The sequence below is a fragment of the Streptomyces sp. NBC_01176 genome, from assembly GCF_045039825.1.
Taxonomy (GTDB): Bacteria; Actinomycetota; Actinomycetes; order Streptomycetales; family Streptomycetaceae; genus Streptomyces.
Genome location: NZ_CP108600.1, coordinates 6,261,266 through 6,491,951, shown reverse-complemented (window position 1 = coordinate 6,491,951; position 230,686 = coordinate 6,261,266). Strand labels below are relative to the sequence as shown.

Below are 230,686 nucleotides of genomic sequence, written 5' to 3'. Positions count from 1 at the left end.
GGGCGTGTTGCGAAAGTCCCGCCTGCCTCGCGACGCGTGGCACGCGCCCTAGGCCACCTCGGTCTCCGCCGCCCGCGCGATCGCGTACAGCTTCTCCAGCCCCTCACGGCTCGCCTCGTCGGTAGGGGCGTACGTCACCATCCGGGCGCCCATGTCGGGGGCGAGCCACAGGTCGGTGTGATCGAGGGTGAGGAGTCCGACGTACGGGTTCAGGAACTGCTTCGTCTTGCTGCGGGCGCCGCCGAACACCTCGTACCGCTCCCAGATCTCGCGGAATTCCGCCGACTCCGTCCGCAGTCGTTTGACCAGCATCTTCCAGGCGGGCTCGCCGAGGTGTCCGGCCATCGAGGCGCGCAGCTTGGCGGCCATCATGCGCATGGTCTCGTCGAGGAGCACGATCGACCTGCGCCACTCCTCGTGGGTGTACACGAGGACCATGCAGTTGCGGTCCTCGGGCGCCACCGCGTCCAGGTCGCTCATCATCAGCCGGGCGTATGTGCGGTTGTACGCCAGGATGTCGTACCGGCTGTTCTGGATGCAGGCCGGGACGGGCTCCAGCTGGGTCAGCATCTGACGCAGGGCCGGGGTGATGGTCGGGCACCGTGCGGCGGGCGTGGGGTCGACGGCGCCGGCCAGCTGGAAGAGGTGGGCGCGCTCGCTGGAGTCGAGCAGCAGGGTGCGGGCCAGCGCGTCGAGAACCTGTTCGGAGACCTGGATGTCGCGGGCCTGTTCGAGCCAGGTGTACCAGGTGACACCGACGGACGAGAGCTGGGCGACCTCCTCGCGGCGCAGTCCCGGGGTGCGCCGGCGCCGGCCGCGGGGCAGTCCGACCTGCTCGGGCGTGATGCGTTCGCGCCGGTTGCGCAGGAAGGCGGCGAGTTCGTGCCGGCGGATCGCGCTTCCGCGCGGGGCGGCGCCGGCGGCCGGGGCCGGGGTGGTGGTCGTCTCCCGCACCATCGTCGTCATGTCTCCAGACTGCCGTCCGCCGGAACCTGTTGCCAGGTACTGCCTCTACCAGGATAAGGACACTCTGGTACCAGCCTGAGGTGGGGACGAAGCTCTTTACGTGACCGAAACCGGAACCCTGACCACACCAGTCCGATCACCGTCCGCGCCGCCCCTTCTCAGTGGCCTCGGACTTTTCACCGTGTTGCTCGGTGCGGCACTGCCGCTCATCGACTTCTTCATCGTCAACGTAGCCCTCCCGACCATCGGCCGAGACCTGAACGCGAGCGAAGCCGTCCTCGAACTCGTCGTCGCCGGGTACGGGGTCTCGTACGCCGTCCTGCTCGTCCTGGGCGGCCGGCTCGGCGACCTCTTCGGACGGCGGCAGCTCTTCCTCGGGGGCATGGCGGCCTTCGGCCTGACCTCGCTGGCGTGCGGCCTCGCGCCCAGCGCCTGGACGCTGGTCGCGGCCCGCGTCGCGCAGGGCGCGGCGTCCGCCGCGATGCTGCCGCAGGTGCTCGCCACCATCCAGGCGGCGACCGCGGGGGGCCGCCGCGCCAAGGCCATGGGCCTGTACGGCGCGACGGCCGGACTGTCCATGGTGGCCGGGCAGATACTCGGCGGCCTCCTGGTCGCCGCGGACATCGCGGGCACCGGCTGGCGCGCGGTGTTCCTCGTGAACGTCCCCGTCGTCCTCCTCGGCCTGGTCCTGGCCGCACGGGCCGTGCCCGAGACACGCTCGCAGCACCCGGAGCCGATCGACACCCCCGGCACCGTCCTGCTCGCGCTGTCGCTGCTGACGCTCCTGGCCCCGCTGACGGAGGGCCGCGCGGCGGGCTGGCCGCTGTGGACCTGGCTGTCACTGGCCCTCTTCCCCCTGGTGGCGGCGGCGTTCTACTTCGTCGAGCGCCGGGAGGACCGGGCCGGCCGCACTCCCCTGGTGCCGCCGAGCCTGTTCGCGCTGACCTCACTGCGGCGGGGTCTGATCATGATCGTGCCGTTCTCGATCGGCTTCAGCGGCTTCATGTTCGTGATCGCGGTGGCCCTGCAACAGGGCGCGGACCTCGGTCCGGTGGCGGCCGGGCTGGCCCTCGCCCCGATGGCCGTGGTCTTCTTCGTCGCCTCCCTCTGCGGGCCGCGGCTGATCGCCCGCCACGGCACCCGGGTCGTCACCGCGGGGGGCCTGATCCAGGCGGTGGGCGTGGCCCTCATCGCGCTGACCGTGTGGCGGTCCTGGCCGGACCTCGGGGTGTGGGAGCTGCTCCCGGGCACGGCGGTCGCCGGTGCGGGGCAGGCGCTCCAGTTGCCGGTGCTCATCCGGATCGTCCTCTCCGAGGTGCCGGCCGCGCGGGCCGGTGTCGGCAGTGGTGTGATGGCGACCACCCAGCAGTCGGCGCTCGCCGTCGGCGTCGCCACCCTGGGCACCCTGTTCCTGTCCCTGGTCCCGGGTCACGGCATGCGGGACGCCCTGGTGACGACGCTGCTGGTACAGCTGGCGGGCGTGGCCCTGACGGCGGCATTGAGCCTGCGGCTGCCGCGCACGGTCGGCTGAGCGGGCAGCGCGGCGCGGGCCGGCCCGGCGAGCGCCGCGGCGGGGGCCGGGCGGCGGCTCCATCCGGTCACGGACCACCGGGGCCGTCCGGCGGGGCCGGGGCCGTGGGCTCACCGGACGACGGCGGGCCCGTTCAGACGGCGGACCCGTTCAGTGGCGGACCAGGCAGAACGGGTGCCCGGCCGGATCCGCGTAGATGTGCCAGCCGCGCCCGTCGGAGTCGTCCAGTACGGTCGCGCCACGTGCCAGGACCTGTTCGCGCGCGAGGTCGAGGTCGGGGACGCCGAAGTCCAGATGGAACTGCTGGGGCCGGCTGGGCTCCGGCCAGCGCGGCGGCTCGTACTCCGCCACCCGCTGGAAGGCCAGGACTGGACCGGACGGCGTGTGGAGCGTCGCCCAGCCCTCGCCGAGCGCCCAGCGCCGGTCGGGCCGGTCGACCTCGCCGCCGAGCAGTTCCGCGTAGAACCGGGCGAGCCGGTGCGGGTCCGGGCAGTCCAGCACGACGCACTGCAGTTCGGCGGTGAAGGGGGCGGGTCCCGGGCCGGCCGGCGGAGCGACCAGGTCCGGCGACTGGCCCGAGCGCCGCAGGGCGTCCGCGACGAAGCCGCCGGACTTCAGCTCCTCGACGACATCACGGAGGAAGCGGACGGTCTCGGGGCGGCGGGTCCTGGTCGTGCCGACCGCCTGCCGGATCTGCATGAACCGGTCCTCGATCAGCCGGAGTTCGGGATGTTCCTCGACGTACGCGGTCATCGGCTGCCGGATCCCGGCCGCGGCCTCCAGCCCTTCGGCGCGGAACGTGTCGACGCCCTCCTCCCCGCGTACGACGCTCGCGTGCCGCAGCGTGCGGGTGAGGAACAGGTCGTAGGCGGACCCGCGCTTCACACCGATCCGTATACCGGGACGGTCGACGTCGGCGGCGTTCACATGGTCCGAGTCGCGGGGCACGGCGTACACGCCCTCGATCACCACGTACGGCTCCGTGAAGGCGACTTCGGCCTCGCGTGCGGGTTCGACGGCCAGGAAGCAGAGGTCGGCCCGGCCCTCCGCCATCGCCTCGTAGGACTTGCGGGCCGCGTCGAAGCAGAGGAGTTCCACGGGCAGGCCCAGCCGCACGCCGATCTCGCGCGCGAGGTCCACGGTGACGCCGGCCGGGGACTGCGAAGTCCCCCGGGCCAGTACCGGATTGCCCAGGTTGATCGAGGCCCGCAGGGTGCCGGTCGGTGCGAGATCCCGCGCGATGGCGGCGGCTTCGGTCGTCATGCAGCGGAGTCTAGGCCGACGGCCCCTGGGCGAATTGCGAGAGTCGCGCCGGCCAACTGGTGACCGAAGAGCCCCCGTTGATCTTCTCCATGCTGCACACTCCTTGCTGCACAGGCCTTGCCGAACAAGCGGAGCGGAAACACCAGGAGGTGTCATGTTGCAGATCAACACGAGCAAGGTGAGCCGCTGGGACCAGCACGGCCGCGAGCACGTCGTCCACGTCCAGCGGACGGGGATGCAGCGCACGATCAGGTGCGGCACCTGCGGCTGGCGCAAGAGCGCGCAGTTCCTGCCGTGGCTGAAGGCGGAGGAACACCTCGCCGACGCCCACCAGGCGACGGTGGACCCGACGGAGGGCTGAGCGCTCTCCGCCGGGTCCACCGGTCAGGGACGCAGGCCGCGCAGGACGAGGTCGACGACCGCCGTGAACTCGGCCTCGATGCCCGGCTGTTCCCATTCGCGGGCGTAGGCCGGGTCGTGGAAGCGGTTCGTGGCGTCGAAGAGCGCGCGGGCCGTCGCGGCGGCGTCGCCGTCCACCGCCGCGAAGTCTCCCTCGCGCACGCCTCGGCCGACGATGTCCGTGAGCTGGCCGACGAGCTCCAGGACGTGTTCCTCGACCACGCTGCTGGTGTCGGCGAGGAGCACCGTGTACGTGGCGAACAGCTCGGGGTCGTCGCCCGCCTTGTGCCGCTTGGCGGCGAACAGCGCTCCGAACCACTGCCTGAGCGCCTCGGGAGGCGTCTCGTCCGTCGCCCCGACGATCCGGGCCAGCGTCTGCGACGTGCGGTCCAGCCAGCGCTTGGTGACCGCCTCCCGCAGCGCCGCCTTCGTACGGAAGTGGCGGTAGACGCTGCCGTGGCTGACGCCGAGCGCGCGGGCCACGTCCACCACGGTGGCCTTGGCCGGGCCGTGGCGGCGCAGCACCTCCTCGGTCACTTCGAGGATGCGCTCGGCGGTCAGGGTCTCGCTGGTCGGTGGTGCCATGACGACGACCGTACCCGGGGGTACTGTCAGCGCTCCGTGCCGAGGTGCGTCATCTGCGCCTGCGGGTAGCGGTCCCCCGCGGCGGCGCCGTCCGGCACGGCCTCCTCGATGGCGGCGAGGTCCCCGGCGTCGAGGGTGACGTCCAGGGCGCCCAGCGCCTCCGCCAGCCGCTGCGGGGTGCGGGCGCCGACCAGGGGCACGATGTCCTCGCCGCGCGAGAGCACCCAGGCGATGGCGATCTGGGCGACGGAGACGCTCTTCTGCTCGGCTACCTTGCGCAGCGCCTCGACGAGGGTGAGGTTGTGCCGCAGGTTCTCGCCCTGGAAACGGGGGCTCATCGCGCGGAAGTCGTTCGCGCCCAGTTCCCGGTCGGCGGTGAAGTGGCCGGAGATCAGTCCGCGGGAGAGCACGCCGTACGCGGTGATCCCGATGCCCAGCTCGCGGGTGGTCGGCAGTACCTCGTCCTCGATGCCCCGGGAGATGAGCGAGTACTCGATCTGCAGGTCGCTGATGGGGGCGGTGGCGGCGGCCCGGCGGATGGTGTCGGCGCCGACCTCACTGAGGCCGATGTGCCGGACATGACCCTTCTCGACCAGTTCGGCGATCGCGCCGACCGTCTCCTCGATCGGCACGCCGGGGTCGGCCCGCGCGATCCGGTAGACGTCGATGTGGTCCACGCCGAGGCGCTGGAGGGAGTACGCGGCGAAGTTCTTCACCGCGGCGGGGCGGCCGTCGTAGCCGCTCCAGCCGCCGTCCGGGTCGCGCAGCGCGCCGAACTTGACGCTGGTCAGGGCCTGTTCGCGCAGGGCCGCGGGCGCGGTGCGCAGGGCTTCGCCGATGAGCATCTCGTTGTGGCCCATGGCGTAGAAGTCGCCGGTGTCCAGCAGGGTCACGCCGGCTTCGAGTGCGGCGTGGACGGTCGCGATGGACTCGGCACGGTCCGCGTCGCCGTACAGCGCGGACATGCCCATGCAGCCGAGGCCGAGGGCGGAGACCTGGGGACCGGTCGTTCCGAGAGGGCGGGTGCGCATGCGGGTTCCTTGGGTCGGGGGGTGGGTGCCGTCGGGCGACCCGTACCCACCATGACATGACAGCTGACAGATTTCAATATCTGTCAGCTGTCATGTGTCAGCGGTGTCGCCCGCCTCGCCACCCATCCCTGCCGCCCCGCCACCGCCCCTATTTGGTCCAGACCTATTGACGACAGGTCTGGACCGCGCGCACTGTCATGCATGCGACACGCCCCCTCCGCGTCCCCCCACTCCAGGAGGCCCCGCATGATCCGCCGGAAGTTGCGCCTGCTCGCCGTCGCGCTGGCGGCCGCCGTCCTCGCCCCCCTGTCGGTCGCCGCCGCCCCCACCGCGTCCGCGGCCGACACCTGCGCCGTGAAGTCCCGCCCCGCCGGCAAGGTCCTCCAGGGCTACTGGGAGAACTGGGACGGCTCGTCCAACGGCGTCCACCCGCCCTTCGGCTGGACCCCGATCACCGACTCCCGTATCGCCGCGCACGGCTACAACGTGCTCAACGCGGCCTTCCCCGTCATCCGGTCCGACGGCACAGCGCTGTGGGAGGACGGGATGGACGCGGGCGTGAAGGTCGCGACGCCCGCGGAGATGTGCGCGGCAAAGGCGGCCGGGCAGACGGTCCTGCTGTCCATCGGCGGGGCCGCCGCCGGCATCGACCTCAGTTCCTCCGCCGTCGCGGACAGGTTCGTGTCGACGATCGTGCCCATCCTGCAGAAGTACAACTTCGACGGGATCGACATCGACATCGAGACGGGCCTGGTCGGCAGCGGGAACATCGGCCAGCTCTCCGCCTCCCAGGCCAACCTGATCCGCATCATCGACGGTGTGCTGGCCCGTATGCCGGCGAACTTCGGGCTGACCATGGCGCCGGAGACGGCCTACGTCACCGGCGGCAGCATCACGTACGGCTCGATCTGGGGCGCGTATCTGCCGATCGTCAAGAAGTACGCGGACAACGGCCGGCTGTGGTGGCTGAACATGCAGTACTACAACGGCAGCATGTACGGCTGCTCCGGCGACTCGTACTCCGCGGGCACCGTTCAGGGCTTCGTCGCGCAGACGGACTGCCTGAACAAGGGGCTGGTCGTCCAGGGCACCACCGTCAAGGTGCCCTACGACAAGCAGGTCCCCGGCCTGCCGGCCCAGTCCGGCGCGGGTGGCGGCTACATGTCACCGAGCCTCGTCTCCCAGGCCTGGCGCCACTACGGGACCTCGCTCAAGGGCCTGATGACGTGGTCGGTCAACTGGGACGGTTCGAAGAACTGGACGTTCGGGGACAACGTGAAGGCGCTGCAAGGCCGTTGAGACCTCGTTGAGACGCCACGAAGCCCCCGCCTCCCGTGATCACGGGAGGCGGGGGCTTCGTCGTCCGCCGGGCGGCGGCCGGTCAGCGGTCGGCCGACCACCGGTCCGGCGCCGGCCGGCGGCCGATCAGCAGCCGATCAGACGGGACGCGAGGTAGCCCTCGATCTGGTCCAGCGACACGCGCTCCTGCTTCATCGAGTCGCGCTCGCGCACCGTCACCGCGTTGTCCTCGAGGGTGTCGAAGTCGACGGTGACGCAGAACGGCGTGCCGATCTCGTCCTGGCGGCGGTAGCGGCGGCCGATGGCACCGGCGTCGTCGAAGTCGATGTTCCAGTGCTGGCGCAGCGCGGTGGCCAGGCCCTTGGCCTTGGGCGACAGCTCCGGGTTGCGGGACAGCGGGAGGACGGCGATCTTGACCGGCGCGAGGCGCGGGTCGAGGCGCAGCACCGTGCGCTTCTCCATCTTGCCCTTGGCGTTGGGGGCCTCGTCCTCGACGTAGGCGTCGAGGAGGAAGGCCAGCATCGCGCGGCCGACACCGGCGGCGGGCTCGATGACGTAGGGGGTCCAGCGCTCGCCGGCCTCCTGGTCGAAGTAGGACAGGTCCTGGCCCGACGCCTTGGAGTGCGCGTTCAGGTCGTAGTCCGTGCGGTTGGCGACGCCCTCCAGCTCACCCCACTCGTTGCCGCCGAACTGGAAGCGGTACTCGATGTCCGCGGTGCGCTTGGAGTAGTGCGAGAGCTTCTCGGCCGGGTGCTCGTACCAGCGCATGTTCTCCTCGCGCATGCCGAGGCCGGTGTACCAGTTCCAGCGCTCCTGCATCCAGTACTCCTGCCACTTCTCGTCCTCGCCCGGCTTGACGAAGAACTCCATCTCCATCTGCTCGAACTCGCGGGTGCGGAAGATGAAGTTGCCGGGCGTGATCTCGTTGCGGAAGGACTTGCCCATCTGCCCGATGCCGAACGGCGGCTTGCGGCGGGAAGTCTGCTGCACGGAGGCGAAGTTGGTGAAGATGCCCTGCGCGGTCTCCGGGCGCAGGTAGGCGACGGAGCCGCTGTCCTGCGTGGGGCCGAGGTGGGTGGAGAGCAGACCCGAGAACTGCTTGGGCTCGGTGAAGGTGCCCTTGTTGCCGCAGTTCGGGCAGTTCAGGTCGGCGAGGCCGTGCTCGGGGAGGCGGCCGTGCTTGGCCTCGTACGCCTCCTCCAGGTGGTCGGCGCGGTAGCGCTTGTGGCAGAAGGTGCACTCGGTGAGCGGGTCGCTGAAGGTGGCGACGTGACCCGACGCGACCCAGACCTCGGTGGCCAGGATCACCGACGAGTCGAGGCCCACGACGTCCTCACGGGAGGTGACCATGTAGCGCCACCACTGGCGCTTGATGTTCTCCTTGAGCTCGACGCCGAGCGGGCCGTAGTCCCAGGCGGCCTTCTGTCCCCCGTAGATCTCACTGCACGGGAAAACGAAGCCACGGCGCTTGCTCAGGCTGACGATGGTGTCGATCTTGTCGGCGGCCACGATGCTCTCTTCAGTACGACGGACGGCGCGAATGATTCAGGTTACCGGCGCCGCCCACCCTCGTATCAAATCGGTTCGGTGACCACCCCGCTCGCCCCGCCGTTCACCGAGGACTTACCGGGGGCTTGTTGACAATCGTTTCCAGGTTTGTTGAAAATGACTGTCATGAACGTACGACGACGCCTCATATCCGGGTCCGCTGCGCTGGCCGCCACCACCCTCGGTCTCGGCACCCTCTCCGCCTGCTCCGGCTCCGCGGCGGCCGACGGCAGGAGCGACGGGAAACTCGATGTCGTCGCGTCGTTCTACCCCATGCAGTACCTCGCCGAGCAGATCGGCGGGACGCACGTGCGCGTGACGAGCCTGACCGAGCCCGGCCAGGAGCCGCACGACCTGGAGATCAGCGTCCGGCAGACCATGCGGCTCGAGAAGGCCGGCGCCATCGTCTACCTCAAGGGCCTCCAGCCGGCCGTCGACACCGCCGTCGCCCAGTCCGAGGTCGGCACGAAGATCGACGCCGCGTCGCTGACCAGACTGGAGAAGCACGGCAACGAGGTCGGCGGACACGCCGCCGCCCACGACGACAGCGACGGCGAGGAGACCGGGGCCACCGACCCGCACATCTGGCTCGACCCGGTGAAGTACGCCGAGGTCGCCCGGGGCGTGGGCAAGGGCCTGGAGAAGGCCGACCCGAAGCACGCCGCCGACTACCGGAAGAACACCGCCGCGCTGGTCGAGAAGCTGGGAGCCCTGAACAAACGGTTCGCCGACGGACTGCGGACCACCAGGACCAGGACCTTCATCACCACCCACGCCGCCTTCGGCTACCTCGCCGAGCGCTACGGCCTCACCGAGGAGGCCATCAACGGCCTCGACCCGGAGTCGGAGCCCAGCGCGAACCGCGTGCAGGGCCTTGAGAGGATGGCGAAGGCCGACGGCGTCTCGACGGTCTTCTACGAGACGCTCGTCAGCGACAAGACCGCGAAGACGATCGCCGGCGACGCCAGGCTGAAGACCGACGTCCTCGACCCGATCGAGGGCATCACCCCGAAGTCCCGGGGCGACGACTACTTCCAGGTCATGGAGTCCAACCTGAAGGCGCTGCAGACGGCTTTGGGCGCCCAGTGATCCCTACGGAGGACGGCATGACGACCCAGCCCGTCGTATCCCTGCGCCGTGTCACCGCCGAACTGGGCTCACGCCCCGTCCTGCGCGGCATCGACCTGACCGTGCACCGCGGCGAGGTCGTCGCGCTGCTCGGCGCGAACGGCTCCGGCAAGTCGACCGCCGTGCGCAGCGTCATCGGCCAGGTCGCGGTCAGCGGGGGCGAGATCGAGCTCTTCGGTACACCTCGGCACCGCTTTCGCGAGTGGCGGCGCGTGGGGTACGTCCCGCAGCGCACGACCGCGGCCGGCGGCGTGCCCGCCACGGTCACCGAGATCGTCGCCTCCGGCCGGCTGTCCCGCGCCCGCTTCGGCGTGCTGCGCCGGGCCGACCACAAGGCGGTGCGGCACGCCCTGGAGCTCGTCGGCATGGCGGACCGCGCCAAGGACTCCGTGAACGCGCTCTCCGGCGGCCAGCACCAGCGGGTGCTGATCGCCCGCGCGCTGGCCTCCGAGCCCGAACTGCTGATCATGGACGAGCCGATGGCCGGCGTCGACCTGGCGAGCCAGGAGGTCCTGGCGCGGACGCTCAGGCAGCAGGTGGCGGCCGGCACGACCGTGCTGCTCGTCCTGCACGAACTCGGCCCGCTGGAGCCGCTGATCGACCGCGCGGTCGTCCTGCGCGACGGCTGCGTCCTGCACGACGGCCCGCCGCCGGCCGCGGTGGGCCAGCACGCGCTGCCCGGCCACGACCACGTACACCCGCACACGGCTCACGACGCCGAACCGATCCGGACGGGACTGCTGAGCTGATGGAGATCCTCGACTACGCGTTCATGCAGCGGGCGCTGCTCGCCGCCGTCCTGGTGGGCATCACCGCGCCCGCCGTCGGCATCTACCTCGTCCAGCGCCGCCAGGCCCTGATGGGCGACGGGATCGGCCACGTGGCGATGACGGGCGTCGGCCTCGGCTTCCTGCTGTCGGCCAACCCCGTGTGGATGGCGACGGCCGTCTCGGTGCTGGGCGCCGTGATCATGGAACTGATCCGCTGGTACGGCAGGACACGCGGCGACATCGCGCTGGCCATGCTCTTCTACGGCGGCATGGCGGGCGGCGTCATGTTCATCAACCTCGCCCCGGCCGGCTCGAACGCCAACCTGACCTCGTACCTCTTCGGCTCGCTCTCGACGGTCAGCGAGTCCGACGTGACGGCGATCTGCCTGCTGGCGGCCTTCGTGGTGCTCGTCACCGTGGGGCTGCGCCGCCAGCTGTTCGCGGTCAGCCAGGACGAGGAGTTCGCGCGGGTGACGGGACTGCCGGTGCGCGCGCTGAACCTGCTCACCGCCGTCACGGCGGCGGTCACGGTGACGGTCGCCATGCGCGTCGTCGGCCTGCTGCTGGTGAGCGCGCTGATGGTGGTCCCGGTCGCGGCGGCCCAGCAGCTCAGCCGCAGCTTCGCCGCCACCTTCGCCATCGCCGTCGCCATCGGGGTGAGCGTGACGATCGGCGGGACGGTGACCTCGTTCTACCAGGACGTGCCGCCCGGTGCGACGATCGTGCTGCTGACCATCGGAGCGTTCATCGCGCTGACCGCGCTCGCGACGCCGCTCGCCCGGCGCCGGGCCCGGGCCGCGGCGGCCGGGCAGACGCCCGGGGACCCGGCGGAGTGTGTGATTCCGGCCGGCCGCGCCCCGGAACGCAAGGTCGGCGTCTGACCACGGACAGTCCGGACTGGCACAATGGCCGGGCAAGGGCAGACGTGAGGAGGCAACGGTGACTACTGCTGGATCGCCCGTTCGGGGCCGCTCCACCCGGCAGCGTGCCGCCGTGGCGGCGGCGCTCGACGAGGTGGACGAGTTCCGCAGTGCGCAGGAGCTCCACGACATGCTCAAGCACAAAGGTGACTCCGTCGGACTGACCACCGTGTACCGCACGCTGCAGAACCTCGCCGACGCGGGCGAGGTGGACGTGCTGCGCACCTCCGACGGCGAATCCGTCTACCGGCGTTGCTCCAGCGGCGAGCACCACCACCACCTCGTCTGCCGGGTCTGTGGCAAGGCGGTCGAGGTGGAGGGCCCGGCGGTCGAGAAGTGGGCCGAGGCGATCGCCGCGGAGCACGGCTATGTGAACGTCGCGCACACGGTGGAGATCTTCGGCACCTGCGCGGAGTGCGCCGCGGCGACCACCTGAACCCCGGAGGGGATCAGACGCGCGTCAGGTTGCGGTCGAGGATCGCCCGCAACCGGTCGACGTCCTCGGGAACGCGCACGGCGCGCTTGGGCAGCACCGTGAAACCGACGGCGTTCCTGTCGGGGCTGATCATGACGAAGACGTCCGCCGTCTCCCGGTAGCGGGGCTGCGCGACCCAGTTGAGCGCCGTGGCGGCGTTGTCGGTGCGCACCGTCACCCCGGCGTCCGTGACGGTCACGCGGAACGTCCCCTGGCGCTCCGCGAGCCGGTGGAACTGGCGGGCCGTGAGCCAGGGCGACAACAGGACCAGCGGCGCGCACGCGACGAGCCAGATCGCGGGATATACGGACGCGTCCTGTCCGGCCAGCGCGAGCGCGGCCTCCAGCGCGACCACGACGGCCACGCCGCCCAGCACCCAGAACTGCCGCCTGCCCGCCCTGCTGACGCCTCGGCGCGCCCTCAGCGCCGCCGACAGGTCCCCCACGGTCGGCCGGTACTCCAGCTCGACGGTATCGGCCCCCTGCTCCCGCGGCTCCTCCGGCGACTCCCGCGGCTGTTCCGGCGACTCCTGCCGCCGCGCAACGCCCTGGTCCTCGACCACGGCCCCTCCCCAGTTCGGTGGTGACGAGCCGTGATCGTAACGCCCGATGCGGACGACGCCGCCAGGGGCGGGTACCACGCCGCGGGGGGTCGCCGGTGTTACGACCCGTCGCCCCGCATGTCCCGCTCCATCGCGAGCAGTTGCTCGTTCGGGACGGCGCCGCCGAAGCGGCGGTCGCGCTGGGCGAACTCCACGCAGGCGCGCCACAGGTCACGGCGGTCGAAGTCCGGCCACAGCACGTCCTGGAAGACCATCTCGGCGTAGGCGCTCTGCCAGAGCAGGTAGTTGGAGGTGCGCTGCTCGCCGCTGGGCCGCAGGAACAGGTCCACGTCCGGCATGTCCGGGTAGTAGAGGTACTTCGCGAAGGTCTTCTCCGTGACCTTGTCCGGGTCGAGCCGGCCCGCCCGCACGTCCTCCGCCAGGGCCTGCGCCGCGTCCGCGATCTCCGCACGGCCGCCGTAGTTCATGCAGAAGTACAGAGTGAGCCGGTCGTTGTCCTTGGTCTGCTCCTGGGCGACCTGGAGCTCCTTGGCGACCGACTTCCACAGCTTGGGCATCCGGCCCACCCAGCGCACCCGGATGCCGAGCGCGTCGAGCTGGTCACGCGTCTTGCGGATGAAGTCACGGTTGAAGTTCATCAGGAAGCGCACCTCGTCGGGCGACCGCTTCCAGTTCTCGGTGGAGAACGCGTACAGGGAGATGGCCCCGACCCCGGCCTCGATCGCACCCTGCAGCACGTCCAGCACCCGCTCGGCGCCGATCTTGTGCCCCTCGGTGCGGGGCAGCCCGCGCTCCTTGGCCCAGCGGCCGTTCCCGTCCATGACGATCGCCACGTGGTTGGGGACCAGCTCGCCGGGGAGCTTGGGCGCGCGGGCACCCGACGGGTGCGGCTCCGGCGTCTCGTACTCGCGGCGCTGGCGCCCCAGGAACCCGCGTACCACCATGTGCTTCTCGTCTCCCTAGGTCTTGCGTCCGTTGCCCTGCACTACTTCATCACTTCTCGACGTACCGCAGTGAGCGCAGCCCGCGCTCCAGGTGCCAGTGCAGATAGGCCGAAACCAGCCCGCTGCCCTCCCGGACGAACCGCGGCTCGCACGCGTCCGCGGTCTCCCAGTCTCCCGTGAGCAGTGCGCCCAGGAGTTCGAGGGCCCCCGCCGAGGGTACGACGCTGCCGGGCACCCGGCAGTCGACGCAGACGGAACCTCCCGCGGCGACCGAGAAGAACCGATTCGGTCCTGGCATTCCGCACTTGGCACAGGAGCTGAAACTGGGCGCGTAACCGTTCACGGCGAGGGAGCGCAGCAGGAAGGCGTCGAGGACGAGGTGCGGTTCGTGCTCACCGCGGGCCAGGGTGCGGAGCCCCCCGACGAGCAGCAGATACTGCTGCACCGCGGGCTCCCCCTCGTGGTCCGTGAACCGCTCGGCGGTCTCCAGCATGGCCGTCCCGGCCGTGTACCGCGCGTAGTCCGTCACGATCCCGCCGCCGTACGGGGCGATCGTCTCGCTCTGCGTGCACAGCGGCAGGCCGCGCCCGATCAGCTCGCTGCCCCGCGCGAAGAACTGCACGTCCACGTGGGAGAAGGGTTCGAGCCGCGCCCCGAACTTCGACTTGGTGCGCCGCACGCCGCGCGCCACGGCCCGTACCCGGCCGTGACCGCGTGTGAGCAACGTGATGATCCGGTCCGCCTCACCCAGCTTCTGGGTGCGCAGCACGATGCCGTCGTCGCGGAACAGACTCATGGGATCCATTCTCGCCTACGGCGCCCGCGCCCCGGCCCGGACCGCCCCCTTTCGTTCCGCGCGCTCCCGTCGCCCCCTTCAAGGGACCTCGCCGCGGCTGCGTGCGTTGGCGTACGCGGTGGCCGCGCTGAGCCGCTCCGCCGGGGTGGCCCGGCGCACCGCGCCCGGATCGCAGTCCCACTCCCGGCCGCCGCCCAACGGCCTCAGCTGTACGTACGGCCCCACGTGTCCCATGACCATCCCCACCCTCCCGGTGCCCACGTCCACGGCGTACGAGCCGACCGGTGGCCTCGCCGGCGGCTTCACCGCAGCGCCGCCCGGTCGGTCCGGTGCGGCGGCAACGTAATTCCGGCCTTCTTCCGTGGTGCCCGCAATTCCTTCACCGTTACCTCCGCCTCTTCGGCGCGGGGCGCCGAGTGTTGTGCCCTCACCCTGTTCCCCGGACTTTCGGAGTTTCACGCTTCACGTCTCCGTGGTGCCACTGTGCACCTACACTCGGCAGGAGTCTCTCCTCCACAAGTGCTGCACGTCATAGGACGTTTGACCTGTGGCCAAGGGTGCATGACAGACGGTGTGCGATTTCCTTCCGGAACCACGCCGGACAGCTCGAACGGCCCATTCGCAAAACACGTTCGGATGCGTCGTCGCGGATCCGAAAAAACCTGGAACCCGATGGTCCTTTCGAGTACGCCGGGCCGAATCCGAAGAAGGCCGGCGCGCACGCACCGGACGGGGAATTCCACGGCGTACACCGCCTCCGGGCCGTACCGGTCGGTGGCCGGCCGTCGGCGGGGACGACACGGATCGCCATCGGACGGCTGCCGTCGGCGGGAGGGTCGCGAGCGGAGCCGGTGTGTACGGGCGGGCGCGTGCGGCGCTGTCGGCGGGCGCCCGTACTGTGCACCCAACGCCGTCTCGCATCAGCCGCACTGGAGGAACCATGTCCGCGAGCGCCCGTCTCGTCACCACGCTCGCCGGCCCGCTGGACACGGCCGCGGCCGGCGCTCCGGACGTGCTGTGCCTGCCGGACCGGACACTGGTCCTGCAGAGCGACGACGCTCAACTGGCCGCGTACGACCTGGCCGAGGCCCTCGCGGGCGAGGCCTCGGTGGCGCGCTTCCCGGCGCCGTGGCGGCGCCGGTTCGGGACGCGCACGGTCGCGCCGGGGCTGGACGTCGCCGTCTTCGCCGGGGTGCACGCGATACGGGCGGTGGACAGACGTGGCGCGACGCTGTGGGAGGTGCGGCACGGCTGCTGGGAGGGCGGCTGCCGGGAGTTGCACACCTCGGTCGACGAATACACCGACAGCCGCGACCACTTGTACGCCGACAGCGGCTCGGCGGTCTTCTCGGCGGACGGCAAGATCGTGTGGGCCCATGTCCGCGGACCGCTGGCCGAGGACGGCGAGGACCCGGAGGTGCTCGACGAGTGGCTGGTGCTCGACGCGGCCGACGGGACGGTGCTCGGGGAGGCGGACGCGCAGACGGTGGCCGCCGGTTCGGACCACGTGTCGCACCCGGACCCGGGGCAGATGGGGCTGAGCGTCGGCGAGGGCCAGGACGGGGTGCCGCTGCTGTGGGGCCGCTGGGACGGCGAGCGGCTCTCCGTCGACCGGATCGGCGACGACGACCGGATCCTGCTCGCGGTGAGCCCGTCCGGCGAGCACTTCCTGACGGTCACGCACTATCAGGAACTCCTCGCCCTGCACCGGGTCGCGGACGGCTCGGTCGTCTCCGAGCTGGACGCCGAGGAGGCCGTCGCGCCCCATCCCGCGCTCCCGCCCCAGAACGACGAACCCGAGGCGCACTGGGACTACTACGCCGGTTTCCTCGACGAGCACACCGTCATCACGGGCACGGTCGAGGCCGACGAGGAGTTCGGGGCGGGACGGCACTGGCTGGTCGACGTGCGCGACATGCGCCTGCTCGGCGAGGTCGGCTATCCGTTCCCGATATCCGGTGTTCCCCTGGCCCTGGGCGACGGCAGCTGGTGCACGGTCGACGAGGACACGAACGAACTCCAGGTGTGGCGGCTGGACGCCTGAGCCGGGATTCGCGGTGGCTCCGGGCGGGGTTCCGGGCGCGGCCCCCCGACCCGGCGCCCGGCCCCCGGGAGCGGGTTCGGGGCGTGCTCGGTCGGTGAAGCGCCGTACGTACCGCGGTCGCCGGCGCGTCTCCACGGCGTGCCGCTCGCGGACGAAACGCCTGCCGCCCGGTCGGGCGGCAGCCCGTCGAGGACGGCCGGACAGGCCAGGGCGGTGCAGGGCCGGCCGGAGCCGTCACCCGGCAGGGCGCTCCCCCGGAAGCCGCGTTCAGCTCACGCCGCGCGACTCCTGGGCCGCCCTCGCCTCGATTCCGCGGAAGTGGTCGGCCATCGCGCGCTGCGCGGCCTCGACGTCGCGGGCGCGCAGCGCCGTGACGATGTCCCGGTGGCGGCGGACCGTCACCTCGGGTGCCGGGTCGTCCGTCCAGCCGCGGACGCCGGCGACCCGGCTGAAAACCGTCCAGAAGGCGCCGAGCAGCTGCGGCACCAGCGCGTTGCCCAGCGGGGCGTACAGCAGTTCGTGGAATTCCCGGTCGAGTTCGGGGAAGGGGCGGCCCGCGCGGCCCGCCTCCTCCATCGCGGCCACGACGGCTTCGAGCCGGTCGAGTTCCGTCCCGGTGACCACCGCCGCGACCCGGTGTATCAGCCCCTCCTCCAGGACCTCGCGGACCTGGAGGATCTCCGCCAGCGCCCCGGTCTCGTTCGTGTCGTCCTGCTGGGCGAGCGTGCGGAAGGTGAGGCCGTCGACGAAGGGGGTCAGGGAGGCCTGGCCGACATAGGTGCCGTATCCGTGCCGGATGTCCACTATGTCGAGCGCCTGCAGGGCCTTCAGGGCCTCGCGGACGGAGTTGCGGCTGACCCCGAGGTCGTTCATCAGCTCCGTCTCGGTGGGCAGCGGGGCGCCCGCCTGGAGCCTGCGGTCGAGGATCAGCTGCATGACCTCGCGCTGGATCTGGCTGCTCACCCGGCGCTCTGGCCTGCGCCGGCTCCCGGTCTCCTCGGCCATGCGCCGCATCGTACGCTCACTGGACATCCGACGTCCCACCTCCGGGCGGATTCAGCACCAACTACCCGTATGTCAAGGCTTCATTGGTCGCACCTCTGGAAGATACGCCATTCGTGTGCGAGCCCTTGACCACCCTCACGGCCCCTCCTAGTGTCGCGCTGCCCCTATGACGTAGGACGTCGTATCTCTGCCTCTCGGACCACCTCTCCCCACTGGAGGAACCGTGCGCGACGTGACCGACCTCCCGGCGCCGCACCGCCGGTCGTTCCTGAAGTACACGGGCGCGCTCGGCGCGGCCGCCGCACTCTCCTCGTCGCTGGCCGCCTGTTCGTCCGGCCCGCAGTCCACCAACGACACCGGCGGCGGGAAGGGCGGCAAGGACGCCACGCTCACCGCGGTCATCGGCTACGGGAACGACGGAAGCTGGGACCCGACCCAGACCGCGTCCGCCTTCTCCATGGCCGCCAACCAGCACATCTACGAGGGTCTGCTCGACACCGACCCGATCTCGCGGGAGCCCTACGCGGCCCTGGCCACCGAGGTCCCCTCCGACCTCACCGGCACCTCGTGGAAGTTCACGCTGCGGGCCGGGGCCACCTTCCACGACGGCAAACCCGTCACCGCCGACGACGTGGTCTTCGTCTTCGACCGGATTCTCGACCCCAACACCCAGACCCTCGCCAAGGGGTTCTTCGAGAGCTGGCTGAAGGAGGCTCGCAGGATCGACGCCACGACGGTCGAGCTGATCCTCAAGTTCCCCTTTCCCGACGGCCTTTCACGGCTCACCCTGGCGAAGATCATGCCGCGGCACATCTTCTCCCGGCCGGGTGCCTGGAACGACGCGATCAAGGGGAAGGCGGTCGGTTCCGGGCCCTACCGGCAGACCGCCCACCATCCCAAGTCGAACACCACCTTCGAGGCCTTCGCCGGCTACAACGGCCCGCGTCCGCCCGCCTTCAAGCGGATGAACTGGCTGACGATCGTGGACGCGGCCCCGCGCGTCGCGAAGATCTCGGGCGCCAGCGCCGGCGCGCAGATCGCCGACAACATCCCGTACGCCAACATCGAGCAGCTCAAGAAGGGCGGCATGAGCGTCCAGGGGGGCGCGGGGATGAACAACCTCTTCCTGATGTTCAACACCCGGCACAAGCCCTTCGACGACATACGGGTGCGCCAGGCGCTGCACTACGCCATCGACACCGCCAAGATGGTCGAGGTCGCCCTCAGGGGGCACGGCAGGCCGTCGAGTTCGTTCCTCAACGAGGGCAACCCGACCTACCGGTCCGCGAAGACCGTCTACGGGTACGACCCCGAGAAGGCGAAGAAACTCCTGAAGGCCGCCGGGGTGACGGGGCTCAAGGTCGACATCCTGGCGGTGAACGTCAGCTGGATCGTGGACTGTCTGCCGACCATCAAGGCCTCCTGGGACGCGATCGGCGTCGAGACCACGCTCTCGCCGCAGGAGACGACGGCCGTGTTCACCAAGATGGACCAGAAGCAGGACTACCAGGTCGTCGCCGCCGCCTCGAACCCCAACCAGTTCGGTCTCGACGCCGACCTGATCATGCACTACAACTACGGCCCGCAGAACCTGTGGATGCAGTACGCCCGTTGGGCCGACGACCCGGTCGCCCGGCAGCTCTTCAAGGACATGGACCGGGCGACACGGGAGCCGGACGCCGACCGGAAGAAGGCGATGATCCAGGACTACGTCGACGTCGTCGCCGAACAGGCCGTGCTCTACCCGGTGGTGCACAACGAGCTGATGACGGCCTGGGATCCCGGGAGGCTCTCGGGGATCAGGGCCCAGCCCTACCCGGGGATCAACCTCCTCCAGGCGAAGTGGGCATGACGGACCGGGGAGTTCGCCGATGACGGCCATCGTCCGCATCCTGGCCCGCCGGATCGTCCTGCTCGTCCCGCTGCTGCTCGGCATCGTGCTGTTCGTCTTCCTGGTGATGCGCTTCTCGGACGTCGACCCGGCGTCCGCGTTCTTCCAGGGCGCCAACCCCACCCCGCGGCAGCTGCACGACTTCCGGGAACGCAACGGCCTGCTCGACCCCTTCCCCGTCCGCTACGTCCACTTCGTCGGTGACCTGCTCCACGGCGACCTGGGCACCAGCGCCCTGACCCGGGCGCCGGTCGTCGACCAGGTCACCACCGCACTGCCGCTCACCCTCCAGCTGACCTTCCTGGGCCTGGGCATCGCGGTGGTGCTGGCACTGCTCGGCGGGGTCACCGCCGCGCTCCACCGCGACCGGCTGCCCGACCAGGTCATCCGGGTCGTGTCGCTGACCGGGGTCGCGGCACCGGCCTTCTGGCTGGCGCTGCTGATGATCCAGTACCTGGCCGTGGACCTGGGCTGGTTCCCGACCGGCGGCTACGTCAACCCCGGCGACTCGCTGAGCGGCTGGCTGAGAACGATGACGCTGCCGGCCTTCGCGCTCTCGCTGCCGGTCGCCGCGCAGCTCACCCGGATCGTCCGTACGGCCGTGGTCGAGGAACTGGACAAGGACTACGTACGGACGGCGGTCGGGAGCGGGCTGCCGCCCCTGGTCGTGGTCGGGCGGAACGTGCTCCGCAACGCCCTGATCAACCCGCTGACCGTGCTGGGGCTGCGGGTCGGCTATCTGCTGGGCGGCGCGGTCGTCATCGAGACGATCTTCTCGCTGCCCGGGATGGGCAAGCTGATGATCGACGCCGTGCAGAACGGCGACCCGGCGGTCGTCCAGGGGGTCGTCCTGACGACGGCCACCGGCTTCGTGGTCGTGAACCTCGTCATCGACATCCTGTATCTGCTGGTCAATCCACGCCTGAGGGACGCCGCTCGATGATCATCACGCGCAAGAGTCTCGCGGTGGCCCTCTCCCGGCCGGGGATCCGGCTGCGCCGGCTCCCCGTCCTGTCCCGGATCGCCGTCTGCTTCCTGGCCGTCGTCGTCCTGCTGGCCCTGTTCGCCCCCCTCCTCGCCCCGCACGACCCGCTCGACCAGCAGCCGCGGGCCGACGGCAGCGGGCATCCCTCCGCAGGCCACTGGATGGGGCAGGACAGCCTCGGCCGGGACATCCTCAGCCGGCTGATGTACGGCGCCCGCTGGTCCCTCGCGATCGGGCTCGGCGCCACCGCGCTGGCCCTGGTCGTGGGCGCGCTCCTCGGCGCGGTCGCGGCGACCTCCCGCAAGGCGGTCGACGAGACGCTGATGCGCTGCCTGGACGTGGTGATGGCGTTCCCCGGTATCGCGCTGGCCGCCGTCCTGGTCGCGGTCTTCGGCGGCGGCATCACGGTCCTGATCTGCGCGATCGCGTTCCTGTTCACCCCGCCGGTGGCCAGGGTCGTCCGGGCGAACGTGCTCGACCAGTACGGCGAGGACTACGTGACGGCCGAACGGGTCATCGGTGCCCGCACGCCGCACATCGTGCTGCGGCACGTGGCCGTCAACTGCGCCGCCCCCGTCCTCGTGTTCTGCACGGTCCAGGTCGCGGAGGCGATCGTCTTCGAGGCGTCGCTGTCCTTCATCGGCGCGGGCGTCCGGCCGCCGGACCCCTCCTGGGGCAGTGTCATCGCGGACGGCAAGAACATGGTGCTGACCGGCGGCTGGTGGGCGACGGTCTTCCCCGGCCTGCTGATGCTGATCACCGTACTGTCGCTGAACGTCCTCTCCGAGGGGGTGTCCGACGCCTGGGCGGCGCCGCCCGCGCGGGAGGTGGAGACCGGCGGGGACCGGCTGGAGACGCCGGAGCCGGGCAGCGGAGCGGTCCTCGAACTGCCGGATCTCGCGAAGGCGGCGGCCCGGCTGCGCTCCCGGGCCCGCCCGCTGCCCACCGGCCCGCCGGTGCTCCGCGTCGAGAACCTCGCCATCGGCTTCGACGCCCGGCACAGCGGCGTGGACATCGTCGACGGCATCAGCTTCGAGGTGCGCCCGGGTGAAGTCCTGGGTCTGGTGGGCGAGTCGGGCTGCGGGAAGTCGCTGACGGCGCTCGCGGTGATGGGCCTGGAGCCGCCGGGGTCCCGGGTGCGCGGCCGGGTCCTCTTCGACGGTACGCAGTTGGTGGGCGAGCCGATGCGGGTGCGGCGGCGGCTGCTGGGCCACGAGATGGCGATGGTCTACCAGGACGCGCTGTCGTCGCTGAACCCGGCCATGACGATCCGGGCGCAGCTGAAACAGGTGGTACGCAGGGGCGGCAGGCGCTCCCCCGCCGAACTGCTGGCGCTGGTCGGCCTCGATCCCGGCCGCACGCTGCGCAGTTACCCGCACGAGCTCTCCGGCGGCCAGCGCCAGCGCGTCCTGATCGCGATGGCCCTCTCCCGCAGTCCCCGGCTGATCGTCGCCGACGAACCGACGACGGCGCTCGACGTGACCGTGCAGGCGCAGATCATCACGCTGCTGCTGCGGCTGCGCGAGGAGCTGGGCTTCGCCCTGGTCCTGGTCTCGCACGATCTGGCGCTCGTCGCGGACGTCACGGACCGGGTGGTGGTGATGTACGGCGGCCGGATCGTGGAGACGGGGGTGACGGCGGACCTGGTCCAGTCGCCCGCCCACCCCTATACGCGGGGCCTGCTCGGCAGTGTCCTGTCCCTGGAGTCGGCGGCCACCCGTATGACACAGATCAAGGGGGTCGTGCCCTCCCCGGCCGACTTCCCGGCGGGCTGCCGGTTCGCCGACCGCTGTCCGTCGGCGACCGAGGTGTGCCGGACGACGAGACCCGCCCTGCTGGGCACGCCGACGCACACGGCGGCGTGCCATCACCCGGCGGTGGAGCTGACGACCACGGAGAGCGAGACCGTCTCATGACCGCACTCGTCCGGCTCGCGGACACCCATGTCGTCCACCGCGCCCGCAGCGGCAGCCTGTTCGCCCGCGACCGGGTGTACGCCCTGACCGGCGTCGATCTCACCGTCGCGCCCGGCGAGACGGTCGGGGTCGTCGGCGAGTCCGGCTGCGGGAAGTCGACACTCGCGAAGGTGCTGGTGGGCGTCCAGCGGCCGACGTCCGGCACGGTGACGTTCGGCGGCCGCGACCTCTGGACGATGAAGCCCGCCGAGCGGCGCGCGGCCGTCGGCGGCAACACGGGCATGATCTTCCAGGACCCGTCGACGGCGCTGAACCGCCGGCTGCCCGTACGACGGATCCTGCGCGACCCGCTGGACGTGCACCGGCGTGGCACCCCGGCCGAACGTGAGCTGCGGGTACGGGAGTTGATGTCCCTGGTGGGCCTGCCCCGGGCCCTGACGGAGGCCCTGCCGGGGCAGCTCTCCGGCGGTCAGCGCCAGCGTGTGGCCATCGCACGCGCCCTGGCGCTCGACCCGGACCTGGTGGTGGCCGACGAGCCGACGAGCGCGCTGGACGTGTCGGTCCGCGCCCAGATCCTCAACCTCCTGCTGGACCTCAAGGAACGGCTCGGGCTCGCGCTGGTGTTCGTCTCGCACGACATCCAGACGGTACGCAGGATGAGCGACCGGGTGGTCACGATGTATCTCGGCCGGATCGTGGAGGAGTCCCCGGCCGCGGAGGTCACCGACCGGGCCCGGCACCCGTACACCCGAGCCCTCTTCTCGGCGACGCCGGGTCTGCTGGCACCGATCGATCCCATCCCCCTGGCGGGCCCGGTGCCCTCGGCCACCCGTCCGCCCAGCGGCTGCCCCTTCCGCACCCGCTGCTGGAAGGCGGACGGAACCTGTGCGTCCGCCATGCCGGGCTTCACGGCCGCGTCGACCCCCGGACACCGCTTCCGGTGCCACCATCCTGTGGAGGAGGGCGAGTCGACGCGCGACCTGGTGGCACAGGCCGTGGCGGTCTCTCCCCCCGTGGCCGACATCCCCGCCCAGCATCACCAGCATCAGCCCTAGGGAGCCTCCATGCCGATCCCCGCCCCGCTGACCGGTGTCGTACCGCCCGTCTGCACCCCCCTGACACCGGACCGCGAGGTGGACGTGCCCTCCCTCGTCAGGCTCGTGGACCATCTGGTGGACGCCGGGGTCGACGGCCTCTTCGTGCTCGGCTCGTCCTCGGAGGCGGCGTATCTGACGGATGCGCAGCGCCGGCTGGTGGTGGAGACGGTGAGGGCGCACCTCGGCGGCCGGCTGCCCCTGCTGGCGGGCGTGATCGACATGACGACCCCCAGGGTGCTCGACCACGTCGCGTCGGTCACCGCGGCGGGGGCGGACGCGGTGGTGGCCACGGCGCCCTTCTACGCCCGTACCCACCCCGCGGAGATCGCCCGGCACTACCGTCTGATCGCCGCGCGCTCCTCCGTGCCCGTCTTCGCCTACGACCTGCCGGTGTCCGTCCACACCAAGCTGGGCGCGGAGCTGGTGCTCGAACTGGCCGCGGACGGGGTGCTGGCCGGTCTCAAGGACTCCAGCGGTGACCTGGGCGGGTTCCGTGCGGTGGTGACGGGGGCGAGGGCGCGTCCCGGTGTCACCGGTTTCAGTGTTCTCACCGGTTCCGAACTCGTCGTCGACTCGGCGCTCGCGCTGGGGGCGGACGGGGCGGTGCCCGGTCTCGCCAACGTCGATCCGCACGGGTACGTACGGATCGACCGGTTCTGCCGGGAGGGGGACTGGGAGCGGGCCCGGGCCGAGCAGGAGCGGTTGTGCGCGTTGTTCGGGATGGTGGGGGTCGGTGACCCCGGGCGGATGGGGAGCGGGTCGTCGGCGCTCGGGGCGTTCAAGGCTGCGCTGTTTCTGCGGGGGGTGATCTCGTGTCCGGCGACGGCGGAGCCGCAGGTGCCGTTGTCTGAGGGGGAGGTGGAGCGGGTGGGCAAGTACCTGGCGACGGCGGGGCTTCTGTAGCCGTTCTTTCGCCCCCGCCGCCCCTACCCGACCCGTCCCCGGGGGCTCCGCCCCGGACCCCGCCAAGGGGCTGCCGCCCCCTGGACCCCCGCTCGCCCGAAGGGCTCGTCCTCAAACGCCGGACGGGCTGAAGATCCGCAGCCCAGGCCCGCACCATCAGCCCGTCCGGCGTTTGAGGACAAGGCCCTCAAGGCCGGAGCGGGGGTCTGGGGGCGGAGCCCCCGGGGATGGGACGGGTAGGGGCGGCGGGGGCGAGAGCAGCGGCCGCGAGGCGACGGAACTCGATGCGGGCGTACGGACCCGACTCCCCCGTCTCGTAGAGGATCCCGACCCGCCCGGAACCGAGCGGCACGAGGTCCGAGTACGCGGCCGGCCGCGCGGAGAGGGTCGTGGCCCTGGTGAACGTGCCCCCCGCGTCCGTGCTGCTCCACACCGCCATGCCCCGCCGCGCGTGAGGGACGGACGGCCCGGAGAAGAGAAGGGGAGCGCGCCGGCCGGGCAGTTGCAGGACGCTGCCCTGGACCACCGGCACATCGTTCAGCCCCGGCTGGACGGCGTACGGCCGGGACAGCGTCCGTCCGCCGTCACGGGAGTACGCGTCCAGCCGATGCCCGCCCGAGCCCCCCGTACCGTTCTGGTCCCGCGCACTGAAGTACAGCCGCCCGTCGGGAAGTTCGGCCACACCGCTCTCGTTGACGTTGAGCCGTCCGTCGTACGAGTCGTCGACGAACCCGAGGCGCCAGTCCCGTCCGCCGTCGTCGCTGTAGAGGGCGTGCCCGCCGTAGTACCGGGGCTCCCGGCCGGTGTCGGCCGAGCCGGGCGGCGGCGCGGAGGAGTGGTCGGCGGGAACGACCAGCCGCCCGGCGTGCGGACCGTGCCGCAGGGCGATCGCGTGCCCCGGCCCCGTGGCGTACCACCGCCACCCCGGCCGTTTCACCGCGCCGGTGATCTCCCGGGGGGCGGAGAAGTGACGGCCGTCGTCCCCGCTCGTCTGGACGAAGACACGGCGGCCGAGTCCCCGCGCGGCCTCGCCCCGTATGATCTGCGCCTCGGTCACCCGGCCGCCGTTGAAGCAGGTGAGCAGGACGACGCGGCCGCTGCGAGGGTCCACGACGGGCGCCGGGTTGCCCCGGGTGTCCCCGTCGCCGGCCGTGACGACCCGCAGCGGACCCCATGTGCAGCCTCCGTCGGCGGACCGTCTCAGGACGACGTCGATGTCCCCCGTGTCGCCCTTGCCGTCGTGCCGTCCCTCGGCGAAGGCGAGCACCGTGCCCGCGCCGGTGCGGACGACGGCCGGGATGCGGTAGGTGTCGTAGCCGTCCTGGCCGGCGGTGTACGGCACGGAGGCCGCGCAGCGGGGCTCGGACCGGGCGGCCGCGGACGCGGTGCCGACGACGGCGGGAGCGGCGACGAGGCCCAGGGCCAGCGCGGCGACGAGGCTGCGTCTCAGGGTGGCCTCGCTCTCGCCTCGCACACCACGAGGCGCGCTACGTCACGTAGCGAACACATTACCCCGGGTGACGGCGAGTGACACCGGGTGATGGCCCGTACTTCCGCGGCCCGGCCTAGGACGGCGTGCGCGCCGCGACCAGGAGCCGTGTCACCTCGTCCGCGCAGATCGTCAGCGCCGCGCCGACGGTGGAGAGGACGTCCCGCTCGGCGGGCGTGTACGGCCCGTCGGCCAGGGCGATCCGCGCTCCCTGGAGCAGGATCGATTCACGGCCGGCCGACGCGAGGTGCGGCGCGAGCGGGTCCAGGGCCTCGTGGAGCTCTATCGCGAGTCCCGCCCCGCAGGGCTCTCCGAAGAGCCGGCCGGTGTCGGCGGCGAGGGCCTCGACGAGTGCGGCGAGCTGGTCCTCGGTGCAGTCGTCGAAGCCGGCCGAGCGCACCGCGACGGCCGCGGTCTCCAGGGACGTACGGGAGCAGGTGCCGCCGGCCGCGAGCACGGCGAGCGCGACGGTGTGGACGGCGTCGCGGAGCATCGCCGAGAAGCGGGTGGTGGTGGGGTGGTCGAGGACGTCCGCGCCGTAGTGGCGGCGACAGGCGGCGCACTCGACGACGGGGCCCGTCTCACCGCGCGGCAGGACCGGTACGCCCAGAAGGGTGAAGCGGCGGCGCCCGGTGAGGCGCTGGTAGTTGCGGTCGCCTCCGCAGCCCGGGCAGAAGAACTCGCCGTCCCCCATGGTGGTCCACGCGGTACGGGTGCCCAGGATGCGGGGAACCTGAACTGCACGACCGTTTCGTCCCCACCCTGGCAGCACCGTCGCACACCTCCGTAACGCCGCGGCAACATCGCCGCGCTGGCGTGATGTTAGCCACATTGTCGAGGCGGAGTCAGTACCCCGGACGAGACCTCTCCGTGATCTTCACGGGGATTGGCCGGTAAACGACGTGGCCCCGCCCGCCTCGAAAGGCGGACGGGGCCAGGAAAACGCCGGTCAGAGTGGTCAGCGGGCCGCGCGGTTGACGGCGGAGACCACGGCCTTCAGCGAGGCACGTGTCGTATTCGCGTCGATCCCGATTCCCCACAGGACCTTGTCACCGATCGCGCACTCGATGTAGGACGCGGCCTGCGCGGACGCGCCCTCGCTCATCGTGTGCTCCTGGTAGTCCAGCAGGCGTACGTCGACGCCGATGGACTGCAGGGCGTCGAAGAACGCGGAGATCGGACCGTTGCCGGTACCGGTCAGGACGGTGTCGACGCCGTCCACCGACGCCTCGACGGTCAGTGAGTCGATACCGTCGCGGTCGGTCGTGGTCTGGCCGGTCTTGACCTGGATGCGGCCCCACGCGTTCTGGGGGTTCGGCAGGTACTCGTCCTGGAAGATCCCCCAGATGTCCTTCGGGGTGACCTCGCCGCCCTCGGCGTCCGTCTTGGCCTGGATGATCTTCGAGAACTCGATCTGCATCCGGCGCGGCAGGTCCAGCTTGTGGTCGTTCTTCAGGACGTACGCGATGCCGCCCTTGCCGGACTGCGAGTTGACGCGGATGACGGCCTCGTAGCTGCGGCCGACGTCCTTCGGGTCGATCGGCAGGTACGGGACGGCCCACTCGATGTCGTCGACGGTGACGCCCTTCGCGGCCGCGTCGGCCTCCATGGCGTCGAAGCCCTTCTTGATGGCGTCCTGGTGGGAGCCGGAGAAGGAGGTGTAGACGAGGTCGCCGACGTACGGGTGCCGGGCGTGGACCTCCATCTGGTTGCAGTACTCGGCGGTGCGGCGGACCTCGTCGATGTTCGAGAAGTCGATCTGCGGGTCGACCCCCTGGGAGAACAGGTTCATGCCCAGGGTGACCAGGTCGACGTTGCCGGTGCGCTCGCCCTGGCCGAACAGGCAGCCCTCGATGCGGTCGGCGCCGGCCATCAGGGCCAGCTCGGCGGCGGCGACGGCCGTACCGCGGTCGTTGTGCGGGTGGACGGACAGGCAGACGTGCTCGCGGCGGGAGAGGTTGCGGCTCATCCACTCGAAGCGGTCCGCGTGCGTGGAGGGGGTCGAGCGCTCCACCGTGGCGGGCAGGTTCAGGATGATCTCCCGGCCGGGGCCGGGCTGCCAGACGTCCATGACGGCCTCGCAGACCTCCAGGGCGAAGTCCAGCTCGGTGTCGGTGAAGATCTCGGGGCTGTACTGGTAGCCGAAGGTGGTGCGCTCGTCGAGCAGCTTCTCGGCGTACTCCATGACCAGCCGGGTGCCGTCGACGGCGATCTGCTTGATCTCTTCCTTGGAGCCGCGGAAGACGACCCGGCGGAAGACGGGGGCCGTCGCGTTGTACAGGTGGACCGTGGCCCGCCTGGCGCCCACCAGGGACTCCACCGTGCGCTCGATCAGGTCCTCGCGGGCCTGGGTCAGTACGGAGATCGTGACGTCGTCCGGGATGGCCGACTCGTCCTCGACGATCGAGCGGACGAAGTCGAAGTCCGTCTGGCCGGAGGCCGGGAAACCGACCTCGATCTCCTTGTAGCCCATCCTCACCAGCAGATCGAACATCTCGCGCTTGCGGGCCGGGGACATCGGGTCGATCAGCGCCTGGTTGCCGTCCCGCAGGTCCGTCGACAGCCAGCGGGGGGCGACGGTGACACGCTGGTTCGGCCAGGTGCGGTCCGGGATGTCCACCTGCTCGTACGTGCCGTACTTGTGGATCGGCATGGCGGTGGGCTGCTGGAAGTTCGGCATGATGCGTGGGCTCCTCAGAGGGTGTCCGGAAGGACGGCCGACGGCGCAACGCCGAACTCCGCGGGGAGGGAGTCGGCCTCGACTACAGGCCCTCGCCGCGGCAGCTAAGGAGAAGCAGCCCGAAACGCATGATGCTCCGCAGCCTAGCCGAGCCACGCTCCGTGCGGGGGGCTGTATCAGTATGCGGGATCGCCGACCCATTAGGAAGAAAACCGACAAAACGTACGTCACATCACTCAGGGTGAGTCTTCATACCACTCAGGAGCGGACGCGGGCACTCCCTATCACCGCATTTCACACGATCTTGGTCGCCGGTAGTGACATGGAGGTGACTCAGTGCAATGGTGCCGGGCATGACCGCCAACGCGGCAGGCTTCGAGCCTGTCTTCTGCACCATCGTGCCGCCCCACGTCCTCGACACGCTGGCCCAGCACGAGGACCCCGCACTCTCCGGGCCCGCGCGCCGCACCCTGGAGCGCGACGCCTTCGAGCGCACCCACCGCCGGCTGACCACGGTCATCGGCGCGCCCACGGTGGCCGCGCCGCAGGGCGCTGCCACGGACAAGCCGCAGCGCACCGTCTACGACGCCCGCCACCACCAGGACCTGCCCGGCACCAAGGTGCGCGGCGAGGGCGACAACCCCGGCACGGACGCCACCGTCAACCGCGCGTACGCCGGCCTGGGGGCCACCTTCGACCTGTACCTCAACGCCTACGCCCGTAACTCGATCAACGGCGAGGGGCTTCCCCTCGACGCGAGCGTGCACTTCGACCGGGACTACAACAACGCCTTCTGGAACGGCGAGCAGATGGTGTTCGGGGACGGTGACGGCGAGATCTTCCTCGACTTCACCATCCCGGTCGACGTCATCGGCCACGAGCTGACCCACGGCGTCACCCAGTACACGGCGAACCTCACCTACTTCGGCCAGCCGGGCGCGCTCAACGAGTCCATGTCCGACGTCTTCGGCTCGCTGATCAAGCAGTACACGCTCGGCCAGACCGCGGCCGAGGCCGACTGGCTGATCGGCGCCGGCCTGCTCGCCCCGCGGGTCACCGGCAAGGCGCTGCGTTCCATGAAGGAACCGGGCAGCGCCTACGACGACGACGTGCTCGGCAAGGACCCGCAGCCCGCGACCATGGACGGCTATGTGCGCACCGGCCGCGACAACGGCGGCGTCCACATCAACTCCGGCATCCCCAACCACGCCTTCTACCTCGTCGCCCAGGCGCTCGGCGGCCACGCCTGGGAACGTGCCGGACAGATCTGGTACGACGTCCTCACCGGCGGCGAGCTCCCGTCGCAGGCGAGCTTCGCCGACTTCGCCGGGCTGACCGTCGCCCAGGCACGCAGCCGGTACGGGGAGGGCGAGGAACTGCAAGGGGTGACGAAGGCCTGGGAGCAGGTCGGGGTCGCGACGTCGTAGCCCCGGCGCCCGATCCGTACTAGACAGGACCCATGCGTATTCAGGTGAGGCGCACGGGCGGATTCGCGGGCATCGAGCGCCGGGCCGAGATGGACACCTCGGGGCGGGCCGACGGCCGTGAGTGGCAGGCCCTGGCCGAGCGGGCGGTCGCCGCCGGCCGGGGCACCCGCCCCGCCGGGGTTCCGGACGGTTTCAGCTACGAGATCACGGTGGACGGCAGGACGGTGTACGCGGCCGACCCGAGTCTGACGGAGGAGCAGAGGGAGCTGATCTCACGCGTGCTCAAGGAAGGGGCGTGAGAGGGGGCGCCAGGACGGGGCGGCGCCGGAGAAGCGGCAACTCGTAGTTCACGCCCGCCCGTTGACTTCCTTAACTGTCGGTAAGGATGATCGCGCGCATGGCGACGAACCCCCTCCCGCAGTTCCCGCCCGGCTTCCTCTGGGGCGTGTCCACCTCGGCCCACCAGATCGAGGGCGCCGTCCAGGAGCGCGACCCCTCGGTGTGGGACGCCTTCACCGCCGAGCCCGGCCGCGTCAAGGACGGCTCGACCGCGGCGGTGGCCTGCGACCACTACCACCGCTACCCCGAGGACGTGGCGCTCCTCGCCGACCTGGGCGTGGACGCGTACCGCTTCTCGGTCTCCTGGCCCCGGGTGAACTCCCCCGGCGGCCTCGACTTCTACGACCGGCTCGTCGACGCGCTGTGCGCCGCCGGGGTGCGCCCCGTCCCGACCCTCTTCCACTGGGACCTGCCGCTGGAGCTGGACTGGCTGAACCGGGACACCGCGGAACGCTTCGCCGAGTACGCCGCTGTCGTGGCCGCCCGGCTCGGTGACCGCGTACAGAAGTGGATCACCCTGAACGAGCCCGCCGAACACACCCTGCTGGGCCACGCGCTCGGGGCGCACGCCCCCGGCAGGCGGCTGCTCTTCGACGCGCTGCCGGTGGCCCACCACCAACTCCTCGCGCACGGCCTGGCGGTACGCGCGCTGCGCGCAGCCGGGGCCGCCGACATCGGGATCGCCAACTCGCACGGGCCGACCTGGGCGGCGTCCCGGAGTCCCGAGGACGTGGCGGCCGCGGACTTCTACGACCTCCTCCTCAACCGGCTGTTCGCGGACCCGCTGCTGCTGGGCGGCTATCCCGAGGGCATCGGCGAACTGATGCCGGGGTATCCCGAAGGCGTCGAGGCCGACCTGAAGGTGATCGCGGAGCCGTTGGACTGGTACGGGATCAACTACTACCAGCCGACCAGCGTGGGAGCCCCGCAGGGTACGGAGATCGAGTTCGGCGGCCTGACGCTGCCCGCCGAACTCCCCTTCTCGGTAAGGGAACTGAAGGGGTACCCGGTCACGGACTTCGGCTGGCCGGTGGTCCCCGAGGCGCTGACCGAACTGCTGGTGGGCTTCCACGAGCGCTACGGCGACCGGCTCCCGCCGGTGGTCATCACCGAGAACGGCTGCTCGTACGAGGGCATCGACGACCAGGAACGGATCGCGTTCCTCGACGGTCATGTCCGGGCCCTGCACCGGGCGTCCGAGCAGGGCGTGGACGTCCGCGGCTACTTCGTGTGGTCACTGCTGGACAACTTCGAGTGGGCGGAGGGGTACGCGCGCCGCTTCGGGCTGGTGCACGTCGACTACGACACGCAGAAGCGCACCCCGAAGGCGTCGTACGCCTGGCTGCGGGACGCCCTGCGGGCGCGGGGATGACGGCGGCGGACCCGGCCGCGACGCCCCTGAGCGCCCTCGCCGAGCCCGTCGAACGGGTCGGCCGGGGCTGGACATCGGCGCTCTCGCTCGCCAACGGGGCGATCTGGGTGGGCTGGTACGGCCCGCTGCAGATCCTCCTCGCCTCCCAGGCGGAGGACTTCGCGCCCGGCACCGGCCTGTCCAAGGAGACGATGCTGGCATGGGTGACCGGCGCGGGCGCGGTCGTGTCGCTGGTCGCCAACCCCGTCTTCGGCGCGCTCTCCGACCGGACCACGGCCCGCCGGGGCCGCCGTACACCGTGGATCGTGGCCGGGTCCGCGGGCGGCGCCCTCTCGCTGCTGCTCCTGGCCGGGGCGGGCGGAATCTGGACGATGGCGCTGGGCTGGTGTCTGGTCCAGCTGACCCTGAACGCGGCCTTCGCCGCGGTCACCGCGGCCGTCCCCGACCGGGTGCCCCGGCTCCAGCGGGGCTCGGTGGGCGGCTGGCTGGGCGCGGCGCAGATCCTGGGCGTCGTCGGCGGGACGGGCCTGGCGACCGTGGCCGGGGGCGTGGGCGGCGGCTACGCGGCCTGTGCGGTGTTCACGCTGGTGGGCGTACTGCCGTACGTGCTGCGCTTCCCGGACCTACGGCTGCCCCCCGCGCACCGGCCGCCCTGGTCGTGGCGCACCTTCGCCGCCTCCTTCCGGCTGAGCCCCCGCGACCACCCGGACCTGGCCTGGGCCTGGCTGACCCGCTTCCTGATCAACCTCAGCAACGCGCTCGTCCTGCTCTACCTGCTGTACTACCTGCGTGACCGGCTGCACTACGGCGATCCCGAGAACGGTGTGCTGGTCCTGACGGCGGTCAACGGTGTCACGCTGCTCGCCACGGTCGTGGTCGGCGGGGTGTGGTCGGACCGGGTGGGCCGCCGGAAACCGTTCGTGATCTGGTCGGGTGTGCTGATGGCCCTCGCCACCGGGGTCCTGTCCGGCTGGCAGACCTGGCCGGGCGCGATCGTCGCGGCCGCGGTGCTGGGCGTCGGCTTCGGCGTCTTCACCTCGGTCGACTTCGCCCTGATGACGGACGTGCTGCCCACCGCCCTGGATCGCGGCAAGGACCTCGGCGTCATCAACGTCGCCAACGCCCTGCCCCAGGTGGCCGCCCCGGCGCTGGCGGCCCCGATCGTGACCTACCTGGGCGGCTACCGGGTGCTGTACCTGGTCGCGGCGGTGATCGGACTCGCGGGGGCGGTGCTGGTGCGGCGGATCCGGGGCGTCGACTGAATTCGGGTGCCCGGGCGGGACCGTTCGTCTTGGATGACGTCATGCCCCCTGTGCACACACCCCTGGACCGGCTGGAGCGCTACTACGACGCGGTACCGCGCGCCGCCGCGCGGACCGAGGACTTCGGGCCCCTGACCCTCTTCGTGCGCGAGACGGCCGGCTGGCCCTACTACGCGCGCCCCACGCTGGACCGGACGGGTCCGGCCGCCACCGTCGCGGACGTGGACCGGGTGCGGGCGCGGCAGCGGGAGCTGGGGGTGCCCGAGGCCGTCGAGTGGGTGGCGGAGGTGACGCCGGGCCTGCGGGAGGCCGTCGAGGAGAGTGGGCTACGGGTGCACGCGCACCCTCTGATGGTCCGCGACCAGGCCGCTCCGCTGCCCGGCCCGCATCCCCTGGTCCGGGTCCTGGGACCCGAAGACCCCTTCCTCGCGGGTGCGTTGGCGGTGCCGCACCTCGCCTTCGCGGCGCCCGGCAGCGCGTCGGGCGAGGCCGGGGCCGAGGCACTGGCCGCCGTGATCACCGCCCGCGGCGGGGAGGTTCCCGCCACCGCCGACCGTATCCGGGCGGGCCGCGGCGTCCTCGCCGCGGCGGTCGGGGGCGGCGTCGTGCTCTGCTCCGGGATGCACCTGCCCGTCGGCCGCGTGAGCGAGATCGTGGGCGTCGGCACCCTGCCCGCCGCACGCCGCCGCGGACTGGCCTCGGCTGTCACCGCCGCGCTGGTGGCCGACGCGCGCGAGCGGGGCGTCGACACCGTGTTCCTCTCGGCCGGGGACGACGACGTGGCCCGTATGTACGCCCGCCTGGGCTTCCGGCGCGTGGCCACGGCCCTGATCGCGGAACCCGTGGAGTGATCGCGGAGGACCGCCCCGCCCGCGCTCCGCGGACGGATGGACTTCGGCCACTTTCGCCGCGTCTCCGAGGAATCCCCCGGGTGTCCCTTGCCATCCCACGCCGCCGGCGCATCAATGGAACCGCACGTTCCGACGGACCGTCAGATACGCCGTGCGGCGTCCCGCACCCCGCTCGCCGACGGTCCCCGCGTACACGTCTCTCCGCACCCGCACCGGAGCCCCGGTGACGCGTCCGTGTGCCCGGTACCGGAGACACACCGGTGCCGTCCCTCCATCCCCACATGGCAATTCCCGTACAAGGGAAGGGAACCCGATGAGACGCAAGCAACTGGGAACCGCCGCGGCGTTGGCCGCCGGCACCCTCGCCGCGGCCGGCCTGGCCTTCGCGCCGACCGCCGCGGCCGTCAGTCCGCCGACCGCCACCATCAGCGCCACCTGCACACTCGGCGGCGGCGGTGCGGCCACCCTCACGGCCACCCAGAACGGCACCGCCGCGACGATGACCCTCAGCTCCACCTCGATCACCTCCCCGCTCCCCCTGGCGCAGGACTCGATCGCCTCCACGCTGACGCTGACGAAGGCCGGGGGCGGCACCACCGCGTTCACCGGCACGAAGAACCCCGCCATCGCGGCCGGCGACGGGGTCTCCGTGGGCCCGCTCGACGGCACCGTCGCCGCCGGGGACAGCCTGGACGCGTACGGCGGCTCCCTGCGGATGGTGGTCTTCGGCATCACCATCTCGTGCACCGCGGACGCGCCGCAGTCACCGGGCCCGTTCGTCTTCGACTGATCCCCGCCCGCGCGCGTGCGGACCGGTGTCGCCTCCGCGCGGCGGCACCGGTCCGCGCTCCCGGCCGCACTACCGGCCGGCCCACGAACCCACCGGGCCGGTGATGTTGACACGATCTGATGGGCCATCAGTCGATGGCCCGGCGTTCCATTGACTTCTCTCACGACCCGCACGTCAATGGCCCCCTGTCGGCGCGGACGAGCCGCTGCGCCCGCATCCCTCAGGAGGGGGCAACAACCATGGGAACCACGGGTTCGACAACCCGAAGACGCCGCTGGGCGGCGCTGCTCGGGGCGACCGCGCTGGCGGTCACCGCGGGCGGAGCGCTGGCCGCCCCGGCCTCCGCCGTGTCCACGGAATCCCAGAACGTGGACTTCGCCACGCACTGCATCCCACCGGCCGTCGCGGGCATCCCCCCGATCGACGGCACCACCACCGCGGTCGTCTCGGTGGACAACGCCACTCCCAAGGTCGGTGACACCGTCACCGTGACGTACAAGGTGGTCACGCCCGCCGCGAGCAACCCCACCGCCATCAACCTGCCGGCCGACATCATGACGCCCACCGGCAAGGTCACCCTCGGCGGGGCCCAGACGGGCTCCATCACCGTCGCGGGCCCCAAGAAGAACGACCCGGTCGCGGGCAACGCCCCCTTCCCGTCGTTCAGCATGACCGGCACCTTCACGGTCACCGCGCCGGGCGCCATCACGCTCTCGCCCGGCGACTACAACATCCACACCAGTTACATCCTGGAACTCGACACCCCCTGCACGGTCACCAACCCGCCCGCCCCGGTCTCCGACACGGTCACCGCGACGGACGGGAGCCAGACCAACACCCGGGCCCTCACGCTCGGCACGGCCTCCGGGAAGCCCGGTGACAGCGTGACCGTCACCGGCAGCCACTTCACCCCGGGCGCCACCGTGACCCTCGCCGGACGGTCCGGCACCACCCAGACCGCCGACACCGCCACCGCCACCGCCGACGCTCAGGGCGCGTTCAGCGGCACGCTGGCCGTCAACGACAAGACGACGACCGGTGTGGTGGCGTACGAGGGCGCGAGCTGGAGCGACGACAAGGGCGCGGGACCGGCGGCGTACGTCGTCGTCGACGACACGCCTGTCCCCGGCAACGCCCAGAAACTCACCACCACGGTGAAGGCGGGGACACTGTCGATGTCACAGGCCGGGGACGCCGTCCAGCTGTCGGCGGTCGACTTCGGCCAGGGCGGGGCCTCGGACGGAGCGCTGCGCACGGTGACCGTCAAGGACTTCCGCGGCGGACCCGCGGGCTGGTCCCTGACCGGCAAGGTCACCGACTTCACCGGTCCCGGCGCCAAGATCGACGCCGGCCGGCTGAGCTGGAGCCCCGCCTGCGCCACCAAGGCGGGCAGCCCGAGCACCTGTCAGGCCGGTTCGTCCGGCACGGTGGGGCTTTCGGGAGCGACGCTGGCGTCCACTCCCAACGGGGGCCTCGCCGGCGGTGAGTTCACCGTCGACGCGGGGCTGTCGCTGAACGTGCCCGCGTTCACCCCGCCGGGTTCGTACTCCGGCGTGCTCACGCTGACGCTCACCTGACCGTTCCGTTCGCACCCCGGTGGCCGGGCGCGCACCCGCCCGTCCACCTCGTCCGTGGGGGTCCGCACCCATGCGCAAGCCGTACGCCCTCCCGCTGTCCGTCCTCCTGTCCCTGCTGCTCGCCCCGCTCGTCCTGCTCGCGCCGGCCGCGTCCCGCGCGTACGCCGCCGACAACGGCAGCTGGTCCGTCTACCCGTTCGCGACCCAGCTCTCCGCACGGCCGTACTTCACCCTCTCCGCCGACCCCGGGACCACGGTCGGGGACAAGGTCACCGTCACCAATAAGACCGCCGCCCCGCTGGCCTTCCGGCTCTACGCCGCCGACGCGTACAACACCGTGCGCGACGGGGGCTTCGCGGTGCGCACGGCGAAGGAGAGGCAGCGGGAGGTGGGCGCGTGGGCGCGACCGGCCCGCTCCCGGGTGACGGTTCCCGCGCACGGCTCGGTCACCGTGCCGTTCACGCTCCGGGTCCCCGAGCGGGCCGAACCCGGCGACCACGCCGGCGCACTGGTCGCGCTCGACGAGCGGATCGATCCGGGCGCCGGATCGGTCGCGATGGGGGTCCAGCGGGCGGTCGGCGCCCGGATCTACCTCCGGGTCGGCGGACCGACGGTCCCCGCCCTCGCCGTCGAGAAGGTCCACGTCAGCCACCACCAGCCGCTGGTCCCCGGCACGGGCACCAGCACCGCCACCATCTCCTACACCCTCCACAACACGGGCAACGTGACGCTGGACCCGAGGGTGCGGCTGAGGGCGGAGGGGCTCTTCGGCCGGACGCTGTTGTCCCGGGGCCTGACCAGGATCCCCGCCGAACTGCTGCCAGGACAGCGGGTACGGCTGAGCGAGCCGTGGCGCGGGGCGCCTCAGCTCGACTGGGGCGACGTGACCCTGACCGCGAGCGCGCAGGGCACCCGGCAGTCGGCGAGCACGTCCTTCCTCGCCCTGCCATGGCTGGTCCTGGCCCTGGCAGCGGCGGCGGCACTCGGCGGCGTGGTCGTGGTGGTCAGGGCACGTGGCGGCCGGGGGTGGCCGTGGACGCCCGGGGCGGCCTGGAGCCGTGCCCGGCCGTGGCCGCTCAGAGGGCGTCGGGACCGCGCTCGTCCGTCCGTACCCGCACCACCGTCTCGACCGGAACCGTCCACACCTTCCCGTCGCCGATCTTCCCCGTCCGCGCGGCCTTGACGATCGCGTCGACGGCCGGCCCGGCGTCGGCGTCCTCGACGACGACCTCGACACGGACCTTGGGCACGAGGTCGACCTGGTACTCGGCACCCCGGTACACCTCGGTGTGCCCGTGCTGGCGCCCGTAGCCGCTGGCCTCCGTCACGGTCAGACCGTGGACACCGAGTTCCTGCAGGGCGGTCTTGACCTCGTCGAGGCGATAGGGCTTGACGATCGCGGTGATGAGCTTCATGCCTGGGTCCTGGCCTTCTGCGCGGTGGAGGGACGACGGGACCGGGGCCCGGTGGCCCGGGACCCCGTGATCGTAAGCGGTTCCGGCGTGCGCCGCGGGGCGGCGGCCGGTGTGTTCGCGCACCTCGTCCGCCCGGCGGCCGACGCCCCCGCCGAGGCGTGCGGGACGGGCGGTTCGCGGTGGGCGGGGGCTTGCGGAACCTCGCCGCGGGCGCCGGGGGCGCACAGCGTGCGGCAGGTGCCCGTGGATCAGGGAGAATGGGCGCCATGAGCGTTCGTAGTCAGTCATCCGAGCCGTCCGAGGCCACCCATCGCGCCGGTTTCGCCTGTTTCGTGGGCCGTCCCAACGCGGGCAAGTCCACTCTCACGAATGCTCTGGTCGGCCAGAAGGTGGCGATCACCGCGAACCAGCCGCAGACCACGCGGCACACGGTACGGGGCATCGTGCACCGCCCCGACGCCCAGCTGATCCTGGTCGACACCCCCGGACTGCACAAGCCCCGCACCCTGTTGGGCGAGCGCCTCAACGACGTCGTGCGCACGACGTGGGCCGAAGTGGACGTCATCGGCTTCTGCCTGCCGGCGAACGAGAAGCTCGGCCCGGGGGATCGTTTCATCGCGAAGGAGCTGGCGTCGATCAAGAAGACGCCGAAGATCGCGATCGTCACGAAGACCGACCTCGTGGACAGCAAGACGCTCGCCGAGCAGCTCATCGCGATCGACCAGCTCGGTCAGGAGCTGGGATTCGAGTGGGCGGAGATCGTGCCGGTGTCGGCGGTCGCCGACCAGCAGGTGAACCTGCTCGCCGACCTGATCGTCCCGCTCCTGCCCGAGGGGCCCGCGCTGTACCCCGAGGGCGACCTGACCGACGAGCCCGAGCAGGTCATGGTCGCGGAGCTGATCCGTGAGGCGGCGCTGGAAGGCGTGCGCGACGAGCTGCCGCACTCCATCGCCGTCGTCGTCGAGGAGATGCTCCCGCGCGAGGACCGGCCCGCCGACAGACCCCTCCTCGACATCCACGCCTTCGTCTACATCGAGCGTCCCAGCCAGAAGGGCATCATCATCGGCCCCAAGGGCAAGCGCCTGAAGGAGGTCGGGATCAAGTCCCGCAAGCAGATCGAGGCGCTGCTGGGCACACCGGTCTTCCTCGACCTCCATGTGAAGGTCGCCAAGGACTGGCAGCGGGACCCCCGCCAGCTCCGCAAACTGGGCTTCTGACCCTCCCGGAACCGCGCCCCCGCTTCTTCCGGGGGCGCGGAACCATCCGCGCCGCGCGGCCTCGACAGGCCCCGCCCGCAACGCTGGACGGCCTCAACAGGCCCCGCCTGCGACGCCGGACGGCCGGAGACACCTGAAGGGGCGCGGCGAACCGCGCCACCGGCCCCCACCGCCCCGCACCCGAGGAACCCACCGGGGTCGGGGCGCGGCCGCGGAAGAAGGAGACGCCGGGCAACCGAGGAGTCAGCCCGCCGTCACCGTCACACGTACCTCCCCGTCCGGCCCCGCCAGCAACACCGGCGTGTCCGCCCCACCGAGGTCACGGACGGCCGCCCGGTCCTCCTCCGGAACGGCCTCCGCCCCGGAGACCACCGCCGCCGCCTCCAGGGACGTCGCTCCGGACGCCACCGCCATCGCCACCGCGGTCCGCAGGGCGCTCAGCCGCAGCGAGGGCAGGTCCACGGTGCCGGCGACATAGGTACGGCCCGTCTCGTCCCGGACGGCCGCCCCCTCGGGCACTCCGCTCCGGGCCCGCGCGGAGCGGGCCAGGGTGACGATCTTGCGGTCCTCGGGGTCGAGCGCGCTGCTGTCGGTCATGCCCCGAGCATACGAAGCGCCGCCCGGGCCCCGCGCGCCGGTCCATGCCTACCCGGCCACCGGGTACATCGACCCCCGCCGCCCTTCCGGCGAGGCCAGCCACTCCAGCTTCGCCGCGGTGTTCGCCTCCGGCAGCGGCGTGTGCAGCACGATCGTGAGGTCGGGCCGGGCCGGCACCTTCATCGCGGTGGACTCGACGGCGAGCAGTCCGACGAGCGGATGGTCGAGTTCCTTGCGGATCTGCCCCGCGTCCTCGATGTCCCGCCGCTCCCACAGTTCCGTGAACTCCGGGCTGGCCGCCTTCAGCCGGGCCAGCAGCTCCTGGAACCCCTCGTCGTCCGGCGCGGCGGCACAGGACGCCCGGAACTGGGCGACGACCGTACGGGCGTTGCGCTCCCAGGTCCGCGACCGGCCCCGGTACAGGGTGTCCGTGAAGAAGTCGACGACGCAGTTCTGCACGTTCTCCGGGCGCATCCCGAGGACCATCCCGGCGGCGTCGTTGTACAGGACGCAGTTGTAGTAGAGGTCCATGATGTGCGCCGGGTACGGCATCCACGTGTCGATCAGCCGCCGCAGCCCCTCGCACATGTCCCGGTCGTCGGGCGCGACTTCGGGGGCGGGCGGGTTGAGCCCGGCGAGCACGTAGAGGTGCCGTCGCTCGGCGTTGCTGAGCCGCAGTACCCGGGCGACCGCGTCGAGGACCTGGGGTGAGACGGAGATGTCCCGCCCCTGCTCCAGCCACTGGTACCAGGACGCGCCGACGCCCGCGAGGACCGCGACCTCCTCGCGGCGCAGCCCCGGAGTACGTCGGCGGGCCCCGCCGTCCGGCAGTCCGGCCTGCGTCGGTGACACCCGTGCCCGACGGCTCATCAGGAATTCCCGCAGGTCCCGCCGTCGGTGGGTCCTGAGCGCGTCCTCCGTCACGTGCGAATCCCCCTCGTGGTGACTGGTGGTGCGACCACCAGCATAAGTTCCCGCTCCCCACGGATATTCCGACGGCCGCAAGCTCCTGTCATGGCCACCAAGACGACGACCGGCACCGCGACCGACCCGACGACCCGGTCCACGACCGGCACCGCGACCGACCCGACGACCCGATCCACGACCGATCCCACGACCGGCACCACGCCCAGTCCCACCCGTCCCGCGCGCGGCCCCCGGCGCCCCGCCCGCGCCCGGCTGTCGGCCCGCGACAGACTCGTCCTCTTCGTGCTGTGCGCGGCTCAGTTCATGGTCGCGCTCGACTTCTCCGTACTGAACGTGGCGCTGCCCGTCCTCGGCACGGACCTGGGCATGAGCCGGTCCGCGCTGCAGTGGGCGGTCACCGCCTTCGCGCTGCCCTCCGGCGGCTTCCTTCTCCTGTTCGGCCGCATCGGCGACCTGTACGGGCGCCGCCGGCTCTTCCTGAACGGGCTCGCCCTCTTCGGCACCGCCTCGCTCCTGGCCACCTTCGCGTGGGACCCGGCGTCGTTCCTGGCGGGGCGGGCCCTGCAGGGCCTCGGCGCGGCGGCGATCGTACCGACGGGCATGTCCCTGCTGACGACGACGTTCCCGGAGGGCCCGGCGCGCGATCGGGCCCTCGGCATCTCCGGCACGCTCCTCTCGCTGGGCTTCACGGTCGGCATGGTGGCCGGCGGCGTCCTGACCGACGTACTGAGCTGGCGCTCCACCATGGGCCTGCTGTCGGTGTTCGCCCTGGTCGTGCTGCCGCTGGCGCCCCGCGTGCTGCCCGCCTCCCGGCGCCGGGACGCGCGGACCGGGGCAGCCTCCCCCGCCCCGGGCCGCGCGCGTCTGGACGCTCCCGGCGCGATCACCGTCACCGGCGGTCTGCTGGCCCTGATCTACGCCCTGTCGACTGCGGCGGACCGCGGCTTCGGCGGCACGGACGTGATCGCGACCCTGGTCGCGGGCGTCCTGCTGCTCGCCGCCTTCGGGTACGTGGAGTCCCGCGCCGCCGCGCCCCTGGTCAGCCTGCCCATGCTGCGCCGCTCCACGGTCGCGTGGGGCAACCTGGGCGGTCTGGTCACCTTCTCGATGATGTCGACGGTGGTCTTCGTGCTGACGCTGTACCTGCAGGAGACCCTCGGCCTCTCCGCCTTCGAGACCGGCCTGGTCTTCGGGGTGCAGGGCGTCCTGTCGGCCGTCGCCGGGGTGTACGCCCCGAAGGTCGTCGGCCGCTTCGGCGCCCGCCGCACCCTGGTCGGTTCGCTGGCCGGCCAGGGCCTGTTCGTGGGCTCGCTGGTACCGCTGAACGCGCACCCCTGGTCCGTCTGGCCGGCCACCGCCGCGGTCGCGCTGGCGAGCATGTGCCACCTCGGCGCGATCATCTCGTACGGTCTGACCGTCACCTCGGGCGTGCCCGACGAGGAACAGGGGCTCGCCACCGGGCTGGTGACCTCCACCCAGCAGGTCGGGATCACCATCGGCATCCCGCTCCTCGGCGTCCTCGCCACCACCTCGTCGGACCTGCTGGCCGGCGTGCACACGGTTCTCGCGCTGGACGCGGTCATCGTCCTCGCGGCGGCGGTCCTGGTCGCGGCGGGACTGCGCCGCGGCGGCTCAGGGGCGGTCGAGCCGGAGGCGCTCGGCCTTCGGTAGACCGGCGACGACCAGGTCGTACGAGTCCTCGACCAGCTCCCGGACCAGGCGGTCCGGGAGCTCGCCGTCGGCCGTCACCGTGTTCCAGTGGCGCTTGTTCATGTGGTAGCCGGGGATGATCAGCCCGGGGTGCTCGCCGCGCAGCCGGATCGCGTCCTCCGGGGCGCACTTGAGGTTCACCGTCAGCGGGCGCGCGTCCAGACTCGACAGCGCGAAGAGCTTGCCCAGCACCTTGAAGACCGAGGTCTCCGGGTTGAAGGGGAAGTCCTCGACGGCCGCGTTGAAGGAGAGGCAGAACGCGCGCAGCTGCTGGGGGGTCATTCCGGCTTCTCCTCCTCGCGGGGCTCCGCGCCCGCGGCCGGTTCGACGAGCACGGTGACGATCTTGTTCCGGCGTCCGGCCGAGGCCTCCGCCGTCAGCCGCAGCTCCCGCCCGTCGGGCAGCTCGACGACCGAGGACGCCCCGGCGATCGGGACCCGGCCGAGCGCCTTGGCGAGCAGTCCGCCGACCGTCTCCACGTCCTCGTCGTCGTACGCCTCGAAGCCGTACAGCTCGCCGAGGTCGCCGATGTCGAGGCGCGCGGTCACCCGGTAGCGGTCGTCACCGAGCTCCTGGACCGGCGGCAGTTCACGGTCGTACTCGTCGGTGATCTCGCCGACGATCTCCTCCAGGATGTCCTCGATGGTGACGATGCCCGCCGTGCCGCCGTACTCGTCGATGACGACGGCGACGTGATTGCGCTCCTGCTGCATCTCCCGCAGCAGGTCGCCCGCGTTCTTCGTGTCGGGCACGAAGGTGGCGGGCCGCATGGCCGTCGACACGAGCTCGGACTCGGCGTCGCGGCTGATGTGCGTCTTGCGGGCGAGGTCCTTCAGGTACACGATGCCGACGATGTCGTCCTCGCTCTCCCCGGTGACGGGAATGCGCGAGAAGCCGGAGCGCAGGGCCAGGGTGAGCGCCTGCCGGATGGTCTTGTAGCGCTCGATGACGACGAGGTCGGTGCGCGGCACCATGACCTCGCGTACGAGGGTGTCGCCGAGTTCGAAGACGGAGTGCACCATGCGGCGCTCCTCGTCCTCGATCAGCGACTCCTTCTCGGCGAGGTCGACGAGCGCGCGCAGCTCGGCCTCGGAGGCGAAGGGGCCGCGCCGGAAGCCCTTGCCGGGTGTCAGCGCGTTGCCGATGAGGATGAGCAGGGACGGGATCGGGCCCATGATCCGCGCGAGCGGCAGCAGGACGTACGAGGCGACGGTCGCCGTGTTCAGCGGGTGCTGGCGGCCGATGGTGCGCGGTGAGACGCCGACGGCGACGTAGGAGACGAGGACCATGACCCCGATGGCGACCCCGAGGGCCTGCCAGGTCTTGTCGAACTCCCGCAGGCAGGCGTACGTGACGAGCGCGGCGGCGGCCATCTCGCAGGCCACGCGGACGAGCAGCGCCACGTTGAGGTAGCGGGTCGGGTCGGCGGCGACCTGCGCGAGGTTGGCGCTGCCTCGCCGGCCGCCGCGTACGGCCTCCTCGGCGCGGAAGCTGGAGACGCGGGCGAGGCCCGCCTCCGCACAGGCGGCGAGCCACGCGACGACGACCAGCAGGACGGCACCGAGGACGAGTTGAGGACTCATGACACGGTCGGGGCCGGTGAGGGACCCGTCATGCCCTTCTCCGCGCGCCAGCCGTCCACGATGGCCGCCTGGAGACCGAACATCTCGGCCTTCTCGTCGGGCTCCTCGTGGTCGTAGCCGAGCAGGTGCAGCACTCCGTGGACGGTGAGGAGCTGCAGCTCCTCGTCCATGGAGTGCTGCGTCGGCGCGTCCTTGCCCTGCCGCTCGGCGACCTCCGGGCACAGCACGATGTCACCGAGCAGGCCCTGCGGCGGCTCGTCGTCGTCCTTGGACGGCGGGCGCAGCTCGTCCATGGGGAAGGACATGACGTCCGTGGGACCCGGCAGGTCCATCCACTGGATGTGGAGCTGCTCCATGGCGTCGGCGTCCACGACGATCACCGAGAGCTCGGAGAGCGGGTGGATGCGCATCCGTGCGAGCGCGTAGCGGGCGATGTCGAGGATCGCCTGCTCGTCGACCTCGGTTCCGGATTCGTTGTTGACGTCGATCGACATGCTGGTGCTGGTCTACTTCCCCTTGTGTCCGGCGTTGCCGCGGCCCCTGTGGGAGCCGTTCTCGGTGCCGTTCTCGCTGTCGTACTTCTCGTACGCGTCGACGATACGGCCGACCAGCTTGTGCCGTACGACATCGTGGGACGTGAGCCGCGAGAAGTGCACGTCGTCGAGGCCGTCCAGGATGTCCTGGACCTGGCGCAGACCCGACTTCGTCCCGTTCGGCAGGTCGACCTGCGTCACGTCACCCGTGATCACGATCTTCGATTCGAAGCCGAGGCGGGTGAGGAACATCTTCATCTGCTCGGCGCTGGTGTTCTGGGCCTCGTCCAGGATGATGAAGGCGTCGTTGAGGGTACGGCCGCGCATGTAGGCCAGGGGCGCGACCTCGATCGTGCCGGCCGCCATCAGCCGTGGGATCGAGTCCGGATCGAGCATGTCGTGCAGCGCGTCGTACAGCGGGCGCAGGTAGGGGTCGATCTTCTCGTAGAGCGTGCCGGGCAGGAAGCCGAGGCGCTCGCCCGCCTCCACCGCCGGGCGGGTCAGGATGATGCGGTTGACCTGCTTGGACTGGAGCGCCTGCACGGCCTTCGCCATCGCGAGGTAGGTCTTGCCGGTGCCGGCGGGGCCGATGCCGAAGACGATGGTGTGCTTGTCGATGGCGTCGACGTACCGCTTCTGGTTGAGCGTCTTGGGTCGGATGGTGCGGCCGCGCGAGGACAGGATGTTCTGCGTGAGCACTTCGGCGGGGGTCTCCTCGCCGTCGCCCTCCCCGTTCTCGCTCGCCCTGAGCATGGCGATCGAGCGTTCCACTGCGTCCTCCGTCATGGGCTGCCCCGTGCGGAGCACCAGCATCATCTCGTCGAACAGGCGCTGGACGAGAGCGACTTCACCGGCGTCGCCGACCGCACTGATCTCGTTGCCCCGGACGTGGATGTCGGCCGCCGGGAAGGCCTTCTCGATCACGCGCAGCAGTGCGTCTCCGGAACCCAGAACAGTCACCATGGGGTGCTTGGCCGGGACGGTGAAGTGCGCGCGCGCCTGCCCCTGAGCGGGGCTGTGAGCTGTGGGTGTCTGAGTCATGGGCCGGCTCTGTAGGCCTGCTTTTCCTCCTTGATCGGCACGCTTGCCACGGGGGCAGCCTTGCGCCTCCAAGGGTACGTCTCCGCACTGACGGAGCCGTAGGGCTTTTCGTCACCTCTCCCTGCGGCCTCGCCCTTTTCTTCCTGGCACGGTTCACACCGACCGGCCGAACCCGATCGTCGGCACCGCCCGCCGCAGCGGCCACGGCCGTGTCACCTCCGGCAGCAGGCCCTCCAGGAAGGCGTACCGGCGCAGGGCGGCCGGATCCTGGTCGTCGACGGACTGGACGCGGCGCCACCAGGCCGCGATCTCGGACCAGCCGGGGGCCGAGAGGGAGCCGCCGAACTCCTGGACGGACAGGGCGGCGGTGAGGCCGGCGAAGGCGAGGCGGTCGGCGAGCGGCCAGTCGGCGAGGGTGCCCGTCACGAAGCCGGCGACGAAGACGTCCCCGGCACCGGTGGGGTCGAGGGCCTCGACGTCGATGGCCGGAACCGCTGCGGTCTCACCGGTGCGGCCGTCCACGGCGTAGGCGCCCTCGGAACCGAGAGTGACGACGGCCAGCGGTACGTGCTCGGCGAGCGCGTGCGCCGCGGCCCGCGGACAGCGCGCGCCGGTGTAGCGCATCGCCTCCTCGGCGTTCGGCAGGAACGCCTCGCAGTGTTCCAGGTCGGCGAGGCCCGCCAGGTCCCAGCGGCCGGTGTCGTCCCAGCCGACGTCCGCGAAGATCCGGGTGCCGGCGCGCGCGGACTCGGCGATCCACTGCGCGCGCGTGCCGGGCGCCAGGGAGGCGACGGCGGCACGCGCGCGGGGGGCGTGCTCCGGGGCGGTCTCCACCGGCGGCGGCTCGTGCCCGTGGCTGACCATCGTCCGCTCCCCCTCGTAGGCCATCGACACGGTGACCGGCGAGTGCCAGCCGGAGACGGTGCGCGACGGGGAGAGGTCGATGCCCTCGCCCTGCTCCAGGGCGTCCCAGCAGTACTCGCCGTAGTGGTCGTCCCCGAAGGCCGCCGCGAGGGAGGTCTTCAGGCCGAGGCGGGCCAGCGCCGTCGCCATGTTCGCCACCCCGCCGGGGCTCGACCCCATGCCGCGCGCCCAGGACTCGGTCCCGCGCACCGGAGCCGAGTCGAGCCCGGTGAAGACGATGTCGAGGAAGACGGTGCCGGTGAGGTAGACGTCCCAGGGCGGATCCTGGGGGGTGCGCAGACCGGCGAGCGGGTCGACGTGGGCGTGGCAGAACGGTCGCTCTCCGTTGGACGCGATCACGGTGCGCTCCCTGACGTGGTGCGGATTCAGGCCAGTGTGCACCAATTGGCTCGCGGGACGGAGGGGACCCCGCGGAGGCGTCCGTCGCGCATCATGCCCTTCGACCGAACGGCACCGGCGGGCGGAAAGCCTCGTGTTTACCCCGCCTTCACCACACCAAACGGAACGTGATCCAGATCACGTCGCCCCACCTGTTTCCCACCCGGGGCCGCTTGATACAAATTGCCCGCGCGTTCCTGTCCGTCGACAGCCGCCCAACCCCCTCATCGAGCCGCTTCTTTCGCATGCCCTGGGAACGCCCGTGTCCGCCCGCACCACCCTGCCCTGGCCCCTCGTCGCCCTTTTCACGGCCGGGTACCTCGCCCCGTACCTGCTGCCGACCACCGTCGGCAGACTCAACGCGGGTCTCCCCCTCTCCGCCACCGAGGCCGGTTGCGTCGGCAGCGTCCTGCTGCTGAGCTCGGCGACGGCGGGCTTCCTGCTCGCCTCCCGCGTCGACCGCTTCGGCCCGCGCCGGCTGGCCCGCGCCGGGCTGCTGCTCGCCGCCGTCGGCTACGGCACCGCCGCCCTCACCACCACCGTTGCGCTGGTCGTCGCCGGCGCGATCGTCGGCGGTCTCGGCTCCGGCACGGTCACCACCGTCGCCGCCACCGGGATCGCCGCCCAGCGCGACCCGCACCGCACCACCACGCTCGGTCTGCTCGGTGTCTCCGCCCTCGCGGGCACGCTGTATCTGACGATCCCGCACCTGGGCCCGGGCCACGGCCAGCCGCTGGCCGCGATCGCCGTCACCGCGCTGCTCGTCCTGCCGACGACCCGGCGACTGCCCGCCCGCACACCCGCCGCGCGGACCCTGCGCGGCGGCACCCCGCTTCCGCACCCCCGTGCCGGGGTCGTCCTGGCCGCCGCCATGCTCTGCTGGTCCCTCGCGCAGAACTCCCTGTGGGGTGTGAGCGGCCGCATCGGCCTGACCCAGGCGGGGTTGAGCGAGGTCACCGTCGGAGCGGTCTTCGCGGCGGCGCTCGGCGCGGGGCTGCTGGGGGTGATCGGGGCGGGTGCGCTCGGCCCGCGCCTCGGCCGCGCGCTGCCCATCGGGGCGGGCACCGCGCTGATCGCGGGCTGCATCGCGCTCAGTTCGGCCGCCGACGACCTGCCGTCCTTCGCGACCGGCGAGATCGCCTGGAACACGCTGTACCCGGTCGTCCTGTCCTACGTCATCGGGCTCGCCGCGTCCCTGGACCAGCGGGGGCGATGGGCGGTCCTGGTGGGCTCCGCCTCCTCGCTCGGCACGGCCTGCGGCCCGCTCTCGGGCAGTCTGCTCTCCGCGCGGACGGGCTACCCGGGGATGGGCGTGATCCTGGCGCTCGGCCTGCTCCTGCTCACCGTTCCGATGACGGCGGTGGCCCTGCGCACCCGGCGCGGCACCCCGCTGGAACACCCGGTGGTGGAGATCCCGCTGGAGACCGCCGAGGCCCGGCGGGCGGCGTACGGCACGGCGGGCCCCCGGCAGACCGCCGTCGCGTCCGCGGCACCGGGCCCCGGACCGGGCTAGTCCCCGGCCCGGACCGGCCGCGCGGCCCGCGCCCAGTGGCTCCGTTCGAAGCGTTCATCGCTCCGGGCGGGCCCGCTCCAAGCGGCTCTACCCGAACTCGTACGCCTCGACCTCGGCGAGGTAACGCGCCCGCCGCTCCTCGTCGTGGTCGAGGAAGGACGCCACGAACGAGTTGCGGGCCAGTTCCCGCATCCGTTCGCGGTCCAGCCCGAGCGCCTCGTGCACCGCGTGGAAGGTGTCGCCGACGTACCCCCCGAAGTAGGCGGGGTCGTCGGAGTTGACGGTGCACAGGAGCCCGGCGTCCAGCATGGCGGGCAGGGGGTGGTCCTCCAGCACGTCGACGGCGCGCAGCCGTACGTTCGACAGCGGACAGAGCGTCAGCGGCACCCTGTCCCGGACCAGCCGCTCGACCAGCTCGGGGTCCTCCATGCAGCGCAGCCCGTGGTCGATGCGCTCGACGCCAAGGACGTCCAGCGCCTCGGTGATGTACGCGGGCGGCCCCTCCTCGCCCGCGTGGGCGACGCGTCGCAGCCCGAGCGCGGCGGCGGCCTCGTACACCTCGCGGAACTTGGCCGGCGGGTGTCCGACCTCCGCCGAGTCGAGGCCGATGCCGACGATCCGGTCGAGGTGGGGCCGCGCGGCATCCAGCGTCGCCATCGCCGACTCGGCGGACTCGTCGCGCAGGAAGCACATGATCAGCTGGGTGGAGACGCCGTGCGTGTCCTCGCTGCGGGAGAGCGCGCGGGACAGCCCCTCGACGACCGTCCCCATCCCGACCCCGCGCGCGAGGTGGGCCTGCGGGTCGAAGAAGATCTCCGCGTGCCGGACGCCCTGTGCGGCGGCCCGCGCGAGATACGCGTCGGCCAGGTCGGCGAAGTCCTGCTCGGTCCGCAGGACGGCCATCAGCTCGTAGTACAGGTTCAGGAACGACTGGAGATCGTCGAAGAGATACGCCTTGCGCAGTTCCTCGGTGTCCGCGTACGGCAGCGTCACGCCGTTGCGCGCGGCGAGCTCGAAGGCGAGTTCGGGCTCCAGGGTGCCTTCGACATGGAGGTGCAGTTCTGCTTTGGGGAGGGGCATCAAAGCATGGTACGGGCGTTTTATGAGCGCTTCGGGACCGGCACCCGCAGCAGATCGTGCGCCACGGTCAGTTCCCCGTCGAACCCGGCCGCCCGCGCCTGCCGCTCGAACTCGTCGGGATCGGAGTACCGCTGGCTGAAGTGCGTGAGCACCAGATGCCGTACGCCCGCGTCGCGTGCCACCCGGGCCGCCTGACCGGCGGTCAGATGCCCGTGGTCGGAGGCGAGCCGGTGGTCCTCGTCGAGGAACGTCGACTCGATGACGAGCAGGTCGCAGCCTTCGGCGAGGGCGTCCACCCCCTCGCACAGCCGGGTGTCCATGACGAACGCGAACCGCTGTCCGCGCCGCACCTCGCTGACGTCGTCCAGACGGACCGCGCCCAGGGCTCCCTCGCGCTGGATCCGCCCGACGTCCGGCCCCTTGATGCCGTGCGCGGCCAGCCGCTCGGGCAGTATCCGCCGCCCGTCCGGCTCGACCAGCCGGTATCCGAAGGACTCCACGGGATGGGAGAGCCTGCGGGCCTCCAGGGTGTAGGAGGCCGTGGCCGCGAGCACGCCGTCCGTGTCGACCGGCGCCTCGGTGAGCGCGACGGTCTCGCGGTACGCGGTGGCGTACCGCAGCCGGTCGAAGAAGCGCTGACCGGAGCGGGGGTAGTGCGCGGTGACCTCGTGCGGCACACGGTCGAGGTTGACGCGCTGGATCACCCCGGCGAGCCCGAGCGAGTGGTCGCCGTGGAAGTGCGTGACGCAGATCCGGTGCAGGTCGTGCGCGGCGACCCCGGCCCGCAGCATCTGCCGCTGAGTGCCCTCGCCGGGGTCGAAGAGCAGCCCCTCCCCGTCCCAGCGCAGCAGATAGCCGTTGTGGTTGCGGTGCCGGGTCGGGACCTGGCTGGCGGTGCCGAGGACCACCAGTTCACGTACGGACAACGCCGGTCACCCCGGTGGCCACTGCATGCCGCGGCCACCGAGGAGGTGCGCGTGCGCGTGGAAGACGGTCTGTCCCGCACCGCTGCCGGTGTTGAACACGATCCGGTAGCTGTCCAGCTTCTCCTCGCCCGCGATCTCACCGGCCTCGCGCAGCACGTCCGCCGCGATCCGGGGCTCCGCGGCCGCCAGCGACGCCGCGTCCGGGTGGTGCACCTTGGGGATGACCAGGATGTGGGTGGGCGCCTGCGGGTTTATGTCACGGAAGGCGAGGGTCGTCTCGCTCTCCCGGACGACGGTCGCCGGAATCTGTCCCGCGATGATCTTGCAGAACAGACAGTCGTCCTGCGGTTCTCCCGCCATGCGTGTCCCTCCTCGTGCCGGGCCGGCCCCGGTGTCCCGGACGGCGTCGGTCCCTGCGTCCGCACGGCGCCGACCTTCCCGCCGCGCACGGCGCCGATCATTACGCCGTGCATGCTATCGGCCGCACCCCGTCAACCCAGCTCCGGCAGCGGCGGCGGGGTCTTCGCCGGGTTCTCCTCCAGGGCCGCCAGCGCGATCCGGATCGCCTCGTCCAGCTGGACGTCGCGGCCGGCGGCGTGGTCCTGCGGGGCCTGGACGACCTCGATGTCCGGGTCGACACCGTGGTTCTCCACCCCCCACCCCTGCCCCTCCAGCCAGAACGCGTACTTGGGCTGCGTGACCAGGGTGCCGTCGACGAGCCGGTAGCGGCTGTCGATGCCGATCACTCCGCCCCAGGTGCGCGTGCCCACCACCGGACCGATCCCGAGCGCCTTGACCGCCGCGTTGACGATGTCCCCGTCCGAGCCGGAGAACTCGTTGGCCACGGCGACGACGGGACCGCGCGGCGCGTCCTCCGGATAGCTGTACGGCCGCATCCCGCGCGGCAGGTCCCAGCCCACGATCCGCCGGGCGAGCTTCTCGACGACCAGTTGGGAGGTGTGGCCGCCGCGGTTCTCCCGCACGTCCACGACCAGCCCCTCCCGGGCCACCTCGATCCGCAGGTCCCGGTGGAGCTGCGCCCACCCGGAGCCGACCATGTCCGGCACGTGCAGATAGCCCAGTCTGCCCCCGGAGCGCTCGTGGACGTACGCCCGCCGGTCGGCGACCCACGCGTGGTAGCGCAGCGCCTCCTCGTCGGCGAGCGGGACGACCACCGCGTGCCGGGGATCTCCGCCGCCGGACGGGGAGACCGTCAGCTCGACCGGCTTGCCCGCCGTGCCCACCAGCAGCGGCCCTGGACCGGCCACCGGGTCCACCGGCTGCCCGCCGACCTGGACGATCGCGTCCCCGGCCCGCACCGCGACCCCGGGCGCGGCGAGCGGTGCCCGCGCGTCGGGGTCGGAGGTCTCCGAGGGGAGGATCCGGTCGATGCGCCAACTTCCGTCCTCGTGACGGGAGATGTCCGCCCCGAGCAGTCCCTGCGCCCGGTCGCCGCCGGCCCAGCTGCCGCGCGGGTTCACATACGCGTGCGAGGTGCCCAGTTCGCCCTGCACCTCCCAGAGCAGGTCCACCAGGTCGTCGTGGGTGGCGATCCGGTCGAGGACCGGCCGGTAGCGGTCGAGTACGCCCTCCCAGTCGGCCCCGCCCAGATCGGGCCGCCAGAAGTTGTCCCGCATCAGGCGGCCGGTCTCTTCGTACATCTGGCGCCACTCGGCGGCCGGGTCGACGGTCTGGCGGATCCGCGAGAGGTCGACGGTGATGTTGGTGTCGCTCTCGTCGTCGTTCGAGGCGCGGCGGTCGCTCGGGACGAGCTTGAGCTTGCCGTCGGTCCACAGCAGGACCCTCTTGCCGTCGCCGGTGACGGCGAAGTGGTCGGCGTCCGCGGCGAGATGCTCGATACGGTGCTGGACCAGGTCGTACCGCTCCAGCTCGGTCTTCGGGTCCGGGTCGTCCGGAGTGGCGCGGGAGGCACCGAGCACACCGCGGACCGGGTGGCGCAGCCACAGCAGCCCGTCCTTGGCGGCCCGCAGCGTCGAGTAGCGGGCGGCCTCGACGGGGAACGGGACGATCCGGTCGCCGAGTCCCTCGAGGTCGATCCGGGTCGCGGGGGTGCCCTCGCTGTCGGGCGTCTCGGCCCCGCGGTCCTCGGGGGCGTCGAAGGCGCGGCCGTGCCGCTGCGGTCCGAAGGGGGACGGGGTGGTCGCGGCCAGCGTGATCAGGTGCGGGCGGGATCCGCCCACGAACGCCAGGTCGAAGACGTGTTCGTCGTAGACCGGGTCGAAGGCCCGCGCGGAGAGGAAGGCGAGGTGCTTGCCGTCGAGGGTGAACGCGGGCGCGTAGTCGCGGAAGCGCAGCGGCGTCGCCTCGGTGACCGACAGGTCCGCGGTGTTCGCCAGTTTCAGCTGGCGCAGCGGACGGGGGCCGGGGTGCGACCAGGCGAGCCAGGCCGAGTCCGGCGAGAAGACCAGCCCGCTGACGTCCCCGTCGGCGCTGCGGTCGACCTCGCGCACCTCCCCGGTCTCCCGCTCGACGAGCAGCACCCGTCCGTCGTGCGAGGCGACGGCGGCACGGCTGCCGTCGGGTGCCATCGCGAGCCCGAGGACGCGGCCGAGCTGACCGGCGGCGAGCCGGCGCGGGGTCGCTCCGGGGGCGGTCCCGGTGGCCGGGGCGAACTCCAGCGCGTCGTCACCCGCCGCGTCGGTCACCCACACCACGTACTCCTCGCCCTCCACCCGGAAGGTGCGCGGCAGCCGGGCGCGCACGCCGGGCCGGGCGGCGAGCGCGCGGGCCGGACCGGAGCGGTGGGTGATCCAGTGGACGGAACCGCGCACGGAGACCGCGCTGCCGCGTCCGGTGTGGTCGGGCGCGGCGGCCGAGAACCAGCGGGACGCGCTGACGGGGTGCGGCTGCTGTTCGACGCGCTGTCCGCCGAGCCGGATGTCGAGCCTCCGCGGCTCGGCGCCGTCCAGGTCGTCGAGCAGCCACAGTTCACCGGCGGACGCGTAGACGACCCGGGTGCCGTCGGTCGCCGCGTGCCGGGCGTAGAAGCCTTCCCCGGCGGGGGTGTGGCGGCGCAGGTCGGAGCCGTCGGCGAGGGACGAGTAGAGGGCCCCCACCCCTTCGTGGTCGGACAGGAACGCGAGCCGCTCCCCCGCCCACAGGGGGTATTCGAGGTTCCCGTCCAGCTCTTCGTGCAGGCGTACGAACTCGCCGTCGCCCTCGCGGTCGATCCACAGCTTGCCCGCCGTGCCGCCGCGGTACCGCTTCCACCAGGCGGCCTCGCGTCCCATCGGGGCGGACAGGAGCAGCACACCGGGGCCGCCGTACGCGACATCGCCGACCGGCCCGTACGGAAGGGTGGTGGCGGGACCGCCGTCGAGCGGGACGGCCCGCGCCCAGCTGCGCCGCAGGCTCGCCTGGCCCTGGGTGCTGAGGGCGAGCACCTGTCCGTCCGGGGTCCAGCCGCGCACCTGGGTCCGCGGATTCCCCCAGTACGTCAGCCGTCTGGCCGCTCCGCCCGCCAGCGGGGCCACGTGCACCTCGGGCGCCCCGTCCCGGGCGGAGGTCCAGGCGACGCTCTCACCGTCGGGCGAGATGCGCGGGTGGTTCACCGGGACGTTGTCGGCGCTGACCCGCCAGGCCCGGCCACCGCCGTCGAGGGGAGCGACCCAGACGTCGTCCTCGGCGGTGAACGCGACCAGATCGCCCCGCAGATGCGGGAAGCGGAGGTATCCGGGTGATACGGACGATGCAGACTGTGTCACCCGATCACCCTATGCAGCGACAGCTCACCCGGAAAGGGGTTTGGATCACTTGCCCCCGGCCGGGGGCGCCGACGGTGGGCGGCGTGCGCGAGGGCGTGTCTCAGTTGCGCAGGAGCAGCCACTCCTGGAGTTCCACGAGGTTGCCCTCCGGGTCCTTGAGGTGGGCCACGCGCATGCGGTCGGTCATCGGAGCGGGGCCGTGGGCGATGACGCCGCCGCGCGAGACGACACCGGCGCAGTAGGCGTCGAGGTCGTCGACGCGCAGGACGAGCAGGGAGCGGTGGCCCGTCGCCGAATCGCCCAGCTCACCGAGGATCCGGGCCATCATGGCGCGGTCCTGGAGCGCGATGCCCGCGGAGCCGGTGGCGGCACTGAACTTCTCGTACGGCCCCTCGGCAGCCCCCGACTGGGGCTTGAGGCCGAGGACTTCGGCGTAGAAGCGGTAACAGGCCGGGAAGTCGGCAACGAGCAGCCGTACCTGGGCGAGTTCCAACGCATCCCCCGTGAGTGTTCGTTCAGGACCAGCGGCCGGTGCGCCCCAGCAGCAGCGCGGTCGCCGCGGTCCCTGCGGTCGACGTACGCAGCACGCTACGCCCCAGCCGGTACGCCTTCGCACCCGCCTGTGCGAAGAGGTCCAACTCCTCGGGGGAGACTCCTCCTTCGGGTCCCACGACCAGCACGATCCTTCCGGACGAGGGCAGTTCGGCCGTGGCGAGCGGCTCGCTGCCGTACTCCCGGTCCTCGTGCAGCACCGCCGCGAAGTCCGCTTCGGCCAGAAGTGCGGCGACCTGCTTGGTCGTCGCCGCGTCCGCGACCTCCGGGAAGCGCACCCGGCGGGACTGCTTGCCGGCCTCGCGCGCCGTCGCCCGCCACTTGGCGAGCGCCTTCGGACCCCGGTCGCCCTTCCACTGGGTGATGCAGCGCGAGGCGGCCCAGGGGACGATCGCGTCCACCCCGGTCTCGGTCATCGTCTCCACGGCCAGCTCGCCCCGGTCACCCTTGGGCAGTGCCTGGACGACGGTGATACGAGGGGACTGGGGAGGTTCCTCGGCGAGGGAGTCGATGCGGACGGTCAGCCGGTCCTTGCCCTCGGCCGCGACGACGACGCACTCCGCCCAGCGTCCGGCGCCGTCGGTGAGGACGACGTCCTCACCGGCCCGCAGCCGCTTCACGGAGACGGCGTGCCGGCCCTCGGGACCGTCGAGGACATGGTGCCCCGCGCCGTCCACGTCGAAGTGGTCGACCACGAACACCGGTGCCGTCATCGGTCCGTACCGCCCGCTCCGTCGGCCGCGGACAGCGCTGTCCGCGCCGCGTCCAGCTCGGCGCACAGCACCTCCACCAGCTGCCCCGCGGACAGTTCACGGGCCATCCGGTGCCCCTGTCCCGCCCACAGGGCCATGCCCTGCGCGTCGCCCGCCCTGGCCGCCGCCTTGCGCAGCGGGGAGGTGAGGTGGTGGACCTCGGGGTACGCGGCGGGCGCGTACGGACCGTGCTCCCGCATGAAGCGGTTGACCAGGCCGCGCGCGGGGCGGCCGGAGAACGCGCGTGTCAGCTCCGTGCGGACGAAGAGGGGGTTGGTCAGGGACTGCTTGTGCACGGCGTGCGCGCCGGACTCCGGGGTGGCGAGGAACGCGGTGCCGAGCTGCGCCGCGTCGGCGCCCGCAGCGAGCACGGCGGCGATCTGGCTGCCGCGCATGATGCCGCCGGCGGCGACGATCGGGATCTGCACGCTCTCCCGGACCTGGGCGATCAGGGAGAGCAGTCCGATCCCCGTGCCGTCCGTCTCCGGGTTGACGCGGTGGGTGCCCTGGTGACCGCCGGCCTCCACGCCCTGCACGACGACCGCGGCGGCCCCCGCCCGCTGCACCGCGAGCGCCTCCTCGGCGGTGGTCGCGGTGATCATGGTGAGCGTACCGACCCGGGCGAAGGAGTCCAGGACGTCACGGGTGGGGCAGCCGAAGTGGAAGGAGACCACCGGCACCGGGTTGTCGAGGAGGACCGCGAGCTTGGCGTCGTAGCCGTCGTCGCGGCCGCTGTCCGGATCGCCGAGGTCCGTCTCGTACCAGGTGGCCTCACCGGCCAGCTGGTGGGCGTACACCTCGACGGTGGCCGGGTCCGCGTACTCGGCCTGCGGCATGAAGAGGTTGACCCCGAAGGGCCGGCTCGTCAGCCCGCGCAACTGCTTGATCTCCTGGTACATGCCGTCGGCGGTCTTGTACCCGGCGGCGAGGAACCCGAGCCCGCCGGCCTCGGACACGGCGGCCGCGAGGTGCGGGACGGAGACGCCGCCCGCCATGGGGGCCTGCACGATCGGGTGAGGGAAGAGATCGGTCAGTGCGGAGGACATGACGGCATGTTGTCACGTCCTCCGAACAAGTCCGAAATCCGGCCTTCCGCCCGCGGCGGGCCGCCGCGGGCCGCCGGGACGGACGGTCCACGGCCCTGTTCCGCCCTCGCCGCCGCCCCTGCTCGTCCCGGTCCGAAGGCCGCCGCCCCCGGACCCGCTTCGGCCCGTACGGCCTCGTCCTGGAACTCCGGACGGGCCGAAACGGACCGACGCCGGGGTCAGCGGCCGTTGAACGCGTCCTTCAGGCGGGAGAACAGGCCCTGCTGGCCCGGCTGGAACTGTCCCGTCGGACGCTCCTCGCCGCGCAGCAGCGCCAGCTCCCGCAGCAGCCGCTCCTGCTCGGGATCGAGCTTGGTGGGCGTGGTGACCTCGACATGCACGATGAGGTCGCCGCGGCCGCCGCCGCGCAGATGCGTGACGCCGCGCCCGTGCAACGGGATCGACTGCCCGGACTGCGTGCCGGGCCGGATGTCGACCTCCTCCAGACCGTCGAGGGTCTCGAGCGGCACCTTGGTGCCGAGCGACGCCGCGGTCATCGGAATGGTGACCGTGCAGTGCAGGTCGTCACCACGACGCTGGAAGGTCGAGTGCGGCAGTTCGTGGATCTCGACGTAGAGGTCGCCGGCGGGGCCGCCACCGGGCCCGACCTCGCCCTCGCCCGCGAGCTGGATCCGGGTGCCGTTGTCGACGCCCGCCGGGATCTTCACCGTGAGCGTGCGCCGGGACCGGACCCGCCCGTCGCCCGCGCACTCCGGGCACGGGGTCGGCACGACGGTGCCGAAGCCCTGGCACTGCGGGCACGGACGGGACGTCATGACCTGGCCCAGGAACGACCGCGTGACCTGGGACACCTCACCGCGTCCGCGACACATGTCGCAGGTCTGGGCGGAGGTCCCCGGCGCGGCGCCCTCACCGTTGCAGGTGGCGCACACGACGGCCGTGTCGACCTGGATGTCCTTCGTCGTGCCGAAGGCGGCCTCGTCCAGCTCGATCTCGAGCCGGATCATGGCGTCCTGGCCGCGCCGCGTGCGCGACCGGGGGCCCCGCTGCGACGCCGTACCGAAGAAGGCGTCCATGATGTCCGAGAAGTTGCCGAAGCCACCGGCGCCGAAGCCGCCCGCGCCCGCGCCGCCCGCCTGGGACAACGGATCGCCGCCGAGGTCGTAGACCTGCTTCTTCTGCGGGTCCGACAACACCTCGTACGCGGCGTTGATCTCCTTGAACCGCTCCTGCGTCTTCGGATCGGGATTGACGTCCGGATGCAGCTCGCGCGCGAGCCGCCGGAAAGCCTTCTTGATCTCGTCCTGGGACGCGTCGCGGCGCACGCCGAGCACGGCGTAGTAGTCCGTGGCCACCTTAGGACTCCGCCAGGATCTGTCCGACGTACCGTGCCACCGCTCGTACCGCTCCCATCGTTCCCGGGTAATCCATGCGGGTCGGTCCGACCACGCCGAGTTTGGCTACTGCCTCGTCGCCCGAACCGTAGCCGACGGAGACCACGGACGTGGAGTTGAGTCCCTCATACGCGTTCTCGTGACCGATCCGTACGGTCATGCCCGAATCCCCTGCCTCCCCAAGCAACTTGAGGAGCACGACCTGTTCCTCCAGCGCTTCGAGCACCGGTCTGATCGTGAGGGGAAAATCATGTCCGAAGCGGGTCAGGTTCGCGGTGCCGCCGATCATCAGACGCTCCTCGGTCTCCTCGACGAGCGTCTCCAGGAGGGTGGAGAGCACGGTCGCGACCGTACCCCGGTCGTCCGCCTCGAAGGCGTCCGGCAGGTCCTGGACCAGCGGCGGGACGTCCGCGAAGCGGCGGCCCGCCACCCGGCTGTTGAGCCGGGCCCGCAGATCCGCCACGGAGGTCTCCCCGAACGGCGCCGGACAGTCGATCATGCGCTGCTCGACCCGCCCGGTGTCCGTGATCAGGACGAGCATCAGCCGGGCGGGAGCCAGCGACAACAGCTCCACGTGCCGCACGGTCGATCTGGTCAGCGACGGGTACTGCACGACGGCGACCTGCCGCGTCAGCTGCGCGAGCAGCCGCACGGTCCGCCCGACGACGTCGTCGAGGTCGACGGCGCCTCCCAGGAAGTTCTGGATGGCCCGCCGCTCGGGTCCGGTCATCGGCTTGACGCCGGCGAGCTTGTCGACGAAGAGCCGGTAGCCCTTGTCGGTGGGGATGCGCCCCGCACTGGTGTGCGGCTGGGCGATGTACCCCTCGTCCTCCAGGGCGGCCATGTCGTTGCGGACCGTGGCCGGGGAGACACCCAGCTGGTGCCGCTCCGTCAGCGCCTTGGAACCGACCGGCTCCTCGGTGCCGACGTAGTCCTGGACGATGGCGCGCAGCACTTCGAGTCTGCGTTCACTCAGCATTCGCGCACACCTCCAGCTGTCGGTCCCTCGTCGCCTCGCTTGGCACTCAGCGCATGCGAGTGCCAGCATTCCCCGGCCCAGTGTACGGCCGCCGGGTACGGCCCCGGCAAGGGCGGGCCCGCGATCTTGCGCACGTATGCGGACGTGTCCCGCGATGTCTCACCGGCGTCAGCCCCGCGGCACTAGCGTCACCGTATGAAGGTGACTTGGGAAGAGCCGGGGTGGGAGGAGCTGGCTCCGCACGTGGGGCGGCGGCGGCTCGCGGGCTGGGACTGCACGGCGGGGCTGGTGGTGGGCGGCGGCGCGGCGCTCATGGTCGACGCGGGGGCGAGCCTCAAGGAGGGCGCACGGTTGCGCGCCGAGGCGCGCCGGCTCCTCGGCCCGGACCGGGACGTGACGCACCTCGCACTCACCCACCCGCACTTCGACCACGTCTTCGGCGCGGCGTCGTTCACGGACGCGCAGGTGTTCGGGGCGGCGGGTCTCGGCGCGGTGTTCGCGCACGGGGGCGGGGAGCTGCGCGCGGACGCCGTACGCCACGGCCTGGACCGGCGTGACGCCGCCGCGGCCGCGGACGCCCTGGTCCCCCCGCGGCACTCCGTGTCCGGCGAGCGGGCGCTCGACCTGGGCGGCGGTGTCCGGGCCCTGCTGGCGAACGTGGGTCCGGGCCACACCGCGCACGATCTGGTGGTCCTGGTGACCGGGGCGCCCGGCTCACCGGAGGTCGTCTTCTGCGGGGATCTGGTGGAGGAGTCGGGCGAGCCCCAGGCGGGTCCCGACGCCGTCCCCTCCCGCTGGCCGGCCGCCCTGGACCGGCTGCTCGGCCTGGGCGGCGAGGAGGCGGTGTACGTCCCCGGTCACGGGGCCGCGGTGAATGCGGCGTTCGTCCGGGCTCAGCGGGACGCGCTGGCGACACGCTTCGGCGTGTCGTAGGGATCTCGCCGTCACCTCCCCGCCGGTTCTCCTATCGTCATCCGAATGCGCCAGTACTCTCCGGATCTCACCCCGCCGTGGAAGAAGCCCAAGCCGGTACCCGAGGTCCCCGCGGACCCGGGTCTGGTGGTCGAGGAACCCGGTACGGGGTTCTGCGGGGCGGTGATCGGCTGCGAGGCGGGCACGGTGACGCTGGAGGACCGCTTCGGCAAGCACCGGGTGTTCCCGCTGGAGCCGCGCGGCTTCCTGCTGGAGGGCAGGGTGGTCACCCTGGTCCGTCCGGCCGCGGGGCCGGTACGGTCCGGCCGTACGGCATCCGGTTCGGTCGCCGTGCCGGGCGCACGGGCCCGGGTGGCGCGGGCCGGCCGCATCTACGTGGAGGGCCGGCACGACGCCGAACTGGTCGAGCGCGTCTGGGGCGACGACCTCCGCATCGAGGGTGTCGTGGTCGAGTACCTGGAGGGCATCGACGATCTCCCCGCCGTCGTCGACGAGTTCGGGCCGGGACCGGACGCCCGCCTGGGCGTGCTGGTCGACCATCTGGTGCCCGGCACGAAGGAGTCGCGCATCGCGGAGGCGGTCACGAGTGAGCACGCCCTCGTCCTCGGCCACCCGTACATCGACGTCTGGGAGGCCGTGAAGCCGTCCTCCGTGGGCATTCCCGCGTGGCCCCGCGTCCCACGCGGGCAGGACTGGAAGACGGGCGTGTGCCGGGCCCTGGGCTGGCCGGAGAACACGGGTGCCGCCTGGCAGCACATCCTGTCCCGGGTGCGCTCCTACAAGGACCTGGAGCCGGAACTCCTGGGCCGGGTGGAGGAGCTGATCGACTTCGTCACGGCGCCGGAGTGACGCCGGGGCCGTCGAGACCGTGAGGGGGGCGGGGGCCGTGGGAGCCTACGGGACCGCCGGCGCCGCCGACCCGGCTGCGGTGACCCTTCCTGTCACTTTCTCCCTGGTAGCCGAGCGGCATCCGCTCACCGCCGAACCAGAGCCGCGGTGCCCACTGCCGACAGCCCGCCGCCACCGCGTGCCGGGCCGCGGCGGGCCAGATGGGAACACGGTGGCGCAACCGGGGCAGCCCCGGCCGCAGCGGCTCGTTGTCGCGCACCCACGCCCACAGCAGCGGGTCGTCGCGGTCGATCCCGTCCTTCGGGCAGAGTTCGAGCGTGCGCAACGGCGGCGCCTCGTAGACGCCGACGCCGGCGAGCGAGTCCCACGGGAGCGTCGCGGACCGCCCGCTCCGGACGAAGTGGACCCCGTCGGCGTCCATGGTGACGCGGCAGCCGTAGTCCGCCCGGGCTCCCCGGGCGATGGCCACCACGGCCCAGCCGGCCGACAGCACCAGCACGGCGGCGATCACCTCGCGGACCACGGCGCCCGTACCGCGCCCGTGCTCGGGCACGAGTGCCCACACGGCCCACACGCAGAGCGCCACCAGCGCCAGCGCCACGCCGAGCCGGCGGCGCACCAGGATGACGCCCCTCTGGACGACCACCGTGTCCCCGATGTCGACGGCGTCGAACACCAGCGGTGCGCGCGTCCCGCGCGCCGGCGTGTCGGTCCGCCCGGCCGTCCGCTCCCGGTGGCCCGTCTCGTCCGGCCACCCCCGATACGACATCGGCTGCTCCTCGCGCCCGAACCACAGCTCGGGCGCCCACCGCACGAACGCCTTCTCGTACGCCTTGTGGGAGTCACCGACGTCGATGCGGTAGCGGATCCGGGGCAGGCCCGGCCGGAGCGGTTCCGTGTCGCGGACGAACTTCCACAGCAGCGGATCGTCGCGGTCCACCTCGTCACGCGGGCACAGCTCGACCGTGAAGACGGCATGGTTGCGCGTCCGAGCCCAGTGGATACCGACCCCGGCCAGCGAGTCCCAGCGGATCAGGGCGGTCTCCTTGCCGCGCATCCACCAGAAGCCGGTCGAGTCGAAGGCGGTGACCCACTGGCGGCCCCGCCAGCGGGAGACCAGATGGATCAGGCCGCCCAGGCCCATCGCCATGAGGAGGGTGAGAGGTATCCAGCCGGCACCGATCCCGTCGTCCCGGAAGGCGAGCCAGAGGCCCGTCCCGCCGCCCGCGAGGAACACCACCACGACCGGCAGGCTGAGCAGCAGCCGCCGCAACCCGTACCGGAGGACGGTCGCGTCCTCGGCCGGCCACTCACCAGAGATCATGCACGCGGACTGTAGGCGAACAGGTGTTCAGTCCACCAGGTCCCTGACCACCGCGTCCGCGAGCAGCCGTCCGCGCAGCGTGAGGACGGCGCGGCCCTCGTCGTAGGGGCCGTTCTCGAGGAGTCCGTCGGAGAGCGCGCGGCGGGAGGCAGAGAGCCCCTCCGGCCGCAGCAGGGAGAGCGGGCAGCCCTCGCGGAGCCGCAGTTCGAGGAGGATCCGCTCCACACGGCGGTCCTCGCCGGAGAGCAGCTCGCGCCCCGCCCCGGGGGACCTCCCGGACGCCAGCGCCGCCGCGTACGCCCCGGGGTGCTTCACGTTCCACCAGCGCACGCCGCCGACGTGGCTGTGGGCCCCCGGCCCGGCCCCCCACCAGTCCGCGCCGCGCCAGTACAGCTCGTTGTGCAGGCACCGGCCGGCCTCGGAGGTGGCCCAGTTGGACACCTCGTACCAGTCGAAGCCCGCCGCCGCCATCACCTCGTCCGCGATGAGGTAGCGGTCCGCGTGGACGTCGTCGTCCGTCATCGGGACCTCGCCGCGGCGGATGCGCCGGGCCAGCTGGGTGCCCTCCTCGACGATCAGGGCGTACGCGGAGACATGGTCGGGCCCGGCACCGAGCGCGGCGTCCAGCGAGGCCCGCCAGTCGTCGTCGGACTCGCCGGGCGTGCCGTAGATCAGGTCGAGGTTCACATGGTCGAAGCCCGCCGCACGGGCCTCGGCGACACAGGCCTCGGGGCGCCCGGGCGTGTGCGTGCGGTCGAGCACCTTCAGGACGTGCTGCCGGGCGCTCTGCATGCCGAAGGAGATCCGGTTGAAGCCCCCGGCCCGCAGGGTCGCGAGGTACGCCGGGTCCACCGACTCCGGATTCGCCTCCGTGGTGACCTCGGCGTCGTCCGCGAGCCCGAACTCCTCGCGGACCGCGCCCAGCATCCGTACGAGATCGTCGGCGGCCAGCAGCGTCGGCGTGCCGCCCCCGACGAAGACCGTACGGACGGGGCGCGGGTCGTCGCCGAGCACCTTGCGGGCGAGCCGGACCTCGTCGATCAGGGTGGACGCGTAGTTGTCGCGGGAGGCGAGCACGCCTCCGGTGCCCCGCAGCTCGGTCGCCGTGTAGGTGTTGAAGTCGCAGTACCCGCAGCGGGTCGCGCAGTACGGCACGTGGAGGTAGAACCCGAGGGGACGGTCGGCGGCCCCGGCCAGGGCGTGCGCGGGCAGCGCCCCGTCGTCGGGGACGGGCTCGCCGTCGGGGAGTGCGGAAGGCATGCCTTCCATTGTCCCGTACTCGGCCGCATGCCCCTTTCCACGCCGTCCCGCCCGTCCGACCGTGCGCTCCCACGCCGGGACCCGGTCTCACGGAGGCGTCCGCTCACCGGCCGGGCCCCGGCGTGCGGAGGGGCCCGTCCGCACGGCCGTCCTCGTTGTCCGCCCCGGCTGCGGGGTTCCCGGTCCCCGGGGCCGCCCCTACTCCGCCTGCAGCACCAGCAGGGCCAGGTCGTCCTCCGGGGGCTTGCCGCCGAACTCGTGGACCAGTCGCCGGATCCGCTCCGCGACCAGCTCGGCGCCGAGCCCCGTACAACTCGCGAGGGCCCGCGCGAGCCCCTCGTCGTCGTCGAACTGACGCGGCCCGCTGCGCCGCTCCGTCACCCCGTCGGTCACGCACAGCACGGTGTCGCCGGGGTACAGGTCCAGGGTCTCGGAGACGTAGGTCGCGTCCTCGAAGACGCCGAGCAGCGTCTGCGGCTCGGCCACCTCCCGTACGTCGCCGTCGGGGCCCAGGATCAGCGGCAGCGGGTGTCCGGCCGACGCGAGGGTGCAGCGCACGCCTCCGTCGAAGGGCACCAGTTCGCCGTACAGCATGGAGAGGAAGCGGGTCTGCGGGCCCTCGTCGGGGCCGAGGCCGGGGCCGCCCGCGGCCACCAGCGCGCGGGCCGCCGCGTCGGCCGCCTCCGTCGCGTCGTCGAGCAGGAGCTGGTTGAGGCGGTCGAGGACGTCGGCGACCTGGTAGCCCTCCCGGGCCAGCAGCCGCACCCACGGCCGGGCCAGGCCGATCACGACGGCGGCCTCGGGCCCCTTGCCCTGCACGTCACCGAGGACGAAACACCAGCGCCCGTCACCGGCCGGGAACAGGTCGTAGAAGTCCCCGCTGGGCCCGCCCTTGTCGAGCGGTTCGTACACGAGGGCGCTGCGCACCCCGGGGATCTCGGCGACCGCGCCGGGCAGCAGGCCTCGCTGGAGGACCCGGCTGATGGTGGCCTGCCGCGCGTACTGGCGGGCCGCGCCGATGGCGAGCGCGATCCGGCGGCTGAGGTCCTCGACGAGTCCGGTGATCTCGTCGGGGAAGCAGGTGAGCCCGGCCCGCCCGATGACGAGGGTCCCGAGCGGCCGCCCGCCGGCGATCAACCGGTAGGCCAACGCCGCCCCGCCCACCCCGTCGGCCCCACTCCCCCCTCCCGCGCCGGCCAGCATGTCGTCCGCCCCCAGCGTCTCCCCCGGCCAGGGCACGGGCACGGCCCGGGAACGCACCGAGTCGGGCAGCCGGGGCGGGTCCTTCTCCAGCGCCCCGCGCAGTTCCTCGAGGCGGTTCTCACTGCCGTGCCAGACCCGGGCGAGCCGCGGCCCGAGCGCCAGTCCGAGGCCGCCCGCCCGGTCGGTGGCCTCGTCCTCCAGCCAGACCGCGCACCAGTCGGCGAGCCGGGGCACCAGGAGCTGTCCGGCGAGCGCGGCGACCAGGTCCTCGTCCAGCTGGCCGGCGAGCAGGTCGGAGGCCTCGGCGAGGAAGGACAGAGCGCCGCGGTTGAGCCAGTCGTGTGCTCGGGACGGATCACGCCTCGGTTCCGCGGTGGTCGTCCCGCCGCCGAGCGCCCCGATCCCGCGCTCCCCGGCGTACGCCCCGGTCTCCGCGCCATCGCCCGGCCCCGCGCCGCCCGTCCACGCGACGACACCCGGGCCCCGGTCGCCCGAGCCCCGGTCGACGCCCGGTTCCCCCGCCGGGCCCGGCCCGGCGTCGCCCCCCGCCTCCCCCTCCAGCCCGAACCCCGCGCCGAACTCCGCCGCGCCGTCCACGGGCAACCGCGCCCACACGGTCTTGACGCCGGTGCGATAGGTGATGCCCCAGGCCTCGGAGAGCGTGGAGACGAGCCGCAGCCCGCGCCCGTACTCGGGTGTGCCGTACGGGCGTTCGGCCGCGTCCTCGCGCACCGCGCGCGAGGGATGGTGGTCGGAGACCTCGACGATCACCGCGTCCAGCGCACCCGGCCCGGCGTCGTCGCCGATCTCGAGCCGGCACACCAGCTCCACGTCCGTGCCCGCGTGCACCACCGCGTTGGTGACGAGTTCACTGACGATCACGACGGCGTCGTCGCGCAGGCGCTCGCCGACCGTCTCCGCGCCGGGCAGCGCGAGCGCGGCCCAGTCGGCGAGCGCCTCGCGCACCAGCCGACGGGCGGCGCCGGGCGCGAGCGGGGTGCCCGGCAGCGCCGCGCGCACCACTGTCTCGAGGTCGGCACGGTGGTGCGCGGGCGCGTCAGGGGCAAGCGTCATGGAGTCCCGCTGCGACTCCCGTTGCGTCGGAATGGCCCCCACTGTGCGGCTCCCTGAGCAGTTCGGACGATTACGCCTCAGGCGACACGGACAGAGTGACAGACTGGCCCCGCCCATAAGCACCGAGTTACCGAAGTGGGCCGCCATGAGTGAGAACAGTGCTACGCGCGTGCTCGAAGAAGGACAGAATCGGGCATTCGCAGACGGCCGGATCCGAGCGTCCGCTCCACGTCCGCTGCTCGCCGCGCACGACGGCGGCTTCACCGAGGTGCCGGGCACGGGGTACGGCCCGGCCGCGGAGCTCGGCACGGCGTTCCACCGGATCATGGACCGCGGCGTCCCGCGCCACACGCAAGTGCGGCCGGTGCGGGAGGAGTCGGCGCGGCACGAGCGGCCGTCCGCGCGTCCGGGACAGGGCGGCCGGACGACCCGTGCCGAGGACGTGAGCCAGTCGCTCCACGCCCTGGCGGCACCCGCCGCGAACACGAAGCGTGTCCTCGAGGCGGTGGCAGGCGCCGGCCTCACCCGGCGGGCCGACCCGCACGACCGGATCCGCCGACTCCGCGGCGCACGACTCCGCAGGGCACGACTCCGCGGCGCACCACTCAGCGGCGCCCGACTCCACGGCGCACCACTCAGCGGCGCCCGACTCAGCGGCGTCGCGCGCGACTACCAGGCGGACGACCTGCCCTCGCCCGTCCGCCACACCGCACGGGTCGCGACGGCGGTGGCCCAGCTCGCAGCGCGGGACGGCAGCCTTCCCGGACCCGTCGCTCCGGGACCGAGCACGACCGGGGAGGCCGCGGTCCCGCCGGCGACCGAGTGAGGCACCGTCACCATGAGCGCTGAGGAAACGACCGACGAGCGCGCCAGCATCCTCCTGGTCGACGACATGGAGGACAACCTGATCGCCCTGGAGGCCGTCCTGGGGTCCCTCAACGAGCCGTTGGTGCGCGCGCGTTCGGGCGAGGAGGCGATGAAGGCGCTGCTGCGGCAACGCTTCGCCGTCGTCCTCCTGGACATCCGCATGCCCGGCATGGACGGCTTCGAGACCGCCGCGAACATCAAGCGGCTCGACCAGACCAAGGACGTCCCCATCATCTTCCTGACCGGCACCGACGCCGACGCGGGCTACGCCTTCCGCGGTTACGCGACCGGCGCCGCGGACTATCTGACGAAGCCGTTCGACCCCTGGGTGCTGCGCGCCAAGGTCACCGTGTTCCTGGACCTGCACCGCAAGAACCGCCAGCTGGAACGGCTGCTGGCGCGGGAACACACCCACGCCGCCCGGATCAGCGCGCGACTGGCGGCCCTGGAGAGGCAGTTGGCGACCGAGGACCCCCCGAACGTGCCGGACCTGCGCAGACAGGTGCGAGAACTGCAGCATCTGGTGGCGCGGGTGACCGGCACCCGCGCCCCGTGACGGACGCGGGCGACCGCCCGCCGCGAGGGACGGGACGCGGCGCCGGGAACCGCGCGGCCGGCCACGGCGGACCCGAGGCCGGCGAGCGGTCCGGCCGCCCCGGGCTCACGCCTCGCGCGTACCGGCGTACATCTCCTCGATCAGCCCCTTGTACTCCCGCTCCACGACCGGCCGCTTCAGCTTCAGGCTCGGGGTGATCTCCCCGTGCTCGACGTCGAGGTCACGCGGCAGTAGACGGAACTTCTTGATCGTCTGCCAGCGCTGGAGGCCGCTGTTGAGCTCCTTCACATAGCCCTCGATCAGCTCGACGGTGACGGGCGCGGCCACGACGTCCGCGTACGACCTGCCCTCCAGCCCGTTCTCCTTCGCCCACTCCAGGATCGACGGCTCGTCGAGCGCGATGAGGGCGGTGCAGAAGTTCCGGTCGGCGCCGTGCACGAGGATGTTGGAGACGTACGGGCAGACCGCCTTGAACTGGCCCTCGACCTCGGCGGGCGCGATGTACTTGCCGCCGGACGTCTTGATGAGGTCCTTCTTGCGGTCGGTGATGCGGAGGTAGCCGTCGGGGGACAGCTCGCCGATGTCACCGGTGTGGAACCAGCCGTCCGCCTCCAGGACCTCGGCGGTCTTCTCCGGCAGCCCGTGATAGCCCTCCATGATGCCGGGGCCGCGCAGCAGGATCTCGCCGTCGTCCGCGATGCGCACCTCGGTGCCGGGCAGCGGCTTGCCGACCGTGCCGGTGCGGTAGGCCTCGCCGGGGTTCACGAACGAGGCGGCGGAGGACTCCGTGAGGCCGTACCCCTCCAGGATGTGGATGCCGGCGCCCGCGAAGAAGTAGCCGATCTCGGGGGCCAGGGCCGCGCTGCCGGAGACGCAGGCGCGCAGCCTGCCGCCGAAGGCCTCGCGGATCTTGGAGAACACGAGCGCGTCCGCGACCTTGTGCTTGGCGGCGAGCGCGAAGGGCACGGAGGCGGTGCCGGTGCGGCGGAAGTTGTCCTGACCGGCCTTCGCGTACTCGCGGGAGACCTCGGCGGCCCACTGGAAGATCTTGTACTTGGCGCCGCCGGCGGCCCGTGCCTTGGCCGCGACCCCGTTGTAGACCTTCTCGAAGATGCGCGGGACGGCCGCCATGTACGTCGGCTGCACCACCGGCAGATTCTCGATGATCTTGTCCACCCGGCCGTCGACGGCGGTGACGTGCCCGACCTCGATCTGGCCGGAGGTGAGCACCTTGCCGAAGACATGGGCGAGCGGCAGCCAGAGGTACTGCACGTCGTCGGGGCCGAGGAGTCCGGTCGAGGCGATGGCCTTCGCCATGTACGCCCAGTTGTCGTGCGGGAGGCGGACCCCCTTGGGGCGGCCCGTGGTGCCGGAGGTGTAGATGAGGGTGGCGAGCTGGTCGGCGGTGATCGCGCCGACCCGCTCCTCGATCAGCTCGGGGTTCTTCTCCAGGTACGCGGCGCCGCGCGACTCCAGCTCGGCCAGGGACAGGACGTCGTCGCCGGTCTCGACGCCGGCCGGGTCGATGACGACCACATGCGTCAGCTCGGGCAGTTCGGCGCGCTTCTCGCGCACCTTGGCGAGCTGGGCCGCGTCCTCGGCGACCAGGACCCGGCTGCCCGAGTCGGAGAGGATGAACGCGGACTCCCCGGCGTTCGTCTGGGGGTAGATCGTCGTCGTGGCCGCGCCCGCGCACATGATGCCGAGGTCGGCGAGGATCCACTCGACCCGCGTGGAGGAGGCGAGCGCGACGCGCTGCTCCGGCTGCACACCCAGTTCGATCAGTCCGGCCGAGATGGCGAAGACCCGCTCGGCGGCCTGCGCCCAGCTCAGCGACTTCCACTCGTCCGCGCCCTGACCGGCGGGGGCACCCGCCCGCTCGGGCGAGGCCGGGGCCGCGGGGGCGGCCGGCACGGGGTAGCGGTAGGCCTCGGCGTCCGGCGTGGCCGCCACGCGCTCCAGGAAGAGGGCCGCCACGGACGGCGGACGGTTCTCGATCAGGGTCTGTGTGTCGCTCACGACATCCTCCGGGGCCCGCGACAACGCGGCTGGCTGGCTCATTGCGGCTGTTGTTTAACTCGCGAGTAACTATCGAGCAGTGATCAGAGTAGAGCGCGTCCGGCCGGTGCGTAAGAGGCGGCGTCCTGTCACTTCCTACAGAGAGCGACGGTACGCATGCGCGAGGGCCCGCCACGCGAAAGCGCAACGGGCCCTTGAAATCGGCGAATCGGCCTACCCTGGGCGACTACTTCTTGCCCTTGGCCGCGCCACCGCTGTCGTCGCTGGACAGCACGGCGATGAAGGCTTCTTGCGGAACTTCCACAGAGCCCACCATCTTCATCCGCTTCTTGCCCTCCTTCTGCTTCTCCAGCAGCTTCCGCTTACGGGAGATGTCACCGCCGTAGCACTTGGCGAGGACGTCCTTGCGGATGGCGCGAATGGTCTCGCGGGCGATCACACGGGAGCCGATGGCCGCCTGGATCGGCACCTCGAAGGCCTGCCGCGGGATCAGCTCGCGCAGCTTGGCGACGAGCCGGACACCGTACGCGTACGCCTGGTCCTTGTGCGTGATCGCCGAGAAGGCGTCCACCTTGTCGCCGTGCAGCAGGATGTCGACCTTGACCAGGCTCGAGGTCTGCTCGCCGGTGGGCTCGTAGTCGAGCGAGGCGTAGCCGCGGGTCTTGGACTTCAGCTGGTCGAAGAAGTCGAAGACGATCTCCGCGAGCGGCAGTGTGTAGCGGATCTCGACGCGGTCCTCGGAGAGGTAGTCCATGCCGAGCAGGGTGCCGCGCCGGGTCTGGCACAGCTCCATGATCGAGCCGATGAACTCGGAGGGCGCGAGGATCGTGGCGCGTACGACGGGCTCGTACACGTCGTTGATCTTGCCCTCGGGGAACTCGCTCGGGTTGGTGACCGTGTGCTCGCTCCCGTCCTCCATGAGCACCCGGTAGACCACGTTGGGCGCGGTGGCGATCAGGTCGAGCCCGAACTCGCGCTCCAGCCGCTCGCGGATCACGTCCAGGTGCAGCAGGCCCAGGAAGCCGACGCGGAAGCCGAAGCCGAGCGCCGCCGAGGTCTCCGGCTCGTACACCAGAGCGGCGTCGTTGAGCTGCAGCTTGTCGAGGGCGTCACGCAGTTCGGGGTAGTCGGACCCGTCGAGCGGATACAGCCCGGAGAAGACCATGGGCTTGGGGTCCTTGTATCCGCCGAGCGCCTCGGTCGCACCCCCGTGCAGGGTGGTGATGGTGTCACCGACCTTGGACTGGCGGACGTCCTTCACGCCGGTGATCAGGTAGCCCACCTCGCCGACACCGAGCCCGTCGGCCGGAAGCATCTCCGGCGAGTTGGTCCCGATCTCCAGGAGCTCGTGCGTGGCGCCCGTGGACATCATCCGGATGCGCTCACGCTTGTTGAGCTGCCCGTCGATGACACGTACGTACGTCACGACGCCCCGGTAGGAGTCGTAGACCGAGTCGAAGATCATCGCGCGGGCCGGGGCGTCCTGGACACCCACCGGCGCCGGGATCTCGGCGACGACCTTGTCCAGCAGGGCCTCGACGCCCAGACCGGTCTTGGCGGAGACCTTCAGTACGTCGTCGGGGTCGCACCCGATGAGGTTGGCGAGCTCCTCGGAGAACTTCTCCGGCTGGGCGGCCGGCAGGTCGATCTTGTTCAGTACGGGGATGATCTTGAGGTCGTTCTCCATCGCCAGGTAGAGGTTGGCGAGAGTCTGCGCCTCGATGCCCTGGGCCGCGTCGACAAGCAGGACCGTGCCCTCGCAGGCCGCGAGGGACCGGGACACCTCGTAGGTGAAGTCGACGTGCCCGGGGGTGTCGATCATGTTGAGGATGTGCGTACTGCCCGGATCCTCGGAGGGCGCCCAGGGCAGCCGGACCGCCTGGGACTTGATCGTGATCCCACGCTCGCGCTCGATGTCCATGCGGTCGAGGTACTGAGCGCGCATCTGCCGCTGATCAACCACCCCGGTCAGCTGGAGCATGCGGTCGGCGAGCGTGGACTTGCCGTGGTCGATGTGCGCGATGATGCAGAAATTGCGGATCAGAGCCGGGGCGGTACGGCTCGGCTCGGGCACATTGTTAGGGGTCGCGGGCACGCAGGGTCCTGTCTCTTGAGGCGCCTGTCGCCTCGGGTCGGATCGATACGTAGGCTCCATGGTCCCACGGGTGGGGAACTGCGACCGGTTTGGGCCGGTCGTGCGGCGGCTGGTAGCCTGGGTGGCTGTGTCTCATGCCCTCTCTGCAGGAGGCACACCCCAAGGAAATCAAACGGCGGGCGAGACGTGCTGTCTCGCGCGCCTGAACCTGTAAAGGCTCATTCGTGGCGAACATCAAGTCCCAGATCAAGCGGATCAAGACCAACGAGAAGGCCCGGCTGCGCAACAAGGCCGTCAAGTCCTCTCTGAAGACCGCGATCCGCAAGGCCCGCGAGGCTGCTGCCGCGGGTGACGTCGAGAAGGCCACCGAGTACACGCGCGCCGCGTCGCGCCAGCTCGACAAGGCCGTCTCGAAGGGCGTCATCCACAAGAACCAGGCCGCCAACAAGAAGTCGGCGCTTGCTTCGAAGGTCGTTGCCCTCAAGGGCTGAGTCCTACTCGACTTGACCGCCGGAAGGGACCAAGCGGGCCCTCTCATCCGCTCCTGACCGGCACCCCCGGATCCGTGCGCGGCCTGCGTTCGCCACGCGGGCACGGATCCACAGGCTTGAACCGAGGGCCCCGCTCGACCTCCTTCCCCAGGAGGGGGAGCGGGGCCTTTGCCTTGTCGGGTGCCTCTGTCCTGTCGGGTGCCTTGTCGAGGAGTCCCGCCGAAAGTCCCGTCGAAAGGCCTACCGAAGAGTTCTGTCGAAGAGTTCTGTCGAAAGTCCTAGCCCCGTCGGGACCGAGCCGCCCGGGCGATGGCCACGACCGCCTTCTCCAGCGCGTACTCGGGGTCATCCCCGCCGCCCTTGACCCCGGCATCCGCCTCGGCGACCGCCCGCAGCGCGACAGCCACCCCGTCCGGCGTCCAGCCCCGCATCTGCTGCCGCACCCGGTCGATCTTCCACGGCGGCATCCCCAGCTCGCGGGCGAGATCGGCCGGGCGGCCCCCGCGCGCGGAGGACAGCTTCCCGATCGCCCGCACACCCTGCGCCAGCGCACTGGTGATCAGGACCGGCGCGACCCCGGTCGACAGGGACCAGCGCAGCGCCTCCAACGCCTCCGCCGCCCGCCCCTCCACGGCCCGATCGGCCACGGTGAAGCTCGACGCCTCGGCCCGCCCCGTGTAGTACCGGCCGACGACGGCCTCGTCGATCGTCCCTTCGACATCCGCGGTCAGCTGGGACACCGCGGACGCCAGCTCCCTCAGATCACTTCCGATGGAGTCGACGAGCGCCTGGCAGGCCTCCGGTGTCGCGGACCTCCCCAGCGCTCTGAACTCGCTCCGCACGAACGCCAGCCGGTCCGCCGGCTTCGTCATCTTGGGGCACGCCACCTCCCGGGCCCCCACCTTGCGCGCGGCGTCGAGCAGCCCCTTGCCCTTGGCTCCGCCCGCGTGCAGCAGCACGAGGGTGATCTCCTCGGCCGGCGCGCCCAGATACGCCTTCACGTCCTTGACGGTGTCGGCCGACAGATCCTGCGCATTGCGTACGACCACGACCTTGCGCTCGGAGAAGAGTGACGGACTCGTCAGCTCCGCGAGCGTGCCGGGCTGCAACTGGTCCGGGGTGAGGTCCCGGACGTCCGTGTCGGCGTCGGCGGCCCTGGCGGCGGCCACCACCTCCTGCACGGCACGGTCGAGCAGGAGATCCTCCTGGCCCACGGCGAGCGTGAGGGGGGCGAGAGGGTCGTCTTGTGCGGTCTTCTTGGCCATCCCTGACAGCATCCCACGCGCCACTGACACCAAACGCCGCACAGTCGGGCCCGGCCGGCACCGGTGCCCCCGGCGACGCGCGAGGGGTCGGACGACGCGTGCCCCGCCGACGGCATCCGCGCAGCCGACGCACCACCCGCACGCCCCGCACGGCGTCCCCCGTCCAAGGCCATCGCGCGGCCGACGCACCAGCCACACGTCCACATGTCCGCACATCCACGCGTCCGCACTCCCGCGTCGTGCGCCCCCGCCCGGCACGCGGCACCCCCGCACCCCCGTGACCCCCGCCCCGTCGGCACCCCGGCAGCTCCTGCTCCCCGGCACCCCAGCACCCCAGCACCCCAGCACCCCAGCACCCCAGCGGAGCCTGACGCGGCGGAGCCTGAACCGGCGGACCTTTACGGTTCCTCGCGCCAGCCGTCCCACTCCGCGGCGAACTCGTCCAGCTCCTTCGGATCGAGCCGCTCCTCGGAATCCGTCAGGACCACCAGCCACTGCGCGTCCTCGGCGTCGTCCTCACCGGCCAGCGCGTCCCTGACGAGCTGCGGTTCCTCCGCGAGCCCGAACCGGTCGCCGACCGCCTCCGCCGCCTCTTCCGCCGCGTCGCGGTCGGGCAGCACCAACACATGTCTCACGTCACTCACGAGGACATTTTCCGCTACGTCCGGCCGGGCCGACGCCCGGGTCCGTCATGGCGCCGGATCCGGTCAGGACTTCCGCACCTCCGGCACCTGGTCCAGTTCGATCCCGAAGCGCTCCCGGTAGATCGCCAGCACCTCCTCGTCCGTGGCCGGCTCCGTCACCTCCTTCGTCCCGTCCGCCGCCGTCACCGTCAGGCTCCGGCCGCTGAGCGTGATCCGCCCTCCGTCCTCCGTGACCCGCGAACACACCGTCGAGCGGCCGAAATGCGACATCGGCGAGGTGCTGTGCCACCAGGCACCCGCCACGAAGTCCCCGAGCACCCGCGGCCGCACCTCCAGGCGGTACTGCGGCCCGGCGTCCCGGATGACGTCCAGGTCCTCGGCCTCCCGTCGCCCTCCGACTCCCCGCACCCCCGCCGCGTCGGGTCCCGCCTCGACGACCCTGAACGTGCCGCCCGGGTCCGCCTGTTCGCTCCGCTCCCCGAAAGCCAGCGGATAGTGGCTGTGCGCCCCGAAGCCGACGTCGGCAAGCCAGTCGCCCCCGTCCACCGTCCGCACCCGCAACGCGAGGTGGTCGTAGGGAATCCCCAGCCGCCCTTCTTCCCCGTACCCCCGCGCCGAGAGAAGCGTCACATCGAAGCCCAACGCCCCCAGCAACGCCCCGAACAGGCCGTTCAGTTCGTAGCAGAAACCTCCCCTGCGGGCGCCGACCACCTTGTCCAGCAGGCGTTTCTCCTCCAGCACGATCTCCTCGCCGAGATGGATGGACAGGTTCTCGAACGGCACCGTCTTGAGGTGGCGGAGGTGCAGCTCACGCAGCACCCCGGAGGTGGGCCACGCCGGGTGCTGGGCCCCGATCCGGCGGAGGTAGGCATCAGCCTGTGCGGAATTCATGACCTCAGTCTCTCGCCACGCCCAGCTCCGCGCCCGCACCGACGACAGCCAGTGCCCCGTCCTCGTCCGTCCGCAGCACCACGGCGCCCCCCGCACGCAGCGCCGCGACCGTGCCGGGAGCGGGATGCCCGTACGGGTTGTCCCTCCCGCAGGAGATCAGAGCGATGCGCGGAGCTGCCCTCCGTATGAGCTCCGGATCCTGGTAGGCCGAGCCGTGATGGGCGACCTTGAGCACATCCACGGCCGCCAGCCCGGCGGCGACGGGCGACCTCAACAGCGCCCGCTGGGCCGGTGGTTCGAGGTCCCCCAGGAGCAGCATCCGCAGTCCGGCCGCGCGCACGAGCAGGGCGACGCTGGCGTCGTTCGGACCGTCCGGCACAGGGCCCGGCGGGCTCGGCCCCGGCCACAGCACCTGCCATTCGAGGCTTCCCGTCCGCCGTCGCTCCCCGGCCACGGCCCGTGTCACCAAGATGTGCCGCGCGGCCGCCTCCCGTCGGACGAACTCGGCCTGGTCCGGCGGCTCCTGGAACCCGGTCGTCTCGATCGCCCCCACGGAACGACCGCGCAACACCCCCGGCAGCCCCGCCACATGGTCGGCGTGGAAGTGCGTGAGTACGACGAGTGGAATCCGGGTGACCCCGAGCGCGCTGAGGCAGTGGTCGACCAGTCCCGGGTCCGGTCCGGCGTCCACCACCACCGCGGTGCCGTCGCCCGCCGCCAGCACCGTCGCGTCGCCCTGCCCGACGTCGCACATCGCGAACCGCCAGCCGGGCGGCGGCCATCCCGTGATCACCCTGGTGAGGGGTGCCGGCCGCACCACGATGAGCAGGAACACGACGAGGCACACACCGATCGCCCACGGACGCTTCAGGAGCCGTCGGCCGACGAGCACGACGACCGCCGTGACCAGGGCGAGCAGCACCGCCCCCACCCAGCTTCCCGGCCAGTCCACGGCCCCACCGGGCAGGGCCGCACCGGCTCGGGCGATGTCCGCGATCCACCGGGTGGGCCAACTCGCGCACCACGCCGACGCCTTGGCGACCGCAGGGACGAGCGGGGCGGTCGCCAGCGTCGCGAATCCCAGCACGGTGGCCGGCGCGACGGCGAACTCCGCGAGCAGATTGCACGGCACCGCCACCAGGCTCACCCGTGCCGACAGCACGGCGACGACCGGTGCGCACAGTGCCTGCGCGGCTCCGGCAGCCGCGAGCGCCTCGGCCAGCCGCGGTGGCACCCGGCGCCTGCGTAGCGCCGCACTCCAGCGCGGGGCGAGCGTGAGCAGGGCACCGGTCGCCAGGACGGAGAGCAGGAAGCCGTAGCTACGGGCCAGCCAGGGGTCGTACAGCACCAGTAGCAGTACGGCCGTGGCCAGCGCGGGGATCAGTGATCTACGGCGTCCGGTCGCGACGGCGAGCAGAGTGACCGCGCCACAGGCCGCGGCCCGCAGCACGCTCGGATCGGGCCGGCAGACGATCACGAAGCCGAGCGTGACCGCGCCGCCCAGCAGCGCGGTCGTCCGCAGCGGAACGCCGAGCCGTGGTGCGAGGCCGCGTCGCTCGGCACGCTGGGCGAGGCCGGGCGGTCCGATGAACAGGGCCAGCAGGATCGTGAGGTTGCCGCCGCTGACCGCGAGCAGATGCGTGAGATCGGTCGCCTTGAACGCGTCGTCCAGCTCCGGCGTGACCCGTGCGGTGTCCCCCACCACCAGCCCCGGCAGGAGGGCCCGCGCGTCCGCTTCCAGTCCGCCGGTCGCCTGCCGCAGTCCCTCGCGCAGCCGACCGGCGAACCGCTGCGGCCCGGACGGCTCCCCCACCACCTCCGGTGGCCCGCTCCCCCGTACCCGCAGCACCGCCGCGACCCGGTCCCCGTCCGACTCCGCGGGCGCCAGCCGCCCCGCCACCCGCACCCGGGTGGACGGTAGGAGCGACAACCAGGGCGACCGCCGGCCGGCCGGCCCGGGCGAGCCTCTGGGCGACCTCGCGTCGACGATCACCAGCACCGGCGTACGCGTCTCCACGTCTCGCCCGCTCCCGTCCGCCCGCGTCACCCGCCGGATCTCGGCGTCGAACAGCACGGCGGTGGGAGCCGCGTGGTCCCCCTTGATCCGGGGCCGGGTGAGCCGTGCGTCGGAGGTGATCTCCGCCTCGACGGTCACCCGGGCGAACTGCCGCGCCAGGGACGGGACCGGCCCACGGCGCACATCCGCCCCGTGCAGCCCCGCGGAGGTGGCGGCTGCCGCGGCGCAGAGCAGCACGGCGGCGGCGGACGTCCTCGGCCATACCCGCGGCGTCGCCCGTGGCCGCGGTCCGCCCCGTCGGCCCGTGCCGCGCGTGCGCCTCCGTCCCGTCGCCAGCAGGGCGCAGGCCACGGCCACGCAGCCCACCACCACGCCCGTGGTCCAGCCGACCGGCGCGTCCAGCGTCAGCGCCGCCGTCACCCAGGCCGCCAGCGCGGGCGGCACGAGTCGCAGGTCCGCCGGCCCTTCCTCCTGAGGATGCGCCATGCCCAGCCGCCTGCCGGAGGCCGCGTGCACGGCCCGGCGCGTCGTCGCACCGCGGGTGTTGGCCCCGTGACTCTCACCTCCCTGGCGGATGATCTCTGTCTCGCGCGTGCTCCCGTCGTCACGGAGGACCCCTTCGGCGCGGCGGTCCCGGTCGTCATGGAGGTCCCCGGTCTCGGGGGTGTTCCGAGGCTCGGGGACGGTCCGGGTCGCGGGGACGGTCCGGGTCGCGGGGACGGTCCGGGTCGTGGACACGGTCCGGTCCGAGGCCGTCCGCTCAGAGCGACGCGTGGGCCCGCTCACGGCCGCACGAGATTCTGCAGATCGGCGAACCGGCGGTCCCCGATTCCCTTGACCTCGCGGAGCTCGTCGACCGAGCGGAAACCCCCGTGCTCGGTGCGGTACTCGATGATGTGCTGGGCGAGCACCGGGCCGACACCGGGGAGGGTGTCGAGCTGCTCCACGGTGGCCGTGTTGAGGGAGACCGGAGCCGATGGCGCCGCCCCGGAGCCGGCTCCGCCCGCACCACCGGTGAGGGAGCCGCCGGTGGCCGGCCCGGCCGCGGGTGCGGGAGCCCCGACGACGACCTGTTCGCCGTCCACCAGGAGGCGTGCGCGGTTGAGACCCTCCGTGTTCGTCCCTGGCCGCACCCCGCCCGCGGCCCGCAGCGCGTCCTCGACCCGCGACCCGGCCGGCAGGCGCTGGAGCCCAGGGCTGCGCACCTTGCCGCTGACGTCCACCACGATCACGCCCCCGGCCGGGCCCGCGGTGTTCGCCGCCCCGGCCGGGCCGCCCGGCTCCGCCGACGACGGTTCCGCGACTCCACTTCCGCCTTCCGCCCCCTCCCGTCCGCCGAGAGGAGCGACCGCCCGCACCGCTTCGGGAACCCGCACCGGCTGGGTCCGGCCGGCCCAGAAGTGCTGCACAGCGAAAACGGCGGCGACGACGAGCAGCACACCGAGCGCCGCCACGCTCCGGCGCTCCAGGCCGCACCTCGACTGCAGCCACAACGGCATCCGCTCCCGTACGGCGAGCCCGGCCCGGTGCCGCCACTCGGCCGCCGCGCCGCGCGCGGGAACGCCGGTACCCGCGGGACCGCCCGTGTCCGATGCCGGGGCCTCTTGCCCCGAGGGTCCGCCGGGCGAGGGGACGCCACCCCACAAGGGCCGGTTCTCGCCCCAGCCCTTGGCGACCCCGAGCCCCGCCGAGGTTCTCGCCCTCGGAGCTCCCACGTCCCGGTCCACCCCCGGCGGTCCGTGCCCCAACTCCCCTTCCTCTCGCTCCGATTGAGAGAAGAGCGCCCGTGCGCGCAGGCGGAGCGCCTCGGCCGGGGCGTCGTGGCGCCGAACGTCGGCGCGGGAGCGGCCGCGCAGGTGGGACCGGCGATGGTGGGTGCGGCCGTCGGAGACGGGACCGCGCCCCGGTCCACTGGTCGGTGTGGCTGTGCGTGAGCGTGATCGAAGTGCCATGCGTCGAGGATCCGGCACACCGCCGGCTCGCGATGATCTTGCTCAATTCCGGTGGACCACGGACGAATTGTGGACAACTCCGTCACCCGCAGGGGTCACGGCCGACGTACCCGACGTACTCGATGTACCGACGTGGCCGGCGCCGCCGACTCAATCGACACGATCGCCGACGGCCGACGGACGCCACGGCCGACACAACCGTCACGGCCGGAGAATCAGCACGATCGCGAACGGCCGACACCATCGCCACGGCGGAGCGATCAGCACGGACGCCACGGCCGGCACGGCCGGCTCAGCAACTCCTCGCCCTCACCGAGGCGAGACGACCGCCCCCAACAACCCGGGCCCGGTGTGCGCCCCGATCACCGCCCCGACCTCGCTCACATGCAGATCGGCCAGACCCGGCACCCGTACCCGCAACCGGTCCGCGAGGGTGGACGCCCGCTCGGGGGCGGCCAGGTGATGGACGGCGATGTCGACCTGGGCGCTGCCCGCGCGTTCGACCACGATCTCCTCCAGCCGGGCGATCGCCTTCGAGGCTGTCCGTACCTTCTCCAGGAGTTCGATGCGGCCGCCGTCCAGTTGCAGCAGCGGCTTCACCGCGAGCGCGGAGCCGAGCAGCGCCTGCGCCGCACCGATCCGGCCGCCGCGGCGCAGATAGTCGAGGGTGTCGACGTAGAAGTACGTGGAGGTGCCCGCGGCCCGCTTCTCCGCGGCCGTGACCGCCTCGTCGACGGTGCCTCCCGCCTCCGCGGACTGGGCCGCGGCCAGCGCGCAGAACCCGAGCGCCATCGCGACCATCCCCGTGTCCACCACGCGCACGGGCACGGGCGCCTCACGCGCCGCGAGGACCGCGGCGTCGTAGGTGCCCGAGATGTCGGCGGACAGATGGAGCGAGACGATGCCGGTCGCGCCCGACTCGGCGATCGCGCGGTAGGTGGCGGCGAAGACCTCGGGGCTGGGCCGGGACGTGGTGACGGGGCGCCGCTTCTGGAGTGCCTGGGCCAGGGAGCGGGCCGAGATCTCCGTGCCTTCTTCGAGCGCCTGGTCGCCAAGGACCACGGTCAGGGGCACCGCGGTGATGCCGTGGCGCTCCATCGTCCGGGGCGGCAGGTAGGCCGTTGAATCGGTGACGATCGCGACATGGCGGGACATGAGCTGGAGGTTACCCGCCGGGGCGCCCGGACGGCAGCCCGGCCCTCTCACCTGGGGTCCAGGTCGGGTCAAGTCGTGCTCTCGGGGCGGGGCTTCTTCTGCCAAGGGTAGGTGGGACGCCGCCCCGGCGGGGTGATGGCGGAACGCGTCTGCTCGTCGGCCGGGCGCGGTCGAGGGGGCCCCGGCCAGGTCTGGCTGTCGGAAGCTGTCGCGTCCGGAGCCGGTGCCTCCGGCCAGGAGGAGGTGGGTTGCGGCTCGGTCGTCCAGTGCCGCAGCGCGCCCGCTTCGACGTCGATCTGCGCGCTCAGCGAGTCCAGGTCGTCCTCGGCGAACCGGCGGGCCCGGTCCCGCGCGGCCCAGCGCAGCGAATCCGCGGACCCGGTGATCCGCTCGGTGCGCTCGCGCAGTCCGGGCAGGCGCGTGGCCAGGGTGCCCTTGTCCGGCTCCGTCTCGAGGCGCTTGAGCTCGTCGTCCAGCTCCCGCCCGTGCGCGCTGAGTCGCTCGAAGAGCCCCAGGGACTCCTTCAAGGACTCGTCCTCGCCCACGCCCGCGTGCAGCGCGTCCTGCGTGGCCCGCATCGAGGTGCGCAGCTTCAGCCGCAGCTGGGCGATCTCGCCGGCCGGGCCGAACTGGGTGAAGGTCTTGGCGCGAAGGGTGCTGTCCTCGACCGTGCGGCGGGCCTGCGAGATCGTGCGGTCCACGCCGCGCTTGGCGGCGCCGATCACCTTCACCGTGGCGTACGCGCCCAGGACCACGAACAGCAGGAAGAGCAGAGCGATCACTGCGATCACGGCTTCCACCACGCTCCTCCTCCCGACGGTCGCGGCGGCTGCCACGACACTCTTCAACGGTAAACGCAACGGGCAGGTCCGGAGTTCCGGAAGAACCCCGAACCTGCCCGTAGGGGACTACCCCGACGTCCCGGCCCTGAAGGGGCCGCCGGACGGGGAGACCGCACGTGGACTCGCGCGCGGACCTGCCCGCGGGTCCACGCGAACCCGCCATGGACACCTGTGAGCAGCCCGCGCGCGGACCCTCCGGCCGCCTTAGCCCGTAACGATGTTCACCAGCTTCGGCGCCCGCACGATCACCTTGCGGATGCCGGCGCCGTCCAGCGCCGCGACGACCTTCTCGTCGGCCAGCGCGATCTTCTCCAGCTCCGCGTCGGAGATCGACGGGGAGACCTCCAGGCGCGCCTTGACCTTGCCCTTGATCTGCACGACGCAGGTCACGGCCTCGTCGACGACGTACGCCGGATCGGCCACGGGGAAGTCCTGGTGGACCACCGTGTCCGAGTGGCCCAGCTTGCGCCACAGCTCCTCGGCGATGTGCGGGGCCAGCGGCGCGATCAGCAGCACCAGTGCCTCGGCGACCGTGCGCGACACCGGGCCGCCCGCCTTGGTCAGGTGGTTGTTCAGCTCGGTGACCTTGGCGATGGCCGTGTTGAAGCGCAGGCCTTCCAGGTCCTGGCGCACGCCGTCGATCGCCTTGTGCAGGACCCGCAGCGTGTCCTCGTCCGCGTCGTCCTCGACGACGGTGACCGAACCGGTCGTCTCGTCCACGACGTTGCGCCACAGGCGCTGCAGCAGCCGGTACTGGCCGACCACCGCGCGCGTGTCCCACGGGCGCGACACGTCCAGGGGGCCCATCGCCATCTCGTACAGACGCAGCGTGTCCGCGCCGTACTCGTCGCAGATCTCGTCCGGAGTGACCGCGTTCTTCAGGGACTTGCCCATCTTGCCCAGCAGCCGGGAGACCTTCTCGCCCTGGTGGTAGTACGCGCCGTCGCGCTCCTCCACCTCGGCGGCCGGTACGGCGATGCCGCGGCTGTCGCGGTACACGAAGGCCTGGATCATGCCCTGGTTGAACAGCTTGTGGAACGGCTCCGCGGAGGAGACATGGCCCAGGTCGAACAGGACCTTCGACCAGAAGCGCGCGTACAGCAGGTGCAGCACGGCGTGCTCGGCGCCGCCGACGTACAGGTCGACGCCCCCGGTGGGCTGACCCTCGCGCGGGCCCATCCAGTACTGCTCGATGGCCGGGTCGACCAGCTTCCGGTCGTTGTGCGGGTCCAGGTAGCGCAGTTCGTACCAGCAGGAACCGGCCCAGTTGGGCATGGTGTTGGTCTCGCGGCGGTACTTCTGCGGGCCGCGGCCGTCGCCCAGGTCCAGGGTGACGTAGACCCAGTCCTCGTTGCGGGACAGCGGCGTCTCCGGGGAGGTGTTCGCGTCGTCCGGGTCGAAGGTGCGCGGTGAGTAGTCCTCGACCTCCGGCAGCTCCAGGGGCAGCATCGACTCGGGCAGCGCGTGGGCGACACCGTCCTCGTCGTAGACGATCGGGAAGGGCTCGCCCCAGTAGCGCTGCCGGCTGAACAGCCAGTCGCGCAGCCGGAAGTTGACGGTGCCCTCGCCGATGCCCCTGCGGGCCAGCCACTCGGTGATGCGCGCCTTGGCCTCGACGACGCCCAGGCCGTCCAGGGAGATCTCGGCACCCGAGGAGTTGACGATCTTCGCGTCGTACGAGGCGAAGGCGTCGTCCCAGGTCGAGGGGTCGGTGCCCCGGTCGTCGCTCGGCTCGACGACGCAGCGCATCGGCAGCTCGAAGGCGCGCGCGAACGCGAAGTCGCGGGTGTCGTGCGCCGGGACGGCCATGATGGCGCCGGTGCCGTAGCCCATCAGTACGTAGTCGGCGATGAAGACGGGGATCCGCTCGCCGCTGACCGGGTTGGTGGCGTACACGCCGGTGAAGACGCCGGTCTTGTCCTTGGCCTCGGCCTGGCGCTCGACGTCCGACTTCGAGGCGGCCTGCGCGCGGTAGGCGGCGACGGCTTCGGCCGGGGTGGCGTGAGCGCCGGTCCACACCTCGTGGGTGCCCTCGGGCCAGGCCGCCGGGACGAACTTGTCGACCAGCGGGTGCTCGGGGGCCAGCACCATGTAGGTGGCACCGAACAGGGTGTCCTGACGCGTGGTGAAGACCGTGATGGCGTCGCCGTCGACCGGGAAGTCGACGCGGGCGCCTTCGGAGCGCCCGATCCAGTTGCGCTGCTGCAGCTTGATGGCCTCGGGCCAGTCCAGCGCTTCCAGGTCGTCCAGCAGGCGGTCGGCGTACGCCGTGATCCGCATGTTCCACTGCCGCAGCTTGGCCTTGAAGACGGGGAAGTTGCCGCGCTCGGACCGGCCGTCCGCGGTGACCTCCTCGTTGGCCAGTACGGTGCCCAGCCCGGGGCACCAGTTGACGGGCGCGTCGGAGGCGTACGCCAGCCGGTACTCGCTCAGGGCGTCGGCGCGCTCGGCGGCGGTCAGCTCGTTCCACGCGCGCGCGTGGCCGTCAGCGCCCGCGACGGCGCGGTCGCCGCTCTCGAACTGGGCGATCAGCGCGGAGATCGGACGGGCCTTGCCGGCCTCGTCGTCGTACCAGGAGTTGAAGATCTGCAGGAAGATCCACTGGGTCCACTTGTAGTAGTCCGGGTCGATCGTCGCGAAGGACCGGCGCTTGTCGTGGCCCAGGCCCAGCGCGCGCAGCTGGACCTTCATGTTCTCCATGTTGGCCTCGGTGGACACGCGCGGGTGCGTGCCGGTCTGCACGGCGTACTGCTCCGCGGGCAGCCCGAAGGCGTCGAAGCCCAGGGTGTGCAGGACGTTGTGACCGGTCATCCGCTGGAAGCGGGCGAACACGTCGGTGGCGATGTAGCCCAGCGGGTGGCCCACGTGCAGGCCCGCACCGGAGGGGTACGGGAACATGTCCATGATGAACTTCTTGGGCTTCGCGACCAGCGCGGGATCACCGGCCAGGTCACCGCTGGGGTTCGGCGCCTCGTACGTGCCCTCGGCGTCCCAGAAGTCCTGCCAGCGTGCCTCGATCTCCGCGGCCATCGCGGCCGTGTAGCGGTGCGGCGCTGCCACCTCGGAGGCGGCAGCGGGGTTCGTCTCGCTCATGATCCTCAAAGCTCCATCGATCGTCTCTGCCAGCGGCTCAGAAATGAAAAATCCCCTCGCACAGGAGGGGAGGCCGCGCCGATTCCGACCACGGGTCGTCAGTGGTCGGGACTGATCAGCGCGGCTCACTAAGCAGAAGGCGTACGGCACGCATGGCGTCAGGGTACCGCAGCACCCGCGCGCGTCGCGACGGGCTTCCGGGGCACGCGACACGCCGCGCGACGGTCACGATCACGCCAAAAAACTGAACAATATTCAAATATTACTTCGCGTAACGGACCCTAAGGGACAACACAAGGGCCCGGTGGCCCTTTGATAACAACGTAATAACTCAATCTCGTATCCCTCAGGAGGGACTCGACCTAGAGTGCGGCTTCGGGACCGCTTCCCCGAACCGTTGGGAGTAACCCCCTATGAACCCTCGTCGCAATGGCAGCACCCTTCCCCGCCCAGGTCGCTCCGCCTATGGAGTGGCCACCGCTGTCATTCTGCTTCTCATACCCGTGGTCGTACTGGCAGGAGGCAACGGAGTCCGGGACTTCCTGAACTTCGGCGCCGGCGTGCTGTCGCTGGTCGCGCTCTCCTGCTCCGTCATCTGGGGGCTGGTGGCGACCGACCGGCTGTTCCTGAACACCCGCCAGCGCCTGGTGGCGCAGGCGGTGCACCGCACGACCGCCGTCTCGTCGGTCGCCTTCCTGCTGCTGCACATCACGGTCAAGCTGGCGCTCGACCACACCGTGCTGATCGCCGCGCTGATCCCCTTCAGCCTCGGCGTCTCCGGGACGGCCGGACTCATCGGCTTCGGCTCCCTGGCCGGACTGCTCATGATCTTCACGGCCATCACCGGCGCGCTGCGCGGCGCCTTCGCGTCCCCCGCCCCGGTCGCGGCCCGCTGGCGCGCGATGCACATGCTGGCCTACCCGGCCTGGTGCTCCGCGCTGATCCACGGCCTCTACGCGGGTCGACAGGCGAAGCCGATCTTCACGATCCTGTACAGCCTGTGCCTGGTCGCGGTCATGGCCGCACTCGCCCTGCGCTCGGCGCCCGCCCCCTACAAGCGCAAGGTCGCCGACCGGGTCCTCGCGCTCCTCGGCGAAGGCAACGGCTTCAGCGCCCGCATGGCACGCGAGGAGCAGCTGACGGCGTCCCGCGCCCGAGCCGAGAACAACGCGCCGGGCTACGCGCCGCGCCCCGGCCAGCAGTCCACGGGAGGCTCCTTCGTGCCGCCGCAGCGCACCCCGGGCCCCGGGCAGTCGCTCTACCAGACCCCGGCGGACCCCGCCGCCGCGGGCGACACGCCCGGATTCGCGGCCGCCTATCGGGCCGTGTCGGGAACGCCCGGCGGGAATCCCGCGGGGGCCGCCCCGACCGAGCGCTTCCAGATGCCGATGAACACGCAGCCCACGGAGACGTTTCCGCGCGCCGACGGCAGCAGCCCGTCGGGCAGTTGGCCCATCCCCTCGCCGCCGCCGGTCGGCGAGGCACCCCGCTCCGCGTACGACCCGCTCGCGGACACGGGATACAACATCCCCGTCTACGACAATTCGGCCACGGCCGCGTACCGCACGAGTGATGTGTACGACACCGGTGAGACGAACCCCGCCTTCGGCACGTACAACACCAACGACACGTACGACAGCGGTCCCACGACTGACGTACTGCCGGGTGCCTTCGACGCTCCTGGCTCCGGTGAACCATGGAACGCCCCTTCCGGAGGCTTTAAGTGAACGAGGCCCTGCCCGACGTCCCGGAGGTCCGCGTCGTCGGACTTCCGCAGCTCACGTCGGGTTTCGACCTGGTTGAACGGCTCGATCTGCCCATGCACCTCAAGGTGCACGGGCCGCTCGAGCCGATGGGCGGTGAACAGCTCGCGGGCCTCGCCGAGGCGATCGGTCTGAAGGGCCGCGGCGGTGCGGGCTTCCCCTTCGCCAAGAAACTGCGCTCGGTCGCCGAGTCGGCCATCAGCAAGGGCATCCGGCCCGTGGTGGTCGTCAACGGAAGCGAGGACGAACCCGCCTGCCGCAAGGACACGGTGCTCATCAACCGTGCCCCGCACCTCATCCTGGACGGAGCCCTGCTGGCCGCGGAGGCCATGGGTGCGCGCACCCTGGTCATCGGCGTGACGCGGGAGTCCACCCAGAGGTCCATGGAGGCCGCGCTGGCCGAGCGCGGCCTGAGCGACCGGCGCGGATCGCCGCTTCGCGCGCGCGTGCAGCGCAATCCGGTACGCATGGTGACCGGGGCCGCGGCCTCGCTCATCCGCTCCATCGACGGCGGCCCGGCCATCCCGCCCGGCCGCAAGATCAGTGCGTCGCAGATCGGCGTCGGCGGCGCGCCCACGCTGCTGTCGAACGCCGAGACGTTCGCCCAGCTGGCCATCGCCGCCCGCATCGGCCCCGACCGCTACCGCAACACCGGCCTGTACGACGAGCCCGGCACCGTCATGCTCACCGTCTCCGGCGCGGTGGCGCGCCCCATGGTGATCGAGGTCCCGACCGGCGTACCCCTGCGGTACGTGCTCCAGCTCGCCGGCGCCCCGCCCACGCCGCAGGGCGTGCTGACCGGCGGCTACCACGGCAAGTGGCTGGACGCGGCGACGGTGAACGAGGCGATCATCTCGCGCAACTCCCTGGACGCCGTGGGCGGCGCGCTCGGCGCCGGTGCCATCCTCCCGATCACCCAGGAGACGTGCCCGCTGGGCGAGTCGCTCCGAGTGGCGCAGTGGCTGGCCGAGGAGAGCGCGGGACAGTGCGGTCCCTGCTACCTCGGCCTGCCCGCCGCGGCGCGCGGTCTCGAGGACATCCTCAACGGCGGCGGTCCGGCCGCCCTGGAGGCCGTGAAGCAGGTCGCCAAGGCCGTGAAGCGACGCGGTGCGTGCTCCCACCCGGACGGCTCGGCGATGTTCATCGAGTCGACGATCAAGGCGTTCACCGACGACCTCGCCGCGCATGTCCTCGGAAACGGCTGCGGAAGGCCCGTGGAGGGCGTTCTGCCGCTCTTCGAGGGCGGCCAGACCCCGACGGGCATCCCGGGCGGCCAGGCACAGGAGGAGGCGGGCCCCAGCCGCCAGAAGATCTACGTCGACTGGACGCTGTGCCGGGGGCACGGCCTGTGCGCGGACATCCTGCCCGAGGTCTTCGAGCTCGGCGCGGACGGGTTCCCCACCGTCGCGCAGGCACAGGTCCCCCGGTACGCGGAGGCGAAGGCGCTGCGGGCCGTACGCCGCTGCCCGGCGCTCGCCCTGCGCATCGAGGAGGACACCAGATCCTCCGCACCGGCACGCAACAACCTGCCGGTGCTGTCCCAGCGCCGTGGCCGCCGGGCGCTCGGCAGCGGCCGCTGAACACGACGAAGGCGGGCCACCCGATCGGGTGGCCCGCCTTCAATTCCTGTGGAGCTAAGGAGAATTGAACTCCTGACCTCCTGCATGCCATGCAGGCGCTCTACCAACTGAGCTATAGCCCCTTGTTCCGCTCCGCCCGGTCTCCCCGGCGGCGACGCCAACATTACACGGTCCTCCCCGTGCACCACCAAATCGATTCCGCGCCGCTCGGACAATACGGACAAGCGGGATAGTGTCGGCCTCCGTGACCGTGATCGCCCTCCCTCGTGTCCGCCGCCACGCGTCCGTCGCCCTGGGGACATGCCTGTTGTCGTTCGCCGCCTTCTGGTGCGCGCAGCGGGCCGCGCACGTGTCGATGATCGACCTGACGGTGTACCGGGCGGAGGGCGCGACCGTACGCACGGGCGGCGATCTCTACGCGCTGCGCACGACCGAGGCCCATCTGCCCACCACGTACCCGCCGTTCGCGGCGCTGCTGTTCACTCCGCTGACCCTGCTGGACACGGCGGACCTGCGGGCGCCGGCAACGGCCGGGAACCTGGCCCTTCTCGTGGCTTTCGTGGCGCTCTCGCTGCGGCTCGTCGGCCACGCGCGCGGGGAGAGCGTGTGGTGGGTGTCGGCGGCGGCCGTGTGGTGCGAGCCGGTGTGGACGACGCTGCGCTACGGGCAGATCAACCTGCTGCTCGGCGTGTTGGTGCTGTGGGACCTGACCGGGCGGCCCGGACGGCGCTGGGCCGGGGCGGGCATCGGGATCGCCGCGGCGGTCAAACTGACCCCGGCGCTCTTCGCGGTGTTCCTGCTGACCGCCGGCCTCGTGGAACACGCGCGCGGGGGCAGCGGAGGCCCCCTGCTGCGCCACGCGCGCGGGGCCGCCGTCGCGTTCACCGGGGCGACGCTGCTCGCGGCCGCCGCCCTGCCGTACGACTCGTGGCGCTTCTGGAGCCGGATGGTCTTCGAGACGGGCCGGGTCGGGCTGGTGGAGGACACCGCGAACCAGTCGCTGCGCGGGGTCCTGGCCCGGCTGCTGCACAGCGCGCACCCCGGCCTCTGGTGGACCGCCGCGGCAGCCGTGGTGGGGGCCCTGGGCCTCACGGCCGCCGTCACCGCGGAACTGCGCGGGCTGCGGGCCTGGGCGGTGACCGCCTGCGCGGTGACGGCACTGCTGGTCAGTCCGGTGTCCTGGTCGCACCACTGGGTGTGGTGCGTGCCGCTGACGCTGCTCCTCGCGACGCGCGGGAGGGTGTGCGCCGTCGCCACCGCCATGGCGTTCTGCTCGTACGCGCTGTGGTGGGTACCGCACGGCCCGGGCAGGCTCGAACTGCACCAGAACGGCGTCCAGTCGACGCTGTCGGCCCTCTACGCGGGAGCCGGCTGCGCCTTCCTGGCCCTGCTCGGGGTCAGGCTGTCGCGAACGAGTAGAAGCGCTTGAGCGTGCAGTGCTCGTCGAGGAGCCGCCCGTAGATCGGCTCGCCCTCCAGCTCGCGGTACGTCTCGATGGGGTCGCCTTTTATGATCAGCGCCCGCGCGCACTCCTCGCACCAGTACTGGTAGTCGTGGTTGACCGGTTCCATGTCGCGGACGATGGGCGTACCACTGCCGCACCAATCGCACTTTCGCCTGTGTGCACCCATCGATCAGCTCCAGCTGTGGCCGCAGGCCGTGCACACGTAGGAGATCCCGCCGTTGTCGCCGAGGACCTGGGCGATGTGGACGGATCCGCAGGAAGGACAGTCGAGGCGAGTGGCTCTTCTACGTTTCGGTGCCACTTCGAGAAGATCGTGGACCTCCTCGAGGATGCTCGCAGGCATCGCTTCTCCCTCCCGTCGGGCCGCGCCCCCTTCCGGCCGTTTGATTCTGCCACGGCCGGAGCAATACGGTCAGCGACGCCTTAGTACCAGTCCGGACACGGCACCCGACTTGGCCGTCGCGGCCAGCGCAGACGTGCACATGAGGAGCGCGTCCGCAGAGGTATACGCCCCCGGGGCCCCAAGTGACTCAAGCGGGTCCGAGAAGAGTGTGACGAAGGCCGCCCGGCGACCGACCCGGGTACACAAAAAACCCCGCCCCCCGGAGGGGACGGGATCTTCGTCATCGATCTTTGACGACTCAAGGGAGTCGATCTGTGGAGCTAAGGAGAATTGAACTCCTGACCTCCTGCATGCCATGCAGGCGCTCTACCAACTGAGCTATAGCCCCTTGCGTTCTTCCCGCCCTGCGGGGCGAACAAGAAGAACTTTAGCCTGCGACCTGCCGGAAAGTGAAATCCGGTCCCGACAGGTCTCCGGGACCGGACAGAGGGCCGCTCGATCCGCTCAGTCGTCGTCTCCGAGCACCGGCTCCGGCAGTGTGCCGGCGTTGTGCTCCAGCAGGCGCCAGCCCCGCGCGCCCCGTCCGAGGACGGACCAGCAGCAGTTGGAGAGGCCGCCGAGACTCTCCCAGTGCTGTGACTCCAGGCCGAGCAGACGCCCGATGGTCGTACGGATCGTGCCGCCGTGACTGACGACCACGAGGGTGCCGTCCTCGGGGAGTTTGTCGGCGTGCCGCAGCACCACGGGGGCCGCGCGGTCGGCGACCTCGGACTCCAGTTCGCCTCCGCCGCGGCGCACGGGCTCGCCGCGCTTCCAGGCGGCGTACTCGTCGCCGTACCGGCCGAGGATCTCCTCGTGCGTCAGCCCCTGCCAGACGCCCGCGTAGGTCTCCCGCAGGGCCTCGTCGTGGGTGACGTCGAGGCCGGTGAGCTCGGCCAGCTCGGCGGCCGTGGCGGCGGCGCGCCGGAGGTCCGAGGCGACGATCGCGTCGGGCTCCAGCGAGGCGAGCAGCCGGGCGGCGCGCCGGGCCTGGCCGATGCCGGTCTCGGTGAGCTCGACGTCCGTGGAGCCCTGGAAGCGGCTCTCCACGTTCCAGGAGGTCTGGCCGTGCCGCCAGAGGATGACGCGGCGGCCCCGGCCCGGCTTCCTGCCGGCCCCGGCGGTCACCGCAGCTCCTCCAGTTCGGCGGAGTCCTCCTCGGCCTGCAGCTTGGCGTGCTCGGCGGTCTTGCCGCGGGTGGCCTTGGCGTCGGCCGGCAGGTCCAGCTCCGGGCAGTCCTTCCAGAGCCGCTCCAGGGCGTAGAAGACGCGCTCCTCGCTGTGCTGGACGTGCACGACGATGTCGACGTAGTCGAGCAGCACCCAGCGGGCTTCGCGGTCGCCCTCGCGGCGCACCGGCTTGACGCCGAGCTCCTTGTTCAGGCGCTCCTCGATCTCGTCGACGATCGACTTGACCTGGCGGTCGTTGGGTGCGGACGCCAGCAGGAAGGCGTCGGTGATGGAGAGCACATCGCTGACGTCGTAGGCGATGATGTCGTGCGCGAGCTTGTCGGCGGCCGCCTGCGCGGCGGTGTTGATGAGCTCGATGGAGCGGTCCGTGGCGGTCACTACGCGGCTTTCCGTCGGCGGTCAGTAATGACTCAAGGGTCTCACGGACAGCCGAGGGCACCCCACGCGTTTACGCGGCCGCCCCCCGAAAGCCCCGGGCACGGCCGCGTACACCTCCTGATCGCCGGTCGTCACCGCCGGTCGCGCGGGGTCACCCGGCCGGGGTGGTCACCTTGTAGTCCTGGCCCAGGACCACGGACACGTCCGCGTTGGACGTCGCCTTGCCCTTCTTCACGGCGCCGGCCGGCAGGCCCAGGGTCTTCGCGACCTCGACGGCGTCGTCCTTCCTGGCGGCGTCGGTGTAGGTGATCTGGGACACGATCTGCGCCGCGGCGGCGGTGCCGGAGTCCAGGAAGGTGTAGCCGCCGTTGACCAGGACGACGCGGGCCTTCTCCGTGGCGGACTTCACGCCGGTGGCGTTCCTGATGCCGACACGGACGGCGGCGCCGGCGTCGGGGCTCTTGGCGGTACCGCCGAGCACGTCCTTGACCACGCTGTCGGTGGCGCTCTCGCTCAGGGTGCCGTCCTGCTGCACGGGCAGCAGCGCCGTCTTGTAGTCGCCGCCCTTGGCGAGGTCGGCGAGCTTGGCGAGGAAGACGCCGAGATCCTGGTCGGTCAGCGGCGGGTCGAGGATCTGCGCGAGGGTCTGCACGGTGGTCGTCGCGGCCTGCTTGTCGGACGACAGCTTGCGCAGCACACCCTGCATGACCTGCCCGAACCGCTCCAGCTGGGCGTTCTGGGCCTCACCAGGGGCCCGGTAGGTCGCGTAGGCGACGGCCGCCCTGCCGCTGAGGGTCTGGTCCTCGCCCTTCTTCACGAGGGCCGGCTCACCCTTCTTCTTGGCGTCGGGGTCCGGCACGGCGGTGTCGGTGGTGATGTCGATGTTGCCGACGAGTTCGACGAGGTTGCTGAGGTAGGGGGTGTCGAGACGCCAGGTGCCCTGGATGTCGGTCCCCAGCACCGTGTCGATCGCGTCCTGCGTCCCGGAGGAGCCGTCGTCGTCGACGGACTTGGCGAGTGTGGTCGTCGAGCCGTCGTCGCCCGTCAGGGCGAGGGAGTTGGGCAGCAGGACGGTGGTGCCCTGCTTGGTCGTGGTGTTGTCGACGAGCAGCGCGGTGGAGGTGCCACCGCCCTTCGTGTCGTGCAGGTGGACGACGAGCACATCGCGGTTCTGGGCGCTCGACGCCGTCGTCGCGGCGGGCTTGTCGTGCGAGGAGGTGCCGGGCAGCTTGCCCGCGTACCAGAGGTAGCCGACGCCGCCGACCAGGACGAGGGCGAACACCACGATCAGGGCGACGATCCGGCCGCGGGCGCGGCGGCGGGCCTCCTCGCGGCGTTCGGTGCGGTTCTCGGTGAACTTCAGCCAGTCGATGACGTCTTCGGACTCGGCTTCCTGCTCCTCGACGAACGCGAACTGCTCGGTGCGGTAGTCCCGGTCGGCCCGCGGCCCACCGTCCTCCGCGGGGCCCGCCTGCTGCGGGATGTACGCGGTCTGCTCGGCGACCCGCGGCTGCTGCCCGGTGCTCGCGGCACCGGCCGTGCCCGGGGTCTGCCCGCCGTACCCGGCGTGCCCGTCCTGAGCCGCCCGGCCGGTCCGACCCGGTTGACCCGTCCGTCCGGTCTGTCCGCCGCGCTCGGTCTGCGTCGTGTGAGCGGAGTGCGCCGTGTGAGGGGGCTGGGGCGTCCGGGCCGACTGCCCGTAGGGGTCGTACGCCGTGTCCGCCCCACCGGGAGCGGGCGCGCCGGCTCCGTACGGGTCGTAGGGGTCGTACGCCGGGACGGACGTCTGCTGACCGGTGTCGTAGGAGGACGCCGGCTGCCGGCCCGTGTCGTAGGCCGTCCCGCCGGTCGCGTACGGGTCGTAGCCGTAGCCCTGCGACTGCTGGGAGTGCTGGGGCTGTTGGGGCTGCGCGTACGGGTCGTAGTTCTGCTGGGACTGCTGGGACGGCACCTGCACCTGCCGGTACACAGGCTGCCCGAACTCGTCGTAGCCGACGAGCTCGTACTGGTCGCCGCCCGCGTATCCGTCGTATCGGTCGTTCACCGGTGCCCCTCTCGGCTCACTCGCCGCGGTACAGCTCACGCTTGTCGATGTAGCGCACTACACCGTCCGGCACCAGATACCAGACGGGATCTCCCCTGCCGACCCTCGCACGACAGTCTGTCGACGAGATGGCGAGCGCGGGAACCTCGACGAGCGAGACCCCGCCCTCGGGCAGCCCGGGGTCGGTCAGGGTGTGACCGGGCCGGGTGACTCCGATGAAGTGCGCGAGGGAGAACAGTTCTTCCGCGTACCGCCAGGTGAGGATCTGGCCGAGCGCGTCGGCGCCGGTGATGAAGAACAGGTCGGCGTCGGGGTTGAGCGCGCGCAGGTCGCGCAGGGTGTCCGTGGTGTAGGTCGGTCCGCCGCGGTCGATGTCGATGCGACTCACCGAGAACTGCGGGTTCTCGGCGGTCGCGATGACCGTCATCAGATAGCGGTCCTCGGCCAGGGAGACCTTCCGGTCGGTCTTCTGCCACGGCTGCCCGGTCGGTACGAAGATCACCTCGTCGAGGTGGAACTGCGCGGCGACCTCGCTGGCCGCCACCAGGTGCCCGTGGTGGATCGGATCGAACGTCCCGCCCATCACGCCGAGACGGCGCTTGCCCGGATTCGAGGGGCCGTTGCGGCGGCCGGTCGTCAGACGGCTCACGCCGCCACGCGCCCCGCCACCCGCGGCGTCGCCTACAGCGCCGCTCTCCGAGTCACTCGCCGGACCGGTAGGCATGTCCTGCTCTCCCATGCGTGCAGACCCTACCGGCCCGGTCGACGGGCTCCGCCCGACAGGGGTCCCGGGGATGGCCGCGGGTGGCTGAAAGGGCTCAGCGGTCGCGGTTGAAACGTGTCGTGATCCACAGCAGCAGGAGCAGGACGAAGAGGGCGCCACCGCCGGTCAGGAACGGGCTGAGGCTCTCGTGGTTGCCACCGTGCTCCTCGCCCTCGGCGGCAAGCGTGACCAACTGTGCGGCAGTGCTGTGGAAGCTCATCTCGGCAGGACCTATCCGATCGAGGTCCCCCCGCTCGAGCGGAGTCGAGAGTGGGGGAGGGCGGGATAAAGACGTCGGCCCATCGTAAGCGGGTGCCCCGGCCGCGATCACCCCGACTCCGCCGTTGGGGAAGCCGGTTGCCGCGCGCGACGGCCACGGGCGCGTGGAGGACGGCCACGGCGCCGGTTCACGCCCCGCCGGGTGCCCGGCGCGGAGCTCAGTCGTCCTCGCGCTTGTACCCCCGCAGCAGGAACCAGGCGGTCAGGGCCAGTCCGACGATCATCACGATCAGCACGACGCGGAGCAGATCGCCCGGGCCCTGCTTGTCTGCCGCGCTCGCGGCCTCGGTGAGCCAGGTGGCTGCGGGGATGTGCTCCATGGCGTACGACTCCTTCTCTGTACTGCCCGTCCACGGTATCTCCGCCTAGGCTGGGCCGTGCCTTGGGGGCACAAAGGGCACTCTGACGCACATGGGGGAACACATGTCCGACGACAGCCAGCAGGGGAACGGGCACGAGAGCGTGCCGAGCAGGCAGCGCAGGCGCTTCGAGGGGATCTCCTCGCGGGCGTACGAGCACCCGGCGGACCGCTCGGCCCTGGTGGCCCTGCGCAAGCTCACCGGCTTCGACACCGTCTTCAAGGCCCTGAGCGGCCTGCTGCCCGAGCGCAGCCTGCGACTGCTCTTCCTGTCCGACTCGGTGCGCGTCTCGGACGCCCAGTTCGCGCACCTCAACGCCATGCTGCGAGACGCCTGTTACATCCTGGACCTGGAGAAGGTCCCGCCGATGTACGTCACCCAGGACCCGCAGCCGAACGCGATGTGCATCGGCCTGGACGAGCCGATCATCGTCGTCACGACCGGTCTCGTGGAGCTGCTGGACGAGGAGGAGATGCGGGCCGTCGTCGGGCACGAGGTCGGCCACGCGCTGTCCGGTCACTCCGTCTACCGCACGATCCTGCTCTTCCTGACCAGCCTGGCCCTCCGGGTGGCCTGGATCCCGCTGGGCAACCTCGCGATCATGACCATCGTGACCGCGCTGCGGGAGTGGTTCCGCAAGTCGGAGCTGTCGGCCGACCGGGCGGGGCTGCTCGTCGGACAGGACCCGCGGGCCTCGATGCGCGGGCTGATGAAGATCGCGGGCGGCAACCACCTGCACGAGATGAACGTGGACGCGTTCCTCGCGCAGGCCGACGAGTACGAGGCCGGGGGCGACCTGCGCGACTCCGTGCTCAAGATCCTCAACGTCCTCAACCGTACGCACCCCTTCACCACGGTACGGGCCGCCGAGCTGAAGAAGTGGGCCGAGTCCCGCGACTACCAGCGGATCATGGACGGTCACTATCCGCGGCGCGGCGAGGACAAGGACACCTCGGTCTCGGACTCCTTCCGGCAGTCGGCGTCGAGCTACGCGACCGATGTCAAGAACTCCAAGGACCCGCTGATGAAGCTGGTCAGCGACATCGCGGGCGGGGCGGGCGACCTCGGCGGCCGGGTGCGGCGCGGCTTCGGCGGCTTCGCGGGCGGCTCCCCCAAGGACGCTCCGCCGCGGGACGGGCGGGACGGGCGGGACGGCGACGAGCGCCCCGGTGGCGCCGGCCCGGAGGACGGCCACCCGGGCGGCGGCGCGGGCTCCGAGGGCGACGCGGGATCGAAGGGCGACGGCTGACCGGACTCCGCGCCCGGTCGCCGGTCCCTGAGTCACCGGGCGCCGCCTGTCACGCCGCCTGACGATCGCCGGGTGCCGTCCGGGACGCCGTCTCACGAGCGCCGGGCGCCGACGCGCAGGTCAGAGCTTCGGCTGCGCGCTCGTCGCCAGCGACCCGCACAGTGCCGTCGCGCCGCCGGTCGCGTACGGGTCGGTGCCGGCCGGGCCGCCCGCCTTCGCCGTCTGTCCGGCGAGCAGCGGACGCAGCCGGTCCGCCGAGGCGTCGGCGCAGGCGAGCGGACCGGCCTGGAGGTTGGAGACGACCAGCTCGGCCTGGTGCATGCGCAGGTCGTCGCGGTCGAAGCGGAAGTGCAGCTCGCGCCGGACGGTGAACAGCGAGGCCTTCGCGCGGGTGTCCGCGCCCGTCGGTTTCAGGGCGTAGACGAAGGTGTGGTCCGCGACGACCTCGAGGGTGTTCGAGTCGGATTCGGCGGCCTGCAGAGTGCCCTGCACCCGGATCCTGAGGTCGGCCAGCTCGGTGCGGGCGGTGTCGAAGCGGACCAGCCAGCCGGTGGGCGCGTGCCGCCCGTCGGCGGCCGGGTGGGTGAAGCTCTGGTCGAACTGGTCGAGCTGCCGGGGGTCGAGCAGAATCCGTACCGGCCGGTCGGTGCCGCCCTTGAGCACGTCGGGGTCGAGCGAGGACTTCACGAGGTAGTCCTTGGCGGTCGTCAGGGCGGCGACGACCTGGCTGTCCGAGAAGTGCGCGGTGCGGCGGGAGGCGGGCAGCGCTATCCCCTCGGCACCGACGCCGAACTGCGCCGCGGGACTGTGCGCGTACAGGTCGTCGACGTTCGTGGCCCCCGGCACGGGGGTCTGGGGCGCGAGGGGGATGACCGTCATGCGCAGCGGCTCCGGCGGCTGGGCGACCGGGTTCTGGTAGGGGTGCCGTACGCCCATGTAGATCGCGGTGCCGAAGGCGACGGCTATCAGCATGACGAGGATCAGCGCCTGCCGGGACAGGCCGCGCTGGAGGGCGGGTCTGCGGCGCACGGCCGGGGCGTGGTCGGCCATCCGCTCCCGCGCGGAGAACTCCTGGAGGCGGGCAGCACGGACGAACGACTCGTCGAAGACGACGGATCGGTACTCGTCCTCTCCACCTGTGGGAGCGCCCTCGGGTGTCCCCTCAGGAGGGTCTCCAGGCCCGCCCATACCTTCAGAGTAGGTCTCCGGAGCCTCGGGTAAACGCGGCGGTGCACGACAAGTTCTGACAGGATCCCACCAAGACCACCCGGGATCACCGGGGTGTTCGAAGGGTCGACAACGCCGCTGGTGTCACGGGGTTCGGGGCGTCGCCGACACGGCCGGGTGGGAGTAGTCGGCCGAAGCCGAGGGACCGGTGCCGGTGATCTTTTCCTGGCCCTGTTCGAGGCCCGTGGAGGCCGGTGGCGGGACCTGGTCCTGGCGGCCCGAGGAGGCCCCCCGGTAGACCGCCGTGAAGGCCAGGGCGACCATGCCGATGCCCATCACCAGGGCCAGCACCCAGGCCACCGGACGGTGCCAGCGGGCCTGCTTCCCGTAGGCCCTGCCGTACAGCGCGCCGTAGCGGCCTTCCAGGACGTCGGTGTCGTCCAGGTCGTCCAGATCCGGGTCGCGGCCGTGTTCGCCGTGGCCGTCGGGGTCGAAACCGTCCTCGTAACGGTCGTCGTCGCCGCGGGCGCCCCGGGCGTGCGACCGGCGCGCTTCCGCCTCGGAGGCCTCCGCGCGGGCCTGAGCGGCTGCCAGCAGGCGTTCCACGGCGGTCGGCTCGTGGATCACCGCCGCCCGTACGAAGTCCTCGTCGAAGACCACGGAGGCGGATTCTTCGTCCGCACCCCCGCGGTCGCGGTCGTCGTCGGGCTCCCAGCCGTCAGGGAACGGCGTGCCCCCCACGTCCTCCGGCACGGATCCAGAGTAGACCTGGGGGGTCATTTTGGGCAGACGGTATGGAAATTCATCCGCCTGGCGAGACGCTTCTCGCGCGGACCTCACCGACGCGCGCCGTCTGACCCGCGCCGCGCGCCCCGCGCCCCGCAGCCCCGGTGTCTCAGCGCCGGATGTGCCCGTCCCCCGTGACGATGTACTTGGTGCTCGTCAGCTCCGGGAGCCCCATGGGTCCCCTGGCGTGGAGCTTCTGCGTGGAGATGCCGATCTCCGCGCCGAAGCCGAACTGGCCGCCGTCGGTGAACCGCGTCGAGGCGTTCACGGCGACCGTGGTGGAGTCCACCAACTGGGTGAAACGGCGGGCGGCCTGCTGCGAGGTGGTGACGATGGCCTCGGTGTGGCCGGAGGTCCACAGCCGGATGTGTTCGACGGCCCGGTCGAGGGAGTCGACGACCGCGGCGGCGATGTCGTAGGAGAGGTACTCCGTCTCCCAGTCCTCGGGCGTGGCCTCGACGACGGTGGCCCTGGAGTCCTTGGCGTAGGCGAGGACGCGCTCGTCGGCGTGCACGGTGACCCCGGCGTCCGCGAGGGCGTCCAGGGCGCGCGGCAGGAACTCGGGCGCGATGTCCTGGTGCACGAGGAGGGTCTCGGCGGAGTTGCAGACACTGGGCCGCTGGGCCTTGGAGTTGATCAGGATGTCGATCGCCATGTCGAGGTCGGCGTTCGCGTCGACGTACACGTGGCAGTTGCCGGTGCCGGTCTCGATGACGGGGACGGTGGACTCCTGGACGACCGTACGGATCAGCGAGGCGCCGCCGCGCGGGATGAGGACGTCGACCAGACCGCGGGCGCGCATCAGCTCGCGCACCGACTCGCGGTTCTCGCCGGGCACCAGCTGGATGGCGTCGGCGGGCAGTCCGGCGCCGCCCACGGCGTCGCGCAGCACGCGGACGAGGGCGGTGTTCGACTCGAAGGCCGAGGAGGAGCCGCGCAGCAGGACCGCGTTGCCGGACTTCAGACAGAGGGCGGCGGCGTCGACCGTCACGTTCGGGCGGGCCTCGTAGATGATGCCGACGACGCCGAGGGGGACGCGGACCTGGCGCAGGTCGATGCCGTTGGGAAGGGTGGAGCCGCGCACGACCTCGCCGACCGGGTCGGGCAGCGCGACGACGTCCCGAACGTCCGAGGCGATGGCACGTACCCGCTCGGGCGTCAGCGTGAGCCGGTCGATGACGGTCTCGCTGGTCCCGGCCTCCCGGGCCCGCGCGATGTCCTTCGCGTTGGCCGCGACGATCTCGCTCGTACGGACCTCCAGCGCGTCCGCGATGGCGAGCAGCGCGTCGTCCTTGTCGGCCCGCGGCAGCGGTGCGAGGTCGGCGGCGGCGGCCTTGGCCCGGTAGGCGGCCCGAGTGACCGGAGACATCGAGTCGTACGGCGAGAGCGTGGTCATATCGGAAGGGTAGTGCGCCGGACGGGTCCGGCCGGTCGCTGTCCCACACCCCGAGACACCCTCAAAAAGGGTGAACTCCCACCGGAGTGGCCGGAAGTGGCCCGTACCCCTCCGCGATGCGCTGGTGGTAGGTCTCCCGGTCGATGACCTCCAGGCCGACGATCTCCCAGGGCGGGAGCTTGGCGGTCTGCCGGTGCTCGCCCCACAGTCGCAGTGCGACGGCCGCCGCGTCGTGCAGGTCGCGGGCCTCCTCCCAGTAGCGGATCTCCGCGTGGTCGTTGGCGTACCGGCTGGTCAGCAGGAAGGGATGGTCGTGGGCCAGCTGTTCCAGCCCGCGCCGCACCTCCTTCAGCGGGGCCTCGCCGCCCGAGACGCTCAGCGTGACGTGCCACAGCCGCGGCTGGTCGGCCGGTTTCTCGCCCTCGAAGCTGTCTCCGGCCGCGACGCTCGTCAGGGCCCGTTCCTCGCCCGCCGCACGGGATGGGGCTCCCCCCGCTCGAGCGGAGCCGAGTGTGGGGGAGGCACCACCGCGGGACGCCGCCGCTCCAGGGCGCACTCGTCTCACGACGGCCTCCTTCACGCAATGGTCGTAACAGAACCTCGGGGTCTCCCTGCCACAAAGTTGAGCAGGTGGGGAGCGTCCGCGTGGCGCTTTTACGGAGTTTCACCGCGCTGCGACGGGCGTCCGCGAAACGTTCACACCAGTTTTCGGCCGGGGTGCGGAGAATGGGCCCCGGGTCGTACGCCGGCGCTACGGCGCACAGGTGCCGCGGACAGACGTCCTACGGGAACAGGAGCACCAGGTCGTCGCGGTGGACGACCTCGCGTTCGTAGGCGGGGCCCAGTTCGCGCGCCAGCTCGCGGGTGGAGCGGCCGATGAGCTGCGGGATCTCCTTGGCGTCGAAGTTCACCAGACCCCGCGCGACCGCGCGGCCGGCGCTGTCGCGCAGTTCGACGGGGTCCCCCGCCGCGAAGTCGCCCTCGACGGCCGCGATGCCCGCCGGCAGCAGCGAGGTGCGCCGGTCGACGACGGCGCGCACGGCCCCGTCGTCCAGGGTGAGCGCGCCCTGCGGGGTCGAGGCGTGCTGGAGCCACAGCAGCCGGTCGGCGGAGCGCTTGCCGGTGGGGTGGAAGTAGGTGCCGGTGTCCCCGCCCGCCAGGGCCTCGGCGGCGTGCACGGCGGAGGTGAGCACGACGGGGATGCCCGCGGCCGCCGCGATCCGGGCGGCCTCGACCTTGGTGACCATGCCGCCGGTGCCGACGCCCGCCCTGCCGGCGCTGCCGATGTCGATGTGCGCGAGGTCCTGGGGTGCGCGCACTTCCGCTATCCGTGAGGTTCCGGGCCTGCCGGGGTCGCCGTCGTAGACACCGTCCACGTCGGAGAGGAGGACCAGCAGATCGGCGCGGACGAGGTGGGCGACGAGGGCGGCGAGCCGGTCGTTGTCGCCGAAGCGGATCTCGTCCGTGGCGACCGTGTCGTTCTCGTTGACGACCGGCAGGGCACCCATCGCGAGGAGCTTGTCGAGGGTGCGGGCGGCGTTGCGGTGGTGGGCGCGGCGGCTCGTGTCGTCGGAGGTGAGGAGCACCTGTCCGACCCGGATGCCGTGCCGGGCGCAGGACGCGGTGTAGCGGGCGACCAGGAGACCCTGCCCGACGCTGGCGGCGGCCTGCTGCCGGGCGAGGTCCTTGGGGCGGCGGCGCAGGCCGAGTGGGGCCAGACCGGCGGCGATGGCGCCGGAGGAGACGAGGACGATCTCCTTCTCACCGCCGCTGCGGTGCTTGGCGAGCACGTCGACGAGGGCGTCGACACGGTCCGCGTCGAGGCCGCCCGCGGCCGTCGTCAGCGAGGAGGAACCCACTTTGACGACCATCCTGTGGGCCCGCGCGACGGCCTGCCGTACCGCTGTCGCCCGCCCTGCACCGTTCCCTGCCGCGTTCCCTTCCGCCTGCCCTGCCACCTGCGGTGTGTCCCCTCGTCCGTCCGGTCGTCCCGCCCGGCAATCTACGCGAAGGGGCCGGGCCGACGCCTCCCGGTCCAGCTGGCGGACGCCTCCGCGTAGTCGGCCGCTCACGGCTCGCGCATGCAGAAAAGGTTGTACGCGTTCCTCATGGAACTTAAAGAAGGTGCAAAGATAAGTTGAACGTTGTGGCACCTAATGTTCATCCAGTGAAGCGCATACTCCTGAGATCAGGGAAAAGCCCGTATGACGCCGTTCCCGTGGAACAGGCCCTCCACCAGGACGTCTTCGCCACCAACTCGGGCAACCTGATCTTCAGCGACGCCGCGCACAAGATCCTCGAGACCCCGGACACGGAGGTCGTGTCGAACGGCATCCGTACCGACGTCGCGGCCGCGGGCAGGATCAACGAGGAGTACGACGCGTTCGTCGTCCCCCTGGCCAACGCCTTCCGGCCCTCGTTCGAACCCCAGCTCAGGCGCCTGACGCAGCTCATCGGCAAGTTGCGGATCCCCGTGGTCGTGCCGGGGATCGGCGCGCAGACCGGCCTGGACTACAACCCGGCCCGGCTGAAGCCCATGGAGCCGGCCGTACGGGAGTTCGTCGCCGCGGTTCTGGACCGCAGCGCGTCCATCGGGGTGCGCGGCGAGTTCACCGAGCGCTATCTGAAGGACATGGGCTTCCGCGATGTCGAGGTCATCGGCTGCCCGTCCATGTTCATGTACGGCAAGGACCTCGACGTCCGCAGGAGGGCTCCCGCGCTCGGTCCCGAGTCCCGGATCGCGGTCAACGGTTCGCACAGCGCGGTGAAGTCCCAGGGCCTGGACCGGGTGATCCGCCGGGCGCACACGCGCTACCCGTATCTGCGCTTCATCGGACAGAACCTGAGTGACGCCCGCCAGCTGCACTGGCGCGACCTGTCGGACCCGAACGGCTCCGTCACCGCGATGCCCACGCACCCGGACCACCCGATGTACCGCGAGGACAAGGTCCGCGTCTACATCGACCCCGTCACCTGGATCGACGACCTGCGGGACTTCGACTTCTCGTTCGGCTCCCGCATCCACGGCAACATCGCGGCGCTCCTCGCGGGCACGCCCGCGACCGTGCTGTGCGGCGACTCGCGCACCCTGGAACTGTGCCGCTACTTCGACATCCCGCACCGCAGGATCAACACGCTGCCGCGGGACCTCGACCCGGCCGAGCTGTACGCGGAGGCGGACTTCGGCGCGCTGACGGGCGGCCACCAGGAGCGCTTCGAGCGGTTCACGGGCTTCCTCGACCGCAACGGCCTGCGGAACACCTTCACGCACGGCGACGGCGGCGCCGCCTACGACCGGCGCATGGCCTCGCTCACCTTCCCGGCCGGCGTCCGGCCCTGGAACGACGCCGACGTGGCCTCGCTCACCACCCGGTTCGGCTGGCTGCAGACCCGTATCAGCGAGTTGTCCACGGACAACGCCAAGCTGAAGCGTGACCTCGACCGGGCCCGCAAGGGGGGCCCGAAGGCCCTGACGCGGGCCGTCGTCCCGCAGCGCTCCGTCTACCGCATGGCGCGCCGCGCGGTGGGGCGCCCGCTGCGCAAGGCCCTGCAGTCGGGCCGGCAGTAGCGGCCATCCGCTCCCGCCGGGCCCCCGCTCCCCCGGTACGCGCCCCGCCGACGCCCGTTCCGTACGCCCCCAGGGCGCCGGAACGGGCGTTTCGCGTCATCCCTCCGCGCGGCGGGGTCCCAGCACCCGGCGGGCCACCCGGCGGGCGGTGCGCATACCGGGGAAGTGGGCGGCGGGCGCGAACTTGAAGCTCTCGATGGTGACCGTCTCGCGGCTGGTCGGGACGAACCAGCTGTCCGGAACGGGCGCCTCCTTGTCACGGAAGTGCGGGTAGCCGAGATAGGCCTTGCGGCTGCGCGGGTCCACGTGGAGCGTGGGCGCCGTCTTCTTCTTGAGGAACACCAGCAGGTCGACCAGGAGGTCGGCCCGGCCCAGCCCGGCCAGGTTCACCCGCAGCCGCTCGGCCACCTTGAGGCGGTCGGCGACGCCCTCGGTCCAGTACGCGTCGATCAGCGGCTTGGCCAGTGCGAGCTTGTCGCGTCTGACCTCCTCGTCGTCCCTGAGGAAGACGGGACCGAACTGCGGGAGCAGGGTGATGAGGAAGGGCCGGACCATCAGGCCGTCGCGGCGCTTGCCCGCGGGCACGTGCTCGGCGATCAGTCCCATCAGGGCCCGGGCGGAGTCGAAGCGCAGCCGGTAACTGCCGCTCTTGGTCACGTGCTTGCCGTCCTCGCGGCCGACCAGGTAGTAGCAGTCGTAGTCGGCGATCACCGAGACACCGTCGGCGCGGAGGTAGGCCTCCATGGTGAACAGCGCGTCCTCGCCGGTCTTCAGCGACTCGTCGAAGTGCATGTCGTACCGGGTGAGCAGCTCGCGTCGGAAGAGCTTCTGCGCGCTGAGCGTGAACTTGATCTGCGAGGAGAACACGTCCGTGCGGGGCAGGGTCTTGCCCCACATCGACTTCGGGGCGGTGCGGTTGACTCCGATGACCTTGCCGAGCACGACGTCCGTGCCCTGCGCGTCGGCCATGGCGACCATGCGCTCCAGGGCCTCCGGGCCCAGGTGGTCGTCGGCGTCGAGGAAGAAGACGTAGCGTCCGCGGGCCTTGTCGAGGCCGACGTTGCGCGGACCGCTGGGGCCGCCCGAGTTGGCCTGCCGGATCACGGTGACCGCCATGGCCGCCCGCTCGGCGAACTCCTCCAGGTGCTCCCCCGTGCCGTCCATCGAACCGTCGTCGACCGCGATGATCTCGATCCGGTCGGGACCGAGCGTCTGGTCCTCCACCGACTGCAGGCACTTGACCAGGTACGGCATGGCCTCGTACGCCCCGATGATCACGCTCACATCAGGCTGCGTCACTGTCACGTTTCCCCATCGTCATCAGAAATTTCCCCCCGTATCACCGCAAGGACTACTTAGTAGACGGGCGAGAGCGGGATTCGGTTGCCTGACGAGCCCTCATGTGTGACGCGCTTCACAGAAACAGGCCCGGCTCCGAGGTGTACCTCGGAGCCGGGCTCTGTCACACGCGCGTGGGCGACCGGCGGCGGGCCGGCGGCGGGGGGATCACCCCTTGACCGCCGCACCGCCCGTCTCGCCCGCGGTGGCGGTCCGCTGACCGGGCACCGCGCCCGCCGGCTCCGCCGCGGCGGACGCCCCGGCTTCCTGGCCCTGGTTGCGCACCCGGGACTTCTTCGCCAGCTCGCGCACCGCGCCGTTGAACTGCTCGATCGACGACGGCTCGTCGGGACCCAGCAGATACCGCTTCAGCTCCCCGCGGTCGGCGGCCAGCGTGTCCGCCGACGGGTCGACGACCCCGGCGAGCAGTTCGTCCAGTTCGGCGGCCGAGTTGGAGAGGATCACGGCGGCGCGCACCGCGGTGTTCTGCCGCTTGAACTCCTCGACGCCCAGCTCGGCGGAGTCCGTGACCGCGTACGGCTTGCCGCTCGCGATGAAGTCGGAGACCACGCTGGATATGTCCGAGACCATCGCGTCGGAGACGTTGAAGCAGTCGTACAGGCGGGGTTCGGCGCCGGTGATCACCCGGTGCTCGGCGCTGCCGAAGGAGCGCCAGTAGGCGTCGTTCCACTCGGCGCGCAGCCGGGCGACCTCGGCGTGCGCCGCGGTGTCGACCATGCCGTCACGGGTGGCCTCGGCCTCGTCGCCGCTCTCGGTGACACCGGTCAGCTGCTCGATACGGGCCGCGATCCGGGCCAGCTCGGCGACGGCCGCGTTCCGGGCCGCCGGGTCGCCGGTGAAGCGGGGGTCGGCGGCGCGTTCCGTGGCCGCCTTCTCGACCAGCGCGACGATCCTCTCGTGCGCGGCCTTGGCCCGCGCGCTGCGGGTGCCGGTGAACGGGTGCGGCTTGTAGAGGACGCGGACGGGCGGATCGGCCTGCACCAGACGACGGACGATGTTCTCGCCCGCCAGCAGGATCGAGGTGTTGCCCGGGTTGTCGTCCCAGCCCTCCCAGGTGGGGGCGTACAGGATCGTCGGGCAGCGTCCGTCGGCTGCCGCGCCGGAAAGTCCCTCCGCCGTGCCCTGCGAGGTCCGGATCGGTGCGAGCTGCGGGCGGCCGACCTCGGCGATGTCGTCGTCACGGACGCCGACATCGGCGATGGCGTAGCGGTCGCGGCCCGCGCGGCCGGCGGTCCACACCTCGTCGTAGGCCTTGCTGAACGGGTTGACGCTGGCGAGCTTGTCGCTGTCGCCGTGCCCGATGAAGACGTGCTTCATGGTGGGGACGCGCAGCAGGTGGATGTTCTTGCCGACGTTCGCCGCGTACAGCGCGACCCGCACCGTGGACAGGTCCATGTTCATCAGGTGCACCCCTCCGGGCACGCAGATGACCGGCACCGTGGTGGGCGCCATGCGGTCCAGGACGGCCCGCTCGCGCAGGATGATCAGCGGCCGGGTGTCCAGCTGCTCCATCGTCTCCAGCCACATGTTGACCTGGTACGCGGAGTCCTTGGAGCCCGAGAAGTACAGCACCGTCTCCGGGCGGTACTCGCGCAGCCAGCCGTCGACCGCGGCGAGGACCTTCTCCGCGTTCGGCGGGGTCTTCCTGGCGCGGATGTACGGGACGAGCGCGACGACGTAGAGGAACGCGAGCCCCAGCGAGACCGCGATGCCCGCGAAGCCGTACACGTCGTCGCCGGTGGCCGCGGTGACGAGCACACCGACGACCGCCACCAGGTCGAGGTGGAGCATCTTCTCCGCGGCCCGGTTCAGCAGGCGGCGCGGCGGCGCGTCGGGGATGCGGACGCGGGAGGCCAGGTCGACGTTGCGGGTGGCGACGGGCATCTTGCGGCGCAGCCGGATCAGCGTGACCAGCGCGCTGTGCGGGGCCTGGAAGCCGTAGAAGGCGAGGAAGCACGCGATCGCCGCGTAGAAGACCATGCTGCCGGACAGGTCGATACGCGCCAGGAGGAGCACCAGCAGCAGCTGCCGTACCAGGAATCTGATGGACAGACCGGCGCGCACCTTGCTGAGACGGTTGACCAGATAGCTGCCACGCCGGTGCAGATAGTGGTCCGCCAGGTACGTCACGGCGGCCGCGGCGGCGAAGGCACCGACGTTCGGGAGGAGCGCCGCGAGCATCAGGCAGGGAAAGCCCAGCATCATGAGGGCCGCCGCAGCCAGCTCGGCGGCACTGCCCACCCGGGCAACGCGTATAGCGGTGGAAATCACGGATAAACCTGCTCTTGGAGGGGAGTGCCGGTTTGGTACGGAAAATGCGCTTGGTACTGAAAAGTACTGAAGCGGTTTTGTGAACGTTCTGGGAAATTTACGGATTCAGGCCTCTGTGAATGCGCCGCGAACACGCGGCCACAGAGGCCTGAATTACCGGAAGATATTGAGATTGATTATGCCACGCCGTCCTGCCGGTCCAGCACGCTGGCCAGCGCCGCCTCGAAGCCGGAGGCCTGGCCGGCGCCCGCCGTCGGATCCTGCTGGCGCACGTCGATGACGTGACCGGTCAGTTCGGAGACGAGGACGTCGAGCGAGGTGCGCGCCACGGCCTCGGAGGAGAGCAGCGAGCCCGTGGGCTCCTGGCCGAAGGCCTTGGTCCGCATCGGGGTCGCGGTGCGCTCGGGGTTGATGCAGTTGACGCGGATGCCGTCGCCGGCCCACTCGTCGGACAGCGCCTGGGTGAGGTTCACCATGGCGGCCTTGGTGGAGGAGTAGAGGCTGTACTCGGCGCGGCCGCGGGTGTAGCTGCTGGAGGTGTAGAGCAGCAGCTGGCCCTTGGTCTCGGCCAGGTACTTGTACGAGGAGCGGGCGATCTGCACCGGCGCAAGGTAGTTGACCTTCAGCGCTTCCTCGATGGTCGCGTTGTCCGTCTCGGCGAGCTTGCCGATGCGCAGCACGCCGGCGGTGTTGATCACGTAGTCGATGCGCCCGGTCTGCGCGTAGGCCGTGGACAGCGCGTCGTCGACCTCCTCCGGGTTCTCGACGTGCGTGCCGGTGGTCGAGCGGCCGAGCGCGTACGTGTTCGCGCCGTAGCCCTCGGCCAGCTCGGCTATGTCCTTGCCGATGCCGTAGGAACCGCCGAAGACCACCACGGTCTTGCCGGTGAGCAGCTCGCGGTAGGCGGCCTCGTCGGCCTGTTCGGGCGCGGCGGTGGAGGCGAGCTGGAAGAGCTTGTCGGCGATGAAGACGTCGACGGGCTGGGTGACCTTCATGTTGTACTCGTCACCCGCGACGACGTGGATCGGCACGTCCGGCAGGTACTTGAGCACGACCGAGCAGTCGTCGGTGGCCTGGAAGTTGGGGTCACCGGCCGCGACCTCGTAGGCGCGGCGGATCGTGGACAGCTTGAACGCCTGGGGCGTCTGGCCGCGGCGCAGCCGGGAGCGGTCCGGGATCTCGGTGATGAACTCGCCGTCCTCGCCGTGGGTGCGGGTCACGATGATCGTGTCCGCGGACGGGATGGCGACGTCCACGGCCTGGAAGCGCTCCAGCGCGGTCACGCAGTCGTCGATCACGCGCTCCGACAGCAGCGGGCGTACGGCGTCGTGGAACAGGACGTTCGCGTCCTCGCCTTCGGCCAGGCCCTCACCGAGGGCGGCGATGGCGCGCTCGGTCGTCTCGTTCCGCGTCGAGCCGCCCTCGATCACCTTGGTGACCTTCTTCAGCCCCGCCTTCGCGACGATCTTCTCGACGTCCGGGACATAGCCCGGAGCCATCAGCACGATGATGTCGTCGATCGAGTCGGCCTGCTCGAAGGTGGTCAGCGTGTGCTCGATGACCGCCTTGCCGGCGATCTTCAGCAGTTGCTTCGGAATCGACAGACCCACGCGCTGACCGGTGCCGCCGGCCAGGATCACTGCGGTGGTACGGGGCTTGGCAATGTGCTCAGACACAGGTGACCTACCTTGGGGCGACAGGGAACATTCGGATGGTCCCACTTACGGTTACTGCGGTGCAAGGTGAGCGACCTCTGCCGCATATGTGCGCGCAACCGGTTATTCACCTTGCATGCAGGCGACTTCTCCGACACCTGTCCGGGTTGTACTGATTTGCTGTGAGTAAGTGCACACGTTTTCCCTGATCCCTTCACGTCCGCTCCGGACCGGGAGAACCGTGGCCCCGCCCGGCACCGGACGCGGTGTCCGCTTCCTGTGCCGACGGTCACGCCCGCTTCGGGCACGCGGAGCGTCCGAATCGCTCCGCGCCGCGCCGGCCCAGGACCTGACGGGTGCCCCGGACGGCCCGGCAGGAACGGGGTGACGGGTGCTGTGCGGGCCGATGTGCGGCAGCAGCCGGGGGCACGGTCGGGCGCGCGGGTGGGTGGCGCGGGGACGGGGGGGGCGGCACGGTGGCGCGGGGCGCCCTTTCCGGGCGACGGCTTCAGGGGACGTCGAATCTCTTACCTGAGTCATACGCAAGAACGCTCCGGGCCCACATGGTCCCCCGGCCCTGGGTCGGGGCGGGCCGGGGAGATCCGTGAGCGCCGGAGCGTTCCGTTCGGGCCGTCGGGCCGTCGGGCCGTCGGGCCGTCGGGCCGGGCGTGGCTGTCAGACCAGGCGTACGCCCGGCTCCCCCGCCTCGACCCGCAGCCTGGCCAGCGTGCTGGAGGCGGCGTCCGGCAGCAGCACCGTCCCGGGGGCGCGCACCGTCGCGTCGATGCCGTCGCGACGGATGTCGAAGAGGTGGTAGCCACGGTGGGCGTCGATGAACTTCCAGTGCGGGTTGTCCGGCATCCGCGCGTCCCACTCCGTGTGGAACGCCGCCTGGTCCTGGTCGCCGCCGCTGGAGATGGAGGTCCCCACGAACTCCGCGCCGACGACGCCGGAGTCCGGGTCGGCGAAGTCCTCCTTGAGGTCGCTGACCATGGTGAGGTGGCGGTCGCCGGTCAGCACCACGGGGTTGCGCACGCTCGCGAACTCGCCCATCAGCGCGTTGCGTTCGGCCTGGTAGCCGTCCCAGGCGTCGTAGTACCAGAGCTTGCCCGGGCCCACCTGCAGATCGGTCTCGGCCATCATGATCTGCGAGGCGATCAGGTTCCAGCGGGTCGGTGAGCGGTGCAGGCCGTCGAGCAGCCACTCCTTCTGCGTGGCACCGAGCATGGTCGTCGAGGGGTCCTCGGCGCCCGCCTGGCCGGTCGCCTGGTCGCTGCGGAACTGCCGGGTGTCCAGGACGTTCAGCCGCACCAGCCGGCCGAAGTCGAGCCGCCGGTACATCTGGATGTGCGGCCCGTCGGGGACCGCGGTCGCCCGGACCGGCATGTGCTCGTAGTACGCCTGGTAGGCGGCGGTCAGCCGGGCCACGAAGGCCTCGTGCGACTGCTTGGCCGGGTCCTGCGGGACCTCGCCGGCGAAGTCGTTGTCGACCTCGTGGTCGTCGAAGGTGACCACCCAGGGCGCGGCCGCGTGCATCGCCGCGAGGTGCGGGTCGGTGCGGTACTGCGCGTAGCGGTTGCGGTACTCGACGAGGGTGTACGGCTCCCCGACGCCCTCGTGCCGGCGCACAGCCGTCGCCGACGGCGCGGACTCGTAGATGTAGTCGCCGACGAAGAGGACAAAGTCGGGGTCCTGGCCGAGCATGTCGGCGTAGGGCGTGAAGTAGCCGTTCTGCCAGTTCTGGCAGGAGGCCAGGGCGACACGGAGCGAGCCGCCGCGGCTGTGCGGGTGCGGCGCGGTGCGGGTGCGTCCGACCGGCGAGAGCCGGCCCGAGGCGCGGAAGCGGTACCAGTAGGCGCGGTCCGGGCGCAGTCCGCGTACGTCGACATGGACGCTGTGCCCGTACGCGGGCAGCGCCTGCGCGACGCCCCGCCGTACCGGCCTCCTGAAGCGGGCGTCCTCGGCGACCTCCCATTCCACCGGCACCGCGCGGTCGGGCATGCCGCCCCCGTTCAGCGGGTCGGGAGCGAGTCTGGTCCAGATCACGACTGCGTCGGGCAGCGGGTCCCCGGAGGCCACACCGAGCGTGAACACCTCCTCGGGCAGGGGCGTTTCGGCCGCGCGGGCGGCGGTGGGCACCCACAACTGGGCGGTGGCTGCCGCACCCAGCACCGCGCCGCCGGCGGTGAGAAACCGGCGTCGATCGCGTGAGAATGCTCCGGGCATCGGCGAACTCCCTTGCTTCGGTGGCCCCTTGGACACCAGAAGGCTCACACGGCGCAACGGCACGGTCGCTGAACGGAGTCCATCAAGGGCATGACAAATAGGCGAGGAAAGAGCGACCCGCCGCGGGCGGGAAGGCTTCCCCCCTCCGCGGCGGGTCCGACGGTGTCTCCGTTTCCGTCACGCTCCAGATGATCGCCGGTCTCCGGACGTCCGCCGGCCTCCCGGTGCCCCGCGGCCTCCCGGTGTCCGACCGTCACCGGGTCCGGCCGGCCGTCACCGGGTGTCCGACCGTCTCCCAGGTTCTGATGAGCTCCCCGTTATTGAACCCCAGGGCCAGGCGGCCGCACGGGCACCTGAACTCCGGGCGGCCGGAAGGAAGTCGGGCGCGGAGCGGGAACACCCGCGTCCGCGCCCGCTACGACTTCCGGTCCACCCGCTCGGTCGCCCTCCGCACGCCATGGCCGTCCCCGACGTTCACCGGGGACGGCCATGGACCGTGGGGCCCGACCCGGCTCAGAACGGCTCGAAGTCGTCGTACTCCTTGTCCGCGTCGTCCCGCTCCGCCTGCTTGTCGCGGCGGCGCTGCGCGGCGGGCCGGGGGGTGTCGAGGCGGTGGTCCTCGCCGCGGCGGCCGAGCATCTCGGCGCCGGCCATGACCGTCGGCTCCCAGTCGAAGACGACCGCGTTCTCCTCGGGGCCGATGGCGACGCCGTCGCCCGAGCGGGCGCCCGCCTTCACCAGCTCCGCCTCGACGCCGAGGCGGTTGAGGCGGTCCGCGAGGTAGCCCACGGCCTCGTCGTTGTTGAAGTCCGTCTGACGGACCCAGCGTTCGGGCTTCTCGCCGCGCACGCGGAAGAGGCCGTCCTCCTCCTGGACCACGGTGAAGCCGGCGTCGTCGACCGCCTTCGGGCGGATGACGATCCGGGTCGCCTCCTCCTTGGGCTTGGCGGCGCGCGCCGAGCCGACCAGCTCGGCGAGCGCGAAGGACAGTTCCTTCAGGCCCATGTGCGCGACCGCCGACACCTCGAAGACGCGGTAGCCGCGGGCCTCCAGTTCGGGGCGGACCATCTCGGCGAGGTCCTTGCCGTCCGGTACGTCGATCTTGTTGAGGACCACCATGCGGGGCCGGTTGCCGAGACCGCCGTACTGCTTCAGCTCCTCCTCGATGATGTCGAGGTCGGTGACCGGGTCGCGCTCGGACTCCAGGGTCGCCGTGTCCAGGACGTGCACCAGCACGCTGCAGCGCTCCACGTGGCGCAGGAACTCGAGGCCGAGGCCCTTGCCCTGGCTGGCGCCGGGGATGAGACCGGGCACGTCGGCGATCGTGTAGACCGTCTCGCCCGCCGTCACCACACCGAGGTTGGGCACGAGGGTCGTGAAGGGGTAGTCCGCGATCTTCGGCTTGGCCGCGGAGAGGACGGAGATGAGGGACGACTTGCCCGCGCTCGGGTAGCCGACCAGCGCCACGTCCGCGACGGTCTTCAGCTCCAGGACGATGTCCTGGAAGTCTCCGGGCACACCGAGCAGCGCGAAGCCGGGGGCCTTGCGGCGGGCCGAGGCCAGCGCCGCGTTGCCGAGGCCGCCGCGGCCACCCTGGGCGGCGACGTACGACGTGCCGTGGCCGACGAGGTCCGCGAGGACGTTGCCCGCCTTGTCCAGGACGACGGTGCCGTCCGGCACCGGCAGGATCAGGTCCTGGCCGTCCTTGCCGGAACGGTTGCCGCCCTCGCCGGGCTTGCCGTTGGTGGCACTGCGGTGCGGCTTGTGGTGGTAGTCGAGCAGCGTGGTGACGGACTGGTCGACGACCAGCATCACGTCACCGCCGCGGCCGCCGTTTCCGCCGTCGGGGCCGCCGAGCGGCTTGAACTTCTCCCGGTGTACGGAGGCACAGCCGTGGCCTCCGCTACCCGCGGCGACGTGCAGCTCGACGCGGTCCACGAAGGTGGTCATGGGGGGTGCCTCCAGCACTTCGATTACGTCAGTACGTACGGAATGTCTTCTTGCGTACTGTATTTCATTGACAACATGCGAAAGGCGGACCCGCTTCCCGTACGGGAAGTGAGGTCCGCCTCGCGAAAGAACCGGTCAGGCGACCGGAACGATGTTCACGACCTTGCGGCCGCGGTGGGTACCGAACTCCACCGCACCGGCGTCAAGGGCGAACAGCGTGTCGTCCTTGCCACGGCCGACGCCGTTGCCCGGGTGGAAGTGGGTGCCGCGCTGGCGGACCAGGATCTCACCGGCGTTGACGACCTGACCGCCGAAGCGCTTCACGCCGAGCCGCTGAGCATTGGAGTCGCGACCGTTCCGAGTGGACGATGCGCCCTTCTTGTGTGCCATCTCTCCTCAGTCCCTTACTTCGCAGCCGCGGGGATCTCAGTGACCTTGATCGCCGTGTACTGCTGGCGGTGGCCCTGACGACGGCGGTAACCGGTCTTGTTCTTGTAGCGAAGGATGTCGATCTTGACGCCCTTGTGGTGGTCCACGATCTCGGCCTGGACCTTGATGCCGGCAAGGACCCACGGGTCGCTGGTCACGGCGTCGCCGTCGACAACGAGCAGGGTCGAGAGCTCGACCGTGTCGCCAACCTTGGCAGTGGAAATCTTGTCAACCTCAACGATGTCGCCGACAGCAACCTTGTGCTGGCGACCACCGCTGCGCACGATGGCGTACACGCGGATCTCTCTCTCGCTCGGAACGGAACCCCGCAGTCCAGCCACGCGCAGAAGCGAACGGCCTCTCCCGGGACGCAGAGCGCCGGGAGGAAAAAGGTTTACGGGATGCGGCGCGTCTAAGAACACGCCGACGGTCAAGGTTACGGGGCCACGACCGAAAGGGTCAAACCAGGTCGGGCCCCGTGGATGTGCCACCGGTCACGCCGGTGCCCCGGGCTCCGCCGATCGACGGAGACCCGGGGCACCGGGGCGGACTCAGCCCTCGTCGGTGGAGGCCGTGACGGAGGGGAGCGTCTGCTCGGCCGCCGCGGTCTTCTTCGACGTCGACTTGGTGGCCGTCTTCTTGGCCGTCGCCTTCTTGGCCGTGGTGGCCTTCTTGGCGACGGTCTTCTTGGCCGCGGTCGCGGTCTTCTTGGCGACGGTCTTCTTCGCCGTCGTCTTCTTGGCGGCCGTCTTGCGGGTGGCCGTCTTCTTGGCCGGGGCCGGAGCCTCGGCGTCCGCACCGGCGTCGCCCGCCGTGTCGGCCGCCTGGTCCTGCCCGGTCTGGGTGGCCGGCTCGGCGGGCGTCTCCGCCGCCACCGACGGGACGACCGTGACGGCCGCCTCCTCGGACGCGGTGGGCGCGGTGGCCTTGCGGACGGCGCGCCGACGCGGGCGGGCCGGAGCCGCGCTCTCGGCGGGCACCTCGACCGGCGCTTCGGCGGTCTGCTCGGCCGGGGTCTCCGGCGCGGGCGCCGCGACCGGCTCCGTGACCGTCACCACGGTGTCCTGCGCCGCCTTCGGTGAACCGGCCGGGGCCGACACCTTCCGCGTCGCACGGCGCCGTGTACGGCCCTTGGGAGCGGCCTCGTCCTCGACGGCGGGGGCAGGCGCGGCCTCCGTCACCTCGACGGCCTGGGCCTGCGTCACCGGCGCCTCGGCCACGGGGGCCTCGACGACCGGGTCCTCGACCGCGACCGGCTCGGCCTCGGCTGCCTCGCGGGAAGCCCGCTCGGCCCGCTCCTCGCGTCGGCTCCGGGGCGCGCGCTCATCTGCCTTCGGCGCACCCGCGGGGGCCGAGGCACGCCGGGTGGCGCGGCGCCGCGAACGGCCACGGGACGCCGCGGCCTCCGCCTCGGCGGCGCTGCTGTAGAACTCCTCGTCGGCCTGGAACTCCGGCACGGGCTGCGCGGCGGTCTCGACGGCCACCTCTGTCTCGGACTCGGCCGTCTCCGGCTCCTCCGCCGCCTCGTACGTCTGCTCGTGGTCGTGGTCGTGCTCGTGCACCTGCTCGGCGCCGCCACGGCCGCGCTTCTTGCGCTTGCCGCCGCCCCCGACGGACGTCGGCTGCTCCATGTGCACGATGACACCGCGGCCGTTGCAGTGGACGCAGGTCTCGGAGAACGACTCCAGCAGTCCCTGTCCGACCCGCTTACGGGTCATCTGCACCAGACCCAGCGAGGTCACCTCGGCCACCTGGTGCTTCGTACGGTCGCGTCCCAGGCACTCCAGGAGGCGGCGCAGGACCAGGTCGCGGTTGGACTCCAGGACCATGTCGATGAAGTCGATGACGACGATGCCGCCCAGGTCGCGCAGCCGCAGCTGGCGCACGATCTCCTCGGCCGCCTCCAGGTTGTTCCTGGTCACGGTCTCTTCGAGGTTGCCGCCCTGGCCGGTGAACTTGCCGGTGTTGACGTCGACCACGACCATCGCCTCGGTCTTGTCGATCACCAGCGAACCGCCGCTGGGCAGCCAGACCTTGCGGTCCAGCGCCTTCATCAGCTGCTCGTCGATGCGGTACGTCGCGAAGACGTCGACCTCGGAGGTCCACTTCGAGAGCCGGTCGGTCAGGTCGGGCGCCACGTGCGCGACGTAGCCGTGGATGGTCTCCCACGCCTCGTCGCCGCTGACGATGACCTTGGAGAAGTCCTCGTTGAAGATGTCGCGGACGACGCGGACGGTCATGTCCGGCTCGCCGTAGAGCAGCGTCGGGGCGTTGCCGCTCTTCGCCTTCTTCTGGATGTCCTCCCACTGCGCCTGCAGACGCTCCACGTCACGGCGCAGCTCGTCCTCGCTCGCGCCCTCGGCGGCGGTGCGCACGATGACGCCCGCGTCCTCGGGGACGATCTTCTTGAGGATGGTCTTCAGACGCGCGCGCTCGGTGTCGGGCAGCTTGCGGCTGATACCGGTCATCGAGCCCTCGGGCACGTAGACCAGGTAGCGGCCGGGCAGGGAGACCTGGCTGGTGAGGCGGGCACCCTTGTGGCCGATCGGGTCCTTGGTGACCTGCACGAGGACCGACTGGCCCGACTTCAGGGCGGATTCGATGCGGCGCGGCCCGTTGGCCATGCCGAGCGCCTCGAAGTTGACCTCACCGGCGTAGAGGACCGCGTTGCGGCCCTTGCCGATGTCGATGAAGGCGGCCTCCATCGACGGCAGCACGTTCTGGACCTTGCCCAGGTAGACGTTGCCGACGTACGAGGTCGACTGCTCCTTGTTGACGTAGTGCTCGACGAGCACGTTGTCCTCGAGGACGCCGATCTGGGTGCGCTCGCCGCTCTGGCGGACGACCATCACGCGCTCGACGGCCTCACGGCGGGCCAGGAACTCGGCCTCGGTGATGATCGGAACACGGCGGCGGCCCTGCTCGCGCCCTTCACGACGGCGCTGCTTCTTCGCCTCCAGGCGGGTGGAGCCCTTGATGGACTGCACCTCGTCGCTGGGGTGGTCGTCCTTCTTGCCGCGGGGCTCGCGGACCTTGACGACGGTGCGCTCGGGGTCGTTCTCGGTGGAGTCGGCGTCCGTGCCGGAGTCACCGGCGCGACGACGACGGCGGCGACGGCGCCGGCTGCTGCTGGAGCCGCCCGACTCCTCGCGCTCGTCCGCCTCCTCGGCGTCCTCGGCGTCCTCCGCGGTCTGCTCCGCGGTGTCCTCGGCGTCCTGCGCGGCCTGCTCGGCGGCGTACTCGTCGTCACCGGACTCGCCGTCCGCGTCGGCGGACTCGCCACGGCGACGGCGACGGCCACCGCGGCGGCGGCGACGGCGCGAACCGGCCGACTCCTCCTCGTCGGACTCGTCGCCCTCGGTGGCGTCCTCGACGGACTCGTCGGGCTCCTCCGCCTCGTCGGTGTCCTCGACGGGGGCGGCCTGTACGGGGGCGGCCACGGGCTCGTCCTCGACGGTCCGGCGGCGACGGCGCCGGCGTCCGCCGGTCGTCTCCTCAGCGGCCGCGGCGGGCTCGGGAGCCTCGACGACGGCCTCGGTCACCTCGTCGGCCTCGGGAGCCTCCACGGCGTCCTCCGCCGCTTCGGCGGCAGCCGCGGCCGCGGCCCGCTCCGGCGTCTGGAACATCGGCTCGGTGAACACGGGCGCCTGGAAGACGGCGACGGCCGGACGCGCGGGGCGACGGCCGGACTCGGTCTCCTTCGGCGCGGGGGCGGAGAAACCGACGGCGGCCTTGCGGGTCGCGCGGCGGCGGCCACGGCGCGGGGCACCGTCCTCGGCGGACTCCGTGGTCTCTACGGGCTCGACGGCCTCGGCCGGGGCGGCGGTGCTCTCGCCGGACCGGCGCGTCTCGCTGGGCTGGGTCTCGCTGGACACGGGCGCCTCCACACGCTCGTCGGCGGTGTCGCCCTCGGGCGCACCGGCGGGTGCGGAGACGCGCCGGGTGGCGCGACGTCGGGTGGTACGACGGGGTGCGGCGTCCTCGGCGGCGGGCGCCTCGGCCTCGGCGGGCACCGGCTCTGCCGCGGCGTCGGCGGACGCGACGGTCTCGACGGCTTCGACGCTCGTGGCGGCCTGGGGCGCGCCGGTCGGCGCGGAGGCGCGCCGGGTGGCACGGCGGCGCGGGCGGGCGGCGGGCGCGGCCTCGTCGGAGGCGGCCTGCTCGCTCCCGGCCTCTACGGCAGGGATCTCCGTTTCGGGGGCGGGAACCACGGTCTCCGCGGCCTCGGCGGTCTCCGCCGTCACGGGGGCGCCGGCGGGCGCGGACGCCCGGCGGGTGGCACGGCGGCGGCTACGCCGCGGAGCGGTGTCCTCGGCGGCGGGGTCCTCGACGCCGGTGCTGTCGGCCGGGGTCGGGTCGGCGACGGCGGCCTCGGCCACCGCTTCCTCGACCGTCTCCTCGGCCTCTTCGGCCTCGGCGGCCGCTACGGCCTCGGCGGATGCCACCGGCGGTATGGCCGGGGCGGTGGTCTCGGCCACGGCCGCGGACTCGGCCGCGCCGGTGGGCGGACCGGCAGGACGCGACGCCGCACGGCGGCGGCGCCGCGGCGGCAGGGTGTCGCTGGGGGTGTTGTTGGTGTCGGAGCCCGTGGAGGGCTCAGTGGGTTCGGTCGGTTCGAGCATGCGGGTGGATCTCCCGTCAGGCTCCCGGGCGCCGCGCCTGGCCCGGCAGTGCCGGTGACGTCCGCGGCTCGCGCGATGCGCGGTGCCGCCGTCCGGGGCGCGGGCGCCGCACGGGAGCTCTCTGTGTCCTGTCTCGCCGGTTCCGTACGCCATGTGTGCGTACGGCCTGGCGAAAGTCTTCTGGTGGGTGCGCTGCCCGACCCAGGTGGCTCCCGGATACGAGGGCGGCGCTACGACATCCGTCCCTACGCGGGACCTTCCTTACGCCGACGCCTTCGCGGCGGCAGCTGTGGCGGCCCCTGTGCGATCGGCTGGAGCGGCCGTGACTGCCTCGCGGTCGGGCGCGAGCGGGTCGGTCACCGTGCCGGTCTCTTCATCGAACAGCCCCTGCGCCAGCCTGGTCACCGCTGCGGCGACCGGCGGCGCCAGGTCGGCCACGGCGCGAAGACCGGACAGGACGTCGTCGGGTCGAACGGCAGGCGTCACGTGCCGAACAACCAGCCGCAGTATCGCACAGGGCTGGTCCGTCGGCCTATCAGCCTGCGCGGTGTGCGCCTCGAGGCTCGCCACTGCGCTGCGGGCGTCGAAGGTGCGCATCCCGTTCTTGGTCCTGCGCTGGACCTCCACAGTGTCGGCCGCGGTGAAGGCGACGACCGCGCGCTCCGCGTCCTCGGGCGCCACGCCGTCGAGGCGCAGCTCCCACACGGACGCGGTGAGCCGGTCGGCGAGACCCGAGGTGCGGGCCTCGACCGCCTCGATGATGTCGAGCCCCACGGGCATCGACTCGTCGAGGAGCTCACGCAGCTTCTCCGGGTCACGCGCCGCCGTGAGCGCGATCTCCAGGTACTCCGCCTCACTGCCCGTGCCGGTGGGTGCGGCATTGGCGTACGACACCTTCGGATGCGGTGTGAACCCCGCCGAGTAGGCCATCGGCACCTCGGCACGGCGCAACGCACGCTCGAAGGCGCGCTGGAAGTCACGGTGGCTGGTGAACCGGAGGCGGCCGCGCTTGGTGTAGCGCAGTCGGATGCGCTGCACCGCGGGTGCGGGCGGCGGGCCTTCGGGCTGTCGCTTGCCCAGTGTCGTTCAGTCCTTCGTGAGAGCGGTCGTACTGCTACCTAGAGTACGTGCAGCGGCGGCCTGCGGTTCCCCGCGGGGCTTCGCCGGCCGTAGCGGCTCGGGCTCGCGGGGCGTGCCGAACAGGATCCGGCGGACGTCGGCACGGGTCTGCCGCGCGGACTCGCGGGCGGCGTCCAGGATCTGCCGGGTGACCCGGCCCGCACTGCGGGCGGCCTCGGCCGCGGGCCGCAGGACCGTGTCCCGGACGACATGCCCGAGCGGTGTCAGGACGGTCCGGTAAGCCCAGCGCACGGGCTCCACGAAGGCCAACCGGAGCAGCCGCGCGAGGAAGCGTCCGACGGCGAGCGACAGATGCCCGGCCACCCGCCAGGCGTGCCCGAGCGCGTCCACGATCTCCCGGCCGACGACGGCGAGGACGCGTCCCACGGGCACCAGGATCCAGCGCCACACGGCGACCGCGGGCAGGACGAGCAGGACACGCAGCGTCCAGTAGAGACCGGTGCCGATCCCGCCGAAGATCATCCCTACGAGTCGTCCGAGTCCGCGCGCTGTCCACGCGACGGCCCGTCCGGCGGGCGCGAGGACCCACTCGTAGCACCACAGCGCCGGTACGACGATCAGATATCGCGTCAGCCAGGCCACGGCCCCGTACACGCCGAGTCCGACAGCCGCGAGCCCGGTCCCGACGCCCTTGAGCAGTCGGGCGAGCGCGCGGCCCACGGGCACCAGCAGCCACGCGTACACCCGGCCGAGCCCGGTGCCGATGCCGTGCAGCACCCGGCCGAGCCCGCCGCGAACGCCCCGGAACACCCAGGCCAGTGCTGCGCCGGTCCCCCGCGCCGTCCAGGCGATCGCGTGCCCGAGGGGGGTGAGCACCCGGTCGTACAGCCAGGCGGCGGGCACCACGAGCAGCACGTACCCGAGCCGGCCCAGCGTCCTGCCGACCGGGACCACGACGTACCGCCACAGCGTCACCCAGGGCCACACGAACACCGCCCACGCCACCCACAGCAGCGCCCGGCCCACCGGCCGCAGCACGGTGTCGCGCAGCAACCGCCCGCAGACGACCAGCGCGTCCCACGCCATGCGCACCGGCACCACGAGCACGAACACGACGATCCGTACCGGCAGCCGGACGGCGACGGTGAGGCACCCCTCGCCCCGGGGCACGGGTCGCTCAGTGGGCGGCTTTTCCAGATCCATACCGAAGTAGACGCGTCACCGCGGCGTCTGGATGCGCGCGACCTCCCCTCTCCTCCGCGCCATCCGCCCCTCACAGCACCGCGCGAATGCGGCAGGAGGATATCCGGAACGACAGGAACGGCAAGAATGACAAGAACGGCGAGAACGGGAACAACGGGGAGAACAGGGAACAGGGACAACGGGGAGAACAGAGAGAACGAGGACCAGCGGGAAACGCCCACTCCAGCAGAGATCAATTCCGCACTCGACCCTCACGCGCATCGGCGGCAGGCACCTCACCGCTGTCCGCGGACCGGCCCCCGCGACACCAGGCCACAATCCGACGCCTCTTCCATTCCCGTCCCCCAATACAAACGAATAGAGTCGAAGCTAATCCAGTCGCCCCCCCGGCCTTTGATGATTCCACCTGATCCTTTCGGCTCAAATGTCGGATGATCGGAAATGTAAAATGAATTCTTCAACTGCTCATTGCGCCATCCGAAGGGTAAACACTTCCCTTACCCTCTCCATAGCTTCCGGGCTGATTTTCCTGCGTAATATGCCACACCAGCAACATGGCTTCCCGGGCGATCGGTAGGGCCCGGTACGCCACGGCCCCCACAGAAAATGGCCCCTAGATGAAGCTGAAGTTCCCCCACGCGGCTCGCGGCCGCAATTTGTCCGGCTTGCTGGCCTCGGCTCTCGCCGCGACGGTTGCCGCCACGATGGTCGCCCTGACCCCGACACAGGCGATGGCCATCGCCACCCCCGTGCCGCTGGCCACCGCGGCGAGTTTCTCCGTCCTGGCCGGTCAGGGCGTCATGAACACCGGCCCGTCGGTGCTCAGCCACGACCTCGGCACGAGCCCGAACCCGGCCATCACCGGATTCCCGCCCGGCCAGGTGCTCGGCGCGGTGCACGCCGCCGACGCCGTCGCACTGCAGGCCAAGTCCGACCTGGTGACGGCCTACAACCAGGCGGCCGGCCAGGCCACGGACTTCGCGCTGCCGGCGGCCATCACCACGGGCACCACCCTGATTCCCGGTGTCTACACCGCCACGTCCGGCGTCGGACTCACCGGCGACCTGATCCTGGACGCCGGAGGAAACCCGAACGCCGTCTGGGTCTTCCAGATCCCCGAAGCCCTCACGACGGCATCGTCCAGCCGCGTGCTGCTGACCAACGGCGCTTCGGCCTGCAACGTGTACTGGCAGATCGGGAGTTCGGCCACCCTCGGCACCAACTCCACGTTCGTGGGCACCTTGATGGCCCTCACCTCGATCAGCGTGACCACGGGGACGAACATCGAGGGCCGGGCCCTGGCCCGCAACGGCGCCGTGACCCTCGACAACAACAGGATCTTCCTCAACAACTGCGCGACCGCCACCACCGGCGGCACGACGACCGGCACCACCGGCGGGGGTCTCCTCACGGGTGGTCTGGTCACGGGCGGCCTGGTCAGTGGCGGCCTCCTGGGCGGACCCGTCGTCAGTGTCACGAGTGGCGACACCTCGGGCAACATCGCCGGGAACACGTCCGGGAACACCGCGGGCAACACCGCGGGGAACACCACCTCCGGGAACACGCAGGGCAACACGGCCGGGAACGGCACCGCCGGAAACACCACCGGCGGGTCCGGACACGGCGGCAAGCCCGAAAAGCCGCACCACGGCGAGAAGCCCCACCACGGCCACAAGCCCCACCACGGCGAGAAGCCCCACCACGGCGAGAAGCCCCAGCACGGACACGAGATGGATCACGGCAAGCCCTCCTACGGCGAGCAGCCCGAGGAGAACTACGGCTACGCCGACGTCCCCCACGGCCGCGAGGCCGCCCTCGACTACGCCAAGGGCTACGAGGGCTAGACACCACCCCGCAGTGACTCCGCTCAGCGGATGACGGCGCGCGGCGGAATCCTCACCGATCCCGCCGCGCGCCGCCGGTGACAGTCCGAAAAATTGGCCAGACATGAGTAGCTGATATGAGAAAGACAGGGTGGGCGGTGTCGAGCGGAATTGAACCAGCGGACGTGAAGGAACTCCCGCACTCCGATTCCGGCCCGGCCGCACAGGAATGTCCTGACGACGTGCCCACGCCGGCCAGGACGTCCAAGAGTGCTCGGGCACTGAAAGCAGGGCTGTCCGCCGCAGTGGTCCTGTGTGTGGCGACGACTCTCGTCCATGTCGTCATGGTGTTCCTGCACGTCGCACCTGCCAACACCATCTCCAAGCGATACAGCCCGTTGATCAACGCATGGGTGTATCCGTTCTTCGAGCAGAACTGGCGGCTTTTCGCCCCGGACCCCGAATCGGTCAACCGGCAGATCCTCGCGAGAACGGCACGCAACGGCACCGGGAAATCGGTTCACGTGAGTTCCTGGTTCGACCTGACGGCCGTGGACAACTCCGCCGTCGAACACGACCCTTTCCCGAGTCACACAGCGCAGAACCTGTTGCGCCGCTCCTGGACTTCCTACGTCGACTCGCACGGTGGTGACGACAGGGCGCACACGGAGCGCGCGTCGATGATGCAGAAGTATCTGAGCAACATCGCCGCGGACCGCATGGCGGCCCACAACGGCGGCACCTTCGACTTCATTCAGCTCCGGGTCGTCACACGGCCCATCGCCGCGCCCGGGTCCCCGGCCGGCAGCCGCCCGCCGGCGCCGACCGAGAACCGGCTCCTGCCCTGGTGGAAGGTGACCCCCCATGGGAACTGAGCAGATCCCCCGGATCACCCCCACGGCGCCCGCACCCGACGGGTCGGGGGGCCGGCGCACCGCGCACTCCGGCCCCGTCCAGTGGCTCGTCGACCGGGCCGCAGCCGCGGGCGAACTTCTGACCGGCCGGCCGGTGTCCCTGTACGCCGCGTCGGTGCTGCGCATCGGCTACGGACTGCTCTACCTGGTCTTTCTGCTGCGCGAGTTCCCGCACCGTGACGAGATCTGGGGCCCCGACTCCCCGTGGACGCCCGCGTTGGCGCGAGAGCTCTTCGACCAGACAGGGTGGAACAGCATCCTGACCCTGTCCGACAGCCGCGCCTACTTCGAGCTCTGCTACGCGCTCGCCCTCGTCACGTCCGCGCTGTTCGTACTGGGCTGGCGGACACGCGCCCTGTCCGTCCTCTTCGCCCTCGTGGTGGTCTCGTTCCATGCCCGGGCGATCTTCATGACGGACGGGGGCGACAACCTGGTCCTGCTGATGGCCATCTATCTCGCCCTCACCGCGTGCGGCCGGCGCTGGTCCCTGGACGCACGGAGGGTCCGGCTGAGTACGGCTCGTACCGACGCCCCGGCGCCGCGGGTGAAGCACCACTTCCTCCGACAACTCCGCGCGTCCCTGACCACCTTGACCACGGTGGTCCACAACTGCGGGATGTTCGTCATCGCGGCCCAGGTCTGTTTCCTCTACGGATCAGCCGGCCTGTTCAAGGTCCAGGGCGCTTCCTGGGGCTCCGGAACCGCTCTCCACTTCGTCCTGAACCTCCGGCTCTTCCAGCCCTGGCCCGCGCTCTCCCACTTCGTGGACCAGCACACGATCCTGATCGCGATCGCCGGCTACCTGACGGTGCTCCTGCAGGTGGCCTTCCCGTTCGTGCTGTTCGGCAGGCTCAAGTACCCGGTTCTCGCCATGCTGCTGGGCATGCACCTCGGCATCGCGGTGCTCATGGGACTGCCTCTCTTCTCCGGCGCGATGATCGTCGCGGACGCCGTGTTCCTGCCCGACCGCTTCTACGTCTTCCTGCCTCGGCTGTGCCGGCGCGTGGGGCTGCGGACAGGCCTGTGGCGGCCGGCCTCCTCGCGGGCGACGGGAGCCGGATCGGTCCCCGCACAGGGCGGGCCCGGCGTACCCGGCCCGAAGTGTCCGGCCGCTTCGCCGGAGCAGCTGGACACCCCGGTCACCACCGAGCTCGCGTCCGGCAAGGACTGAGAGTGGACCGAGTCGTCACACACAGCGTCCACGACGTGCTCCGTCAGCGGTACGGGCGCAGATCACCGCGGGGCAGCGGAATCACCCGGGCCTGAAAGGTCCCGACGGGGGAACTCGACTTTCTGCGACACCGATGGGTGCCGCTTCCCCGAAGGAAAGAGAAGATCGTGTACATAGGTCTGGGTACTGTCGTCCTCATCATCGTCATCGTCGCCGTCGTCATGATGCTGCGCCGCGGCTGACCCACGCCCCGCGTTCCACACGGTCAGCCATGAACCAGAGCCCGCCCCGAATCTCCATCTCCGGGCGGGCATGGTCATGATCGGCAACGCCGGTTGCGACACCGTGAGAGCGGCGCGGTCCGCTCACAGCACCGACTCAGGCCGGCACTCTTGGCGCACCACGGGCCCGCGCCGGGTCCGTGGAAATGCGTGTCCGTCCCCGGCGGCACCACCGCGCAGGCGACCGCCTCGGGCCGTGACCGCCAGAACTGGCCGGAAATCCACGGACGATGATCTGCGTACATCCGCCGCGACGACAAATAGCATAATGGCCAGTCAATTCAACAGGTCGCCGTTTCCCTCGAATTCGCGTGTCAGGCAACAACGTCCCGGTCTCCCTTGTTAATCTGCGACTCCCAGAAATTGTAAACAAGGGATCGAACACGCCAATTGGCGGGGAATATTCACCTCGGCCGAATAATGGCGTAGTCCGGTCGAGAGGACACGGACCATGCAGGACTTTTCTCGTCGCGGGCTGCTGAAGGCCACGGCGGTCACCGGTGCGAGCGCGGTCGTTCTCCCGGGCATCGCGGCCGCGGAGGCTCCGGGAGCGAGCGCCCTCGCCCCCGAGGCCGAAAGCGCGACGTGCGGGCCGGCGAAGCTGACCGGCCGCATCGTCCGTCCCAACGATCCCGACTACGCGGACGCGAGCCTCGGGTGGGACGAACTCTTCGTCCACTATCCGCTGGTCATCGTCTACGCCCAGCGGACCCAGGACGTGGTCAACGCCCTCACCTGGGCCCGGCAGCACGATGTCGCGCTGCGGGTGCGGAGCGGCGGCCACAGCCTCGAGGGCTGGTCGAACGTGGACAACGGCATCGTGATCGACGTCAGCGAGCTGAAGTCGGCCCACATCGACACGGCCGCCCGTACGGCGACGGTCGGAGCCGGGCTCAACCAGCTGGAAGCGGTGACCACGCTCGCGAAGAAGAACCTCGCGGTGACGACCGGCACGGAAGGCACCGTGGGCCTGTCCGGTGCGACGCTCGGCGGCGGCTTCGGCTTCCTCACCCGCTACCTCGGAATGGCCTGCGACAGCCTGATCGGGGCCGAGATCGTCGTCGCGTCGGGCGGCGACTGCGCCAAGGTCATCAAGGCGGACCTGAAGAACAACTCGGACCTGCTGTGGGCACTCCGCGGCGCGGGCAACGGCAACTTCGGAATCGTCACGTCGCTCACCTACAAGGTGGCCCCGCTCAAGAGCGTCACCTATGTGCAGACGACGTGGGACGGGATCGGAGACCTGCACAGGGTCTTCGACACGTGGCAGCGCACGGCGCCGGTCGCCGACAACCGTCTCGGCACCCAGCTCGAAATTCACCGAAACCAGATCCTGCTGTTCGCGGTCCTCGCGGAGGGAACGCCCGCCGAGGCGAAGAGACTGCTCGCCCCGATCCTTTCGGTCGGTCGCCCCGAAGTCACGGTGCAGGTCGGCAACTGGGGTGACGTGTACGCGGGATTCCAGATTCCGACCGCGGACGAGCCGGCGAACTGGAAGTTCTTCTCGCAGTTCACCAACAAGCCGTTCCCGAAGAAGGCGATCAGCGCGATCGCCTCGTTCATGCGGGACGCGCCGACGGACGACAGCAACTTCTTCACCCAGGCCTTCGGCGGAGCGGTCAGGAAGAGCCCCCGCGGCGGCACGGCGTTCCCGCATCGCGACGCGCTCTTCTACTCCGAGCCGGGCGCCGGCTGGGGCACCCGTGGCGAGCCGGGCAGTGGCGACGCGCTGACCTCACAGGCCCAGGCCTGGATCGCCGAGTTCAGCCAGGCGCTGCGGCCCTACGTACACGGCGCCTACGTCAACGTCCCGAACATCGGCATGCAGGACTGGGAAACCGCCTACTGGGACGGCAACTTCGACCGGCTGCGCAAGATCAAGGCGAAGTACGACCCCCGCAACGTCTTCCAGTACGAGCAGAGCGTCCCGCCCGCGTTCTGCTGATCGACAGACCCGAGCCCCCTCCCCCGTCGGGAAGGGGGCTCGGCTCGTCCCACGATCCCCCATCCCCCATCCCCCATCCCGCATCCCGCACAGACCGGAAACGGCCTCAGCCCCACTCCAGCCCACTCCACCGCTCCGCCTCGGAGGCGATCCGCGAGGCGCGTCCCCCGCGAACGCGCCGCTCAGTGCCGCGAGGCACATGACAAGGTCACGTCCCGTTTCGGACGTCCCTCGAATTCGACGGCATGGCACATGATCAACAAGCCTCACTCCATGGCAACCTGCGGGCCAGAACAGTGACTTGGAGCCGGAGGTACACCGCCCGTGGCGGCACACATCAATCCCATTGTCAGGAAACGCCGCCTGGGAGCCGAACTGCGCCGACTTCGCGAGGCCAGCGGCCTGAAAAGCGCGGAGGTGGCCAAGCGGCTCATGGTCTCCCAGCCCAAGATCAGCCACCTGGAGAACGGCAACCGCGCCATCAGCCCCCGCGACGTACGAGACCTCTGCGCGCTCTACGGGGTATCGGACCCCCAGGTCATCGACTCGCTGATGCAGATGGCCAAGGAATCCGGAGAGCACGGCTGGTGGCACTCCTACGGCGACGTCCCCCAGAGCGTCTACATCGGCCTGGAGACGGACGCCGCCTCCCTCCACGCCTACGAACCCATGGTGATCCCCGGCCTGCTGCAGACCCCCGCCTACGCCCAGGCGGTCATCGTGGAGACGATCCCCCGGATCACTGCCGAACAGGCCGCCGCACGCCTCAAGGTACGGCTGCGCCGCCAGCACCGGATCTACGACCTGGCCCGCCCGTTGCGCCTGTGGGTCGTCCTGGACGAATCAGCACTGCGCCGCGTCGTCGGCAGCCCCGACATCATGCGCGAGCAACTGGAACACCTGAACGCACTGTGCGCGGAGCCGCACATCACCGTGCAGGTCCTCCCCTACGACGCAGGGGCCCACCCGGGCCTTTCCGGGCAGTTCTCCATCCTGACGTTCGCCGCCAGCTCCGATGCGGGGGTGGTGTACATGGATGGTTCCGCCGGCGATCACTACCTGGAGAAACAATCCGACGTGCAGCACTACAGCGTGATGCACGACCATCTCCGGGCCCGGGCCCTCAGCCCCGACAGCACCCGCGACTTCATCACCGACGCCACCAAGTCGCACATCGGCACGGCCGGCGGCGCCTGAGCCACCGCTAGACGCCTCGACAAGGCCGAGGCGCTGGGCCGTCCAGGCACCTCGCCCTGAGCCGACGGCCCGGTGCGCCCCACGGCGTACGCCCCGAGAGGCGGAGCTCATCGACAGCCCCGACCCGACGAGATCCGGCGGCACCGGAACCGCTTCGCCTACCTCATCCCGAGGCAGCCGGATCCCCCGGGTTCTTCGGATGATCCAGGGACGTCAGAATGGCGCGATGGACCATCGCCTCGTGGGCATCCCAGAGTTGAGCGGCGTTCCCCGTGTCGCCGTCGTCATCGACGTCATGCGCGCCTTCACCGTGGCTGCCTGGGCCTTCTCACGCGGCGTCGAGAGGATCGTCCTCGCCTCATCGGAGGGCGAGGCACTTGCCCTGAAGGAAAGCCACACGGGTTGGCTGGCTCTGAAGGACGGAGCGCCGGCAGCGGGCTTCGACGCGGTGAACTCGCCCGGCCTGCTCAGGTCACGCGATTTCGCCGGCCGCACGCTGGTGCAGAAGACGACGGCAGGGACCGTGGGCGCGCTGGCCGTCGCGAACGCGCCGCTGGTCCTGTGCGCGAGCTTCGTGGTGGCCGGCCCGACCGCGCGGTTCCTGCGGGCCAGGGATTCCGGTCCGGTGACGTTCGTGGTCACCGGCGAAGGGGGCCGGGCCGACGAGGACCGGGCGTGCGCCGAATACATTGGCCGATGCATGGACGGGGGCGATGTCGAACCGGCCCCGTATCTCCACCGCGCGAGGACCTCTCGTGCCGCGGCGGACCTCGCCGGTGGGCTGCGGAGTGGTTACCACCCGGACGACGTCGATCTCTGCCTGGAAATCGACAGGTTCTCCTTTGCCATGGTGGCTCGCCAGGAAGAGTCCCTGACGGTGCTCCGTCCCGTTGCGGTGCCTGACATCCCGTCCGGTATTCGCTGACCTGCCACCCGCTCCCCGCCGGCTGCTTCACCGTAGGCGGCAGCTGCTTCCCGCCCGTCGGGCCGATCTCGATGTGGGTGTCCATCTGGGTGCAGGCTGCGTACTTGATCAACGCTGCGACTGCGACCAACCCGCGATCCGCCGATGAGTTCCGCCGGCTGCGCCGGTCTACCGGGACGCACGCCATCGAGCCACCGACTGGAGACCCGCCATGACCAATCCCGCACATCCCGGCCGCACGCTGTTCCTGAACATCCCTGTCGCGGACCTCGAGCGCAGCAAGGCGTTCTTCGGCAAGCTCGGGTTCGGCTTCGATGCGAAGTTCACCGACGAGAGCGCCGCCTGCATGCTGGTCGGCGAGCACGCCTTCGTCATGCTGCTCAGCCGCGAGAAGTTCGCGGAGTTCGCGAAACTGCCGATGGCCGATCCCACCACCCACACCCTGGCGTTGTACTGCTTCAGCGTGTCGTCCCGCGACGAGGTCGATACGGTCAGCGCCGCTGCGCTCGCGGCGGGCGGCTCCAAGGCGGATGACGCCGAGGACTACGGCTTCATGTACTCACGCAGCTTCTTCGACCTCGACGGCCACGGCTGGCAGGTCATGTGGATGGACTCGACGGCGGCGGAGCAGGGCCCCGAGGCGTACGCGGCGTCCACGCAGGACGCTGACACCCCGGCCTGACCCACTGCGTTCCGCACATGCCTGCCCGCCGGGCCGACAGGACGTGGGGGTCCGTCCGCGGGCAGATCACTCGTCACACCGCACAGCGATCCGTGGTCGCCTCGACGAAACCCTGTCGGCGGGTCAGCCGGTGCAACCGGCCACGGGAGACGGGCTGCCGACGCAGTTGGTGGGACGGTTTCCCGTGATGGGAGAGTGCTTGTTCACCACGGTGTCTCCGACGTCGTTGAACACGCCTCCTGGGGCATCGGCCGCCTTGTTCTTGGTGACGGAGCTGCGGTTGAGGACGAGGTAGGAGCCGGAGTCGACGTTGTAGATGCCGCCTGCCAGTAGACCGGCGGTGTTCTTCGCGATGGTGCTCCGGTTGAAGGTGGCTCTTCCGAGCTGTGCGTTGGTGACGCCGCCTCCGTGGTCGCTGGCGGTGTTGTCGACGATCGTGCTGTCGTCGACGGTCATCCGGTGGTTGTTCCAGAGGCCGCCGCCGTCGCCCGCCGTAACCCTGTTGCCGGTGATGGAACTGCGGGTGATGGTGATGACGCTGTCGTTGAACACGCCTCCACCAAAAAATCTGCCGGCCGTGTTGCCCTCGACCGAGGTGGAAATGACGGAGGCGGAGCTTTCGCTGGAAATCCCCCCACCGGAGCCTGCGGCACTGTTGTCGGCAACCCTGGATCGAACGAACCTCAGGGTTCCCAGGTTCTCGATGCCACCGCCGTTGTTACCGGCGGTGTTCCCTTTGACGAGGACAGATGTCGCGTGGATTGTCCCCCCACTCTGGACGAGGAGGCCCCCACCGTCGCCGGTCACTTTTCCGTTCTCGATTGTGAGATCGCTGAGCGTCGCTTTTCCGCCGGTTGCGACCTCGAGAAGACGGAAGAGGTTCGCGGTAGTACTGCGTCGGAGAGTGGCGCCGTTTCCGTCGATGTGGACAGGCACCGTGATGGGAGGTGTCGCGTCATCACCCGAGAAGGGTGCTGTGAAGTCGTAGACGCAGCCCCTGGCGAGACTGAATTCACCAAAACCTTGGGCGTTGGCCTTGGTGATGGCGGCGATAAGAGCACTCGTCCTGCACCGCACATGCTCAGAGGTGTGGGCAGCCGCGGGGACAGCGGTGACGACGGTAGCGGCCGTGGCAATCGCGGCGGCACCGGCAAGGGCTCGGAGTGCGGACAAGGCGGCATCCCTGCTTTCGGATCGACGGGCTCCAGGCTTACGACCTGCATGGGCGCGCAACACAAATACGCGACAGTGTGAAGAATGTGTCTTACCGATTTCCGGCACATGGAGCCACGCAGGCTCCTCCCTCGTTCGGTCGGGAGGACAACCCGAAGAGACCTGCTGCTGTCCGTCGCCCGGTTGCAGTGGCCGACAGGCGCATTCTCACGGCAGTGCTCGACCAACTGCACAACGGCGCGGGCCGGCTATGGCGTCCGGGAAGACGCGGTCGTCGCAGAGGGTCGAGGGCCCGAAGTGCCCACCGCAGCCATCACCGCGGCAACCTCGTCCTCGCTCACCCCCCCGCCAGAGGGTCGAGCGCCCCGCTCACCTCAGTGCGTGTGACCACTCGAAGCGGGCGTCGGCGCCGCGTTCCTGACCGTCGGCGGCAGCAGCTTCTTGCCCGTCGGGCCGATCTGCATGTGGGTGTCCATCCGGGGACGCAAAGCCATACACAGTCGCGTCAAAGCGCGACTACCTCTGGAGAGGAGGCTCGCGGTCACACAGTCACGCACAGGCCGATACCGACCTCAGACCCACTCCACCCTGGAGACGACGTGCAGCGAAGCCTCAGGGCCCGGCAGGGGTGTCCGAAGGGGCACTGGCGGTGTCGACGGGTGCGCGGGGGAGGCGCCGGCCGCGGACAGTGCGGCCGTCACCTCGTCCTCGCTAGCCCCCACCAGCACCTCAACCACCCGATCGAGCGCCCCGCTCACCTCAGTGCGTGTGACCGCTCGAAGCAGGTGCCGGTGCCGCGTTCTTGACCGTCAGTGGCAGCAGCTTCTTGCCCGTCGGGCCGATCTGGATGTGGGTGTCCATCTGCGGGCAGACGCCACAGTCGAAGCACGGCGTCCAGCGGCAGTCCTCGACCTCGGTCTCGTCGAGGGAGTCCTGCCAGTCCTCCCAGAGCCAGTCCTTGTCCAGGCCGGAGTCGAGGTGGTCCCAGGGGAGGACCTCCTCGTAGGTGCGCTCGCGGGTCGTGTACCAGTCGACGTCCACGCCGAACGCGGGGAGGGTCTTCTCGGCGCACGCCATCCAGCGGTCGTACGAGAAGTGCTCGCGCCAGCCGTCGAAGCGGCCGCCGTCCTCGTAGACCGCGCGGATGACCGAGCCGATGCGGCGGTCGCCGCGGGAGAGCAGGCCCTCGACGATGCCGGGCTTGCCGTCGTGGTAGCGGAAGCCGATCGAGCGACCGTACTTCTTGTCGCCGCGGATCTTGTCGCGGAGCTTCCCGAGGCGGTCGTCCGTCTGCTCGGCGGAGAGCTGCGGGGCCCACTGGAAGGGGGTGTGGGGCTTGGGCACGAAGCCGCCGATCGAGACCGTGCAGCGGATGTCGTTCTGGCCGGAGACCTTGCGGCCCTCGGCGATCACGTTCATCGCCATGTCGGCGATCTGCAGGACGTCCTCGTCCGTCTCCGTCGGCAGGCCGCACATGAAGTACAGCTTCACCTGGCGCCAGCCGTTGCCGTAGGCGGTGGAGACGGTCCGGATCAGGTCCTCCTCCGAGACCATCTTGTTGATGACCTTGCGCATGCGCTCCGAGCCGCCCTCGGGCGCGAAGGTCAGGCCCGAGCGGCGGCCGTTGCGCGTGAGCTCGTTCGCCAGGTCCACGTTGAAGGCGTCGACGCGGGTGGAGGGGAGGGAGAGGCCGATCTTGTCCTCCTCGTACCGGTCCGCCAGGCCCTTCGCGAGGTCACCGATCTCGCTGTGGTCCGCGGAGGACAGGGACAGCAGGCCCACCTCCTCGAAGCCCGTCGCCTTCAGGCCCTTCTCGACCATGTCGCCGATGCCCGTGATGGAACGCTCACGGACCGGACGGGTGATCATGCCGGCCTGGCAGAAGCGGCAGCCGCGCGTGCAGCCGCGGAAGATCTCCACGGACATGCGCTCGTGGACCGTCTCCGCTAGCGGGACGAGGGGCTGCTTCGGGTAGGGCCACTCGTCGAGGTCCATGACCGTGTGCTTCGACACGCGCCACGGAACGCCCGACTTGTTGGGCACCACACGGGCGATCCGGCCGTCGGCGAGGTACTCGACGTCGTAGAACGCCGGGATGTAGACGTTGCCCGTCTTCGCCAGGCGGAAGAGGACCTCCTCGCGGCCGCCCGGACGGCCCTCCGCCTTCCAGGCCCGGATGATCTCGGTCATGTCGAGCACGGCCTGCTCGCCGTCGCCGATGATCGCCGCGTCGATGAAGTCGGCGATGGGCTCGGGGTTGAAGGCCGCGTGACCGCCGGCCAGCACGATCGGGTCGTCCAGCGTGCGGTCCTTGGACTCCAGGGGGATCCCGGCCAGGTCCAGGGCCGTCAGCATGTTCGTGTAGCCCAGCTCCGTGGAGAAGGACAGTCCGAAGACGTCGAAGGCCTTCACGGGGCGGTGGCTGTCCACCGTGAACTGGGGGACCCGGTGCTCGCGCATCAGCTCCTCCAGGTCCGGCCAGACGCTGTAGGTGCGCTCGGCGAGGACGCCCTCGCGCTCGTTGAGCACCTCGTAGAGGATCATGACGCCCTGGTTGGGCAGTCCGACCTCGTAGGCGTCGGGGTACATCAGCGCCCAGCGGACGTCGCAGGTCTCCCAGGGCTTGACCGTGGAGTTGAGCTCTCCGCCGACGTACTGGATCGGCTTCTGCACATGCGGGAGCAGAGCTTCGAGCTGTGGAAACACCGACACAGCGGCTTCGGCAGGCATCTCGCGAACCTTCGTGAGCGGGGATGTACTGACAGGGGTGACCATCCAGCGTAACGCGGCCGGGAGCACCCCCCGTACGCTCAGATCCCGCTGCCGCCCCCGACCGCCTCCCACTCCCCCGGGAACGCGGCCTCGACCGCCGCCGCGCGACGCTCCTCACGTCCGTACAGCACCCCGTACGTGAACGCGCTCTCGCCCGCCGCGTGGGCCTGGGCTGCCAGGTCGCGCAGGGCCTCGCGGGCCATCACGCTGTCCTGGTGGTCGCCGAGCAGGCTCTGCAGCGACTTCATCGACTTGACCAGGCCGGCCGCGGGTCCGCCGAGGGCGGGGACGGCGGCCTCGGCCGCGTACCGGGTGCGCTTGGCCTTCTTGCGGGCCTCGTGCATGGCGAGGTCGCGGTCGGCGCCGGGGGCCGGGCCGAGGGCCTGGTCGACCAGTGCGGAGACCTTCGCGAAGTCCTTCCGTACGGCCTTGGTGATCACCTTCGAGGGGTCGCCCGCCGCGGCCTTCAGCAGGGGCGGGTCGGTCACCACACCGTCCAGCGCCGCCAGCAGGTCCAGGTAGCGGCCGCCGTCCAGCACGGCGATCAGGTGGCGGCGGGAGCCGTCGCCACGGGCCTGCGACCAGGTGCGCAGACGGTCGCGGACGGGGCCGGTGAGCAGGGCACCCGGGAGCCCGTCGAGTGCCGTCGTCAGGCGCTCGGTGAGGACTTCCTGGTCACGGCCGACGCCCAGCTCTCCGGCGAGCCACTTCAGTTCCTCGCCGATCGGGTCGGTGACCGCGCGGTCGAGGATCTTGCCGTACGAGCGGAAGGCGCTGCGCATCCGGCGGGTGGCGACGCGCATGCTGTGGACGGAGTCGTGCAGGTCGCGGCGGACGGCGGGGTCCAGTTCGATGATCGCGTCGAGCTGGGTGCGGAGGTAGGCGAGGACGTGGTCGCCGGCCGTCCGCGGGGCCCGGTCCGTGGGCTCGTCCCGCTTCTTCGTGGTCTTCGTCGTCTTCGTGGTCTTCGTGGTGTCCGTGCTGTGCGTGGTGTCCGTGTCGCTGAGGGCCCTGGCCAGTTTGGACTTGGAGGAGGAGCGTGCGAGGCCCGCCTTGCGGAGCTTCTTCTCCACCTTGTCGAGGAAGGCCGGATCGCCGTCGTCGGCGAGTTCCACCTCGATCTCCGTCCACTCGGCGGCGCCGGTACCGCCGCTGAGGCGTTCCGCTCGGACGCGGTCGACACTGACCTCGGCGAGCAGGGCTCCGGAGGCGTCGACGAGGTGACGGACGTCCCGGGCCGACAGCAGGCGTACGACGGGGACGAGTTCGGCCTCGCGCACCCGGGAGCGTACGAGGGCGGACAGGGAAGCGGGGACGGTGTCGGAGAGCGGGGCGCGGATCTCGTCGCGGACGCCTTCGGAGACGGGGAGCTTGAGATGCCAGCCGGCGTCGTCGCCGCCGGTGCGGCGGCGCAGGGTGAGGGAGGCGGCGGCGAGTCGTTGGTCGGCCGTGTCGTAGTAGGTGGCGTCGAGGTCCGCCACGCCTTTGTCGATGACGCCCGAGACCCCGGGGACGCGGGTCAGGTCCGGCAGGGCCGGGTCACCTCCGGTGGGGGGACCCTCGTACTTCCGCTCGATTTCTCGCTTGGTGTCCGCCATGACCTGAATCTAGTGGCAGCGGGGCCGGGACGGCAGTGCCCGGACCTGCCGGGACTGTCGCCGGAGTCCGGATTTCGCCCCCGCCGCGCCTCCTCGTTCCGCTCCCCCGGGGGCCGCCGTCCCCGGTTCCCCGCGCGCCCTGAACGATCTCGTCCGAAAACCCCGGCCCGCCCTGGGCACGAACCGGCCCGACCCGAACGAACCGGCCCGACCGGCATCCGGGGGACGGCAACCACCGTTCGACGCACGGCACCCCGGCACGAGCGGGACCGGCCTCATCGTCGGGCCGCCCCGGAGACCGACGCGACGCGCCCTGCGGATGCTTCCCGCCGGGCGCCCCGCGGGAAGCGTCCCCGCCCAACCGCCAGAGGCCTACGCCGACATGGGCCGTTGGACTCTGATCGACTGCAGCAGACCCACCGCCACCCACACCGCGAACATCGATGAGCCGCCGTAGGAGACGAAGGGGAGGGGGAGGCCGGCGACCGGCATGATGCCGAGCGTCATGCCGATGTTCTCGAACGCCTGGAAGGCGAACCAGGCGATGATGCCGGCGGCGACGATCGTGCCGTACAGCTCGGTGGTCTCGCGGGCGATGCGGCAGGCCCGCCACAGGACGACGCCCAGCAGGAACAGGATGAGGCCGGCGCCCACGAAGCCCAGTTCCTCGCCCGCGACCGTGAAGACGAAGTCGGTCTGCTGTTCGGGGACGAACTGGCCCGTCGTCTGGGAGCCGTGCCCCAGACCGGTGCCGAAGAGGCCGCCGGAGCCGATGGCGATCCGCGCCTGGTTGGTGTTGTAGCCGACGCCGGCCGGGTCGAGGTCGGGATTGGCGAAGGCGGCGAAGCGGTTGATCTGGTACTCGTCGAGGATCTTGAGCTGCCAGATCGCCACCGCGCCCAGCGCGCCGGCCCCGAGCAGGCCGAACACCCAGCGGTTGGAGGCGCCGGAGGCGAGCAGCACGCCGAGCACGATGATGACCGCGACCATGATCGTGCCGAGGTCGGGCATGAGCAGCACGATCATCATCGGGACGGCCGCGAGGCCCAGTGCCTGGAGCACGGTGCGGTGGTCGGGGTACTGCTTGTCGCCCGCGTCCACCCGGGTGGCCAGCAGCATCGCCATGCCCAGGATGATCGTGATCTTGATGAACTCGGCGGGCTGGAGCGACAGACCGCCCGCGACGAGCCAGTTGCGCTGGCCGTTGATCGTCGCGCCGAGGGGGGTGAGCACCAGCAGGATCATGAAGACCGAGATGCCGTAGAGGATCGGGACCGCGGTGCGCAGGGTGCGGTGGCCGAGCCAGACCGTGCCGATCATCAGGGCGATGCCGATGCCGGTGTTCATGAGGTGGCGGATGAGGAAGTAGTACGGGTCGCCCTGGTTGATCTCGGTGCGGTTGCGGGTCGCCGAGTAGACGAGGGCCGAGCCGATCAGCGACAGCGCGACGGCCGAGAGCAGTATCGGCCAGTCGAGTCGGCGGGCCAGCGAGTCCCGGGCGAGGAGCCTCGACATGCCACCGCGCTCGGGACCGTACCCGGAAACGGAGAAGTTGTTCGCTCCGGTCATGTCAGGATCCTCGTCCTCCGCCGCTTCCGCGGGCGCTGCGCGCGCCTGCGGGTGTCGCGGTTGCTCGTGTTCGGCGACGGCGTGGTGGCCCCGTCCTGGTTCTGGTCGGTGGTGTCGGAGGTGTCCTTCTTGCTGGCCTGCTGGTCCTTGGCCGGGTCCTTGGAGATCTCCGGGGAGTCGATCGAACCGTCGGGCTGGATCTTGGGCAGGCTCTTCTGCGGGGTGGGGAGCAGGGCCTTCTTCTTGTCGATGGCACCGTCGGGCGAGACGCCGTACAGGGCGTTGTAGATGTTGCGCACGGCCTCACCGGAGGCACCGGAACCCGTACCGGCCTGGGCGATCGTCATGACGATCGTGTAGTCCTTGGAGTACGTGGCGAGCCAGGACGTGGTCTGCTTGCCGTAGACCTCGGCGGTACCGGTCTTGGCGTGCAGCGGGATCTTGTCCTGCGGCCAGCCCCCGAACTTCCAGGCGGCCGTACCGCGGGTGACGACGCCCTCCAGGGCCGCGTTCATGCCCTTGAGCGTGGCCTTGCTGATCGGCAGTTTCCCGCGGACCTTGGGCTTGATCTCCTTGACGCTCCTGCCGTCGGCGCTGACGATCGCCTTGCCGATGGTGGGCGTGTGCACGGTGCCACCGTTGGCGATCGCCCCGTAGATCATGGCCTCCTGGATCGGGGTGACGAGGGTGTCGCCCTGGCCGATGGAGTAGTTGATCGAGTCGCCCTCGCGCATCTTGTTGCCTTCGAGGCAGTTCTCGTACGCGATCCTCTGGACGTAGTCGCCGTTCTTCTTGCCGGTCTTGCACCAGACGGCCTTGTTGGCCTTCCAGTAGTTCTGCTTCCACTGGCGGTCGGGGACGCGGCCGGTGACCTCGTTGGGCAGGTCGACGCCGGTCTCCTTGCCGAGGCCGAACTGGTGGGCGGCCTTGTAGAAGTAGTCCTTGGGGGTCTTCTTCGGGTTGATGCCGCCGTCCTTCTTCCACTCGTTGTCGGCGAGGCCGTAGAAGACGGTGTCGCAGGAGACCTCGAGGGCCCGGCCGAGCGAGATGGGGCCGAAGTTCTCGCCCTCGAAGTTCTTGAAGACCTGGCTGCCCACGGAGTAGGAGCTCGTGCAGGGGTAGTTGCCGTCGAAGTCGTAGCCGGCCTCGACCGCGGCGGCCGTGGAGACGACCTTGAACGTCGAACCGGGCGCGGACTGTCCCTGTATGGCCCTGTTGAGCAGCGGGTAGTCGGAGTCCTTGCCGGTGAGCTGCTGGTAGTCCTTGGCGGAGATGCCGCCGACCCAGGCGTTCGGGTCGTACGTCGGGTTGGACGCCATGGCGACGATCCGGCCGGTCTTGGCCTCCATCACGACGACCGCGCCGGAGTCGGCCTTGTAGTTCTCGCTGGTGATCTTGTCGTACTGGGTACGGGCGATCTTCATCGCATCGTTCAGCTCGTACTCGGCGACGCGCTGGACGCGGGCGTCGATGCTGGTGACGAGGTTCGCGCCGGACTCGGCCTTGTCGCTCTTGGCCTTGCCGATGACGCGGCCCAGGTTGTCGACCTCGTAGCGGGTGACGCCGGCCTTGCCGCGCAGTTCCTTGTCGTACTGGCGCTCCAGGCCGGAGCGGCCGACCTGGTCGGAGCGCAGATAGGGCGACTCGCTGTCCTTGGCCTTGGTGATCTCGGCGTCCGTGACCGGCGAGAGGTAGCCGAGGACCTGTGCGGCGTTGGACTTGCCGGGAGCGGCGTAGCGCCGTACGGCCTCGGGCTCGGCGGTGATGCCGGGGAAGTCCTCGGAGCGCTCACGGATCTGCAGGGCCTGCTTGGCGGTGGCCTCGTCCGTGATGGGGATCGGCTGGTAGGGCGAGCCGTTCCAGCAGGGCTGCGGGGTCTTCGCGTCGCACAGCCGGACCTTCTGGATGACGTCCTCGGGCTTCTCGCCGAGCACGCCGGCGAGCTTGGTCAGGACCGCCTTGCCGTCGTCCTTCATCTTCAGGAGGTCGGTGCGCGAGGCGGAGACCACGAGCCGGGTCTCGTTGTCGGCGATCGGCACACCGCGCGCGTCGAGGATCGAGCCGCGCACGGCGGGCTGGACGACCTGCTGGACGTGGTTGCCGGAGGCTTCCTTGGCGTACTCGTCGCCGTTGCGGATCTGGAGGTACCAGAGGCGGCCGCCGAGGGTGCCGAGGAGGGAGAGCACGAGAATCTGGATGACGACGAGTCGGATCTGGACCCGTGGGGTCCTGCCGGTCTCGGGGATGTTGGTCACTGCTGCTGCCTCCCCCTCTCAGTGTGTGTACGAGACATACGAATACCCGGCCAACCTGTGTACGCGAGCCACGGCGCCCGGAGTGAACTCACCTGTGGTCACAGTCGCTTGACCCCCTTGATGCGCCCCGCGCGGGCGACGCGCGCCCTGGCCGCCTTGACCCGCATACCGCGCTGGCTGCCGATGCGCAGGCCGGTGCCGGAGGCGAGCCATCCCGAGGAGACGTCGGCGGCCTTGGTGGACGCGCCGGACTCGGCGAGCGGATTGTTCTCGGCGCGCCGGGCCAGCGCCATCAGCCCCGGGACCACGAAGGGGGCGAGCAGCAGGTCGTACAGCGCGGCCGTGAACAGCAGGCTGCCGAGGCCGACATGGCGGGCGGCGGTGTCGCCGACGAGGGCGCCGACACCGGCGTAGAGCAGCGTGGAACCGACCGCGGCGGCGACGACCACGGCCATCGGTCCGGTCGCGGACTTGAGCTGGCCGTTCTCCGGCTTCACCAGGCCGGCGAGATAGCCGATGACGCACAGCACGAGGGCGTAGCGCCCGGCGGCGTGGTCGGCGGGCGGGGCGAGGTCGGCGAGCAGGCCGGCGCCGAAGCCGATGAGGGCGCCCCCGACGTGGCCGTAGACCATCGCGAGGGCCAGCACGGTCAGGAGGACCAGGTCCGGGACGGCACCGGGGAGATGGAGACGGGCGAGGACGCTCACCTGGATCACCAGGGCGACGACCACCAGGGTGGTGGAGAGCAGCATCCGGTTGAGACGCATGGGATTCGGCTCCTACTGCTCTTGCTGCTGGCCGTCGAGGGGGGCGCTCGCCGAGGGGGTGACCGTGACGGTCACGGTCGGCGTGGGCGTCGGTCTGGGCTTGGGGGGCAGGACCTCGTCGCGGGGGTCCTTGCGGGGTGCCTGGACGACGACGCCGACGATGTCGAGCTTCGTGAACGAGGCGTACGGCGTCACGTAGACCGTGCGGGTCAGCCCGCCGCCGGAGGGGTCGACGCGGGAGACCACGCCGACCGGGACGCCGGGCACGAAGGGCTTGTCGGCCTGCGAGCCGAACGTGACCAGACGGTCGCCCTTCTTGATCTTGGCCTTGCCGTTGAGCAGCTCGACCCGCAGCGGACGGTCGCCCTGACCGGAGGCGAAGCCGAGTTCGTCGCTCGACTCCATGCGTGTGCCGACCGTGAAGTCGGGGTCGTTGGCGAGCAGCACGGTGGAGGTGTCGGGGCCGACGGTGGTGATGCGCCCGACCAGTCCGTCCCCGTTCAGGACGGTCATGTCGCGCGTGATGCCGTCGTTCGCGCCGACGTCGATCGTCACGGTCCAGGAGAAGCCCTGGGCCGCTCCTATGGCGATGACCTCGGCGCCCTTGATGCCGTACTGTCCGTCGCCGGCCATGCGCAGCATCTTGTTGAGCTGGCCCAGCCGGCTGCGGTTGCGGTCGTCGCTGCCGAGCTTCGCCTTCAGCGCCGCGTTGTCGTGCTCGAGCCGGGCGACGCGGTCGTGCCGGTCGTCCGAGTCACGGACCGCGGTGATCGCGTTGCCGACGGGGTCGACCGCGGAGGACACCCCGTTCTCGATCGGGCCGAAGACCGTGGCGGCGGCCTGACGGGCACCCTGGACCGGTGAGTCCTCTCCGCCCCGGATGTCCACCGTGATCAGAGCGAACGCGATGGCGATCAGCAGCACCAGGAGCAGCCGGCTCTCTCGTGTGTCCCTCACGTGCGGCGGCCGTGCCTTCCTCGTCGGAATTCGTCGTACCCAAAGAGGGCAGCCCGCAAGGCTGACCGAAGGGCTGCCCGAAGAGGCTGCCCCAAGAGGCTCTTTGGGTGAGCTTATGCCTCTATATCAACGATCCGCCGTACGAGAGGAGATCATCTCGTACGGCGGAACCGAAGAGTTACCTCATCTGCGCGGCTGGGCGTCCAGCACCTGCTGGAGCGCCTCGAACTCCTCGACGCACTTGCCGGAGCCGAGCGCGACGCTGTCCAGCGGGTCCTCGGCGATGTGGATCGGCATGCCGGTCTCACGGCGCAGCCGCTCGTCCAGACCCCGCAGCAGGGCTCCGCCGCCGGTCAGAACGATTCCGCGGTCCATCACGTCGCCCGACAGTTCCGGCGGGCACTTGTCGAGTGTCGTCTTCACGGCGTCGACGATCGCGTTGACCGGCTCTTCGATCGCCTTGCGGACTTCGGCCGCGGAGATGACGACGGTCTTGGGCAGCCCGGACACGAGATCCCGGCCGCGGATTTCGGTGTGCTCGTCAGTGTCGAGGTCGTACGCCGAACCGATCGTGATCTTGATCTGTTCCGCGGTCCGCTCACCGAGGAGGAGGCTGTACTCCTTCTTGATGTGCTGGATGATCGCGTTGTCCAGCTCGTCGCCCGCGACGCGGATGGACTGGGCGGTGACGATGCCGCCGAGCGAGATCACCGCGACCTCCGTGGTGCCGCCGCCGATGTCCACCACCATGTTGCCCGTGGCCTCGTGGACCGGCAGGCCGGAACCGATGGCCGCGGCCATGGGCTCCTCGATGATGTGCACCTGGCGGGCGCCGGCCTGGGACGACGCCTCGATGACGGCACGGCGCTCGACGCCCGTGATGCCGGAGGGCACACAGACGACGACACGTGGACGGGCGAGGTAGCGCCGCTTGTGGATCTTCAGAATGAAGTAGCGGAGCATGCGCTCGGTGATCTCGAAGTCGGCGATGACACCGTCCTTCAGCGGACGTACGGCAACGATGTTGCCGGGGGTCCGCCCGATCATCTTCTTGGCCTCCGCGCCGACCGCGAGAATGCCACCGGTGTTGGTGTTGATCGCGACGACGGACGGCTCGTTGAGTACGATCCCGCGACCCCTGACGTACACCAGCGTGTTGGCGGTCCCGAGGTCGACAGCCATGTCACGGCCGATGAACGACATTGAGTTCCCCATCAGGATTCGTCTGGCCTTCCCAAGTGGAGCTTTGATGGCTTGTTAGGTAGGCGAGGTGGGTGCTGTGACGTGAAGGCTTACATCGTAGACGCGCCTGCACGAACACTGCGCGAGGGTCTTCGCCATTGTCAGCATGTGCGGCGCCGACCCGCTTGTGGAGACGGGCCAACGGGGGCACGCGTTCCCCCGATCGCCACGCATATGCCACAGGACGGCCGTAAATTTCGCGGCCGCCCCGTGTCGGACATCCGAATGACGAGACGACCCCGCGAAAAATTCGCGGAAAATTAGCGCTCGCGCGGTCCGTGGAACTCAGCCGCGACCGGGGAAGAAGATCTTCAGCTCACGCTCGGCGGACTCCTCGGAGTCGGAGGCGTGGATCAGGTTCTCGCGGACGATCACGCCGTAGTCCCCGCGGATGGAGCCGGGGGCGGCGGCGATGGGGTCGGTGGGGCCGGCCAGCGCCCGCACCCCTTCGATGACCCGCTCACCCTCGACGACCAGCGCCACGACCGGGCCGGACGCCATGAACTCGACGAGCGGCTCGTAGAACGGCTTGCCCTTGTGCTCGCCGTAGTGCTGCTCCAGCGTGTCCTGGTCCAGCGTGCGCAGCTCCAGCGCGGTGATCTGCCAGCCGGCCTTGCGCTCGATGCGGCTGATGATCTCGCCGGTCAGGCCACGACGGACGGTGTCGGGCTTGAGCAGGACGAGGGTGCGCTGGCTCACGGTGGTGCTCCTTCAGGTCACAAGTGTGCGGGTGACCGAGGCTACAGGGCGTGTCGGGGTGGGTGTCACGCAGAGTCAGGTGCTACGAGGCCCGCGAGCTCGCGCGCAAGCCGTGGGGCGCGTCCGCTACGCGGCGTGCCCCTCCGCCTCCGCCTGCGCGGCGAACCGCGCCTTCGCCTCGTCGATCTTCCGGCCGTAGTGCACCGAAGCCCACCACAGCGCCGCGAAGACCGCGCCCAGGAAGAACATCGAGGTCACGAAGAACCCGCTGGCGATCAGCACGATCTGCAGGGCCCAGCCGAGCTGCACGCCTCCGGGGCGGGTGATCATGCCACAGAGCAGGACACTCAGCACCATGACGATCCCGCTGACCGTCCAGACGGTGGCGGTGGACAGACCCGGGTCCTTCATCGCGACGAGCCCGGCGAAACCGACGACGAAGAACTCGCCGATCAGGGTCGAAGCACAGAGCGTACGCACGGCGGTCAGCGCCTTCCCAGAAGCAGTCGGGCCTCGCCGACGGTGATGACGGAACCGGTGACGAGGACGCCGCCGCCGGTGTACTCGCCCTCCTCCTCGGCCAGCGTGATCGCGGCCTCGATCGCGTCGTCGAGCCGCGGCTCGACCTGCACCCGGTCCTCGCCGAAGATCTCGACGGCGATCCCGGCCAGCTCGTCCGCGTCCATCGCGCGATGGCTGGAGTTCTGTGTGACCACGACCTCGGAGAAGATCGGCTCGAAGGCTTCCAGCAGCCCCCGTACGTTCTTGTCGGCACTCGCGCCGACCACGCCGATCAGCCGGCTGAAGTCGAAGACCTCGCTGACGGCCTCCGCTGTGGCACGGGCGCCCGCCGGGTTGTGCGCGGCGTCCAGGACGACGGTCGGCGAGCGGCGCACGATCTCCAGGCGGCCCGGCGAGGTCACCGAGGCGAAGGCCTTGCGGACGGTGTCGATGTCGAGGCTCTGCGCGTGCGCGGCACCGACGCCGAAGAACGCCTCGACCGCGGCGAGCGCCACGGCTGCGTTGTGCGCCTGGTACGCGCCGTGCAGCGGCAGGAAGATCTCCTCGTACTCCCCGCCGAGCCCGCGCAGCGTGACCAGCTGACCGCCCACGGCGACCTGCCGGGCCACGACCCCGAACTCCAGGCCCTCGCGGGCCACGGTGGCATCGACCTCGACGGCCTTCTTCAGCAGCACCTGGGACGCGTCCACCGGCTGCTGCGCCAGGATCACCGTCGCGTCCTGCTTGACGATGCCGGCCTTCTCGGTGGCGATCTCGCCGGGAGTCGTGCCGAGGCGGTCGGTGTGGTCGAGGTCGATGGGGGTGACGACGGCCACGGCGCCGTCGATCACGTTGGTGGCGTCCCAGCTGCCGCCCATCCCGACCTCGACGACGGCCACGTCCACGGGGGCGTCCGCGAAGGCCGCGTACGCCATGGCGGTGAGCACCTCGAAGAAGGAGAGCCGGTACTCCTGCTGGGAGTCGACCATCTCGACGTACGGCTTGATGTCCTCGTACGTCTCGATGAACCGCTCGGCGGAGACCGGGACGCCGTCGAGGCTGATCCGCTCGGTGACCGACTGGACGTGGGGGCTGGTGTACCGGCCGGTGCGCAGGTCGAAGGCGCCGAGCAGGGCCTCGATCATGCGTGCGGTGGACGTCTTGCCGTTCGTTCCGGTGATGTGGATCGACGGGTACGCGCGCTGCGGCTCGCCCAGCACGTCCATCAGCGCGGCGATGCGGCTGACGGAGGGCTCCAGCTTGGTCTCGCCCCAGCGGGTGGCGAGCTCGGCCTCCACCGCGCGCAACGCCCTGTCGACCTCGGGGTCGGCCGGCCGGGCGGGCACGTCGGCCCGCTCCGCGGCGCTGCCCCGGGCACGCAGGGTGCGGCTGCCGGCCTCGATCACCGCGAGATCGGGGTCACGGTCGGTCTCGGCCGCGACGATCTCGTCGAAGAGACCGATCGGATCGCGCGGTTCCGATTCGTCGGACTCGCTGCTGTCGTCGTACGGGGGGAGCTCACTCACGCTCCCAGTCTACGGAGCCGTGCCCCTCCGGGGGTTCCCGCCCCCACCGGCCCGCGGCCTCGACTCCGCTCGCCCGGGGCACCGTCCAGGGGCGCTGCGCCCCCTGGACCCCCGCATCGGTCTGAACGGCCTCGTCCTCAAACGCCGGACGGGCTGAAAACACCCCCGGGCGAAACCCCGCTCGAGGGGCGCGGGCAACCCCCACCGGCCGGCATACGAAAGACCGGGCGAAGCCCGCCCAAAGGGGCGCGGGGAACTGCGCGACCAGCCCCCACCCGCCGGCATACGAAAGACCGGGCGAAGCCCGGCCCAAGGGGCGCGGGGAACTGCGCGACCAGCCACCACCGGCCGACATACGAAAGACCACGCGAAGCCCGGCCCAAGGGGCGCGGGCGGCCACCATCCGCCCGCGGCCGAAGAACGACAAAGGCCCCCGGAACCTCAAGGATTCCGAAGGGCCTTCGCCGGCCGGCGCTACGCCTGCGGCAGTCGCTCCAGCTGCGTGCGGATCCGCGCGATGTCCTCGTCCGCCTTGGTGAGCCGCGTACGGATCTTCTCGACCACCTGGTCCGGAGCCTTGGCGAGAAACGCCTCGTTGCCGAGCTTGGCGCTCGCCTGGGCCTTCTCCTTCTCCGCGGCGGCGAGATCCTTGGCGAGCCGCTTGCGCTCGGCCGCCACATCGATCGTGCCGGAGAGGTCGAGCGCCACCGTGGCACCGGCGACGGGCAGCGTCGCCGTGGCCGCGAAGGCCTCTCCCTCCGGCTGCAGGCGCAGCAGCTGGCGGATGGCCGCCTCGTGCGGGGCCAGCGCGGTCCCGTCGAGCGTGAGCCGGGCCGGAACGCGCTGACCGGGCTGCAGCCCCTGGTCGGCGCGGAATCGGCGGACCTCCGTGATGACCTGCTGGAGCGTCTCGATCTCCCGCTCCGCCGCGGCGTCACGGAACCCGCTGTCCTCCGGCCAGTCGGCGACGACGACCGACTCGCCGCCGGTCAGCGTCGTCCAGAGCGTCTCCGTCACGAACGGGACGACCGGGTGGAGGAGGCGGAGCGTCACGTCGAGGACCTCGCCGAGCACCCGGCCGGAGATCTTCGCCGGCTCGCCGCCCGCCATGAACGTCGTCTTGGACAGCTCGACGTACCAGTCGAAGACCTCGTCCCACGCGAAGTGGTACAGCGCGTCCGACAGCTTCGCGAACTGGAAGTCCTCGTAGAACGCGTCGACTTCGGCCACGGTCTTGTTCAGCCGCGACAGGATCCACCGGTCGGTCGCCGACAGCTTCTCCGGCTCCGGCAGCGGGCCTTCGACCGTCGCGCCGTTCATCAGCGCGAAGCGGGTGGCGTTCCAGATCTTGTTGGCGAAGTTCCGGGACGCCTGGACCCAGTCCTCGCCGATCGGCACGTCCGTACCGGGGTTGGCGCCGCGCGCGAGCGTGAAGCGGACGGCGTCCGAGCCGTACGCGTCCATCCAGTCGAGCGGGTCCACCACGTTGCCGAAGGACTTCGACATCTTCTTGCCGCGCTCGTCACGGACCAGACCGGTGAGGGCGATGGTCTTGAAGGGCACCTCGCCGTCCATCGCGTACAGGCCGAACATCATCATCCGGGCGACCCAGAAGAAGATGATGTCGTGGCCGGTGAGCAGGACGTCGGTCGAGTAGAACTTCTCCAGGTCCGCGGTCCGCTCGGGCCAGCCCAGCGTGGAGAACGGCCACAGGCCGGACGAGAACCAGGTGTCCAGGACGTCCGTGTCCTGCTTCCAGCCCTCGGCCTCCGTGCCCGGCGGCTCCTCGTCGGGGCCGAGGCAGACGACCTCGCCGGCGGGCCCGTACCAGACGGGAATCCGGTGGCCCCACCACAACTGCCGCGAGATGCACCAGTCGTGCATGTTGTCGACCCAGTCGAAGTAGCGCTTCGACATGTCCGCGGGGTGGATGGCGACCCGGCCGTCGCGGACGGCGTCACCGGCCGCCTGGGCGAGCGGGCCGACCTTGACCCACCACTGCATGGACAGGCGCGGCTCGACGGTGGTCCTGCACCGCGAGCAGTGGCCCACGGAGTGGACGTAGGGGCGCTTCTCGGCGACGATCCGGCCCTGCGAACGCAGCGCGGCGACGATCGCGCTGCGCGCCTCGAAGCGGTCGAGGCCCTGGAAGGGGCCGTGGACGGTGATGACGGCCCGCTCGTCCATGACCGTGATCGACTCGAGGCCGTGGCGCTGGCCGATCGCGAAGTCGTTCGGGTCGTGAGCGGGGGTGACCTTCACGGCGCCCGTGCCGAACTCGGGGTCGACGTGGGTGTCCGCGACGACCGGGATCGTACGGTCCGTCAGCGGAAGCTTGATGCGCCTGCCGACCAGGTGCTTGTACCGCTCGTCGTCGGGGTGGACGGCGACCGCCGTGTCACCGAGCATCGTCTCGGCACGGGTGGTGGCGACCACGAGGGTCTCGTCACCCTCCCCGTACTTGATCGAGACCAGCTCGCCGTCGTCCTCCTGGTACTCGACCTCGATGTCGGAGATCGCGGTCAGACAGCGGGGGCACCAGTTGATGATGCGCTCGGCGCGGTAGATCAGCTCGTCGTCGAACAGCTTCTTGAAGATGGTCTGGACGGCCTTGGACAGCCCCTCGTCCATGGTGAACCGCTCGCGGTCCCAGTCGACTCCGTCACCGAGGCGCCGCATCTGGCCGAGGATCTTGCCGCCGTACTCCTCCTTCCACTGCCAGACCCGCTCGACGAACTCCTCGCGCCCCAGGTCCTGCCGCGACTTGCCTTCCTCGGCGAGCTGCTGCTCGACCTTGTTCTGGGTGGCGATACCGGCGTGGTCCATGCCGGGGAGCCACAGCGCCTCGTAGCCCTGCATGCGCTTGCGGCGGGTCAGCGCGTCCATCAGCGTGTGCTGGAAGGCGTGGCCCAGGTGCAGCGAGCCGGTGACGTTCGGCGGGGGGATGACGATGGTGTACGCGGGCTTGTCGCTCTTCGCGTCGGCCGCGAAGTAACCCCGTTCTACCCAGCGCTCGTACAGCGGCCCCTCTACCTCGGCCGGCGCGTACTGGGTCGGCAGTTCGGAAGTGGGCGCTGATTGCGGCTGCTGAGAGTTCTCGGTCACGGGGTCAGTTTAGAGGCGTCACCGCCCTGTCCCTAAACGCGTTTCTTTCGTAACGGTCCGCCCCCCACTGCCGTGGCATCCCGGGCGTTGCGCCAGGATGTCAGGAACACATAAGCATCTGGAGGGGAACCCAGAATGAGCTACAACCAGCCGGGCCCGTACGGCGGGCAGCCCCAGCAGCCCGGACCGTACGGCGGTCAGCCGGGGCAGCCTGGACCGTACGGCCAGCCGCCGCAGGCGCCTCAGCCCGGCTACGGCTACCCGGCGCAGGCTCCGGGGACTCCCCCGCAGCCCGGCTACGGCTATCCCCAGCAGGCTCCCCAGGCGCCCCAGGGTGTCCCGCCCCAGACGCCTCCTTACGGTCAGCAGCAGCCTTACGGCCAGCAGCCCCCCTACGGCCAGCAGCCCCCCTACGGTCAGCAGCCCTACGGCGCTCCGCAGCCGCCCGCTCCCGGCGGCGGCAAGAAGAAGACGGCGCTCATCATCGGCGCGGTGGCGGTCGTGGCCGTGATCGCCGTGGGCACGGCCCTCCTCGCCGGTGGCGGCGGGGGCGGCAGTTCGGTGGCGGACGACGGGGCGCACAAGCTGACGGCGCCGGCGACGGTGATCGACGGCACGTACAAGAAGAGCGGCGACGCCAAGTCCGGCACCATGTCCAAGTCGGACATCAAGGACGCCGAGAGCTGGGGCGTCAAGAACCCCAAGGACGTCAGCGCGAGCTACCAGAGCGGCAGCCCCGTCAACGGCAAGCTGGTGACGTTCAGCGGCGTCTACGGCAGCATCGACGACCCGGAGAAGGTCATCGACGCCATGTTCGCCAACACCAAGAAGGAGTCCGAGAAGGGCTCCGCCTCCGACGGCAAACTCGTCGGCAGCCCTCAGAAGATGACGCCCGCCGGCTTCAAGAACGGTGTCATGAAGTGCCAGTTCGTGGAGACCGAGGCCAGCGGCAAGACGACCCGGATGCCGATCTGCATCTGGGGCGACCGCAGCACGGTCGCCTACGTGGTCTCGTACGACACGGCGAGCCTGCTCGCGGGCAAGAGCGGCTCGATGGACGTCGCGGCCGAGACGGCCAGCAAGCTCCGTGACGACGTCCGCGTAAAGATCTGACCGTTCGCGACGACCACGAAGGGGCCCCGGTCGGTCGACCGGGGCCCCTTCGTCATGTGCCTGGTGTGTCCATCCGCGGGTTACGCCGTCTTCTGCTCCCCCGGGCCCCGCCCGCGGGCGTCCCGCGGGATGAGTGTCGGGTTGACGTTCGACAGGACCACGTCGGCCGTGATGACGACCCTCGCCACGTCCTTGCGCGAGGGGACCTCGTACATCACCGCCTGGAGGACCTCCTCCATGATGGCGCGCAGGCCGCGCGCGCCGGTCTGGCGGAGGATGGCCTGGTCGGCGATGGCCTCGAGCGCCTCGCGCTCGAAGTCCAGCTCCACACCGTCGAGTTCGAAGAGACGCTGGTACTGCTTGACGAGCGCGTTGCGCGGCTCGACGAGGATCTGGAGGAGCGCCGCGCGGTCGAGGTTGTGGACCGACGTGATGACCGGGAGGCGGCCGATGAACTCGGGGATCATGCCGAACTTGACCAGGTCCTCGGGCATGACGTCCTCGAACTGGTCCTTCTCCTCCAGCTCGCGCTTCGAGCGGATCGTCGCGCCGAAGCCGATGCCCTTCGCCCCCGCGCGGGACTCGATGAGCTTCTCCAGGCCCGCGAAGGCGCCGCCCACGATGAACAGGACGTTCGTCGTGTCGATCTGGATGAACTCCTGGTGCGGGTGCTTGCGGCCGCCCTGAGGCGGGACCGAGGCCGTCGTGCCCTCCAGGATCTTCAGCAGCGCCTGCTGGACACCCTCACCGCTCACGTCGCGCGTGATCGACGGGTTCTCGCTCTTGCGGGCCACCTTGTCGATCTCGTCGATGTAGATGATGCCCGTCTCGGCCTTCTTGACGTCGTAGTCCGCCGCCTGGATGAGCTTCAGCAGGATGTTCTCGACGTCCTCGCCCACGTAGCCCGCCTCCGTCAGCGCCGTCGCGTCGGCGATGGCGAACGGGACGTTGAGCATCCGGGCGAGCGTCTGGGCGAGCAGCGTCTTGCCGGAGCCCGTGGGACCCAGCAGGAGGATGTTGGACTTCGCCAACTCGATGGCGTCGTCCCGGTTCTGACCGCCGCCGTTCTCACCTGCCTGGACCCGCTTGTAGTGGTTGTACACCGCGACCGAGAGGGCCTTCTTCGCGGCCTCCTGGCCGACGACGTACCCCTCCAGGAACTCGTAGATCTCGCGGGGCTTGGGGAGTTCCTCCCAGCGGACCTCGCTCGTTTCCGCGAGTTCTTCCTCGATGATCTCGTTGCAGAGATCGATGCACTCGTCGCAGATGTACACACCGGGGCCTGCGATGAGCTTCTTGACCTGCTTCTGGCTCTTGCCACAGAACGAGCACTTGAGCAGATCGCCGCCGTCACCGATGCGTGCCACGGTGTGCTTCCCCTTCGCCTGGGAGACGCCTAGGTCCAGCGGCTCCTGGTGCTGCCTTATGAACGACGGTACCTTGCCGAGCCCCCCGTTCGGGCCCCCCTTGGCGTGGTTCACTTTGTCGTGAACCACGCCAAGGAGCGGCAGACGATACAGCGGTACGTCAGACGACCGCGGAATTGTTCATCTTGCGGGTGGAGATGATCTGGTCGATCAGCCCGTACGCCAGCGCGTCCTCAGCGGTGAGGATCTTGTCGCGCTCGATGTCCTCGCGGATCTTGTCGATCGGCGTGGTCGAGTGCTTGGCCAGCATGTCCTCGAGCTGCGCACGCATCCGGAGGATCTCGTTCGCCGCGATTTCGAGGTCGGAGACCTGGCCGCGGCCGGTCTCGCTGTAGGGCTGGTGGATCAGCACACGGGCGTTCGGAAGCGCCATGCGCTTGCCCGGCGTACCGGCGGCCAGCAGGATCGCGGCGGCCGAGGCGGCCTGGCCCATGCAGACCGTCTGGATGTCGGGCTTCACGAACTGCATCGTGTCGTAGATCGCGGTGAGCGCCGTGAAGGAGCCACCGGGGCTGTTGATGTAGACCGAGATGTCACGGTCGGGGTCCATCGACTCCAGGCACAGCAACTGCGCCATGACGTCGTTGGCGGAGGCGTCGTCGATCTGCACGCCGAGGAAGATGACACGCTCCTCGAACAGCTTCGCGTACGGGTCGTACTCACGCACGCCCTGCGAGGTGCGCTCGACGAAGCGCGGGATGACGTAGCGGGACTCCGCGCGAGGACCGGTGTACTCGGCCTGCGTGCGGGCGTGGAGGCCGCTGCCGGGGAAGTCGTTCACTGTGTCTCCTGAAGAGCCTGAAAAGGGCTGAGGCGGTCGCCTGGGGGCGCTGGGGGCCCTGCGCCACCCCCGGGGGCGGGGATGGCGGCGGGTGGGCTCCACGGCCGCCCTGGGGGCGCTGAGGGGCTTACGCCGCCCCGGTGCCGCCGCCGCCCGGCATGCCGGCAGCGGTGGGCATGATGTCGTCGATGAGGCCGTACTCCTTGGCCTCGATCGGGTCGAACCAGCGGTCGCGGTCCGAGTCGCGGGTGATCTGCTCCACGGTCTGGCCGGTGTGGAAGGAGGTCAGCTCCGCCATGCGCTTCTTCGTGTGCAGCAGCCGCTCGGCGTGGATCTTGATGTCCGAAGCCGAGCCGGCGAGGCCGGCCGACGGCTGGTGGATCAGGATCTCGGCGTTCGGCAGCGCGAAGCGCTTGCCGGGGGTGCCCGCGCTGAGCAGGAACTGGCCCATCGAGGCCGCCATGCCCATGGCGATCGTCACCACGTCGTTCTTGATGTACTGCATGGTGTCGTAGATCGCCATGCCCGCGGTGATCGAACCGCCGGGGCTGTTGATGTAGAGGTAGATGTCCTTGTCCGGGTCGGAGGCAAGGAGCAGCAGCTGCGCCGTGATCTTGTTGGCGATGTCATCGTCGACCGCCTGGCCGAGGAAGATGATCCGCTCGCCGAGCAGTCGGTTGTAGACCTGGTCGCCGAGGCCACCACCGATGGGGTCGCCGGCAGCTGTGGGCATCAGATTCGTCACGTATCCACCTGCTCGTCTTACGACGGCGCCGGGCCGTCTCACGTCTTCTGCTGGGGGCGTGGGACCCCGGTGCAACACCGCTCCGGGCGGCTTCGGGGACTCCCCTGCCCTCGTATTCATGGACCCTAACGCGCTGGTCCCTTCGGTGAATCCCGCAGAAGGAACTGTTCGCTGTGAGCGCATGCGCCGGCCCGCTCGGACCGGGGTGCCGCGGGCCCCCGAAGAGGCGCGCGATGCGGCGCCGTCCACCCCCGCGGGGCCGTGCGGGCGTCCGCCACCGGCTGTGCGCCGTCGGGTACGTCCGGTGGCGGGGCGCTCGCCAGGCTCCGCACGCCCCCGGGACACGCGGCGGGCCCCAGGGGCGAGGACGGGGGCCCTGAAGACGTACGGGCCCCCGGGGACTCGTAAGTCCCCGGGGGCCCGTCACGGCGTACTGGTGAGGCGGTCAGCCCTCGGGCTGGTGAGGCGGTCAGGCCTCGGGCTTGTCCTCGGCGGCCTCGGACTCGACGACCTCGGTGGACTCCGTGGAGCCCTCCGTCTCGTCCTCGTCGTCCAGGTCGACGATCTCGCCGTTCGTGTCCTTGACCGTGGCGGCCTCGACGACGACCGCGAGCGCCTTGCCGCGGGCGACCTCGCCGACCAGCATCGGGACCTGGCCGCCTTCGACGACCGCCTGGGCGAACTGGTCGGGGGACATGCCGGAGGAGGCCGCACGCCGCATGAGGTGCTCGGTGAGCTCCTCCTGGTTGACGTTCAGCTTCTCCTTGTTGACGAGCTCGTCGAGGACGAACTGCGTCTTGATGCCCTTGACCGCGGCTTCCTTGGTCTCGGCGTCCCACTCTTCCTCGGTCTTGCCCTGGATCTCCAGGTACTTCGCGAGGTCGAGGCCCATCTGGCCGAGCTGGTGGTGCTCGAGGTTGTGCTTGCGGGTGTTGATCTCGTCCTCGAGCAGCTTCTCGGGGACGGGCACCTCGACCAGCTCGAGCAGCTTCTCCAGGACGCGCTCCTGGGCCTGCGTGGCCTGGTCGTACTCCTTCATGTTCTCGAGGCGCTTGCGGCTGTCCGCACGGAGCTCCTCGAGGGTGTCGAACTCGGAGGCGAGCTGCGCGAACTCGTCGTCCAGCTCGGGGAGTTCACGCGCGGCGACCTGGGAGACCTTGACGGTGACCTCGGCCTCCTTGCCGGCCGCGGAGCCGCCCTTGAGCTCGGAGGTGAAGGTGGTCTCGCCACCGGCCTCCAGGCCCTTGACGGCCTCGTCGATGCCTTCCAGCAGCTCGCCGGAGCCGATGGTGTAGGAGACGTCGGAGGCGACGCCGTCCTCCAGCACCTCTCCGTCGACCTTGGCCTCCAGGTCGAGCGTGACGACGTCGCCCTCCTCGGCGGCGCGCTCGACCGGCGAGGTGGACGCGAAGCGCTCACGGAGCTCCTCGACGGCCTTCTCGATGTCCTCGTCGCTCACCTCGATGGCGTCGACCTCGACCTCGATGCCGGAGTAGTCCGGGATCTCGATGGCCGGACGGACGTCGACCTCGGCGGTGAAGTTCAGCGTCTCGCCGTCCTTCAGCTCGGTGATGTCGACCTCGGGCTGGCCGAGGACGTTCAGCTCAGCCTCGTTGACCGCTTCGGTGTAGAACTTCGGGAGCGCGTCGTTGACGGCCTCTTCGAGCACGGCGCCGCGACCGAACCGCTGGTCGATGACGCGGGCCGGGATCTTGCCCTTCCGGAAGCCCTTCACCGTGACCTGCTGGTTGATCTTCTTGTACGCCGCGTCGAGGCTGTCCTTGAGCTCCTCGAAGGGCACCTCGACAGTGAGCCGAACCCGGGTCGGGTTCAGGTTCTCCACGGCGCTCTTCACGGTTCGGTCTCCTTGTGGCTGACTTCTTGGGGGTACTGCTGCGGGGTTCCGCCGCGTGCGTCCGCCCGGTCGGTCGGGCGGAGCCTCGGTGGATTCACGGGCCCTTGAGAGACGTAACAGTGCAGACATACGGGCGCGCAACCTGCATAGTAACCGCAGGCGGTACACGCCCCAAAAGGCGATCTTGCGATCCCGGCCATCGGCCTTCTGTCGCCGGATGCCGCTGGTGGTCGGGGTGGCGGGATTTGAACCCACGGCCTTCCGCTCCCAAAGCGGACGCGCTACCAAGCTGCGCCACACCCCGTCGGTGCGACACGTAGGGTACATGCCCGCAGGCAGTGCGGCTGCCGCATTTCACGGGCGTCCGCGGGGCGCCGGAACAGGGTGTGCGTCCGGGGGGTACAACCCGCTACGATGCCTTCAGCGCCGCGGTCCCCGACCTGCGGGGCAATGCGCGCGGGCGTAGCTCAATGGTAGAGCCCTAGTCTTCCAAACTAGCTACGCGGGTTCGATTCCCGTCGCCCGCTCTGAACGGCTCAGGGCCAGGTCAGAGGATCATTCCTCCGCCTGGCCCTGATCGTTTCCGCGGTCCGGGTGAGCCTACGGAAGCTTCAGCACGAGCGCTGCCCCTGACGGAACCCGGATTTGAAGCCGTCCTTGAAGCCGTGCTGGTAGTCCTTGTTCTTGTCCTTGTGCAGGACGGTGGCGGCTCGTTCGTCGCCCCCACAGCTCCGCTGACCCTGGCGGACACCGGACTTGAAGCCGTCCTTGAAGCCGCGCGTGTAGTCCTGGTTCGACTTGGAGACGTTGGCGGCCGCACTGACGTGCGTCTCGCTCGGCGCGGCCGCGGACGCCTGCTGCATGCCGACCGGGACCAGAGCGATGGTTGCGGCGACGAAGGCCGAGCTCAGGACGGCGGCGCCTCTTCTGTGCGCGGTAGACATAACAGTCCCTTCGCATTTTTCTCACATAGAGTCAAATCCCACTATAGTCACCCATTCGGGTGTCGCAACTGGGCTTGTCGCTCAGGCATTTCCTGCCCGGGGCGCGGCACCCAGGGGGCGCGAGGGCAGGAGTCGAGTGGCGTTCTCCCCCGCCCGGTCCCGGTCGCCTTCGGGGTTGCCGCAGTCCGCGGCGTGGCCGGCCAGTCCGCGCCGCGGACTCCACGAAGGGCCGAGCACGGCGCGGACCGGCGCGAAGGGGTGAGCGCGGCGCGGACGGCGTGAAGGCTCGCGCGCTCGGCGCACTACAGCGTGAAAGGTTGCGCACTCCGTGCGGGCGGCGCGGCGCGGTCACCGCGGGAGTGCCGGGGTGCGGTGGCCGCGCATCCGGCGAGCAGGGGTGACCGAGGGCACGGCCGTCGGTGTCCGCGGCCGTCGCGTGCGGGCCGGGCCGCGGCCGGGCCTGGATCAGGCAGGACCCGTCCGGTCAGAAGCTGATCGAGTTGATGGTCTGCGCTATCGAGTCGAGGAACCGTTGGATGGACGGAGCCATGCCGGTCGACGCGAGGAAGAAGCCGAAGAGCACCGCGACGATCGCGGGCCCCGCCTTGATCGATCCTCCCCGGATCAACACCACGAGGATGATCGCCAACAGCAGTACCACTGACAGCGAGATGGCCACAACTGATCACACCCTACGGTCGGTTCGCTCTCCCGGCCCGGGGATGCAACCCCTCACACCCCCGCCAGAACCATCGTGCCACCAACGCGGCTTCCGTATGCCGCAGGTGACACATCATCGGTCGCGAACCCGTGGAGCCCGCTCACCGGCAGCCTTCCGGGAGGAGTGAACTGCACCGCCCCGCAGCGTAATTCGAGGCCGTCCCGGTCAGGAAATTCAGCAGGACCGTTGCTGTGTCCACACATCTCGTTCGCAGGCAATTCGAATTGTTGCCACAGGCACATCGAGGAGGCCGCGCGTCGGTCGCCAACAGGCCACTAAAGACTAATGAACCGGACATATCACCAGAGTCGCCCGCGAACCTAATGCACCATTTAGTCATGAAGAATGTTGACAGAACGTCCGCGCAACCGCCCCCTACGGTAAGCGAATCGGTATGCGGATCCGCTTGCGAACCAACAGGCACACATCTTCAAATACGGGGTACTCGCAGCCCATATGCAGGAATGACGTCGAGGGTTTTACGAAGACACACATACGACGCTAGGGTGCCTCAGATGTTCCACGCCGCCTCGCCCCCCGCCAGCGCAGCAACGTTCCGGACCGTCTCCCTCCGCGCCTGGTGGGAGGGTCTGTGACGAACTCACTCCGACCGAACGGCCGGCAGCGGGCACCGCTCCCCCCGGCACAGCAGCCGGCCCGGGGAGTGCCGGGTCCGCGCTCCCCACGGGATCAGTCCGCGCAGCACGCCACGACGGGAACGTCCGAGGCCGCCGCCCCGGCCGCGAAACCCGCGGCGCAGCGCGACGCCTTCTTCGACAACGCCAAGTACCTGGCGATCGTGCTCGTGGCCATGGGTCACGCCTGGGAGCCCCTGAAGGGCCAGAGCCGCATCCTGGAGGCGGTGTACACGGTCGTGTACTCCTTCCACATGCCGGCCTTCATCATCATCTCCGGCTACTTCTCGCGCAGTTTCGACATGCGCCCCGACCGTCTGAAGCGGCTGGTGACCGGCGTCGCCGTCCCCTATGTCGTCTTCGAGGTGTCGTACGTCCTCTTCAAGCGCTGGGCAGACGGCGACACGTCGCTGCCGATCAGCCTGCTCGACCCGTGGTACCTCACCTGGTTCCTGTGCGCGCTGTTCATCTGGCGGCTGACCACCCCCCTGTGGAAGATGGTGCGTTGGCCGCTCCCGGTCGCGCTCGTCGTCGCCATGCTGGCGTCCGTCTCACCGGACATCGGTGACGACCTCGACCTGCAGCGCGTGCTCCAGTTCCTCCCGTTCTTCGTGCTGGGCCTGATCATGAAGCCCGAGCACTTCCAGCTGGCTCGCCGCCGTGAGGTGCGGATCCTGTCGGTGCCGGTGTTCGCCGCCGCGCTCGCGGTGGGCTGGTGGGCGGTGCCGCGGATGAACACCGCCTGGTTCTACCACCGCGACAGCGCGCAGGAACTCGGCGTCCCGTGGTGGGTGGGCCCGGTGATGGTGTTCGCCCTGTTCGGCTGCTCGCTGCTGCTCACCGCGTGCTTCTTCTCCTGGGTGCCGCGCCGCCGGACGTGGTTCACGGCGCTCGGCGCGGGCACGCTGTACGGCTATCTGCTGCACGGCTTCCTGGTCAAGGCCGGCACCTACTGGGGCTGGTTCGACCACGCGTGGATGCACAGGCCGCTCGGCGAGATCTTCGTGACCCTGGTCGCGGCCACGGCCGTCACCCTGCTGTGCACGGCACCCGTCCGCCGGGTCTTCCGCTTCGCGATGGAGCCCAGCATGGACTGGGCCTTCAAACGGGACGCGACGGAACTGGCCCGCGAACGGGCCAGGGCCAAAGCCTAGGTACGCCGGACTCAGTTCGGGGGCAGGCCCAGCAGGGCCCGCATGGCGGCGTACTTCTTCGTGAGCCGTGCGCGCGTGTGCTCGTCGAGGACCGCGAGGCGGGCCGGGTCACCGTTGTGCGCCAGGTCCGAGGCCTTGACCAGGAGGGCCCCCGGAGTCGTACGGATGCGCTTCGCGTACGCCTCCGGGGCCTCTCCCTCACGTTTGGTGAGCGCCAGCACGATGTCCCGCGTACGAGCGGGCAGCGCGGCCTCGCGCAGCCACTCCTCGGAGAGCACGTCGTCCTCGACGGCGTCGTGCAGCCAGGCCGCCGCCATCTGTTCGTCGTCGCCGCCACGCTCGCGCACCCCGTCCGCGACGGCCTGCAGGTGCTCGGCGTACGGCCGCCCCGCCTTGTCGGTCTGGGCGGAGTGCGCCGCACGGGCGAGGGCCTCTATCTCGGCCAGGGTCAGGAGAGTCTGCGTCACCCCTCCAGTGTCTCCCGTCGCAGGGCCGCGCGGGCCGGGACCGCCCCCACCGTGGCACCGAGCTCGGTGATCGACGTGGCGGAGCGCCCGCACGGCGTCGCGGAACGCCCTCGGGGAGAAAAGTCAGCGCGCCGGGGCGGGGGCGGGGGCTTCCCGGCAGATCAGCAGGAGCGCCCTGTCGTCGTTCACGTCCTTGGCCACCGCCTCGATGAGGTGCCAGGCGGCGCCGTGGAAGCCGCCGGCGACATAGCGGTCGGCCTCACCGGTGAGGCGGTCGATGCCCTCGACGATGTCGCGGTCGGAGGTCTCCACCAGACCGTCCGTGAAGAGCATGAGGACGTCACCGGGCCGCAGCGAACCCTTGACGGGGTCGAACTGGGCACCGTCGTAGACCCCGAGCAGCGGACCCTCGGCCGCCTTCTCCTCCCAGCGACCGCTGCCCGCGCTGAGCTGCAGCCCCGGTGGATGTCCGGCGGAGAAGAGTTCGTAGTCGCCGGAGTCGAGGTCGAGGACCAGGTGGATGGAGGTGGCGAAGCCCTCGTCCCAGTCCTGACGCAGCAGGTAGCCGTTGGCCGCGGTGAGGAAGGCGTGCGGGGGGAGCGAGCCCAGCAGGCCGCCGAAGGCGCCGGACAGGAGCAGCGCCCGCGAACCCGCGTCCATGCCCTTGCCCGACACGTCCGTGAGGACGACTTCCAGGGTCCGGCCGCCGTTCGTACGGGCCGCGACCACGAAGTCACCCGAGAAGGACTGGCCGCCGGCCGGGCGCAGCGCCATCTCACGGTGCCAGCCCAGCGGCAGCTTCGGCAGCTTGCTCTGGACCCGGATGCGCTCGCGCAGGTCGAAGAGCATGGTGCCGCCGCGGCGCCAGGGCACACCCACGCGGCTGCGGAACTGCGCGATCAGCAGACCGAAGAAGCCGCAGGCCGCGACGACCAGGACCACACCGGGGGTCACCCGGGACGGGCCCTCCGTGTACGGGCCGAGTTTCACGGACTCCACTATCAGCGCGGTGGCGGCGGCCGCGTAGAGACCCAGCAGGCTCGCGGGGCGCAGCAGGAGGCCGCCCGCCACGATCGGGAGGACCAGCGCGGCCGGTGAGCACCAGACCGAGTTGACCAGCGTGGTCGCGGCGATCAGCGGGATCGTGAGCAGCAGGCCGGCCAGGGCGATCCAGTCGGACCCGTCCCCGCGGAAGTAGTCCACGGCGGATCTGCGCAGGCCGGTGCGGGCCCGGTGCCACTGCTTCTTCAACCGGGCCGTGAACGTCTCGGCCGCCGCGCGCCGCCCTCGTCCTGCTGCCATTAGTTCGGGACCCTATCCATCGGACCAGGTGCTTGGCACGGGAGGTCCCACTTGTCCCCCGTCCGAGCGCTCAACATCACAGTGAACTGCACAGTGAACTGCACGGCGAGCCTCATGGAGAAGGTCACGGCGGGCACTCCCCGCGGCCGGTGGAAAATTCTCTCGCCCGTACCGCACCGCCCTGGTAGGCATGGCGCATGACGACTGACTTGCGGGTGCTGCGGCAGCCCGAGTGGGATGCGTGGTACGACAACCTGGTTCGCGCGTTCGGGGGCGTGCCGGAGTCGTCCGAGGAGCGCGAGCTGTGGAACGAGCTCACAGAGTACGACCGTTCCCTGGGAATCTGGGAGGGCGACCAGTGCGTGGGCACCGCGGGGGCGTTCTCCTTCCGGGTCACGGTCCCCGGCGGCGCCTCCGTACCGGCCGCGGGCATCACGATGGTGAGCGTCGCGGCCACGCACCGGCGGCGCGGGCTGCTGACGTCGATGATGCGGCGGCAGCTGGACGACATCCACTCCTGGGGTGAGCCGCTCGCCGTCCTGACCGCGTCGGAGCCGGCGATCTACGGCCGGTTCGGCTACGGCATCGCGACGCACCAGCACAGCGCCGAGATCGACACGACCCGGGTACGGCTGTCCGTACCGCCCGGCACCGATGACGTACGTCTGCGGTTCGCCGCGCCCGCCGATGTCCTCGACGTCTGTGAGTCGGTGTACGCACGGTCGGTCCCGGGGCGGCCGGGGATGCTGGCGCGGCGGCCCGGCTGGGAGCGGGTGACGGTGCTCGACCCGGAGAGCGAGCGGGACGGGGCGTCGCCCTTGCAGTGCGTGGTCGCCGAGCGGGACGGCGAGACGGTCGGCTACGCCCGGTACCGGATCAAACCGGACCACGACCACACCGGGCCCAGGGCCACCGTCGTCCTCCACGACCTCCAGGCCCTGGACCCGGCGGCGGACGCCGCGTTGTGGCGGCTGCTCTTCGACCTCGACCTGACGACGACGCTGCGCACCCGGGGGCGTCCGGTGGACGAGTCGTGGCACCACATGGTGTCCGACATCCGGCGCTGCGCCGTGCGGTTGCGGGACGCGTTGCATGTACGGCTCGTCGATGTCGACGCCGCGCTGGAGGCGCGCACGTACCAGGCGCCGGTGGACCTGGTGTTCGAGGTCGAGGACGCGTTCTGCCCCTGGAACGAGGGGCGTTGGCGGCTCACCGGTGACGCGAAGGGGGCCTCCTGCGTGCCGACCCGGGAGCCCGCCGATCTCGCGCTGTCCGTACGGGAGTTGGGGGCGGCGTATCTCGGCGGCGTGTCGCTGGTGTCGCTCGGGGCGGCCGGGCGGGTGCGGGAGCTGCGGCAGGGGGCGTTGGCGGAGGCCTCGGTGGCCTTCTCGTCGGCGGTCGCGCCGTGGCTGCCGCACGGGTTCTAGGGCCGCGACAGGAGACGTTCGCCCCGCCGGGGCACCGGGCGGGTTGCGGAAGTCCCGCCTGCCTCGCGACGCCTGGCACGCCCTGGGAGCGATTCGGAGCCGGGGCGCCGGCTCCGGGCCCGGGTCACGAGCCGGGGCGCCGGCTCCGGACGCGGGTCACCTGTGCTGGCAGTTCGGGCACCAGAAGAGGTTGCGGGCGGCGAGACCGGCGGTGCGGATCTCGCCGCCACAGATGTGGCAGGGCAGGTTCGCCCTGCGGTACACGTAGACCTCGCCGCCGTGGTCGTCCACCCGGGGTGGGCGGCCCATGACCTCGGGGGCGTGTGCCGGACGCACCGTGTCGATGCGGTTGTTGCGTACGCCCTCGCGCATCAGGTCCACGAGGTCGGCCCAGACCGCGTCCCACTCGGCGGGAGTGATGTCCCTGCCCGCGCGATACGGGTCGATGCCGTGCCGGAAGAGGACCTCGGCGCGGTAGACGTTGCCCACACCCGCGATGATCTTCTGGTCCATGAGGAGCGCGGCGATCGTCGTGCGGCTGCGGGAGATACGGTGGTAGGCCGCCGACGGGTCGGCGTCGGGGCGCAGGGGGTCCGGGCCGAGGCGGCCGTGTATCGCCCGCTTCTCGTCGTCCGTGATCAGGGCGCAGGTCGTCGGGCCCCGGAGGTCGACGTACGTCGTGGGGTTCGCGAGGCGGAGGCGGACCGTGTCCGTGGGGGGCGGGGCGGGGGCGCCGCCGAAGTTCACCTTGCCGAAGAGGCCCAGGTGGATGTGGATCCACTCGGAGGCGCGGAAGCCGAGGAAGAGGTGTTTGCCGTGGGCGTCGGCGGATTCCAGGGGGGTGCCGTCGAGGAGGGCGGCGGCGTCCGCGAACTTGCCCTGGGGGCTGGTGACGCGGGTGGGGGTGCCGTCGGTGAAGGCCGCCGCGTAGTCCTCGGCGAGCCGGTGGATCGTGTGCCCCTCGGGCACGGGGTCCTCCTGGTGGTGTGCGCCTGACGAACTGGGCGGGGGCCTTTTCTCGCCCCCGCCGCACCTACCCGACCCATCGCGTACCTGGGGGCTCCGCCCTCAGACCCCCGCAAGGGGCTGCCGCCCCCTGGACCCCCGCATCGCCCGAAGGGCTCGTCCTCGAACGCCGGACGGGCTGGGGGTGCGGACCCGCGCTGGATGGTTCCGGTCGGCGTTCGAAGGGGCTACGCCTGCGGGTGGTGGGGCGGGATCGGCGGGAGTTCGCCCGTGGCCTCGTACGCGGAGAGCATGTCGATGCGGCGGACGTGGCGGTCCACGCCGGAGAACGGGGTGTTGAGGAAGGTCTCGACGAACTTGGTCGCCTCCTCCTCGGAGTGCATCCGGGCGCCCACGGAGACGACGTTGGCGTTGTTGTGCTCGCGCCCCAGCTCCGCCGTCTCCTGGCTCCAGGCGAGCACGGCGCGGACGCCGGCCACCTTGTTCGCCGCGATCTGCTCGCCGTTGCCGGAACCGCCGATCACGATGCCGAGGGCATCGGGGTCGGCCGCCGTGCGCTCCGCGGCACGGAGGCAGAACGGCGGGTAGTCGTCCTCAGCGTCGTAGACGAGGGGCCCGCAGTCCACGGGTTCGTGGCCGGCCTCCTTGAGCCACTCCACGAGGTGGTTCTTGAGTTCGAAACCAGCATGATCGGAGCCGAGATACACGCGCATGGTCCGAGTGTGACACGGCTGTTTCGGATCGGCCTCGCCGGGTGCCGCGAGGGAAAACTGTGAGCAAGGCTACAAAACCTCAAGAAAACCTCAAGTAACGATCCGGATTCAAAGGTTCACGAATTCCTTTGCCTCCGATTCACTGGACCGGCTCGTACACCGCTCGTACGAGTCCCGTACACCGCTCGTACGGGAAGTACGAGAAGTCCGAGCAGTTCACCCCCAACGGAAGTACGGGAAATCCGCTCACCGGCGCAAAGGAATCCCCCCTCATGACCTCGCAGCCGACCCCCACGAAGGCCGCCGACGGCCCCGGAGGCCCCGGAGAACCCGGCTCGGGCCTCCAGGCCGGGCTCAAGAACCGTCATCTGACCATGATCGCCATCGGTGGCGTCATCGGAGCGGGCCTCTTCGTGGGCTCCAGTTCCGGTATCGCCACCGCCGGACCGGGCATCCTGCTCTCCTACGCCCTCGTCGGCACGCTCGTGGTGCTGGTGATGCGGATGCTGGGCGAGATGTCCGCCGCCAACCCGACCTCCGGTTCGTTCTCCGCCCACGCCGACCGCGCGCTCGGGCGCTGGGCCGGTTTCTCGATCGGCTGGCTGTACTGGTTCTTCTGGGTGGTCGTCCTGGCCGTCGAGGCGACGGCGGGCGCCACGATCCTCGAAGGCTGGGTCCCCGCCGTGCCGCAGTGGGGCTGGGCGCTCATCGTGATGATCGTGCTCACCGCGACCAACCTGGTCTCGGTCGGCTCGTACGGTGAGTTCGAGTTCTGGTTCGCCGGGATCAAGGTCGTGGCGATCGGCGCGTTCATCGTCGTCGGCGGCCTCGCGATCTTCGGCGTGCTGCCCGGCGTCGACGCCGAGAAGGCGGGGCTGGGGAACCTGACCGACCACGGCGGCTTCCTGCCGCACGGCCCCGGCGCGATCCTCACCGGTGTGCTCCTGGTCGTCTTCTCCTTCATGGGCAGCGAGATCGCGACCCTCGCCGCCGGCGAGTCCGAGAACCCCCAGCGGGCGGTCACCAAGTCCACCAACAGCATCATCTGGCGGATCGGTGTCTTCTACCTCGGTTCGATCCTGGTCGTCGTCGCCCTGCTGCCCTGGAACGACCCGTCCATCAAGGACAAGGGCTCGTACGTCGCCGCCCTCGACTCCCTCGGCATCGCGCACGCCGGTCAGATCATGAACTTCATCGTGCTGACGTCCGTGCTGTCCTGTCTCAACTCCGGCCTCTACACGGCCTCGCGGATGGCCTTCTCGCTCGGTGAGCGCGGGGACGCGCCCAAGGTCTTCGCGAAGACCACCTCGCGCGGTGTGCCGCTGGCCGCGATCGTCGTCTCGGTCGTCTTCGGCTTCGTCGCCGTCTTCTTCAACTACAAGTTCCCGGACTCGGTCTTCCTCTTCCTGGTCAACTCCTCCGGCGCGGTCGCCCTCTTCGTCTGGCTGGTCATCTGCTTCTCGCAGCTGCGGATGCGGAAGATCATCGAGCGCGAGTCCCCGGAGAAGCTGGTCGTCAAGATGTGGCTGTACCCGTACCTGACCTGGGCCACGGCCGCGCTGATCGTCTTCGTCCTCGGCTACATGCTGACCGACACCGAGCACGACGGACGCGAGACCGTGCTGCTGTCGCTGCTCGTCGCCGCCGTGGTGGTGGCCATCGCGGTGGTCAGGCAGCGGATGCGCGGCGGCGGTGCCGCCGCGGAGACCGCGAGCGCGCCGGTGCCGGTCGAGGCCTCGTCCGAGGCCCGCTGAGCACCGCGGATCCGACGAGGGCGGGGCCCGGCGGCAGTGCCGCCGGGCCCCGCCCCTTTTTCGCGCGGCCGCTCACAGCGGTGTGAAGCTCTTCCTGACCTCGTCGTAGACGCGCAGCGCGGGGGCCTCGATGTCCGGGTGGTACCAGGTGCTGATCTCGTACGACGTGCCCCCGGACCGGAAGCCCAGCAGCCGCACGTCCCAGAGCCGGCCCTTGGCCATGACGGTGTACTCCCACGCGACCGCGGGCTCCCCGCGGAACGTCGTCCGCTCCAGCCGGATCCGCCGGTAGTCCAGCCCCTTGCCGGTGTCCCCCTCCGCCTGCTCCCACTGCGTCAGCAGGTCGCCCTTGGCCGGGGTCGCGTTGGCCACGATCTCCTGCGCGCTGTCGGGCGAGGTGTAGTGCACCTCGGAGCCGCTCTGCGCCACCCGCTGCCAGCCCGGCGGCGGGACCCAGGCGTACAGCCCGGCCTCCTTGCGGGCCCCGGCGGGCAGGCTCGGCGGACGCGACGTCCCGTCGACGGTGGGGAGAGGGGAGGACGGTCCACCGGATGCCGCCGGTGAGCTGGACGCGGACGGTGACGACGCCGCCGCGCCGCCGGTGCCGTGGGAGGACCCTCCGTGCGCCGCGATCACGATCGCCGCGGCGACTCCCGCGACCACCACTCCGCCGGCGGCGGCGAGTGCCGTCCGGCGTCCGCGGTTGCCCGGAGCCGACGGCACCACGGGGCCGGGGGATTCACCGGGCGGCATGCGTACGGGGGCGGGGCGGTGAGCGGTGGGGTGCGAGGCGAGGGTGGAGAGCGACGAAGAGGCGGAAGGGGGTGAGGGGACAGAGGTGGCAGGGGCCGAGGGGATTTCCGAGCGGAACTGGGAGTGCAGCTCGGTGGGGGTCTCGGTGGAGGCGTTGGAGGTGGGAGTGGAGGGGGTGGCGAGAGGGGGGACAGGAGACTCCGGCGGTTCGGGTTCCTCGGCCGGGGACTCGCCGGGGTCGGGCGGGTACTTCCGCGTCGGGGTGTAGCGCGGGGGGATGGCGTCCTGCACGGGGGCGAGCTCGGGATCGGGGTCGGACCCGCGGTCAGGATCGGGGTCGGGGTCGGACCCGCGCCGGTGATCGGGGGCAGGTTCAGCCTCGCGCGCCGGATCGGGTTCGGGTTCCGGTCCCGAGTCCGGGTCAGGGCCGAGGGCCGGGTCGGGCACGGGTGCGTATTCCTCGTCCGGCGCCTGATCCTGGTCCGGCTCCCGGTCCTGCCCTCGCCCTCGCTCCCGCGCCCGCGCCTGCGCCCGCGCCGACGTCACCTCCGGCTTCGGCTCCGGCTCCGGCTCTGATTCCGGTTCCGGCTCCGCTCGTGGTGGACGGCGTCGTGCCTCTCGTATCAGCTGAGGGTCCAGGAACACCGGTGTGGGGGACTCCTCGTAGACCGGGAGAACGGAGGGTCCGGCCTCCGTTCCCCCGGAGAGTGCGGCGCCGCCCGGCGCGACTCCTCCCTCCCGTCCTCCCTCCGAGGAACCCGGGCTCGGATCCGGCCGCGGTCGCGGCTCCCGCGTCGGCGTCGGCGTCGGCGTCGGCGTCGGGAACGCGATCGGCCGCAACGCCGTCTCCAGCTCCTCAAGACCGGGCCGGGTCGACGGGTCCTTCTCCAGGAGCGCCGCCAGGACGTCCCTCAAGCCGCCCTCGACGGAAGGGAGTTCGGGCTCCTCGTAAAGGACGGCGTGCAGTGTCGCCAGGGTGGTCGAGCGGGAGAACGGGGAACGGCCGCCGAGGGCCGCGCAGAGCGTCGCCCCGAGGGACCACACGTCGGACGGCGGGCCCTGCGGGCGGCCGGAGATGCGCTCGGGCGCCATGTAGTCGGGGGAACCGACCAGCATCCCGACCATGGTGAGCGCCTCGGCGTCCTGCAACGCGGCGATACCGAAGTCGGTGAGGACGACACGCTGACCGCGCCGCTCGACCAGGACGTTGCCCGGCTTGATGTCCCGGTGCAGCACTCCCCCGGCGTGCACCTGGCGCAGGGCCGCGACGAGCCCGAGGCCGATACGGGCCGCGGTGCGCGGGGCGAGCGGGCCGTCCTCGACCACCACTTGTTCGAGTGAGCGGCCTGCGACCAGTTCCATCACGATCCACAGCCGCTCGCCCTCGTCCACGACGTCGTAGATCCGTACGACGTTGGGGTGGTCGATCCGAGCCGTGGCCCTGGCCTCGCGCAGCGTGCGTTCGCGGCGGGTGCGGGTGTCCTCCGGGTCGAGTCCGTCGATGCGCATTTCCTTGACGGCGACCTGCCGGTCGAGCACGCCGTCGGTGGCCCGCCACACCCGTCCCATTCCCCCCTGTCCAATACTCTCGGCCAGCCGATATCGGCCCGTCACCAATAATCCCGGAACACCGCCACTCGCATTCCCCGTCAATCTCCCGCACCCCCTCGACACTCGCCATAAACGTCCGCCACACAGGAAACACAATGGTCACACTTCATGCCGTACCAGCATAGTGCGGAGAAATCTTGTGGTACCTCTCCAAGTACTGCGAATTCAGGCGCAGCCAAGGGGGACGAACATGAGTTCTCGTCGCACGACGACCATCGCGGGATCGCTGCTCACGGCATCTTTCTCGGCCGTGATGATCCTTTCCTTCACCGCCGTCGCGGACGATCAGGGACCGGGGAGCAGCAAGGGGGGAAAGGCCGTGGATCCGGCGCCGGCAGGCGTGAAACCGACCACCGAACTGCCCGCGAAGATCTCGGTCGACAACAGTTCGCACAAAACGTCGATTACCGCCACCGTGAAGAACGAGGGGACCAAGGAAAGCGGTGCCATTCGGCTTTCGGTGGTCGGTTTCGACGGTTTGCACGTCAAAGGCGTTCAGGGGTGTTCCGCCATGGCGGACAAAGATCTCCCGAAAGGTTCGAACAGCGGTTTCGTGTGCGACGTCGGCAATCTCGCGGCCGGAAAGTCGAAATCGTACGCCGTCGACGCGACCTTCGATCTGAGCAGGAACGGAAAGATCTGTCTGCCGGTCCAGGACAGCGCCGGGAAGAAGACGTTCTGGCAGCAGGGCCCGGTGCCGTTCGGTGCGACGAACCCGTCGCCCAACGCGCCGACCACCCCACTGCTGCTCGACACCACCAACAAACCGGTGTCGCTCGGCGGCGACGAGTTGCCCAGGACCGGCGTCGGAAGTGATCTCCTGCCGCTCGGGGCTGTGGGGGCGGCACTCGTCTCGATGGGCGCGGCGGGGCTGTGGTGGTCCCAGCGGCGGCCTCGGCGGCAGCCGTCCTGACCTGAGGGGGCATCCGCGCGGACGCGGAATCGCAGAAACGCGGTGACACAGAAACGCGGAAGAGGCTCGCCGAATCGAAGGTCGCTGTGCGACCCGGCGAACCTCTTCCGCGGAACCACTGAACCGGGGCCCGTCATGTCAGGGCCGCGACGTCACTTCTTGTCGAGGAACTTCCACGCCGTGGGCAGCAGGCCCATCGCGAGTGCCGCCTTCAGGGCGTCGCCGATCAGGAACGGGGTGAGACCCGCCGCGACGGTCGCGCCGAGGGACATGCCGGTGGAGGCGCCCAGGTACGGGAGGCCGACCGCGTAGATGATCGCCTCGCCCAGCAGCATCGCACCGGCGGTGCGCAGTACCGAGCGGTCGGCGCCGCGGCGGGCGAGGGCGCCCACGGCGGCGGAGGCCAGGACCATGCCGAGGACGTAGCCGAGAGAGGGGGCCGCGAAGCCGGAGGCGCCGCCGGCGAACCAGGGCATGCCGGCCATGCCGACGAGCGCGTACACCAGGAGCGAGAGGAAGCCGCGGCCGGCGCCGAGGGCCGTGCCCACGAGGAGGGCGGCGAAGGTCTGGCCCGTCACCGGCACCGGGGAGCCCGGCACGGGGAGGGAGATCTGGGCGGCGATCCCGGTGAGCGCGGCGCCGCCGAGCACCAGGGCCGCGTCCCGGACGCGGGAGGCCGGGAGCAGGTCGGCGAGGACCTCGCCGGGGCGGATGCCTGTGCGGGACGTGACGGCAGCGGTGCTCATGGGGACTCCGGCGGGTGACAGGGGCTGCGGGACACGGTGACGCTATCCCAGGGGCCTTGAGTGGATCACCATCAGCGGTCGACAAAGCGGGGATCGGCGGCTTGGTGCACCTCTCACAAAAGTGCGGCCTACACCTGCCGGAGCGTGACACTGGTCACTGAGGTGGGATCGTTTCGGCTACGGAGTCGGGGTGAGCGTCCGCTGTAGGGTCCCGCCAAACCGCCGTGGCCCGACCCGAAGGCCTTCACGGCCCGTGTTCCACTCCGCGCCCCGGACCTCATCCGGGGCCGCCGGCCAGGTGACCGGACCGTCACCCTCCGCATCAATCGCGTCCGCATGGTGGGCACGGACTGCCCCGGAGTGGACGGGCCGCCCAGACTGTGGGCGTTTTGCCCCCTCGCACGTAAGGGACCACCCGCTCTCATGTCCCGCACCACCCTCGACGCCCCGCCCGGTACCCCGGCCGCCGGGGACGCCCCGCTCACCCACGGCCTCAAGCAGCGCCACCTGTCGATGATCGCCCTCGGTGGGGTGATCGGCGCGGGCCTGTTCGTCGGCTCCGGCGCCGGCATCGCCGCCGCCGGACCGTCGATCGTGATCGCGTACGCCGTCTCCGGTCTGCTCGTCATGCTGGTGATGCGGATGCTCGGCGAGATGTCGGCCGCCCACCCGTCCTCGGGCTCCTTCTCGGCACACGCGGAGCGGGCGATGGGCCCGTGGGCCGGCTTCACCGCCGGCTGGTCCTTCTGGGTGCTGCTGTGCACGGCCGTGGGCCTGGAGGGCATCGGCGCCGCGAAGATCGTCACCGGCTGGCTGCCGGATACGCCCGAGTGGGGCTGGGTCGCCCTCTTCATGGTGGTCTTCTGCGCCGCCAACCTCGCCGCCGTGAAGAACTTCGGCGAGTTCGAGTTCTGGTTCGCCGCGCTCAAGGTCGGCGCGATCGGCCTGTTCCTCGTCCTCGGCGTGCTGGCCATCGCCGGTGTGCTGCCCGGCACGGACTCCCCGGGCACGGCCAACCTGGCCGACTTCCTTCCGCACGGCAGCGAGGGGCTGGTCATCGGCCTGCTCGCGTCGGTCTTCGCCTACGGGGGCCTGGAGACGGTCACCATCGCGGCGGCCGAGTCGCAGGACCCGGTCCGGGGCGTCGCCCGCGCCGTCCGTACCGCGATGTGGCGCATCGCGCTCTTCTACATCGGCTCGATGGCGGTCATCGTCACGCTGGTGCCCTGGGACTCGAAGGCGGTCGTCGAGCAGGGCCCGTATGTCGCGGCCCTGGACCGGCTGGGTATCCCGGGCGCCGGCCAGCTGATGAACGTGGTCGTGCTGGTGGCGCTGCTCTCGGCGATGAACGCCAACATCTACGGCTCCTCGCGCATCGCCTACTCGCTGGTGCGGCGCGGCCAGGGCCCGAAGGCCCTCGGGAGGGTCTCGGCCGGGGTCCCGCGCGTCGCCGTGCTCGTCTCCTGCGTCTTCGGCTTCGCCTGCGTTCTGCTGAGCTACTGGCGGCCCGACGACGTCTTCCCCTGGCTGCTGAACATGATCGGCGCGGTGATCCTGGTCGTCTGGATCTTCATCGCGGTCTCCCAACTGCGGCTGCGCCGCACGGTGGAGCGCGAGGCGCCGGAGAAACTGGTCGTACGGATGTGGCTGTTCCCCGCGCTGACCTGGGTCGCGCTGGCCGGCATGGCCGCGATCTTCGTCCTGATGGCCCGGGAGCCCGACACCCGGGTGCAGCTGTACTCCACGGGCGGGATGACGCTGCTCCTGGCGGCCGTCGGGTACACCAGGCAGCGGATGCGCACCCGGAGCTGAGCCCCGCCCCACCCACCGCCGCCCGCGCGGCGCCCGCCGCTCCCGAAAAGCCCTCGTGCCCCGCACGAGGGCTTTTTGCTGCTAGCGTGTAATTGCAAGTTGATTGCAATAAGCCTGGAGGGGACCCCGCCATGCCCGTCTACACACTCCCTGAACTGCCGTACGACTACTCCGCACTCGCGCCCGTGATCAGTCCCGAGATCATCGAACTGCACCACGACAAGCACCACGCGGCGTACGTGAAGGGAGCCAACGACACCCTGGAACAGCTCGCGGAGGCACGCGACAAGGAGTCGTGGGGGGCGGTCAACGGCCTGGAGAAGAGCCTGGCCTTCCATCTGTCCGGCCACATCCTGCACAGCGTCTACTGGACGAACATGACCGGCAACGGCGGCGGTGAGCCGCTCGCCGCGGACGGCGTGGGCGACCTCGCGGACGCCCTCACCGAGTCGTTCGGCTCCTTCGCCGGGTTCAGGGCCCAGCTGACCAAGGCCGCCGCGACCACCCAGGGGTCCGGATGGGGTGTCCTCGCCTACGAGCCGCTGAGCGGGCGCCTCCTGGTCGAGCAGATCTACGACCACCAGGGCAACGTGGGCCAGGGCTCGGTGCCGATCCTGGTCTTCGACGCCTGGGAGCACGCCTTCTACCTGCAGTACAAGAACCAGAAGGTCGACTTCGTCGAGGCGATGTGGCAGGTCGTCGACTGGCAGGACGTGGCGCGCCGTCACGCCGCCGCGAAGGCCCGCGCGAATGTGCTGCTGCCGGCCCCCTGAGACGGCGGCGAGACGTCCTGCTCGTGATCGTCTTCTCACCCTTCACGCGGCAGGCGGAGAAACGGGGAGCCCCCGCGCGGACCGGCCGCACGGGGGCTCTCCCACGCCGTGGCTCACACGCACGGCACGTTGAGCGACAGCAGCGCGGCGGCCCCGTCCGTCATCCGGAGTTCGGTGAGCGCCGCGTTGCGCAACCGGGGGAAGACCCTGCGGTACTCGCCCAGCGGGATGCCGAGCAGCGAGCAGAGCACCAGCCGCAGCAGGGTGTTGTGGGCGACGACCAGGACGCGTTCGCCGCGGTGGGCCGCCGCGATGCGGCGCAGGGCCGCGGTGCCGCGGGCCGCCGCGGTCCGGGGATCCTCCGCCTCCGGGAAGGGGTAGGACACCGGGTCCGACCGGTACGCCTTCGCGCGGGCCGGGTTGTCGGCCTCGAACTCGGCGAGGGTACGGCCCTCCACGACGCCGAAGTCGCATTCGCGCAGGGTGGGTTCACGGTGTGCGGTGAGGCCGAGGGCCCGGCAGGCGGGGGCGGCGGTGGCGACGGCACGGGAGAGGGTCGACGTCCACACGGCGTCCACGGGATGGGCGGCGGCCCAGCGCCCGAGAGCCTCCGCCTGGGCGCGGCCCTCGTCCGTGAGGGCCACGTCGCTCACCCCGGCGTAGCGGTTCTCGGCGTGCCAGACGGTCTGGCCGTGCCGGGCCAGCAGCAGGGTCGCGCTCGCCGGAGTCCCGGGGCTCGTGGCGTCGTCGGTGGTGTGCGTCGTCCTCATGACCCCGCAGTATCCAGGTCGAGGCGGGCGTGTGCGTGCGCTGCGACGGGAGCGGGCAGCCAGCCGCGTTCTTCGAGTACGTCGACCAGGCGTGCGTAGGGGTCGGCGAACCGCGCCGTGCGGGCGGGGCGCGGGGTGAGGACCGTGCGGACGCGGACCATGGGTGCGGCGGCCTCCGCGAGGGTGGCCGCGCCTCCTGTGCCGTACGCGGCCAACACGGCCATGCCCAGGGCGGTTTCGGTCCGTTCGGGGACGCGGACGGGGCGGCCGAGGATGTCGGCGCGCAACTGGTTCCAGTACGGGCTGCGGGCGGCGCCGCCGGTGAGGGTGAGCGGGCCCTCCAGAGGGGCGCCCAGGTGGTGCAGATAGTCCAGGCAGAGGCGTTCGACGAGACCGACGCCCTGGAGGAGGGCGGCCCACAGGTCGGCGTCGGAGGTGGGGGTGCCGAGGACGAGGGGGACGGCGTCCGGGGCGAGGAAGGGAAAACGTTCGCCGGGTGAGACGAGCGGATAGGCGAGGACGGACGCGGGTTCGTGGGCGGCGGCGACCCGGTCCAGGGCGGCCGGGTCGGCTCCCGGGAAGGCCGCCCGCAACGCGCCTGCGCCGACACCCGAGGCCCCGCCCGGCAGCCAGCTTCCGTCTGGAGCGCGGTGGTTGTAGACCACTCCGGTGTCGTCCCGTACCGGGTGCCGGGCAACGCCCTTGAGCACGAGCGTCGTTCCGAGCACCGCGTTCCAGGAGCCCTCGCTCAGGGCGCCGGAGGCGATCTGGGCCGCGCAGCCGTCGGTGGTCCCGGCGATCACCGGTGTGCCGGCGGGGATGCCGGTCCGCTCGGCGGCCTCGGGGTGGACCGTCCCGAGGGCGCTGCCGGGGCGGACGACCTCGGGCAGCAGGTCGCCCGTCAGGCCGAGTCCGGCGAGGGCGGTGTACGGCCAGGTGTCGTGCTCCAGGTCGTAGGCCGTCTTCAGCGCGTGACCGGAGTCGGTGGGGGCCGGACGGCCCAGGAGGCGGGTGACGATCACGTCGGCCTGGTGGGCGATGCGGGCCGGCCCGTACTCCTCCACCAGCCACATCGCCTTCGGCAGCCCCCAGCCGTTCTGCACCCGCAGGCCCGCCCGCCTGGCCCGCCCGGCCTGCGCCGCCGCGCGACCGTCGTCGTACATCAGGCCGGGTGTCAGCGGGCGGCCCGAACCGTCGGTGAGCAGCACCGTGCCGGAGGTGGCGCACACCGCGAGGCCGCCGATCCGCGCCGCCGGGCGGCCGGCGAGCGCGGCCCGGGACGCGGCGCACACGGCGTCCCACCACTGCGCCGGGTCCTGTTCGTGCCGCACTCCGGCGCGCCGTCCGGCCAGCGGGGACGCGCCGCCGCCGAGGACCGTGCCGTCGCCCGTGACGAGCAGGGCGCGCACCCCCTGTGTGCCCAGGTCGATGCCCAGCCAGGCCGTGCCGTCACCCTCCACCGGTACCTCCCGCGCCGTCGCACCCCATCGGACCGTCACCCGAACGTACCCACTCCTCCTCCTGTACGGCCGCCACGCGGGCTGGGAACCTGCTGCGGTGAGGACCACACCTGTCCATGTGCTGGCCGCCGGTGACCACTTCGTCCTGCCGTCCCTGATCGCCGAAGCGGTACGCGCCTCGCTCGGTGAACATCCCTGCTCGGTGCAGGAGTTGAAGCTCGGCTGGCCGCTGGAGCCGTTCGGCCCGGTGGCCGAGGTGGAGGAGGCGAGCGACGCCGAGGAGGAGCTGATCGACGCGCTCGCCGACGCGGACGTCCTGGTCACCCAGATGGGGCCGGTGACGGAGCGGGTGCTCGCCGCATCGCCCCGGCTGCGGCTGGTGGTCGTGTGCCGGGGCGGCCCGGTGAACGTGAACCGGGACGCGGCCCGCGCGCACGGCGTACGGGTGTGCTTCGCGCCCGGCCGGAACGCGGCGGCCACCGCCGAGTTCACCATCGGGCTGCTCCTCGCCGTCCTGCGGCGCATCCCGCGGGCGCACGATCTCCTGGCCCGGCAGGAGAGCTGGGAGGGGGCGGCCTACTACACGTACGAGCGGGCGGGTCTCGAGCTGGAGGACCTGCCGGTCGGACTCGTCGGGTACGGGGCGGTCGGCAGCCGGGTCGCCCGGGTGCTCGGCGCGTTCGGCGCGCGGGTCCTGGTGCACGACCCGTACGTGCGCGGCGAGGTGCACGGGCTGCGGATGGGCTCGCTGGACGAGCTGCTGCGCCGGTCCCGGGTGGTCAGTCTGCACGCGCGCCTCACCCCCGAGACCCGTGGACTGCTCGGCGCCCGCGAGCTGGCGCTGCTGCCGCCCGGCGCCGTCCTGGTGAACGTGGCGCGCGGTCCGCTGGTCGACGAGGGCGCGTTGTGCGAGGCGCTGCGGAGCGGGCGGCTGTCGGCGGCGGCGCTGGACACCTACGTGCGGGAGCCGGTCCCGCCCGGTTCCCCGCTCTTCGGCCTGGCCGCCTCCGGACGGCTGGTCATGACCCCGCATCTGGGCGGGGCGAGCCGCGCGGTGGCCGAGAAGGCGGCGCGCATCGCGGCGGCCGAGGTGGGCCGCTGGACCCGCGGGGAGCCACTGGCGCACTGCCTCGACTGAAGCCCGTACCGAGCGACGCGTTGACCTGAGGAGGCGGCATGTACATCGGTGTCGATGTGGGCACGTCCCTGGTGAAGGCCGCGGCCTTCGACTCCGGGGGCCGCCAACTGGCCGTCGAGGCCCGGCCGGTCGAGCTCGTCCTGCGCGGCGGTCTCGTCGAGCAGGACATGGAGGAGGTGTACGCGGCGGTCGTCGCCGTGCTCACCGCGCTGACCGCCGCCGTGCCCGGTCCCGTGGAGCTGGCGGGGCTGACCGGGCAGGGCGACGGGGTGTGGCTGGTCGATACCGAGGGCGGGCCGGTGCGCGCGGCGGCCTCCTGGATGGACGGCCGGGCCCACGAGCAGCTCGACCGGTGGCAGGCGGACGGCACGTTCGAGGAGGTCTTCCGGCGCACCGGCGGCGCGATGTTCCCGGGCTCCCCCGGCCCGCTGCTGGCCTGGCTCGACCGTCACGAGCCCGCGTCCCTCGACGCCGCGGCCACCGCCCTGTACTGCAAGGACATGGTCTTCGAACGGCTGACCGGGGTGCGGGCGACCGATGTCTCGGACGCGTCGATGCCGTTCCTCGACCCGCGCACCCGGACGTACGACGACCGCGTCGTCGACCTGCTCGGCCTGGCCCACCGGCGCCGGCTGCTCCCGCCGATCGGCGACCCGCTGCCCGTCGGACGCACGCTCGGCGGCGGTCTGCCCCCGCACACCCCGATCGCCAACGGGCCCTACGACCTGGCCGCCTGCGCGCTCGGCGCGGGCCTGACCGAGCCCGGCGACGGCCTGCTGATCGTCGGCACCTGTCTGGCCGCTCTGGTGGCGACGGCCGACCTCGACCTGACCGGCGAACCGGCCGGCCTGTACATCTCCACCGACCGGCCGGGCTTCTGGCTGCGCGCCATGCCCGCGATGGTCGGCACGGCCGCGCTGGACTGGGTGCTGTCGACGACGGGGGTCCACCACGACGAGGTGGACGCGCTGCTGGACACCACCCCGCCCGGTGCGAACGGGGTGCGCGTGCTGCCGTACTTCGCCCCGTCCGGTGAGCGGGCGCCGTTCGTGGAGCCGCGGCTGCGTGCCGAGCTGACCGGTGTCTCGCTGGAGTCCAGCCGCGGCGACCTCGTCCGCGCGGTCTGCGAGGGCATCGGCTACGCGGCCCGGCACTGTCTGGAGGCCGCGGGTCTGAAGGGTTCCCTGGCGGTCTGCGGCGGCGGCACCCGAAGCCCCGCCTGGATGCGGCTGCTCGCGGACGTCCTGGGCCGGCCGCTGCGGGTGGCCGAGGGCGAGGTGGGCGCGCGCGGCGCGGTGCTCGCCGCCGCCGAGCGGTACGGGATCGCCCTCGACACGGCGGCGTGGACGGAGCCGACGGCGGTGGTACGGCCGGACCCGGGGCGTGCGGCGTACTACGCCGAGGGGTACGAGGACCACCTGTCCAGGCTGGCGCGGGCCCGCGAACACGCCCGCCGCTGAACACCCGGGCGGTGCGACGCGACCGGCGCGGCGGCGTGCGCCGTCTTACGGTATGGGTGCTTCCGGTGCATTGTGGCGGGATGCCTAGGGAAATGACGTATCCCTGCTACACGTGCGGATCGGACCAGCCGCACCGACAGCCCCGGGACGACCGGGAACGGGACATCATCCGCGAGCTGGCGCACGCCCGGACGCCCCACGCGTACGTCGACGACTACTGGATCTGCGGCCGCACCGACTACGACTGCCGCAACATCCGGCACGCGTGGCGGGTCAAGCCGTTCGACCCGCCACAGAAGATGCCCGAGCCGGACTGAGGAAGACGTCCGGGCCGACCGACTCAGAGGTTGCTGAAGTCCGGACCGGCCGTCCGCGTCCGCTTGATCTCGTAGAAGCCGGGCGTGGAGGCGACGAGCAGCGCGCCGTCCCACAGCCTGGCCGCGGCCTCGCCCTTCGGGGTCGGGGTGACGACCGGGCCGAAGAAGGCGATCTGCTCGCCGTCGTCGCCGGGGAGCGCGATCACCGGGGTGCCGACCTCCTGGCCGACCTTGTCGATGCCCTCCTTGTGGGAGGCGCGCAGCTCGGCGTCGAACTCGAAGTCCTCCTGGTCGGCGTAGTCGATCAGGGAGGCCGGCAGGCCGACGTCGGCGAGCGCGCCCGCGACCGCCTCGATGGTCGGGCCCTCGCCCTGGTTGTGGATGCGGGTGCCGAGCGCGGTGTACAGCGGGCCGAGGACGTCCTCGCCGTGCTTCTGCCACGCGGCGGTGACCACCCGGATCGGCTTCCAGGCCTTCGTGGCGAGCATCTCCCGGTACTCCTCGGGGAGCGTGTCCAGCTTGTCCTCGTTCAGCACCGCGAGGCTCATGATGTGCCAGCGGACCTCGATGTCCCGGACCTTCTCCACTTCCAGGACCCAGCGCGAGGTCATCCAGGCCCAGGGGCACAGCGGGTCGAACCAGAAGTCGACGGGGGTCTTGCCGGAGATGGTCTCGGACATGGTTCTCCTCAAAGGGTCCTCTTTTCGGGGGCAACACCACGAGTGCCCCGGGTCATTCCCGGGTGCCCGCCGTCAGGGGCACATGGGAGGATCGCTCCTGTTCACACATGTCCATGACGCCATGAGGGAGTGCCGCCGTGCCCGGTGAGAATCTGTCCCGCGACGAGGCCCAGGAGCGGGCAGCCCTGCTGTCCGTGGACGGGTACGAGGTCTCCCTCGACCTGCGATCCGCCGTGGGCGACACCGAGGCCGGAGCGCGTACGTTCCGCTCGGTCACCACGATCCGCTTCCGCTGCGCCGAACCCGGCGCCGCGAGCTTCGCCGACCTGATCGCACCGAGCGTCACGGCCGTCTCGCTCAACGGCAGGGACCTCGACCCCGGCGAGGTGTTCGACGGCACCCGTATCCGGCTGGAGAACCTCGCCGCGGAGAACGAGCTGGTGGTCGACGCCCAGTGCGCCTACTCCCGCACCGGCGAGGGCATGCACCGCTTCGTCGACCCCGAGGACGGCGAGACCTACCTCTACACCCAGTACGAGCCCGCGGACTCCCGGCGCGTCTTCGCCAACTTCGAGCAGCCGGACCTCAAGGCGCCCTTCCGCTTCGAGGTGCGGGCCCCCGAGGGCTGGGTCGTGTGGAGCAACGGCGTCGGTGAACTCACGGACGGGGTGTGGAAGTTCGCCGAGACGAAGCCGATCTCGACGTACATCACGGCGGTCGTGGCGGGCCCGTACCACTATGTGACGGACAGCTACTCCCGCACCTTCGACGACGGTACGACGCTGGAGATCCCGCTCGGCGCGATGTGCCGCAAGGGCCTGGCCCCCCACTTCGACGCGGACGACGTCTTCCTCGTCACCAAGCAGGGGCTGGACTTCTTCCACGACCACTTCGACTATCCGTACCCCTTCGGCAAGTACGACCAGGCGTTCGTGCCCGAGTACAACCTCGGCGCGATGGAGAACCCGGGACTCGTCACCTTCCGGGAGGAGTACATCTTCCGCGGCAAGGTCACGCGGGCGTCGTACGAGGGCCGGGCGAACGTCATCCTGCACGAGATGGCGCACATGTGGTTCGGCGACCTCGTCACCATGGAGTGGTGGGACGACCTGTGGCTCAAGGAGTCCTTCGCCGACTTCATGGGCGCGTTCGCGCTGGTCGGGGCGACCCGCTTCGAGGACGGCTGGATCACCTTCGCCAACCGCCGCAAGGCGTGGGCCTACCGCGCCGACCAGCTGCCGTCCACCCACCCGATCACGGCCGACATCCGCGACCTCCAGGACGCCAAGCTCAACTTCGACGGCATCACGTACGCCAAGGGCGCCTCGGTGCTCAAGCAGCTCGTCGCGTACGTCGGCCAGGACGCCTTCCTGGAGGGCGCGCGCCGCTACTTCAAGCGGAACGCGTACGGCAACACGCGCCTGGGCGACCTGCTGTCGGCGCTGGAGGAGACCAGCGGGCGTGATCTGGCCACCTGGTCGCGGGCGTGGCTGCAGACGGCCGGGGTCAACTCGCTGACCCCGCAGGTGATCCTGGGCGCGGACGGACGGGTCGCCGAGCTGTCCGTGCTCCAGGAAGCGGCCGAGTCGCATCCCGAACTGCGCCCGCACCGGGTCGCGGTGGGCCTCTACCGGCGCGAGACCCGGCCGGACGGGGAGACCGGTTCCCTGGTGCGCTACGCACGCGCCGAGACGGACGTCGACGGCCCGCGCACGGTGGTCGGGGAACTCGTCGGCGCCGACGCCCCGGAGCTGGTCCTCGTCAACGACGACGACCTGACCTACTGCAAGATCCGCTTCGACGAGAACTCGCTGGCCACGCTGCGGGAGCTGCTCGGCGACATCACCGACCCGCTCGCCCGCGCGCTGTGCTGGTCGGCGCTGTGGAACCTGACCCGGGACGGGCTGATGCCCGCCCGTGACTTCGTCGGCCTGGTGCTGCGCTTCGCGGGCCGCGAGTCGGACATCGGCGTGCTCCAGATGCTGCACGCGTGGGCGGACTCCGCGCTCACCCACTACGCGGCGCCGGACTGGCGGGCGACCGGCGGCCGGCTCCTCGCCCAGGGCGCCCTGAAGGAGCTCCGGCTCTCCGAGCCCGGCAGCCAGCACCAGCTCACCTGGGCCCGTTTCTTCGCGGCGGTCGCCTCCGAACGGGCCGACCTGCGGCTGCTCCAGGACCTGCTGGACGGCACGGCGAAGATCGACGGCCTGGACGTCGACCAGGAGCTGCGCTGGGCGTTGCTGGAACCGCTGGCCGCCCACGGGATCGCCGACGAGTCCGCGCTGGCCGCCGAACTGGCCCGCGACGACACGGCCTCCGGCAAGCGCCACCAGGTCCGCTGCCTCGCCGCCCGTCCGTCGGCGGCGGTCAAGGCCCAGGCCTGGGCCCAGGTCGTCGAGTCGGACGCGCTGTCGAACGCGCTGGTGGAGGCGACCATCGCGGGGTTCACCCAGCCGTCGCAGCGGGAGCTGATCGCGCCGTACGCCGGGAAGTACTTCGCCGCCATCGAGCGGATCTGGGCCGAGCGCTCCATCCAGATCGGCATGGACGTGGTGAAGGGCCTGTTCCCCTCCCTCCAGGGCTCCCAGGAGACCCTGGACGCTACGGACGCGTGGCTGACAGCGCACGAGGGCGCGGCGCCGGCCCTGCGCCGCCTGGTGCTGGAGGCCCGCGACGATCTGGCACGGGCGCTGCGCGGACAGCGGTACGACGCGGCGACCGCCGGCTGAGCCGGGCGGAAACGAGCAGCGACGCGCGGAGGCGGGCGGACCCGAGCGGAAACGAGCGGTCCGACCCGCGGCACCGGAGGGGCACCGGTTCCGACCGGTGCCCCTCTGTCGTGGACATCACCGGTACGAGTGGTTACGAAATTCAGGTATGCAGAGCCGTAACCCCTACTAGTCCCCATCAGGACCAGCGCCTTTCGGCACTCGAACGCCCGTACTTTAGGACGAGCTTGTCCGCATTTGTCGACGAGCGTGTAACAGCGGTTAGGGGACGGATCGGGCGCGGAAAGCCCCTGTGCATGAACCACGACACCCCGCTCTCCCCCCGCCCCCTGCGTCACCTCTCCGACGTCCGGCGCCGGGTGCTGACCACCGCCCAGCTGCGCGCCCGCGGCGTCACCGCCGCCGGGGCGAGCGAGCAGTGCCGGCCGGGCGGACCCTGGCAGCAGTTCCTTCCCGGTGTCTTCCTCCTCCACGCCGGGCCACCCACCTCCGAGGAACGCCTGCACGCGGTCCTGCTGTTCGCGGCCCGCACCCCCGCGACGGCGCCCGCGACCGCGATCCCCGTCCAGCCGGGCGCCGAGGAGCCGCACGCCCCCCAGCCCTACTCGGACGCGCTGATCACCGGTCTGGCCGCCCTCACCCTGTACGGCTTCACGTCGGCCCCGTCCCTGCTCTCCCTCGACAGGATCGACGTCCTGGTCCCCCGCCTGCGCAGGCTGCGCTCGCAGGGCTGCGCCCGCGTCGTCCGCACCGCCTCCCTTCCCGCGCCCTCCTACGTCACCGGTGTCCCGGTCGCCCCGGTCCCGCGCGCCCTCGCCGACGCGGTGGCGGAGCTGACGGACGCGGACGCGGTGCGCCGTCTGCTGACCGAGGCGGTACGCGTCGGCCATTGCGATCCGGCGGCGGTGGTGCGGGAGTTGACGCAGGCCCGGCTGCTGAGCCGGCCGCACGTGATGGACGCCGTCGACTCCCTGCTGGCCGAGGGACGCTCCGTCGCGGAGGACCGGCTCTACCGCATGGTCCGTGAGCACGGTCTGCCCGAACCGGTCTGGAACGTGGACCTCCGTCTGCCGGGCGGCCCTCACCTGGGCGGTCTGGACGCCTACTGGCCGGAGCAGGCGGTGGCCCTGGAGCTGGACACCCGGGCTCCCCGCCAGGACGAGGACTCCCTCTGGTCGGAGTACGCCCGCAAGCGCGAACACCTGGAGCGGCTGGGCATCACGGTCGTCCACGTCACGCCGAGGAAGCTCCGTGACGCGATCCAGCAGCAGGCGACGGTCGTCCGGACCGCCCTGATGGCGGCGAACGACCGTGAACCGGCGGCGTATGTCGTGGTGCTGCCCCGGTAGATGGGACCGGACGGGCGGCAGGAGGGGAGCGGAGGGGCCACCGGGGTGCCGGTGGCCCCTCCGCGTTCGTGCGGGCACGGACCCGGGGTCCGGGCGGCGGCTACGGGGAGCAGAACTCCGCGTCGATCACCGCGTCACTGTCCCCCGACCAGTCGCCGTTGAAGTTGAAGGCGAGGAAGTGGCGGCCGTCCGCCGTCGTGGTGGCCGAGGACGTCGAGCCGTGGATGCCGCCGTCGTGGCCCCAGACGTGGACACCGCAGCCGAGGGTGCGGTCGATCAGGCCGAGACCGTAGCGGGCGTTCGGGATCCCCTCGGCCGTAACCGTGGTCTTCATCTCCTTGAGCTGCTCGGGCGGGAGGAGCCTGCCGCGCAGCAGCGCGGTGTAGAAGCGGTTCAGGTCGGAGGAGTCGGAGATCATCCCGCCCGCGGAGGAGGCGAGGGAGGGGTTCAGGGTCGTCACGTCGTAGGTCGGGCCGGTCGTCGTCGCGGCCAGTTTCGAGTACGCGCGGCTGCTGGAGCGCGGGAGCGTCGTCCGGGTGCCGGGGACGGAGGTCGCGCGCAGGCCCAGCGGGGCGATGATGCGCCGGTCGATCTCCGTCGCGTACGAGTGGCCGGTGACCTTCTCGATGACCATGCCCGCGAGGATGTAGTTGGTGTTGGAGTAGCTCCAGGACGCGCCCGGCGCGAACAGCGGCCGGTGGGCCGTCGCGATCGCCACGAGCTCGGCGGGCGACTTGGTGTCGTAGCGGTGCCGGAGGAAGCCGTCCTTGAGGAAGTAGGTCCGTACGAAGTCCTCGTCCTCGGTGTAGTCGAAGATGCCGCTGGTGTGGTTGAGGAGCCGGCGGACCGTCACCTTGCGGCCGTCGTTGCCGTGGCCGCGGACCAGGCCCGGGAGCCATCGGTCCACCGTGTCGTCCAGCGACAGCCGCCCCTCCGCCTCCAGTTGCAGCAGCACGGTCGACACGAAGGTCTTGGTGATGCTGCCGACGCGGTAGCGGTCGCTCCCGCCGCGGGGCTCGCCGGTCCTCAGGTCGCCCACACCCGTCGTGGCGGACCAGGTGCCGCGACGGTCCCCGGCCGTCGCCGTGACACCGGGGACGCCCGACCGCACGACGGCCTCCATGGCCCGCTCCGTCGCGGCGTGGCCCGCCGCGACGTGAGCCGCCGACCCCGCTCCCGCCGATGCGTGAGCCGCCGACGCGGGCCCCGCCAGGGCCGCCGCCAACGCCAGTGCGGTGAGCCCCACCACTCCCGTACGTACGGGCATCCGCTTCATGTCTTCCCCGTTTCCGCCGCTTTGCCGACGAGCATGTCGGCGGGAGGGACCCGCGGCGCGGGGGTGAGGGTTGAGCGGCCTGGGCCGGTTGGGTGGGATTCAGCCCTTCTTCAGGACGAGCTCCGTGTTGCGGTCGCCCGAGGTGCCGCTCAGCACGGTGCTCCGGCCGGGCGCGTTGAAGGAGAGCTCGCGGTAGAGCGCCGCCAGGCCCGTCTGGCTCAGGTCGGAGAAGTCCGTGCGGTGCGGGGCGGCGGACTCGATGAGGGTGGTGAAGAGGGAGAGCGTGCCGTCCTTGTTGTCGACCAGCTCGACGATGCGGGCGAGGTGCGGGAAGTCGACGTGGGAGGCGGTGTTGATCTCCCAGAACGACCCGTTGCCCGGCGCGGAGTGCGGGATGATCTCGTTCTTGTGGGTGTGGCCGTTCACCCAGGCCAGGACGTTGCGGTGCTTGGAGAGCGCGGCGACGACCTCCTCGCCGCCGTGGCGCTGCTCACCGGGGTGCGCGGGGTCCTTGCGGCGGTTGCGCATGGACTTGCTGGTGTGGTGGCTGAAGACGATCGCGTACGAGTCCTTGTTCTCGGTCAGCGTCCGCTCCAGCCACTTCAGCTGGGCCGTGCCGACCGAGCCCTCGTAGTGGCCGCCCGGGTCGGTGGTGTCGAGGCTGACGCCGATGACGTCGTCGGCGATCCGGAAGGCGTAGTACTGGGTGCCCGCGGTGAGGTTCGCCTCCGAGTAGCCGTGGCCGACCGGGCCCGGTCCGGTGTGCGCCGGGTCGAGGTGCGCCTTGAGGTACTCGGCGGGGGTGAAGGGAGCGCGCGACTCGTCGGGGGTGACCGACCTGAGCTGCCGCGCGTGCGCCTTGAGCAGGTCCCGGAGCTGGGTGCCCTTGGGGTCCTTGTCGTTCTTGATCGCGGCACGCAGGTCGACGCTCTGCGAGGCCGGCAGGCTCATCAGCTTCTTGCCGCCGACCGCGAACTCGGCGAGGAAGGAGTCGCCGTGCCGGTAGCAGCCCAGCGGCAGCGCGTCGTGGTTGCCGACGGTGGAGTACCAGGGCAGGCCGAGGCCCGGGCTGCGCAGTTCGCGGATGGCGGCGGCCAGGAAGCCGTGGAGGTGCGGGAAGCCGCGCTGCTTGTCGGCGTCGCGCACGGCCCCGTCGGGCTGCCAGTACGTCGTGATGCCGCTGTTCTGGACACCCTCGTAGTGGCGCGGGTCACCGCTGTTGGGGCGGATGCGGCCGCCGCTCATGACCTTCAGGAACCAGTCCAGCTCCGTCTTGGAGTTGTTGTCCGTGTTGTCCCCGGTGGTCATCACGAAGTGCAGCGGGGAGCCGGTGACGGGGGCTCCCCGCAGCGAGTTGACCCGCTCGACGAGCGAGACGGCGCCCGCGACGGTCAGCGCCTCCTGCGGACGCCAGGCGTTCGCGGCGCCCGAGCGCAGGAACTCCAGCCGCAGCGGGTGCTGGACGTCGATCAGGTGGAGGTCGGTGAACTGCACGAAGGAGGCGAGCGCGGTGCGCCGCTCGGCCCGGCCGGCCTTGGCCGACGCCAGCTCGCTGCGCACCACCCGCTTCCAGGCGGGGCCGTCGCCGAGCCGCTGGTAACCACCGGTGCCGGAGCGCGGAGCGGCGACGCTCTGCAGGGTGGTGCCGCGCTCGTACGGCGCGAGCGGGGCGGGGGGCGCCTTGCGGGAGACGGCGACGGGGGCCTCGCCGGCGTCGGCGGCATGCGCCCCGCCCGCGTCGGCGGCGTGCGCCTCGGAGTCGGGCCGCAGGGCGTAGCCGATGCCCGCGGACAGGGTCACCGCCCCGGTGGCGGCGAGGAGGGTACGGCGATTCATGGCAGCGGCGGTGGCGACAGAGCGTATGCGCGACATGGCGCGATCTCCCCGAGTGCGAACGCGTCGGCAGTGGTCGCGGGGGGCTCGTTGCGGTAACTCCCCGCTCACTCTGGATCGTTGGCACCTGGGGTGACCTGGACGTTAACTCGACGGCAACGCCCGACGCCGATCACCGTACGTGGATCTTGGACTACCCTGCGCGTCCATGGAGCCCTCCCCGGACGGCCGGGAGGCGGTCACTCCGTGTTCATTTTCCGGGGTAGGGAACGGTGGCCGTGGTCGGCCGCGGCCCGGCCCGCGGGCCGGGTCGCACGCCCGAGCGCCGGTCGTTCGCGCCAGAGCCCCAGGCCTATGTCGACCAGTCCGACCCGTTCGAGCGACGGCACCTCGTCGAGGGGGTACCAGGCCGCCATGTCGGTGGAGCCGTCCGTCTCGTGGCGGAGTTCACCGCCGGTGATCCGGGCCTCGTAGACGATCCGGAGGCCGTGGAAGTCGGTGGCGCCGCCCATCCGGCGCGGGTGGGTGCGCAGCTGGGAGTCGATGCCGAGCAGCGCGACCGGTTCGACGGCGTACCCCGTCTCCTCGTCGACCTCGCGGACCACGGTGTCGTACGGATCCTCGCCGTGGTCCATGCCACCGCCCGGCAGGGTCCACCGTCTGGTCCCGTCGCCCGCCACCCACCGGGCCAACAGCATCTGCCCGTCCCGCACGCATACGGCGTAGGCCGCCACCCTCAACTGCTTAGGCATGCCCAGACGTTACGGCAGCGAGGGGTTGGCGGGAGAGTATTCGGGCGCCGACCAGCGCAGGGGGCTGCCCGCGGGGGTCTCGACGACCCCGGTGACGGTGAAACGGACCGTGCGCTCCCCGTCCGGGGCGTACTCGGCGCGGGCCGTGCCGGTGAGCCGCAGCACCGTCCCCGACGTCCAGTCCAGGAAGAGCAGTCCGGCGCGCGGGTCCGTCTCCAGATTGCCGAGGGTCAGGAACATGGAGTTGCCGGGGTAGTCGCGCCAGTGCAGTTCGGACGGGTCGTCCGCGTGGACGAAGCCGGGGTTGCCGCCCCGGTGGCTGGCGTCGGCGCCGTGCGCGTGGACGGTGGCCAGGAAGAAGGTGTCGGCCGCCTCGACGAGGGCGCGCTGCCGGGGGGAGAGCCGGCCGGAGCGGCGGGCGTCGCCCGGCCGGCGTTCGACCGCCTCGTAGGACTCCCTGCGCTGCAGGTACTTCGGGCAGTTGGCGAAGACCCGGTCGGCCTCCACGGCGAATCCCCGGGCGGTGGGCCGGGAACGGCCGTTCAGGCGCATCCGGCGGCGGGTGCGCGGGTCGAGCGCGATCGTGCCGACGAGGGTGCCCTCGGTGGCGAGCGCGGCGGCGAGGGGGTCGCCCTCGGCCGGGACGCCGGTGACCGAGATCTGCCGGACGCCGGTGGCCCGTACGAAGCCGGGCGGGCCCGTGAGCAGTGAGGCCCACACCTCGCCGGTGGCCGGGTCGGCCGCCCCGGCCACCAGCATCGGCTGCTGTTCGAGGAAGGCGGCGGCCACCGGGCGGATGCCCTGCCCGACCGCCTGCCCCACGTGGTCGGCGAGATCCCGGACGCCGACCCGGTCCTGTACGGCGCGCGAGCCGGAGTGATAGGTCATCTCACCCTCCGTCTAGAAGAAGCCGCAGGTCGGAGCGGACTCGGAGGGCGCCGGTGCGCCTTCGGCGCCGGTCGGGGCGTAGATCTCCAGCCGGGTGCCGTCCGGGTCGTGGAAGAAGATGCCGCCGGACGCCGAGCCCTCGCGGTGGGCGACCACGCCCTCGTGGGCGAACGCGACGCCCTGGCCGCGCAGCGCCGCCTCGTACGTCCTGACCTGGTCGATCGAGTCCACTTCGAGGGCGAGGTGGTGGAGGCCGGCGCGGTCCTCGCCGTACGGCCCCCGCGCCTGCTGCCAGAGCGTGAGCACGGGACGGGCGTCCCCGTCCGAGGAGCCCAGGAACGCGTACCTGCGCTCGTCCTCCTTGCCCTCGGCGAGAAGGGTGAAGCCGAGCACGTCCCGGTAGAAGGCGAGCGAGCGGTCGAGGTCCGTGACGTTCAGGCCGACATGGCCGGTGCGCGGTGTCATGACTGTCCTCCGGGACGGCGGTGGCCCCCACAGCGAGAGCTAACCTTTGTATGCGAGGTTAAGGGTTAGAGTGGGTAACGTCAACCAGTCATCTACTCTTGAACGGTTAGCCGCCGAAGGGAGCCCCACCGTGTCCGCCGCCACCGACCCCCGCCCCCTCACCGGGGAACCGCTCGCGCTCGACCTGCTCAACACCCGCTGGAACCGCGAGGGGGTGCCCCAGGACCTGCTCGCCGACACCGAGGGTCTGGCGGTGTGGCTGACCGCGAACGGATTCGACCTCCCGGCCGACGACACCGTGCTGCGCCACACCCTCCAGGCGCGCGACGCCCTGCGCGCGACGGTGGACGGGCTTCTGCGGGAGAAGCGCGAGGCGGCCGGAACACCCCTGACAGGGGCGGACCGGGTCGACGCCGTCCTCGCGCACGGGCGGATCAGGGTCACCCTGACGCCCGAGGGGCCGGGAGAGCGTGCCGAGTTCGAGGACCCGGCATGGGGGCCCGGCTGGCTCGCCGCGCGCAACTACGTGGAGCTGCTGGGCAGTTCCCCCGACCGCATCCGCCACTGCGCCCACGAGACCTGTGTCCTGCACTTCCTCGACACCTCACGCAACGGCACCCGCCGCTGGTGCTCGATGGCGGGCTGCGGTAACCGGGCGAAGGCGTCCCGCCACTACGCGCGCACGAAAGAGAGCTGAGCCGGCGCCCGGACGGTCAGAGGCGTCCGGCATGTCCTCCCATACCGCGCTATCACCGGCGTGACGTATGGCGGAAGTACGCCATGGTTCCATCCCGTCACGGTCAACTCTCCCCAAATAACTGTCCCTTGGGTAAAGCTGAGCGGTCATCCGGGTTCACATACCGGACTGATGTGATCGCGTCCCGCAGGAACGTCGGGACCGGTCACCCCACGCTCGTTCCTTTACCTACAAGGGATGCCGATGACCCACGACCCCCAGCGCGCTCCACTGTCGGGCGCGAGACGCGTGGCCCGCATAGCCGTGGCCGCCGGCCTGGTGGCCGCACTCTCCGCGGCCGGACCGATACCCATGGCCCTCGCCGCGGACCACGCACCCGCCGCGACGCCCGACCCGGGCACCAAGTCCGCGAGCGCCAAGCTCGGTTCGGACGACGCGGCCCTCCTCGCCGAGGCCAAGGCCGACGGCACCAAGAACGTCACGATGATGGTCGCCACCGCGCCCGGCCAGACCGAGCAGGTCGCCCGGCAACTGGACGCGGTCCAGGGCGGTCTCGTCGGCCGGACCTTCGACAAGGTCGGCTACGTCCGGGCCACCGTCCCGACCGCGAAGGCGGACGCGGCCATCTCCGCCGCCACCAAGCTCGCGTCCGTGCACGGCATCGACCTGCGCCAGGACATCGCCCTCGACGACCCGACACCGAGCGCGGACACCGCCAAGGGCGCCGACAGGGCCCACGGCACGGTCACCCGCTCCGCGCCGAACAAGAACACCCCCGCCGAGAACCCCTACAACCCGTCCTTCGAGACGGGCGCCGTCGACTTCGTGAAGAAGAACCCGAAGGCGGACGGCCGCGGCGTCACCATCGGCATCCTCGACTCGGGCGTGGACCTGGGCCACCCCGCGCTGCAGAAGACCACCACCGGCGAGCGCAAGGTCGTCGACTGGGTCACGTCCACCGACCCGGTCAACGACGGCGACGGCAGCTGGCGGCGGATGACCAGCGCGGTCGCCGGCCCGTCCTTCCCCATCACGACGGCCAGCCAGGGCACCGAGACCTTCAAGGCCCCGGCCGGCGCCTACAAGTTCAACTACATGTACGAGTCGGCCACCGCGGGCGGCGACGAAGCGGGCGACCTGAACCGCGACGGCGACACCACCGACGCCTGGGGCGTGCTGTACGACCCGGCCTCCGGGACCGTGCGGGTCGACGCGAACGACAACCTCGACTTCACCGACGACGCGCCGATGAAGCCGTACAAGGACGGCTTCCAGGTCGGCTACTTCGGCAAGGACAACCCGGCGACCGACGTCGTCGAGCGCATCCCGTTCGTCGTCGAGATCCGCAAGGACGTCGTCTACGACGCGGCCGGCTCCAAGGCCGACTACGTCAACATCGGCGTCATCTCCAGCGAGCACGGCACGCACGTGGCGGGCATCACCTCCGCGAACGGTCTGTTCGGCGGCCGGATGAACGGTGCCGCGCCCGGCGCGAAGATCGTCTCGTCCCGCGCCTGCGTCTTCGGCCCCGGCTGCACCAACATCGCGCTCACCGAGGGCATGATCGACCTCGTCGTCAACCGCGGCGTCGACATCGTCAACATGTCCATCGGCGGCCTGCCCGCGCTGAACGACGGCAACAACGCGCGCTCCGAGCTCTACACGCGTCTCATCGACACCTACGGCGTCCAGCTGGTGATCTCCGCGGGCAACTCCGGCCCCGGTGCCAACACCATCGGCGACCCCGGCCTCGCCGACAAGGTCATCTCGGTCGGCGCGTCCATCTCCAAGGAGACCTGGGCCGCCAACTACGGCTCGGTCGTGGAGAAGAAGTACGCGATGATGCCGTTCTCCTCGCGCGGTCCGCGTGAGGACGGCGGCTTCACGCCGACGCTGACGGCGCCCGGCGCCGCGATCAACACCACCCAGACCTGGCTGCCGGGCTCCCCGGTCGCCGAGTCGGGCTACACCCTGCCGGCCGGCTACTCGATGCTCCAGGGCACCTCGATGGCGTCCCCGCAGGCCGCGGGCGCGTCCGCGCTCCTGCTGAGCGCCGCCAAGCAGAAGGGCATCGCCCTGACGCCCGCCGACCTCCGCACCGCCCTCACCTCGACCGCCGACCACATCAAGGGTGTGCAGGCGTACGAGGAGGGCGCGGGCCTCATCAACATCGTGGACGCGTGGAAGTCGATCAGGAACGACGCGACCGCCCACGAGTACACCGTGAAGGCGCCGGTCGACACCGCGATCGACTACGCGCTGAAGACCCCCGGCTTCGGCACCGGGCTGTACGACCGCGAGGGCGGTCTCAAGGCCGGCGTGAAGAAGACCTACGAGATCACCCTCACCCGTACCTCCGGTCCGGACCGGGCGATCCGCCACGAGCTGCACTTCGAGAACAACGCCGGTGACACCTTCAGGATCGTCGGCTCCGACGAGGTCAAGCTCGAACTGAACAAGCCGGTCACCGTCAAGGTCTCCGCGAAGGCCTCCTCGGCCGGCATCAAGAGCGCCATCCTCGAACTCGACGACCCGCGGACCGAGGGCGTCGACCGGCAGATCCTGACCACGGTCGTGGTCTCGACGCCGCTCAAGTACGCGTTCTCCGACTCGGGTTCCGTGCAGCGCGACAGCACGCGGTCGTACTTCCTGACCGTGCCCGAGGGCGCCAGGAGCCTCGAGGTCGCCATCGGCGGGCTGAAGGGCCTGAGCCAGACCCGGTTCATCTCCATCCACCCGTACGGTGTCCCGGTCGAGGACACCGGCACCCCGTACTGCTACAGCAACTACCCGAACACCAACGGCTGCAAGCCCGACGTGCGTTCGTACGCGGACCCGCAGCCCGGTGTCTGGGAGGTCGAGGTCGAGGCGCGCCGTACGTCGCCGCTGCTCGACAACCCGTACAAGCTGGAGGCCACCGTGCTCGGCGCGGCCTTCGACCCGGAGACCGTGACGGTGCCCGAGGCCAAGGTGGGCACGCCCGTCACCGCCTCCTGGAAGGTGACGAACCAGTTCGCCGCGATCGACGGCAAGCTGCAGGGCGGCCCGCTCGGCTCCTCGAAGACGGACCGGCCGACCATCGCCCAGAACGCCACGCAGACCACCACGGTCGACGTGCCCGCGGGCGCCGCCTCGCTGGACGTCGCCATCGGCAACGTCTCCGACACCGCCGCCGACCTCGACCTGACGGTGTACGACTCCACCGGCAAGCAGGTCGCCCAGTCCGCGGACGGCGACTCGGAGGAGGCGGTCTCCATCCCCAGCCCCGCCGCGGGCACGTACACCATCGAGGTCGCGGGCTACTCGGTCCCGTCGGGCTCGACCGCGTACGACTACCGTGACGTCTTCTTCTCGTCCGCGCTCGGCACGGTCGGCGTCGACGCGTCCACGCCGGTGAAGCTCTCCACGGGCGGCACGGCGACGGTGTCCGGCACGGTCACCGCCCTGGCCCCGGCACCCGAGGGACGCGAGTTCTTCGGCCAGGTGCAGCTGGTGAACGCCCGTGGCACCGCCGCGGGCCTCGGCAGCGTGAAGATCGAGAAGGTCACGCCGTAGCGCGTGCGCCCCTGAGGGGGGCGGGCATCCGGAATTCCGGGCGCCCGCCCCCTTTCTCGTGCCCGGGCCGGCCCTCTCATTCGCAGGCGAGGCCGCGGGAGGCGGGCAGCGCCCCGAGGATCCACTCCCGGTCGCGGGCGATGTCCTTCTCCCCCGTCGTCCACCGGTCGGGGGTCACCGCGCCCCGCCGGATGCCGACCAGTACGTGCTCACCCCGGCGCGCACCGGCCTCCTCCCGGTCCACCAGGAAGGTGACCCGCGCCCGCGCCTTCGCCGGCTTGTAGGAGCGCGTCACGTCCAGGGTGATCCGGTCCCGCCCGGTGCCCTGGACCGGCTCGATCCCGGTGATCTCGCCCTCGACCAGCAGCCGGGAGCAGGCGAGGTAGCCGGGGGCGCTGAGCGAGGCCGAGCCGCTCGCGCCGTCCGCCGCCTTCGCCGCGCTGTCCGACGACGTCTTCGAATCCACGCCCCCGCCGCCCTGCGCGATCAGCCAGCCCATGCCGACGACCATCGCGGCGACCACGGCCGCGGCGAGGGTGCCCAGGGCCACCGCCAGGGGACGGCGGCCCCGGTTCCGCGGCGGCGCCCCCGCCGGGCGGCGCGGACGCCGCCCGGAGACCCGTACGGGCCTCGCCTGCTCCCCCGGTTCCGCCAGGGCGCCCCCGATGGCCGCCAGCTGCTCCCGAAGCAGCGCCAGGTCCGCGACCGCCGACCGGTGCTCCGCCACGGTCTCCGGGTCGTCGCGGGCCCCCTCGGGCAGCGGTTCACCGGTGATCGCGGCCCACAGCGCGTCCGCTGCCGCACTGTCCTCGTGCTCGGCGTACCCGGCCACGTCACACCACCTCGTCCTCGTGCAGGCGGGCGCGCAGGGCACGGACCGCCGAGTGCAGCCTGCTCTTGACCGTGCCCTCCGGGATGCCGAGCTCCTCGGCTATCCCGCGCACGGGGAGATCGGCGTAGAAACGCAGGACGAGGACCTGCCGATGCGCGTCGGGCAGCTCGTCCAGCCCCTGCGCCACGGCGAGCGAGAGCACGCTGGAGTCCTCGCCCGAGGGGTGCTCCAGCTGCCGTAGCCCGGCCAGCCGCTCGCCGAGCCGCTGCTGGCGGTGCTTGGCCCGGTGCCAGTCCATCGCCAGGTTCGAGGCGACGACCGCCACCCACGCGGACACGTCACGCGGTGCCTCGTCCCCCTTCGCCGCACGCTCCAGCAACCGCAGGCGGACCTGCTGCACCCCGTCCGGCAGGTCCGCCTGCGGTACCCCGCCGAGCGCGAGCACCGCCCGCACCCGGCGTTCCTGCGCCGCGTCCAGCGGGTCGTCCACCCCCTGGGCACTGCGTGTCCTTCTGCGCAGCACAGCTGCCCTCCCCTCCCGCGTTTCCCCTACGACGCCGGAGCGGGCCGAAACGTTCGGCCGGCGCCGCGGAGTCGTACGGAGTCGTACGTCACACCGGGCCGCGACCGGGGGGACGCGAGCGCCGTACGGCTTGCGGTCGCCGGGGTCCGCGGGACGGTTTTCTTCCGGCCGCCGCGCGCCGGCCGCGTCCCACTCCGCGAACGGTGTGGGCAAAGGATTGGACACAACGGCACGGGTCAGACGCATGATGGAAGCGCTGGACCACGTAGAACGCACGCAAAGGGAGTCGCCGTGAGGGTCGGAATCGTCGGAGCCACCGGTCAGGTCGGCACGGTCATGCGCAGGATCCTGGTCGAGCGGGACTTCCCGGTGACGGAGCTGCGCCTGTTCGCCTCGGCCCGCTCGGCCGGCACGGTGCTGGACGGCGTGACGGTCGAGGACGCGACGACGGCCGACTACTCCGGCCTGGACATCGTCCTCTTCTCGGCGGGCGGCTCGACCTCCAGGGCACTGGCCGAGAAGGTCGCCGCGCAGGGCGCCGTCGTGATCGACAACTCCTCCGCCTGGCGCAAGGACCCGGACGTACCCCTGGTGGTCTCCGAGGTGAATCCGCACGCGATCGCCGACCGCCCCAAGGGCATCATCGCGAACCCGAACTGCACGACGATGGCCGCGATGCCCGTCCTGCGGCCGCTGCACGACGAGGCGGGTCTCGAGGCCCTCGTCGTCGCCACCTACCAGGCCGTGTCCGGATCCGGTCTGGCGGGCGTGGCCGAGCTGCACGGCCAGGCGCTGAAGGTCGTCGCGGACGCCGACCGGCTCACCCACGACGGCGGCGCGGTCGACTTCCCCGAGCCGCAGGTCTACAAGCGGCCCATCGCCTTCAACGTGCTCCCGCTCGCCGGCTCGATCGTCGACGACGGTCTGCACGAGACGGACGAGGAGCAGAAGCTCCGCCACGAGTCCCGCAAGATCCTGGAGATCGCGGACCTCAGGGTCTCCGGCACCTGCGTCCGGGTCCCGGTCTTCTCCGGCCACTCGCTCCAGGTGAACGCCCGCTTCGCACGCCCGATCACGGTGGAGCGCGCCACCGAGCTGCTGGCCGGCGCCCCGGGCGTCACGCTCTCCGACATCCCGACCCCGCTCGAGGCCGCGGGCCACGACGCGTCGTACGTCGGCCGCATCCGCGCCGACGAGACGGTCGAGCACGGTCTCGCCCTGTTCATCTCGAACGACAACCTCCGCAAGGGCGCCGCCCTGAACGCGGTCCAGATCGCGGAGCTGGTGGCGGCCGACCTCAAGGGCTGACGCCCACCGCGCACGCCCCCGGGGCGGTCACCCCACGGTGACCGCCCCTCCGCACGTCGTGTCCGCCCCTCCCCGCGGTACGTCCGTCCGTCCCGCGGCACGCGCCCGTCACGCCCGGCGCACCTCGTAGAGGAAACAGCCGTACTCGACGGCCCGTACATGGACCAGCTCCACCGCCGGGTCGGCGAACGCCGCCTCGAAGGCGGCCTGGAACGCGGACCACTCCGGGACCTCCACCAGCCGGCCCCCGAGGATGCGCCCTTCGGCGGAGTAGCGCCGCACGGTGCGGTGGGCGCCCTCGAACGGCCGGACGTCCGCGGCCGGACCCCCGCACTCCCGCGCGTGGACGAAGACCGGACCCTGCTCGTCGTAGGCGCCCGGATCGACGCCGGCCGCGGCGGCCCAGCGGCGCAGCGGGGCGTACGAGACGAGGGCGATCCGCTCCCCCGGCTCGCTTCGGCGCAGACAGCAGCGGAGCGGAGCGCCGCCCTCCTCGTCCGTGAAGGGAACCATCGGGCGCCCGGCGTCGTCAGCTGTGCGGAGATCCTTCAGGACCTCCGCTTCGATGGGGCGTGCGGCATGGATCGTCATGCGCTCCAGACTCGCGCCCGAAAGCCCCGGTCACCGGCGGGATACGGACATCGCGTTCCGTGCTGGTCCCGTGGAAGGATGGCGCAACCGTCACATAACGAGGAGATGACCGCGTGCCTGGCACAAACCTGACCCGCGAAGAGGCGCAGCAGCGCGCGAAGCTGCTCACCGTTGACTCGTACGAGATCGATCTCGACCTCTCGGGCGCGCAGGAGGGCGGCACCTACCGGTCCGTGACCACGGTGCGCTTCGATGTCGCGGAGGGGGGCGCGGAGTCCTTCATCGACCTGGTGGCCCCGGCCGTTCACGAGGTGGTCCTGAACGGGGACGCCCTCACGCCCGCCGAAGTCTTCGAGGACTCGCGGATCACGCTGCCCGGCCTGCTGGAGGGACGCAACGTCCTGCGGGTCGTCGCCGACTGCGCCTACACCAACACCGGCGAGGGCCTGCACCGGTTCGTCGACCCCGTCGACCAGCAGGCCTACCTGTACACCCAGTTCGAGGTCCCGGACGCCCGGCGCGTCTTCGCGTCCTTCGAGCAGCCCGACCTGAAGGCCACCTTCCGGTTCACCGTGAAGGCGCCCCCCGGCTGGACCGTCATTTCCAACTCGCCGTCGCCCGAACCCAAGGACGACACCTGGGCCTTCGAGCCGACGCCGCGGATCTCCACGTACATCACCGCGCTGATCGCCGGCCCGTACCACTCCGTGCACAGCGTGTACGAGAAGGACGGACAGAGCGTGCCGCTCGGCATCTACTGTCGTCCCTCGCTCGCCGAGTTCCTCGACTCGGACGCGATCTTCGAGGTCACCCGGCAGGGCTTCGAGTGGTTCCAGGAGAAGTTCGACTACGCGTACCCGTTCGAGAAGTACGACCAGCTCTTCGTGCCCGAGTTCAACGCGGGCGCGATGGAGAACGCGGGCGCGGTGACGATCCGGGACCAGTACGTGTTCCGGTCGAAGGTCACCGACGCCGCGTACGAGGTCCGCGCCGAGACGATCCTGCACGAGCTCGCCCACATGTGGTTCGGCGACCTCGTGACCATGGAGTGGTGGAACGACCTGTGGCTGAACGAGTCGTTCGCCACCTACACCTCCATCGCCTGCCAGGCCTACGCCGCGGGCAGCCGCTGGCCGCACTCCTGGACGACCTTCGCCAACTCCATGAAGACGTGGGCGTACCGGCAGGACCAACTGCCGTCCACCCACCCGATCATGGCGGAGATCCGTGACCTGGACGACGTGCTCGTCAACTTCGACGGGATCACGTACGCGAAGGGCGCGAGCGTACTGAAGCAGCTCGTCGCGTACGTCGGCATGGACGAGTTCTTCCGGGGCGTGCAGGCCTACTTCAAGCGGCACGCGTACGGCAACACGCGTCTGTCCGACCTGCTGGGCGCGCTGGAGGAGACCTCCGGGCGCGACCTGAAGAACTGGTCGGAGAAGTGGCTGCGGACCGCCGGCATCAACGTCCTGCGCCCGGAGGTCGAGACGGACGCGAACGGGGTCATCACCTCCTTCGCGATCCGCCAGGAGGCCCCGGCGCTCCCGGCGGGCGCCAAGGGCGAGCCGACGCTCCGCCCGCACCGCATCGCGATCGGCCTCTACGACCTCGACGACGCGAGCGGCAAGCTGGTGCGCGACGAGCGGATCGAGCTCGACGTCGACGGCGAGCTGACCGCCGTGCCCCAGCTGACCGGCAAGCGCCGTCCGGCCGTCTTCCTGCTCAACGACGACGACCTGTCGTACGCCAAGGTCCGTCTCGACGAGGACTCGCTGGCCTTCGTGACGGAGCACCTCGGCGACTTCGAGTCCTCGCTGCCGCGCGCGCTGTGCTGGGCCTCCGCCTGGGACATGACCCGCGACGGCGAGCTCGCCACCCGCGACTACCTGTCCCTGGTGCTGTCCGGCATCGGCAAGGAGTCCGACATCGGTGTCGTGCAGTCGCTGCAGCGGCAGCTCAAGCTGGCGATCGAGCTGTACGCCGACCCCGCCACCCGCGAGGCGCTGCTGACCCGCTGGACCGAGGCGACCCTCGCTCACCTGCGCGCGGCCGAGGCCGGCGGCGACCACCAGCTCGCCTGGGCGCGCGCCTTCGCGGCGACCGCCCGGACTCCGGAGCAGCTGGACCTCCTGGAGGGCCTGCTGGAGGACCGGGAGACCATCGAGGGTCTCGCCGTCGACACCGAGCTGCGCTGGGCGTTCGTCCAGCGCCTCGCGGCGGTCGGACGCTACGACGAGGCGGAGATCGCGGCCGAGTACGAGCGCGACCGGACGGCGGCCGGTGAGCGGCACGCGGCCACCGCGCGGGCCGGCCGTCCCACCGCGGAGGCGAAGGAGGAGGCCTGGGTCTCGGTCATCGAGTCCGACAAGCTCCCGAACGCCGTGCAGGAGGCGGTGATCGGCGGCTTCGTGCAGACCGACCAGCGTGAGCTGCTCGCTCCCTACGCGGACCGGTTCTTCGCCGTGGTGAAGGACATCTGGGACGCCCGTTCGCACGAGATCGCCCAGCAGATCGCGATCGGCCTGTACCCGTCGATCCAGGTCTCCGAGGAGACCCTCGCCAAGACGGACGCGTGGCTGGCCTCCGCCGAGTCCAACGCGGCCCTGCGGCGTCTGATCTCGGAGTCCCGCGCCGGGATCGAGCGCGCGCTGAAGGCCCAGGCGGCGGACGCGGCGGCCTCGTAACCGGTCGCCTCACGTCCTGCCTCGTACGCCGTACGTCCCACGTCGTACGGAAAGGGGGCGCCCGGCATGTGCCGGGCGCCCCTTTCCGTTCCCGGGGCGGGCGGATTCCTTCGGACCAGGGTGCGGCGGCACCACGGCGTTCACGAGGCCCGTGGATGCCTTCCGTCCACGGCGTCGCCGGACCCCTCTGTCGCCCGCGCCGCGAGAGGGGTCCTCACATCAGGGCGCGGGCGAGCACGAGCATGGTGCGGGCCTGGAGTGCGGTCTGGTCGGCGACGGGCACCCAGCGGGCGTCGAACGTGCGCTCCAGCTCGCGGGCCCACCCGGCCACGAGCGCGTCCAGCGCCGGTGCGCCGCCCAGGGCCTGGCTCATCATGGCCGCCGCGCGCAGCGGGATGCGGCGGGCCGCGATGCCGAGCGAGGCGGCGTTGCCGACGGTGGTGGCCAGTCGGGCGGCGCTCCAGGTGTCCACGACGCCGGAGCCGATGTCCATGAGTTCGCGGGCCGCCGTGAAGTGAGCAAGCTCGTCGGGCGTCGCGGGCGGACTCGGGTCCAACTCACCGACCACCGATTCCAGTTGCTTGATCCGGCCGAGCAGGAGTTCGCTGATGTCGGCGAGTTCACGGCGCGGCTCGGCCACCGGCCGGGGATCGCCGACGCCCGCCACGCTCCAGGAGGGCGCCTCGACCACGGCCGAGACGGTGCCGTGCCGCATCGCGTGCAGCCAGGTCGCCCGCGAGACGAAGCCCGAGGGGTCCCGTTCCTCCGCCGGGCTGCCGTCGGGCAGGACCAGCACGCCCGGTCCCTCGACGAGCCACCCCATGCCGTCGAAGGGCCGGTGTTCCAGGGGCACGCCCAGGTCCGCCGCGATTCGGCGGTAGGCGGCCGGTGCCCCGGGCACCGCACGGGTCAGTTGCAGGAAGGTTCCTCCTACTTCGACACCGTGCAGCGAGAACTGCACGACGGGGCGCAGTTCGTCGATGAGCCGCAGCAGGGCCTCGGACTCCGGCATCGGCGCGCGCGGATCCTCCGCGACGGGCGGGAACTCGGGCTGGGCGGCGAAGGCGGGGCGGTAGAAGCCCCGGTAGTAGCTCCCCATGAGGGGCGGTGCGGGGGCGGGCCGCACGGCGCGCGACGACGGCCCGGCTCCGGGCGGCGCCCCGTTCGTCCGCCCGTACGCGGTGTCCGAAGCGTTCCTGGCGTCCACGGCGTCCAGGGTGCTCACGGGGTCCACGGCGTCCAGGGTGCTCATGGGGTCGACGGTGCCCACGCCGTTCGGGACGTCGGAGGCGTTCGGGACGTCGGAGGGGTTCGCGGTCATCCAGCCCTCGGCGAGACGCGCACCGTCGGGATCGAGACAGAGCAGGAAGTGCCAGGTGCAGTCCAGCCCTCCGTCGCCCCTGCCCAGGACGCTCGGATCACGGGCGAGCCGGCGGGCGAGCCGGAGTGAAGTGGCTCCGCCCACCGGCTCGTTGGCGTGCGCGCCGGCGACCGTGAGCACCTGGCGCGGGCCGTGCCCGGCCGACAGCAGCCACAGCGGCCGGCCGGCACGCGAGGTCCCGATGTCGCGCAGACGCAGGTCGTCGGGCCGCGCTGCCACCGTCGCACGAGCGCCTCGCAGCAGCTCGTCCAGGGTGGGATACGGGGTTCCCCGCATGCCGGGCTCCGGTCAGGTGCCGTTCGCGTTGCTGGCCCCGGTGGTCTCCTTCTTGTCCAACGGACGGATCACGATCCTGGCAGCCATGTGGTCCCCTCTCCTTCACAACCTACGGTGCGCGCGACAGCGGGGCCCGGACCGTGCCGGGCCGTCGAGCGGGTACGGCGGGCTGGTCAGCCGCCGTTGCCGCCGCTGCTGTCGCCCGTGGTCTCCTTCTTGTCCAACGGACGGATCACGATCTTTGTGGGCACGCCAACTCCTCCCCCTCGCAAGGATGTTGCGCATCGTGGCGCGATCGTCGACCGCGTCTTGTCAAGGCTCGACTCGGGGCACCAGAGTGTCAAGGCATGTACCTGTAACGGGAAGGGGTCCTGGTGACGGTCACGGTCGAGACGCTCCGCCGACCCCGGATCAAACCCGAGCACCGGGCCTACCGCACGATCGACGGCAACGTCCGTATCGGCAGCGTCATCCACGGCATCGGCGCGGAGATCGCGGACCCGGAGGGCTGGGTCTGGACCCTGGTCGAGGCGATGGACGGGACGCGGGAGCCGGCCGAGGTGGTCGACGCGGTACTGCGGGCGCATCCCGGACTCATCGGTCTTACGGACGAGGACACCCGTCAGGCGATGGCCGATCTGCTCGACGCCGGGTTCGTGGAGGACGCGGGGGCATCCGTGCCGGTGTCCGGGCGCGAGCGCGTCCGCTACAGCCGGGGCGTGCCGCTGCTGCGCTGGATGGACCTCGGTCCCCGGGCCACCCCGTGGGACGCCCAGCTCCGGCTGCTCGGCGCCCGGGTGCTGCTGATCGGGGTCGGCGGCACGGGAGGCCACGCCGCGCAGAGCCTGGTCGCCTCCGGAGTCGGCCGTCTGCACTGCGTGGACCCGGACGTGGTCGAGCTGTCGAACCTCAACCGTCAGCCCCTGTTCCGCGAGCCCGACCTCGGCCGTCCGAAGGTGGAGGCCGCGCTCGCCACCCTGCGGGCCCTGAACTCGGACGTGACGGTGACCGGGGAACGGCGGGAGGTGCGGGGGCCGGAGGATCTGGCCGAGCTGGTGCGGTCCGGGGCGCCCGAGGTCCCGCGTGCGCTCGCGGTCCCGGATCCGCCCGGGGCCACGCGTCCGCCCGGGGCCCCGCGCGCGTCCGGTCCGTACGACCTGCTCGTTCTCGCCGCCGACCGTCCGGACGACATCCGGCGCTGGGCGAACCGTGTCTGCCTGGCCGCGGGCCTGCCGTGGGTCGACGCCGGATACCGGGGTCCCCTGGTGACGGCCGGGGTGCACGTGCCCGGCCGGGGAGCCTGCTGGGAGTGTCTGCGGGCCGCGGAGGTCGCCCGCCGCGACCTGCGGCTGGCGCCGGGCCAGGACGAGGAGGCCGCCTCCCCGCATCTGCCGTGGAACCCGGCGAGCGCGGTCACCGCCGGTCTTTCCGGCGGCCTGCTCGCCCACGCGGCCCTGGCCCTGCTCACCGGCGTGCCCGCGCTCGACCCGGGTTTCCGCTTCGGGATGAACCTGATGCTGCCCGGGGATCCCGTGCTGGAGAGATCCCCGCGACGACCCGACTGCCCGGCCTGCGGCGACCGGCCCACCGGAGAACGCGCCGCGTCACGCACCGAATCAGGGGCCGAGCCACGGGCCGAAGGACGAACCGGGGGCACACCCGGAGAACGGACCGAAGGACGAACCGGGGGCACACCCGGAGAGCGGACCGAAGGCCGGACCGAAGAACGGACCGAAGAACGGGCCGAAGGCCGGACCGAAGAACCTCCCGGAGAACGGGCCGAGGGCCGGACCGAGGGAACGTCCGGAGAACGAACCGGTATCCGGACCGGAGGGCAGTCCGGACACCAGGCCGGAGGCCAGGGGTGACCCGGTCCGCCGGGGAGCGTCACGGGTGCGTGGGCCCCGGCGGCGGGCCCCCGGCGACCCCGGGCCCCACCCCCCACGTACGGCTCCACCGGCTCGACTCGCGCCCTGACGGGGACGAATGGATCGTCGGGCGGCTCGCGACCGGCCGGTTCGTCGCGCTGCCCGAGGTCGGCAAGCAGGCGCTGGACCTGCTCGGGCAGGGGCTGGGCGCCGCCGAGGTCGGGCGGCGGCTGCGGGCGACGACCGGCGACGACATCGACGTACCCGATTTCGTCGAGGCGCTGGTGGACCTCGGGTTCGTGGCCGAGGTGGACGGGCGGGCGACCGAGTCACCGCCTCCGCCGAAGGCGACGTTCGCCCGGATCCGCCCCCGTCACGTGCGCTGGGTGCTGAACCCCGTCGTCCCCGTCCTGGTCGGACTGCTGATCGCGGCCGCCCTCCTCACCCGGCCACCCGTTCCGCTCAGCTACCACACCCTCCTGTGGAGCCCGCGCGGCAGCGCGGTGATCGCGCTCGGCGCGGGCGTGGGCTGGACCCTCCTGCTGCTCCACGAGTGCGCGCACCTGGTGGCCGCCCGCGCGACCGGCGTCCCCGGCCGGATGCGGCTGGGCACACGGCTGCAGTTCCTGGTCATGCAGACGGACATCAGCGGCATCGAGATCGCCCCGCGCCGGCACCGTCTGACCGCCTATCTGGCCGGCATCGCGACCAACCTGTCCGTCGCCTCGCTCGCCGCCCTCGCGGCGGGCACCACCGACGGCACGGGCCGCCGGGTCCTCGCCGCCGTCGCGCTGCTCGCCCTGCTCCCGCTGCCCTTCCAGCTCATGGTCTTCATGCGTACGGACCTGTACTTCGTGCTCCAGGACCTGACGCGCTGCCGTGATCTGTACGGGGACGGGGTGGCGTTCTCCAAGTACGCCGCCCGGCGCGTGCTGCGGCGCGCGTCCGCCCCGGACCCCAGCCTCGAACTGCCCGTCCACGAACGGCGGGCCGTACGCGTGTACAGCGCCGTGCTCGTCGTGGGCACCACGCTGTGTCTCGCGTTCCTCGCGGCCGTCACGCTGCCCGCGGACGTCACCCTGTTCGCCCGCGCGGTGACCCGGCTGGGCGCCGGCCACTCCGCCGCGCAGCGCCTCGACTCCGCGGCGGTCGTGGTCGCGCTCGGCGGGGTCCACCTGCTGTGGGCGCGTACCTGGTGGCGGGGGCGGCGCCGGCTCAGTGCGGGACCATCCCGCCCGTGACGTTGACGAACGTGCCGGTGATGCCGCCCGCCCGGTCGGAGGCGAGGAAGGCGGCGGTGGCGGCGATCTCGGCGAGGGTGGGGTTGCGCCGGGTCATCCGCATCCCGGCGAGGTTCGCGAGCAGTCCCTGAAGGGCCGTCTCGTCGAGGTCCATACCGCTGTCGACCGCGGCGAGCTTCTCCCGGGTCAGCGTCTCGGGCACCCCGGCGGCCCACAGGCCCACGACCCGCAGCCCGCGCGGTCCCAGCTCCGTCGCCAAGTTCCGCACCAGCGTGTCGATCGCCGCGTCGGCCGGTCCCGTGCCGCCCATCATCGGACTGCCGTGCGCGGAGCCGCTGTTGAGCGTGAGCACCACGCCCGAGCCCGCCTCGGCCATGCGCCGGGCGGCGGCGCGGGCGGTCGTGAAGGTGGCGCGGATGCCGGTCTCGACGGGCCGTACGAAGTCCTCGACCGGCAGGTCGACCAGCGGAACTCCGTGCACGTCGCCCCGCGTGACGAGGTTGAACGAGATGTCGACGGCGTCCAGCGAGGCGACGTGCGCCTCGACCGCCGCCTCGTCCAGGGCGTCGAGCACCGCGGTCTCGGCGTACCCGCCCGCCGCCACGATGTCCTTCGCCACCGCGTCCAGCGTCTCGCCCGTACGCCCCACCAGGTGCACGCGGGCACCCTCCTGGGCGAAGGTGCGCGCGACGGCGCCGCCGATGGATCCGCCGGCGCCGTAGATGATCGCGGTCCTGTCGGTGAGCAGCATGGTGACGTCTCCTGAAGGTGTCGGCCGTACGAGTGCGTCGTACGGGTCCGTCGAACGGGTCGGTCATACAGACGTACGCGCCCTCCCGCGCTCATCGGTCACCACTCGTCGGTCACCACCCGTCGGCCGGCAGTCGTCGGCCGGCAGGCGTCGGCAGGCGGTCATCGGGCCGCGCTCTCGGCGCGTCGGTCACCGGTCGGCCGGGAGCCGCAGGGGCAGGCCGAACGCCGGGAAGAGGTGCGGCTCGAAGGAGGTGATCTCCACGATGCGGTCGCCCTCGATGCGCAGGACATCGAGGACCTGGGCGCGAAACACGGTCGTACCCGGGCGGCGTACGTAACCCCCCGCCGCGAGCTGGCCGTTGGCCCGCGCGGGAAGGTGTCGCCAGTGGCCGAGGAAGAGCGGGGACGCGGGGTCGAGGCTGATCCCGAGGAACTCGGTGAGCGCGGCGCGGCCGACGAACCAGTACGGGTTCGGCGGCATGGTGAGCCTGATGTCCTCGCTGAGCAGGTCGGTGAACGCGGCGAGGTCGAGGCTCTCGGCGGCCGCCATGTAACGCCCGAGGACCTCGCGCTCGCGGGCGTCGGCCTCGGCGGTCCAGTCGGTGCGGCGGCGGGGCAGCCGGTCGCGCAGGGTGGGCCGGGCGCGTTGCAGGGCGCTGTTGACCGAGGCCACCGTCATCTCGAGCGCCTCGCCGGTCTCGGCCGCGGAGAGACCGAGCACGTCACGCAGGACCAGGACGGCACGCTGGCGGGGCGGCAGATGCTGGATGGCGGCGAGGAAGACGAGCTCCATGGTCTCCCGGGAGACGGCGAGGGCGTCCGGCTGGTCGTCGGCGGAGGGCAGGTCCTCGTCGGGGTACGGCTGGAGCCAGGTGATGCGGGCCGGGGGTTCGGCGCTGCCGTGGTTCATACCGGGCAGCGGCTCGTACCGCTGGGGACGGCGGGCGGTGCGCCGCTGGAAGTCCAGACAGGTGTTCGTGGCGATCCGGTACAGCCAGGTCCGTACGGCCGCCCGCCCCGCGAAGCCGTCCCGGGCCCGCCAGGCCCGCAGGAACGTCTCCTGCACGAGGTCCTCTGCGTCGTCGTACGAGCCCGCCATCCGGTAGCAGTGCACGCGCAGTTCGCGCCGGTACGGCTCCACGAGCGCGGCGAAGTCGCTCTCCCCGAGGGCCGCGTGCGGACCGGAGTCGTGCGTCACGGAGGGCCGCGTGACGGAAGGCTGCGTGACGGAGGCCCGTGTGACGGAATCGCCTGTGCCGGAGTCGCGCGTGCCCGAAGCGCGCGTACCGGGGCCCTGGTCCGGGGAGGTCCGCGGGGCGGTGGGGTGCGGTGCGTCGCGGTCCGCGGTGGTGGATTCGTCGGCGGGGACCGGTGAGTCCGGCCCTTTCGTCACGTCGGCCCGGGTGACGGAATCCTTCGCGGTGTCCCGGGCGACCCGGGCGATGCGGCGCAGCCGTCCGACCGAGGAGGCAAGGTCGGTCACGCCGGAGTAGAAGACGGACGGCGGCTGCGGAACCAGCGCCTCGACCTGCCGCCCGACCTCCTCGATCAGCCCGCGCACGGTGTCGACGGGCGCCGCCTGCCGCTCCCGGTACGCCTTCTGCCGACAGGCGGCGGAGCAGTACACCGAACTCCGTCCCGTCCGCCCGGCCCGCCCGGCCAGGGGCTTGGCACAACTGCGGCACACGGCATCGGTCACGGGAACCTCCGGGGGGACACGTCACGCGGGATCGACGTGACGCTATCGCCGCGGTCCGGCCTCGCGAAGGCGATCGGCCCGGTCCGCGCGAAGGCGATCGGCCCGGTCCGGACGGCACCCCCGGGCCGGACGACACCCCGGTTCAGTCGCCCACCGCGGCCGTCACCGCCGCCTCGACCGCCGCCTCGTCGGGGGTCTCCGCGGCCCAGGCCACGTATCCGTCGGGCCGCACGAGCAGCGTGGTCCGCCGGTCGCTCGCCCAACTCTCCACCACGAGGCGGTCCTTGCGGTCGCCGGCCTCGTACGGGCGAGGGGCCCGTCCCGGCGTCACGAGGACGAACCTGCCGCCCCGCAGTGCCTCGTAGAGACGTCCGCCGCGCAGGGCGACATCGGGGACACGGGTGCCGACGAGGGCGTGCGCGCCACGCGGCGCCCGGTAGGCGTAGCCGATGCCGGTGATCTGGCCGGTCGCCTTCCGGCCGGCCGGGCCGACCCTGTCGAGGACCGTGGTGAGCGCGGTGCGCAGCGCCAGCGTCCACGGGCGCTTGGCCATCGCGAGCCGTACGATCCCGCCGCTGCTGCGGAGCACCGACCTGCCGACGGGGTGGCGCTCGGCCTGGTAGGTGTCCAGCAGGGCGGGCGCCGCGTGGCCGTTGACGACCAGGGCCAGCTTCCAGCCGAGGTTCGCCGCGTCCTGGAGGCCGGTGTTCATGCCCTGACCGCCGGCCGGAGTGTGGACGTGGGCGGCGTCACCGGCGAGGAAGACCCGGCCGACGCGGTACGCGGGTGCCTGGCGCTCGTCGCTGTGGAAGCGGGACATCCAGCGGGCGTCGTGCATGCCGTAGTCGCGGCCCAGGGAGAGCCGTGTGATCTCCTTGACCTCGTCGAGTCCGAGCGGCTCGGTGTCGGGGACGTTGCGGCCCCGGTGCCAGCCGATCACCCGGTAGTAGCCGTCGCCGAAGGGGGCGATGAAGGCGAAGGCGTCGCCGACGGCGTTGGCGGTCAGCACCGACTCCGGTTCCTCGGCCAGCAGGACGTCCGCGAGGACGACGGACCGGATGACCGACTTGCCGGGGAACGGCAGTCCGACCGCTTCGCGCACCGCGCTGTGCATCCCGTCCGCGCCGACGACGTACGCGCCGCGCAGTTCCCCGGTCTCCCCGTCCGGGTGCCGGACGTCGAGCGTCACGCCGTCCGCGTCCTGGCGCAGCCCGGTCACCTCGGTCTCGTACAGGAACCGCACCCCGGCCTCGACCGCCCGCCGCTCCAGCGCCTTCTCCACCTCGTACTGCGGGATCACCAGCAGGTGGTTGAAGCGGGAGGGGAGCGTGTCGAGCGCGACGGAGAGCCGGCCGAAGAGCCGGATGCGGTCGAGGGGCCGGCCCTGGGCCTCCAGTTCGTCGGCGAGTCCGCGGGCGTCGAGCTGCTCCAGGGTGCGGGCGTGCAGGACGAAGGCGCGGGAGAGGTTACTGATCTTGTGCGGGCGCTTCTCGACCAGGGTCACGGGGACGCCGGCGGTGGCGAGGTCGGCGGCCAGCAGAAGGCCGGTGGGACCGGAGCCGACGATGATCACGGTCCGGTACGCGGCGTCGGTGCGGGTCTTGCCGTTCATGGCGGCCTCCTGATGCCAACAATCATGGGCCAACACTCGTTGACCGACCATTCCCGCCAGGCGGTCCCCGCCGGGCGATGCTGAGCGATCGCCGGTCAACGCATAGTCAACGCTTGTTGGCCAACGCTCGTTGACAACGTAGAACGCCCACACTGGACTGTCAACAGGTGTTGGCCTACGGTTGTTGGCATGCCTGTCAAGGAACCCTCGGCCACCGCGCCGGCCTCACCCCCGACCTCGTCCCAGGCCTCGCCCCGCCGCTCCGACACCACCCGCACCGCGATCCTCACCGCCGCCCGCGAGCGCTTCGCCGCCGACGGCTACGAGCGCGCCACCATCCGTGCCATCGCCAGGGACGCCCGTATCGACCCGTCCATGGTCATGCGCTACTACGGCTCGAAGGAGGGGTTGTTCGCCGCGGTCCTCGACGTCGATCTGCGGCTGCCCGAGCCGGAGCGACTGAACCGGCAGGACGTGGGACACGCCCTCGTCCAGCACTTCCTGGACCTCTGGGAGGAGAACGAGGTGCTCACCGCGGTACTGCGGGTCGGCGTCACCAACCAGGCCGGCGCCGAGCGCATGCAGGGCATCTTCCGGGACCAGCTGCTGCCGATCGCCCTGCACCTCTGCCCCGACCCGGAGCAGGCGCCGGTCCGGGCCGCGCTCACCACCGCACAGCTGCTGGGCCTCGCCCTCGCCCGCTACGTCCTGCGCTTCCCGCCCGCCGTGGCGCTGCCGCGGGAGGAGATCGTGGCATGGCTGGCCCCGACGGTGCAGCGGTACCTCACGGCGCCGCACCCCTAGGGCGTGCCGCGAAAGTCCCGCCTGCCCCCCGACGCCTGCCTCGCGACGCCTGGCACGCCCAAGAGGTCGCGCCGCGCTCCCGGAGCGTGCGCCCGGCACCCCGGAGGCACACCTCCTGGAAACACGTCGAGGGAGTCCCCGCACACCCGGACGGGTGAGCGCGGACTCCCTCGACGGAGAGACGGAAGGGCGGAGGAGAGCCGGAATCAGCCCCGCTTCGCCGGCTTGGGAGACTTGTCCAGAACCATCACGAGGCCCGCGATGATCGCGAACAGCAGGATCGGCGCGACGACGTAGAGGCCGACCGTGTCGATCACGCTCAGGCCCTTGCCGGGGTCGTCACCGTCGTCGCGGGTCAGCGCGAGCGCGGGGGACGACATGAGCAGCATCATCAGCGTCGTACCGGAAGCCAGGGCGCCGGCGCGCAGGGCGTTCTTCTTGTCCACGGTGCAAACGTAGCGAACCCCCGAACGCGCCGCGCGCCCGGGGGTGCCGTACGGAGGTCCCGGCGGTGCCTCAGCGGTACCTCAGGGGTGCCTCAGCGCTGTGGGCGACCTCCCCCGCCGTCCCCCGGGAGCGCCCGCAGCACGTCGACGAGGGCGTACAGCCGCGGTGAGGCGGCCAGTTCCTCCAGCGTGACCGGGCGGCCGTCCGCGTCGGCGACGGGCAGCCGCCAGTTGGGGTACTGGTCCCAGGTGCCGGGCAGGTTCTGCGGGCGCCGGTCGCCGACCGCGTCCGGCAGCCAGACACCGACCATGCGGGCCGGAGTGCGCAGCAGGAACCGGTGCACGGCCTGGATCTCGGCCTCCTCCGACACCGCGGAGCCCGAGCCGCGCAGCAGCCCGAGCCGGGCGAAGAGCGCCAGCCACTCCCCCGTCTCCGCCGCGGCCGCGGCCCGCTCCTCCGCCAGGCCGCCGGTCAGCAGGCCGAGCCGGTCCCGGAGTTCGACGTGGTCACCGGTGAGGCGGGAGGCGGTGGGCGGCAGGTCGTGGGTGGTGGCGGTGGCCAGGCAGTCCGCGCGCCAGCGCTCGGGAGGAAGGGGCTGTCCGTCGCCGTCCCAGTCGCGTTCGAACCACAGCACCGAGGTACCCAGCACCCCGCGCTCCTGGAGCGTCTCGCGCACCCCGGGCTCGACGGTGCCGAGGTCCTCGCCGATCACCAGAGCCCCGGCCCGCGAGGCCTCCAGCGTCAGGACGGCGAGCATCGCCTCGGCGTCGTAGCGGACGTACGCCCCCTCCGTGGGCGGCTGTCCCTGCGGGATCCACCAGAGCCGGAACAGGCCCATGACGTGGTCGATGCGCAGCGCGCCCGTGTACCGGAAGAGGGCGCGCAGCAGGCGGCGGTAGGGCGCGTAGCCCGAAGCGGCCAGCCGGTCCGGGCGCCAGGGCGGCAGACCCCAGTCCTGGCCGCGCGCGTTGAAGGCGTCCGGGGGCGCGCCGACCGACATGCCCGCCGCGTAGTACTCCTGCTGCGCCCAGGCGTCGGCTCCGCCCGGATGCACCCCGACCGCGAGGTCGTGCACGAGTCCCACGGGCATGCCGGCGTCCCGCGCGGAGCGCTGTGCGGCGGCGAGCTGGGCGTCGGTGAGCCAGGCGAGGCGGCTGTGGAAGTCGACCCGGTCCATCAACTCGCCCCGGGCGCGGGCGGTTTCGGGTGAGCGGGGGTCGCGCAGGCCCACGGGCCACTGCTGCCACTGCGGACCGTGGACCTCGGCGAGCGCGCACCAGGTGACGTGGTCCTCCAGCGCCTCACCCCCCTCGGCGAGGAAGTCGACGTACGCGGCCCGCCGTCCGGGCCCCAGCGGTACCTCGCGGATCAGTTCCAGCGCCTCGCGCTTGAGTTCCCAGACGGCGTCGCGGTCGATCAGCGCGTCCTTGTCGAGCACCGACGCGCGCAGTCGCTCGGCACGTTCCAGCAGCGTACGGACGCGGTCGCGGTCGTCGACGTACGCGAACTCGGGGATGTCCTCGATCCGCAGGTGCACCGGGTCGGGGAAGCGCCGGGAGGAGGGGCGGTACGGGGAGGGGTCCGTGGGCGTGCCGGGGACGGCCGCGTGCAGGGGGTTGACCTGGACGAATCCGGCGCCCAGGGTCCGGCCGGCCCAGGCGCTCAGTTCGGCGAGGTCGCCGAGGTCGCCCATGCCCCAGGAGCGGCGGGAGAGCAGGGAGTAGAGCTGGACGAGGAGTCCGTAGGTGCGTCCGGGCGGCGTGGGCAGCCGGTCGGGGGCGACGACGAGGTGGGCGTCGGCGGTCCGGCCGTCGGGTGCGGTGGCGCGTAACGCGTGGACGCCGGGCGGGAGTTGCTCGGCCGCGGCGCGGGTCTCGCCCTGTTCGGTGGTGATGCGCAGACGGGTGCCGGCCGGAAGCGCGGACAGTGCGTCGGGCGGGCGTCCGCCCCAGCAGACCACGGTCGGCGGCAGGAGCCGGTCCCGCGTCTCGGCCTCCCGGGCGGCGAGGGCCGCACGGACGGCGTCCGGGGTGCTCGCGTCGACGCCGAGCGCCGCCAGGGCGGCGACGACCGCGGTGTCGGTGGCCGCGACGGTCCGGCCGGGCGAGGGGCTGTAGGAAGTGGCGACGCCGTGCAGTGCGGCGAGCCGGGACAGCGGCATCTAGACCCCCGAGGCATCCGTGGCGGCGCCGGTGGAGATGGGTTCGCTGGTCAGGTGCGCGGCGTCGGCCAGCGGCGGCTCACTGGTCAGCGGCTCGGCGTCGGGGAGCGGGGGTTCGCTGGTGAGCGGGAGCTCGGCGGCGGTGCCCTCGGCGGTGAAGAGGCAGAAGCGGGGTTCGGCGCAGACGCGTGGCTCGACGGAGAAGCGGGGTTCGACGGTCGGTTCCGTCGGGCGTTTGGAGAGGGCCGAGAGCAGAAGGTGTGCCGATGCGGCCACGGGGGCCTCCTTGTCGGGTACGGCGGGCGGGTTACCGCAGCCCTACCCAACGCGCGGGACGGCAGACGTACACGGGCGAACAATGTGCTTTTGGTCACGTTCTGTTCCGCTCGGACCCGTGAGCCGTGCCGGAATGAACCGGTGGCTCCTACGGGGCCGATAGACGGGGTGTGAGACTGTTCCGCCCCGTGAGGGGCCACCGGGAGGACGCCACGGACGCGGCACTGCTGCGGGCCGTCGCGGACGGGGACTCGGCGGCGCTGGCCGCACTGTACGACCGGCACGCCGGATGGCTGCACACGCGGCTGACCCGGCGCTGCCGTGATCCCGAGGTCGTCCGGGAGGTGCTGCAGGACACCTTCGTGACCGTGTGGCGGTCGGCGGCCGGGCACCGGGGCGCGGAGGCGGGCGGCTGGCTGTGGACGATCGCGGCGCGCCGGCTCGTCGACGCCCGGCGGGCGCGGGAGCGGGCCGTACGGGTCGAGCGGGCCGAACAGACCGAGTACGCGGCGCCGCGGCCCGTGCCCTCCGCGGAGGAGCGCGTGCTGGCGGGCCTGGAGTACGGGGACGTGGGCACGGCCCTGGACCGCATCTCCCCCGAACTGCGCGAGGTGCTGCGCGCCACCGTCGTCGACGGGCTGACCACGCGCGAGGCGGCCCGGCTGCTCGGGATCCCCGAAGGCACGGTCAAGACCCGTGCGATGCGGGCGCGCGCGGAACTCAGGGCGGCGCTCGCCCACCTCAACCCCTCTGTGGACCCGTCACCGCTGGGAGGCCCGGCATGACCGGCTGGCACGCCGCCGACGATCTCGTCGCCCGTTACACGGACGGCTCCCTTCCGGAGCCGGACGCCTGGTCCCTGGAGAAGCACCTGGAGAGCTGCGGTTCCTGCGCCGCACGGGCCTCCCACGCGGCGCGCGCCGGGGCAGCGGGGCCGGTCCTGGCGCACGTGCGGGACGCGGTCCTGGACACCGTCCTGCACACGGCCCGGAATCCGCTTCCGGCTCCCTCGCTTCCCACGCCCGCTGTGCCCACACCCTCGGCGCCGCGGGCCGCCCGGGCCGCCGGGGGGCGGCTCGGGCGGATCGTCTGGGCCGCCGGGCCCGCTCTGCGCGGTGCCTGGACCGGGGCCGTGCTGCTGGTGGCCGTGGGGGCGCTCGCGCTGGCATACGGCGGCGGGTCCGACAGCGCGCGCCCGCTTCTGCTGGCCGTCGCGCCGGTGGTCCCCGTCGCCGGGGTCGCCCTCTCCTACGGCAGGCACGCCGACCCGCTGTACGAACTCGTCGCAACGTCGCCCTCCGGCGGACTGCGGCTGCTCCTCACCCGGACGGCCGCCGTACTGGCGGTGAGCGTGCCGCTGCTGACGGCGACGGGGCTGCTGCTCCCCACCGTCGGTCCACGCCTGCCGCAGGCGCCCATGGCGGCGGCCTGGCTGCTGCCGGGGCTCGCCCTGACGCTGGCCACGCTGGCGTTGTCCGGATACACGAGCTGTCGTACCGGCTCCGCGGTGGTGGGCGGCGGCTGGCTGCTCGCGCTGGCGGCACCGGTCCTCGCATCCGGTGGCCCGGGCCCGACGGCCACCGGTTCGGGCCTGACGGAGCGTCTCGCCCAGCAGCTCTCCCTCTACTTCACCGGCGCGCCCGCACAGTGGGGATGGGCGGCGGGGTGTGCGCTCTGCGCCCTGCTGCTCGCCGCGCGCCGCACCGCGTACGACCGTCTGGAGACGATGTGAACACCCCTGCCCCGCCCGGCACTTCCTCGAAGAACGGGGGTCCGGGCGCCGGATCCACCGCGATACGGGTGTCGGGGCTGACCGTCCGGCACCGCAGGACCACCGCACTCGACGCGGTCGACCTGGACTTCGGCACCGGCGTCCACGGGCTGCTCGGTCCCAACGGCGCCGGCAAGACCTCCCTCATCCGGGTCCTCGCGACCGTGGCCGAGCCCGCCGGGGGCCGCGTGGAGATGCTCGGCAAGGATCTGCGCGGGCACCGGGAGCGCAGCGCGTTCCGCCGTGAACTCGGCTATCTGCCACAGGACTTCGGGTACTACCCGGGATTCACGGTCCGGGAGTTCGTGGCGTACGTGGCCTGGCTGAAGGAGGTTCCGGCCACCGCCGCCCCGGCCTCGGTCGAGCGGGCCGTGGCCCGGGTCGGGCTCACCGACCGCATCGACGCGAAGGTCCGGACGCTGTCCGGCGGCATGGTCCGCCGGGTCGGCATCGCCCAGGCCATCGTGAACGACCCCCGTGTCCTGCTCCTCGACGAACCCACCGCGGGACTGGACCCGGAGCAGCGCGTCGAGTTCCGGGCGCTGCTGCGGGAGCTGGGCGAGGAGTCCACGGTGATCGTGTCCACCCACCTGGTGGAGGACGTGGCCGCGGCGTGCACGGGTGTGACGCTGATCGAGGCGGGCCGGGTCGCGTATCGCGGCACCCCCGGGACGCTGGCCGCCCTCGGCGCCGACGGCCACGAGTCCGACGGCAACGCGATCGAGCGCGGCTACACCACGGCCCTGCGCGGTCACCGCGCGGCGACAGGGGCGGCCCGATGACCGTACGGATCCGCCCGGACGACGACCGCCCGGCCGGCGAGGAGACCCCCGCCGACACGGCCGGCACGAACGCCCCGCCCTGCGGGAAGAACCCGGTCGGCGAAGCCCCGTGGTCGCGCCGACCGACCGAGCCGGAGGGCAGCCGCCCGACAGGCCCACCCCCACCGACCCGGCCTCGCGACAGTCACCCGTCAGGTCCAGGGCCCGAGCCGACAGACAGCCGCCCGGCGGACCCCCCTACCCGCCGCCCCCACGCCAACCGTCCGGCGGGCCGCCGGCCTCGGCCCCGGCCCTGGCCCCGACCCCGGCCTCACGAAAGCCCCGGGACGGGTGAGCGGACCCGGGACGTCCGCGTCCGCGCGGCGGGCGCCTCTCGCCACCCGCTCCGGATCGAGTTCCTGCGCGGGTTCGCCCCCTGGGCGGCCGCCGCGCTGCTGCTCGCTCTCGCCTGGGCACTCGCCGCCACGGCGGCGCAGTGGCAGGGCAGCTGGGGTGGGACGACGGACAGGCTGAGCACGGCATCCAGGGTGATCGCCGTTCCCTTCGCCCTTGCCGCGGGAGCCTGGCAGGGCGCCCGGGAGCACCGGCGGCGGATGACGGAGCTGCGGGCCTCGACCTCTCGTGCACCGCTCGCCCAGGCCCTGACGGCCGCTCTGCCGCTCGCCTGCGCGCTGGCGGGGGCGTACCTGGTGGCGGCGGCCGGCGCGCTGCTGGCCTGCGCGCCCTACGCGTCGGCGGGCGGCCCGGTCCCGACCGTCTTCGCCGGGGTGGCGCTGTCGATCGCCGCGTGCACGCTGCTCGGCCATGTGGCCGGGCGGGTGATGCCCTGGCGGCTGACCGCTCCCGCGTTCGCGATCTGCGGATACGTCCTGGCCGCCACCAGCGGCAGCCGCTCGTCGTCGGGTCTCACCGAGCTCGCCCCCTCCTCGCTGCGTCTGTTGGGCGACGGCTACCTCCCGGTCTGGTGGTACCCCCTGGTGTCGGCCCTCTGGGTGGTCGGCCTCGCCGCCGCGGCGGTCCTGGCCCATGCCGCGCGCCGCCGTGCCACCGCGCTGCTGCCGCTCGCCGCCGCTTCCGCCGCGGCCGTTCTGCTGGTCCACACGGGTGACGGGACGGTGCGCGACAACCCGCTCGCGCACCGCCAGGTGTGCGAGGAGTCGACCACTCCGCACGTCTGCGTCAACGCCACCCACCCGGGCCTGCTGCCGGAGGCCACCCGCGTGCTGTCCGGTGTCACGGCCCGGCTGAAGGGTGTTCGGAACCTGCCGGTCCGCTTCGAGGACCTGCCGGGCCCCCCGCGCGAGGACGAGGCGGAGCTGCCGATGCTCGCCCCGTTCGGCTGGTGGTCGGTCCGCGGGAAGGTGAACGATCCGGAGTGGTACGCCCGGCAGGGCGCCGGGAACCTGGTCCGCAGGGAGTGCGGGGAAACACCGTCCGATCGGCGCGTCCGGGCCACCGACCAGGCCGTGCTGCGCTGGCTGGCCCCGGACCACGCGGGACGGGACCTCCGCGAACGCTCCGTGGCATCGGCCCGGCAGCGGGGTGACACGGAGGAACTCGCGCAGTACCGCGCCGAGGACCGGGCGTACGCGCGCCTCGCCGCTCTGACCGGCGACGAGCGCCGCTCCTGGCTCGGCCGCTACTTCGCCACAGCCCGGGAATGCGGCCCCGACGCGAGCGAGGTTCCGTCCCTGTGAACGCCCCACGCGAAGTCACCCGGCCGGTCCCCCGCACCCTCTCCGCCCGCCACCGTGCCCCCCTCAGCCTCTACGCCCGCTCCCGTGCCGTCCCGGCCACCCTGGCCGCCCTCGCCGGTGCCGCCCTCCTCACCCTGTGGGCGGCGAGCGTGCCGGACGCCTTCCTCGACCCGTACCGCAGGGTTCCTCTGCTGTCGCTGGCCCCACTGGCGGTCTCGGCGGCGATCGGTGCGAGCCTGCACGTGTACGGGCGGGACCTGGACGACACCGCGGTGCGCCCCTGGTGGCCCAGGCGCCTGGCCCATCTCCTGGTCCTCACCACGCTCGGCGCCACCGCGCTCGCCCTCGCCCTCCCCGGGAACGCACAGGTGTTCGGTTCGGTGGGAATGGTCCGCAACACGCTGGGTGCCGTCGGTGTCACCGCGCTCGGGGCGGTACTGCTCGGCGCCCGGGCCGGCTGGATGCCCACGACGCTGTACTTCAGCGCGGTGTACCTGTCGGCCGCGTCGCCCCGCATGAGACACGCGACGGTCCTGAGCTGGCCCGTGCAGGCGGGCCCGCAGCGGGGTGCGTGGGCCGCCGCCCTGGCGCTGTTCGTGCTGGGCGCCGGGCTGTACGCGGTACGTGGCGCCCGCCCCGAAGGACCCCGCGGCTGACCACGGGGCGCACAGGGCGGGCCATGACGCACCCGGGCCGGGGGTGCACAAAAGCCCGGATCGTCAGGCGGAAATGCCGTCGATCCGGGCCATCGCATCCTCCGCGCCGTACGGCTGCAGGTAGGGCAGCCAGCGCGGGTCCCTGTGCCCTGTTCCGATGATGCGCCAGGCGAGCCCCGTCGGCGGGGCCGGTTTGTGGCGCAGGCGCCAGCCGATCTCGACCAGGTGGCGGTCGGCCTTGGTGTGGTTGCAGCGGCGACAGGACGCCACCACGTTGTCCCAGGCGTGCTGACCTCCGCGGGAGCGCGGGATGACGTGGTCGACGCTGGTTGCGACGCCACCGCAGTACATGCACCGGCCGCCGTCGCGGGCGAACAGTGCCCGACGGGTCAGCGGAACGGGCCCCCGGTAAGGGACCCGCACAAACCTCTTCAGCCGGACCACGCTGGGTGCGGGGACAGTAACGGTCGCGCTGTGCATGAAGGCGCCGGATTCCTCGAGAGAGACGGCCTTGTTCTCAAGGACGAGGACGAGCGCGCGGCGGAGCGGTACGACGCCGAGTGGCTCGTACGACGCATTGAGGACCAGGACATGCGGCACGGATGCCTCCTTGTACGCCGGCGGCGCGTGGCTCGCGCCGGGACGATCTGCAGTCAGTCTCCCCTCTTGCCTGGTGGAAGCGCCACCATGTCCCGGTAACGGGCTGGGAGTGTTTTCGACCACATTCTGTTCATCCCCAGGTGAGTACTGTCTCTCCCCCGAACATCACAACGATCCACACACGATGCCCCGTTAGTGTGGTTGTTCTGCCCGGCGGCGCCCATACCTGTCCCCGAGCCGCGGGCAGACCGCTACGCCTGGAGGTACCTGCTGTGTTCTCGACCGTCCTGCGGGCCGCAGGGTCCAGTCCGTCGCCCTCCCCCTCGGCGACGACGGGCCCTACGGTCGCCACGCTCCAGGACGCCCAGGAAAGCGCGACCAACGCCGCGAGCTGGGTCGAGCAGAACTGGTCGACATGGCTCGCGATCGGTCTGCGCGTGCTGCTGATCCTGGTCGTCGCGGCGGTACTGAGAGTGGTCGTCCGGCGGGCGATCACCAAGCTGATCGACCGCATGACCCGCACCGTCCAAGCGGTCGACGGGACGGCCCTCGGCGGCCTCCTGGTGAACGTCGAGCGCCGCCGCCAGCGCTCCCAGGCCATCGGCTCCGTCCTGCGCTCGGTGGCGTCCTTCCTGATCATGGGCACGGCCGCCCTGATGATCCTCGGCACGTTCGAGATCAATCTCGCACCGCTGCTGGCGTCGGCCGGTGTCGCCGGTGTCGCCATCGGTTTCGGCGCCCGCAACCTGGTGACGGACTTCCTCTCCGGCGTCTTCATGATCCTCGAGGACCAGTACGGCGTGGGCGACACGATCGACGCGGGGGTGGCCTCCGGCGAGGTCATCGAGGTCGGTCTGCGCGTCACCAAGCTGCGCGGTGACAACGGCGAGATCTGGTACGTCCGCAACGGCGAGGTCAAGCGCATCGGCAACCTCTCGCAGGGCTGGGCCACCGCCGGCGTCGACGTCCAGGTCCGCGCCTCCGAGGACCTGGACCACGTCCGGTCCGTGCTGAACGAGGTCGCCGAGGCGATGAGCAAGGAGGAGCCCTGGAACGAGCGCCTCTGGGGCCCGGTCGAGGTCCTCGGCCTGGACAGCGTGCTTCTCGACTCCATGGTGGTGCGGGTGTCGGCCCGGACGATGCCGGGCAAGGCGCTCTCCGTCGAGCGCGAGCTGCGCTGGCGCATCAAGCGCGCCTTCGACGCCGCGGACATCCGCATCGTGGGTGGGCCGACCGCGGCCGTGGACGAGGAGATCGTCGACCCGTCCGCCGCGGTGTCGGCCCCGTCGGCCCTCGGAAACCCGGCGTCCCCCCAGTCGGAGGCGGCCGCCCCCATCCCGGTCCCCGTCCCGGGCCCGACTCCGCCGAACGCGCCGAAGTAGGCCCCGGCCGTACGTACGAGGGGGCGGCACCCGGAACACCCGGGTGCCGCCCCCTCGTACGTACCGGCTCATCCACGAGCGGTCCCGGACTCCAGCCCGGTGGCCCCGGCCATCTGACGCACCGGGGCGAACGAGGAACCCTTTCCCAGTCCGGCCACCCCCAGGAGGCCCTCACTCTCCCGGACGTCGAGGACGACGTCTCCCGAGGGCAGGTCGAAGGACATCGATCCCCGGACGGACCGCTTCCCCGTCCGGGACGCCACCGGAAGTGGATCCCCTCGCGCCCCGTCCCGGCGACGAGGAACGCCCGCTCCGACGCCGCCAGTTCTTCGCGGACCCGCCCCTGCCACCCCGAACGGTTCGCGGGAACCCGTGAAGGTCACCGGATATCACGCGCCCCCGCTCACCCCGACCGGACGGGAAAGGCCCGGTCCCCGCCCCCGTAGGTAACGACTCGGTTGCCTCGGGGGCGGTTTCTCTTGACGCCTCCGCGACCTGCGGCCTACGGTCCTCCCACCAATAGGAAACCTTCCTAACAATGATCTTGCAGTGGACTTCCCCGCGACCACCCTGGGAAGCTGAGCGACTGGGCAGTTGAAAGGCAGGTGTCGACCCACATGGCAGGATCCGCCGGCACGCCGGGCACCCCGCGCGTCCTGCGCGCCATGAACGACCGCGCCGCCCTCGATCTGCTGCTCGCGCACGGGCCGCTCTCGCGGACCAGGATCGGAAAGCTGACCGGGCTGTCCAAGCCCACCGCCTCCCAGCTCCTCGCCCGGCTGGAAGCGGCCGGACTGGTGCTCGCCACCGGCACCAGCGAGGGGCGGCCGGGCCCCAACGCCCAGCTGTACGCGGTGAATCCGGTCGCCGCCCACGCGGCGGGCCTGGACGTCACCCCCGAGCGCATCCTCGCCGCCGTCGCCGACGTGACGGGCCGGACCGTGGGTGAGTACGAACTGCTGACGCCCGGCCGGCGCCCCGCGCAGCCCGTCGTGCGTCAGGTCACCGACGCCCTCGACGGCGCGGTGAAGGAGGCGGGGCTGGCCCGCGACGACGTGCACCGGCTCGTCATCGGCACCCCCGGCGCCTTCGACCCCAACACCGGACGGCTGCGGTACGCCTCCCACCTGCCCGGCTGGCACGCCCCGAGCCTCCTCGACGACCTGGCGGCCGCGCTGCCCATGCCGGTCGAGTACGAGAACGACGTCAACCTCGTCGCCATCGCCGAACAGCGACTCGGCGCGGCGCGCGGACACGAGGACTTCGTCCTGCTGTGGAACGAGGGGGGCCTGGGCGCCGCCCTCGTACTCGGCGGACGGCTGCACCGCGGCTGGACCGGCGGCGCCGGAGAGGTCGGCTTCCTGCCGGTACCCGGCGCACCCCTCGTACGGCAGGTGACCAAGGCCAACAGCGGCGGCTACCAGGAACTCGCCGGCTCCCAGGCCCTCCCGAAACTCGCCCGCGAGCTGGGCGTCCAGCCGATCCCCGCCGGGTCGTACACCGAGGTCGCCGCCGCCCTCGTCGGGCAGGCCGCCACCCGCGACGAAGGCCCCCACCGCAGGCTCCTGGAGACGTACGCGACCGGACTGGCCACCGGTCTCGCCTCACTCGTCTCGGTGCTCGACCCCGAACTCGTCGTCCTCAGCGGCTCCTCGCTCACCGCCGGCGGCGAACCACTGCGCGCCCTGGTGCAGGCCGAGCTGGAGGAGCTGGCCGCGTCCCGCCCGCGCCTCGTGGTCGGCGACGTACACGAACACCCCGTGCTGCGCGGCGCGTTGGAGAGCGCGCTGGCGGCCACCCGCGACGAGGTGTTCGACACCTCCCGCTGACCCCCCTCGACCCACTCGCCCGTCCCGCCCACACCACCGCCCCGGCCCTGCCCTAGGGAGACACCGCCATGCCCGGAATATCCAGGAAAGTCGCCACCGCACTCGCCGCTTCCGCGTCCCTCGCCCTGCTCACCACCGCCTGTACCGGCCAGTCGGACTCCAGCGCGAACGACGACGCCTCCAAGGAGACGACGATCAACTTCTGGCACGCCTGGAGCGCGCCGGGCGAGGTCCAGGGCGTGAAGTCCCTGGTCGCGGGGTTCGAGAAGGCGCACCCGAACATCCACGTCAACATCGTCGCCAACATGACCGACGACAAGATCAACCAAGCGCTGCGTTCCGGCGGTGACAAGGCGCCCGACGTGATCTCCTCGTTCACCACCAACAACGTGGGCAAGTTCTGCTCCTCGGGCGCGCTCGTCGATCTCAACCCCTTCTTCAAGAAGGCCGGCATCGACGCGGCGACGACCTTCCCGAAGGCGATGAACGAGTACACCCAGTTCGACGGCAACCGCTGCACGGTGCCGCTGCTCGGCGACGCGTACGGGCTCTACTACAACAAGACCGCGTTCAAGAAGGCCGGGATCACCGCGCCCCCGAAGACCTGGTCCGAATTCGAGTCGGACGCCAAGAAGTTGACCGTCCCCAAGGGCGACTCCTACTCCCAGCTCGGATTCATGCCGAACTACCACGGCTGGGAGTCCACCACCGAGCACTACTTCGGACAGTTCTCCCCCACCTACTTCGACAAGAGCGGCAAGTCCAGCATCGCCAAGGACCCCGCCTTCGAGGCCGGGTTCACCCTCCAGAAGAAGCTCGTCGACGAACTCGGCGGCTACCAGAAGCTGGAGAAGTACCGGTCCAAGCTCGGTGACGAGTGGGGCCCCAAGCACCCCTTCCACACCGGTCAGGTCGCCATGCAGCTGGACGGCGAGTGGCGGCTCGGCATGGCGGAGGAGGCCAAGCCCGGCTTCGAGATCGGCGTCGCCCCGCTGCCCGTTCCCGACGACCAGGCCGCCCAGTACGGCAAGGGTTACATCACCGGCACCATCGCGGGCATCGCGGCCACCAGCAAGAAGCAGAACGCCGCCTGGGAACTGGTCAAATACATGACCACGGACACGGACGCCGTCGTCGGCTTCGCCAACGCCATCCACAACGTCCCCTCCACGCTCGCGGCGCTCAAGTCCCCGAAGCTGAAGTACGACCCCCGTTTCAAGACCTTCCTGGACATCGCCTCCAACCCGAACTCGACGACGACCCCCGCGTCCATCAACGGCGGCACCTACCTCGTGACGATCCAGCAGTTCGGGTACGACTACGAGAGCGGCAAGGCCAAGGATCTGAAGGCCGGTCTGCAGAAGACCGCCGCACAGATCGACACGGACATCGCGCAGGCGAAGTAGGAAGCAGTACGGACATGAGCGCCACCTACACCCTGCGCGCCAAGCGACGCCGGGCGGCCCTGAGAACAGCCGCCTTCATGTCGCCCTGGCTGATCGGCTTCGCGGTCTTCTTCGCCTATCCGCTGCTCTCCACCGTCTACTTCTCGTTCATGCACTACGACGGCTTCAAACCGCCGACGTGGAGCGGGACGAAGAACTGGTCCTACGTCTTCCGGCACTACCCGCTGTTCTGGCCCGCGCTGCGCAACACCCTGTGGCTGGTCCTGGTCATGGTGAGCCTGCGGGTCGTCTTCGGGCTCGGCATCGGACTCCTCATCACGAAGATCAAGACGGCCACGGGCGTCTTCCGCACCCTCTTCTACCTGCCCTACCTCGCACCGCCCGTCGCCGCCACGATGGCCTTCGCCTTCCTCCTCAACCCCGGTACGGGGCCGGTCAACTCGATCCTGGAGAAGGTCGGCATCCCGGCGCCGGGCTGGTTCAACGACCCCAGCTGGTCCAAGCCCGCCCTCACCCTGCTCGCCCTGTGGGGCATCGGCGACCTGATGGTCATCTTCATGGCCGCGCTGCTGGACGTACCGACCGAGCAGTACGAGGCGGCGGAGCTGGACGGCGCGTCGGCCTGGCAGCGGTTCCGGTACGTGACGCTGCCGAACATCTCGCCGATCGTCATGTTCGCGGTGGTCACCGGCGTGATCCAGACCATGCAGTACTACACACAACCGCTCATCGCCGGGAAAGTCGCGTCGGGCGTCATCCAGGGCGCCGGTACGCAGTTCGAACCCGGCTACCCCGACAAGTCGACGCTCACCCTGCCCCAGCTCGTCTACAACCTCGGCTTCCAGCGCTTCGACTACGGCTCCGCCTGTGTGGTCGCGCTCGTGCTGTTCGCCCTGTCCATGGTGTTCACCGCGTTCCTGATGCGGCGCCGGGGCGGTCTCATCCAGGCAGGTGACTGACCATGACCCAAGCACCTCAGGTGTCCCGTGTGCTCGACCGGCCGGCGGAGCCGCGGACGAGGACCGTCTCCCCCGCCGAGCGCACCGCCCGCCGCAGGACGCTCCTGGAGTGGATCGCGGTCCACGCGCTCGGCGTCGCGGCCGCCCTCTTCTTCGTCCTCCCCTTCGTGTTCGTGTTCCTCACCTCGCTGATGAGCGACACCCAGGCGCTCAGCCGCGACCTGATCCCGCACACCTGGGAGTGGGGCAACTACAAGAAGGTCTTCGACACCCCGGGCTTCCTCACCTGGTGGAAGAACACCCTGCTGTACGCCGGCGCCGGCACCGTCCTGACGGTCGTGTCGTCGATCCCCGTCGCCTACGCGCTCGCCAAGTTCCGCTTCCGCGGCCGGAACCTGTCGCTGATGCTGGTCATCTCGATGATGATGCTGCCGCCGCAGGTCGTCATCATCCCGATGTACCTGTTCTGGGCGAAGCAGCTGGACCTGTCCGGAACCCTCTGGCCGCTGATCATCCCGATGGCGTTCGGCGACGCCTTCTCCATCTTCCTGCTGCGGCAGTTCCTGATGACCATCCCGAACGAGTACCTCGACGCGGCGAAGGTCGACGGCTGCGGGGACCTGCGGACCCTGCTGAAGGTCGTCCTGCCGATGGCGCGGCCCGGGATCGCCGCCGTGGCCCTGTTCCAGTTCTTCTACGCCTGGAACGACTACTTCGGGCCGCAGATCTACGCCTCCGAGAACCCCGGTGCCTGGACGCTGTCCTACGGCCTGGAGTCGTTCAAGGGCGCGCACCACACCGACTGGAATCTCACCATGGCCGCGACCGTACTGGTCATGGCCCCCGTGATCCTCGTGTTCTTCTTCGCGCAGAAGGCGTTCGTCGAGGGCGTCACGCTCACCGGAGTGAAGGGCTGACTATGAAACTGGCAGTAGTGGGCGGGGGCTCCACCTACACCCCTGAACTCATCGACGGCTTCGCCCGGTTGCGGGACACCCTGCCGGTCGAGGAACTGGTCCTCGTCGATCCGGCCCCCGAACGGCTGGAGTTGGTGGGCGGCCTCGCCCGGCGCATCTTCGCCAAGCAGGGGCACCCCGGCCGGATCGTCACCACCGACGACCTGGACGCCGGCGTCGAGGGCGCCGACGCCGTACTGCTCCAGCTGCGCGTCGGCGGCCAGGCGGCCCGCGAGCAGGACGAGACCTGGCCCCTGGAGTGCGGCTGCGTCGGCCAGGAGACGACGGGCGCGGGCGGCCTGGCCAAGGCGCTGCGCACGGTGCCGGTGGTGCTGGACATCGCCGAGCGCGTCCGCCGTGCCAACCCGAACGCCTGGATCATCGACTTCACCAACCCCGTCGGGATCGTCACCCGCGCCCTGCTCCAGGCCGGACACCGGGCCGTCGGGCTGTGCAACGTGGCGATCGGATTCCAGCGCAGGTTCGCCGCGATGCTCGGGGTCGCGCCCGCGGACGTCCATCTGGACCATGTCGGCCTCAACCACCTCACCTGGGAAACCGGTGTGCGCCTGGGTGGCCCCGAAGGCGACAACGTCCTGCCGAAGCTGCTCGCCGAGCACGGCGACGCCCTCGCCGACGACCTGCGCCTGCCGCGCGACATCATCGACCGGCTGGGCGTCGTCCCGTCCTACTACCTGCGCTACTTCTACGCCCACGACGAGGTCGTACGAGAGCTGCGCACCAAGCCGTCGCGGGCCGCCGAAGTCGCCGAGATGGAACGGGAACTGCTGAAGATGTACGGCGACCCGTCCCTCGACGAGAAGCCGGCGCTGCTCGCCAAGCGGGGCGGCGCCTACTACTCGGAGGCGGCCGTCGACCTCGCGGCCGCGCTGCTCGGCGGGGGCGGCAGCCCGTACCAGGTGGTGAACACGTACAACAAGGGCACGCTGCCGTTCCTGCCGGACGACGCCGTGATCGAGGTGCAGGCGGCGGTCGGTCCGCACGGGCCGACGCCCATGCCGGTGCAGGCCGTGGACCCGCTGTACGCCGGGCTGATGGCCAACGTCACCGCGTACGAGGACCTGGCCCTGGAGGCCGCCCTGCGAGGCGGCCGCGACCGGGTCTTCCGGGCCCTTCTCAGCCACCCCCTGGTCGGCCAGTACGCGTACGCCGACGCCCTGACCGACCAGCTGATCGCGCACAACCGGGAGCACCTCGCGTGGGCATGACCTCATCGGGATCCGAAGCCGGGACGGCCTCCGGGTCCGGCCCCGCGGGTCCGGTGCTCGCCATCGACGCGGGGAACAGCAAGACCGACGTCGCGGTGGTCGCGGCCGATGGCACGGTGCTCGCCGCCGCGCGCGGCGGCGGGTTCCGGCCGCCGACGGTCGGTGTCGACGTGGCCGTGGACGCGCTCGCCGAGGCGGTCGGCCGGGCCTTCGCCGAGGCCGGGGTCGACTCGGTCGCCCATGTCTCGGCATGTCTGGCCAACGCCGATCTTCCCGTGGAGGAAGCCCAGTTGGCGGACGCGCTGCGGGCGCGCGCGTGGAGCGCCAGCGTGGAGGTGCGCAACGACACGTTCGCGATCCTGCGGGCCGGGATCGCGGAGCCGCGCGGGGTCGCCGTGGTGTGCGGCGCCGGTATCAACTGCGTCGGCATGCTGCCCGACGGCCGCACCGCCCGCTTCCCGGCGCTGGGCCGCATCTCCGGGGACTGGGGCGGGGGTTGGGGGCTGGCGGAGGAGGCACTGTGGCACGCGGCGCGGGCCGAGGACGGGCGTGGCGGCCCGACGGCGCTGTCCCGCACGCTGCCCGGCCACTTCGGGCTCGACTCCATGTACGCGCTGATCGAGGCGCTGCATCTGGAGCACATCGGACAGGCGCGGCGACACGAGCTGACGCCGGTGCTGTTCGCCACGGCCGTGGACGGGGATCCGGTGGCCCGCGCGCTCGTCGACCGGCTCGCCGAGGAGGTCGTCGCGATGGCGACGGTGGCGCTGGCGCGGCTGGACCTCATGGACGAGGAGGCGCCCGTCCTCCTCGGCGGCAGCATTCTCGCGGCGCGTCATCCCCAACTCGACGACCGTATCCGCGAACTGCTCTCCGAGCGGGCCCCCAAGGCGGTCCCCCAGGTGGTCACGGCCCGTCCCGTGCTCGGCGCCGCGCTGCTGGGCCTGGATCACATAGGCGCCGTGGGCGAGGCCCACACCCGCGTACGGGGGTTCTACGAGGGTTCCTGAGGTCACCCGCCCCTGGGGGCTGCCGCCCCCTGGACCCCCGCATCGCCCGAAGGGCTCGTCCTCAGACGCCGGACGGGCTGAAAGACATGCCCCCGGCCCGAACCTGCCTGCGAGGCCCGACACCCCCAGCCCGGCCGGCCTGAAGGGCCTTGTCCTCAAACGCCGGACGGGCTGAGGGTGCGGGCCGGCGCTGAAAGCCTGCCCCCGACCTGGAACGATCCAGCAGCACGGGCGTGCACCCTCCAGCGCGGACCCGCACCTCCACCCGACGGCGAAACCCTCCAACACAGGCCCCATCTCCACCCGACGGCGAAACCCTCCAGCGCAGGCCCGCACCTCCACCCGGCGGCGGAACCCTCCAACACCGCCTGCACCTCCACCCGACCGCGAGAACCCACCACCAGCCCGCACCCCCACCCGACCGCGGGAACCCTCCAACACCAGCCCGCATCCCCACCCGACGGCGAAACCCTCCAGCGCAGGCCCCCATCTCCACCCGGCGGCGGGACTCTCCAGCGCAGGCCCGCGCCTCCACCCGACCGCAGAACCCTGCAGTGCAGGCCCCCATCTCCACCCACGGCGAAACCCTCCAACACCGCCCGCACCTCGACCCGACCGCGAGAACCCACCACCAGCCCGCATCCCCACCCGACGGCGGGAACCCACCACCACCAGCCCGCGCCCCCACCCGACGGCGAAACCCTCCAACACAGGCCCGCACCTCCACCCGGCGGCGGAACCCTCCAACACCGCCCGCACCTCCACCCGACCGCGGGAACCCCCACCACCAGCCCGCACCCCCACCCGGCGGCAGGACTCTCCGGCGCAGACCCGCATATCCAGCCCGTCCGCAGAACCCTGCAGTGCAGGCCCCCATCTCCACCCGACGGCGAAACCCTCCAGCGCAGGCCCGCACCCCCACCCGACCGCGAAACCCTCCAACACCAGCCCGCACCTCCACCCGGCGGCGGAACTCTCCAGCGCAGGCCCGCATCTCCAGCCCGTCCGGCGTTTGAGGACGAGCCCTTCGGGCGATGCGGGGGTCCAGGGGGCGGCAGCCCCTTGGCGGGGGGCTGGGGGCGGAGCCCCCAGACGGCGGCCACCAGAGGCAAGGGAACCGAACGGATACCGAACGCGTATTCATGGTCAGGGGGATCCCGCACACCGCACCGTCGGAATCCGAACAAGATCCAGTCAAGGCCTGTGCGGATGTCGGCCCCGACGGCGATACTTGCGGCCGTGCACCTCCCCTTCGCGCTCCCGCGCACGCGGGGGACGGTGACCGACGGATGACCATGGGGGAGGTCAAGTGACACACCCGCCGCAAGGCAGCACGGCACCACCACGGCCCACGGCCGCAGCCACGATGCCGGCCGTCCCGCCGCAGTCCGGCTCCCCCGCGCCGCCGGGCAGACCCCCGGCGACGGGCCCCGACGCGATGCCTCCGCGCCGCACGGCCTGGGCCGAGGGCGTCGACCGGCTGCGCGCCGCGGCGACGACGGAGCCGGGCCGGCTCCGTATCATCGGCGCCGTACTCGCCCTGCTGGTCGTCGCGTTCGGCGCGGTCACCGCCTGGCAGACGACGGAGCGTTCGGCGGCGGCGGACGACGTGCTGCACAGCAGTCAGCCGCTGAGCGCCGGCGCGGCGGACATCTACCGTTCCCTCGCGGACGCCAACACCGCAGCCTCCAGTGGCTTCCTGGCGGGCGGTCAGGAGACGGCGGCCTCCCGCGACCGGTACGAGAAGGACATCCGGACGGCGGCCCAGGGACTGATCACCGCCGCGGCCAGCTCCGATCCCGGCTCCCCCTCCGCGCACACCATCACGAGGCTCAACCAGCTGCTGCCCGAGTACAAGGGCCTGGTCGAGCGGGCCCGTGCCAACAACCGCCTGGGCTACCCGCTGGGCGGCGCCTACCTGCGGTACGCGAACGAGAAGATGCAGGGGGAGATGCTCCCGGCCGCCAAGGATCTCTACGAGCGCGAGAACAAGCGGCTGGGTGCCGACTACGCGGACGCCAAGCCCTATCCGTGGGCGGCCATCGGTCTCGGCGTGCTGGTGCTGGCCGGACTCGCCTGGGCCCAGCACCGTCATTACCGGCACACGAACCGGGTGCTGAACCAGGGCATGGTCGCCGCCACCGCCGCCTCGACGGTCGTCCTGCTCTGGCTCGTGGTCGGCCACACCGTGGCCCGGGCCGAGCTGAACGCCTCGTACGACCACGGCGTCCGTTCGCTGAACGTGCTGCACGACGCCCGGATCGCGTCGCTGAACGCCCGGGGCAACGAGAACCTGACCCTGGTCAGCCGCGGCGCGGAGACGAAGAAGGTGTCGGCCACCGAGGTGGTGGACCGGTACGACTACGACTTCCAGCAGGACATGAAGACGCTCACCCAGGGGCTGGCCCTGGCGGCGGACCTCGCCGACGACAAGGCGGGCGAGGCCCCCGTGACCGCGGCGACCGGCAACATGAAGGTCTGGAAGGCCCGTCACCTGGACGCCCGCAAGGCCGACGACGACGGCAACTACCAGGGCGCGCTGGACAAGGTCATAGGCGCCAAGGGCGCGACGGGCGAGTGCTTCGATGGCGTCGACACCAACCTCGCGCTGGCGCTGACGCACGAGGAGAGCGAGTTCAAGCGGGCCGCGGGCGACGGCCTGGGCGCGATGACCGGTCTGCCGGCCGGTGCGGCGGCCCTCGCGGTGCTGGCCGCCGCGGGCGCGCTGCTGGGCATCGGGCGCAGGCTTTCGGAGTACCGGTGAAAGGGGGCTCGGCGATGACCGCACGGCGCCTGCGGGCGAGTCTGAAGGGCTGGGGTGGCGTGGGAGCGATGGCCCTCGCCCTGGTCGTCACCGCGGTCTTCGCCCTGCTGCTGCCGCTGAGCAGCGCCCGCGGGGAGGGCGGTGCGGGCATCGGCGGACAGGGCGTGGCCCGGGGCACCCAGGCGAAGGCCGACTCGTGCACCGACGGCACCGCGCAGGACAAGAGCCCCGCGCCGTCCGGTGACGAGAGCGGCGACACGATCACGGCCATCAAGGAGCGCGGCTATCTGTCGGTCGGTGTCGACCAGAACAGCTACCGCTGGGGCTACCGCGATCCGAACAGCACGAAGAAGAGCAGTGACCTGGAGGGCTTCGACATCGATCTCGCGCACGAGATCGCGAAGGAGATCCTCGGCAGCCCGACCGCCGTCCGGTTCCACGCCATCCCCACCAACCAGCGCGTCCCGGCTATCCAGAACGGCCAGGTCGACATGGTGGTCCGCACCATGACGATCACCTGTGACCGGCTGAAGGACGTCGCGTTCTCCGACCCCTACTTCGTGACCGGCCAGCAGGTACTGGCCCCGAAGGCCTCGGACATCAAGGGCTACGACAAGTCGCTGGCGCGGCACCGGATCTGCACGGCGTCGGGGTCCACCGCCCACGACAAGCTGGCCGCCGACCAGAAGGCGGGCGAACTCGCCTCCTCCGCGGACATCTCCACCACCGTGCCCAACCAACTCGACTGTCTGGTGCGGCTGCAGCTCGGTCAGGTCGACGCCGTGGTGACCGACGGCGCGCTCGCCGCGAGCCAGGCCGCGCAGGACCCGACCGTCGAACTGAAGGGCAGCACCTTCACCACCGAGTACTACGGCGTGGCGATGAAGCAGGGCGCGGAGGATCTGGTACGCCGGGTCAACCAGGTGCTGGTGGACTACGTCAAGAGCGGTGGCTGGCAGGCCTCGTACGACAAGTGGCTGTCCCCGACCCTGGGCGCGGACTCGCCGTCGTCGAAGCCACCCGCGACGTGACACCGTCGGACACCTCGGGGCAAGCCGCAGGGGCGACCGAGCTGATACGACTGGAGAGTTACCCCGGCGCACCGGACGGGCGCGCGGGCACGACCGAGAGCGAGAGGTGATCGATGGGCGTCACGGGACCCCCCGGGCCGGTGATGGACCGGGACGAGGTGGACCGTGCGCTGGCGCGGCTCGGCGCGGAGCACGAGGCCATCGAGACCTCGCTCCTCGCCCTGCAGGACCACGCGGGCCGCAGACTCCTCGAAGGCGCCGAGCTCACGGGCACGACCAGGGAACGCTGGACGACCGCGGACGCGTCGATCACGCTGCTGTGGGCGTACTTCGACGCGTACACGGACGCGCTGCGCTCCGCCCGCGACATCCGTTCGCGGCGGCGCTGGTCGAGCCGTGAGGACCTGGTCGAGCTGACCGAGCTGCTGCGCGGCGCGAGCGTCACGGTCGCCGGTTCGGCCACCGCGACGGCGAACGCCCCGACGCTGTCCGGAGCGGGCCGGCTCAGCGAGCAGTTCTCGCTGGCCGCCCTGGTGGAGCGGATGAACGAGTTGTACGCGTCCTCGCTCGACATGGTCGTGACCGCGGACGCCGTCTGGTCCGCGCTGCCCGCCCGGATCGATTTACTGGCCGCGGAGCTCCAGCGCACCCGCCAGCTCGCGCACTCCGTGGGCGTGCGCCCTGGTGAGCACCCGTCGGGTGACGATCTGGAGCGGATCACCCGGACGCTGACCACCCTGCGCGAGCGTGTCGTCTCCGACCCGCTGGCCTTCTGGGTTCCCGCGCAGGGCAGTTCGGCGCCCGGCGGCGGCCGTCCGGACACGACGACGTACGACCGCGAGGCGCGCGCCCTGGAGGACGTGCGCCGGGAGATCGACGCGGTGCTCACCGTCCGGCAGGACGCGGAGGCACGGCTGGTGCGGCTGCGCGATCTGCTCAGCCGTGCGGACCGTACGCTCGCGGAGGCGCGAAGCGCCCGCGGTGAGGTGCTGGCGAAGATCGCCGCGTCCGAGGTGCCCGCCGTCAGCGGCCCCCCGACGGTGCTGCAGGAGCAGTTGGCGACGGCGGCGGAGTACCGCAGACATGCCCAGTGGCACCGTCTCTCGCCGCTTCTGGAGGCTCTGGAGGAGAAGGCCGAGGACGAACTGCTGCGTGCCCGCGAGTCGTTGACCGCGGTCACCGCGCCGCTGGCGATCCGCGCGGAACTGCGCGGGCGCCTCGACGCGTACAAGGCGAAGGTGGCACGGCACGGCCTCGCGGAGGATCCGTTCCTCATCGAGCGCTACGACGCGGCGCGGCGAATGCTGTGGAGCGCGCCCTGCGATCTGCGGGTCGCCGAGGACGCGGTGCTGCGCTATCAGCGCGCGGCGGCCGATCTGCTGAGCCCTCGGGTGCCGGAGCAGGGCGGCCCCACCGACCGGAGAGGGCCCCAGGCGTGAGCGGTGAAGGTGATGCGGTGTGAGTGAACAGCCTGTGGGCGAGGAGCGGCGCACGTGCCAGCGACCCGGTTGCCCGGGGTCGTACGAGGACATGGGCGACGGCGAGCTGTACTGCGACACGTGCGGTCTGGCACCGGTCGTCTCGGCGACCGGCATGGTGGGCTCGCCCCCGACCGGGATCACGGCCGGCGGGCGGGGTTCGCGCGGGTCCGGCAGCCGCAGCGCCCGCTCCGGTTCGCCGGCCAGCTCCCGTACGTCGTCGCGCTCCTCGCAGTCCCGGCGCTCGGTCTCCGGCCGGCTGTCGCGTTCGGTGTCGGGCACGTCGACCGGCCGCTCGGTGTCGGTGCGCAGCTCCGGTTCGTCCACCGGTACCGGTGGACGCGGCCGGCTCGGCGCGGGTCTGGTGCAGGTCCCGGACGTACCGCGGCCGGACCCGCGCGCGATGGTCCTGGAGAACCCGGAGGTGCCCGAGCGCAAGCGGTTCTGCTCGCGCTCCGACTGCGGCGCGCCGGTGGGGCGTTCGCGGGGCGAGCGGACCGGCCGCACCGAGGGGTTCTGCACCAAGTGCGGTCACCCCTACTCGTTCGTGCCGAAGCTTCAGGCGGCCGACATCGTGCACGGCCAGTACGAGGTGGTGGGCTGTCTCGCGCACGGCGGCCTCGGCTGGGTCTACCTGGCCGTCGACCGTGCGGTCTCCGACCGCTGGGTGGTCCTCAAGGGCCTGCTGGACACGGGCGACCAGGACGCGATGGAGGCGGCGATCTCCGAGCGGCGCTTCCTCGCGGAGATCGAGCACGCCAACATCGTGCGGATCTACAACTTCGTCGAGCACCTGGACCAGCGGACCGGGTCGCTGGACGGGTACATCGTGATGGAGTACGTCGGCGGCAAGTCCCTCAAGGAGATCGCCAACGGACGCCGGACGGCGGACGGCAAGCGCGATCCGCTGCCGGTGGAGCAGGCCTGCGCGTACGGGATCGAGGCCCTGGAGGCGCTCGGGCACCTGCACAGCCGCAACCTGCTGTACTGCGACTTCAAGGTCGACAACGCGATCCAGACCGAGGACCAGCTCAAGCTGATCGACATGGGCGCGGTGCGCAGGATGGACGACGAGGAGTCGGCCATCTACGGCACGGTGGGCTACCAGGCGCCGGAGGTGGCCGAGGTCGGCCCGTCGGTCGCCTCCGACCTGTACACGGTCGCGCGCACGCTCGCCGTCCTCACCTTCGACTTCCAGGGCTACACGAACGTGTTCGTGGACTCCCTGCCGGATCCGGACACCATCGAGGTCTTCCGCCAGTACGAGTCGTTCTACCGGCTGCTGGTCCGCGCCACCGATCCCGACCCGGCCCGCCGGTTCGCCTCGGCGCAGGAGATGGCGGAGCAGCTCACGGGGGTGCTCAGGGAGGTCGTGTCCCTCCAGACGGGGCGTGCCCGCCCGGCGCTGTCCACGCTGTTCGGGCCCGAGCTCAAGCTCACGGACACGGAGCTGTTCGGGACGCTGGACGGGGACGTGTCGCGGCTGGGCGCGCGGATGGTGCCGGTGAGACGGAGAAAGGGCTTGCCGGCACCGCGGACCGGCGCCCACGGCACACCGGGCGCCAACGGCACGCCCGTGCTGCTGACGGCTCCCGCCCCCGCTCCGGTGACCCTGGTGAAGCCGCTGAACGCCGCCGCCACGGCCCTCGCGCTGCCGGTCCCCCTCGTCGACCCGGGCGACCCCAACGCGGGCTTCCTCGCGGGCCTGATGGCGTCCGCGCCCACCGAGCTGATCACCGCGCTGCAGGCGGCTCCCGCCGGCTCCCTGGAGCTGCGTCTGCGTGAGCTGCGGGCCCGGCTGGAGATGGGCGAGCTGACCGGTGCGGCCGGGGCGCTGGAAGCCCTGGAGGCGGACCATCCGGACGACTGGCGGGTGGTCTGGTACCGGGGCGTCGCGGCCCTGGCGACCGGGGAGCACGAGATCGCGGCGCTGTCCTTCGACGCGATCTACGACGCCTTCCCGGGGGAGCCCGCGCCGAAGCTGGCCCTCGGCCTGTGCGCGGAGGTGCTGGGGCAGCTGGACAACGCCGCCGAGTACTACCGCCTGGTGTGGACGACCGACCCCAGTTATGTCAGCTCGGCGTTCGGCCTGGCCCGAGTCCAGCTCGCGGCGGGCGACCGCCGTGGCTCCGTACGCACGCTGGAGTCCGTACCGGAGTCGTCGATCCACTACACGGCGGCGCGGGTCGCGGCCGTGCGGGCGCGGCTGCGGCAGCGGCTGGCCGAGGAGGCCGCGGCGGCGCCGTTCCTGGACGATCTGACCGCCGCCGCGGGCCAGGTCGAGGCGCTGGACGGATACGGTCTGGACGCCGTGCGACGCGAGCAGTTGTCGACGGAAGTCCTCGGCTGCGCCCTGGACTGGGTACTCTCCGGTAGCCAGGGTTCCGCCCCGCACTCCGGCGGCGGACGGGTGCTGCTCGGCAGTGAGCTGGACGAGCGCGGTCTCCGCTTCGGTCTGGAGCGCTCGTACCGCACGCTGGCCCGGCTCGCGCGGGGCGGCGAGGAGAGGATCGACCTGGTGGAACGTGCCAACCGTTACCGCCCCCGGACGTGGGTGTGATTGATGTCCCAGATGCCCCAGCCGACGGCCCTTTCGCGGTGCCCCAGTTGCGAGGAGCCCCTGGAGGCGGGTGACCGCTTCTGCGGTGCGTGCGGGTTCGACCTGTCCGCGGTGCCCGCACCGCCGGAGGACCACCCCACGATCACCATGAACGGCACGCCGGCGCCTCCGCCTTCGGCCGTCGCCTCCGTGGACTGGCCCGTCGCGCCCGAGCCGACGAACTCCGGCACACCCGTACACCGGGCCACCGACATCCAGGGAACCGACTCGGGCGGCTCGGAACTCCCGCACGAACACGGACACGGGCACGGGCACGGTCCGGGGCACGGGCAGCCGGGATCCGCGGGCCCGCAGCCCCCGGGCAGCCTGCCGTCCGGCGCACAGCCTCATGGCGCACAGCCGCCCGGCGCACAGCCGCCCGGCGCTCAGCCGCCCGGTGTGCGCTTCGACCGGCCCCCGGAGCCCGACGAGTACCCGCTGGCTCCCCCGGCCGGGCCCCCCGTCGGAGTCCCTGCGGAGGCCCCCGCCGGGCATCTGGCCGATCCGCGGACCGCGGACCTCGGCACGCCCCCCGCGGGCACCAAACTGTGCGTCGCCTGCCGCTCGGGCCACGTCGACAGCGACGGCTACTGCGAGAACTGCGGTCACGCCCAACCACGTGAACGCGACCACATGGAGCAGGAGTTGACCGCGGTCGCCGCGGTCAGCGACCGCGGTCTGCGCCATCACCGCAACGAGGACGCCTTCGCGCTCTCCTCGACCGCGCTGCCCGACGGCTCCCCCGCCGTCGTCGCGATCGTCTGCGACGGCGTCTCCTCGGCGACCCGCCCCGACGAGGCCTCGCTCGCCGCGTCCCGCGCGGCCGCCGAGGCACTGCTGGCGGCCCTGCCCCTGGGCACCCACCCGCAGCAGGCCATGCACGAGGCGATCGTCGCCGCCGCGGAGGCCGTCAACTCCCTGGCCGAGGCGCCCCCCGCCCACGACGAACACGCCCCGCACCAGAACGCGCCCGCCTGCACCCTGGTCGGCGCCGTCGTCACCCCCACCCTGCTGATCGTCGGCTGGGTCGGTGACAGCCGCGCCTACTGGGTCCCCGTGGACCGGAGTTCGCCCCCGGCCCGGCTCACCGAGGACGACTCCTGGGCCGCGCAGATGGTCGCCGCGGGCCTGATGAGCGAGGCGCAGGCGTACGCCGACGAGCGCGCCCACGCCATCACGGGCTGGCTCGGCGCGGACGCGTACGAACTGGAGCCGCACACCGCTTCCTTCAAGCCGGACCGGCCGGGTGTGGTGGTGGTCTGCACCGACGGACTGTGGAACTACGCCGAGGCGGCGGAGGAGATGGCCGAGGTCGTCCCGCTCGACGCCGCCGAACGGCCGCTGCACAGCGCCCAGGTGATGGTCGGCCACGCCCTGGACGGCGGGGGCCACGACAACGTAACAGTGGCCGTCGTACCGTTCCCCGCGCCGTCGCAGGGGGCAGGATCGGCCTGAGGCCGCAAAAAAGCGCAAGCGTCGACAACATCGTCAACGGCGACAACGGCGACAACGGCGCCAACGGGGTCGGCCTCGGACCGGAGGGGACCGGTCCGCGGACAGTCATCACCTCCGTCAACCACCGGAGGCCTTGAGGGGGACGAAGAAGGCATGGCCAATTTCTCGAAGTCGAGCGTGCCGCAGTTCTCGGTCGACGTGTACCAGAACGAGTACCTGCCCGAGAACGGCCGTGAGGTCAACGCCATCGTCACGGTGAGCGCCACCGGCGGCGGCACCGTCGGGAGCGCGGCCGGCGCGCCCCACCTGTACACGGCGGGGCAGAGCCCGGACGCAGCCGTGGCGATCATGGTCGACTGCTCGGGTTCGATGGACTACCCGCCGACCAAGATGCGCAACGCGCGGGACGCGACGGCCGCCGCGATCGACACCCTGCGCGACGGTGTGCACTTCGCGGTGATCGGCGGCACCCATGTCGCCAAGGAGGTCTACCCGGGCTCCGGGCGGCTCGCGGTGGCCGACGCGGCCACCCGCGAGCAGGCCAAGCAGTCGCTGCGCAGGCTGAGCGCGGGCGGCGGGACGGCGATCGGCACCTGGCTGCGCCTCGCCGACCGGCTGCTGTCGTCGGCGGAGGTGTCGATCCGGCACGGCATCCTGCTCACCGACGGCCGCAACGAACACGAGTCGCCGGAGGATCTGAAGGCCGCGCTGGACTCCTGCGCCGGACGGTTCACCTGTGACGCGCGTGGAGTGGGCACCGACTGGGAGGTCAAGGAGGTCACCGGGATCGCCTCGGCGCTGCTCGGCACCGCCGACATCGTCGCCGACCCCGCCGCCCTGTCCGCCGACTTCACGCAGATGATGGAGACGGCGATGGGCAAGGAGGTCGCGGACGTCTCGCTGCGGCTGTGGACGCCCGTCGGTACGACGATCAAGTTCGTGAAGCAAGTCGCTCCCACCGTCGCGGAACTGACCGGCCGTCGCACCGAGGCGGGCCCCCGCGCCGGCGACTATCCCACGGGTTCCTGGGGCGACGAGTCCCGCGACTACCACGTGTGCGTCGAGGTCCCCCTGGCCGGGGTCGGCCAGGAGATGCTGGCCGCCCGGGTCTCGCTGGTGATCCCGCAGGGTGACGGGAGCGTGCGGAACCTCGGCGCGCAGGGTCTCGTACGGGCGGTGTGGACCGACGACATGGTGGCCTCGACGAGGATCAACTCACAGGTCGCGCACTACACAGGTCAGGCGGAACTGGCACAAGTCATCCAACAGGGTCTCGATCTTCGCAAATCGGGAGATGTCGACGGCGCAACGGCCAAGCTGGGCCGCGCCGTTCAGCTCGCAAATGTGTCCGGCAACGCCGATACTGCGAAACTGCTTGCGAAGGTGGTGGACGTGGTCGACGCCGCGGCAGGTACTGTGCGATTGAAGGCAAAGGTCGAAGAGGCCGACGAAATGACGCTCGAGACCCGGTCCACAAAGACTGTTCGTGTAAAGAAGTAGCGAGCCCGGCTCCCGTGGGGAGCCGGAGAAACCCGGTCAGAACGACCGGAAGAGGAGAGGGGGAAGCGCCGACATGCCGACCTGCCCGAACGGACACCAGTCGGGTTCCGACGACTGGTGCGAGGTCTGCGGTCACCGCATGGCCGGTGCCGTGCCTCCGCCCCCACCGCCGCCGCCTGCCGGATACGGCTATCCGGCGCCGGGCTCGC

Annotated in this window: 188 protein-coding genes, 4 tRNA genes and 3 pseudogenes (1 of these 195 only partly in view); 80 read left to right on the top strand and 115 right to left on the bottom strand. The window is 71.4% G+C overall.

Annotation, left to right across the window (positions count from 1 at the left end; genetic code table 11):
* Positions 1-48 precede the first annotated feature (48 nt).
* Positions 49-966: a helix-turn-helix transcriptional regulator gene (locus tag OG199_RS28010; protein ID WP_356808661.1), complete on the bottom strand. Its 918-nt coding sequence runs from the start codon at positions 964-966 to the stop codon at positions 49-51.
* Between the two features lie 100 nt (positions 967-1,066).
* On the opposite strand from OG199_RS28010, the gene OG199_RS28005 reads away from it, so the two are divergent.
* Positions 1,067-2,497: an MFS transporter gene (locus OG199_RS28005; protein WP_405831807.1), complete on the top strand. Its 1,431-nt coding sequence runs from the start codon at positions 1,067-1,069 to the stop codon at positions 2,495-2,497.
* Between the two features lie 150 nt (positions 2,498-2,647).
* Here the strand turns inward: OG199_RS28005 and OG199_RS28000 are convergent, their stop codons facing one another.
* Together OG199_RS28000 and OG199_RS27995 are read right to left on the bottom strand one after the other, a co-directional pair.
* Positions 2,648-3,058, bottom strand: a complete 411-nt coding sequence (locus OG199_RS28000; RefSeq protein WP_405834694.1) for a VOC family protein — start codon at positions 3,056-3,058, stop codon at positions 2,648-2,650.
* Positions 3,047-3,760: pseudogene (locus OG199_RS27995) on the bottom strand (transporter substrate-binding domain-containing protein); the annotation flags it as partial. The pseudogene OG199_RS27995 and the gene OG199_RS28000, both read right to left, overlap by 12 nt.
* 154 nt (positions 3,761-3,914) lie before the next feature.
* Between OG199_RS27995 and OG199_RS27990 the strand changes: the two are divergent.
* Positions 3,915-4,121, top strand: a complete 207-nt coding sequence (locus OG199_RS27990) for a hypothetical protein (protein WP_266699036.1) — start codon at positions 3,915-3,917, stop codon at positions 4,119-4,121.
* 23 nt (positions 4,122-4,144) lie between these two features.
* Here OG199_RS27990 and OG199_RS27985 read toward each other — a convergent pair whose 3' ends face one another.
* Both OG199_RS27985 and OG199_RS27980 read right to left on the bottom strand, forming a co-directional pair.
* Positions 4,145-4,744, bottom strand: coding sequence for a TetR family transcriptional regulator (locus OG199_RS27985; protein ID WP_356808658.1), 600 nt, complete (start codon positions 4,742-4,744; stop codon positions 4,145-4,147).
* Positions 4,745-4,770: 26 nt separating this feature from the next.
* Positions 4,771-5,775 (bottom strand): aldo/keto reductase, encoded by a 1,005-nt coding sequence (locus OG199_RS27980; RefSeq protein WP_401799105.1) that lies wholly within the window; start codon positions 5,773-5,775, stop codon positions 4,771-4,773.
* 246 nt (positions 5,776-6,021) lie between these two features.
* Here OG199_RS27980 and OG199_RS27975 point away from each other — a divergent pair, with 246 nt between their 5' ends.
* Positions 6,022-7,074, top strand: coding sequence for a chitinase (locus OG199_RS27975; protein ID WP_266699039.1), 1,053 nt, complete (start codon positions 6,022-6,024; stop codon positions 7,072-7,074).
* A 126-nt stretch (positions 7,075-7,200) separates the two neighbouring features.
* Here OG199_RS27975 and OG199_RS27970 read toward each other — a convergent pair whose 3' ends face one another.
* On the bottom strand, positions 7,201-8,583 hold the full coding sequence (locus OG199_RS27970; protein ID WP_405831804.1) for a glycine--tRNA ligase: 1,383 nt from the start codon (positions 8,581-8,583) through the stop codon (positions 7,201-7,203).
* A 165-nt stretch (positions 8,584-8,748) separates the two neighbouring features.
* Here OG199_RS27970 and OG199_RS27965 point away from each other — a divergent pair, with 165 nt between their 5' ends.
* From OG199_RS27965 to OG199_RS27950, 4 genes are read left to right on the top strand one after another with little or no spacing between them, the layout of a single operon-like run.
* Positions 8,749-9,711 (top strand): metal ABC transporter substrate-binding protein, encoded by a 963-nt coding sequence (locus OG199_RS27965; RefSeq protein WP_401799107.1) that lies wholly within the window; start codon positions 8,749-8,751, stop codon positions 9,709-9,711.
* Positions 9,712-9,728: 17 nt separating this feature from the next.
* A complete protein-coding gene (locus tag OG199_RS27960; RefSeq protein WP_405831802.1) occupies positions 9,729-10,499 on the top strand; it encodes a metal ABC transporter ATP-binding protein in 771 nt (256 codons plus the stop codon).
* Complete coding sequence (locus OG199_RS27955) at positions 10,499-11,401, top strand: metal ABC transporter permease (protein ID WP_356809197.1); 903 nt, start codon at positions 10,499-10,501, stop codon at positions 11,399-11,401. Before OG199_RS27960 ends, OG199_RS27955 begins: the two co-directional genes overlap by 1 nt.
* A gap of 58 nt (positions 11,402-11,459) precedes the next feature.
* A complete protein-coding gene (locus OG199_RS27950; RefSeq protein ID WP_356809198.1) occupies positions 11,460-11,876 on the top strand; it encodes a transcriptional repressor in 417 nt (138 codons plus the stop codon).
* 13 nt (positions 11,877-11,889) lie between these two features.
* On the opposite strand, the gene OG199_RS27945 is transcribed toward OG199_RS27950, so the two are convergent.
* The 4 genes from OG199_RS27945 to OG199_RS27930 all read right to left on the bottom strand — a co-directional run bounded on the left by OG199_RS27945 (position 11,890) and on the right by OG199_RS27930 (position 14,523).
* Positions 11,890-12,477 (bottom strand): hypothetical protein, encoded by a 588-nt coding sequence (locus OG199_RS27945; RefSeq protein ID WP_405831801.1) that lies wholly within the window; start codon positions 12,475-12,477, stop codon positions 11,890-11,892.
* A 98-nt stretch (positions 12,478-12,575) separates the two neighbouring features.
* A complete protein-coding gene (locus OG199_RS27940) occupies positions 12,576-13,421 on the bottom strand; it encodes an isoprenyl transferase (protein ID WP_266699046.1) in 846 nt (281 codons plus the stop codon).
* A gap of 49 nt (positions 13,422-13,470) precedes the next feature.
* A complete protein-coding gene (gene recO, locus OG199_RS27935; RefSeq protein ID WP_356807663.1) occupies positions 13,471-14,217 on the bottom strand; it encodes a DNA repair protein RecO in 747 nt (248 codons plus the stop codon).
* Positions 14,218-14,295: 78 nt separating this feature from the next.
* Positions 14,296-14,523 carry a hypothetical protein gene (locus OG199_RS27930; protein WP_356807665.1) on the bottom strand — a complete coding sequence of 76 codons (228 nt, stop codon included), beginning with the start codon at positions 14,521-14,523 and terminating at the stop codon, positions 14,296-14,298.
* A 634-nt stretch (positions 14,524-15,157) separates the two neighbouring features.
* Here OG199_RS27930 and OG199_RS27925 point away from each other — a divergent pair.
* The gene (locus OG199_RS27925) at positions 15,158-16,261 is read left to right on the top strand and encodes a hypothetical protein (protein ID WP_356807667.1); all 1,104 of its coding nucleotides are present in this window, start codon (positions 15,158-15,160) and stop codon (positions 16,259-16,261) included.
* A gap of 267 nt (positions 16,262-16,528) precedes the next feature.
* On the opposite strand, the gene OG199_RS27920 is transcribed toward OG199_RS27925, so the two are convergent.
* Positions 16,529-17,275, bottom strand: coding sequence for a FadR/GntR family transcriptional regulator (locus OG199_RS27920; RefSeq protein WP_356807677.1), 747 nt, complete (start codon positions 17,273-17,275; stop codon positions 16,529-16,531).
* 214 nt (positions 17,276-17,489) lie between these two features.
* Here OG199_RS27920 and OG199_RS27915 point away from each other — a divergent pair, with 214 nt between their 5' ends.
* From OG199_RS27915 to OG199_RS27895, 5 genes are read left to right on the top strand one after another with little or no spacing between them, the layout of a single operon-like run.
* Entirely contained in the window at positions 17,490-19,118 is a 1,629-nt protein-coding gene (locus OG199_RS27915; protein WP_405831798.1) for an ABC transporter substrate-binding protein, read from the top strand.
* Between the two features lie 19 nt (positions 19,119-19,137).
* Positions 19,138-20,100 carry an ABC transporter permease gene (locus tag OG199_RS27910; protein ID WP_402171432.1) on the top strand — a complete coding sequence of 321 codons (963 nt, stop codon included), beginning with the start codon at positions 19,138-19,140 and terminating at the stop codon, positions 20,098-20,100.
* Positions 20,097-22,058, top strand: a complete 1,962-nt coding sequence (locus OG199_RS27905) for a dipeptide/oligopeptide/nickel ABC transporter permease/ATP-binding protein (RefSeq protein WP_405831796.1) — start codon at positions 20,097-20,099, stop codon at positions 22,056-22,058. Before OG199_RS27910 ends, OG199_RS27905 begins: the two co-directional genes overlap by 4 nt.
* On the top strand, positions 22,055-23,113 hold the full coding sequence (locus OG199_RS27900; RefSeq protein WP_401799118.1) for an oligopeptide/dipeptide ABC transporter ATP-binding protein: 1,059 nt from the start codon (positions 22,055-22,057) through the stop codon (positions 23,111-23,113). Before OG199_RS27905 ends, OG199_RS27900 begins: the two co-directional genes overlap by 4 nt.
* A gap of 9 nt (positions 23,114-23,122) precedes the next feature.
* Positions 23,123-24,058: a dihydrodipicolinate synthase family protein gene (locus OG199_RS27895; RefSeq protein WP_356807675.1), complete on the top strand. Its 936-nt coding sequence runs from the start codon at positions 23,123-23,125 to the stop codon at positions 24,056-24,058.
* Between the two features lie 187 nt (positions 24,059-24,245).
* Here the strand turns inward: OG199_RS27895 and OG199_RS27890 are convergent, their stop codons facing one another.
* The 3 genes from OG199_RS27890 to leuA all read right to left on the bottom strand — a co-directional run bounded on the left by OG199_RS27890 (position 24,246) and on the right by leuA (position 28,227).
* On the bottom strand, positions 24,246-25,532 hold the full coding sequence (locus OG199_RS27890) for an exo-alpha-sialidase (RefSeq protein ID WP_405831794.1): 1,287 nt from the start codon (positions 25,530-25,532) through the stop codon (positions 24,246-24,248).
* 91 nt (positions 25,533-25,623) lie between these two features.
* Complete coding sequence (locus OG199_RS27885; protein WP_351722489.1) at positions 25,624-26,319, bottom strand: TerB family tellurite resistance protein; 696 nt, start codon at positions 26,317-26,319, stop codon at positions 25,624-25,626.
* 186 nt (positions 26,320-26,505) lie between these two features.
* Entirely contained in the window at positions 26,506-28,227 is a 1,722-nt protein-coding gene (gene leuA / locus OG199_RS27880; protein WP_405831792.1) for a 2-isopropylmalate synthase, read from the bottom strand.
* Between the two features lie 353 nt (positions 28,228-28,580).
* Here leuA and OG199_RS27875 point away from each other — a divergent pair, with 353 nt between their 5' ends.
* From OG199_RS27875 to OG199_RS27840, 8 genes are all read left to right on the top strand, one after another.
* The gene (locus OG199_RS27875; protein ID WP_356804918.1) at positions 28,581-29,654 is read left to right on the top strand and encodes a M4 family metallopeptidase; all 1,074 of its coding nucleotides are present in this window, start codon (positions 28,581-28,583) and stop codon (positions 29,652-29,654) included.
* Positions 29,655-29,686: 32 nt separating this feature from the next.
* Positions 29,687-29,953 (top strand): protealysin inhibitor emfourin, encoded by a 267-nt coding sequence (locus OG199_RS27870; protein ID WP_168528028.1) that lies wholly within the window; start codon positions 29,687-29,689, stop codon positions 29,951-29,953.
* Positions 29,954-30,039: 86 nt separating this feature from the next.
* Positions 30,040-31,365, top strand: a complete 1,326-nt coding sequence (locus OG199_RS27865) for a GH1 family beta-glucosidase (RefSeq protein WP_405831790.1) — start codon at positions 30,040-30,042, stop codon at positions 31,363-31,365.
* Complete coding sequence (locus OG199_RS27860) at positions 31,362-32,627, top strand: MFS transporter (RefSeq protein WP_356804914.1); 1,266 nt, start codon at positions 31,362-31,364, stop codon at positions 32,625-32,627. Before OG199_RS27865 ends, OG199_RS27860 begins: the two co-directional genes overlap by 4 nt.
* Before the next feature lie 41 nt (positions 32,628-32,668).
* Positions 32,669-33,478 (top strand): GNAT family N-acetyltransferase, encoded by an 810-nt coding sequence (locus OG199_RS27855; protein ID WP_405831788.1) that lies wholly within the window; start codon positions 32,669-32,671, stop codon positions 33,476-33,478.
* Between the two features lie 313 nt (positions 33,479-33,791).
* Entirely contained in the window at positions 33,792-34,268 is a 477-nt protein-coding gene (locus tag OG199_RS27850) for a hypothetical protein (RefSeq protein WP_356804911.1), read from the top strand.
* Positions 34,269-34,507: 239 nt separating this feature from the next.
* Entirely contained in the window at positions 34,508-35,845 is a 1,338-nt protein-coding gene (locus OG199_RS27845; RefSeq protein ID WP_356804909.1) for a beta-xylosidase, read from the top strand.
* Between the two features lie 70 nt (positions 35,846-35,915).
* On the top strand, positions 35,916-37,028 hold the full coding sequence (locus OG199_RS27840) for a WxL protein peptidoglycan domain-containing protein (protein ID WP_356804907.1): 1,113 nt from the start codon (positions 35,916-35,918) through the stop codon (positions 37,026-37,028).
* On the opposite strand, the gene OG199_RS27835 is transcribed toward OG199_RS27840, so the two are convergent.
* Positions 36,922-37,260, bottom strand: coding sequence for a P-II family nitrogen regulator (locus OG199_RS27835; protein ID WP_266699067.1), 339 nt, complete (start codon positions 37,258-37,260; stop codon positions 36,922-36,924). The two genes, OG199_RS27840 and OG199_RS27835, sit on opposite strands and share 107 nt — an antisense overlap.
* Before the next feature lie 257 nt (positions 37,261-37,517).
* Between OG199_RS27835 and era the strand changes: the two genes are divergently transcribed.
* Positions 37,518-38,477, top strand: a complete 960-nt coding sequence (gene era, locus OG199_RS27830; protein WP_266699068.1) for a GTPase Era — start codon at positions 37,518-37,520, stop codon at positions 38,475-38,477.
* 243 nt (positions 38,478-38,720) lie between these two features.
* Here the strand turns inward: era and OG199_RS27825 are convergent, their stop codons facing one another.
* A complete protein-coding gene (locus OG199_RS27825) occupies positions 38,721-39,074 on the bottom strand; it encodes a cytidine deaminase (RefSeq protein WP_356804905.1) in 354 nt (117 codons plus the stop codon).
* A 48-nt stretch (positions 39,075-39,122) separates the two neighbouring features.
* Positions 39,123-39,944, bottom strand: coding sequence for a helix-turn-helix transcriptional regulator (locus tag OG199_RS27820; RefSeq protein WP_401799228.1), 822 nt, complete (start codon positions 39,942-39,944; stop codon positions 39,123-39,125).
* 144 nt (positions 39,945-40,088) lie between these two features.
* On the opposite strand from OG199_RS27820, the gene OG199_RS27815 reads away from it, so the two are divergent.
* Positions 40,089-41,672, top strand: coding sequence for an MFS transporter (locus OG199_RS27815; protein ID WP_405831785.1), 1,584 nt, complete (start codon positions 40,089-40,091; stop codon positions 41,670-41,672).
* Here OG199_RS27815 and OG199_RS27810 read toward each other — a convergent pair.
* From OG199_RS27810 to OG199_RS27790, 5 genes are all read right to left on the bottom strand, one after another.
* Positions 41,634-41,993 carry an MmcQ/YjbR family DNA-binding protein gene (locus OG199_RS27810; protein WP_266699073.1) on the bottom strand — a complete coding sequence of 120 codons (360 nt, stop codon included), beginning with the start codon at positions 41,991-41,993 and terminating at the stop codon, positions 41,634-41,636. The two genes, OG199_RS27815 and OG199_RS27810, sit on opposite strands and share 39 nt — an antisense overlap.
* Positions 41,990-43,294, bottom strand: a complete 1,305-nt coding sequence (locus tag OG199_RS27805; protein ID WP_356804900.1) for a hemolysin family protein — start codon at positions 43,292-43,294, stop codon at positions 41,990-41,992. The genes OG199_RS27810 and OG199_RS27805 overlap by 4 nt, the downstream gene beginning before the upstream one ends.
* The gene (gene ybeY, locus OG199_RS27800) at positions 43,291-43,788 is read right to left on the bottom strand and encodes an rRNA maturation RNase YbeY (RefSeq protein WP_148013894.1); all 498 of its coding nucleotides are present in this window, start codon (positions 43,786-43,788) and stop codon (positions 43,291-43,293) included. The genes OG199_RS27805 and ybeY overlap by 4 nt, the downstream gene beginning before the upstream one ends.
* Positions 43,789-43,800: 12 nt before the next feature.
* Positions 43,801-44,868, bottom strand: a complete 1,068-nt coding sequence (locus OG199_RS27795; RefSeq protein ID WP_401799132.1) for a PhoH family protein — start codon at positions 44,866-44,868, stop codon at positions 43,801-43,803.
* 153 nt (positions 44,869-45,021) lie between these two features.
* Complete coding sequence (locus tag OG199_RS27790) at positions 45,022-46,131, bottom strand: PfkB family carbohydrate kinase (protein ID WP_356808365.1); 1,110 nt, start codon at positions 46,129-46,131, stop codon at positions 45,022-45,024.
* Positions 46,132-46,432: 301 nt separating this feature from the next.
* Between OG199_RS27790 and OG199_RS27785 the strand changes: the two genes are divergently transcribed.
* The gene (locus OG199_RS27785) at positions 46,433-47,683 is read left to right on the top strand and encodes an MFS transporter (protein ID WP_405831782.1); all 1,251 of its coding nucleotides are present in this window, start codon (positions 46,433-46,435) and stop codon (positions 47,681-47,683) included.
* Between the two features lie 87 nt (positions 47,684-47,770).
* Here the strand turns inward: OG199_RS27785 and OG199_RS27780 are convergent, their stop codons facing one another.
* The 9 genes from OG199_RS27780 to hrcA all read right to left on the bottom strand — a co-directional run bounded on the left by OG199_RS27780 (position 47,771) and on the right by hrcA (position 58,137).
* Positions 47,771-48,763 (bottom strand): adenosine deaminase, encoded by a 993-nt coding sequence (locus tag OG199_RS27780; RefSeq protein ID WP_405831781.1) that lies wholly within the window; start codon positions 48,761-48,763, stop codon positions 47,771-47,773.
* A 20-nt stretch (positions 48,764-48,783) separates the two neighbouring features.
* Positions 48,784-49,689, bottom strand: coding sequence for a ribonuclease Z (locus tag OG199_RS27775; RefSeq protein WP_405831779.1), 906 nt, complete (start codon positions 49,687-49,689; stop codon positions 48,784-48,786).
* A 6-nt stretch (positions 49,690-49,695) separates the two neighbouring features.
* A complete protein-coding gene (locus tag OG199_RS27770; protein WP_356808373.1) occupies positions 49,696-50,049 on the bottom strand; it encodes a histidine triad nucleotide-binding protein in 354 nt (117 codons plus the stop codon).
* Positions 50,050-50,180: 131 nt separating this feature from the next.
* Complete coding sequence (locus OG199_RS27765; protein ID WP_405831777.1) at positions 50,181-53,414, bottom strand: S41 family peptidase; 3,234 nt, start codon at positions 53,412-53,414, stop codon at positions 50,181-50,183.
* A 100-nt stretch (positions 53,415-53,514) separates the two neighbouring features.
* A complete protein-coding gene (locus OG199_RS27760; RefSeq protein ID WP_405831776.1) occupies positions 53,515-53,907 on the bottom strand; it encodes a VOC family protein in 393 nt (130 codons plus the stop codon).
* A gap of 22 nt (positions 53,908-53,929) precedes the next feature.
* On the bottom strand, positions 53,930-54,679 hold the full coding sequence (locus tag OG199_RS27755; RefSeq protein WP_405831774.1) for a 16S rRNA (uracil(1498)-N(3))-methyltransferase: 750 nt from the start codon (positions 54,677-54,679) through the stop codon (positions 53,930-53,932).
* The gene (locus OG199_RS27750) at positions 54,676-55,764 is read right to left on the bottom strand and encodes a nitronate monooxygenase (protein WP_405831773.1); all 1,089 of its coding nucleotides are present in this window, start codon (positions 55,762-55,764) and stop codon (positions 54,676-54,678) included. The genes OG199_RS27755 and OG199_RS27750 overlap by 4 nt, the downstream gene beginning before the upstream one ends.
* Before the next feature lie 218 nt (positions 55,765-55,982).
* Positions 55,983-57,119, bottom strand: a complete 1,137-nt coding sequence (gene dnaJ, locus OG199_RS27745; protein ID WP_356808397.1) for a molecular chaperone DnaJ — start codon at positions 57,117-57,119, stop codon at positions 55,983-55,985.
* A gap of 1 nt (position 57,120) precedes the next feature.
* Positions 57,121-58,137: a heat-inducible transcriptional repressor HrcA gene (gene hrcA / locus OG199_RS27740; RefSeq protein ID WP_266699094.1), complete on the bottom strand. Its 1,017-nt coding sequence runs from the start codon at positions 58,135-58,137 to the stop codon at positions 57,121-57,123.
* Positions 58,138-58,332: 195 nt separating this feature from the next.
* Here hrcA and OG199_RS27735 point away from each other — a divergent pair, with 195 nt between their 5' ends.
* Positions 58,333-59,070: an MBL fold metallo-hydrolase gene (locus OG199_RS27735; protein WP_356808398.1), complete on the top strand. Its 738-nt coding sequence runs from the start codon at positions 58,333-58,335 to the stop codon at positions 59,068-59,070.
* A gap of 45 nt (positions 59,071-59,115) precedes the next feature.
* On the top strand, positions 59,116-59,919 hold the full coding sequence (locus OG199_RS27730) for a DUF3097 domain-containing protein (RefSeq protein WP_351722522.1): 804 nt from the start codon (positions 59,116-59,118) through the stop codon (positions 59,917-59,919).
* On the opposite strand, the gene OG199_RS27725 is transcribed toward OG199_RS27730, so the two are convergent.
* The 3 genes from OG199_RS27725 to OG199_RS27715 all read right to left on the bottom strand — a co-directional run bounded on the left by OG199_RS27725 (position 59,903) and on the right by OG199_RS27715 (position 64,780).
* Positions 59,903-61,243, bottom strand: coding sequence for a hypothetical protein (locus tag OG199_RS27725; protein ID WP_405831771.1), 1,341 nt, complete (start codon positions 61,241-61,243; stop codon positions 59,903-59,905). The two genes, OG199_RS27730 and OG199_RS27725, sit on opposite strands and share 17 nt — an antisense overlap.
* A gap of 27 nt (positions 61,244-61,270) precedes the next feature.
* On the bottom strand, positions 61,271-62,512 hold the full coding sequence (hemW, locus tag OG199_RS27720) for a radical SAM family heme chaperone HemW (RefSeq protein WP_356808402.1): 1,242 nt from the start codon (positions 62,510-62,512) through the stop codon (positions 61,271-61,273).
* 189 nt (positions 62,513-62,701) lie between these two features.
* On the bottom strand, positions 62,702-64,780 hold the full coding sequence (locus tag OG199_RS27715) for a SpoIIE family protein phosphatase (RefSeq protein WP_405831769.1): 2,079 nt from the start codon (positions 64,778-64,780) through the stop codon (positions 62,702-62,704).
* A 145-nt stretch (positions 64,781-64,925) separates the two neighbouring features.
* Between OG199_RS27715 and OG199_RS27710 the strand changes: the two genes are divergently transcribed.
* Positions 64,926-65,606 (top strand): pentapeptide repeat-containing protein, encoded by a 681-nt coding sequence (locus OG199_RS27710; RefSeq protein ID WP_405831768.1) that lies wholly within the window; start codon positions 64,926-64,928, stop codon positions 65,604-65,606.
* Between the two features lie 12 nt (positions 65,607-65,618).
* Positions 65,619-66,203, top strand: coding sequence for a two-component system response regulator (locus OG199_RS27705; protein ID WP_405831766.1), 585 nt, complete (start codon positions 65,619-65,621; stop codon positions 66,201-66,203).
* Positions 66,204-66,308: 105 nt separating this feature from the next.
* On the opposite strand, the gene OG199_RS27700 is transcribed toward OG199_RS27705, so the two are convergent.
* Positions 66,309-68,222: an AMP-binding protein gene (locus tag OG199_RS27700; protein ID WP_356801031.1), complete on the bottom strand. Its 1,914-nt coding sequence runs from the start codon at positions 68,220-68,222 to the stop codon at positions 66,309-66,311.
* Between the two features lie 226 nt (positions 68,223-68,448).
* Positions 68,449-70,317 carry a translation elongation factor 4 gene (lepA, locus tag OG199_RS27695; RefSeq protein WP_266699108.1) on the bottom strand — a complete coding sequence of 623 codons (1,869 nt, stop codon included), beginning with the start codon at positions 70,315-70,317 and terminating at the stop codon, positions 68,449-68,451.
* Positions 70,318-70,541: 224 nt separating this feature from the next.
* Between lepA and rpsT the strand changes: the two genes are divergently transcribed.
* Entirely contained in the window at positions 70,542-70,808 is a 267-nt protein-coding gene (gene rpsT, locus OG199_RS27690) for a 30S ribosomal protein S20 (RefSeq protein ID WP_168528058.1), read from the top strand.
* Between the two features lie 278 nt (positions 70,809-71,086).
* On the opposite strand, the gene holA is transcribed toward rpsT, so the two are convergent.
* From holA to leuS, 8 genes are all read right to left on the bottom strand, one after another.
* Positions 71,087-72,073 carry a DNA polymerase III subunit delta gene (holA, locus tag OG199_RS27685; protein WP_356801032.1) on the bottom strand — a complete coding sequence of 329 codons (987 nt, stop codon included), beginning with the start codon at positions 72,071-72,073 and terminating at the stop codon, positions 71,087-71,089.
* Positions 72,074-72,471: 398 nt separating this feature from the next.
* Complete coding sequence (locus OG199_RS27680; protein ID WP_153290665.1) at positions 72,472-72,717, bottom strand: hypothetical protein; 246 nt, start codon at positions 72,715-72,717, stop codon at positions 72,472-72,474.
* 63 nt (positions 72,718-72,780) lie between these two features.
* Positions 72,781-73,608 (bottom strand): arylamine N-acetyltransferase, encoded by an 828-nt coding sequence (locus tag OG199_RS27675; RefSeq protein ID WP_356801034.1) that lies wholly within the window; start codon positions 73,606-73,608, stop codon positions 72,781-72,783.
* Positions 73,609-73,612: 4 nt separating this feature from the next.
* On the bottom strand, positions 73,613-76,111 hold the full coding sequence (locus OG199_RS27670) for a ComEC/Rec2 family competence protein (protein ID WP_405834691.1): 2,499 nt from the start codon (positions 76,109-76,111) through the stop codon (positions 73,613-73,615).
* 296 nt (positions 76,112-76,407) lie between these two features.
* Positions 76,408-77,577 (bottom strand): helix-hairpin-helix domain-containing protein, encoded by a 1,170-nt coding sequence (locus tag OG199_RS27665; protein ID WP_405831762.1) that lies wholly within the window; start codon positions 77,575-77,577, stop codon positions 76,408-76,410.
* Between the two features lie 309 nt (positions 77,578-77,886).
* A complete protein-coding gene (locus OG199_RS27660; protein ID WP_356802099.1) occupies positions 77,887-78,732 on the bottom strand; it encodes a DegV family protein in 846 nt (281 codons plus the stop codon).
* Positions 78,733-78,800: 68 nt separating this feature from the next.
* Positions 78,801-79,523 carry a hypothetical protein gene (locus OG199_RS27655; RefSeq protein ID WP_405834689.1) on the bottom strand — a complete coding sequence of 241 codons (723 nt, stop codon included), beginning with the start codon at positions 79,521-79,523 and terminating at the stop codon, positions 78,801-78,803.
* A gap of 255 nt (positions 79,524-79,778) precedes the next feature.
* Positions 79,779-82,667, bottom strand: a complete 2,889-nt coding sequence (leuS, locus tag OG199_RS27650) for a leucine--tRNA ligase (RefSeq protein ID WP_401799158.1) — start codon at positions 82,665-82,667, stop codon at positions 79,779-79,781.
* 413 nt (positions 82,668-83,080) lie between these two features.
* Between leuS and OG199_RS27645 the strand changes: the two genes are divergently transcribed.
* Complete coding sequence (locus OG199_RS27645; protein ID WP_405831759.1) at positions 83,081-84,394, top strand: cytochrome b/b6 domain-containing protein; 1,314 nt, start codon at positions 83,081-83,083, stop codon at positions 84,392-84,394.
* Positions 84,391-86,010, top strand: a complete 1,620-nt coding sequence (locus OG199_RS27640; protein WP_401799162.1) for an NADH-ubiquinone oxidoreductase-F iron-sulfur binding region domain-containing protein — start codon at positions 84,391-84,393, stop codon at positions 86,008-86,010. The genes OG199_RS27645 and OG199_RS27640 overlap by 4 nt, the downstream gene beginning before the upstream one ends.
* A 49-nt stretch (positions 86,011-86,059) precedes the next feature.
* Here OG199_RS27640 and OG199_RS27635 read toward each other — a convergent pair.
* A tRNA-Ala gene (locus tag OG199_RS27635) sits at positions 86,060-86,132 on the bottom strand.
* 122 nt (positions 86,133-86,254) lie between these two features.
* On the opposite strand from OG199_RS27635, the gene OG199_RS27630 reads away from it, so the two are divergent.
* Positions 86,255-87,439, top strand: coding sequence for a glycosyltransferase 87 family protein (locus OG199_RS27630; protein WP_405831757.1), 1,185 nt, complete (start codon positions 86,255-86,257; stop codon positions 87,437-87,439).
* On the opposite strand, the gene OG199_RS27625 is transcribed toward OG199_RS27630, so the two are convergent.
* The 10 genes and pseudogenes from OG199_RS27625 to OG199_RS27580 all read right to left on the bottom strand — a co-directional run bounded on the left by OG199_RS27625 (position 87,408) and on the right by OG199_RS27580 (position 92,831).
* Positions 87,408-87,641: a hypothetical protein gene (locus OG199_RS27625; protein WP_010986886.1), complete on the bottom strand. Its 234-nt coding sequence runs from the start codon at positions 87,639-87,641 to the stop codon at positions 87,408-87,410. The two genes, OG199_RS27630 and OG199_RS27625, sit on opposite strands and share 32 nt — an antisense overlap.
* A 3-nt stretch (positions 87,642-87,644) precedes the next feature.
* A complete protein-coding gene (locus OG199_RS27620) occupies positions 87,645-87,818 on the bottom strand; it encodes a hypothetical protein (protein ID WP_266699124.1) in 174 nt (57 codons plus the stop codon).
* Positions 87,819-87,887: 69 nt separating this feature from the next.
* Positions 87,888-88,040: pseudogene (locus OG199_RS27615) on the bottom strand (MFS transporter); the annotation flags it as partial.
* 93 nt (positions 88,041-88,133) lie between these two features.
* Positions 88,134-88,206, bottom strand: a tRNA-Ala gene (locus tag OG199_RS27610).
* 116 nt (positions 88,207-88,322) lie between these two features.
* The gene (locus OG199_RS27605) at positions 88,323-88,985 is read right to left on the bottom strand and encodes a histidine phosphatase family protein (protein WP_356806822.1); all 663 of its coding nucleotides are present in this window, start codon (positions 88,983-88,985) and stop codon (positions 88,323-88,325) included.
* Positions 88,982-89,425: a ribosome silencing factor gene (gene rsfS / locus OG199_RS27600; protein ID WP_266699128.1), complete on the bottom strand. Its 444-nt coding sequence runs from the start codon at positions 89,423-89,425 to the stop codon at positions 88,982-88,984. The genes OG199_RS27605 and rsfS overlap by 4 nt, the downstream gene beginning before the upstream one ends.
* A 151-nt stretch (positions 89,426-89,576) precedes the next feature.
* Positions 89,577-91,469, bottom strand: coding sequence for an LCP family protein (locus tag OG199_RS27595; protein WP_405831753.1), 1,893 nt, complete (start codon positions 91,467-91,469; stop codon positions 89,577-89,579).
* A 16-nt stretch (positions 91,470-91,485) separates the two neighbouring features.
* Positions 91,486-92,208 (bottom strand): nicotinate-nucleotide adenylyltransferase, encoded by a 723-nt coding sequence (gene nadD / locus OG199_RS27590; protein WP_266699130.1) that lies wholly within the window; start codon positions 92,206-92,208, stop codon positions 91,486-91,488.
* A gap of 79 nt (positions 92,209-92,287) precedes the next feature.
* Positions 92,288-92,452 (bottom strand): hypothetical protein, encoded by a 165-nt coding sequence (locus OG199_RS27585; protein WP_168528072.1) that lies wholly within the window; start codon positions 92,450-92,452, stop codon positions 92,288-92,290.
* Positions 92,453-92,669: 217 nt separating this feature from the next.
* Positions 92,670-92,831 carry a hypothetical protein gene (locus OG199_RS27580; protein ID WP_356806827.1) on the bottom strand — a complete coding sequence of 54 codons (162 nt, stop codon included), beginning with the start codon at positions 92,829-92,831 and terminating at the stop codon, positions 92,670-92,672.
* A gap of 103 nt (positions 92,832-92,934) precedes the next feature.
* On the opposite strand from OG199_RS27580, the gene OG199_RS27575 reads away from it, so the two are divergent.
* Positions 92,935-94,119, top strand: coding sequence for a M48 family metallopeptidase (locus OG199_RS27575; RefSeq protein WP_405831752.1), 1,185 nt, complete (start codon positions 92,935-92,937; stop codon positions 94,117-94,119).
* 120 nt (positions 94,120-94,239) lie between these two features.
* On the opposite strand, the gene OG199_RS27570 is transcribed toward OG199_RS27575, so the two are convergent.
* From OG199_RS27570 to proB, 5 genes are all read right to left on the bottom strand, one after another.
* On the bottom strand, positions 94,240-95,307 hold the full coding sequence (locus tag OG199_RS27570; RefSeq protein WP_356806831.1) for a hypothetical protein: 1,068 nt from the start codon (positions 95,305-95,307) through the stop codon (positions 94,240-94,242).
* 123 nt (positions 95,308-95,430) lie between these two features.
* Positions 95,431-96,066 (bottom strand): hypothetical protein, encoded by a 636-nt coding sequence (locus OG199_RS27565; protein ID WP_405831751.1) that lies wholly within the window; start codon positions 96,064-96,066, stop codon positions 95,431-95,433.
* A 115-nt stretch (positions 96,067-96,181) separates the two neighbouring features.
* Positions 96,182-97,468, bottom strand: coding sequence for a glutamate-5-semialdehyde dehydrogenase (locus OG199_RS27560; RefSeq protein WP_356806835.1), 1,287 nt, complete (start codon positions 97,466-97,468; stop codon positions 96,182-96,184).
* A gap of 61 nt (positions 97,469-97,529) precedes the next feature.
* Positions 97,530-98,024, bottom strand: a complete 495-nt coding sequence (locus OG199_RS27555) for a hypothetical protein (RefSeq protein WP_356806842.1) — start codon at positions 98,022-98,024, stop codon at positions 97,530-97,532.
* Positions 98,025-98,250: 226 nt separating this feature from the next.
* The gene (gene proB / locus OG199_RS27550) at positions 98,251-99,339 is read right to left on the bottom strand and encodes a glutamate 5-kinase (protein ID WP_356806836.1); all 1,089 of its coding nucleotides are present in this window, start codon (positions 99,337-99,339) and stop codon (positions 98,251-98,253) included.
* 296 nt (positions 99,340-99,635) lie between these two features.
* On the opposite strand from proB, the gene OG199_RS27545 reads away from it, so the two are divergent.
* Positions 99,636-101,036 carry a polysaccharide pyruvyl transferase family protein gene (locus OG199_RS27545; protein WP_356806838.1) on the top strand — a complete coding sequence of 467 codons (1,401 nt, stop codon included), beginning with the start codon at positions 99,636-99,638 and terminating at the stop codon, positions 101,034-101,036.
* Positions 101,037-101,132: 96 nt separating this feature from the next.
* Here the strand turns inward: OG199_RS27545 and OG199_RS27540 are convergent, their stop codons facing one another.
* The 10 genes from OG199_RS27540 to OG199_RS27495 all read right to left on the bottom strand — a co-directional run bounded on the left by OG199_RS27540 (position 101,133) and on the right by OG199_RS27495 (position 117,831).
* Positions 101,133-102,341, bottom strand: coding sequence for a glycosyltransferase family 2 protein (locus tag OG199_RS27540; RefSeq protein WP_405831749.1), 1,209 nt, complete (start codon positions 102,339-102,341; stop codon positions 101,133-101,135).
* Between the two features lie 201 nt (positions 102,342-102,542).
* Positions 102,543-104,636, bottom strand: a complete 2,094-nt coding sequence (locus OG199_RS27535) for a hypothetical protein (protein ID WP_405834687.1) — start codon at positions 104,634-104,636, stop codon at positions 102,543-102,545.
* 206 nt (positions 104,637-104,842) lie between these two features.
* Positions 104,843-106,342 (bottom strand): bifunctional cytidylyltransferase/SDR family oxidoreductase, encoded by a 1,500-nt coding sequence (locus OG199_RS27530; protein WP_351722562.1) that lies wholly within the window; start codon positions 106,340-106,342, stop codon positions 104,843-104,845.
* Between the two features lie 654 nt (positions 106,343-106,996).
* A complete protein-coding gene (locus tag OG199_RS27525) occupies positions 106,997-108,547 on the bottom strand; it encodes an alkaline phosphatase D family protein (protein ID WP_405831747.1) in 1,551 nt (516 codons plus the stop codon).
* Between the two features lie 513 nt (positions 108,548-109,060).
* The gene (gene obgE, locus OG199_RS27520) at positions 109,061-110,497 is read right to left on the bottom strand and encodes a GTPase ObgE (RefSeq protein ID WP_266699149.1); all 1,437 of its coding nucleotides are present in this window, start codon (positions 110,495-110,497) and stop codon (positions 109,061-109,063) included.
* Positions 110,498-110,632: 135 nt separating this feature from the next.
* Entirely contained in the window at positions 110,633-110,887 is a 255-nt protein-coding gene (rpmA, locus tag OG199_RS27515; protein WP_028802588.1) for a 50S ribosomal protein L27, read from the bottom strand.
* Between the two features lie 14 nt (positions 110,888-110,901).
* Positions 110,902-111,222, bottom strand: coding sequence for a 50S ribosomal protein L21 (gene rplU, locus OG199_RS27510; protein WP_006374708.1), 321 nt, complete (start codon positions 111,220-111,222; stop codon positions 110,902-110,904).
* A gap of 255 nt (positions 111,223-111,477) precedes the next feature.
* On the bottom strand, positions 111,478-115,548 hold the full coding sequence (locus OG199_RS27505; RefSeq protein WP_405831745.1) for an Rne/Rng family ribonuclease: 4,071 nt from the start codon (positions 115,546-115,548) through the stop codon (positions 111,478-111,480).
* Positions 115,549-115,809: 261 nt separating this feature from the next.
* On the bottom strand, positions 115,810-116,586 hold the full coding sequence (locus OG199_RS27500) for a TIGR03936 family radical SAM-associated protein (protein ID WP_356808726.1): 777 nt from the start codon (positions 116,584-116,586) through the stop codon (positions 115,810-115,812).
* 48 nt (positions 116,587-116,634) lie between these two features.
* Positions 116,635-117,831, bottom strand: coding sequence for a hypothetical protein (locus OG199_RS27495; RefSeq protein ID WP_405831743.1), 1,197 nt, complete (start codon positions 117,829-117,831; stop codon positions 116,635-116,637).
* Positions 117,832-118,448: 617 nt separating this feature from the next.
* On the opposite strand from OG199_RS27495, the gene OG199_RS27490 reads away from it, so the two are divergent.
* The 7 genes from OG199_RS27490 to OG199_RS27460 all read left to right on the top strand — a co-directional run bounded on the left by OG199_RS27490 (position 118,449) and on the right by OG199_RS27460 (position 126,769).
* Positions 118,449-119,675, top strand: coding sequence for an ice-binding family protein (locus OG199_RS27490; RefSeq protein WP_405831741.1), 1,227 nt, complete (start codon positions 118,449-118,451; stop codon positions 119,673-119,675).
* Positions 119,676-119,971: 296 nt separating this feature from the next.
* Positions 119,972-120,529, top strand: a complete 558-nt coding sequence (locus OG199_RS27485; protein ID WP_405831740.1) for a DUF5819 family protein — start codon at positions 119,972-119,974, stop codon at positions 120,527-120,529.
* The gene (locus tag OG199_RS27480; RefSeq protein ID WP_401808734.1) at positions 120,519-121,739 is read left to right on the top strand and encodes an HTTM domain-containing protein; all 1,221 of its coding nucleotides are present in this window, start codon (positions 120,519-120,521) and stop codon (positions 121,737-121,739) included. Before OG199_RS27485 ends, OG199_RS27480 begins: the two co-directional genes overlap by 11 nt.
* 732 nt (positions 121,740-122,471) lie before the next feature.
* Entirely contained in the window at positions 122,472-123,965 is a 1,494-nt protein-coding gene (locus tag OG199_RS27475) for an FAD-binding oxidoreductase (RefSeq protein ID WP_405831739.1), read from the top strand.
* Positions 123,966-124,289: 324 nt separating this feature from the next.
* Positions 124,290-125,162, top strand: coding sequence for a helix-turn-helix domain-containing protein (locus OG199_RS27470; RefSeq protein WP_405831738.1), 873 nt, complete (start codon positions 124,290-124,292; stop codon positions 125,160-125,162).
* Between the two features lie 226 nt (positions 125,163-125,388).
* A complete protein-coding gene (locus OG199_RS27465) occupies positions 125,389-126,087 on the top strand; it encodes a 2-phosphosulfolactate phosphatase (RefSeq protein ID WP_356808691.1) in 699 nt (232 codons plus the stop codon).
* A gap of 211 nt (positions 126,088-126,298) precedes the next feature.
* The gene (locus OG199_RS27460; protein WP_405831736.1) at positions 126,299-126,769 is read left to right on the top strand and encodes a VOC family protein; all 471 of its coding nucleotides are present in this window, start codon (positions 126,299-126,301) and stop codon (positions 126,767-126,769) included.
* 123 nt (positions 126,770-126,892) lie between these two features.
* On the opposite strand, the gene OG199_RS27455 is transcribed toward OG199_RS27460, so the two are convergent.
* The 12 genes from OG199_RS27455 to OG199_RS27400 all read right to left on the bottom strand — a co-directional run bounded on the left by OG199_RS27455 (position 126,893) and on the right by OG199_RS27400 (position 144,933).
* Positions 126,893-127,942 (bottom strand): hypothetical protein, encoded by a 1,050-nt coding sequence (locus OG199_RS27455; protein WP_405831734.1) that lies wholly within the window; start codon positions 127,940-127,942, stop codon positions 126,893-126,895.
* Positions 127,943-128,701: 759 nt separating this feature from the next.
* Positions 128,702-130,672, bottom strand: a complete 1,971-nt coding sequence (locus tag OG199_RS27450; protein WP_356802652.1) for a TIGR03960 family B12-binding radical SAM protein — start codon at positions 130,670-130,672, stop codon at positions 128,702-128,704.
* A gap of 80 nt (positions 130,673-130,752) precedes the next feature.
* On the bottom strand, positions 130,753-132,312 hold the full coding sequence (locus OG199_RS27445; RefSeq protein ID WP_405831733.1) for a CHAD domain-containing protein: 1,560 nt from the start codon (positions 132,310-132,312) through the stop codon (positions 130,753-130,755).
* 372 nt (positions 132,313-132,684) lie between these two features.
* A complete protein-coding gene (rodA, locus tag OG199_RS27440; RefSeq protein ID WP_356802656.1) occupies positions 132,685-133,881 on the bottom strand; it encodes a rod shape-determining protein RodA in 1,197 nt (398 codons plus the stop codon).
* Entirely contained in the window at positions 133,878-136,136 is a 2,259-nt protein-coding gene (mrdA, locus tag OG199_RS27435; RefSeq protein WP_401808715.1) for a penicillin-binding protein 2, read from the bottom strand. Before mrdA ends, rodA begins: the two co-directional genes overlap by 4 nt.
* Before the next feature lie 98 nt (positions 136,137-136,234).
* On the bottom strand, positions 136,235-136,903 hold the full coding sequence (gene mreD, locus OG199_RS27430; RefSeq protein ID WP_356802660.1) for a rod shape-determining protein MreD: 669 nt from the start codon (positions 136,901-136,903) through the stop codon (positions 136,235-136,237).
* A gap of 12 nt (positions 136,904-136,915) precedes the next feature.
* Positions 136,916-137,860, bottom strand: a complete 945-nt coding sequence (gene mreC / locus OG199_RS27425) for a rod shape-determining protein MreC (protein ID WP_356802662.1) — start codon at positions 137,858-137,860, stop codon at positions 136,916-136,918.
* A gap of 183 nt (positions 137,861-138,043) precedes the next feature.
* The gene (locus OG199_RS27420) at positions 138,044-139,063 is read right to left on the bottom strand and encodes a rod shape-determining protein (protein ID WP_081217257.1); all 1,020 of its coding nucleotides are present in this window, start codon (positions 139,061-139,063) and stop codon (positions 138,044-138,046) included.
* Between the two features lie 324 nt (positions 139,064-139,387).
* Positions 139,388-139,801 (bottom strand): nucleoside-diphosphate kinase, encoded by a 414-nt coding sequence (ndk, locus tag OG199_RS27415; RefSeq protein WP_351717441.1) that lies wholly within the window; start codon positions 139,799-139,801, stop codon positions 139,388-139,390.
* A gap of 126 nt (positions 139,802-139,927) precedes the next feature.
* The gene (locus OG199_RS27410; RefSeq protein ID WP_153290600.1) at positions 139,928-140,281 is read right to left on the bottom strand and encodes a DUF4233 domain-containing protein; all 354 of its coding nucleotides are present in this window, start codon (positions 140,279-140,281) and stop codon (positions 139,928-139,930) included.
* A gap of 5 nt (positions 140,282-140,286) precedes the next feature.
* Positions 140,287-141,828: a bifunctional folylpolyglutamate synthase/dihydrofolate synthase gene (locus OG199_RS27405; RefSeq protein WP_405831729.1), complete on the bottom strand. Its 1,542-nt coding sequence runs from the start codon at positions 141,826-141,828 to the stop codon at positions 140,287-140,289.
* Positions 141,829-142,302: 474 nt separating this feature from the next.
* Complete coding sequence (locus tag OG199_RS27400) at positions 142,303-144,933, bottom strand: valine--tRNA ligase (protein WP_356802668.1); 2,631 nt, start codon at positions 144,931-144,933, stop codon at positions 142,303-142,305.
* A gap of 135 nt (positions 144,934-145,068) precedes the next feature.
* Here OG199_RS27400 and OG199_RS27395 point away from each other — a divergent pair, with 135 nt between their 5' ends.
* Entirely contained in the window at positions 145,069-146,046 is a 978-nt protein-coding gene (locus OG199_RS27395) for a hypothetical protein (RefSeq protein ID WP_356802670.1), read from the top strand.
* An 80-nt stretch (positions 146,047-146,126) separates the two neighbouring features.
* On the opposite strand, the gene clpX is transcribed toward OG199_RS27395, so the two are convergent.
* From clpX to OG199_RS27370, 5 genes are all read right to left on the bottom strand, one after another.
* Positions 146,127-147,413 carry an ATP-dependent Clp protease ATP-binding subunit ClpX gene (gene clpX, locus OG199_RS27390; protein ID WP_266699180.1) on the bottom strand — a complete coding sequence of 429 codons (1,287 nt, stop codon included), beginning with the start codon at positions 147,411-147,413 and terminating at the stop codon, positions 146,127-146,129.
* 160 nt (positions 147,414-147,573) lie between these two features.
* On the bottom strand, positions 147,574-148,254 hold the full coding sequence (locus tag OG199_RS27385) for an ATP-dependent Clp protease proteolytic subunit (RefSeq protein WP_351717451.1): 681 nt from the start codon (positions 148,252-148,254) through the stop codon (positions 147,574-147,576).
* A 127-nt stretch (positions 148,255-148,381) separates the two neighbouring features.
* Positions 148,382-148,987 carry an ATP-dependent Clp protease proteolytic subunit gene (locus OG199_RS27380; protein ID WP_060897745.1) on the bottom strand — a complete coding sequence of 202 codons (606 nt, stop codon included), beginning with the start codon at positions 148,985-148,987 and terminating at the stop codon, positions 148,382-148,384.
* Between the two features lie 481 nt (positions 148,988-149,468).
* The gene (gene tig, locus OG199_RS27375) at positions 149,469-150,854 is read right to left on the bottom strand and encodes a trigger factor (RefSeq protein ID WP_351717453.1); all 1,386 of its coding nucleotides are present in this window, start codon (positions 150,852-150,854) and stop codon (positions 149,469-149,471) included.
* Between the two features lie 227 nt (positions 150,855-151,081).
* Positions 151,082-151,158: transfer RNA gene (locus tag OG199_RS27370), tRNA-Pro, on the bottom strand.
* Between the two features lie 152 nt (positions 151,159-151,310).
* Here OG199_RS27370 and OG199_RS27365 point away from each other — a divergent pair.
* Positions 151,311-151,381: transfer RNA gene (locus OG199_RS27365), tRNA-Gly, on the top strand.
* A gap of 84 nt (positions 151,382-151,465) precedes the next feature.
* Here the strand turns inward: OG199_RS27365 and OG199_RS27360 are convergent.
* Positions 151,466-151,798 carry a hypothetical protein gene (locus OG199_RS27360; RefSeq protein WP_405831726.1) on the bottom strand — a complete coding sequence of 111 codons (333 nt, stop codon included), beginning with the start codon at positions 151,796-151,798 and terminating at the stop codon, positions 151,466-151,468.
* Between the two features lie 484 nt (positions 151,799-152,282).
* Positions 152,283-152,477: a hypothetical protein gene (locus tag OG199_RS27355; RefSeq protein ID WP_054231893.1), complete on the bottom strand. Its 195-nt coding sequence runs from the start codon at positions 152,475-152,477 to the stop codon at positions 152,283-152,285.
* Between the two features lie 634 nt (positions 152,478-153,111).
* On the opposite strand from OG199_RS27355, the gene OG199_RS27350 reads away from it, so the two are divergent.
* On the top strand, positions 153,112-154,308 hold the full coding sequence (locus OG199_RS27350) for an acyltransferase family protein (protein WP_405831724.1): 1,197 nt from the start codon (positions 153,112-153,114) through the stop codon (positions 154,306-154,308).
* 11 nt (positions 154,309-154,319) lie between these two features.
* Here the strand turns inward: OG199_RS27350 and OG199_RS27345 are convergent, their stop codons facing one another.
* On the bottom strand, positions 154,320-154,775 hold the full coding sequence (locus tag OG199_RS27345; protein WP_356809374.1) for an HD domain-containing protein: 456 nt from the start codon (positions 154,773-154,775) through the stop codon (positions 154,320-154,322).
* Between the two features lie 123 nt (positions 154,776-154,898).
* Positions 154,899-156,077, bottom strand: coding sequence for a PP2C family protein-serine/threonine phosphatase (locus OG199_RS27340; RefSeq protein ID WP_266699186.1), 1,179 nt, complete (start codon positions 156,075-156,077; stop codon positions 154,899-154,901).
* Between the two features lie 197 nt (positions 156,078-156,274).
* Between OG199_RS27340 and OG199_RS27335 the strand changes: the two genes are divergently transcribed.
* On the top strand, positions 156,275-157,504 hold the full coding sequence (locus OG199_RS27335) for a GNAT family N-acetyltransferase (protein ID WP_356809373.1): 1,230 nt from the start codon (positions 156,275-156,277) through the stop codon (positions 157,502-157,504).
* A gap of 156 nt (positions 157,505-157,660) precedes the next feature.
* Here OG199_RS27335 and OG199_RS27330 read toward each other — a convergent pair whose 3' ends face one another.
* Together OG199_RS27330 and OG199_RS27325 are read right to left on the bottom strand one after the other, a co-directional pair.
* Positions 157,661-158,473: an Fpg/Nei family DNA glycosylase gene (locus OG199_RS27330; RefSeq protein WP_405831722.1), complete on the bottom strand. Its 813-nt coding sequence runs from the start codon at positions 158,471-158,473 to the stop codon at positions 157,661-157,663.
* A 224-nt stretch (positions 158,474-158,697) separates the two neighbouring features.
* Complete coding sequence (locus OG199_RS27325) at positions 158,698-159,183, bottom strand: ribose-5-phosphate isomerase (protein WP_356800877.1); 486 nt, start codon at positions 159,181-159,183, stop codon at positions 158,698-158,700.
* A 272-nt stretch (positions 159,184-159,455) separates the two neighbouring features.
* On the opposite strand from OG199_RS27325, the gene OG199_RS27320 reads away from it, so the two are divergent.
* The gene (locus tag OG199_RS27320; RefSeq protein WP_356800878.1) at positions 159,456-160,937 is read left to right on the top strand and encodes an amino acid permease; all 1,482 of its coding nucleotides are present in this window, start codon (positions 159,456-159,458) and stop codon (positions 160,935-160,937) included.
* 72 nt (positions 160,938-161,009) lie between these two features.
* Here OG199_RS27320 and OG199_RS27315 read toward each other — a convergent pair whose 3' ends face one another.
* A complete protein-coding gene (locus tag OG199_RS27315) occupies positions 161,010-163,259 on the bottom strand; it encodes a protein kinase domain-containing protein (RefSeq protein ID WP_405831719.1) in 2,250 nt (749 codons plus the stop codon).
* A gap of 232 nt (positions 163,260-163,491) precedes the next feature.
* Between OG199_RS27315 and OG199_RS27310 the strand changes: the two genes are divergently transcribed.
* Positions 163,492-164,214, top strand: a complete 723-nt coding sequence (locus OG199_RS27310; protein WP_405831718.1) for a hypothetical protein — start codon at positions 163,492-163,494, stop codon at positions 164,212-164,214.
* Positions 164,215-164,366: 152 nt separating this feature from the next.
* Here OG199_RS27310 and OG199_RS27305 read toward each other — a convergent pair whose 3' ends face one another.
* Positions 164,367-164,960: a biotin transporter BioY gene (locus tag OG199_RS27305; RefSeq protein ID WP_351717468.1), complete on the bottom strand. Its 594-nt coding sequence runs from the start codon at positions 164,958-164,960 to the stop codon at positions 164,367-164,369.
* 423 nt (positions 164,961-165,383) lie between these two features.
* Here OG199_RS27305 and OG199_RS27300 point away from each other — a divergent pair, with 423 nt between their 5' ends.
* Both OG199_RS27300 and OG199_RS27295 read left to right on the top strand, forming a co-directional pair.
* On the top strand, positions 165,384-166,772 hold the full coding sequence (locus OG199_RS27300; RefSeq protein WP_405831716.1) for an amino acid permease: 1,389 nt from the start codon (positions 165,384-165,386) through the stop codon (positions 166,770-166,772).
* 131 nt (positions 166,773-166,903) lie between these two features.
* The gene (locus OG199_RS27295) at positions 166,904-167,545 is read left to right on the top strand and encodes a superoxide dismutase (RefSeq protein ID WP_356800882.1); all 642 of its coding nucleotides are present in this window, start codon (positions 166,904-166,906) and stop codon (positions 167,543-167,545) included.
* A gap of 113 nt (positions 167,546-167,658) precedes the next feature.
* Here OG199_RS27295 and OG199_RS27290 read toward each other — a convergent pair whose 3' ends face one another.
* Together OG199_RS27290 and OG199_RS27285 are read right to left on the bottom strand one after the other, a co-directional pair.
* The gene (locus tag OG199_RS27290; protein WP_356800883.1) at positions 167,659-168,315 is read right to left on the bottom strand and encodes a histidine phosphatase family protein; all 657 of its coding nucleotides are present in this window, start codon (positions 168,313-168,315) and stop codon (positions 167,659-167,661) included.
* Entirely contained in the window at positions 168,312-169,814 is a 1,503-nt protein-coding gene (locus OG199_RS27285) for an FGGY-family carbohydrate kinase (protein WP_405831713.1), read from the bottom strand. Before OG199_RS27285 ends, OG199_RS27290 begins: the two co-directional genes overlap by 4 nt.
* Positions 169,815-169,872: 58 nt before the next feature.
* Here OG199_RS27285 and OG199_RS27280 point away from each other — a divergent pair, with 58 nt between their 5' ends.
* The 3 genes from OG199_RS27280 to OG199_RS27270 all read left to right on the top strand — a co-directional run bounded on the left by OG199_RS27280 (position 169,873) and on the right by OG199_RS27270 (position 172,690).
* Positions 169,873-170,913, top strand: coding sequence for a 2-hydroxyacid dehydrogenase (locus OG199_RS27280; RefSeq protein ID WP_405831711.1), 1,041 nt, complete (start codon positions 169,873-169,875; stop codon positions 170,911-170,913).
* A 38-nt stretch (positions 170,914-170,951) separates the two neighbouring features.
* Positions 170,952-172,373, top strand: coding sequence for an FGGY family carbohydrate kinase (locus tag OG199_RS27275; RefSeq protein ID WP_405831709.1), 1,422 nt, complete (start codon positions 170,952-170,954; stop codon positions 172,371-172,373).
* 92 nt (positions 172,374-172,465) lie between these two features.
* The gene (locus OG199_RS27270) at positions 172,466-172,690 is read left to right on the top strand and encodes a hypothetical protein (protein ID WP_356800887.1); all 225 of its coding nucleotides are present in this window, start codon (positions 172,466-172,468) and stop codon (positions 172,688-172,690) included.
* A 23-nt stretch (positions 172,691-172,713) separates the two neighbouring features.
* On the opposite strand, the gene OG199_RS27265 is transcribed toward OG199_RS27270, so the two are convergent.
* Entirely contained in the window at positions 172,714-173,370 is a 657-nt protein-coding gene (locus tag OG199_RS27265) for a DsbA family protein (RefSeq protein ID WP_356800888.1), read from the bottom strand.
* 137 nt (positions 173,371-173,507) lie between these two features.
* Between OG199_RS27265 and pepN (OG199_RS27260) the strand changes: the two genes are divergently transcribed.
* Positions 173,508-176,099 (top strand): aminopeptidase N, encoded by a 2,592-nt coding sequence (pepN, locus tag OG199_RS27260; RefSeq protein ID WP_405831708.1) that lies wholly within the window; start codon positions 173,508-173,510, stop codon positions 176,097-176,099.
* Between the two features lie 296 nt (positions 176,100-176,395).
* On the top strand, positions 176,396-177,448 hold the full coding sequence (locus OG199_RS27255) for a hypothetical protein (RefSeq protein ID WP_356800890.1): 1,053 nt from the start codon (positions 176,396-176,398) through the stop codon (positions 177,446-177,448).
* Between the two features lie 100 nt (positions 177,449-177,548).
* Here the strand turns inward: OG199_RS27255 and OG199_RS27250 are convergent, their stop codons facing one another.
* From OG199_RS27250 to OG199_RS27230, 5 genes are all read right to left on the bottom strand, one after another.
* Positions 177,549-178,715, bottom strand: coding sequence for a serine hydrolase domain-containing protein (locus OG199_RS27250; RefSeq protein WP_405834685.1), 1,167 nt, complete (start codon positions 178,713-178,715; stop codon positions 177,549-177,551).
* Between the two features lie 108 nt (positions 178,716-178,823).
* Complete coding sequence (locus tag OG199_RS27245; RefSeq protein WP_356800891.1) at positions 178,824-180,596, bottom strand: TIGR03767 family metallophosphoesterase; 1,773 nt, start codon at positions 180,594-180,596, stop codon at positions 178,824-178,826.
* Positions 180,597-180,796: 200 nt separating this feature from the next.
* Positions 180,797-181,309 (bottom strand): NUDIX hydrolase, encoded by a 513-nt coding sequence (locus tag OG199_RS27240; protein WP_356800892.1) that lies wholly within the window; start codon positions 181,307-181,309, stop codon positions 180,797-180,799.
* Positions 181,310-181,318: 9 nt separating this feature from the next.
* On the bottom strand, positions 181,319-182,197 hold the full coding sequence (locus OG199_RS27235) for a pyridoxamine 5'-phosphate oxidase family protein (protein ID WP_356800893.1): 879 nt from the start codon (positions 182,195-182,197) through the stop codon (positions 181,319-181,321).
* A gap of 12 nt (positions 182,198-182,209) precedes the next feature.
* On the bottom strand, positions 182,210-182,662 hold the full coding sequence (locus tag OG199_RS27230) for a VOC family protein (protein ID WP_266699207.1): 453 nt from the start codon (positions 182,660-182,662) through the stop codon (positions 182,210-182,212).
* 130 nt (positions 182,663-182,792) lie between these two features.
* On the opposite strand from OG199_RS27230, the gene OG199_RS27225 reads away from it, so the two are divergent.
* Positions 182,793-183,359, top strand: a complete 567-nt coding sequence (locus OG199_RS27225) for a CGNR zinc finger domain-containing protein (protein WP_405831704.1) — start codon at positions 182,793-182,795, stop codon at positions 183,357-183,359.
* A gap of 243 nt (positions 183,360-183,602) precedes the next feature.
* Complete coding sequence (locus tag OG199_RS27220; protein ID WP_356800895.1) at positions 183,603-186,914, top strand: S8 family serine peptidase; 3,312 nt, start codon at positions 183,603-183,605, stop codon at positions 186,912-186,914.
* Positions 186,915-186,990: 76 nt separating this feature from the next.
* Here the strand turns inward: OG199_RS27220 and OG199_RS27215 are convergent, their stop codons facing one another.
* Positions 186,991-187,746, bottom strand: coding sequence for a hypothetical protein (locus OG199_RS27215; RefSeq protein WP_405831702.1), 756 nt, complete (start codon positions 187,744-187,746; stop codon positions 186,991-186,993).
* Position 187,747: 1 nt separating this feature from the next.
* On the bottom strand, positions 187,748-188,269 hold the full coding sequence (locus OG199_RS27210) for a sigma-70 family RNA polymerase sigma factor (protein ID WP_356800897.1): 522 nt from the start codon (positions 188,267-188,269) through the stop codon (positions 187,748-187,750).
* A 291-nt stretch (positions 188,270-188,560) separates the two neighbouring features.
* Here OG199_RS27210 and OG199_RS27205 point away from each other — a divergent pair, with 291 nt between their 5' ends.
* Positions 188,561-189,577, top strand: a complete 1,017-nt coding sequence (locus OG199_RS27205) for an aspartate-semialdehyde dehydrogenase (protein ID WP_405831700.1) — start codon at positions 188,561-188,563, stop codon at positions 189,575-189,577.
* Positions 189,578-189,685: 108 nt separating this feature from the next.
* Here the strand turns inward: OG199_RS27205 and OG199_RS27200 are convergent, their stop codons facing one another.
* Positions 189,686-190,168, bottom strand: a complete 483-nt coding sequence (locus OG199_RS27200; protein WP_405831698.1) for a DUF1203 domain-containing protein — start codon at positions 190,166-190,168, stop codon at positions 189,686-189,688.
* Between the two features lie 113 nt (positions 190,169-190,281).
* Here OG199_RS27200 and pepN (OG199_RS27195) point away from each other — a divergent pair, with 113 nt between their 5' ends.
* Positions 190,282-192,855 carry an aminopeptidase N gene (gene pepN, locus OG199_RS27195; RefSeq protein ID WP_405831697.1) on the top strand — a complete coding sequence of 858 codons (2,574 nt, stop codon included), beginning with the start codon at positions 190,282-190,284 and terminating at the stop codon, positions 192,853-192,855.
* 214 nt (positions 192,856-193,069) lie between these two features.
* On the opposite strand, the gene OG199_RS27190 is transcribed toward pepN (OG199_RS27195), so the two are convergent.
* Positions 193,070-194,512 carry a M14 family zinc carboxypeptidase gene (locus OG199_RS27190; RefSeq protein ID WP_405831695.1) on the bottom strand — a complete coding sequence of 481 codons (1,443 nt, stop codon included), beginning with the start codon at positions 194,510-194,512 and terminating at the stop codon, positions 193,070-193,072.
* 410 nt (positions 194,513-194,922) lie between these two features.
* Between OG199_RS27190 and OG199_RS27185 the strand changes: the two are divergent.
* Positions 194,923-196,098 (top strand): annotated as a pseudogene (locus OG199_RS27185) (HesA/MoeB/ThiF family protein); the annotation flags it as partial.
* A gap of 311 nt (positions 196,099-196,409) precedes the next feature.
* Positions 196,410-197,621, top strand: a complete 1,212-nt coding sequence (locus OG199_RS27180) for a hypothetical protein (protein WP_405834683.1) — start codon at positions 196,410-196,412, stop codon at positions 197,619-197,621.
* Here OG199_RS27180 and OG199_RS27175 read toward each other — a convergent pair.
* The 3 genes from OG199_RS27175 to OG199_RS27165 form a co-directional block, all read right to left on the bottom strand.
* Positions 197,596-198,372: an SDR family oxidoreductase gene (locus tag OG199_RS27175; RefSeq protein WP_356800903.1), complete on the bottom strand. Its 777-nt coding sequence runs from the start codon at positions 198,370-198,372 to the stop codon at positions 197,596-197,598. The genes OG199_RS27180 and OG199_RS27175 overlap by 26 nt on opposite strands.
* 189 nt (positions 198,373-198,561) lie before the next feature.
* Complete coding sequence (locus OG199_RS27170) at positions 198,562-200,001, bottom strand: sigma-70 family RNA polymerase sigma factor (protein WP_405834681.1); 1,440 nt, start codon at positions 199,999-200,001, stop codon at positions 198,562-198,564.
* Positions 200,002-200,215: 214 nt separating this feature from the next.
* Positions 200,216-201,685 (bottom strand): FAD-dependent monooxygenase, encoded by a 1,470-nt coding sequence (locus OG199_RS27165; protein WP_405831692.1) that lies wholly within the window; start codon positions 201,683-201,685, stop codon positions 200,216-200,218.
* Between the two features lie 189 nt (positions 201,686-201,874).
* Here OG199_RS27165 and OG199_RS27160 point away from each other — a divergent pair, with 189 nt between their 5' ends.
* Entirely contained in the window at positions 201,875-202,489 is a 615-nt protein-coding gene (locus OG199_RS27160) for a TetR family transcriptional regulator (protein WP_356807300.1), read from the top strand.
* 206 nt (positions 202,490-202,695) lie between these two features.
* Here the strand turns inward: OG199_RS27160 and OG199_RS27155 are convergent, their stop codons facing one another.
* The 3 genes from OG199_RS27155 to OG199_RS27145 form a co-directional block, all read right to left on the bottom strand.
* A complete protein-coding gene (locus OG199_RS27155; protein ID WP_153290561.1) occupies positions 202,696-202,935 on the bottom strand; it encodes a hypothetical protein in 240 nt (79 codons plus the stop codon).
* 92 nt (positions 202,936-203,027) lie between these two features.
* Positions 203,028-205,097 (bottom strand): 4-alpha-glucanotransferase, encoded by a 2,070-nt coding sequence (gene malQ, locus OG199_RS27150; protein ID WP_405831690.1) that lies wholly within the window; start codon positions 205,095-205,097, stop codon positions 203,028-203,030.
* On the bottom strand, positions 205,098-205,373 hold the full coding sequence (locus OG199_RS27145) for a hypothetical protein (RefSeq protein ID WP_356807297.1): 276 nt from the start codon (positions 205,371-205,373) through the stop codon (positions 205,098-205,100).
* A gap of 170 nt (positions 205,374-205,543) precedes the next feature.
* Here OG199_RS27145 and OG199_RS27140 point away from each other — a divergent pair, with 170 nt between their 5' ends.
* The 5 genes from OG199_RS27140 (at position 205,544) to OG199_RS27120 (ending at position 210,279) form a co-directional block, all read left to right on the top strand.
* Positions 205,544-206,158 carry an RNA polymerase sigma factor gene (locus tag OG199_RS27140; RefSeq protein ID WP_405831688.1) on the top strand — a complete coding sequence of 205 codons (615 nt, stop codon included), beginning with the start codon at positions 205,544-205,546 and terminating at the stop codon, positions 206,156-206,158.
* A complete protein-coding gene (locus tag OG199_RS27135; RefSeq protein ID WP_405831686.1) occupies positions 206,155-207,105 on the top strand; it encodes a zf-HC2 domain-containing protein in 951 nt (316 codons plus the stop codon). The genes OG199_RS27140 and OG199_RS27135 overlap by 4 nt, the downstream gene beginning before the upstream one ends.
* 68 nt (positions 207,106-207,173) lie before the next feature.
* Positions 207,174-207,926, top strand: a complete 753-nt coding sequence (locus OG199_RS27130) for an ABC transporter ATP-binding protein (RefSeq protein WP_356807303.1) — start codon at positions 207,174-207,176, stop codon at positions 207,924-207,926.
* Positions 207,927-208,453: 527 nt separating this feature from the next.
* Positions 208,454-209,623 (top strand): hypothetical protein, encoded by a 1,170-nt coding sequence (locus tag OG199_RS27125; protein ID WP_405831685.1) that lies wholly within the window; start codon positions 208,454-208,456, stop codon positions 209,621-209,623.
* On the top strand, positions 209,620-210,279 hold the full coding sequence (locus OG199_RS27120; protein WP_405831683.1) for a hypothetical protein: 660 nt from the start codon (positions 209,620-209,622) through the stop codon (positions 210,277-210,279). The genes OG199_RS27125 and OG199_RS27120 overlap by 4 nt, the downstream gene beginning before the upstream one ends.
* 63 nt (positions 210,280-210,342) lie before the next feature.
* Here the strand turns inward: OG199_RS27120 and OG199_RS27115 are convergent, their stop codons facing one another.
* Entirely contained in the window at positions 210,343-210,879 is a 537-nt protein-coding gene (locus OG199_RS27115) for an HNH endonuclease (RefSeq protein ID WP_266699227.1), read from the bottom strand.
* Between the two features lie 272 nt (positions 210,880-211,151).
* Between OG199_RS27115 and OG199_RS27110 the strand changes: the two genes are divergently transcribed.
* Positions 211,152-212,261, top strand: a complete 1,110-nt coding sequence (locus OG199_RS27110) for a mechanosensitive ion channel family protein (RefSeq protein WP_356807289.1) — start codon at positions 211,152-211,154, stop codon at positions 212,259-212,261.
* Positions 212,262-212,329: 68 nt separating this feature from the next.
* On the opposite strand, the gene OG199_RS27105 is transcribed toward OG199_RS27110, so the two are convergent.
* On the bottom strand, positions 212,330-212,485 hold the full coding sequence (locus OG199_RS27105; RefSeq protein WP_405831681.1) for a hypothetical protein: 156 nt from the start codon (positions 212,483-212,485) through the stop codon (positions 212,330-212,332).
* Positions 212,486-212,878: 393 nt separating this feature from the next.
* On the opposite strand from OG199_RS27105, the gene OG199_RS27100 reads away from it, so the two are divergent.
* The 13 genes from OG199_RS27100 to OG199_RS27040 form a co-directional block, all read left to right on the top strand.
* Entirely contained in the window at positions 212,879-214,090 is a 1,212-nt protein-coding gene (locus OG199_RS27100) for an ROK family transcriptional regulator (RefSeq protein ID WP_356808757.1), read from the top strand.
* A 68-nt stretch (positions 214,091-214,158) separates the two neighbouring features.
* Positions 214,159-215,496 (top strand): ABC transporter substrate-binding protein, encoded by a 1,338-nt coding sequence (locus OG199_RS27095; protein WP_405831679.1) that lies wholly within the window; start codon positions 214,159-214,161, stop codon positions 215,494-215,496.
* 14 nt (positions 215,497-215,510) lie between these two features.
* Positions 215,511-216,455 (top strand): sugar ABC transporter permease, encoded by a 945-nt coding sequence (locus OG199_RS27090; RefSeq protein WP_356808755.1) that lies wholly within the window; start codon positions 215,511-215,513, stop codon positions 216,453-216,455.
* Between the two features lie 2 nt (positions 216,456-216,457).
* Positions 216,458-217,372 (top strand): carbohydrate ABC transporter permease, encoded by a 915-nt coding sequence (locus OG199_RS27085; protein ID WP_385083661.1) that lies wholly within the window; start codon positions 216,458-216,460, stop codon positions 217,370-217,372.
* 2 nt (positions 217,373-217,374) lie between these two features.
* Complete coding sequence (locus OG199_RS27080) at positions 217,375-218,640, top strand: 6-phospho-beta-glucosidase (protein ID WP_356808754.1); 1,266 nt, start codon at positions 217,375-217,377, stop codon at positions 218,638-218,640.
* A complete protein-coding gene (locus tag OG199_RS27075) occupies positions 218,637-219,650 on the top strand; it encodes an N-acetylglucosamine kinase (protein ID WP_401808633.1) in 1,014 nt (337 codons plus the stop codon). The genes OG199_RS27080 and OG199_RS27075 overlap by 4 nt, the downstream gene beginning before the upstream one ends.
* A 1,309-nt stretch (positions 219,651-220,959) precedes the next feature.
* Positions 220,960-222,414 (top strand): hypothetical protein, encoded by a 1,455-nt coding sequence (locus OG199_RS27070; protein ID WP_401808630.1) that lies wholly within the window; start codon positions 220,960-220,962, stop codon positions 222,412-222,414.
* 14 nt (positions 222,415-222,428) lie between these two features.
* The gene (locus OG199_RS27065; RefSeq protein WP_356800931.1) at positions 222,429-223,445 is read left to right on the top strand and encodes a glutamate ABC transporter substrate-binding protein; all 1,017 of its coding nucleotides are present in this window, start codon (positions 222,429-222,431) and stop codon (positions 223,443-223,445) included.
* Between the two features lie 113 nt (positions 223,446-223,558).
* Complete coding sequence (locus OG199_RS27060; RefSeq protein WP_356800930.1) at positions 223,559-224,884, top strand: hypothetical protein; 1,326 nt, start codon at positions 223,559-223,561, stop codon at positions 224,882-224,884.
* Positions 224,885-224,975: 91 nt separating this feature from the next.
* A complete protein-coding gene (locus tag OG199_RS27055) occupies positions 224,976-227,483 on the top strand; it encodes a tetratricopeptide repeat protein (RefSeq protein WP_405834679.1) in 2,508 nt (835 codons plus the stop codon).
* On the top strand, positions 227,484-228,977 hold the full coding sequence (locus tag OG199_RS27050; RefSeq protein ID WP_405831675.1) for a protein phosphatase 2C domain-containing protein: 1,494 nt from the start codon (positions 227,484-227,486) through the stop codon (positions 228,975-228,977).
* A 153-nt stretch (positions 228,978-229,130) separates the two neighbouring features.
* Positions 229,131-230,477 (top strand): VWA domain-containing protein, encoded by a 1,347-nt coding sequence (locus OG199_RS27045; RefSeq protein ID WP_356800928.1) that lies wholly within the window; start codon positions 229,131-229,133, stop codon positions 230,475-230,477.
* 73 nt (positions 230,478-230,550) lie between these two features.
* Positions 230,551-230,686, top strand: partial view of an FHA domain-containing protein gene (locus OG199_RS27040; RefSeq protein WP_405831673.1) — the 5' end (the start) only. 1,187 nt of this gene lie beyond the right edge of the window; only the first 136 of its 1,323 coding nucleotides appear in the window; it begins with the start codon at positions 230,551-230,553; its stop codon lies beyond the right edge, outside the window.

What these genes read in the sequence shown, in the direction of transcription:
- OG199_RS27420 (WP_081217257.1), bottom strand. Translation starts at nt 139,063, where the DNA reads ATGTCGTTCATCGGCCGTGACATGGCTGTCGACCTCGGGACCGCCAAC.
- OG199_RS27975 (WP_266699039.1), top strand. Translation starts at nt 6,022, where the DNA reads ATGATCCGCCGGAAGTTGCGCCTGCTCGCCGTCGCGCTGGCGGCCGCC.
- OG199_RS27940 (WP_266699046.1), bottom strand. Translation starts at nt 13,421, where the DNA reads ATGGTGGTACGCGGGTTCCTGGGGCGCCAGCGCCGCGAGTACGAGACG.
- OG199_RS27135 (WP_405831686.1), top strand. Translation starts at nt 206,155, where the DNA reads ATGACCGGCTGGCACGCCGCCGACGATCTCGTCGCCCGTTACACGGAC.
- OG199_RS27055 (WP_405834679.1), top strand. Translation starts at nt 224,976, where the DNA reads ATGGGCGACGGCGAGCTGTACTGCGACACGTGCGGTCTGGCACCGGTC.
- OG199_RS27475 (WP_405831739.1), top strand. Translation starts at nt 122,472, where the DNA reads ATGCAGGACTTTTCTCGTCGCGGGCTGCTGAAGGCCACGGCGGTCACC.
- OG199_RS27305 (WP_351717468.1), bottom strand. Translation starts at nt 164,960, where the DNA reads ATGAGCACCGCTGCCGTCACGTCCCGCACAGGCATCCGCCCCGGCGAG.
- OG199_RS27750 (WP_405831773.1), bottom strand. Translation starts at nt 55,764, where the DNA reads ATGTCCTCCGCACTGACCGATCTCTTCCCTCACCCGATCGTGCAGGCC.
- OG199_RS27990 (WP_266699036.1), top strand. Translation starts at nt 3,915, where the DNA reads ATGTTGCAGATCAACACGAGCAAGGTGAGCCGCTGGGACCAGCACGGC.
- OG199_RS27190 (WP_405831695.1), bottom strand. Translation starts at nt 194,512, where the DNA reads ATGCGGGGAACCCCGTATCCCACCCTGGACGAGCTGCTGCGAGGCGCT.
- OG199_RS27925 (WP_356807667.1), top strand. Translation starts at nt 15,158, where the DNA reads ATGTCCGCGAGCGCCCGTCTCGTCACCACGCTCGCCGGCCCGCTGGAC.
- OG199_RS27675 (WP_356801034.1), bottom strand. Translation starts at nt 73,608, where the DNA reads ATGAATTCCGCACAGGCTGATGCCTACCTCCGCCGGATCGGGGCCCAG.
- OG199_RS27090 (WP_356808755.1), top strand. Translation starts at nt 215,511, where the DNA reads ATGAGCGCCACCTACACCCTGCGCGCCAAGCGACGCCGGGCGGCCCTG.
- OG199_RS27795 (WP_401799132.1), bottom strand. Translation starts at nt 44,868, where the DNA reads ATGACTCAGACACCCACAGCTCACAGCCCCGCTCAGGGGCAGGCGCGC.
- OG199_RS27955 (WP_356809197.1), top strand. Translation starts at nt 10,499, where the DNA reads ATGGAGATCCTCGACTACGCGTTCATGCAGCGGGCGCTGCTCGCCGCC.
- OG199_RS27770 (WP_356808373.1), bottom strand. Translation starts at nt 50,049, where the DNA reads ATGGCGGGAGAACCGCAGGACGACTGTCTGTTCTGCAAGATCATCGCG.
- rpmA (WP_028802588.1), bottom strand. Translation starts at nt 110,887, where the DNA reads ATGGCACACAAGAAGGGCGCATCGTCCACTCGGAACGGTCGCGACTCC.
- recO (WP_356807663.1), bottom strand. Translation starts at nt 14,217, where the DNA reads ATGAGTCTGTTCCGCGACGACGGCATCGTGCTGCGCACCCAGAAGCTG.
- OG199_RS27445 (WP_405831733.1), bottom strand. Translation starts at nt 132,312, where the DNA reads ATGGCGGACACCAAGCGAGAAATCGAGCGGAAGTACGAGGGTCCCCCC.
- OG199_RS27820 (WP_401799228.1), bottom strand. Translation starts at nt 39,944, where the DNA reads ATGAGCCGTCGGGCACGGGTGTCACCGACGCAGGCCGGACTGCCGGAC.
- OG199_RS27900 (WP_401799118.1), top strand. Translation starts at nt 22,055, where the DNA reads ATGACCGCACTCGTCCGGCTCGCGGACACCCATGTCGTCCACCGCGCC.
- OG199_RS27175 (WP_356800903.1), bottom strand. Translation starts at nt 198,372, where the DNA reads ATGCTGCTCACCGACAGGACCGCGATCATCTACGGCGCCGGCGGATCC.
- OG199_RS27100 (WP_356808757.1), top strand. Translation starts at nt 212,879, where the DNA reads ATGGCAGGATCCGCCGGCACGCCGGGCACCCCGCGCGTCCTGCGCGCC.
- OG199_RS27525 (WP_405831747.1), bottom strand. Translation starts at nt 108,547, where the DNA reads ATGCCCGGAGCATTCTCACGCGATCGACGCCGGTTTCTCACCGCCGGC.
- OG199_RS27585 (WP_168528072.1), bottom strand. Translation starts at nt 92,452, where the DNA reads ATGAGCTTCCACAGCACTGCCGCACAGTTGGTCACGCTTGCCGCCGAG.
- OG199_RS27315 (WP_405831719.1), bottom strand. Translation starts at nt 163,259, where the DNA reads ATGGGACGGGTGTGGCGGGCCACCGACGGCGTGCTCGACCGGCAGGTC.
- OG199_RS27980 (WP_401799105.1), bottom strand. Translation starts at nt 5,775, where the DNA reads ATGCGCACCCGCCCTCTCGGAACGACCGGTCCCCAGGTCTCCGCCCTC.
- OG199_RS27580 (WP_356806827.1), bottom strand. Translation starts at nt 92,831, where the DNA reads ATGGAGCACATCCCCGCAGCCACCTGGCTCACCGAGGCCGCGAGCGCG.
- OG199_RS27165 (WP_405831692.1), bottom strand. Translation starts at nt 201,685, where the DNA reads ATGAACGGCAAGACCCGCACCGACGCCGCGTACCGGACCGTGATCATC.
- leuS (WP_401799158.1), bottom strand. Translation starts at nt 82,667, where the DNA reads ATGAGCGAGACGAACCCCGCTGCCGCCTCCGAGGTGGCAGCGCCGCAC.
- leuA (WP_405831792.1), bottom strand. Translation starts at nt 28,227, where the DNA reads ATGCCGAACTTCCAGCAGCCCACCGCCATGCCGATCCACAAGTACGGC.
- OG199_RS27320 (WP_356800878.1), top strand. Translation starts at nt 159,456, where the DNA reads ATGACCTCGCAGCCGACCCCCACGAAGGCCGCCGACGGCCCCGGAGGC.
- OG199_RS27715 (WP_405831769.1), bottom strand. Translation starts at nt 64,780, where the DNA reads ATGACGCTTGCCCCTGACGCGCCCGCGCACCACCGTGCCGACCTCGAG.
- OG199_RS27665 (WP_405831762.1), bottom strand. Translation starts at nt 77,577, where the DNA reads ATGGCACTTCGATCACGCTCACGCACAGCCACACCGACCAGTGGACCG.
- OG199_RS27360 (WP_405831726.1), bottom strand. Translation starts at nt 151,798, where the DNA reads ATGTCTACCGCGCACAGAAGAGGCGCCGCCGTCCTGAGCTCGGCCTTC.
- OG199_RS27505 (WP_405831745.1), bottom strand. Translation starts at nt 115,548, where the DNA reads ATGCTCGAACCGACCGAACCCACTGAGCCCTCCACGGGCTCCGACACC.
- OG199_RS27895 (WP_356807675.1), top strand. Translation starts at nt 23,123, where the DNA reads ATGCCGATCCCCGCCCCGCTGACCGGTGTCGTACCGCCCGTCTGCACC.
- OG199_RS27335 (WP_356809373.1), top strand. Translation starts at nt 156,275, where the DNA reads ATGACGACTGACTTGCGGGTGCTGCGGCAGCCCGAGTGGGATGCGTGG.
- mreD (WP_356802660.1), bottom strand. Translation starts at nt 136,903, where the DNA reads ATGCGTCTCAACCGGATGCTGCTCTCCACCACCCTGGTGGTCGTCGCC.
- OG199_RS27085 (WP_385083661.1), top strand. Translation starts at nt 216,458, where the DNA reads ATGACCCAAGCACCTCAGGTGTCCCGTGTGCTCGACCGGCCGGCGGAG.
- OG199_RS27245 (WP_356800891.1), bottom strand. Translation starts at nt 180,596, where the DNA reads ATGTCGCGCATACGCTCTGTCGCCACCGCCGCTGCCATGAATCGCCGT.
- OG199_RS27105 (WP_405831681.1), bottom strand. Translation starts at nt 212,485, where the DNA reads ATGTCCTTCGACCTGCCCTCGGGAGACGTCGTCCTCGACGTCCGGGAG.
- OG199_RS27570 (WP_356806831.1), bottom strand. Translation starts at nt 95,307, where the DNA reads ATGGGCGGGCCTGGAGACCCTCCTGAGGGGACACCCGAGGGCGCTCCC.
- OG199_RS27310 (WP_405831718.1), top strand. Translation starts at nt 163,492, where the DNA reads ATGAGTTCTCGTCGCACGACGACCATCGCGGGATCGCTGCTCACGGCA.
- OG199_RS27065 (WP_356800931.1), top strand. Translation starts at nt 222,429, where the DNA reads ATGACCGCACGGCGCCTGCGGGCGAGTCTGAAGGGCTGGGGTGGCGTG.
- OG199_RS27910 (WP_402171432.1), top strand. Translation starts at nt 19,138, where the DNA reads ATGACGGCCATCGTCCGCATCCTGGCCCGCCGGATCGTCCTGCTCGTC.
- OG199_RS27805 (WP_356804900.1), bottom strand. Translation starts at nt 43,294, where the DNA reads ATGAGTCCTCAACTCGTCCTCGGTGCCGTCCTGCTGGTCGTCGTCGCG.
- OG199_RS27250 (WP_405834685.1), bottom strand. Translation starts at nt 178,715, where the DNA reads ATGCCCGTACGTACGGGAGTGGTGGGGCTCACCGCACTGGCGTTGGCG.
- OG199_RS27290 (WP_356800883.1), bottom strand. Translation starts at nt 168,315, where the DNA reads ATGAGGACGACGCACACCACCGACGACGCCACGAGCCCCGGGACTCCG.
- OG199_RS27905 (WP_405831796.1), top strand. Translation starts at nt 20,097, where the DNA reads ATGATCATCACGCGCAAGAGTCTCGCGGTGGCCCTCTCCCGGCCGGGG.
- OG199_RS27710 (WP_405831768.1), top strand. Translation starts at nt 64,926, where the DNA reads ATGAGTGAGAACAGTGCTACGCGCGTGCTCGAAGAAGGACAGAATCGG.
- OG199_RS27965 (WP_401799107.1), top strand. Translation starts at nt 8,749, where the DNA reads ATGAACGTACGACGACGCCTCATATCCGGGTCCGCTGCGCTGGCCGCC.
- OG199_RS27230 (WP_266699207.1), bottom strand. Translation starts at nt 182,662, where the DNA reads ATGACACCGCGCACCGGCCATGTCGGCCTGAACGTCACGGACCTCGAC.
- OG199_RS27860 (WP_356804914.1), top strand. Translation starts at nt 31,362, where the DNA reads ATGACGGCGGCGGACCCGGCCGCGACGCCCCTGAGCGCCCTCGCCGAG.
- OG199_RS27620 (WP_266699124.1), bottom strand. Translation starts at nt 87,818, where the DNA reads ATGCCTGCGAGCATCCTCGAGGAGGTCCACGATCTTCTCGAAGTGGCA.
- OG199_RS27235 (WP_356800893.1), bottom strand. Translation starts at nt 182,197, where the DNA reads ATGACCTATCACTCCGGCTCGCGCGCCGTACAGGACCGGGTCGGCGTC.
- OG199_RS27815 (WP_405831785.1), top strand. Translation starts at nt 40,089, where the DNA reads ATGGCCACCAAGACGACGACCGGCACCGCGACCGACCCGACGACCCGG.
- OG199_RS27875 (WP_356804918.1), top strand. Translation starts at nt 28,581, where the DNA reads ATGACCGCCAACGCGGCAGGCTTCGAGCCTGTCTTCTGCACCATCGTG.
- OG199_RS27200 (WP_405831698.1), bottom strand. Translation starts at nt 190,168, where the DNA reads ATGACGATCCATGCCGCACGCCCCATCGAAGCGGAGGTCCTGAAGGAT.
- OG199_RS27850 (WP_356804911.1), top strand. Translation starts at nt 33,792, where the DNA reads ATGAGACGCAAGCAACTGGGAACCGCCGCGGCGTTGGCCGCCGGCACC.
- OG199_RS27560 (WP_356806835.1), bottom strand. Translation starts at nt 97,468, where the DNA reads ATGACCACGCTCTCGCCGTACGACTCGATGTCTCCGGTCACTCGGGCC.
- OG199_RS27670 (WP_405834691.1), bottom strand. Translation starts at nt 76,111, where the DNA reads ATGGCGCATCCTCAGGAGGAAGGGCCGGCGGACCTGCGACTCGTGCCG.
- OG199_RS27480 (WP_401808734.1), top strand. Translation starts at nt 120,519, where the DNA reads ATGGGAACTGAGCAGATCCCCCGGATCACCCCCACGGCGCCCGCACCC.
- OG199_RS27255 (WP_356800890.1), top strand. Translation starts at nt 176,396, where the DNA reads ATGAACCACGACACCCCGCTCTCCCCCCGCCCCCTGCGTCACCTCTCC.
- OG199_RS27295 (WP_356800882.1), top strand. Translation starts at nt 166,904, where the DNA reads ATGCCCGTCTACACACTCCCTGAACTGCCGTACGACTACTCCGCACTC.
- OG199_RS27265 (WP_356800888.1), bottom strand. Translation starts at nt 173,370, where the DNA reads ATGTCCGAGACCATCTCCGGCAAGACCCCCGTCGACTTCTGGTTCGAC.
- OG199_RS27575 (WP_405831752.1), top strand. Translation starts at nt 92,935, where the DNA reads ATGTCCGACGACAGCCAGCAGGGGAACGGGCACGAGAGCGTGCCGAGC.
- OG199_RS27275 (WP_405831709.1), top strand. Translation starts at nt 170,952, where the DNA reads ATGTACATCGGTGTCGATGTGGGCACGTCCCTGGTGAAGGCCGCGGCC.
- OG199_RS27300 (WP_405831716.1), top strand. Translation starts at nt 165,384, where the DNA reads ATGTCCCGCACCACCCTCGACGCCCCGCCCGGTACCCCGGCCGCCGGG.
- OG199_RS27325 (WP_356800877.1), bottom strand. Translation starts at nt 159,183, where the DNA reads ATGCGCGTGTATCTCGGCTCCGATCATGCTGGTTTCGAACTCAAGAAC.
- OG199_RS27460 (WP_405831736.1), top strand. Translation starts at nt 126,299, where the DNA reads ATGACCAATCCCGCACATCCCGGCCGCACGCTGTTCCTGAACATCCCT.
- OG199_RS27960 (WP_405831802.1), top strand. Translation starts at nt 9,729, where the DNA reads ATGACGACCCAGCCCGTCGTATCCCTGCGCCGTGTCACCGCCGAACTG.
- OG199_RS27270 (WP_356800887.1), top strand. Translation starts at nt 172,466, where the DNA reads ATGACGTATCCCTGCTACACGTGCGGATCGGACCAGCCGCACCGACAG.
- OG199_RS27835 (WP_266699067.1), bottom strand. Translation starts at nt 37,260, where the DNA reads ATGAAGCTCATCACCGCGATCGTCAAGCCCTATCGCCTCGACGAGGTC.
- OG199_RS27810 (WP_266699073.1), bottom strand. Translation starts at nt 41,993, where the DNA reads ATGACCCCCCAGCAGCTGCGCGCGTTCTGCCTCTCCTTCAACGCGGCC.
- holA (WP_356801032.1), bottom strand. Translation starts at nt 72,073, where the DNA reads ATGGCCAAGAAGACCGCACAAGACGACCCTCTCGCCCCCCTCACGCTC.
- OG199_RS27060 (WP_356800930.1), top strand. Translation starts at nt 223,559, where the DNA reads ATGGGCGTCACGGGACCCCCCGGGCCGGTGATGGACCGGGACGAGGTG.
- obgE (WP_266699149.1), bottom strand. Translation starts at nt 110,497, where the DNA reads ATGACCACCTTCGTGGACCGCGTCGAGCTGCACGTCGCCGCGGGTAGC.
- OG199_RS27845 (WP_356804909.1), top strand. Translation starts at nt 34,508, where the DNA reads ATGGGAACCACGGGTTCGACAACCCGAAGACGCCGCTGGGCGGCGCTG.
- OG199_RS27380 (WP_060897745.1), bottom strand. Translation starts at nt 148,987, where the DNA reads ATGCCCACAGCTGCCGGCGACCCCATCGGTGGTGGCCTCGGCGACCAG.
- hrcA (WP_266699094.1), bottom strand. Translation starts at nt 58,137, where the DNA reads ATGCTGAGTGAACGCAGACTCGAAGTGCTGCGCGCCATCGTCCAGGAC.
- OG199_RS27220 (WP_356800895.1), top strand. Translation starts at nt 183,603, where the DNA reads ATGACCCACGACCCCCAGCGCGCTCCACTGTCGGGCGCGAGACGCGTG.
- OG199_RS27395 (WP_356802670.1), top strand. Translation starts at nt 145,069, where the DNA reads ATGAGCTACAACCAGCCGGGCCCGTACGGCGGGCAGCCCCAGCAGCCC.
- OG199_RS28010 (WP_356808661.1), bottom strand. Translation starts at nt 966, where the DNA reads ATGACGACGATGGTGCGGGAGACGACCACCACCCCGGCCCCGGCCGCC.
- OG199_RS27735 (WP_356808398.1), top strand. Translation starts at nt 58,333, where the DNA reads ATGAAGGTGACTTGGGAAGAGCCGGGGTGGGAGGAGCTGGCTCCGCAC.
- OG199_RS27730 (WP_351722522.1), top strand. Translation starts at nt 59,116, where the DNA reads ATGCGCCAGTACTCTCCGGATCTCACCCCGCCGTGGAAGAAGCCCAAG.
- OG199_RS27625 (WP_010986886.1), bottom strand. Translation starts at nt 87,641, where the DNA reads ATGGGTGCACACAGGCGAAAGTGCGATTGGTGCGGCAGTGGTACGCCC.
- rodA (WP_356802656.1), bottom strand. Translation starts at nt 133,881, where the DNA reads ATGACCGGAGCGAACAACTTCTCCGTTTCCGGGTACGGTCCCGAGCGC.
- OG199_RS27450 (WP_356802652.1), bottom strand. Translation starts at nt 130,672, where the DNA reads ATGCCTGCCGAAGCCGCTGTGTCGGTGTTTCCACAGCTCGAAGCTCTG.
- OG199_RS27465 (WP_356808691.1), top strand. Translation starts at nt 125,389, where the DNA reads ATGGACCATCGCCTCGTGGGCATCCCAGAGTTGAGCGGCGTTCCCCGT.
- OG199_RS27490 (WP_405831741.1), top strand. Translation starts at nt 118,449, where the DNA reads ATGAAGCTGAAGTTCCCCCACGCGGCTCGCGGCCGCAATTTGTCCGGC.
- OG199_RS27045 (WP_356800928.1), top strand. Translation starts at nt 229,131, where the DNA reads ATGGCCAATTTCTCGAAGTCGAGCGTGCCGCAGTTCTCGGTCGACGTG.
- OG199_RS27075 (WP_401808633.1), top strand. Translation starts at nt 218,637, where the DNA reads ATGACCTCATCGGGATCCGAAGCCGGGACGGCCTCCGGGTCCGGCCCC.
- OG199_RS27755 (WP_405831774.1), bottom strand. Translation starts at nt 54,679, where the DNA reads ATGACGGCACCGGTGTTCGTGGTCGACCACTTCGACGTGGACGGCGCG.
- nadD (WP_266699130.1), bottom strand. Translation starts at nt 92,208, where the DNA reads ATGGGAGAGCAGGACATGCCTACCGGTCCGGCGAGTGACTCGGAGAGC.
- OG199_RS27645 (WP_405831759.1), top strand. Translation starts at nt 83,081, where the DNA reads ATGAACCCTCGTCGCAATGGCAGCACCCTTCCCCGCCCAGGTCGCTCC.
- OG199_RS27160 (WP_356807300.1), top strand. Translation starts at nt 201,875, where the DNA reads ATGCCTGTCAAGGAACCCTCGGCCACCGCGCCGGCCTCACCCCCGACC.
- malQ (WP_405831690.1), bottom strand. Translation starts at nt 205,097, where the DNA reads ATGCCGCTGTCCCGGCTCGCCGCACTGCACGGCGTCGCCACTTCCTAC.
- OG199_RS27920 (WP_356807677.1), bottom strand. Translation starts at nt 17,275, where the DNA reads ATGCGGCGCATGGCCGAGGAGACCGGGAGCCGGCGCAGGCCAGAGCGC.
- OG199_RS27565 (WP_405831751.1), bottom strand. Translation starts at nt 96,066, where the DNA reads ATGACCCCCCAGGTCTACTCTGGATCCGTGCCGGAGGACGTGGGGGGC.
- OG199_RS27495 (WP_405831743.1), bottom strand. Translation starts at nt 117,831, where the DNA reads ATGGATCTGGAAAAGCCGCCCACTGAGCGACCCGTGCCCCGGGGCGAG.
- OG199_RS27340 (WP_266699186.1), bottom strand. Translation starts at nt 156,077, where the DNA reads ATGGCAGCAGGACGAGGGCGGCGCGCGGCGGCCGAGACGTTCACGGCC.
- OG199_RS27095 (WP_405831679.1), top strand. Translation starts at nt 214,159, where the DNA reads ATGCCCGGAATATCCAGGAAAGTCGCCACCGCACTCGCCGCTTCCGCG.
- OG199_RS27985 (WP_356808658.1), bottom strand. Translation starts at nt 4,744, where the DNA reads ATGGCACCACCGACCAGCGAGACCCTGACCGCCGAGCGCATCCTCGAA.
- proB (WP_356806836.1), bottom strand. Translation starts at nt 99,339, where the DNA reads ATGGTCGTCAAAGTGGGTTCCTCCTCGCTGACGACGGCCGCGGGCGGC.
- OG199_RS27825 (WP_356804905.1), bottom strand. Translation starts at nt 39,074, where the DNA reads ATGACCGACAGCAGCGCGCTCGACCCCGAGGACCGCAAGATCGTCACC.
- OG199_RS27780 (WP_405831781.1), bottom strand. Translation starts at nt 48,763, where the DNA reads ATGCCCCTCCCCAAAGCAGAACTGCACCTCCATGTCGAAGGCACCCTG.
- hemW (WP_356808402.1), bottom strand. Translation starts at nt 62,512, where the DNA reads ATGGAAGGCATGCCTTCCGCACTCCCCGACGGCGAGCCCGTCCCCGAC.
- OG199_RS27870 (WP_168528028.1), top strand. Translation starts at nt 29,687, where the DNA reads ATGCGTATTCAGGTGAGGCGCACGGGCGGATTCGCGGGCATCGAGCGC.
- OG199_RS27660 (WP_356802099.1), bottom strand. Translation starts at nt 78,732, where the DNA reads ATGTCCCGCCATGTCGCGATCGTCACCGATTCAACGGCCTACCTGCCG.
- OG199_RS27840 (WP_356804907.1), top strand. Translation starts at nt 35,916, where the DNA reads ATGCGCAAGCCGTACGCCCTCCCGCTGTCCGTCCTCCTGTCCCTGCTG.
- OG199_RS27855 (WP_405831788.1), top strand. Translation starts at nt 32,669, where the DNA reads ATGCCCCCTGTGCACACACCCCTGGACCGGCTGGAGCGCTACTACGAC.
- OG199_RS27865 (WP_405831790.1), top strand. Translation starts at nt 30,040, where the DNA reads ATGATCGCGCGCATGGCGACGAACCCCCTCCCGCAGTTCCCGCCCGGC.
- ybeY (WP_148013894.1), bottom strand. Translation starts at nt 43,788, where the DNA reads ATGTCGATCGACGTCAACAACGAATCCGGAACCGAGGTCGACGAGCAG.
- OG199_RS27705 (WP_405831766.1), top strand. Translation starts at nt 65,619, where the DNA reads ATGAGCGCTGAGGAAACGACCGACGAGCGCGCCAGCATCCTCCTGGTC.
- OG199_RS27725 (WP_405831771.1), bottom strand. Translation starts at nt 61,243, where the DNA reads ATGATCTCTGGTGAGTGGCCGGCCGAGGACGCGACCGTCCTCCGGTAC.
- OG199_RS27080 (WP_356808754.1), top strand. Translation starts at nt 217,375, where the DNA reads ATGAAACTGGCAGTAGTGGGCGGGGGCTCCACCTACACCCCTGAACTC.
- OG199_RS27240 (WP_356800892.1), bottom strand. Translation starts at nt 181,309, where the DNA reads ATGCCTAAGCAGTTGAGGGTGGCGGCCTACGCCGTATGCGTGCGGGAC.
- era (WP_266699068.1), top strand. Translation starts at nt 37,518, where the DNA reads ATGGGCGCCATGAGCGTTCGTAGTCAGTCATCCGAGCCGTCCGAGGCC.